Source organism: Paenibacillus amylolyticus (assembly GCF_036894225.1).
In the GTDB taxonomy this organism is placed as follows: domain Bacteria; phylum Bacillota; class Bacilli; order Paenibacillales; family Paenibacillaceae; genus Paenibacillus; species Paenibacillus amylolyticus.
Map to the genome: position 1 here is coordinate 519,045 of NZ_CP145892.1, position 230,686 is coordinate 749,730.

Genomic DNA, 230,686 nt, shown 5'->3' on the forward strand with positions numbered 1-230,686 from the left:
GTCCGCTTGGCCTGTGTGCAGCGCTCTTCATGACAGAGATTGTTCCGGGTAAAGGCAAAAAGATCTTGCAGCCTGCGATTGAACTCTTGTCCGGAATTCCATCCGTTGTATACGGATTTATCGGTCTGAGCGTCATCGTACCTTTGTTGCGTAGTATCTTTGGTGGAACAGGCGTCGGGATTGCAGCCGGATGTCTTGTTCTCGCGGTAATGATTCTTCCTACGGTGACAAGTATTATGGCAGATGCATTGTCCGCGTTGCCAAAAGGATTGCGTGAATCCTCCTATGCACTGGGTGCCACTCGCTGGCAAACCATCTACCGTGTCATTATTCCAACAACTTTGCCAGCTTTGTTGACAGGTGTCGTTTTGGGTATGGCCCGTGCCTTTGGTGAGGCTCTTGCTGTACAGATGGTTATCGGTAATGCACCGCATGTTCCAACATCCTTGCTCGAATCAGCTTCAACATTAACAAGTGTAATTACACTCAGCATGGGTAACACCACGATGGGTTCTGTTCATAACAATGCACTGTGGAGTATGGCGCTTGTCCTGTTGGTGATGACATTTGTCTTCGTCATTCTGGTTCGCCTGCTTGAAAGGAGAAACCGGGTATGAAAATGAAGGCAAAGACGGCAGATAAAATTGCAACATCCGTTATCGTTGTACTAGCCCTGTTCATTGTTATTCTATTGCTCGGTCTGCTTGGCTTCATCATGTATAGAGGCATTGGACATATTAGCTGGAACTTCCTTACAAGTGCACCACAGTTGCTTAAGGGTGGCGGCGGGATTGGTCCACAGCTCTTCAACTCCGTATTCTTGCTTGTTCTGACCTTGCTTGTTACCATTCCACTCGGATGGGGCGGCGGGATTTACATGGCGGAATACGCCAAACCAGGCAAGATTACCAGCTTCATTCGTCTGGTCGTTGAAGTATTGTCATCATTCCCATCCATCGTTATCGGTTTATTTGGTCTCTTGCTGCTAGTAAATCAATTTGGTCTTGGTTTCTCCCTGATCTCGGGTGCCTTGGCTCTGGCGATCTTTAACTTGCCACTGATGGTACGGACAACGGAGCAGGCCTTCCGGGCCGTTCCGAAGGAACAGAAAGAAGCAGGTCTGGCGCTTGGACTGTCCAAGTGGAAGATTATCACTTCGATTCTACTGCCTGTGGCATTGCCGAGTTTGATTACGGGTACGATCCTGGCATCGGGCCGGATCTTCGGTGAAGCAGCAGCGCTGATGTTCACCGCAGGTATGAGTAGTCCACCATTGGACTTTACAGATTGGAATCCGACGAGTCCAAGATCACCGCTTAACCCTTTCCGTCCGGCAGAGACACTTGCTGTCCATATCTGGAAAGTGAATAGTGAAGGTATTGGGCCAGATTCCAAAGAAGTGGCAGCAGGGGCATCCGCCGTGCTTGTCATTCTCGTGCTGGCGTTCAATCTAAGTGCACGCTGGATCGGTCGGGTTGTATTCCGCCGCATGACAGCTTCGAAATAAGGAGGAACCAACATGGCCATACCTTTTGGTACGGAACAGTTAAGCATATATTATGGACATTTCCAGGCGGTCAAGCAGATTAGCCTGACGTTTCCTGAAGCAAGCGTAACGGCTCTTATTGGGCCGTCTGGTTGCGGTAAATCCACGTTCCTCCGTTCGCTGAACCGGATGAACGACGAGATTGCCGGTTCCCGTACAGAGGGACATATCTGGATGGACGGTAACGATCTGAATGAGCCTGGAACCGATGTAATCAAGCTTCGCCAGAAGATTGGCATGGTGTGGCAGAAGCCAAATCCTTTTCATAAGTCCATCTACAACAATATCGCGTTTGGCCCCCGCTACCGTGGTACGAAGAGTAAGAAGGCACTGGATGAAATTGTGGAAAAAAGCTTGCGCCGTGCTGCGCTCTGGGACGAAGTGAAAGACAGACTGCATGAGTCAGCTCTGTCTCTCTCTGGCGGACAACAGCAGCGCCTATGTATCGCTCGCGCTTTATCTGTTGAACCACAGATTCTGTTGCTCGATGAGCCAGCATCTGCACTTGACCCGGTATCTACGGGTAAAGTTGAAGAGTTGATTACCGAGCTCAAGAAGGAGCTACGGATCGTTATTGTTACCCATAACATGCAGCAGGCGGCACGAATCTCGGATTACACAGCTTATTTCTATCTGGGAAGCATGATTGAGCACGGGGATACGGAGCATATTTTCACGAACCCGGACAATCGTCTGACGCAAGAATACATTATGGGTCGTTTCGGTTAATTGGATCATGGAGTGTAACATAGAGTAATAGACAAAGAGATTAAGAAATAATAGAGACAAAAGAAAGCACAATGCCTGGACGGTTGTTCGGGGGTTGTGCTTTTTTAATTTATAATTTTAGTGGGATTTTCTGTATGCGGGATAAACATTATGCTACGATATTTAGTGTGAAGAGAACGTTTACATGACTTCGAAGGAGATGTTGATAATCACTACGGATCAGATGTCTTACGACCATATGGCAGCTCAGATTATACAGAACTACACTATTGAGAAACCTGTCGTTTCATATATTCGTCATAATGAGAATCTGACGTATCATGTCATTGATGAAGCAAGCGGGCAGAAGTATCTGCTACGTATCCATCAAGCCGCATATGCAAGTATGACTGGCATTCAGCATACGCTTCCTGCGCTGGAGGCAGAGATGAACCTGCTTCATGAGTTAAACGCAACGACAGCATTGCGCGTGCAGCATCCGGTACGGAATGTATCGGGAGACTGGGTCACGGTATGGAAAAGTGAAGCGGGTAAAGAAATCTGCTGTACAGTACTGGAGTGGATTGAGGGAAGGGACATCCAGCAGGGAGAACGCCTGACAACAGAGCAGATCTATGATCTGGGGGCACAACTGCAGATGCTTCATCAATATGGGCGTGAGCAGAATCAGATAGATCGAACAAAGGTGCGGCCGGCATATGGCAATAGCCATGAGAACTTGGTCATGCTAGGGCAGCTAGAGGAAGGTGTCCGACTGGGGATTTTTACAACGGAAGACTTTGATCTGCTTCGTGAGACGTTTGAGAACATTAATGAGCAGTTAGAAACATACCCGCATCAAGCAGGGACATGGGGGATCATTCATGGGGATATTACTCGCAACAATCTGTTGATAACGGAGCAGGGAATTTCCATGATTGATTTTTGTCTACACGGTTATGGATATTATCTTTTCGATGCCGGAGGGGCAGCGCTTATGTTCAATAGGGAGGAACGTGACATATTTTTATCCGGTTATACCCAACAGATCGCACCACTGACGGATCGTGATATTCGATTGATGGAAGGGTTCATGTTGATCTTTACACTGGGTTATTATGCCTTTCAGATGGCGAATGAGTCGAGGCACGAATGGATGAAAGATCGCATGCCGAAGCTGTGCAGTAAGTATTGTAGACCCTATGTACAGAACGAGAGCATCTTCTATGAGTTATGAGGTGTTTCCTTTTCTAGGAGCTATAACTTAGGATTAAGATTGTGAATATTACCTGGGCGTCCTGAACAATCGGGGTGCTCTTTTTGCATGCATTAGATAACGATCTTAATGGACATTTATGAAGAAAGTATAAACTCTGAGGAGAGTCAACTTTTCTTAGCTACAATATAGTCATGGGAGGATGAAGCAGCGATGAGAGACAGCGAAAATATATTGCTGGTGGAGGATGATCCGGAGATTGCCCGTATTTTGAGAGATCATCTACGTCATGAGGGTTATGGGGTAACTTGGGCATCAAGCGGTTTGGAGAGCTGGGAAGACTTTAGGGAGGGAACCTATCAATTAGTCTTGTTGGATCTGATGCTGCCGGAAATGGATGGGTTCACGGTATGCAAAAACATTAGACTGATCAGCGATGTTCCGCTGCTCATGATGAGTGCTCGAATCGAGGAAGAGAGCAAAGTCAGGGGGCTTGGGCTGGGAGCTGACGATTATATTACGAAGCCCTTCAGTCTAACGGAACTTACAGCTCGCATTAAATCTCATCTGAATAGGTACCGCAGATATCAGGGCGTGGAGCCGGATTCGACAGATAGACAGTATAACGATGGGTTATCGATTGATTATTTGAATCAGCGCGCACAGGTTCATGGAGAACATGTGGCACTAACCAACAAGGAATGGGCTTTGCTCATACTGCTTGCTTCTCATCCGGGCCGGGTGTTTACCAAGGCGGAACTGTATGAACATGTCTGGAGTCAGCCAGAGGCGGGGAACTCGAGTACAGTCACAGTTCATGTGAAGAGCCTTCGGGCCAAGCTTGGTGACGAGCCCCATCATCCACGCTGGATTCAGACGGTGTGGGGCAGTGGTTACCGGTTCGTGGGGGAGCCTGAGGAATGAAGTTGAAGTACTGGTTAATGCTTGCCTTCCTCATTGTAATGCTGCTGCCTGTCGCTGCTGGGTGGGCGCTGTACTCCCTGTATAACTATTACAATGATCAGCGTGCCGTAACGGAATATGTAGAGTTGTCCGGACAATTGGCTCCTATTGAACTGGCTTTATCTGACCCGGGACTGTACCAGCTGCAATCGCCTGATGCTTTCGCTGCACTCTCTGAATTGGAGAATGGTCGGGTGAACTTTGCTCTGTATTTACCAACAGGGATTCGGGTGTACACATCAGAGGGGAGTACATGGTCTGCTGGAGCTTACACCGTTGGGGGGGCGGAGCTGTATCGTAATTTGTACAACTTACAGATTCGTCATCGTACATTCTCGTTGAAGAAACCCGTATGGGAAAAAGGTGAGTTGGTAGGCATTTACGAAATCGTCATGCTGCGTGGAGATTGGCTGGAAGGCATATCCTTGCGGACTACCTGGGTCATGGGTCTCGCTGCTACTTTCTTTATCCTGTTATACGGAACAGTGCTGTGGTTGCTATCCCGAAAGCTCTTTCGGCCGATGAAATATCTCATAGAACGAATGGATACTTTTGCACGGGGAGAGGCTGCTACGGATGTGGTACCTGTTCGTCATGATGAAATGGGCATCTTGCTCCAACAGTTTGATGCAATGCAAGACAAGATCAGACATACTCAGGCCGATGTGGAGAGGGAGCAAAAAGAAAAAGAGCTCATGATCGCCTCGTTATCCCATGATCTGAAAACACCGTTGATGTCCATTAGTGCCTATACGGAAGTACTTAACGGTGATCGTCAACTGAACCGCCTTGAAAGGCAGGAATATCAGGATGTGCTGCTCGGAAATGTGGAGCGGATGAAACAGATGATTAGTGAACTTGAGATGTATACGGCGCTGGGTTCCAATGAATCGGAGATGGCCATGGTTAAGGTGGAAGGTGGAGAGTTTTTTGATATGCTGCTTGGGAGCTATGAGGGACTTGCCGAGCGTGGCCAGATTGACGTGAAGATGGATGTCCGCACAGATCAACTGTACCGAGTTCATCCGGAACAACTGATGCGCCTGACAGATAATCTGATAAATAATGCACTACGCCACACAAGGACGAACGGTGTAATAGGACTAGGGGTTATTGCTTCAGATTGGGAGCTTCCTGAATGGATTATTCCTTCGCTTAGAGCTGAATTGGATAACTACAGGGCGGGAGCAACATTGATCATAGTACAAAACGAAGGTCCTGCTATTCCTGAAGAACAGCTCATTCGTATCTTCGAACCCTATGTTCAACACCAGAATCAGGAGGAGAAGACATATGCAGGTGGTTCGGGATTGGGATTGAGTATAGCCAAACGGGTTGCAATAAAGCACGGAGGGGATATGCGCATGTGGTCATACGAAGGATATGGAACGCTGGTAGCATGCCGATTGCCTGAACATGGAGAATGTAAACGCAGAGAGGGTGGATAAGATGATGAAAAAAGGATGGATGATGCTGGGTACTGCTGTGTTGGCAGGCGCCCTGCTTGGAGGTTGCGCGGAGAAGGATATGCTGGCTATGTCAGGAGATGAGATGATTGAGAAGGTTGTCTCAGCAGAAACAGAACCCGCCTCGTATTATGCGGAAGGTGTGATGAAGATATGGGCGGATGACAAGCTGACTAACACGATGCAAATTAAGGAATGGGTAGATGGTGAAACCGGACGAAAGCGCACGGAAACATCAGAGAATGGCAATGTCAGTTACGCAGTTAATGATGGAAAGAAGATCATCATATATGAAAAAGAAACAGGGGCAGCATATTCCATGGATGCATCATCCGTGTCACAACAACCTAATCAAACCCAGAAGCAAATATTGCTCGATCAACTAGAGCGGTTACGTACTACGCATGATGTGAATATGATGGGACAGGAGAAACTTCATGGACAGGACGTCATTCATATTGAATTGACACCAAAAGAAGAAGGCGCATTCTCCATATCTTCAGAGTATTGGGTAGATCCCAAAACGTGGATGATTGTCAAAGTAAACAGCGCGTATGGGGATGGAAAATCAGAAATGGTCTATGATCCGATTCAGTATGAACCTGAATTCACAAAGGATACTTTCGTAATTGACATCCCTAAGGAGGTCGATGTGAAGGACTTGAACGATATGATGCAGAATTCCGAAGTGACCCTAGATGAAGCGGAAAAAGCGTTGGAACAGCCGTTCCTACAGGACATGAGTGGAGAATTCGAACTATCACGGATCGAAATGTCTACATCGCGCGGTGAGCTGAGCAGAGATGAAGTAACCTTGTATTATGTAAGTAACGACAAGGTAGAAGTCAGCCTGACGGTATTCAAGATGCCGGAAGAAAATGTGGACGATACACTAATGCCGGATGAAGCCAAGATTAAGGTTCGTAACACCGAGGGTTCATATATGAAGAGCATTCGGAACATATCATGGAGTGAGAATGGCTTGCGGTACTCCATCATGGGTGAAAACGAAGGATGGACAAAGGCAAAGCTGCAAGCTTGGGCGGAAGAACTGACCCTTCCCAATCCATCTAGATGAGCTAAAGAATAATAAGGTTGCCGCAGAAACGAAGCGGCAGCTTTTTTTGTATATTCTCCTTTTGGTGTGGTGGATATCTATTCGATCTCCTTTCAGTCCATTCCAAAAAGGCAAGAGGGCAACTTCACGTTTACAGTTCAATATGCATATTTATAGAAGACAATCTTGATTTGGTGATGGAGGCAGGAGAAGGGGGCATCGCAGGATGGCTGTTTTATCAACAGGGCCAATAGAAAATAATATAGTGGTGGGAAGCGGCGAGCGTCCTACACAGAGAATTACAGTGAAATTAGACAATTGGAGTCTCACTAGTTTCTCTACCGTTCTGGTTCAAGGCTATTATTTGAATGGTGTTCGCACACTATACGTTCAGGAATTGTTTAATGTTTTGCCTAACCAGGTTATAACAAAAGACTATTATGCAGATTTGGATGCATTTGAGTTTATATTTATCACAGGTGATGATACGGAGGATGAAGTTCAGATTTCCGTATGGGGGAAAAACCAGAACGGTCAACTGGTAACGGCACATCGTTTGGTGTCTGAGGAATTGTTAGGAGCGAACCCCGGTCTAGTCGGGGTAACGGGTGCGACTGGAGCTACAGGGACAGCAGGGGTTGCGGGAACAACTGGTCCTACAGGGGCTACAGGTGTTACAGGACTGACAGGAGTTACTGGTCCTCCTGGAGGAACTACGGGATCGACGGGAGAGACCGGTGTCACTGGGACCACGGGGGAGACAGGATCTACCGGAGTGACAGGAGTCACGGGCGCTACTGGAAGTACGGGGACCACAGGAGAGACAGGGCTTACGGGAGTGACGGGTATTACTGGGAGTACAGGAATAACAGGAACGACTGGGGCTACAGGTGCGACAGGCGTAACGGGGGCGACCGGAGTTACTGGAGATACGGGAGCGACAGGACTGACGGGGACGACCGGAGTCACTGGTGTTACAGGCGCAACAGGCGTAACGGGGACGACCGGAGTTACTGGAGATACGGGAGCGACAGGACTGACGGGGACGACCGGAGTTACTGGAGATACGGGAGTGACAGGCGTAACGGGGACGACCGGAGTTACTGGAGATACGGGAGCGACAGGACTGACGGGGACGACCGGAGTCACTGGTGTTACAGGCGCAACGGGAGTAACGGGGACGACCGGAGTTACTGGAGATACGGGAGTGACAGGCGTAACGGGGACGACCGGAGTTACTGGAGATACGGGAGCGACAGGACTGACGGGGACGACCGGAGTCACTGGTGTTACAGGCGCAACGGGAGTAACGGGGACGACCGGAGTCACTGGGGTTACAGGCGCGACAGGACTTACAGGAACGACCGGAGTTACTGGGGCTACAGGTGCAACAGGCGTAACCGGAACAACCGGGACGTCCGGAGTAACGGGAGCAACGGGAGCGACCGGAGCCACAGGGGTTACAGGTGCAACAGGCGTAACCGGAACAACCGGGACAGCCGGAGTAACGGGAGCAACGGGAACGACCGGAGTCACTGGGGCTACAGGTGCGACGGGAACAACCGGGACGTCCGGAGTAACGGGAGCAACGGGAGCGACCGGAGTCACAGGGGTTACAGGTGCAACAGGCGTAACCGGAACAACCGGGACGTCCGGAGTAACGGGAGCAACGGGAGCAACGGGAGCGACCGGAGTCACAGGGGTTACAGGTGCAACAGGCGTAACCGGAACAACCGGGACGGCTGGTGTAACGGGAGCAACGGGAGCGACCGGAGTCACTGGGGCTACAGGTGCGACAGGTGCGACGGGAACAACCGGGACGGCTGGTGTAACGGGAGCAACGGGAGCGACCGGAGTCACTGGGGCTACAGGTGCTACAGGTGCGACGGGAACAACCGGGACGGCTGGTTTAACGGGAGCAACGGGAACGACCGGAGTCACTGGGGCTACAGGTGCGACAGGTGCGACGGGAACAACCGGGACGGCTGGTGTAACGGGAGCAACGGGAGCGACCGGAGTCACTGGGGCTACAGGTGCGACAGGTGCGACGGGAACAACCGGGACGGCTGGTGTAACGGGAGCAACGGGAGCGACCGGAGCCACTGGCGCAACAGGAGCTACTGGATCGACAGCAGCTTCTGCCCCTGCGGATTCTTCCTTGTTTGCTGATAGCCAGACCACGGCGTTAGGTCTTTCATTAGTAGCCGAAACGACGATTCAGACACTTAATGTACCTGTAGTGGCAGGTCAACGCGTGAAAATCGATAATAGTACACAAGTAGCAATAGTTGTAGGGGCTAACTGGAGTATTGCGTATAACATTAATCTGAGACGTAATGGAGTTTTAATTAATCAATTGCAGCTCTCACGAAGCGGTAATGCTTCGGGAACGTTGAGGTTTCTTTCCTCCAACACTTACGTGGATACATCCCCGGCTACAACGACTAATGCATACACGATAAGTATCCAATTTACGACAACTAGCAACGTCACGAGTGCCTCAGCGGAAGTGAGAAATATTAATGCTATTCGTTTCAGTTAAAATAGACATCGAACTTATGATAATTACACGTTACTTTTGTTGACATATATGATGTTGTACATTACTCTATGGGTATACTTGATCAAAAATTTAGAAATATACCAATTCGAATCGAATTAAGATAATACAGCGGATGATAACGAGCGGGAGAGACCTGAGTTAGCCGAGCAATATGGCTAGTGTTCAGGCACCGAAGGAGCAAGCTGCTGCGCACCCGGCGCAGTGGTTAATCTCTCAGGTAAATGTACCATCGTTGGACGCAACTCTGGAGAGTGCGCGAACTGCGCCACCCAAGGGGTATATGATCAGTCAGACCGGTGAACTTGTCTGTAATCGCAGGCAATGCACCTTGTCGTGAGACACTGCTGATCGTGAAACTCTCAGGTATCGAGGACAGAGAGAGGGCCTGGGCCTTCTTCTGTCCTTTTTTGATGTCATCATATCCAAAATAAGGGACATTGTGGATGGAACTCCGGGATCGAAATGACGAATACATTTTACAAATATGAATCATGATTAATAATGGAGGGTTACAAGGTGCGATTTAAAGATGTTTTCTCAATTATTGGTCCGTCGATGACGGGGCCTTCAAGTTCACATACAGCTGGAGCGGCAAGGTTAGGGAGAATTGCTCGACAGTGGCTAGGATGTACGCCAGATCGTGCTCGGCTGACGCTGTACGGTTCATTTGCAGATACGTATCAGGGGCACGGAACAGATCTGGCACTGATCGGCGGTCTGCTGGATTATGTCACAGACGATCCGCGTATCCCGGATGCAGAGCAATACGCAGAGGAAGCGGGTATGGAGGTTGAGTTTTATACAAGCGGTCTGCCTGCTCCTCATCCAAATACGGTCAAAATTGAGTTGTGGCATGGAGAACGTGCCTGCTCCTTAATCGGTGCATCCATTGGTGGTGGAAGCGTATCCGTGCATTCGATGAATGATTTTCGTGTTCAGATTAGTGGTGAGTTCCCAACACTCGTTCTGCGACATGCGGACAAAGCAGGGGTGCTTGCATCGGTAACGTCCACGATAAGTTCATCCGGGGTTAACATCGGGTATATGCAGGTGGACCGGAAAGCCCGTGATGGCGAAGCACTTACCGCGATGGAAATGGATGGTGTGCCTAATCCTGATATGCTCAAGCGTCTAAGGGAGCTCGATCATGTATTGGACATTCGTGTCATTGATTTGAAGAGAGGAGTTGATTCGGATGCGGTTTAAACATTTGCACGAACTGAATACGATCTGTACAGCAGAATCCAAAACCATTGCTCAGCTGATGATCGAGGAGCAGGTTCAGGAGACCAATACACCGGAAGCGGATGTTGTGAAGCAGATGTCTGAATATTATCAGGTGATGAAGGAAGCGGTACGCAAAGGGTTAACGGAAGATACGACATCACGCAGTGGATTAACAGGTGGAGACGGCAAAAAAATGGCTGAGTACATTCGCAAGGGCGAGACTTGTTCAGGAGATGCTTCCGCACTTGCCATGGCGTATGCCCTGTGTGTATCTGAAGTGAATGCCTCCATGGGCCGGATCGTGGCAACACCAACAGCCGGTTCCTGCGGCATTATCCCGGGTGTTTTTATCAGTTCACAGGAGCGATTTGGCTGGACGGACGAACATTTGGTGAACGGGTTGTTCTGTGCGGGAGCGATTGGTTATGTTATCGCCAACAATTCATTTATCTCCGGCGCCGAGGGTGGCTGTCAGGCGGAAGTGGGTTCCGCGATCGGCATGGCTGCGGGTGCCATGGTTGAACTGCGTGGAGGTACACCGGAACAGGTCGTTCATGCCGTTGGTTTGGCGTTAAAGAATACACTGGGCCTTATCTGCGATCCGGTCGCAGGCCTTGTTGAAATCCCGTGCATCGTCCGTAATGGACTGGGTGCAGTTACGGCGCTGGCTGCGGCTGACATGGCCCTGGCCGGAGTGCGTAGTGCCATTCCGTCAGACGAAGTCATCGATGTCATGCTGGAAGTAGGCAGTGCAATGCCGAGCCGCCATCGGGAGACAGCCCAAGGTGGACTGGCCCAGACGCCAACCGGCCGCAAAATGATGCAAAAGCTGGCTAAACCGAAGGCAAAGCGTGCAGAGCCTGAGACGGAGTCGTCTACTGAAAATGATGCAGAACCTAAGGCGTAATAGGATTGATATGAAAAGCCGGTACAAATCTTCCTGGTGGTATTATCCCCTTTAAGTAGACACTTGAAAAAAACCTTCATGTTATCATGAGGGTTCAAGTGACACTTGGAGGGGATATTTTTATGGCCAAAAAAGGACAAACATTTCACACGTATACCGAAGAATTTAAATTGAATGCTGTTAGATCCTATGTCGAAGGTTCTTCAAGTTACAAGGTGGTCGCTGATCGCGAAGGAGTTCGAAACTGTTCACAACTGAAGGTGTGGGTAAAAAAATGGAAAAACGGGGAAGCATTCGATGAGCGAAAAAACAATGTTCCGAATCCACTGAAAGGACGGCCTCGTACTGCCTTTAGCAGTGTAGAAGAGGAACGGGACTACCTTCAAGCACAGGTAGATTATTTAAAAAAGCGGTATCCAAATCTAGTAAAGGAGAAGCACTAAGCCAACGGGAGAACTACGATATCATAGACGAATTGCGTTGCTCGCATAGCATTACACGCTTATTATCGATTACAGGAATACCCCGTTCCAGTTACTACAAATGGCGAGCAACACAGCCACAGCGAGACGCAAGACAAGACCGTGAGCGTGAGATCAAAGAGCACATGATGGCTATTCATTTTGCAAATCGAGAGTTTGGTTATCCTCGCATGACAACGGCGCTCTGGGAGTCTGGTCTGAACGTTAATCACAAGAAAGTATGGCGAATCATGCGGGAACTATCGATCCAATCGGTAATTCGCAAGAAGCGGAAGAAGTCCAGCTATACGCCATCTGTGATTTATCCGAATCGCCTAAAGCGCAAATTTCATGCCACAGCACCTCAGCAAAAAATGGTGACGGATATAACTTATATTTCGGAAGGAAACACATTCGTTTACCTGTCTGTGATTCAAGACTTGTTCAACAACGAAATTGTCGCTTGGCAATTATCTAAACGGAACGATGTTCAGCTCGTATTGGATACGGTGGAACAATGGACACAAAAAAGAGACGTTTCGGAAGCCGTGCTCCATTCGGATCAGGGCTTCCAATACACGTCTCAGGTGTACAACTCACGATTAGAAGCATTCGGCGTCAAAGGCAGCCACTCTCGCAAAGCAACCTGCCTGGATAACGCATGCATCGAATCTTTCTTTTCGCATCTCAAAACAGAGAAGCTGTACCTTATCCAGTGTAATTCAGAAGCCGAGATTCGACAAGCTGTGGAAGATTACGTGTACAATTACAACTACCGACGCTTTCAAGCCAAACTCAAACAGCGCGCACCGATTGAATATCGATGCGCGCTGGCAGCATAGCTTTTTTCATCTGTCTACTTGACAGGGGTATGACCATGGTGAAGAGATGTATCGGCTTTTTTTTGTCTTTTACCAACAAGAAAAATAAAAACATTGACGATTTATATATCGTATTGATATATTAACAATTGTCATATATCAATACGATATATAAAAGAGCGAAACAAAACTAAAGGAGATGGATAGAATGAAAGGTATTTTCCAGACGAGTCTACTGTTTTTGAAAAACGGAGCCACCATTGTAGGTTTAATTACGGCTGTGCTGTTTCAGGTTTTTTTTAACATCATCTGGCTTAGCGGATACGACCAGGTTAACGAAAGAATGACTCAATTGGCTGTCACCATCGTGAATGAAGATGGGGTAGCGGCTGAACCAGTGGCTAAGTCTTTGGCGGCAGGTCTGAATTTCGAGATCAAACCATCTGAATCGATGCAAGAAGCACGACAGATGTTAACGGATCGGAATGTGTACATGATTATTGAGATTCCATCAGGTTTCATGCAACAGGCAGAAGACTTGTCAAAACCGATGACAGTGAAGTATGTGATGAACGAATCAAACGTGGCTACCGTGAAAAGTGTGATGCAGAACGTAGCCGCACAAGTTACAGCGACGTTGAACCGTGAAGTACAAGAGAATGGCATTCGCGGAGTGCTGAATCAGTCCGGTATGACTGCTGATCAATCCGATGCGCTTGCGGTAGGGTTATCTTCACGCGTGGAGGCAGAGGTGGAGCGACTGAATCCTGTTGATAATTTTGCTTTCTCCATGGTACCGATGTTGATTGTAACCGCTACGTTTACCGGAGCAATGTTGCTTGGCATGAATCTTCAAAAAGTGTCTGGAGAACTGAGTGGCAGGGCAGGGAAATGGGAGCGCTTCTGGGCCCGCAACATCGTTAATGTTGGTGCGGCATTTATCGTCTCGCTCGTTGGATCAGGGATGATGCACATTATGGGGGTATCGTCAGCAGCCGGTTGGTTCATGTTATGGCTGTTCCAGTTGCTGGTCACCATATCTTTTATACTCATGGCTCAGTTGAGCTTGTTGTTGCTTGGCAATGCTGGGGCTTGGTTAAACAGTGCGCTGTTGCCTTTGCTGATGCTGTCCTCGGGATCAACGATTCCGCGAGATGTAATGCCTGACTTCTACCAAGTGATCGGTCATTATCTGCCAGCGACTTATGCCGTAGAAGGGATGATGAACCTTGTGCTCGGAGGAAACGGAATTGGCCGGGATGCGATGTTGCTCGCCGTAATCGGTGGTGTAACACTGACTCTGGGTGCGCTTTGCATCTGGATCAGACGCTCCGGCCCGGTACGCTCTGAAGCTCGTAGGGAGGACCAGCCTGCTGCTGTGCCTGTTGCTCTGAAAGCAACCGTTTCGTCATCTGATCATTGAACAAGGGGTACTGATTGTGATACGTTAAGGGGAATGGAAAGGAGCGGTACACCGATGAACACGCAGCATGTCATCCTCGGAATACTGCACAATCAGCCAAGTTCCGGATACGAGATCAAGCAGTACTTTGAACAATATTTTTCATTTTTCTTTGATGCCAGCTTTGGCACCATATATCCTACACTTGCGAAGATGGAAAAGTCAGGATTGCTGACTAAGGAATCGGTGAAGCAGGAAGGGAAACCTGATAAGAACGTGTATTCATTGACCCCTGAAGGAGCAGCGCAATTTCACGCCTATTTAATGAGTCCTTTGGAAGCTGAGGTATTTCGTTCTGATTTTCTGATGCGGTTGTATTTCGGAGAGTTGGCGGATGAAGATACCGTAACGGGTTGGATATCCAGCCAGTTGAAGCGAAAGGAAATGTTATACGCTGAACTTCAGCGCCAGATGGAGGAATTTGGCGAACGTATTTCGCCTGCACAGCGTCTGTGTCTGCAAGTGGGGCTTGTACAATATGAGGCCACCATCCAGTTGCTCAAGGAACAGCTGGTTCGGCCAGAGTAATCCATGGCCATAATGAATAACGTCAAAATCAAATAGGTGCTCCACAGATCAGGAACAGATCTGGGAGCGCCTATTTCGTTTGATATGCCGATGAATTGAACAGACTCCAGTCTTGCATATGAGCAAGGATAGCTTGGTGTTTATGTGAGACTAGTACTCAATACGGCATATCCATACGCGGGCAGTTCAATGGCGAGTACGCCATCTTCCTTGGCGGTACGATGGTTTCCGCCAAATAACTCGGTCCATTCCTCGTCACCGGCCTCCAGCTCGACAATAGCTGTCTCTTCTGATCGATTGAACAGAACCAGAATGCGTTCCTCCTCATTTTGCCGCTCAAATACCAGTTGGCTGCCATCATGACGAGCCTGCAGGAAACGAACGGTGCCTTCTGCACGCAGGGCAGGATGCGCATGACGCAGGGAGATCAGTTTCTGATAAAAGTCGAACAGCTCTCGGTCCTGCTTCGCTTCATCCCATTCCATGCATTTACGGCAGCCCGGATCATGTTCGCCGTCCATGCCAATCTCGTCTCCGTAATAGATGCATGGAGCACCCATGTAACTGAACTGGAATAACGCAGCCAGCTTCATCTTGCGCTGGTCGCCTTCACACAGCGTGAGCAGCCGCGTGGTATCGTGGCTGTCCAGCAAGTTGAACGCCACTTCGCTGGCCTGAAGCGGATAACGGGATAACTGTCGCCCGATGGAGTTTGCGAACTGTTCGGCGTGCATCGTATTTTTCACAAAGAAAGCATTCACGGCATCGGTAAACGGATAGTTCATGGACGCATCGAACTGGTCGCCTTGCAGCCAGGAAGAAGACTCGTTCCATACTTCGCCCAGAATGTAGGCATCCGGATTAGCCGCTTTGACTACACGGCGGAAATCACGCCAGAATGCATCGTCCACTTCGTCTGCCACATCCAGCCGCCATCCGTCCGCACCCACTTCCTTGATCCAGTACTCGGCAACCTCCAGCAGATAGGCCTTAACCTCGGCATTCTCCGTATTCAGCTTTGGCATATGCGCTTCGAACCCGAAGGTCTCATACGTAGGAATGCCATCCTTCACGTCCAGCGGGTATTCGTGTACATGGAACCAGTCCTTATATTTGGATTGTTCTCCGTTCTTCTGCACATCTACAAACGGCGCAAATGTCTTCCCGGAATGGTTGAACACAGCATCCAGAAGTACGCGAATTCCGCGTGCATGGCACAGCTCGACCAGTCGTTTCACGGTATCTGCGTCACCAAAGTGCCGGTCTACCCGCAGGTAGTCTTCGGTATCGTATTTGTGATTGGTAGTGGCTTCGAAGATGGGTGTGAAGTAGATCGCATTAATGCCAAGATCGCTGATGTAATCCAGATGGTCGATCACGCCCTGAAGGTCACCGCCGAAGAAATTGAAAGGTGTCGGCTCGCCACCCCACTGCTCCACCTTTTCCGGACTAATATCCGGGTTGCCGTTGGCGAATCGTTCAGGGAAAATCTGATAGAACACTGCATCCTTAACCCATGCAGGGGGTGTGAATACAGCTCCGGCATGAATATAAGGGAACTGGAACATACGACCTGGATCATCCGGTTCTTCTTCCTGGAAGTCCGTCTCGGTCATCCAGATCTGTTCGTCTCCGTTTTTGAGCAGAAAAGAGTATTTCAGTCGGTGGTAGGGAGGTTTCACCTCACCCTCGAAGTAATCGAACATGGAGTCAGAGGTGAACTTTGTTAAGGGAACCAGCGCTTTGGTTGCATCCCACGCATATTTATCCCCGGTCAGGGCATGTACCTCGGTCAGATCATTCTTTTTGGCACGCAGGCGCAGGTGGATTGTATCTTGGTCATAGGCATAGGCCCAGTTTCGTTTCGGTTGATGATAGATGGCTTCCAGCAGCATAATGAATTTCCTCCCGTCAGGTGTAGAACTGATATGTACTTGGTAGACTTGATTAATATGACATTCCCCACGTTAATGGATAAGCTATAATTAGCATGTGTGGTAACGTAAAGGACTTCAACATTGTTTCAACAAGACATGAATCCATATGTTATAGACAGCTTTTATCATGATGATGCTCAGATATATCATTAACCCAATGGGGGCAGAAAGGAAACGAATATTCGGATGAAAACCAAACTGTTATATATTGAAGATGATACGGAAATTGCGACTTGGGTCAGAGCCGATCTGGAGGAGCGCGGTTATGAGGTGGTGTGGCTCGGCAGTGGTGAAGGTGCAGCGGAGGCTGCTGTCGGTTGCTCACTCATTATTCTGGATGTCATGCTGCCCGGGCTGGATGGATTTACGGTGGGCCAGCGACTGAAAAAAGAACATCCCGCCGTGCCCATTGTCATGCTTTCGGCCAGAACGTCCATTGACGATAAGTTGCACGGTCTTGATTTTGCCGATGACTATGTGACCAAACCATTTCACCCCGATGAACTGGCTGCCCGGATTGAAGTACAACTGCGTAAGGCAGGAACAGCGGTCTCATCGGATACAGCCCTGAAGCTGGATCATCTCTCCATCTATGAGAAGGACAATCGAATTATCAATGAGGAGACGGGAGATGAGATTATTTTATCGGGAAAACAGTTCCACATCTTCGCCTACCTGCTACGGCATATGGGCATGATTCGAACCAAAGAGCAGATCTATGAAGCCGTCTGGAACGAGCCCTATCTGGATGGGGACAAAACCTTAATGGTACATATTCGACATCTACGCGAAAAGCTGGAGCTTGATCCGGCCAATCCGGTAGTTATTCAGACGGTCCGTGGTGTGGGATATCGTGTGAAGAAGCCATGATCCGGTGGTTTAGAGAAAGGAAGATCATGAAGGGAGAACGAAGCATGGATCAAAAGCAATCCGGGCAGCGCAAGCTTCGCTTTGGGCGGTCCTTGATGTCCAGATATATCATCCTGATTCTGGCGGCAGTATTATTCGTCCCCGTCATTCTTCCGATCATGTCCATCATATATGTTGTCGTAGTGAATAACACGAATATGAATCAAGCGGCACCTTATGGTGACGTTACCCAGATCAGTAACCTCTGGTCGCTTGAAGCGGAGAACCTGAATGGTGCTTCGGATGAAGAGATTAAGGCCCGGTTGGAGCAATTACATGGCTCGTATCCCAAATCTTCCATGTATCGTGTGAAAGCGAGCGGTGAGACCCTCTTTATTCTCGGTAGTGAAGATGTAACGCTTCTGGAATCCACGTCGCCGGATGGCAGGACAGACACGACATTGAGATGGTCACTGGATTCCGGGCAAACGGCAGAGACCCGAATTCCAGCCGAATGGAATGCGAACAATACGGTGCAATTCATGAAAGAGGCTTCCTTTCGCGATCCGTTGACCGTAGTTTCATATATTGGCGGGGGTGAAAAGGACAGAGGGCAGGGCTTCATGATCATTGAAGTGCCGAGATCACTTCTGCAAATGAATCACAGTAACGGGCTGCTGGAACTTTTGTATCTCGGCATTGTAATGACCATCATCTTTCTGAGCTTCATCATGATGTCGATTCTCTTCTTCGCACGCATTCGCAAACGACTTATTCGTTTGCAGACAGCCATGATGACCACAGGCAAGGAAGGCCTCCCGCTTCCGGTAGATATCCGCCAGTCAGACGAGATCGGTCAACTGGAAGAAGCCTTCAATCAGATGGTGCATCAACTGTCCGATAGCCGTCACCGTGAACGCGAGGAGGAACAATTGCGCAAACGTCTCATTGCGGGGCTTTCCCACGATCTGCGTACCCCGCTAACGGTGATTCGTGGACATATGCATGCCTTGCACAAGGAAGAGCTGAGCGAGCAAGGTGACCGTTCATTACATCGCATGGAAGCAAAGATGGAGGACCTCGGCGGGCTCATTGACAACATGTTATCCTACAACTTGCTCACGAGCGGGAAATATACACTGAAGCTGGAAGAGAAAGATATACTGCGGATCGTCAGGGAAACGGCGGCGGCCTGGTACCCGGTCTGGGAGAAAGAGCAATTTGAGATTGATATTGACCTCCCGGAGGAACCGCTGATCTGGCATATGGATGAACAGGGCATGCGCCGTGTACTTGATAATTTGTTCCAAAACGTGATCCGTCATGCCGCCAGCGGGAAGTATATTAGCATATCAACCCAGGAGATTCAGGGTGAGACGGCTATTGTTATTCAGGATCGGGGTCCGGGAATGCAGCAGGATTCCGACACAAAAGGCACAGGTCTGGGCTTATCCATTGTAGACCTGTTGATTCGTGAGATGAGTCTGCGCAAGCGGGTAGATAGTTCCGATGCGGGTGTACAGACATATATCTACAGTGGTAAGGGAAATAAGGAAACAACAAACCGCTGAAATAGCTTTTTAAACTAAACTTAAACTAGAGACTACTTTGGCTTTAACCTTGGAAGGTTACGATAGTTCTGAGGTGATCATACAGTGAGTGAAAATATTATTCAAACGGCTAATTTATGGAAAACATACCGGGACCGTGCAGCGGTCCGTGAACTTGATCTGCATATTAAAAAGGGAGATATCTACGGCTTCCTCGGTCCCAACGGCGCCGGCAAAACAACAACGATTCGCATGCTTCTCGGCTTGATTAAACCAACCAAAGGTGTGATCCGTGTCTTCGACAAGGATATCCGCAAGGATCGCATGGATATTTTGCGCCGTGTGGGTTCCTTGGTCGAATACCCGTCCTATTACGGCCATCTGAACGCAGTAGAGAATCTGGAAACTTTGCGCCGCATCATCAATGTACCTAAATCAAGAATTGCTGAAGTGCTGTCCATTGTAGATCTGACCAAGGATGCCAAACGTTCAGTGAAGGGGTATTCCCTTGGGATGAAGCAACGTCTGGGTATTGCCAGCGCTTTGCTGGGTGAACCAGAGCTGCTGATTCTGGACGAACCAACGAATGGGCTTGATCCTGCCGGTATTCAGGAGATTCGGGAACTGATCAAACGCATGCCGCTGGAACATGGCATTACCGTTCTGGTTTCCAGCCACTTGCTGAGTGAAGTCGAACAGATGGCAAGTCGTGTTGGTATTATCCGTGAAGGCAAGATGGTGCTTCAGGATACCATCGCAAGTCTGCATAGTCAGACGGGTAGCTCTATCCGATTAACGGTTTCCGAGCCGGAAGAGGCTATGAAGCTGGCGAGAGAACAGGGCCAATTTGGTCAGCAACAAGGTTCTGCATTAACTTTTCCTTATATGGATAACAGTTCAGTGGCACTGCTTGTGCGCCGATTAATTGAGCAGGATCATGATGTGTATCGTGTAGAGGAACAGCGTCAGTCGCTGGAAGATCTGTTCATGCGGGTCATTGGCGAGGGGGCTTCCATATGACCGGGCGTGCATTATCGTCAGACTGGCTCAAGATTCGGGGGAAAGGGATCTGGTTTCTTGTCTTTCTGGCCCCTCTTGGATTGACAGCGATGCAGGCGCTTAATTTTGGCTTACGGCTGGACTATCTGAAAGAGCAGTATGCAGATAACCTGTGGGGCGGATTATTGGGCAATGTGGTTGTCTTTGTGCCCTTGTCTCTGATGCTGGGAGCAACCATTCTCAGCTCCATGATCGCTAATGTTGAGCATGAACAGGGATCGTGGAAACAGTTGCTCGCGATGCCCATTCCCAGACCAGCCGTGTATTTAGCCAAGTTCCTGCTTGCTTGTGTGCTGCTGGTGATCTCCTGCCTGCTCTTAACCGCAGGCATTGTAGGTCTGGGTCTGATCCTCGGATTCCATGCCAGCGAAATACCTTGGACACATGCGATCAAGCTGGGTCTATTGCCTTTGGCTGGTGCACTTCCGGTGTTGTCACTGGAGTTGTGGCTCACGATGGTTAACAAAAATCAGGCGCTTCCCGTCACCCTGGGCATCGTTCTCGCGATAACGGGTATGTTCTCACTCAGTATCTCACCAATCTTTCCGCTCGCATGGGCACAGATGGCCTGGAATGGGCCTAATCCATACCTGTATGCAGGCATGGGGGCAGGTCTAGGGTTATTAATCCTGTTGCTGGGTATGATGCATTTTAGCCGGAAGGATGTGGCCTGATATGAGCTTTGCGACAACGTACTTCCGAATCTTGTCCGCTGAACGATTGAAAATGAGCAAATCGCCCATATGGCTCCTGATTCTGCTGAGTCCACTCATTGCGCTGCTCATCGGACTGTTGTCCACGCCATCGGGCAATTGGCAGGTATTGATGACCACGATGGTTTTCCTGCACGGATTGTTATTGTTACCGATGCTGACTGGTGTGTTTACGTCCTTTGTCTGCCGTTTCGAACATGCAGGTGGAGGGTGGAAGCAGATGCTGGTTTTACCGCTCACACGTTCAGGCGTATATGCAGGTAAACTGACGATTGTGCTCATGCTTCTGGCGGGTACACAAGTATTATTGCTGATGTCCATTCTGCTGGCAGGCATGTTTCACGGCATTACGATGCCAGTACCTTGGGGATTCTTGGTAGGTAAACTGCTGCTTGGCTTGCTGGCCTGTATACCCCTGGCTGCCCTGCAGATGTTCGTTTCATTGGTGTGGAGCAGCTTTGCCGCACCGCTCGCACTGAATTTTGCATTGACCATACCGAATATTCTCATTGTAAACTCGGCGACATATGGGCCGTATTATCCATGGGCACAACCGATGATTCTGATGACACCCGTGGACGGCGCAGGTTTCGGAGCCTACAATGTTCCACTGATCACAATGCTGGCGGTTGTTGGAGGCAGTGCTGTTATTTTCATTGGAATCGGCATGATGTATTTTGCGAAAAAAGAAATCTGAATAATCTGTTACACCCTTGGTTATCGTAGATCCAAATCCTCTTTAAGCAAAACATGCAAGCTCTATTGTATGTAGGCTTCAGGAGGATTTTTTCTAATGTCTGACCACCCATCATGAATGATTAGCTCGCTAACGAACCTGAGGAGTCTTAATCAAGGATTTGAAGTGATCTCAGCAATCTAAGGAACCTGAGACATGTTATATCCAATGAAACAACCGTTTGCAGCGTATATGACAGGAGATTATGGGGATTAACGTGTCTGATGTTCCTTAAAATATAAAAAGAGCACATGGACGCCAAATAAGATGTCCTGGGTTCTTTAGAAAATCGTTTAGCCATCCGCCAGAATCGGCTGACTTGGACTTGAACTTCAAGCTTGTTAGAGGCTTAATTTGATCTTTGTATAAAATGTCTGCCTTTGCAGGCACCTCCTAAGTAAATCAAAATTCCAAGTATTACCTCACACATCGTGTGAATTGAATCATAGATTGCAAGCAAAATGAGACGAGAATCTGGTAAAATAAAAAAAGCTGTTTCTAGGCAGGCTTACATGGTTATTCGAGGGTAGGCCCATTTTTGTAAGGGATAATTAATCCCTGCTGTTAGATGAAGATATTGGCTGAGAAAAGAGGGGTAAGCCTTGGATATTAATAAAACGGAAACCCTGAAGCGCATTATTTCTGAGGGAAGTTCTTACCAATCACTGTTTTTTAACCATCCGGATGCCATTTATGTAATGGACATCCATGGAAACTATATTGATGCTAATCCCTCGGTAGAGCGGATATCTGGGTATACACTGGATGACTTGATTCGTATGAATCAGAGTGAGATCTGTCCTCCGGACAGTGAAAATTCACGCAAACAATACATTAAAGAGGTACTGGCTGGACGTTCAGTCAGTAATCCCATTACTTTTTATCATAAAGATGGTTCCCTGAAACAGGCAGAGATAACGTATGTGCCTATAACGGAGGGAAAAGAAGTTGTAGGAATCTATGGCATTGCCAAAGATGTTACCGATATCCTGGAAGTGCAACGTGAGCTTAAGGAGGCACAGGAGAAATATCAGGTGCTGGCTGACCATGCACAAGATCTGATTACAACTTGTGCTACGGATGGCGAGTTGTTATACGTTTCCCCTTCCGTGTACACCTTACTGGGTTATAGGCCGGAGGAAGTCATAGGAAAGTCCTTCAAAGATTATTGTTATTCGGGAGATTATCCGGACCCTATGGATCTTTCCAAGATCGGCAATGGTTGCAAGATGCGTGTGTTGCACAAGAAGGGACATTATATCTGGATGGAGACATTGGCGAAACCTGTGGCTGGAGAGCGTGGCAAGAGTGTCCAGATTGTAAGCATCAGCAGGGATATCACCCAGCATAAGGATGCGGAAAGACGTCTTCGGGAAAGCCGTCAGCGATACAGATCGTTGTTCGAACATAACCCGGCAGCTGTGTATTCATTGAATCTGGAAGGTAAATACAGCGCAGTGAACAGCAAACTGGTGCAAATGTTGGATATTCCGCGTAATAAGCTTATTGGCCAATCTTTTTTATCCAATCTGGATAAATGCGAAGTGCAACATGGCAAACATTATTTTGACATGGTGAAGCAAGGCGAACCGCAATATTATGAGACCCGAGTCGTTAATTCAAGTGGTCGGAAGATTGAAGTATCTGTTACGAATGTGCCCATTATTGTGGATAAGGAAATGGTGGGCGTCTATGGGATCGTGTCCGATATTACCGAGCGCAAGGAATACACGGAACGGATTCAGGAGCTCAGCAAGCAACATGAGCTGATTCTCAACACGGTTACAGAAGGAATATTTGGTTTGGATGCGGATGGAATCACCATGTTTATGAATCCAGCAGCAGCTTCGATGTTCGGTTATGAGGCGAAAGAATTCATTGGCAAAAACTCACATCCCATCATCCATCACACCCGTGCAGACGGAAGTCATTTGCCACAAGAAGAATGCCCGATCCACATGACCGTGTTGGATGGACAGATACGTTCAATCAAGGAAGATGTGTTCTGGCGTAAAGATGGCAGCAGCTTTCTGGTGCAGTATCAGGTGACGCCGATTATTGAACAGGGACAGATTCAGGGCGCGGTGGTTGTATTTAATGATGTGACTGGCGAACGTGAAATTGTACGTGCCAAAGAGACAGCTGAGCTGGCAGCTCAGGCCAAGTCGGAATTTCTGTCGATGGTTAGCCATGAGATCCGGACACCGATGAACGGGATCGTGGGGATGACAGAATTGTTGATCGGTACCGATTTATCGGAAGAACAGCGTGAATATGCCGAGATTATTCGAGACAGCGGTGATGCTCTGCTGAACATCCTTAATGATATTTTGGACTTCAGTAAGCTGGAATCCGGGAAAATGGCACTGGCTTATGAACCATTTGCATTACGCAAGATGCTGGAACAGGTTGCCGAACTGTTTAAACCGCTTGCAGATGAGAAACATCTGGAGATCAGATATCGTCTCAATCCGAGCATCCCTGAGTTCATGGTCGGTGACGCCATACGTATCCGGCAGATTCTGGTGAACTTGGTTGGCAATGCGCTCAAGTTCACAGATCAGGGAAGCATTGAGGTTGCCGTGGATATTATCAAGGGCAGAAAGCCTGAAGACAGTGTTCTTGATTTTGCGGTACAAGATACGGGAATTGGCATCCCCGCTGACAAGCTGGATCAGTTGTTTCAGTCCTTCTCTCAACTACACCCGGTGATTAACCGGAAGTATGGTGGTACCGGATTGGGACTGGTCATTTCCAAGCGACTCGTGGAGATCATGGGAGGCAGTATTAGTGTCGAGAGCATAGAAGGGGAAGGCTCAACCTTCCGGTTTGCTGTTCCTGCGGCGAGTGTAGATGCTTCAGCAGAGCAGACAGCAAGTCAGTTCCATCATGATCGCACACGTCAGAGTGACAAGGTCGCCATGCGTATTCTGGTGGCGGAGGATCATCCGGTGAACCGGAAGATTTTACGAGAATATCTGGAGAAGCTCGGATACCACGCAGATGTATGTACTAATGGTGTGGAAGCAATTGATGCCATCTCTCAGAATGCTTATGATATTGTCCTGATGGATATTCATATGCCTGTGATGGATGGACTGAAGGCGACAGACCTTTTACACCGCCTAATTCCACAGGATCGCATACCTCCAATCATCGCAGTTACAGGCAATGCCAAACGTGAAGATAAGGAAGCTTGTCTGGAGATTGGTATGCGTGACTTCATTAGCAAACCGGTTATGCTGAGTGAGTTGAAGCGGGTGTTACAACAGTGGGGGCCAAGGGACGAACCTCAACTTGCACCAAATTGAACAACTACTCAAATCAATTATGAAATTGATTCATCTGGCTGTGAAAAATAATAAACGCAAACATGCCAATAAGACTCCTCGCATGGAGTGTTATTGGCATGTTTGCGTTGGCAGGCTTTTGAAGTTGAGCTGAAGCATACAAAGTGGAGTTGTATACGAATGGCTTATACCAATGTCAGACGATTGATGTTACCAGATAGGATTTCACAGGAATTGTTGAATTTCTCACGTTCCGTTGCATCCAGATTCAATTCGATAATCTCTTGAATACCATTGCCACCGATGATTGCAGGAACACCGACGCATACGTTATGTTGCTCGTACTCTCCGTCCAGAATAGCCGATACGGCGATGATCTTGTGTTCGTCATTGAGGATGGAACGAGTGATATGCGCGAGGGCATTGCCGATTCCGAATTGGGTAGAACCTTTACGGGTAAAGATTTCCCAGCCGGCATCCTTTGTTTTGCGTGCAATATCCTCCAGATCCAGATGTTTGAAGCGCTCCTTGTGCTGATCCATGATATGCATAATCGGTTTGCCACCGATGGTCACATGCGACCAGGCCACGAACTGTGATTCTCCATGCTCCCCGAGAGCATAACCATGCACACTGCGTGGATCGATGGAGAAGACTTCAGACAGCAGTGTTTTGAGTCGTGAAGAATCAATGGACGTGCCTGTACCGATGACGTGTTCGCGCGGGAGGCCGGATAATTTCCATACCATATAAGTTACTATGTCAACCGGATTAGCAGCGACGACAAAAATCCCGTTAAATCCACTGTTCATGATCGGGACCACGATGTCTTTGGCAATCGACTCTGCTTCCTCCAGAATATCCAGCCGTGTTTGTCCTGGCTTGGGATTCGCCCCGGCAGTTAAGATAATCACATCCATATTGCCACAATCGGCGTACGTGCCTGCATATACCTTAGTGCGGTTATGTGTGAAGTCCATACAATGGGAAAAATCCAGTGCCTGTGCTACAGCACGGTCATACGTCCGGTCCACCATCATAATTTCCCTGCATATAGATTGATTAATCATGGAATACGCACAACTCGAACCGACAAGACCCGCCCCGATCACCGCTACTTTGCCTGATTTGCCTAACACTGCCGTTCAGCCCCCATTTAGATTGATATTTATCCGTTACTAATGTGTCCTATGTTAAGTATAGTCCTTTATTTTATGCTGGAATCCACTTCTACGTTACATAAGATAACACATGGAAAAGCTGTACAGCAATGATATCCGCTATCGCGGGAGCGTATTGGAGTAAAGGAGTTAACAAAATTGACATGAATAATTCATAATCATATGATTTGACGGCGTTTGCACCTGTGTCATTCGACATGACGGCATTCATGTTCGTTGTCGGATTGGGGGTTATTTGTGCGGATCATATACCTGACAAAACTTCTTAGGAATCCGCAGAAACAGAACAAAACCGCCAAAGGGATCTGCCGAGAAGCTGACGAATACATACGGACAAGCAAAAGATAAGCATACTTGATCCATGAGACAGGTTGCCCCGATCCGATGACGGTTCCAAAAAAAGGAACGCTGAAGCCATAATGTTTTTATCCAAGAATCAATTTCATAACTCACTAAAGGTATTATGAAATTGATTCCCAAAAGACTTCATTCCGGGAGGGAATTAATGATGATTGAAGAAGCGGGAGCAACGACGGAAACGGCCAAGAGCCTGGGCATAGGTGCAAGTACTCTTCGTAAATATGCGGCGGCACTGGAAGAACAGGGATACCGGTTCGAACGGTCAGCCAACAAATCCAGACTATTTAAGTCCGACGACATCGAGTGCATTGAACGCCTGATGACTGAACTCAGAGAGCATAATCTACCCCTGGCTGATGCTGTGGTGACTGTATTGGCTCCAGAAGTACCTGTAGCTGTAGTAGAAGTAGATGTCCCGGTGGTGGGAATTGAAGGTCTGTCAGAGACGGAATGTGCAGCGACAGTCATGTCATCTGTACTCCCTCAAGAACCTGAAATAATGGGTAATCTGAGATCCTATGAAGGTCTGGGGCAACTGGTAAGTGAGGTGACTTATGGTGCCGTGGAACAACAACAGGATGATCGGGTACAGCTGCTGCAACAGCGGGTCGATGAACTGGAGCTGACCCTTCAGCATCTGGCTGATACACATATGGCTCTTCAGGAACAGATGGAAAAACAGCGTCTATGGATGAACGAGAAGCTGGAAGAGGAGCGGGATCGTGAACTCGTAACCAATCTGCGCAGTTTTCAGGGAAGAAAACGCAAACCCAAAGGAGTATCCCTGCGTATGTTGTTCGGGTTCCTGCCCAAGAAGCATAAGGAAGCTTGAGCAACAGGCATTTACCCATCGTGATTTTGCATTATGGGCCTGATATAATAAGCTCCATACAACATGAAGACTGGCAACGAACTGCTCAGTATAGATAAAGACTGAGTGGATCAGGAAGCTGGCGTGGGAGGATCTGTGGAGCTGCGACGAAGTTGGCAAAGATTGCTTGGACTATGGACGGATCGTCCTCGGCGGGAAGGCACGACCATTGCTGAGCGTTATACAATACAGGAATTGCTGGGTATGGGGAGTTATGGGCTGACATACCTGTGTACAGATGACCAGAACGGCAGGGAAGTGGCATTGAAGGAGTCCAAGCCTAGCAAGGGCAGACTCTCTGCGCACCTGTTGGAGCGGGAGGCGGACGTGATGAGACGTCTGCATCATCCAGCGATCCCTGATCTATTGGATGTATTCACATCCGGGAGACGAAGTTATATCGTTACCGAGTATATTCGTGGACAGACGCTGGAAGATTGCATATTTGAGCAAGGTCTTCGATATACGGAGCGGGAATGTGTGGAATTGGCAGGTCAACTGCTGGCTCCAGTGGCTCATGTGCATGAGCAGGGATATATTCATGGAGATGTGCGGATTCCCAATGTTATTTTACGTGAAGGGACGGTGCATCTGATTGACTTTGGCCTGGCGAGACGCTTGGGGGAGCCGTTGTTGCCGGAGCTAAAGCGACGTATGCGTGAAGTCCCTGAGCCTGAAGATGAACCGGCTACACCGGATCATGATTTGCAGGATATCGGCCACTTTCTTCTCTTTATGCTGTATTCGGCTTATGAGCCAGAGAAGGGCCGTGAACCCGCCAGTTGGCAGGAGGAACTGAAGCTTACGCCGGAATTGCACCAGATGCTGGAGCGACTCCTTGGACTCCGGCCAAGTTATGAGGGTGGGGCGACAGAGTTACAGGTAGAGATTGAGAAGGTGTTGCTGAAATTACAATGAATAAGCTCTATAGGCGGACCTATATTTGTTATCCGTGACCTCTTCGTATGATATCTATGGGGGTCTTTTTCCTTTTTACTATATAGAAACAATAAAGGGGTGTTCTGTTAGCCGTGTGTATGGCTAGCGAACACCCCTTTATTACATATTCATTTATTGTAGCGTCTAATAAGCTGGTGTGTGATCATTGCTCTTTAAAAGCAGTCGTGTTAGCAGCTTAGCTAGAGCTGTATTTTCTGCTTTTGTAATACCCGGAGCCACTACGGCTATCCCGGTATTTCACATCTGAAGAAGAATAGCGCTTGTAGGAACGCTTGCCTGAGGAGCTGCTGTGACGTTTATATGAGCGCCTGTCTGAGGAGCTATGACGTTTGCGGTGAGATGAAGATTTGGAATCGATAAGTTTGCCGATAATCTTTTTGAACATGAGCTTTCACCCTTTCGACTTCAACTGTTTTAAGCATATACGTGGCTAGATCAGAAGGGGTTTCGAGTTTTTCATGGATAATTGTATTCATTGGACAGGAGCTTGGCGTATAATAGGATGTTGCTGATTGCGCGGAATTTTTTATTTTGAGCGTTTAGCGTTACAATAGAGGACAGGATAAGATTTTAACGGACAGGAGCAGTTGTTATGATTACAATAAAGACCAAAGAACAGATTGAATATATGAAAAAAGCCGGAGAAATTCTCGCCGCATGCCATAGAGAAATTGCCAAAATGATTCGTCCAGGCATTACGACACAGGAGATCGACCAGTTTGCAGAAGCTTTTATGAAGAAAAATGGCGCTACGCCGGAACAAAAGGGATATAACGGGTACCAATATGCGACATGTGCGTCGGTTAATGATGTGATCTGTCACGGGTTTCCGGGAAAATATGCACTGAAAGACGGCGATATCGTTACAATCGACATGGTCGTTAATCTGAATGGCTGGCTGGCGGATTCGGCTTGGTCATATGCCGTAGGTGAAGTGACTCCGGAAGCACAACATCTGCTGGATGTAACCAAAAACTCTCTGTACAAAGGCATTGAACTTGCCGTGGTGGGCAACCGGATCGGAGATATCTCCAATGCGATTCAAGTGTATGCAGAAGGTGAAGGCCTATCGGTTGTACGTGAGTTTATCGGACACGGCATTGGTGAGAAGATGCATGAGGAACCACAAGTGCCTCACTACGGTCCGCCTCATCGGGGTCCGCGTCTCAAGGAAGGCATGGTTATTACGATCGAACCGATGCTGAATATTGGTACGTTCCGAAGTAAGCTGGATTCAGATGGATGGACTGCTCGTACTTTGGATGGAAGTCTGTCTGCCCAGTATGAACATACGATTGCGATTACGGCGGATGGTCCAGTGATTTTGACAGCACAATAATAGCCAAAAGCAGCTACAATGTGACGATATTTGCATATTTCAAGGCGGCCCACGTTTGTGAACCGCCTGTTTCGGTTTAAACTATTAAGAAGTGATAACACAGAGCCAGTGGTAAGTGATCTCAGCTGACAAGGGTTAACCTTGCGTCCACTTGGCAACAAGGAGGTAATTTTGGTGTCTTTAAATAAACAGATCGTACTTGCTTCTCGTCCCGAAGGTGCCCCATCCAGAGAGAATTTCAAATTCATTGATGCACCTCTTCCTGAACCGGAAGCTGGGCAAGTCCTGGTACGTACATTATATTTGTCGGTTGATCCATACATGCGGGGCCGCATGAAAGATACAAAATCCTATGCTGCACCGTACGCGTTAAATGAAGTGATCAAGGGTGGAGCCATTGGACAGGTTGTGGAATCTTCGGAACCGAATCTGCGCAAAGGTGACCTCGTATCCGGTATGTGGGGCTGGCAGCAATATGCCGCAGTGAATACGGCTGATCTTTCGCTAATTGATACCGAAGAAGCACCAATCACGGCTTACCTGGGTGCGCTGGGCCTGACGGGTCTGACGGCTTATTTTGGTATGGAGGATATCGGCAAACCGAAGGACGGCGAAACGGTTGTTGTATCGGGAGCAGCCGGAGCGGTAGGCATGATTGCAGGTCAGATTGGTAAAATTGTGGGAGCACGCGTGGTTGGTATTGCAGGTTCTGATGAGAAATGCGCTTATTTGAAAGAAAAGCTGGGCTTCGATGTGGTGTTGAACTACAAGAAGGAGCAGGATATGTCAGCGGCCATTGAACGGGCTTGCCCGGACGGTGTAGATGTCTACTTTGACAATGTGGGCGGGGACATCTCGGATGCAGTCTTGCGCCACATCAATCGGAATGCACGTATTCCGTTATGCGGTCAGATCTCGTCCTATAATCTGGAGAAGCCGGATATCGGGATGCGACCACAGACGCTGCTGTTAACAAATACAGCATTAATGAAAGGTTTCCTGCTGGGTGACTATACGAAATCCTTCAAGGAAGGCCGCGCCAAGTTGGCGAAATGGATCAAGGAAGGTCATATCCAGTATGAAGAAAACATTGTGGACGGGTTCGAACAGACGCCGGAAGCATTTATGGGTCTTTTCTCGGGAGATAATCTGGGCAAGCAACTGGTTAAGGTTGCAGATCCTGAATAGATATTGAATGGTTTACATGTACAATTAGGTTGAAAACGAAAAGACACGTTCTGCACACCGAGGGGGCAGCAGAACGTGTCTTTTTTATCTGTAAATCTATGCGTGGTCTATGTAGGTGACTAGTGTTCGGCGACCAGCACTTCTTTGTAGTGTTTGTACATATATACACGCCAGCGTACAATCATGCCAAAAGCCAGCAGGAAGAACAATCCGCCTGTTTGCGGAATACTTACATATCGCTGAATGACTTCATGCAGGATCAGGCGTACGGCCAGCAATCCAAGCAAGATAAATGCAAAGCTGCGAGAACGTGTGGCAAAAATTTCTTCACCTACTCGTTCAAACCGTGTACTGCGAATGAGGGGATAGGAGAAGAGGAACCAGCCCACCAAAAACGCAAAGAATGCCCAGAGTAGAGGAACATGTGTTGCTGGTACAACAAACATGAGAAATCCTGTGCTCATGCCGAGCGGAGGAATAAGGATTTTACGAATGGTCACCGGTCTGTGACTGGCTTTCATGCGGATGAAGATGGCAAGCAGTGCCATGACAAGCATGCCCACGGTTGCTCCGATTTGCAGGTAGTACGGACTGATTTGAGCCACGTAGAACTCCCTCTTTCTGGAATAATATGTTATCCGGAGATCCGGAACCCAATACGAATTGCCGGAATTTTCAGTTCCTATTATATCACAAACGCAGAAAGCCGATAGAAAGCTTAGTGTATCATATACCCGATATGTATTCACAGGGTGTATTTGAAAATTTTGTATTATTGTGCCCGTTGTAAGGCCGTTTATTCGATTAAGGGGAAATCATGCAATGATTGGACAACAATGGATGTATATCAAGCTTATCGGCTCACATCATAGAGGGTGGCTTGCAGGTAATACAGATTGGTTAGTACATGTGGTCAGCCTCATATGTGCAAGTGTACTAGCTTTTTTGCTGGTTATCTACAGTTACATCTTATGGATGAAATATAGCAGTAGACGCAGGGAAAAGGTTAAGACGGTACTGATGCAGGAATTACATTCCGAAGATTCGGTGTTACAGCAGTATCTGGGCCAAGGAGAAGTGAAAGCTGACTTAATGAATATGAGTGGAGATCAACAGAGTGTTTTGCAGCAGCTGTTATTGCAACGGCTTGCTCAAGGTCCGGAAGAGCACGAGACTCTGCGAATTCGTCTGTTATCCTGGCAAGTCTTTGGAAGTTCATACCGGTCGGTTCTGAAGACGGGAAAGTGGAGTGAACGGGTCAACACGTTGTTATATATTGAACAGTTTCATATGATAGAGCTTCTGCCCAGGTTAGAGGATATGTTGCGGGTTACTTCCTGTACGCCGCTTGAACGCTTCATCATATTGCGCATATATGCCAGAACCGGTTATTTCAGAATCGTGAAGGAATTGATGCGTGAGCAATATGTATGGTCCGATACGCAGTATCTGCAGATTCTGCTGTTGCTTACCGATTCATCCTGGACTCGTATGAAGGATCATTTTAAGGATGTACCTTACCAGGTCCAGTCTAATATCGTCCATGCCATTCGTATTCGGGATGACCAGACGGAGGGTGCCGTTGTTCTACTGGAGAAGCTCATTCTTGGAGAGGATGCGTTGCTGCGTACCCATGCTTATCAGGCATTGGCTCAAGTGAGCAGAGGTCGCGAAGAATTGCTGAAGGGGCTATTGCTGGTATGGAACGAATCTGGTGAGGAGAGGCAACGCTCTGAAAGACTAACAGTGACCCAGCTTATGGGTACTGTTCATGCGGATGCTTTTATTCCTAGACTGAAGGTAATGATGGGTGATCCTTCTTTTCAGATCCGACAGGAAGCGGCGAACTCTCTTGCCCGGTACGAGCAGGGACTTGAAGAGCTCCGGGATACGGCTGTAAACCATCCGGATAAATATGCAAGGCAGATAGCGGAGGAAACGCTGGAAAGGATGCAGTATGGACGAAAGATGGATTGAGATGCTGCGGAGTTTTGTTTTGGCATGTTACGAGGGGATATTTATCTATCTGGTGTTAGCGATTGTGACGTGTAGTGTTCTGGTCGTTGCTGCCGCTCGCACATTGATCCGCCAGAGGGATCTGGACCCGCTGCAATATCATGAGATGTTGGATGAAGAACTGGCTCCTGCGGTATCCCTGCTTGTTCCGGTGCGGAATAGCGAGGATACGATCGTACAGCGAATCAGCTGTCTGTTGGATATTCAGTATGCACGTTATGAGGTTATTATCATTAATGATGGATCAGAGGATGAGACCATGCGGCGTCTAAAAGAAACCTATGATCTGATGCCCATTCGGAGTAAAGTTCATTATTCGGGACTCGGTCAGGAGACGGCTCAGATTAAATGTGTCTACCAATCCAGATTACATCATCGTCTGGTTGTGATCGACAAGGCTTATGGGGGACGAATGGACTCCCTGAATGCCGGTCTGAATATCTCGCAATATCCTTATATCGCCTCTGTTGGACCCAGGACAGTTCTGGAACGGGATGCATTGGTGAAGATTATGAAGCCCGTTATGGATGCTCTCCCAGGAGAAGAGGTCGTTGCTTGTAGTGGACGAGTAGATCTCATGGCCTCCAGAAATACGAATCAAACGGATTTAACCGACAACGGCGCAAGAAGGACGGGCAGTACGTTGTTTGTAATGCAGACCATTGAATACGTGCGTGCTTTTCTGATTAGCGGTGTGGGCCTTGTTCGTTATAATATTAATGTGCTTTTATTTACGTCTGAAGTATTCGGTATATTCAAAAAGAACCGGGTGTTGGAAGTTGGAGGTTACAAGCGCGATGACCAGGTCGCTCACATGGAACTGGTGATGCGGTTACAGAAACATATGAAGCAGATTCGGGAACGTGGCCGTATTATATATATTCCCGATCCGATCTGCAGGGTAGAAGTACCCGGTACATGGCATCAGCTGTGCAGACAGCGTATCGGTTGGCACATGCAGCTTGCAAGCAGTCTATGGACTCAGCGGAGCATGATCTTCAATCCGGCCTATGGCTGGATGGGGATGGTATCCATCCCGTATTTTATTTTGATCGAATTGTTGGGGCCTGTGTTGGAACTGGGAGCGATCGTGCTGTTCATTGCAGGCATAGGGCTACAGTGGGTGGATATTAACCTATGCATCATTCTCGTTCTGCTACTGACCCTCTATGGTTCCTTGTTGTCCGCAAGTGTGGTGATGTTCGAAATATGGTGTTCACGCAAGGTATATACGTCCCGAGAGGTGACACGTCTGCTGTTGTATGCATGTACGGAGACGTTCTGGTTCAGACCGCTGAATAACATATCCCGTATATATGGCATGTTGCAGGCTATGGGATTGCGGAAGGCAGAGGAAAAGGACAGCAGACATGGATTAGGGTAATCTAACGATCGATCCTGACAATACCTTGGAACAGAGCAAGGAGGAATACGCTTCATGAAAAAAAGTTACAGGCCAGCCACGATGTGGACGTTGGCTTGTTTTACAGTGGTATCGGTGGTGCTGGTTGTCCCATGGATTATGTGGCAATCCCAGGCCCCGGTTTCACTGAACATCATGATTATTGACAAGAGCAGACCGGACTTGTCCTATCAGGGGCACAAGGGGTTGGTTTGGCTTCTGAATCAACAGAAGATTGTACAGCACACAGGGGAATACTACTCGTATGAAGAGGATTATTACGGTTATGATCTTCAGAACGGGCTTCCACGGATGAAGCAACTGCTGCCTGATGAGGTGACAGATACGGATCTGATCTATCTGACGGCGAATCGGAGTAGTCTGTCTGCACACAAGAGTGAAGGGAAACAAGGCGGAATCTATGAAGGATTAACGATATATGATGTGCAGAAAATCCGCGAGGCTGCGTATAAAGGGGTAACGATTGTTGCCGAATACAGTGCATTGGCAAATACGGCTTCCAAGATGACAAGAGAGCAACTATACCCCATCTTGGGTGTGGACAGCAGTGGATGGCAAGGGAAATCGGTATCTAATCTGCAAAGTATAGAAGAAGTACCCCGTTGGATTCGGACGAACTATGAGCAACAAGAGAAGAAGAAATGGTCTTATCACGGAGCGGGTATGCTGCTGATCCATATGGATGGACAGGTCATGGTACTGGCGAAAGGTCCGGATGTGAAGACAGGCAATATACAGATTGCATTTACACCGGAAGGCAGTGATTGGAGCGGCATAACCCAGGATATACATTATAGTGGCTGGTTCGATATCATTGTGCCGCAAGAGAAGAACTCCATACTGGCCTGGTATAAGACGGATCTGACGGAGACAGGTGAGCAGAAGCTGGTGGATGCAGGAATTCCTGCGGAATTTGCTGCACTGGTCCGGTACGACGACTATAATCGGTCGTATTACATGGCAGGGTCCTTTGGAGAGATGAAGCATTATTCCTTCTGGCGCCGAATCCGTGGATGGGAGGTCGTCCGGTCCAAGCTTACGCCAGATCAGAAAGATATTCCGGACATGTTCTACTGGAAAGTGTACGTGCCCGTGATGAAGCATATTTTGAATGAAGTGCAGGATGGACGGCAGCAATGGCCATAGATAGATTATCGAGAACCGTTTCGATGGAAAAAGGGAAGCCAAAGTCCATTCCACCTTGCGAGAGGAACGGGAGATGTACATATTAGAGAAGTGCGTAGATGTGAAAGGCAAAAGTGCGGTTGAGAGACAAGGCGGATCAAGTAAGGATCAGATGGCCAGGTGAAATGGGACTGGGACTGGGTAGATCGAATATGTTTCAGACTCTTACCGCCCTGAACAATGGGAGTTGTAGCTAGATCCAAAACAAAAATTGTCCCGCTGCGGCGTACATGTAGTGAGATCTATTAAATGATTCGTATTAGGACACGTATTAAAATAAGTACTAAAGTGTGCATCACGACCAGGGTAAGCTCCGTATCTAGAATCGCCCCAATGTGTGTACTGAACTGTAGCGTGATCTATACATGAATACTAATAAAGCATGTACTACCATGTGCATTACGAGCAAGGTAAGCTTCGTATCTAGAATCGCCCCAATGTGTGTACTGAACTATAGCGTGATCTATACATGAATAGTAATAAAACATGTACTACTATGTGCATTATGATCAGAGTAAGATCCTTATCGAGTATCGCCCCAATGTGTGCACTGAACTATAGCGTGATCTATGCATGAATAGTAATAAAACATGTACTACCATGTGCATTACGAGCAAGGTAAGATCCTTATCTAGCCATGTATCCGCATCCGCATGATCAACGCAATTTGGAGCATGAACGCTCCGTATTTAGCTCCATAACACAATGTGTGTCTGGATGTGTGCCGCTATGGCAATGTGATTTGAAGCACCGTACGTAGCACGTTCTAACGAACTCAGCACATCTTATATGTCCTAATTTGGTACGTTGGTAAATGTAACGAATCACAGACACGTTTAAATGACGGAATATACTCATTATTCCTGTCCCGCAGCCAGTTTTCTGCGAAATAGGACGTGTGGAGTTCGTTAGTTGTTGTTATTCGCTCTAATTGCCGTTATAGCGTGTCCTCGGTTCGTTAGATTTTGGTCAGAGGGCACTGATCATGGCATCACGCAACCGAGACGCCCTTTTTCTTCTGTATTAAAAAAAATTGTAAAGAAAGAAATTATAAAGAACACAAGCGGATGAAAGATGAATTCAAAGTGGATGTTAATGTGTTAAAAGTCATTGGCGCAACTATAACATTATTACTTCCAAATCTATGGGATGATCCAATACACGGCAATGTAAAAAGGACTGCAGATCCTCTGCAGTCCTTTTTCATGATGCAATGCGTGCCTTAACTAGTCCTGGTGAAGATGCCGGAGTCCGTGCAGGAAGGCGGATACGGTCAGACGCAGACTTTCGTCCGGATCAAAGTCCATGCCGAAGCCGCCTTGTGCCTCAATGGAGGCAAATCCATGGCAGAGGCTGCGCAAACCACGAACGGCGTGCAATGCTTCCGCTTCGGTGAGCGGGTAGGGCTGCAAGCTGTGCAGCAGCAACTCCAGCGTGGCTGTGCTGGCCGCGGCGAGCTGTGGCTCCTCGCGGTCCGGGGCATGAAATGAGGCTTCGTAGAGCCCGGGGTGCTCGCGGACGAAGCCAATGTATGCCGCAGCGATGGCCTGAATGGCATCATCGCCAGTTCGGTCAGCGATAGCCGCGGTTAATGCGCGGCTAAGCTGTTGCACGGACATCAGCGCCATTTCCTGGCGAAGCCCGGGGAGTCCGCTGATGTGGTTGTAGAGCGACGGCGAGCGCACATCCAGCCGCTGTGCCAACGCGGCCAGTGTCAGCGCCTGAAAGCCGTCGCTGTCAGCAAGCTGGGTGGCGGCGCTGAGCAGAGCGCCGCGATCCAGCCCTTGCCGGGGGCTCATAGTTGCCCCCCGGCAAGATCAAACCGCTGCTGTGCATCAGCGGTTGCCGCGCGCATGGCGCCCGCGGGCTGGCGCAGCATCCGTCCGTGGCCTACAGCCAGCACGGACGGTTCCAGCTCCGCCAGGCGCTTCGCGCTGGCCAGAGCCGCTTCGCGGTTCCACGTCGCCAGCGCGGGGAACGGGAAGAGCGGGCGCACGCGGCCGGATACGGCAAGGCCGCCTTGCAGCTGGTACGCGTCGCCAGCGATGAGAACGCGGCTGCGCGTATCCATGAAGGACATATGCCCCGGCGTATGTCCTGGTGAGGCAATGGCGACCAGTGAACCAATCTGGTCACCGTCATTCAGCAAGTGGTTTGGCTGGGTGCGCACCGCTTTGGGCTTAGGCACGCCGCCGCGTACCGGGGTTTGTGGCTCACCGGGAAGAAGGGAAGTATCACCCGCCAGTAACCGGGCATCTCGTCTGGAGATGAAGACCTCGGCTTGAGGCAGTGCCTCTGTGAGACGATCCAATGCACCAATATGGTCGCTATGCGCGTGAGTCAGAATGATCTTGGTAATGGGCTTTCCAAGGGACTGGGCAGTTGCCAAAATCCCCTTAAGACTGACCGGTATTCCGGCATCAATCAGGGTTAAACCCTCTTCCTCTTCAACCAGGTATACGTTCACAGGGAAGAGTCTTGGGAAAAACGTAACTTGAACGACATCAAATTCTCGGGTAATACGCATCGTTAAACCCTCCTTAAAACTAATGGTATTAGTATAATAACTAATGGGATTAGTTTTAGCAATACCTGTTGTTTAATTTATTCAAATAAAAAAAATTTAAAATAATGATGCACTTTACAAAAAAAGCGTTTTCAAATTGGAGATTACCGATTATAATAATCACGTAAGCCCTTTCATATGTCTATCTTATTGGAGCCCTTCGCGTAGCGGAAGGCTCACTTTTTTGTTCTTTTTGGATTAAAATGAAGACGGGATGTTCATCCTAGCTTAATTGTGTTGATGAGCTGTAAGTATTGGTATAACAGGAAAAATCACGTTTGATCTCCATGCTGGGTGAAAGTTGACAAACATAACTGTTATTCATATAATGACAGTTATACTTACCTTGAGTTGGAGTTCATCGGTGTTGTAAGCCGGGAAGGAGTAAGTTATGAACAGTGAATTTACCATAGCGGTGCATTGTCTTGTTTTTCTGTCGATGAGAGATGAGTGTATGGCCAATAGTGAAGATTTGTCCCAGAGTGTGGGTACACACCCGGCCAGAGTCCGTAAGGTACTTAGTGTTCTGCGCAAGCATGGTTACCTGACGACCAAGGAAGGTGCTCATGGTGGGTACTTGCTTAGCCGTCCAAGTGAAGAGATCAAGCTGGGAGAATTGTACAGACTGGTAGCTGGTGGTTCACTCGGTCCCAGCTGGTGCTCAGGGGAGTCCGGTTCATCATGCGTGGTATCTTCCAATATGCAGGATGTGATGGGGAACATATATAACGGAGGCGAAGAGGCGCTCAGCGCTTATTTTGACCGTATATCCATCCAGGATGTGAAAGAGCGCATAGGTCATGGGGAAGCGATAACCCTGTCGCTGAATGGATTGCCTGCAAAGGAGAAGTCCTGACGGAGTCCACAACGAATGGTCCTTCATGACATGGCCTTGGTTTAGTCAGGCATGGTGGACAAGTTACGGCATGGGCGTATGCTCCGGTGAAAGATCCATTGATGTTCTCAAGCGATTCCGGGCATAACCTGAACACAGATGAGGAGAGATCGTCTGCGCTGATGTTATTTTCGGAAGGAAAATCCCTGGTAGAGTAAACTTCGAGATCACCTTGCGAAAGTAAAAGAAGTATAAACAAACTAGATTCTGGGGAGTGGAACACATGTCAGGCATTGAAAAAAATGAAACACTTCGCGTTATTAGCGAACGCCATGCTGTCAAAAAGTACGAAAAAGGGTTTGAATTGCCTGAAGCTGATCTCAATGCGATTCTGACAGCAGCTGCGGAAGCACCATCTTCATGGAACCTGCAACACTGGAGATTCCTCGTGATTGAATCCGAAGCAGACAAAGCGAAATTGCTGCCAGTTGCTTACGGTCAAAGTCAGATCGTGGAAAGTTCGGTTACGATTGCTGTTCTCGGAGATTTGGAAGCAAACCGTAACACTGTAATCTACGATCAAGCTGTTGAAGCAGGCGCACTGACTGCTGAGGTTCGTGACGCATTGGTTGGACAGATCAACGGTGCTTACCAAAGCCCGCAAATCGCTCGCGATGAAGCGATCCGCAATGCATCTTTTGCTTCCCAAAATATTATGATTGCTGCACGCTCCCTGGGTTACGATACATGTCCAATCGGTGGATATAATCCACAAAAACTGATCGAAACATTCAACATTCCTGCACGATTTGTGCCAACGTTGTTGATTACTGTAGGTAAAGCTGCACAGCCAGCTCGCCCGTCAGGACGTTTACCGTTGTCTGAGGTAGTTGTTAAAGGTTCTTTCTAAGTTAGAAAGTTAAATCTGATGATTGCATCAGTGATATAGGTATAATACAAACGGCCGCACTTTCCTGCTGAGGGAAGGTGCGGCTGTTTGGCATACTGCTTCCACCAAGGAAGTATTACTTCTCAGGTGTTTCCGGGATTTGTGGTGCATGGAACGATTCCATGTACTCGATTGCGTTATACATCATCACTGCTGCTTCAGCGCGAGTAATCGTTTGTTTGGGATTGAAGTTTCCGTCGGCATCCAGTTCATTGATTTTAAGAACGAGTGAACGCTGAATGGCACCTTGATACTCTGGCGTAAGTTCCTTTTCGTCGGTAATGTCCACAGGTTTGATATTAATCATCGGCAGACCGCCTTTGGCCTCGATGCCTTGCATCAGGAACAGTGTGAATTGTTCACGAGTAAGCGGTTTGGACGGATCGATATTCTGTGACATCTGAATGCCATTATATTGTGCGCGGATAAATGCATCACTGTACCATACGCCATCTTTTACAGCAGAGAAGTAGTCACTTGGTACCGGCATTTTAATAAAACGAATCGTGTCCAGATTCAGATTCAGGCCGTCCGCAATCAGTTGAATGCCCTGAGCGGTATTTAACTCCAGTTCAGGTTTGAACAAGCTGTCACTCACACCTTTGATGAATCCATCTTTATGGAGAGATTCGATTTTGTCTGCTCCTGCGATACCTTGAATATCCGTGAATTGGGCCTGCGCAGCGTTGATCGGGCCTGCACTTAGAGACAGCGTGAGCAGAGCTCCCGCAGTTAATGTAGCAAGTATATTTTTTTTCATGCTAGGTTCGCCTCACTTTTCTAGGGATGATCCCTTTATATAAAAGTTATTTGCCCTATAGACGACCCTTCTGTTCAAAAGGTTGCTGGAATTTTCCAACTGAATTCATAATCATTCAGATAGGGCTAAGTGAAGGCACTGCCTCTAACCTTTGGATTTATTTCGATAATCCGTGGGTGAACGTCCCATCATTTTGCTGAACAGACGGGAGAAGTAGTACGGGTCCTTGAATCCAAGCTCGGAACTGATCTGCTTCACGGTCCAATCGGTAAAATCCAGATAGCGGCAGGAATGCTGAATCTTCAGCCGCAGAAAGTAATCGATGGGCGAATGCCCCGTAGCTTGCTTGAATAACTGAGAGTAATGAGGGACAGACAACCGCGCGTGAGCCGCCAGTTCCTTGAGGGTGATTCCATTCTCCAGGTGCTCCAACATATATTGGACGGATTGTTCGGCCGCACGTTTGCTGCTCACGATCCCACCATCTGTTCCTGTCGTCTCCGGTCCATAAGCGAGCATGCCCAGCATATAGCCAATAATCTGGGAGGCATACGTCATCGTCTGCATGGAGTAACCCGTCTCAAGTGCGCCGTAACATTCATGGAACAGCTCAAGCCATTTTTGAGCCTTGGCCGGTGGCATGGTAGTAATATGATGAGTTAACAAGGGTTCTATGTAGGATAAAGCGTGTTCCCCGCGCAGATGAATCCAGAAGATGCTCCATGGTTCAGCTGCGTTGGCTCCGTACACATGAGGGACATGTGCAGGTAATATAACGAGGTTTCCCGGGCTGACATCATATGTCTTGCTGCCATCCATCGTATACCAGCCTGTGCCTTGGACACAGTACATCAGAATGTGTGATTCACAACCATTGGGACGGTCACGGTAATGATGCTCTGCTTCGTGAAAGTAACCGATATCGGTAACATATAATCCGGACGTGACCGGATAAGCTGCGGTTTCTTGCAGCAGGGAGTCCGGAAGCACAATGAGTTTTTGCATACGAAATCCGTCAGATTTACGCTGTAGGGGTGGTCTGTTGTTAGGTCTCATACTTTGTATTATGGTGAGAGGCGATAAGGGAGTCAATGACAGATATGAGAGCGCTCACCGGAGGTGTTCTCGATTTAGAAAGCCACGTTACAGGAAGTGAAGCAGTTGCCCGTGAATTGGGTAAGTACATACCAGTGGGAAGAATCAGAACAGTGAATATACAGGAAAAGGGAGAGATTTAGATATGGAACCAGTCAAAACACAGGAAACGCTTTTCTATACAGGTACGTATGCTTCAGCGGATGAACCCGGAATATTCCTATGTGCGTTGAATGCGGATACAGGAGAGATGCGAATCGTCAATCACATGGATGGTGTGGATAATCCGTCTTATCTGGCGCTAAGCCCGGATGGAAACTGTCTGTATGTGGCGAGTGAAACGGACGAGGGAGAGGTGTTGGTCTATCGGAGAGATGCGGCAACAAGTGAGCTGCACCTGATGGATCGAAAACAGACCAGAGGGGCTTCTCCATGTTATGTGTCTATCTCCAAGGATGGTCAGTGGGTGTTCTCATCCAACTATAGTAGCGGCAGTGTCAATGTATTCCCGGTTGGCGATCAGGGGACGCTTGGTGAGATGAGTGCATGGGTGGAGCACACGGGAAGTGGAATCAACGAAGAACGCCAGGAAGGGCCGCATGCACACTCCATTCAACCCGATCCGTCCGGGCAGTATGCTGTCGTATGTGACCTCGGTCTGGATCAGATCATTGTGTATCGGTTGGAAGATGGACGTCTGGTTACCCATCGTGAGATGGATCAACCACCAGGCGCAGGGCCAAGGCATCTTGTGTTCCATCCCAACTCGAAGTGGGCTTATGTGATCAACGAATTGGACAATACGGTTACGGCATTCCTGTACGATGAGCGCAGAGGGGAGTTCACTACGGTGCAGCACATTTCCACACTTCCAGAAGGGCATAAAGGAGAGGGTACGGCTGCAGACATCCGTGTATCTCCATGTGGACGTTTCCTGTATGCATCCAATCGGGGAGATGACAGCATCGTACTTTATCATATTGATCAGGAGAGCGGTAAGTTGGAAGCTGTAGAGTGGACGTCCACGATTGGGCAGACACCGCGTAACTTTAATATTTTGCCAGGTGGGATTCTGGTCGTGGCGAATCAGGACAGCAATAACCTCGTAGGTTTCCAGATCAGTGAAGAAGACGGACGTCTGACGCATAACGGGTTCAAGCTAGAACTGCCTCGTCCGGTATGTATTGCGCCTGTGGTATAAAAGTTGTAATACGGTGAAGTAAACGTGGAATATTACATCTAAAAAGTGGTCTATAAGCTGTAAAATCATGGAGAAACACATGGTTTTACAGCTTTTTTAGGCTTTTTATGCGAACATGGGAATCGTCCCATATCCGTGAGTCAGTTGATTGCGACTCCAGTCGACTGAAGCAATTCGAAGAATGGGCAACGGCTAACCGAAGGAGAAATCCTTTGGCATTTTTCATATGCCAACCATCCAATTACTAAATTAGACCTATAGATGGAATTATATGTTTAATTTAAAATGAATATATTAAAGCGCTTACATAAAAAGATGGCGCTACAAGGGCATCGGGCTTACCAAACCAATTGGGGAGGCAATTGTTTATGGGAAATCGATCATCATTGTGGAAGCGCACATTACGTACAGCGGGAGTATCACTGCTAAGTTCCGCGTTACTGGTCACTTCGCTTGGATTGGGCAACACGGCGGTAACACATGCAGCGGGAGCAAGGCAGATGGAATATCTGGACCGCGGTGTGGTGGCTGTGAAGACCGGGACAGGTGTGTTTGTCAGTTGGCGGCTTCTGGGAACGGAAGGATCGAATGTATCGTTTAACGTCTATCGGGATGGAACCAAGGTGAACGCTACGCCCATAACAAACAGCACCAACCTTCAGGATGCAAGCGGGACAAGCAGTTCCAAATATACAGTTCGCGCTGTCGTCAGTGGAACGGAGCAGGCTGCTTCAGCGGTAGCAAGCGTATGGGGCAATAACTATCTATCTGTACCGCTCAGTGTACCCGCAGGTGGGACAACACCCGATGGAGTAGCCTACACCTACAGTGCCAATGATGCCAGCGCAGGTGACCTGGATGGTGATGGTGAGTATGAATTGATTGTGAAGTGGGACCCTTCCAACTCCAAGGATAACTCCCAGAGTGGTTATACCGGGGAAGTGTTTATCGATGCCTACAAATTAAACGGGACACGCCTCTGGCGGATTAGTCTGGGCAAAAACATCCGTGCCGGCGCTCATTACACCCAGTTCATGGTGTATGATCTCGACGGTGACGGCAAAGCCGAAGTTGCGATGAAAACAGCCGATGGCACCAAGGATGGCACTGGCGTGGTCATCGGGGATGCAAGCAAGGATTACCGCAATTCCAGCGGTTATGTGTTGTCTGGTCCCGAATTCCTGACGGTTTTCAATGGGCAGACTGGCAAAGCGCTCTCCACGGTGAACTACGAACCGGCGCGTGGCAATGTATCCAGTTGGGGGGATAACTACGGCAATCGGGTGGACCGATTCCTTGCCGCCATTGCTTATCTGGATGGAGAGCGCCCAAGTCTGGTCATGGCGCGTGGGTACTACACCCGCACAGTGCTCGTGGCTTATAACTGGCGGAATGGACAGCTGACCAAACAATGGACATTTGATTCCAATACCTCCGGTAACTCGGGTTATGCCGGGCAGGGCAATCATAATCTGAGTGTGGCGGACGTAGATGGAGATGGGAAAGACGAGATCGTTTATGGTGCCATGGCAGTGGATGACAACGGCAAAGGATTGTACACAACAGGGCTTCATCATGGCGATGCCATGCATCTGAGTGACCTCGACCCGGACCGCCCTGGACTTGAGGTATTTCAGGTCCATGAGACACCATCCAATGCTGGAGTGGAGTTCCGGGATGCAGGTACAGGCCAGTTAATCTGGGGAGTCAAAACAACAAAGGATATTGGACGCGGCATGGCGGCAGATATTGATCCAAGATATAAAGGCGCTGAAGTATGGGCAGACGGCAGTCTGTATACAGCCAAAGGGCAGAAACTCGGGACAACCCTGCCGTCCTCCACGAATTTTGGTATCTGGTGGGATGGGGATCTGCTCCGTGAACTGCTGGACAGCAACCGAATCGATAAGTGGAACTATGCTAACAGCACAACGATGAACCTGCTCACCGCTTCCGGCGTATCTTCCAATAACGGAACCAAGTCTACGCCGAATCTGCAGGCCGATCTGTTCGGGGACTGGAGAGAGGAAGTGGTATGGCGGACGAATGACAGTTCAGCACTGCGGATCTATACCACAACAGCAGTTACGGACAAACGCATCTATACGCTGATGCATGATCCAGTGTACCGTCTTGGCGTCGCTTGGCAAAATGTAGCCTACAATCAACCGCCACACACCGGTTTTTATCTGGGAGAAGGCATGAGCACACCACCGGTACCCAATATCCGGTATGCAGGCAGATGAGGAGTGGACAAGGTGTGGCTGTCCAATTCCGTTCATGTTTTCAATAGCCAGCGAAGTATGGGATTCGCTGAAGGGAGCAACGGACGCTGGTTCGTTGTTCCTCTTTTTTTTACCAATAGCCCAGAAATACGGTAAAAATCGGAAAAAACGTTTGACAGGTATATAGACTGCCTTTATTATACGTATATAACTTACTAAACAGGTAGGAATAATAAAAATGAATTTGTTTTCATTGTGAAAACAGTCATTTTACAGACAGATGCAACCATGCAACCTGAACAGAATAACGTTCTCACCGTATAGACGGAGGAACACCGCAGCGCATCCTTTCCAGATGGAGCATGCACGGCCTTAAGCCGGCATGACTTTATGGGGAGAAGTGCGCGGGGGTTCCTCCGTCTTCTTGTTTTTTACGGGGCGTTTGATCCTGTTCAGCCGGCCTGAGGTAGTCATGCAGATCTATATCGGGGGAGTGTTATTTATGAAAAAGAGAATTCACAAGGGTATTTTGGTTGGTCTGGCACTGGTATTAACAGGAGTTCTAGCAGCATGCGGATCGGATAGCGGCGGGTCCAGTGCGGCAGGAACATCGGGGGGAGCGGAAGGCGGCACAGAAGGGCCCAAGGCCATCGAGCTGCTGAATGTTTCCTACGATCCAACGCGGGAACTCTATGAGCAATATAACAAAGCGTTTGCGGCGCATTGGTTGAAAGAGAAAGGCCAGGAAGTGACCATCAAGCAGTCCCATGGGGGATCGGGCAAACAGAGTCGTTCTGTTATTGACGGACTGGATGCAGACGTGGTGACGCTGGCATTGGGATACGATATTGATGCGATTGAAGATAAAGGTCTGATTAATGAAGGCTGGCAGGATAAATACGAGCATAACAGCTCTCCGTATACCTCTACGATTGTCTTCCTTGTACGTAAGGGTAACCCAAAGGGCATCAAGGACTGGGATGATCTGATCAAAGGGGATACGCAAGTCATCACCCCAAATCCTAAAACGTCCGGCGGGGCGCGTTGGAATTACTTGGCGGCATGGGGATATGCCCTTAAGCATAATAACAATGATGAAGAGAAGGCGAAGGAATTTGTTGGTGAATTGTTCAAACATGCGCCTGTGCTGGATTCGGGTGCTCGCGGGTCTACGACGACGTTTGTTGAACGTGGCATTGGTGATGTGTTGCTTGCCTGGGAGAATGAAGCTTTCCTATCGGTAAAAGAGTTGGGTCCGGACAAATTCGATATTGTCGTGCCTTCGGTTAGTATCTTGGCTGAACCGCCCGTTGCAATTGTGGACAAAAATGCAGACAAAAAAGGAAGCCGCGACGTAGCGGATGCCTATCTGAAATATTTGTACAGTGAAGAGGGGCAGACAATTGCCGCTGAAAATTATTACCGCCCAACGCTGGACAGCGTGGAGGAAAAATTCAAGGATCAGTTCCCGGCGCTTGAACTGTTCACGTTGAAAGATGTGTTCGGCACATGGCGGGATACTCAGGCCAAACATTTTAATGACGGTGGTATCTTCGACCAGATCTATGTTCCAGGCAGCTAAGGTTGCTCTGTTCAATGAACACCCGATCAATCGCGCTGTGAGCGGCCAACCAGCCTTACCGGCTGAAGGCAGAGAGGATGAACGTGCATGAGCAAGGTGGTTGTGGCGCGGAGACGCACATTGCCGGGATTTGGATTAACGATGGGTTACAGTGTGTTCTACCTGAGCCTGGTTGTACTTATTCCACTGGCTGCGCTGTTATTTAACTCAACAGGGCTGACGTGGGCAACCATGATTGAGGTTGCGACCAATCCCAGGGTGCTGGCTTCATTCAAGGTCAGCTTCCTGACCGCAGGTGCAGCGGCGCTGATTGATCTCGTGCTGGGGTTACTCCTGGCATGGGTGCTTGTTCGGTATGAATTCCCTGGCAAAAGGCTGTTTGATGCGGTCATTGATCTGCCTTTTGCCTTGCCGACAGCGGTAGCAGGGGTTGCTCTTACGGCGATCTATGCCGGCAATGGCTGGATTGGGCAGTTTGTAGAGCCTTTGGGCATCAAGCTCGCCTATTCACAGGCCGGGATTACGCTGGCGCTGATGTTTATCGGAATTCCGTTTGTAGTTCGCACGGTGCAACCGGTGTTGGAGGAGCTGGAGGCTGAGGTGGAAGAGGCGGCTGCCACACTGGGGGCAGGAAGATGGCGGATATTCCGTACGATTCTGCTGCCAGATCTGATCCCACCGCTGCTGACGGGTTTTGCTCTGGCTTTTGCCCGGGGCATTGGCGAATATGGCTCGGTTGTATTTATCTCAGGCAATATGCCGATGAAAACGGAGATTGCCCCCTTGCTGATCATGGCCAAGCTGGAGCAGTTCGATTATGCAGGCGCTACAGCTGTAGCTTTGCTGCTGCTTCTGGTTTCTTTCATCCTGCTGCTGATCATTAATTCCTTGCAACGTTGGAGCCGGAAGGCGGGCAGAGCATGACGATGAAGCATGATGGAATATGGATACACTCAGATGTCACTCACCCAAACCAAAGGAGGTGCAGCATATGGCGGGTCCTGTCCCACTAAGCCCTGTTCCACTCGTAAAGACCGGGCGTGGAACTAACCGTGCAACAACGGAGGCTCCATGGGTCAAATGGTTGTTAATCGGACTGGCAAGCCTGGTACTCATATGGCTGCTTATTTTGCCACTGGCCATTGTGCTCATGGAGGCGTTGAAGCAGGGTTGGGGTGTGTACATCGCGGCTCTTACCGAACCGGATGCCATGTCTGCACTGAAACTCACGTTATTGGTTGCGGCGATTACCGTACCGCTGAATACGATATTTGGTGTGGCCGCTGCATGGGTCATTACCAAATTCCAGTTCAAGGGCAAGGGACTTATGATCACCCTGATTGATCTTCCCTTTTCCATCTCGCCTGTGGTGGGCGGGTTGATTTTTGTATTGGTCTTTGGTTCGAATGGGTGGTTAGGGCCGTGGCTGTCCGAACATGATATCAAAATCATTTTTGCGCTGCCAGGCATTGTGATTGCAACGCTGTTTATTACCTTCCCGTTCGTAGCGAGGGAGTTGATTCCTCTTATGGAGGACCAGGGAACCCGGGAAGAAGAAGCGGCGGTTACGCTAGGTGCTTCCGGGTGGCGAATCTTCTGGAGTGTAACCTTGCCCAACATCAAATGGGGACTGCTGTACGGTATTATTCTGTGTAATGCCCGCGCTATGGGCGAGTTCGGAGCCGTATCTGTGGTGTCCGGGCATATCCGCGGGGAGACCAATACGTTACCACTTCATGTCGAGATTTTGTATAACGAATATCAATTCTCGGCTTCGTTTGCCGTAGCTTCCCTGCTCCTGATTCTGGCTCTCGCCACGTTGCTGCTCAAGAGCTGGCTTGGACACAAAGCCGTTTCAGAAAAGTGATTATGAGAAGAAGAAAATACAGATTGACAGCTACTGGAAGCCCTGCTAATGTATAAACCAAGTATATAGGTTGGATAAGAATGATTTATAAATCCGTTGGATGACAGCGTACTTAGGAATATGGCGGGCAATAGCCCGAGAAGAGGAGGCGGCTCTATGGCTAAGCCGTTAAAAGTGGATGAGGTATGGTTGGACCGAATTGCCGGACAGCTGAATGACATGGAGTTTGGTTCATTGCATATCGTGGTGCACGAAGGTCAGATTGTGCAGATGGAGCGGACCGAACGCAAGCGTTTTGAAAACACGCCCTCAGGCAACGCCTCCAAATCCGGAAGCACGGCACGAAGCAGTTCAGCCCGTTCACTACGCGGATCAAATGCGAGTGCGAAGGGATAGAGAGTGACGTGGCGTCAGGAATCTAGGATTGGTGCATAGGAACACAAATGTATACTTTCCAGAAACTCATGGGAAATGCATGTTCCAGATCTTCCTACCTATTGTGCACGACTTGTCTCCATATGCTCCGTATACCAATGATTCGCTTCAAGCAGCACCTGTTGCCCACCTGCATCCATGAATTCTTCCACAAAGGTATCAAAATACCCCACAGGCTGATCGCCAGTGATGATGGAGATGTACGCTCTGTCTCTCATGCGAATCAATTCAGATGAATATTGAATCAGGGCAGGGGTTGCAACCTCCAGGCGATTATAGATACCATTCTCCGTCAACCCTGCAGATGCAGCCCACTGTTCACGTTTATCCGAGGGTGTACCTGGAACCGTCATGCCGATACTTGAGCCGATCATATTAATATAATTCTCCATTCTGTTGTATGGGTAAAGTAAATGGAACGAGTTTGAATCTTCAGCGCTCCAATTCCAGTGTTTTCCTGGAAGGCCATACTCCATTTTGATCTGCTCCTCCGGATCGGGGTTGGCACTTACATAATCGAGTATCTCCAAAATTTTCTCCAGTTTTCCCGGCTCCTTCGCAGCCTCAGCTCCTATAGCAATAAAATTCATCAGTAGATTGTTCCCTTTTGAACCGCTATGTCCATCAGGACCAATAACAGGAGAACCAAATACAACCTCTGCAGTTGCGTTCTTCTGTAGCAGTTCCTTAACATTAAACGAGGCCCCCACTGGAGTTTCTTGGCCATTTTCATTAAGGACACGGTAGTCTCCCTCTTGATTCCAATGATAATAGTTGCCCATCGAGGTCATCCCAATTTTTCCATTAATAAAAGCATGGGATAGATGTTTATAGCCGCCTTTATTTTCGCCGGTTATGAACTCAGGGTCGATAATCCCGTCCCGATACCACTTTTGCATATAAGTCAGGGCTTTTTTCATCTCAGGCTCCAAAGCACCGATCACGAGTTGGTTGTTTTTTTCATTAAAATACAGTTGCTCGGTGAAAACGGACTGTCCAAAAGCGCCAAACACCACATTTAAGCCCTCTCTGGATAGGCCATACGTATCCTGTTTACCATTTCCGTCCGGATCATCTTTGGCAAAAGCATACATAACCGTTTCGAATTCATCTAATGTCTTTGGCACCTCCAGACCAAGCTGCTTAAGCCAGTCCTCTCGGTATACAACAGGGGTTCTATAGATGTTGGTCTGATTAATGGCCGGAATTCCATATAAGCCACCGTTTATTTTTCCATACTCTAGGTAACGTGAATCATAATCGCGAATTCGCTGTACGATATTTGGCGCATATTGTTCAAGAACATCCGGGGAGACTTCCGCTAAGACCCCTTGCATTTGATACTTAAGCAGATCATGCGGTTGTCTGATTCGGAACAGATCGGGTATTTTCCCTTGAGCAAGCTCCAGATCAAGCAGTTCCTCATACCGCTTGTTCTCAAGGTTCCACACCTCCAGATCGACATCAAACCGATCCTCAATATATGTAATCATCTCGGCGTCTTCAGGAACAGGGATATTTTGATGCATGGTCCAGGATATCGTATACTGCGGTGCTGTATCCTTCTCAGCGCTTGCTAGATGGTCTTGCTGTTGCACTTGTGCTGTTTCTCTTCCTAAAAAGGTACACCCACTTGTAAATACGAGAAGGAGGAGCATTGCGGAATATAGACATAACTTTCTTGAAAGGTTAAGGTTCATAGCAGCTCCTTTCCTGATTTCAAATTCTATATAGGTTTAATCAAAGAATATTTACACGGACACTCCGATGACAGAACAACCTTCCGATCGCTGTTATTCCCAGATTTCTTTTGATCCCTTCTCTAAAGGGAGAAATCCGGGAATAGCGTATGCTTCCGAAGTAGCTTTCTTTCAGAAAGCTTTTAGGCGAACGCTTCGCTTCTTCAGGTTCTTTCTGTCCTCTCCGTTTTTGTGTAAATGTTAAATTGATCCTATATAGATCCCTGCTCCATTAGATTGCGCATGAAGTTTTTTGGCGTACAGCCGTGAATTTCTTTGAACTTTTTAATGAAATAAGCAGGGGTACGGTAACCAACCGTACTTGCGACCTGCTCAACCGTAATTTCACGCTGTGTCATGAGTTCCCGTGCGCGTTCCATTCTTTGATTCGTAACATATTCGGAATAAACAATCCCGGTTTCTTCCTTGAAAAGTTTACTCAGATATTTAGGGCTGATGAATACTTGCTCTGAGACATGATCCAGCGTGAGATCGCCTGATAAGTGCTCGTGAATATAGGCTTTGACAGCCGAGATCGTATCCACACTTCGTACCTCGCTTCGCTTCTCCATCTGCATCACAAATTCGGTCACGAGATGAATCATCCATTCCGAGTATCGGTTGATATTGTAGAACAATGAAAATTGCTTGTACATATTCAATGAACTCGCCTCGGTGGGTTGCAGGCGCACCTGATTAATACACTCAGCGTAAATAGATACCGTTTTTAATAAGATAATCCGACTGTATTCGGCTGAATAGGGGCCTTCTTTTATTGTCGCGACCAATTCCTGAATGGCCTGAACCGTACCTTGCACATCTCGAGTCTGCAATTTCTTTTCAAAGTTTACGAGGTATGACTCCGGGATCTCCAGACTGCTGGCTTCCCTGTTCAGAAGATCAAGATCCTGAATGGCAGACTGCTCGGGAAAAAAGTAGCTGTATCGAATCAGGGTATTCGCCTGATGATAGCTTGTGTGAATCTTCGTGAAGTGCTCTACCCATCCGCCTAACGATAGTACAAATTCCAGACCAAATCTGCTGCTCGCCTCAGCGTGAATAAAGTCTACAATGTGATCAGAGAGCGGTTCTTCGGGTTGGTTGGTACAGATGATTACGGCTATTTTGTGATCCTGCAATTCCTCTGCCAGCAGTTGAGTTCCATCCATTTCTGCGATCTCCAGTTGCTGGATCATCGTATACAACGTATGCTGCAACTGTCGTGGCTGCAGATCCTTCCACTTCTCATTAACAGGGTCAATGACGATGCAACGGAAGCGAGAGTAGGCCATTGAAATGTGAATAGACTGGAGCTGTTCCGTAAGTTCCTCGGGTGTAAATCGGTTATTTAACATATTGAGCATGATACTATGCTTAATCATTCTGTGATTGGCCTGTAAAGTTTCTTCAAGACTATCAACTTTATTGGACAGACTGTTAAACGTTGTATCGATGAACCGATATTCGTCCTGCTTTAAGCTGGTTGGGCTATCCATCCGGCTCTTGATGTTATTCATGATTCGTTTAAGAGGACTATAGTTGGCCCTGGTAAAGATGGACGACATCGCTATTCCAACCGCAACAGCCAATAAACCGAGAAGAACCGAAATCTCCTTCAAGCTATCCAATTTATAATAGAAGCTTTCATTAGGTGTGGTTGTGTAGATTCTCCATGCATTTCCTTTAAATTGATCTTGGGTAACGACATGAGAGTCATAGTTAAATACAGGCGTGAAGCGCTCATCTGAAGAATGAAAGGTGAGCAGCGACTGCGTCAGATTCTCCTCCGTGGAGCTACCGATCAACGTTTTGTCCGCGGCAGATATGACGGTTCCGTCCTGATCGATGATTAATGTATTTGCATAGTCAGCAGGGAGCATATTTTTAATGATCTGACTGATCGCTGATTCTTTGATATCAATCGCAATCATGGCCTTACTGTCTTGTCCAGACGATTGAAACGGGTAACTATGGACATAAGAAATTAGAGGACTCATCTTGCCCTGTTCCCGTGATTCGATATAAACATCCTGAGGCACCATGCGAGTCTTCATCCATAAGGAGCTTTCTGAAGTCTCTTTCATCGCAGCAATCCAATCCGTCGTATGATCCATACTCGAAGGCGTGTCCTCATAGAGCAATAGCCCATATACAGATGAGACGATGAAGTGGTTCTTCGTATCGTACACATGAATAGCTTCAATGAGATCAGAATAATTTTGCACCATATTTTTGAGGGACTGTTCGATGTCCAGGATTTTGCTATGGTTTCCTTCTAAGCTATCTAAATCGATACTAGCGGCGTTACCGAGTGCCAGGGACAGATAGACCTGATTCACCTTCTGGATAACGGAGCTCTCAATATAATTAACAGTGCTTTTCAGTGACAGTTGATTATTGATTCGAATCTCTTTGCTGTATTGACGGGAGAAGAAGAGGTATAGAATGGAGCCGAAAAGAAGCGCAATGACAAGAACGACAGCAAGGTAGGAAAGAACCATCTTGGATCTTACAGATTGAAATGGCTTATGCATTCTTTTTCCCCCTTCATGTCTCTTTTCTAAACAACTTCATCATTATATAGCAGGCCGAGGACTAGAAATCATGTTGATCGAAATTTAACAAACTCCCACTCCATAATTTACTTTCAGTTAATAAAGCGTTTACAAAAGTAGGTATTTTAATTGATAAATGTAGTATCTAACTCCATTTTTCTTGGCATATAAGCTCCGGAACGTACGATTTTGATATAAAACGGAATTTGTTCTATAGATGCGAAACGCTCCCTAATGCTACAGTAACGGCAGATCAGACATCTGTATAGAGTCTTTCTTACTCATTTGCAGATGCAGAAGCAAAAAAATAATTTACCATAACGGGAGCGTGTATTTGCAAGCCATGAGAAAACCACTTAAAAAGTCACTGGCATTACTTCTAATGTTGTCTATGGTAGGTCCGACATTTGCAGAGAAAAGTTTTGCAGCCGATCAGAAGATTCAGTTCTCTGATATTAAGGGACACTGGGCGGAAGCAAATATTCAAGCATGGGGTGATGAAGGATTAATTCGAGGTTACCTGGATCATTCATTTAAACCGAATACGTATATTACAAGAGCAGAATTTATGAATTTGGTAAACGGTGCTTTTGGATATTCCGGACAAGCTAAAATTACCTTTAATGATGTGTCTGAGAGTGCATGGTATTACGAAGCAATTTCTATTGCAAATGCGAATGGATATATAGATGGATACACCGATGGCACAATGAAGCCGCAAGATCCGATCACCCGTCAAGAAGCAGCTAAAGTGATCGCTGGCATTTTGAATCTGGAGTTAAATGAAACAGCAGCGAATGTATTTAGCGATTCATCGTCTATAGCGGCGTGGAGCAAGGGAGCTGTAGGTGGAGCGGCAGCAACGAAAATTATCTCCGGATATGCAGATGGAACCTTCAAACCGCTTAATTCCATTACTCGTGCCGAAGCGGTGTCTGCGCTCGTTAAAGCTGTGGAAACAGATGCTACTACAGCTGCCAAACCAGCTAAGCCAAAAGGAACGGCAACCGTTCTGAATGTTAATCCCCCAGCAGATGAAGCTCGGTTATCCGCCGTGAAGCACGGAGCCAATGCCGGAGACGACACCTTGAAAAATATTGCGGAAACCAATCCGTTTATTGATATTTTAGACGGTTTTGATCAAGTATGGTCCATGAACCTAGCGGATTGGAGAGATGGAACAGCGGCAACTAAAATTGGAGCTGACGGGAAAAATGCAAAGTATGGAGATGGACCGACTCCATATTATGACGGCTTTAAGAATGATCCAACCGTAGCTGTTGCTGATCAGAAAACATATGCAAATGAAGAGATCCGAAACAAAGCAACTTGGGAAGCCAATATCAAATATGTAGAAAAAGTCACGCAAAATCGCACAGGTGAAGAGACATTGGCAGCCTATTATGATGACCAAAGAGATAAGATCTATAGCGTGATGGAGGGCTTTGGTCCGTTGGCTAACACGTATGTAGATATCATCAAGCCAAAGACAAACGTTGAACGAACGGTGGACGAGATGAATGTGGTATTGACCGAGGAAACAGTGGAAGATGAAAGCCAAGGCATTGGAGATTGGGAAGCAAAGACGGAACTTTCAGACTTGGTCCATTTAGTTGATCTGGTTCGATTCAAAATTCCTGCCTCATCTAATCCCTCTAAATATTTCTACTCTTCCCCTAGACCGTGGAGAATGAATTCCAATGGAGAAGTGAAAGAAGTTGTTGACAGCAAGGGACTGCCTGTATGGGAAACCTTGGGCGAAGGTGAGAAAAAAGAAGTACCTTTGGCTTCAGGCGGCACCAAATCAACAGGAGAAAAACATTACCAGCAATACGAAACTAACGTTAAACTTATTCCTGCGTTAACTTATGTCAAACGAATCGCTGAGGATGGAAGAGGGAAAGATGGCGCATTTCCGAGCGGACATACCAGTGCAGCTTACTTATCCGTATTTCCTTTGGCATACGCTACACCAGAACGATTCACTGAATTGTTAACGAGAGCAGCTCAGTTGGGCGAGAATCGAATCGTAACGGGGATGCACTCACCGCTTGATGTTATAGGAGGAAGAATACAATCCACAGCCATGGCTGCATATGCACTTAATCAGGCTGAGAACAAAGATGTGTTAGAGAAAGGTTATGAGAATGCAGGAGAAGTATTTGGGGCTGCAGCCAAGGAAAAAAATATGAGTCTGTATGAGTATGCACACACCGTAACAGAGGATTACACGTTCAAGAGTGCTTACGATGAACACAAATGGGAAGATCATGATGCCAATAAAGCCTTCTATAGAGAAAAGATGACTTACGGTCTACCACAAACCGGAACCAAAGGTTTGGCTCCAGTTGTACCGCAAGGAGCAGAAGCCCTGTTAGAAACACGTCAACCGTATTTAACAGATGAGCAACGCAGACAAGTATTGTATACAACATCCATTGACTCTGGATATCCTGTACTGGATGAATCCAAGGGCTGGGGTAGAATTGATCTGGTCACGGCTGCGGATGGCTACGGTGCATTCTTGAACAATGTAACTGTGGATATGGACGCTTCCAAAGGGCGCTTCAATGCACAAGACTGGTGGAGAAATGATATCACCGGTAGTGGAATGCTCACGAAAAAGGGAACAGGAACCCTTACATTGACAGGAAAAAATAGCTACACAGGCGGAACCTTACTGCAAGCAGGAACATTGGTAGCCGAATCCGCAACGGCTTTTGGTACGGGTGATCTGTATGTAGAAAATGGAACAGTTGTCGTTGATGTCGACGGAGCACTCAACTTAGATAGGAACTTTACCATGGATAACGGTACGTTGGAATTGGTAGTGACTGACAACAACAGTCAGCTGAATGTTGGCAGAAAGCTCTATATTGATGGAGGAAGTCTCAAACTCGACTTGTCCAACTATAAGATTGAAGGTTCCAAAGATATTACGTTAATCACGGCTAATGGAATTACAGGTGAATTCGACAGTGTAACTGCCGAAGGTTATGACGTGACTGTCACGTACGAAAATGGTCGTGTCATTGCACATGTTGTAGCCAAATAAGTGAAGTAATTATCCATGATATAAAGTGAACTAAAGAATGTCACACATGCCACTTCGATGACAGAATAACTTTCCGATCACTGTTATCCCAGATTCTTTCCTTCTTCAAAGGAAAAAATCCGGGGATAAGCATATGCTTTCGATGGAGCTTTCTTTCCGAAAGGCTTTAGGCGTAGCGAATGCTTTCGAAGTAGTTTTCATACAGAAAACTTGTAGCTTCGCTTCTTCACGTTATTTCTGCCCTCTCCGTTTTTGTGTAATTATTAAAGTTCGTTTTATATCGTTCAATTCTTCGCAAGAAAAGATTATAGAAAAGGGCTTAAACTACAATGTAGTTTAAGCCCTTTTCGCGTACAGTTACGTTGGGATATAGGGGATGTTTTCAACACGTCCTGAAAGCCGAACTGTATCTGAACGTGTCCGGAGTAGGCAAGCGCTAAATACTAAATGTAAGAGCAAGCAATTAGGACTTCGCAAAAGCGATTTTCCTATTTTCCTCTACCAATGAGAATTTTCGCTTCGTACGAGAGAGAAACGAGGTTTCCTCTCAGTCGCGCTTGGAACAGAGCATGAACAGGGGTTGAGCGCTAACGAATATGAGGCGTCTTATTCAAGGGTTTGAAGCACCCGCAGAAATCTAAGGAATCTGAGACACGTTATATCGAAATGTACGGCGTTTTAGAGCGTTTTTATCGAGCGATTTTGGGAAATAACGTGTCTGAGGTTTTTTACAATTTTGAAAGAGGCTGTAGAGGCCAAATAAGACGTCCTGAGTTCCTTAGAAAATAGATTGGCTACTCAATAGGATCAGCCAGACGGGAGCTCGATAATTTTGGGACACTGACATCCATCATCGTATAGCATGCCGAGTAAGGAGACACGACCTGATCGGTGAAAATCCAGCCGAGGGAGGGCCAAGTCTCGTATCATCGATGTGGGTATCTAAGTTTAATCATACGGAAGCGGCTGAATCGTAGGTTATTCGTCGGTGTTGGTACCAGATGTACGACGTGTATTTCCTTCCAGTTCCGTAGAGACTTGCTTCGTTGGTTCCAGATCCGTATGTCCTGCGTAGGGGCGCTCACTTCGAGAGCGTGTCCCAGTCAACCCGAAACCCGAAGTGAATATAATCAGCTGTAATCCAAGGGCGTAGGGCGCAGCAATAGGTCCAATCAGATGGAGCAACGAGCATAGCGCGATCAGCAAGGAGAGCATTTTGGTTACTGTACTTGACCTATCCCGGCGTGGGCTGGCCCAGAGCAGGTAACCATATATTATGGTGATCATCAGGGAAATTGCGCGAATCCATGGCAAGATGCTGTCCCATGAGTCCACAGGCACGTCCAACATCCGCTGACGAAATACCAGATCTATAACCAGAAACCCTGTAGCCGCCAGTGCGGCTGGTTCGGCTACAGGCCGAAGGATGGTCCAGACCGCTGTGCCCCAATGATCTGCATGAGTATCCCGGCTTAGTTCATCCGATAATACGGTGCATTCCCGTTCCAGTGCTCTGTGCATCAGTCCGATTCTGGCAGGGTCATGATCCTTAATACAGTCACGGATCTGGTCCTGTAGCTGAGGAGATAGGTAAGATGCAGCTTTGCAGGCTAACATTGCTGTTATCAGATCGTCATGTTCGTGTTCCAATCGTTCATAATTCCGATTTTCCTGGATGGTAAGTTGTCCCAAGAGGGCTGTACTTATGTATAATGTATCTCGTATCCTTCTCATTCGCCTTTCGTGGCTGCGGCGAACTTCAGTGGCAGACCATATGTATATCCCCAGAAGCAAAGCCATGACTCCAAACAGTACAGCCACAGCGCCTGGGCGCGATGTTAGATCTTCAATCCAACGTTGAAACACACTTGTTCCTCCTTTGCACCAACTTCACGTATCATGAAACACGCTTCACGTAAGCTTTCTCTCACTATTACACAGGAAGTAGATGAATTCAAGCAGAATTCATATGTTAAAGTCATGATACGTAGAGTAGCTCAGTGACACAGATGTAATTATAATAGAAAGATTTTAAGGTGGGGAGAAATGAAATTTTATAGGTTTAATCATGATACGAAAACGAAGGTCCTAGCTTCAGTGGAAGATGATCATCATCCAATTAATAGTGATTTCCACGGTCAATCTAAAATAAAAGGATGGACAACAATAGGTTTAGAAACCCTTTATAAAAAATCATACAAGGATTTTCCGAATTACCATATCGGTAAACCTGTGTTCTCAAAAAGAGTTAAAGAGATGATGGAGAAAGAGAGTTTATTAACAAGCGAAGTAGAATTTTTGCCCATAACGAATGATAATATGGAATTGTTCATACTAAATGTTACTAATATATTGGACTGTGTTGATTATCATCGTTCTGATATTGGTAGATTCAAAGATGGGTCTTGGGCACGGTTTAACAAGCTTGTATTCGATCCTGCCAAAATACCGGAAGGAACGTGTATGTTCAAGATTAAGGAAACTCCTGGTGTTCAGGTTTTTGTTACAGAAAAGTTTAAAGAATGGATTGAAGAGCGTAAGCTCAAAGGGCTTAACTTTTCCGTGATATATGATTCTGACTTTACAAAGGAAATGGAAGAAGAGCAGCAACGGGTATATGATGCAGCTCTTGAAGAAATTGAACGAAATAAAGGAGAAGAGTATTCCTATGATGATGCCCGTGAACTTGTAGATCAGGGAGAAACCATGGCTAGCGGTCCGTGGAGGATTCGGCTGGAAGATCAGGGGAGGTTATGGCTAGGTCAGTTGCTTCAAGATCTGTCTTACCAGTGGATTATGCCTGTATATATCCCGCCGGTTTTGCTGTTGAAGTCTTGGCATGTGGTTGACAGAATAAAAGAATAATTTATTTTGTTGGAGAGGGGCACAATTCATGGATCATGTGAGTATTGAACACACACCACCCGCAGCAGTGGAGTATCTTGCTTTACGGCAGGTTTCGGGTCTTAGCCCGATGAGCAGGGAAGGGGCGGAGATTGGATTACGGAATAGCTTGTTTGCAGTATGTCTGCGTGAAGAGGATATGCTGATAGGCATGGGGCGAGTGATTGGAGATGGAGGTTGTTTCTTTCAGGTCGTCGATATTGCTGTACACCCGGATGTTCAAGGAATGGGGTATGGAAAACTGATCATGAGCGAGCTTATGAATTATCTGCGTAAAGCAGTACCTGCCCGTGGTTTAGTCAGCCTGTTGGCGGATGTTCCGGCTGATCAACTTTATGCTCAATTTGGATTTGAATACACCAGCCCAAAATCGGAGGGTATGTGGTGGAGGCAGGGAGAAGAAGGACCGACTACCTAGCGGAACGGAAACTGAAATCTTGAGATAAGAATAGACTTATGTCGTATGAAATTATCTTAGTATAGCCGCATTTAGCGGCTTTTTTCATGATTCGTGTTGAGTGCTTGCGGAGAGAGGGGATACTTAAGAGTGTCGGTGCTTCTTCCGCTAGTTGAAGTAAAGATTATTTTTCTACATATAAGCTGTAAGAGATAGGTTTACAAGATGTCACATCCGGTTTAAGATGGCGTGAGCCGTTTAAGGTATATAACAATAGGATTAAGTATTAAAATAACGGTAAGTTGACAAGATGATATCTACAGAAAAGAGGGAATTCATATGAAAGTAGCCATTTTTGGAGCAACCGGAGCGATTGGCAAGATGATACTGTGGGAGCTGATGGATCGTGGGCATGAAGTGACAGCGGTGGTGCGTGACCCTTCGAAGGTTGAGATGGTTCATGAGCGTTTGCGTGTAGAACAGGGAGATCTGCTTAACCCGGATCAGGTGGCTGATTTTGCAGCGGGTCAAGAAGTGGTTGTGAGTGCATATGGACCGAAGTTTGGTGGAGAAGAAGAGATGCTGGAAGTGACACGTTCGTTGATCGAGGGTGTGCGCCGGGCAAAAGCAGGACGTCTGGTTGTAGTTGGTGGAGCGGGAAGTTTGCTAACCGATTCCGGTGATATGCTGATGGATACGCCGGGATTCCCGGAAGAAGTCAAACCACTGGCAAAAGCACATGCAGAAGCATATGACCTGATTGAAGCATCAGGTATTCACTGGACCTACATGAGCCCTGCTGCGACAATCACAACAGGACGTCGGACAGGCCAGTTCCGGGTTGGCATGAACCGTGTGATTACGGATGATATCGGGGAAAGCTCGATTTCCGTTGGCGATTTTGCAGCGGCTTTGGTGGACGAACTGGACGATCCGCAATTTATCCAAGCTCGGTTTACGGTAGGTTATTAAGTGTAAACAGGCTTTGGAATGGATGATTTAATCTGAAGGTCTCGTACACGGGATCGATAGAGCTTCCAATGATGCATGAAGCGCATCATGGTAACTATATGAGGTAAAGGGAAAGATAGCGATACACATACAGGATACAGCGTTTAGGTGCGATGTTGTTGCTTATAGGTATGAGATGAGCTTGTCACGGGGAGGGATGAACGTTGTTTATCGTAACCGCTGAACAGATGAGAGCTGTGGACGAGTATACCATTCATAAGCTGGGTATTCCTGCTGCCAGTCTAATGGAGAATGCAGGCCGAGCCATTGCTGAGGAAGTGATCAAGCTGTGCCGGGAAGGGCAGGCAGAAGGCCGGCTTGTGGATTCAGGGCAGCTTGGCTATAGCAGCCAGACCGATGCGAGGCGGGCACACACCGGGCCCGGCGATCGGCAAGGTTATGGTGGCGACATCATCGCCGATCCGGCGCTGGTGATGGAGCGCCCGGGAGATCAGCAGTGGTACATGCTGATCGGCAAGGGCAATAATGGCGGCGATGGGCTGGTGGCCGCGCGCCATTTGGTTGAAGCAGGGCTTGGGGTGACATTGGTCTACGCCGATGCCCCTGATGCACTGCGGGGCGAAGCCGCAGTGCAACGGGATGCCGCCGCGAAGCTTGGCATCCCTGCTCTTGTCCACGGGCGCGAAGCCGTGGACTTCAGCCGGTGCACAGGCATCGTGGATGCGCTGCTGGGCACCGGCTCGCGGGGGGCGCCGCGGGGAGCTTACGCGGCGCTGATTGAGGCGGCGAACGACAGCGGCAAGCCGGTCGTGTCCGCCGATGTGCCAAGCGGGCTGGACGCCGACACCGGAGAGGTGTACAAGCCCTGCATTCAAGCCCGGGTGACCGTATGTCTCGCGCTGCTTAAGCGCGGGCTGGTGCAGTACCCGGGTGCTTCTGCTGCGGGGCGCATTGTGGTGCGCGCCATCGGCATTCCCGCGCGACTTGCGCCAGAGCATGGCCCCTCGGTCCGTCTGCTGACGGACGAGGTGCTGCGCGGTGCGCTGCGCGTGGATACAGGCCGTCTACGGGCACCGGACGGCCACAAGGGCACCTACGGCCACGTACTGTTGGCCGCAGGAAGTCTGCCGATGAGCGGCGCTGGCCTGCTCTCGGCCAAGGCCGCGCTGCGCGCAGGCTGCGGGCTCGCCACATGGGCGCTGCCCGCGGCACTGTTGCCGCATGTCATCGGCACCGTGCCCGAGCTCATGCTTGCTGCCGCCGCTGATGGCGACAGCGGCGAATGGAACGCGGCTTCCGCCGACGCCGTGCTGCGTCTCGCGGAGAGCCGCGACGTGCTCGCGACCGGCCCCGGCCTCGGCCGCTTCAAGGGCGACACAGACTGGCTGTGCCGTCTGTGGCAAAATACGGATCGTCCGCTCGTCATCGACGCGGACGCCCTCAACATGCTGGCAGACGCTGGCCCACATGGGCCTCGCGACTGGGGCCAGCGAAGTGCGGCGACAATCCTGACGCCGCACCCTGGCGAGATGGGCCGACTGCTGGGCATGTCGACCCAAGAGGTGCAGCGTGACCGCATTGGGCACGCTGCAAAATACGCCCGCGAGCAGGGCGTGACCCTTGTGCTCAAAGGAGCACGAACGGTCATCGCAACGCCGTCCGGCGAGGCGTACATCAACACCACCGGGCACGCCGGCATGGCGACTGGCGGTGCCGGAGACGTATTGACCGGCATCATCGCCGGTCTGCTTGCCCAGGGGCTCAGCGCGGAGCAAGCCGTCGCGTTCGGCGTATATCTCCACGGACAGGCCGCTGAACGCGCAGCACTGCTGCGCGGTGACCCATCGTCCCTGCTGGCCGGAGACATCATCGACGCACTGTGAGGATGGGGCAGGTGTGGCACAAGCTCGCGGTTTTGGGTTACTACCTATGCCGATTCATTTTCAAACTGCAAGTAAACCAACGAACCAGCGCATCAAAAGCAGATGAGTGTCCATTGCTCAATACTCAATACCAATGCCCAGTGCTCGTTGCCCTAACGAACCTGATACACCTTATACCACGGTTTACATCGAGGAGCAAAAGCTAACGAACCTCATCCACGTTATTTCTGTGTATTTCAGATAAAACACCTGAAAAACCGGACTAAATTAGGGAATAGAATGCCTGAGATTCGTTAGATTTTATAATCTGCAATTAATGGCCCAATAAGGTTTGCACGGTTCGTTAAACGTTTGGATCTGAAACGCTGATGTCTTATTATCTATATAAGTTGAACTAAAGAATATTTACACTGGACACTCCGGTGACAGAACAACCTTCCGATCGCTGTTATCCCCAGTTTTTTATAAATTAGGAAATCCGGGATAGCGTATGCTTCCGAGACGGCTTTCTTTCAAAAAGCTGTTAGGCGAAGTATATGCTTCCGAGGCAGCTTTCTTTCAGATAGCTTTTAGCTCCGCTTCTTCTGGTTCTTTCTGTCCTCTCCGTTTCGTGTAAATGTTTAGTTCAATTTATATACTTTCATATCTTTGAAACGAATTAATGGTTGGATGAAACAACGATTAGTTACTGAAAAAGGGAGCCTGTCATGATTCATGACGGAGGCTCCCCTTTATTTGTTTATTTGTTTGTTTGTTTGTTTGTTCACGCTACCTGATCCTGGCTCGGCTATAACCTGCCCATAACATGCCTATAATCTGCATCTAAACTATTTCCGATCTACGTCCAGCCCAAAATTCTCTGGCATCCTGCTTACAACCGGAATCGCAGCAATTCCTGATGCATCTCTGCGCTGATATCACGCAATGACTTCACCTTGATACTTGCATCAGCGAAGGAACGTTGTTGTTCCGATGTGGAGGCGGTGATCTCTTCACTGCTGGCAGCCGACTGCTCGGTGATGGCACTGATATTTTCGATCGCCTGTTGCACCTGTGTACTGAGTTCATTGGAGTGTTGCATGTCCTCAGCAAGCTGATGAATGCCGGTACTAATGCGCTCCACACTTTCACGAATAGCAGAGAAGGATTCGCGAGTCTGGCCAGTGGCTTGTTCCTGTTCGCCGAATAACTGCATGCTCTGTGCTACAGAGTTCTTCACCTTGTCCATGGAGGTTGTGATCTCGCCCACAGCCGCATAGATATGTTTGACCGATTGCGCAGATTGTTCGGCGAGTTTATTCACCTCGCCCGCAACAACAGCGAAGCCACGTCCAGCTTCTCCAGCGCGAGCAGCCTCTATGGAGGCATTTAACGAGAGCATGGTCGTTTGTTTGGCAATCTCCGATACATATGCCGTCATCGTAGTGATCCGAACCGCGCTTTCTTCCAGTTCCCGCACCGTTTGTTCTACCTCGGCCATCGCCATACGATTCACTTCGGCCAAGCGGAGTTGCTCCGCTACAGCCTTATTACCTTCCTCAACGGTAGTTAATACTTCACGACCATCGATTACGGATTGGGAAGTGGCCTCCAGATTGCTATTGAAGGTAGACTGCATTTTGTCCACAACCATCACTGTTTCACTCAGATCCTCGGCAATTTTTTGACTGCCAATCGAGAGTTCCTCCGTGGTGCGTGATACTTGCTGCACGATCGCTTGGGCTGTATCATTGCCACGGTCAATATCTTGCGCCATCAAATCGACACGATGACCCGCTTCACCAATCGACTGAATAATGCCGCGGATATTATGAGTCATGATACCGAAGGAGCGACTCAGGTCATCGAGTTCATCTTTGCCCCGAGATTCCGGTAATTGTCCGGTTAGGTCACCGTCCGCAATTTGTCCCGCAGCGTCTTTGAGTGTTCGAATACGCTTGGCGATCTGACGTGAAGTATACATATTAAACAGCATTACGGCGACGAGCAATATGATGGCTCCTGCCAGAGCGGTTTGCCACGTTTGCTGAATGTCACGTTCCAAATCGACGGTATATTGATCATAACGATCCCGAGTCATCTCATCTAACGAATAAATATCATTCTGTATGCCCCGAACCCGAGTGCTGTAACGTTTCGCTTCCGCACTGTTCATCGCATTCATCGCTTCGGTGGCTCCCTGGTTGAGAGCTTCTAATTTTGTCTCGATGGACTGAATAAGTTGTAACTGCTGATCTGTTTCGAGCAATCCGTCCGTAAGTTCCTGAATCATCGTTTGACCTTCATCCAGCAAGCGAAGTACGGCGTCCTGGTTTCCTGCTGTCATGGAGAATGAGTAGACATCCAGCGCTTGCTGGGTCTGAATCTGATTGGCGTTCAGTTCACTCACCTTGAGCATGGCTGGTACCAGATTTTGATTTTTGGCATTCATGTTGAGCAATTGCATGATGATATAAGCGACTAGCACAAGGCATAGAAGTAGTGAAATTAGAGCATTAAGTATCAGTTTTCCCTGTAGTTTCATGTGCGTACCTCCTCGTATCCGATGGGTTATTGATCAAGCTTAATTTTGATTTGACCGGAAGAGATCTTTGCCTTCAGATCTTCGAAGGTTTGCTGTTGTTCATCACTGAGCGTGATATTATGTAGAGCAGTCAGACCCACGGCGTTCTCCGCCAGCCCCTCCACGATTTCCTTTTGAGGGAAGGTATGATTGTTTTGAACAAACGTGTTAACGGCATTATAGATAGAGACATCCACATTTTTCAGCATGGACGTAAGAATGGATTTTTCCGCCAAAAAGAATTGATCGGTATCTACACCGATGGCGTATTTCCCTAATTTCTGAATCTCCGTCAGTGCGCCTACGCCTGTGAGACCGGCAGCAACGTAGATCACGTCAGCGCCCTTTTCCTGAATCATCTCTGTAGCCAGTTGTTCACCCAGCTCGGCATTGCCAAAGTCCCCTGCGTAGACGACATCAACGGTTGCATTCGGCTTGACAGCCAGAACACCTTGTTTAAAACCCTGCTCAAAATTACGAAGGACCGGTATCTCTATTCCACCAAGGAAGCCAACATGATCTTCCGTTGAAGCCATAGCGGCAATAACACCTGCCAGATAACTTCCTTCTTCCGCCCGGAATGAAATGGAGGCAATGTTAGGCAGTTCGGACTGACTGTCAATCATGAGGAACTGCTGGTCAGGATATTTGGCTGCAACTTTCTCCATATCCGCTTGGACAGCATCACTCAGGCCGATAACCAGATCGAATTTGGCTTCCGCAAACTCTTCAAATGCAGCTTCGGCATTGTCGCCCGGTTCACGATAGTCAAAGACAATGCTTTTCTCATTTCTGGCCTGAACCAGTCCATCAAAAGCAGCATCATTAAAAGAACGGTCACCCAGACCCACTTCCGTAAGCACGATCCCAACCTTTGTTCTTGTGTCTGTTGCCGTTGTTGTATTGTTGGGTGAACATGCCCCCAGGATTAGTACCGTCAGGATCATCATTATGGTGAGACCTAGACCTGCGCGTCTGTTCTTGTTTGTTTTCATGTGTGGTACCCTCATTTCTGTAGTCGCATTTTTCTGTTTTGCGTGATTCCTTAGCTCCAGGGAAGTACGTGTGCATGATGACACGTATGGTGAGGATTTCCCTTTATCTATATCGGTCAGAAAGGCACTGTGATTTATGGTATGTAGTGAAAATTTACGAAAAAAATAAGTATTTTTCATGAATTACACATTATTTTTACATTTCTCTGGTTAAAAGGGTACATTAATATCTACAGTATGTTGTTTACTGATGTTAGAAGTCGAAAAAAGGCACAACAGAGATGACATGAATCATCTCTGTTGTGCCTTAAAATTTCACCCTATACGAATGATAAGGTGATCATCCTATTATAAAAATGACGCGAGTTTTACCAAGCCGCAATCGAGCCATCCGCTCGGGTTTCCGTACCACCGCATAATACGCCATTGTCCGGGTTGCGCCAGATAATCTGACCGCGCCCAAACTGGGATGGATCGAGTGCCACTTGAATATCATGTCCTTTGCGGGCGAGTGCCTGTGCAATGTGCTGCGGGAAACCCGGTTCCACGAGAATTGTTTTGCCCTTCGTCCACTGCCAGCGTGGAGAATCCAAGGCGGCCTGTGGGTTCAGATGATAATCGATCGTATTCATGACCACCTGCACATGACCCTGCGGTTGCATGAAACCGCCCATGACACCGAATGGCCCTACCGCTTCACTGCCACGGGTGAGGAACCCCGGAATGATCGTGTGATAGGTTCGTTTACCTGGCTCCAGGGCGTTGCCATGATTAGGGTCCAGTGAGAAATTATGTCCGCGATTCTGCAAAGCAATGCCTGTCCCCGGAACAACCAATCCAGAGCCGAAGCCCATATAGTTACTCTGGATAAACGAAACCATATTGCCTTCACCATCTGCCGTAGCCAGATAGACTGTTCCACTTGCACGTGGATCACCTGCCTCAGGTGCTCGTGCGGTATCACCAATGAGTTTGCGCCGTTCTTCCGCGTATGCCTCGGACAGCAATTCCTCCACCGTCACACCCATTTTGCGTTCTTCAGTAATATATTTCTCCCCATCGGCAAATGCCAGCTTCATGGCTTCAAGTTGCTGATGATACGCCAGAACGGATTCTTTCTCGTCAAAATCATATCCCTTCAGGAGATTAAGCGCTGCGAGAGCAATCAATCCTTGTCCATTCGGCGGAATCTCCCATACATCGTAACCACGATAGGAGACGGAGATGGGATCAACCCACTCCGGCTGAAAAGCCTTCAGATCTTCGTGAGTCAGATAACCACCGTGCTCTGCCATAAATGAATGAATGCGCTCTGCCAGTTCTCCTTCGTAAAAGTCTCGCGCTTCGCTCTCGCCAATCTGGCGCAAAGTCGCCGCATGATCCGGCGAGCGCCACATCTCTCCAGCTGCGGGAACACGCCCGCCTGGAGCAAATGTCTCAAACCACGCACGCCCTGCCTCCGCATCACCCTGGCGTGCATAGATCTCGGCTGCCCTTGCCCAGTGGCGGGCCAGCCCAGGCGCAAGCGGATAACCTTCCTCCGCGTAGCGGATGGCCGGTTCCAGCGCTTCCGCCAGCGTGAGCCGCCCAAAACGGCGGCTCAGCTCAGCCCAACCCGCCAGTGCGCCAGGCACCGTCACCGGAACAACCCCAAGCTTCGGCATCTCCGTATAGCCTGCCGCTTGAAGCGCCTCAATGGATATGCCCTGAGGCGCAGGGCCGCTGGCATTCAGTCCATGCAGTTTGCCCTCGGTCCAGACGAGGGCAAAAGCATCGCCTCCAATGCCATTGGACGTTGGCTCCAGCACCGTGAGTGCTGCCGCAGTTGCAATGGCGGCATCGATGGCATTGCCGCCTTTTTTCAATACATCCAGACCGGCTTGTGCAGCCAGTGGCTGAGACGTGGCGACCATGCCTTGTTTCGCATACACAGGCACGCGGTAAGAGGGGTACGGTTGGTAGAGTGGATCGAAGTTCATCAGGTTGTTCAGCTCCTTGTCGCTAGATGTCAGGCTCCGGCATAACCGGATCATACTCCTAACCCTCTTCGCAACTGGACAACCGATATCCTGCCACACCTGCCAAATCCAACCTGACATCAGTTTATGTCGTTACCATATCGCCGCCATTTACATGAATGCATTCACCTGTGACGTAGGATGAATCGCGGGAAGCGAGATAAACGTAGGCTGCCGCCAGTTCGTAAGGCTGACCAGCTCGACCCATGGGTGTATCTGTTCCAAATACCTGTACATCCTCAGCGGAGAAACTGGCAGGGATGAGCGGTGTCCAGATGGGTCCCGGAGCGACGGAATTCACACGGATTCCCTGTGCAGCGAGCGATTGGGCGAGTACACGAGTCAGCGATACGACAGCTCCTTTGGTAGAAGAGTAGTCGATCAGTTGGGTGTTACCTTTATATGCTGTAATGGAAGCCGTATTGATGATGGAGGCACCTCTGCACAGATGGGGGAGAGCGGCCTGAATCAGAAAGAAATAAGCGAACACATTGGTCTGAAAGGTGTGATACAGCTGTTCTTCTGTAATATCAACGATGCTTGGCTGCACATACTGTACGCCATGATTGTTGACCAGAATATCGATCTTCCCGTAGGTTTCCATGGTTGTGCGAATGACAGCCTCACAGTTTTTCTTTAAGCGGAGATCAATCTCGATTAAGAGACAGCGCTGTCCCAGTTCTTCGATCCTTTCACGAGTCCTTTCGGCATCTGTCCGTTCATATAGATAAGCAATGACGATATCCGCACCTTCCTTGGCAAAAGCGATGGCGGTCGCCCGGCCGATTCCACTGTCACCACCCGTAATAATGGCAACTTTACCTTGGAGTTTGCAGCTACCGATATAGGCAGGATCTTCACTGATCGGTTCAGGCACCATCAGGGTTTCCAGACCAGGTTGCTGGTCCTGATGCTGGGGTGGAAATGCCAGCTTTTGCTCCTTGCATACCGTTTTCCCACCATAAAAAGGATAGACAGGATTCATTCGCTTTACATCCTCCTCGAACGTTCATTGATACGGATAACCTATGCATTCGCCCAGAAGAAGGTGCGGGGGGAAACAGCAGAGCGGTTGTTTTTTGCGCAAAATATACCATAATAAGGATAGATCCTTAAATCGATGGAGGTGTCAGGAGCCACATGAATATTCAAGGAATTAATCATTTGTGCTTTTCCGTATCCAATCTGGAGCGGGCCATTACCTTTTATGAGCAGGCTCTCGGTGCCCAAATTCAGGTGAAAGGACGCAAACTGGCTTATTTTGAGCTTGCCGGTCTTTGGATTGCCCTGAATCAGGAGGATGTTATTCGCAACTATACGGAACGAACCTATACCCATATTGCATTTACCGTTACAGAAGAGGAGTTCGACGCGTCTGTGCAGCAGCTGCGAGCAGCGGGGGCAGACATTCTTCCCGGAAGGCCAAGAGATCCGCGGGATGCATTATCTGTATATTTTACCGATCCGGATGGTCATTTGTTTGAACTGCATACAGGTACGATGAAGCAAAGGCTGGATTATTATCGCGAAGACAAAGATCATATGACCTTTTATACATGAGTTTCATGTGCAAGTAGAGGTAAATGGGGATTAACGTATTTAAAGTCATTGCAATTATCCGTAAAATACGTCTTAGGTTGCCAGAAATCGATGGTGGACTATGCTACCCGATTATAGACATGAGGAGAGATGAGCATGGAGAGTAAAGGAAGCAAATTCGTTACAATGGCAAGTGAACTCTGCATGGTTACCATCATGCTTCTACCTTTTATTGCAGGACAGCTTCATGTTTCGGGAGCACATGCAGGATCGGCTAAGTTTAGTGGTCAGCAGGGACAAAAGCATGCCGTATCTACGGAAACGCTGCTGGAGCTGAATGATCCTGTACCTGTTCGATGAGATTGATCCTGTGCCCTTTCACCGTGGATTCCCGGAAGTGGGGTCCCTGTTCAGAGACCCTAAAATCCATCTGTTCATTTCCCTATGTCCTCAGTTGTTAGATGAAGAAGGTATCCGCTTTTATTTGATAAATGACTTATAATCTTCGTAGTTCATTTTACGCTCTTGCAGGCTTAGCAGGAGGAGTTGATGGCTGATGTCAGCCTCGCGATTTGCAGAGATGCGTTTAAGCAGATCGTGACTCATTCTTAAAAAGTAATAACCTTCATTGCTGTTGTTTTTCTCATGAAATACAATACCCAGCAAGCGATACAGTTTGGCACGAAGCATCCCTTCATCTTGCTTATCCAGCAGTTGGAGGGCTTCTTTGATGATGGCCTCTGCCTGTTCTGGCTCACGCTGTTCCAAATAAACTTTACTGATTTCCTCTAATATGGAAGCCTTCTTGTGGGGAAGATTGCGTTTATCGTAAATTCGTGCGCATTCATCCAGCAAGGGGAGGGCTTCTTTTTTTTGCCCCATATGAAGCTGGATCACGGCGAGGTTGTGAAGTGCCAGAACGTAGGATTCGCTGCTCGCCTGTTTATAGGCCTGTACGGATCTCTTGGTCCAGTCATAACTTAGCAGCATGTGTCCGTCCTGTTCGGACATATAATAGGCTTTGCCCAAACCCAGCGTAATCTCGCCATACAGTTCCGGTTGTCCGGCCATCTGGGCTTCCTTCTCCGCTTTGAGATAGTAGTTTAACCCCTCATTCACATTGCCTAGTCTTAAATGAGTTGTGCCAAGAAAGGTCAGCGATTGGATGTGTTCTTCCTGTAGATGTTTGAGTCTGCTGCTGTACGTATACGCCTGTTCATAATGTTTCCGGGCAGCATGAAACAGCTCTGCATGAAAAGCCGCTCTCCCCATTTCCAGATAATATTCAACAATACGTTCCCTGTCCCCCGTTCGAATGACCGTAAATGCTGCGTTTTCCCCTTCATCCAAGGCTTGTCGATAATCCCCAAGTCTGTTGTGACTTCGCAAAATGAGCAGGTAGGCTTCAGACTGATCCGATGTATCCTCCGTCAGTGTCAGCACTTTACGAGCTATGCGGATGCAGGCAGAATCATTCTGCTCGGCGTAACAGGCTTTGGCCTTTTCCAACACAGCCTCACCAATATCCGAATCTGTCGATACACTTCCTCCCAAAAAAAACTCCATGGGTGTATTAAGTCTCCTGGCAATGATTTTTAACATACGCTGCGAGGGAACGGCTCTACCTTTTTCGATAAGGCTGATGTAAGAACGCGTCATATCCTCACCTGCCAGTTGCTTCTGAGACAGTCCAAGCTGCTCCCGGATTTGCCGGATTTTGGGTCCGAGCATGATCGTTCACCGTCCCTTGAATATAGTTTGATTGGAATGGAGATGTGATTGGTATGTTGGGTCCATCGAACGTGCAGAAGCAGGGGTAAGGAGAGTGAGAGGTTCATTTACCTCCATTTACAGTTTAAATCCAATTTGGGAGATTATAGAATCAGAGTATCCAAGATGAAAGGAGGAGATATGAATGGTCATTAAAGCGACTCCCATTACACTGGAGCAACTGAAGCGCAAAGAAGTTGAAGCAGCACAATTGGAAACGAATGTACTGGGCGAGGCACGTGAAGTCAGTGCACGCGCGGTATCCGCTCGCGCAGTTGAAGCTCGTGCTGTAGCAGCTCGTGCAGCAGCGGCGGCTCGTGCCTGATTTTTCCTACTTACTTATTGCATTACGCTAGATTCATAGATGGGAGCTTCTGCGGAAGCTCTTTATCTCCCTATATTTCAGTGAGATTCGTACGTTAGTGATAACGAGGTGTCTGAAGCCGATGCATATCAAGCAAATATGGTCTTACATTCCGGAGCACATTGTGCCGATCAGGGAACTGAACGAGGTGCTGGGACTCAATAATGCCCAGACGAAGGTACTGGAAAAAATTCATGGTTTGAAACAGGTTCGGCAAGACAGGGATGGAGATCTGGCTTCGTTGCTTGGGCACGTATTAACCCAGGTGGTAAATAACCCGGAGATCGCTCCTAACTCGATTAAGTATATCATTTATTGCCACACAATTCAGGAAAATTTCCCCTTTCCTATGAAAGTTTTGCAAGCCCTGAAAAGGGCTTACGGGTTGCAGCATGCCATCGCGTTTTCGCTTACGCAGCAGAACTGTGCATCGGGTTTAATTGCCCTGAATGTTGCCGAGACATTGCTGCCTTCATTGGAAGCGGATGATCATATTTTAATTTTGACAGGTGAAAAAACCTTTAGTCCCGTTGTGCAATTGATCCCCAATACCACCGTGATGGGAGAGGCATCAGCCGCCGTGCTGGTGGGTAACAAGGGTAACGGAAGTCGTGTCGTTGGACTGACGAGTGTTACCCTGGGCCAATTCTGTAATGTACTAACGGGAACCCCGCAGATTCTCAGGGAGTTTCAGGAAATCTACACGCCTCGGTTATGTGAAGCCATTGTTGCAGCCGTGGAGCAGGCGGGTCTGGCGCTGCAGGATATTCGATACATCGTCCCACACAATGTGAATCTATCCTCGTGGAAGAAGGTGGCTATCCGTTTATCCTATCCCCTTGAACGCATATATACGTCCAACGTACAGGAGATCGGACATTGCTTCTGTTCGGACCCATTTATTAATCTGCAAGCCATTCTAGAGCAGAAGTTGTTGCAACCAGAGGAGTATTATCTGCTTGTTACGGTCGGACTTGGGGTTACATTCAGCGTAGCAGTGATGCAGTATGCAGGAATAGGAGGGGATGGCCTTGACCACCGTATTGACGGATTTTTCGAGCAAGCTCAAGTGGGCGTTAACGGGCCAGCATGACGTTACTTTTATCTATCTGAACAATTTTGAGGTGGAGGAGTACTGGAGTGAAACGGGTATTCTCAAGCTGCCCTCATTAAGCATAGGCTCGGCTGCGGACGTTGTTAATCGGATGGAGGAACTGGGTGTTTTCCTCGCCGGAGAGAACGATATTATCCTGCTCAAGGGGCCGCCGAATCAGGGATTCATGGCAGATGCACAGGCGCTTGGGTTTGGTCGCTCCCGATGCATAACGGTGGAGCACAATGATCCGGCACTGAACATTACCGCGAATCTTCTGAATTGTCCAAGGACAATGGACAAGCTGAGAGAGCTGTCACAGGCTGCTGGAACGAATGTTTATCTGGTTCCCTTTGGAACCTCGGATCAGGAAGAGGAATTCTCCCGACGAACCGGCATTCCGCTGGCTGTTCCATCTTCAGATATCTTCCGCAGGGTGAATGACAAGGGGTATTCCCGCCGTCTCAACGCGGAGCTGGGTATTCGCCAAATTCCAGGCGTTGAATGCACGTCTTTGGATGAACTGGTGTCTGGTTTCGATCAGCTAAAGGCCGTTCTAGAGCAGGGTGGACGCCTTGTGCTGAAGGATTCCATGGGTGTATCAGGCAAGGGAATTACCGTCATCACCGATGAAGCCAGGTTTCACAAATGCATGAGCATGCTGGAGAAACAGGCTAGCAAAAAAGGAATTCGACAAATCAACTACGTGCTTGAACAATGGATTGATAAAATCTGTGACCTGAATTACCAGATTCTCATCGATCGATCCGGTGGAGTCGAGTTTCTTGGCGTCAAGGAATCGTTGGTAGAGCAAGGCGTACATCAAGGGCATCTCATGCCTTCGCGGCTCAACGATGTTCAACTTGAGGTTATTCGTGAAGCGGCCATGCGAATTGGAGCAGCTCTGTATCGAGATGGATACTACGGCATTGCCGGCATGGACGCCATTCTGGACGAGGACGGTACAATCTGGCCCAATCTTGAGATAAATGCCAGGTTTAATATGTCTACCTATCAGACCAACATTCAGTATCAATGGCTGCCCGAAGATCAATGTGGATTGGCGAAAAAATATACGCTCCGGCTCAATCACCTGCTGGAATACGGAGTACTTCGTTCCCGGTTGGGTACGTTGATGTTCGAACCGGAACGCGGCGAAGGATTATTGATTAATAATTTTGCCACAGTCAATGCGGCATTCAGAAGTGAGGGGACCTTGTTCTCCGGACGTCTGTATGGCGTGATTATTGCGTCCTCCCCTGAACGGCTGGGAGTGATCGACGAAGCGATAGAAGCCGTCCTATCTTCCATTAATGAGGTGATGTGAGTGTCTAAGGAATATCAGATTCAGCAGTTGCCTGTTTCGGACATCGCCGAGAGATTCGGGACCCCGCTGTATGTATATGACGGGGATGTGTTGCAGCAGGTGTATCAGGAGCTTAGGGGATTGCTTACGCCTCAAGTGGAGCTGTTCTATTCATTGAAGGCCAATCCCAATATTTCGATCGTACACATGCTCCGGGAGATGGGAGCACAGGCAGAGGTATGTTCCCTGGCCGAATTGCATACGGCTGTACAGGCTGGAGTAGCAGCAGAAAGCATTATTTTCCTTGGACCCGGAAAAAGCGATGACGAGATTACGGCATGCATACGTCTGGGCATATATGCGATCGTGTGTGAATCGTTCCAGGAGCTGGAGCGCATAGAGATCATCGCTGCAAGTGAGGGGCGAATCGTGCCGGTGGCGCTGCGAGTGAATCCATCCTTTTCTGTTAAAGGCTCCAGGCTGACCATGGGTGGCAAACCACGTCAGTTTGGTATGGATGAACAAAGTGTGCTCCAGGGGAAAGAACAGTTCGAGAGCTTCTCCCATGTGGAGATCATGGGACTTCACGTGTACATGGGAACCCGCATGTTGGATGTAGAGCCGATCGTTCAGAATACCCGCCATATTCTGGAATTGGCTGATCGAATCGAGAACGAGCTGGATATCACGCTGCGTATGGTCGATGTAGGCGGGGGATTGGGCGTGCCCTACCATGAAGGTGAGCAGTTCCTATCCATAGCCGCACTGACAGAACAGTTGAATCCAATGTTCGAATCGTTTCGGCATAGTCATACCAACACCCGGCTGTTCATGGAGCTTGGGCGATATCTGGTAGGCACCTGCGGTATGTTGGTCAGTCGAGCTCTATACGTCAAGCAATCGTATGGAGAGCACTTCGTCGTAACCGATGGTGGAACGAACTGCCATATGGCGGCGGTGGGCACAGGTTCTTACGTGAAGCGTAATTTTCCGATTGCCTCCCTGACGCGTTATGGGGAGTCCCCTGTAGCCGAATACAATATTACGGGTCCCTTATGTACGCCGAATGATGTTGTTGGGAAACGGGTATTGCTTCCTCCTGTTGAACGGGGCGATCTAATCGGTGTTTTTCATTCGGGGGCCTACGGACCAACGGCTTCTCCCACACACTTTTTGAGTCATGGAAGTCCGGCGGAAGTGCTGATTGTCGCTGGGGAGGCTCACTTGATCCGTGAGCGGGATACTCCGCAGGATCTACTGTCCAAGCAACGCTTGATTAAAATATCCCATACGGCAATAACCAATTGATGAGGAGAGATGATGATCATGACAACTGCAGTATTGCTTGAAGAGATCAAAGGTGCCCTTGCTGAAGTGTTGAATACGGAAGCCAGGGAGGATATTCAATTAAGCACATCTTTATTTGACGAGCTGTACCTGGATTCGACCTCGGTTCTGGAACTACTGATGACGCTGGAAGACCGGATTGAAGGTCTGGAGATTGACCCGGATGTTCTGGAGCCCGATGTATTTGATACGGTAGGCTCCCTGGCTGCTTATATTGAGAAGCAGCTCATTGCGGCCTGATGGCTTCGCCTGTTGCCATACGGGAGATGGGAGTCAGGTTGTTCTCGGAGAAGAAGCCTCCGTTCGAACATCCGGAACTGCTGCGATTTCATCAAGATATGCTTGCAGGTACTCAGATCAAGTACGACGTTCAACTTTTGCAGGGGCGTAACAACAATGCCTATCACGAGATGAGTGTGGAACTGCTGGAAGAGACGGGACTTGATCGGGTCATGCAGGATGTGGATGTGTTGCTGCTGGCATACAATTTTCCGAATACCCGCCCGGATATATCAATTGTGAATTATTTGATGGATCGTTATCAGGCCCGTTTTATCAGTTTTGCTGTAAATGATCTTGGTTTTGGTGCTCCTTTTGCGGCGCTCCACATGCTTCAGCATTATCTGGGCAGAGAAGGTTACATGAAAGGCATGCTGCTGGTCATGGATCAGACGGCTCTCCCCTATGAAACGATGGAACTTGTTTCGCCGCCTGGACCGGACACGGCCGCAGCCATATACCTTGATCGGATGACAGGCGTAGGACCTTCCCTGCTTGGTGTAGAGATGCGACATGCCGAGCATTCCGTAGCCGATACTGCGGAGATGGTACTTGATCGATTATGTGTCAGGGCATCCATTCACCGGAATCAGATTAACCTGCTCATCCATCCTGATCTGGAGCAGCTGTGCAATCAGGCTGCTTGGTACAGGGAGTGTGGATCGAAGAGTTATTATGATCCATCGCGCTGGAGTGCAGCGCCATTCTTCGCATTACAGGAGTTACTGGAAGAGAAGGACGGGGGCGAGTACATATGTCTTATGCATCTGGAGCAGACGGATTCGTTTGTTCACGCCTTGCTGATCCGAACTTGTGAATGGAGTATGAATGGACACTAATCGCAGAAGGAGGGAGAACATTGGGGTTCGGTATTGTGGATATTGGCGTCTATTTGCCTGAACAGATTCAGCAGCCGGAAGAGGTGCTGGCTGCCCTGGAGCTTGGAAAAGGCGAGCTTCAGTTTCTGCGCAAGTACCACCGCCTGGAAGGTGTGCCTGTAACGGAACCGGGCCAGATGCTTGACGATACGATCGCACAGGCTGTGGAACGGCTCCAGACCAGACCTGCCCTTTCCGGAATCGACCTTGTTCTCTATGTCCATTCCTTTCAGGTGCAGACACCGAGCGATTACAGGCTTGTGCAGCGTGTCCTTCAGCGCTTCGGGCTTGAACATGTACCGTTCTATGGCATATCCCAAATGAACTGTGCATCGTCGATAGCCGCTCTTCAATGGCTTGAGCGAATCTCGCAAACGCAGCCTCACATTCGGAATGTGTTGTTGATCTGTGCGGATCAATTCAATTTTTTGCCTCCCGAATGGCGCTATCTGCGCAAATCGGCCATTCTGGGTGATTCTGCCGTAGCTGTTCTATTGAGCAGAGAGAGCTGTCAGCATGTCGTTCAGGCGGCGCATGTGCTGCGAGATACCCGGTTCCATACTGGTTATCATGCAACCGCCGATGAGATCTCGGCATTTAACCGATTGTATGTGGACCATATCATTCAAGGGATGGAAGAGCTGCTGTCAACGCAAGGCCTGAGTTTCGAAGATGTGAATCATATTTTTCCCCATAATGTGAACTGGACTACCTGGAAGGAATTCTCGCGACGTACGGGAGTTGGACTTGAACGGATATATCTGGATAACATTCAGCGAATCGGACATAACTTTTCCACCGACCCGTTCATTAACCTGAGTTCGGGATTGGAGCAGGACTGGGTGTGTAGGAAGGGACGCTCCATCATGGTCAGTATCGGGCTCGGCAGTTTTTTTGGTTTTGCACTGGTGGAGCATGGAGGATGCGAAGAAGAATGAACAGGAGGAATGACAATGCACGTTATTGAATTCCAGGGCCCAGATGCTAAGCCCGTCGGATCAAAGGCAGCAGGCAACCCCGTAGCTCCGATATCGGAAATGTTGGAGGCAAAAACCTTACTGGTGAACAATCGTCCAGTGCTTTTGGCAACAGGTCCCTACGTGCTCGCAACCGCTCATCTCATGGAACAAGATGCTTTACTTTGGCATGAACAATCAGCAGGGCTGTATCGTTGGAACCAACTACATGCCGTTCATGTGCAGGATCGGATGCTTGAGCCCTCTGGACTACTGTTATGCCGGGTACAGCCGAACGAGGGCGAGAAGGCAGAGACATCAGGCGAGAAAGTGACCTCGAATGAGCTGAGAACACGCCTGCTTGAGTTCCGCGTAGAGCTGTGCAAGGCTGGATTGGAGCAGGTTCGCAGGCATTTGTCGGTGCGAATATCGGGCGGGCAATCCACGTTTCAGCACCAGCTCGTGAAAGGCATGGTCGCTGACATCCTGACAACGCTCTACATGGCGGAAACGTTGCCTGAAGACCGCTTCCTCTCAGCAAATCCAGGTCTTCCATCGGTCCGGGTTCATGCGTGGATACATCAGGAATTGGACGAAGCTTTCAGACAGATTCAACGTCTTGGCGGCGGTTTCGGTTTTTTGAGACATGGCGTATCTGCATATACATATGCAGGCCAACTGGTGAAAAACATGCTGTTGCCAGCTAAGGAGGAATATTGATGATTACTCCATCAACAATTGCGATATTCGAGCATGTGATGAAGCAGTATGCTGTGGAGCTTCGTCAGATCGGCCAGACGATTGACCGGGAGCCAGACCGACTCACCGATTTTTTGCACACGTCTGCCCTGCAGGCCATCAATCATATGATGATTCCCCCGGAGTATGGCGGCCAGCCAATTGTAACCATAGGTCAGGATCGATATTATGGACTCTCTTCGCTGGAAAGAGTCATTACGATCGAGCAGTTGTCCGCAGGAGATGCGGGCGTTTTTCTGGGAGGACCTGGGCCTTCCATGTCCAGCATCGTCATGATTGACTTGGGCGATGAGGAACAGAAGGAGCGCTTTTATAGCCACTTTCTGAAAGGTCCGGCCTGGGCTGTTTTTGCCTTGTCAGAGCCGGAGAAGGGTTCAGATGCAACCGAGATCAGCACGCGGATTACGCGACATCCGGATGGGGGAATGGAGCTAACCGGACATAAATTCTACATTGGGAACGGACACCGGGCGAGTATTGGACTGGTATTTGCCCAGACCAATCGTACGCCTCTGGGCATTCAGGTCGCTATAGTTGATCCTTCTCTGCCGGGTTTCACAGCAACCCCGCTGGACACGATGGGGCTTCGCGGTCTGCAACTCAGCCATCTGCAATTCGAGGCTTTCCCACTGGAAGAGAAAGATATTCTGGGTCGTCATTTAAGCCCAACCAAGCGTGGACTGTGGGGAGCACTGCGTACATTCCACCGGATGCGCCCTAGTGTGGCGGCATTGGCGCTTGGTGTTGCACAGGCTGCTTATGATTATGTTGTGGAGCACAGAACGATCTTCACAGAACGTGAAAAGACAGAATTGGAGCGATTGGAGATGCGTCTGCATGCGCTACGCAGCATGATTCGGAATGCAGCAGTAGAGATTGACCATGATGCGAATAAGGGATATCTGGCTTCCCTCAGTAAAATACGGGCTGCGTCAGTTGCCGAGGAAGCGACGGAATGGGCACTGGAGATGATGGGGCCAGGTTCCATGCTGGAGCATCCTCTGTTGAACAAATGGTATCGCGATGCAAGGGCCTTTGAGTTCATGGAAGGCACAACGTCCATTCAGAAGATTAGCGTTTTTCAGGCGTATGCCAACGGGAAGATGCAGCATGTCTGATTCACTTCATGGTGATATTGGCGCACCAATCTATGTGGATCATATTTGCTGGCTTACTGCGGAGGATCATCTGTACACGCTGGATTGGCCAACACCGGATGATTATGTTTACGTATCGCCGCACATATACATGGAGGATCACTACTATGGTCGCGTGGGAACGCTGACTCGCTCCCTTATGGCAGACGGGAGACGGGTGACAGCCGGTGATCTTGCGCTTATGGTGCTGGAGCAGTTGGGTACAAAGCCGCATTGGGATTGGTTGATCCTAGCCCAAACCTGTCCAGAACGTCATGCGCTGAATGCTCCACTTGCCCGAATGCTTGAAACGGCGCCGTGGCGAGTTGATCATCCACTTGGTATTACCCATATGGGTGCGCTCGCAGGCACCGAGGCCATTCAGGTTGCTCTTTGGAGCATGCTTCCTAACGAACGGACTGCGATTGTTCTGGTGGAGCAGCGAATTCTCCATGACGATGGACAGATTGCATATGGTCAACCATCTGAACCTAAGGGTGATTTGGGCGACATGGCGGTGGCGCTTGAGGTAGGCCTTGGTCAAGGAGCGTTGCAGATACACTATGCGGGAAAACGGATCATTAGATCGGATGATGCCACGGCTTTTTCATCCGAGGCACTCGGCATGATCCGCGAATGGATGGATAGCCATGGAGCCGTGCATGTCATTCTTCAGTCGAGACTGGGATTACGTCTCAATGGCAGTGCTGTTTTGCATATTTCCCCTTCTAAGACCATCTGCGTACCACGAACCGATTATCAGAGCGGTGATGTATGGATACAGCTGGCAGATAAGCTAGAGCGGGGGATCATCAGGCCGGATGATCGGGTCATGCTCGTCTCATGGGATGACGATCGGATGATATCGGCTTGTTGCGTGCATGTGATACGTCTGCCGATCCTCAGCAGGCTTACAATGAATCAAGAAATCAAGACTTCATGAATTGTGGAGGTGAACCCCATGCAGGGGATCGATTATACGGCCGGCTCGATCCATCGTTTGTTATTCCGTACGGCCGTTCCGATGCTGCTCGCTTCTCTGGTTAACGTGATTACACAACTGGCCAATGTATTCTTCTTGGGTCATACGAGTCAAAGTGTATTATATGTGCTCTCATTGTATATTCCTGTCTCATTCGTCATGATTGCCATCATCGAAGCGATGCAGCTGTCTGTTCAGGTCGCGGTGGCGCGCAGTCGTGCCGGGGGCTCACGTGCATTTACCCAGCTGTTCGTGCACATGATGGGCAGTGCAATGCTGCTTGCCATTCTGACCGGGGGCATTGTGATGTTACTGACCCCTGTGCTCTCATGGTTTTACCGTGTGCCTGCCGACATTGGGCCCATGTTTACGCTGTACGTAGGGGGCATGATGGCAGTGAGCATCCCGGCTGTCCTGGCGGCGGTGACCAGTGCGGCGTTACGAGGACTGGGCCGGGCACAGGCAGCTTCGTGGAACGCGGTTGGGATGGCGATGCTAAACATTGCTCTTGTGTATACATTTGTGTCGGTCTTCGGGTTGGATCTGAAGGGCATCATCTATGCCAACCTGATCACTTCCGTCTTGTCCTTGGCCATCTCCCTGCTGATTCTGTTCATTCGTCGGGAAATGATCTTTGAACGCTTTGCTTTTGCCCAAAAACATCTGATGGCCCTCAGGCATGTCGGTATTCCTGTGTTCATCTCGTACTGCATGATTTTTCTGAGCACATTTTTTTTCAATAAAATTGTTAGTCACTTTGGCGAAGGGGCGGTTGCTGGCTTTGGCGTTGGTTATCGAATTCAGACGATGGCGATCCTGCCGGGTATCGTGATTGGATCGGCCATCGGCATTATCATCAATCATAATTTGCAGTCGCCACACCGGCCAAGGGCCTATGCAAGCTATCGCCAAGGTCTGCTGCAATCCTTTGTTCTGTACGTGATCATTGCCGTTGCCGTCTGGATCTGGCGAGATCCGCTTATCGCATTTCTGATCGAAGACGCAGCAACCCGAGCCGAAGCGGCAAGGTATCTGTCCATCGTGGCTCTTTCCTATATTGGCATGGGTCCCATGATGACAACGTTGCTGACGATGGAACAGAGCGGGCGCGGATACCAGGCCATACTCCTGAATGCGGTGTATTTTCTGATTATTATCGCACTTGGCTGGGGACTGACTCGGGCCTTCAATGAGGTTACTTACTTCTATGCGGTGATTGCTGGCATGAATGTGGTCGGCATGTCGTCGTTCTTGCTGCCTTTCATGCGAATGCTGAAGCGGGAATATGTGGAATCGTCTGCGGATAAGGACATCAGTACAGATGGTGAAGCGACGTTGCCGAATAAGAGCTATTCCACACAGACTTGACTCTAACTACGTACAGGAGGTTTTTGCATGACAACATCAGAACCTGCTTATCTGGTACGTCGCATTGCAGATACGTGGATCGCTGCGGATGAAACGTTCAGTCAGTTTTATGAGCTGGAACCTGCGAAAGAGCTGGAGCCACAACGCCCCCCGGATTTGCCGGGGGTGGAACCTGCGGAAGCGCCTTTTTTTTTGTATGAGCCTCTCATCGGTCATCGGGCTCCTCAACTGGGGATCTTGGGTATCCCTCATTCTGGTGGGACAAGCATGTTAAACTCCTCCGTTGCCGGACTTGCGCATGCGTTACGTGTAGAATCGTGGAAAAAGGTCATCTATCCATCGTTACAAGAGTCCGGGAATTCGAGCTTGTACGATATTGGAAGTGGGAGACGATTGCTTGAGAGCGTAACCATGCAGGATTGGGGTACTTGTCTTATGAATGAAGCGGAGGCGGATACAGCTGTTCCTTATCAAAAGGGGCTTGCGGCCGCACTGGATCATGCGCTGGATCAACAGGCGCTATTGTGCTGCATTGGCGGAGACCATTCTATTACGCATGCTGTGCTTCAGATGATGGCAAAGGCCACGGGCAGTCGAAGGGTGCTGGTACAGTTCGATGCCCATCATGATTGCGGTATCGATGCCATTCATCAGGAGCATCCCAGTCACTCCAATTTTGTAAGACATCTGCTAGAGCAGGGTACGGTTGCTGCTGTTGTACAGATCGGCCTGCGTGGTCTTCGCTCAGCAGATCAGATGTACAGCCATACTGGCTTGATTCAGATATCGGCAGAGCATATGACACCCGAGAGGGTGAGCCATGTTCTGAACGAGGTAAGGCAGAAGTACGATGTCGACTCGGCTTATTTAACTTTTGACTTGGATTCCCTTGATCCGGGAAGCTTCCCGTTTGTTGATTTTCCGATTGCTGCAGGACCGACGTGGCAGAACATTCGAGACTGCGTTATTGCAGCGCTGGAGGTCCCGTTATCTTATGAAGGGATGGATATGGTTGAAGGACAGGGTGTGCAATCGGATCGGCACATTCCTGGACAATATGAGCTGGCGCTTCGAATGTTGGTCTATATGATGGATGGTATCGACCGGAATCGTCGGCGGTTTGAATCGTCTTCTAGAACTAGCGCAGCCAGGGAAGGAATGCTGTCGGGAGCGGGAGTATTCATGAATCAGGGTATACAGGAGGTGTAAGGATGAAGGATTTTCGTACATTATATACGTTACATCGGGAACAGGTCAGGGAGGAGCTGTATCGGGAAAAGACAGACGGAATTCGACTGGGATTCTTCTATGCGCTAATGAATATTGTTAAGGAACTTTCGCCTCTTCAATTGGAAACGTCACCGGAGTTGATCTGGATGGATTATCTGGCTTTTTTGCGGACGGTTGATGAACACAAAAAAAACCCTTACTCCTTTATGGATTGGGATGAAGTCGAGGGGCTTGAACATTTGCAAGCGACGCTGCAGGAAGGTGGGGCCTTGTTGAGCTGGCATTATGGATTCGTCCGGCATAACATGATTACCATCGGACAGGAGATTCGCGCAGGCCACATGAAGTCCGGCTTACCCTTCTATCTGGTGGCTGAACAAGGTACCGTAGAGCAGGAACAGAAGCTATCGTCCTGGAATACCCTACGGCAGTTTGCAGGTGCTGATCTGTTGAATGCCGAGGATGAGATGATTGGCATACGATTATATTCTCATTTGCGGAAGGGAGGTTCATTCAACCTTTTCGTAGATGGTCAGACTGGGTTCAACGCGGATAATCGCGCAGTGGAGCTTCCTTTCCTGAGTTCACGCATCCGGACGAGGAGCGGTATTTTTCGTATTTTAGCCAAGACACGCAAGCCTGTATGTCCCTATTTCATGACATTGACTGAAGATTTTCGTTCCAAAATTGTTTTCTTGCCGCCTTTCATTTTAGAAGGGGATATTCAAGAATCAGCAGGACGTGTATATGAGCCGTTTCGCAATCAACTGCTGAAGCAGCCTGCATTATGGAGATTCTGGGACCGTCACCATCAGCAAGTGATTCACTGGAAAGAGGATGAGACTAATCTTCATTCAGCGGAAGCTGAGAGTCAGGTGGACTGGTTCTCCAAGCCGCTGGAGGGATTCGGTCAGCTTGGACTGAACACCGCGAGTGGCATGATCTACAATTTGGGTTAACCGTCAGATAAGGGGGGAGGCAAGGATGCAGTCTTTCATTACGGAGCAGTACAATCGTCTATCGGTCCATGTGATGCCAACAAGCCAATACGCCAACTGTTATCTCCACCTTGGTATCGTTAACAAACAGGGAAGGATTCCCTCAGCGGTATTTGCAGTCATTGTGCGGCTGCTTTTCAGGCAGGATTCTCTCGGCAAAAGAAAGCTACAGCAGCAACTATGGTCTATGTATGCCGATGAGCTAAGGTGCGAATTGGAGGAGAAGGGGGAGACTCAGCTTGCATCCATCTGGTTGCGTATCCCTGCAGGGTTGCTGCCCGGGACCGATGCACGGACGCTCGATGCGCTGAAGCTGCTCGCAGACATGATGTTCGAACCGAGCCTTAAGGGCGGATTTGATTTTGATGAAGCGCAGATCCAGGAGGAACTTGTTTGGGCAGAATATCATGCTGGCTATGCTGTTTCCGATTGGGACAAGGTGATACGGGGGCGCAGTCTGGAGTGGCTTGGGTATGCGGGACGAAGCAGGGATGCCGACTTGGAGCAACTGCAACATTGTGTGCGTAATGGTAAATTGCAGGAATGGTACCGGGAAGTGCTTTGTAGCCCAATACATATTCATGTGATTGGTGATTTCCAATCGGATGTGATGATAGCTCAGGTCATGGAGACCTTTTTGCCTTCGATTTTCACGACTGATGGGGGAGCAACTCCATCTGTGATCGAGCAAGATCAACCTGCTGAGCACCGGGAGGAAGGCGAGATGATGCTTGAACTGATGGATGTTCAGCAATGCAAGATTAATGCGGCCTTTACCACCGAAGTGACGTATGGATCGTCGGATTATCCTGCCCTGTTTCTTTTTCATTCCCTGTTTGGCGCAACGCCAGCTTCCAGGCTTCAATCTGAGCTTCGTGAACGAAAGCAATGGGTGTATCAGATCTACAGCACGCTGGATGATTATCGGGGAATGCTTCATGTGACAACGGGAACAAACAGTGGATATGTGACAGAGGTCCTTGAAGCGATAGACGCTGAATGGCTGAGGATATGCAGGGGAGACATTCAGGAAGTGGAGCTGAATAGAGCTATTCAGAATGTGATGCATTATGTGCAAGTGGGATACGATCTGCCTGAGCAGGTGGTCAACCTTCATATCGATCGATTGCTCAACCGGGTCCAGATGACAACTCCGCAATTCCTGGAAGCCATATCCTGCGTTACTGCGGAACAAGTGGCTGAGGTAGCCTCTGGCATGAAAAAGGCTGTCACCTGGATTTTGTATCCTGAGAGCGAATATTCCGCACCAGTGCAGGAGGTGACTCATGAATAGTATTGTGAATAGCGCACCTGTCCGCAGGCGTTTATCCAATGGTCTGTCGGTCCACATTTTCCCCGAACCCCAGTTCCATCATACTTTTGTTTCGTGGTCCGTGTCCTATGGCTCAATCCATGATGGAGCCCTACCTGGCAGAGCACATTTCCTTGAGCATATGATGTTCTACAATCCGGATCAACGGCCCGTCAAGCCGTTATTTCATACTCTGGGAGCTTCGACATCTGCATTGACACGTTACGATGTAACGACTTATCAAATGGCCTGCACAGGCGATTTGAAACGAAGTCTGGAGGTGTTCACCGGCATGCTAGCTGCTCCATATTTCACCCCGATGCATGTGGAACAGGAACGGTCCGTCATTCATCAGGAGCTGTCCATGTATGCAGACCAGCCCTCCTGGCGAGCTTTGCAGCAGTTGACTCAGATGATGTATGGCAGCAATCACCCCATCACGATGGATGTTGCAGGTACACCGGATAGTCTGTACCAAATGACAACGGATGAGCTGAAGCATGCCTACAACACTCACTATGCCACAGGGAGCATGGCGATAGCGGTTGCCGGTCCGGTTGAAACGGAGTTCATTACGGATATGCTGGAAAAATTCCCTGCGATGGAACCACTGAATGGTGCCTACCTGCCAGAAGTTACACTCGACTATTTGGGCGAGGACTCCAATAAGCAATATCGAGAGATTGAATGCGGATTGTCCTTGCCACTTGTAAGGTATGGGTTCCGTGCCGAAGATGGGATGCATTTAAAAGAGCAAGTCGCTTGCATGATCGGCATTGAAGCTTTACTGGGTGAAACTTCGGATTTCCATGCGGAATGTATGGAGTTGGGTCTGCTTCATAAAGGTGCAGAATGGGACCACTATTATCGTAAGGAATTTGCCTTTTCGAACGCTTGTGGGTATTCAGCTGATCCCGTTTCTTTATATAACCGGGTTGAAGAGATGTGTGAGCATATTCAGAACGGAACGCTGTCCCTATCCAACTTCAACTATGCACGGATGAAGTGGTTAAGCAAGTATTATGCAGACATGGATTCGTTAAAACAGCGATGCATGCACGTCTCCGAATATGAGGTGATCGGACTGGATTATATACAGCTTGGCACGTATGCACTTGAATTGACAGAAGAAGAGGTTAGGAGTGGTCTTAGAACTATTGCAACGTCTACTCGTCTGCGGATGGTTGTTATACGTTAGCATGTATGTAACCCCGCATAGGGAGGAGGGCCTTATGGATTCCAGAACCGGAACAATCAGCAGCCTTCTGGCAATGAGGGCACAAGGGAATGATACGTCCATGCCGTTTTCAGGAGAACCAGAGGTCCACATTTGGACACAGACTTTGCCCATAAGGGAGGATCAACTGCAGACAGCGGCTGCCATGGACTCCGATGCAATGACTTCAGAAGAACATGAACGTATGGTCAGAATCAGCAAAACCTCACGTCTAAAGGCTCATTGCTGGATGATTTCAAGGGTTTTCTTGCGAAGAGTACTGGCACAGTACATGCAGCTTCAGGTAAGGGATATTCGATTTGAATACGGCACTTCCGGAAAGCCTTATCTCGTGGGAGGTCCGCAATTCAGCCTTTCGCATACGAATGGGCTATGTGTACTGGCGGTTACATCCACTAACAACGAGCTTGGCGTGGATGTGGAATGGGTACGTCCACTACTGCGAGAGAAAGCCATCATCCAACGTTTCCTGACGGAAGAAGAGCGGGATCATGTGCTGGAAGCCATATGTTCCGGTGAGGATTCTTCTTCCCTGCTGTGGAAAGTCCTCACAGGCAAGGAGGCCTGGATCAAGGCTTCAGGTCAATCTTTATGTGGACAGTGGAGAAATTTAAATACGATACAAGCGATACGAAATCATGAGCAATTGCTGGAATGGGCCGGACAGAAGTATGTGCTGCAGTCTTTGAAAATGGGCAAAAGCTACTCCGCATCATTATGCGTGACAGGGAGGGAGATACCACTGATACGCTGGATGAATGTGGATAATCATATACAAAGCTACGAGGGAATTGGTAATTAAATCTTACATATCTATTGTCTAAACATTGGCATTACCTATAATATGGACAAATGGTACCTTAATTTACCAATGTTAAATTCGTTGGTTCAATTCCAAGGAGGTTTGTCATGATTCAGTTCCCTAAACCGGATGTCGAGCAATATTTTCAGACGTACCGTATTTCACATTTTGCCGTATCGGCAGACGAGAAACGTTTGTTCATGGACAGCAATCTGAACGGTCAGCCGAATATTTGGGCGATGCATTTGCCTGGAGGATACCCGTATCCTTTAACGTACTTGAATCAGAGCAGTCAAGTTATCAAAGCAGACCCGCAGGGGCGTCATCTTCTTACCGCGTTTGATCGGGATGGAGATGAGAACTATCATCTATATGCACTCCCACCCGAGGGTGGTGTTCCACTGCCCGTGGTTCCGGCGGAACCGAATGATCGCTGTTATTTCGCTGAGTTGTCCGAGGATGGACAGCGTCTCTATTATGTCACCAGCGCGGGTAATCCGAATTATCTGAATTCACGCCGCATCGATCTGGAGACAGGGGAAGATGAACTGTTATACAGTGGAGAAGAGGTTACGAGCAGCCTGGTGGCTGTAAGTCCTGACGAGAAGAGTTATGTCATTTTAAAAATGTACTCCAATACGTATCAGACGGCGCATCTGTATCGTAACAATGAGGAAATGGAGATTTTGCCAGTCTCAGAACGCCATAGTCAGGTATCTGATCTGATTTTTGCAGATGATAATCGTCTTCTGCTCATTACCAATGATGACTCCGCATACGCCTATGTGGCTGAATACCGTATCGATACCCGCGAATTCCGCTTATTGTGCAGAATCGAAGGGGAAGATGTGGAGTTCATCCGCTGGCATCAGGCTTCCGAGACCTTATATTTCTGGACACTTACAGGGCCGGAGAATCGTATGTACGTATTGGGCAAAAATGCCGATGAGCCTCGGCGCATAGAGATGCCGCTGGATACGATAGAGCAGGTGAACGTTACAAAGGCTGGCAATGTGTATATCCTCGGACGTGGAGCGATCCAACCGCATAACATTTATCGCAAAATAGCAGGTGCTGAGTCCTGGGAGCCGCTGACTGCCAATCGGGTAACCGGACTGGACCCAAGTGATCTTGTGTACCCTGACGTTATTCGGTATAACTCCTACGACGGACTGGAGATCGAAGCTCTCTTGTTCAAAGCAAAACCAGAGCAGGCCAATGGTTACACCGTATTTTGGCCTCATGGTGGGCCGCAATCTTCCGAAGCAAAGTTTTTTCGGCCGATGTTCCAGATGATGCTCGCTCAGGGCTATCATATCTTTGCACCTAACTTCCGGGGCAGTACCGGGTATGGTGCGGAATTCGTTAAATTGGTTGAGCGGGATTGGGGCGAAGGCCCAAGGCTGGACTGTGTTGCCGGAATCAACTGGCTATTTGATCAAGGAATTACCTCGCCAGAGCGGTTGTTTGTGGTGGGTGGAAGTTACGGTGGATACATGACCCTACTACTAGCAGGGCGCCATCCAGAGCTGTTCAGGGCTGCGGTTGATATTTTTGGGCCGAGCAACTTGTTCACATTCCTGGAATCCGTGCCGGAAGACTGGAAGCCGATGATGGATAACTGGCTGGGTGATCCGGTCCGTGACCGCGAACGTTTAACGAAGGATTCACCGATAACGTATCTCGATCAGATGGTGAACCCAATGTTGGTCATTCAGGGTGCTAATGATCCAAGGGTCGTGAAGGCCGAATCCGATCAGATCGTGGCCGCGCTCCAGTCGAAGGGACTTGATGTGGAATACATCGTTTTGGATGATGAAGGTCATGGCTTCTCCAGGAAAACAAACGAGATTCTTGTGTACCGCCGGATGCTGGAGTTTTTGCAGAAACATCAGGAGTCACCCGTTGCACAAGCTTAAGTTGAGAGATTCCATCGTTGACTTAAATATAGTGAGATGAGGAAAACCGCCAAAGATCAAGGATGATCTCTGGCGGTTTTATACGTGCGCCCGCATGTTGGGCTCTATGTATGGAACGATACATACGTTAGTTTGGAAGGCCGCTATCCATTGAGCGACCTGTCCAAATCTACTAACTAATCTACTAATCTAACAATGCGACAATCGAATTAATGGACTGCTGCGCCCACTGTGCAAAAGGCAGGTCGGCTGCCCAAGTCACTTGTCCTGTGGCGTTGGCTTCCCCCCACCACAAGATACGTTGATAGAGCAGATGCATGCGGAGACGTGTGCGGAAGTGTTGGCATTTCTCCGCATCTGCTGCACAGACCAGATCCCGGTAGCAGCGAAGGAACTGTGCGGCCAGTTCTGGTTGACCCTCACGAACATACCTGGTGGATATTTTGGTTAGGTCGGCTGTACCGTCTCCGAAATAGGCCGTTGTAAAATCGAACAGACCACTAATCTGCCACCCTGAAGAACGGTCGTCCAGATTTTGTATCAGAATATTCTCGACCTTGAAGTCTCCCATAACAAAACACGGAACAGCTCTGGACCGAAATGCCGGTTCAGCATTCTTGAATTGCTCGTCCACCCATTGAACATCTTCATCCGTAATCACCGAGTACTGTTCAGCATCATGTAACCAGTGACGAATGGTTCCGTACAACCAGTCCAGATAATCGCCTGCAAAGGAAACAATCTGCTGTGCTACAGGATCATATTCCCCGGCATCAGGCACCTTCCAGCGGTGCAGTTCAGCCAAAGTATGGGCAAACATACAGGCGATCTCTTCCTGATCTTGCTGTGACAGTGAAGCCTGGAATGCTGGATCATACAGGTGATTCCCGGGCAGGCGTGGCATTATGGCATAACTCCAGCCTAGCAGATGGGTATCTTCATGTAATAAATATGGATCAGGGACAGGAATGGACGTATGTTTTGCCAGTTGTTCTACAAAGAACTTTTCTTCCTGTAACTGTCCTGCATATAAAGGATTGCCTTTTAGAATATACTCTCCACGAGAAGAGCGAATGAGCAGTGTCTGACCCATAACACCTTTATCCGTTCGTCGATAATCTTCAAGAGTTCCCAGGTCAAGCTCATTCAGCGCATCCTGTAATAAAACTGCGGCCACTTCGCCAAGTTGATTGGAACCAAAATATATACGGGTTGTCATATGGCCAGACCCTCCTGGGTGTTAGTCCTCATTCTCTTCGTCAGACAGGTCATACGTATCCTCATCGACCAATCCACGGATGAAAGCTTCAAAATTCGGCGCAAGATATGTAATCTCATAATCATTTTCCTGATCGACATGAACTACACAGGGTTCACCTTCAGGGCCACAGAAGCGATAATCCAGCATAACAACATCATGACCAGCGGATGGACAATCACAGATCACAATCCCCAGGTCGGGGTATCCCCAATCCTCGATCATGAACCGACTTCCCAGCTCACCAGCGAGTGCGTATATTTTATCGTGCCCAATTCCCATAATGCTTGAAATGGCAATGTGATCCTCAGCCCAGGAAGTCGCTTCTTTGGTGGGAAATACAGTGAGCGCAGGGATACCGCCGTTTTGCGTATTCATCAGTTGAATATAGGAAGCGGGCAGCTTGTAACCCAATTCCTTCTCAATAGACACAATCTCTTCTTCATCAAAAGGTTCTGATACATGATTGTCCTGCGCATAATCACTCTGTACCCAGAACGTTGCGGGATCATAAGTCCCTGAAGCGGCTCTTAGATGGTTCTGTATACCGCTCTGCTCGAATGCGGCAAGTTCCTCTTCATGACGCTGGCGATCTTGACGCATCTTGTCCGCTTCGGGACGAATCTCGCGAAGGAATTCAAGGGTAGATTCATCATGGGGCAGAAGTTCATCAGCTCTCTCAAAAGCCAGTAATGCCTGTTCATAATTCGCTATATGACAGTATGCATAACCCAAACGGTATTGCCAGAGCGGGTCGCTTACCCCTTGCTCCTGGACAGACAACAAATGTTGAATGGCTTCGCGGTAACGTGCGTCATTGTTATAGGCTCTGGCGAGTTGACCAATCAGATCATAATCCCGCTCTGAGACGGGGATTCGTTCAATATGTTCAATAATGAGACTGAATTGGTCCTGCTCATGCCACAAGTTAATTTGTTCCAGCAGTTCTCTTTCCATGAATAGGCCTCACTTCCGTAGGAGGGGTATGAATCTCTTTCAAAACTATCTTACAAGGTTAAGAGACAAAAAAACACTCCCGCATGCAGATAGCCATGAAGGCATTCTATCAAAGGGAGTGCTTTAATTTGTGTTTATTTATACCGGATATACTCAAGTAGTAAATACTCGATCAGAAGATTTTACAAATCGTCAAATCCGTTATCGTCGCCAACTTTACCGTAGTTACGGGATTTAGCTTCAAAGAAGTCGGTTTTGGTTGCATTCAGTGCTTCATCGGAGAATGGTTTGATCCAAGGCATGCAGTTTACATCCACACCTTCATATGCTTTCTCCATACCCATCAGACGCAGACGTTTGTTGGCGATGTACTTGATGTAATCTTCCAACTCGTTCAGGTCAATACCGCGCACGTTGCTGAGTGTGTAATGTGCCCAGTTGGTTTCAAGCTCAACAGCACGATGGATGGTTGTGTATACGTAGTCCATGTTCTCAGGTGTGTTTAGTTCAGGGAAGTCCACCAGCAACTGTTTGTACACTTCAGCGAAGAAGTAACAGTGTTGGTTTTCATCCCGCTGGATATACGAGATCATCTGGCTGGTTGCCATCATTTTCTGGTCACGGGCCAGATTGTAGAAGAAGGCAAACGTACTATAGAAGAAGATACCTTCAAGTACCAGATCAGCTACCATAGCTTGGAAGAACGTCTGTGGAGACGGCTCGTCACGGAATGTTTGGTAAATGTCTGCGATGAAACGGTTACGGTCAAGAAGGACTGGATCATGTTTCCAGTATTCAAAAATTTCCTTTTGCTCTCGATCAGATACGATCGAAGACAGGACGTAGGAGTAGGATTGGTTATGAACGACTTCCTGTTGTCCGATAATGGCCGAGATCGCTTCGAGTGAAGAATCGGTAAAGTAACGTTTTACATCACCAACAAACATCGTCTGCATGGAATCAAGTACCGCGAGCAGAGAGATGTTGATTTTAAACGTACGTTGCTCTTCCTCGTCCAGTTGAGCAAACTGGGAAGCATCTTTGGACATTGGAATCTCGTCTGCGATCCAGTGGTTAAGCAGCAGTACTTTGTACAATTTGTACATATGAGGCATACGAATGTCGTTCCAGTTCAGGATACCGGAGCATTCACCTTCAATAATACGGGTTGATTGGTTAGGGGCTTCGGTGTTAAAAATTTTCTGTACTTGCATTGTTCCGTTCACTCCTTGAAATTTCATAATGTTCTGCCGACAGAACTTTGGGAAATCATCTATATCAACATCTTGCGATGCTGTGATCGTGTTTTAGGCAAAAAAGAACCAGGGCAACGCCATTTTGCAATCAAAACAGGATGCCCTGGTGGTCACCTCGAATCTAGTAAATCTTCTCTATCATGGATAAAGCGTAAATTGCGTAAAAATCAAGATTCTTCAATCGTTAATGCACGGCTACGAACATAATAGGTTGATTTCATGCCGGCTCTCCAGGCGTGCAGATGCAATTCCAGGAATTCTGTTGCTTTAATATCTGGTCGAACGTAGAAGTTGAAACTTTGTCCCTGATCGACGTGGCGCTGACGGGCAGCCGCCATATTAATGGAAGCATGTTGGTCCACCTGGAACGCTGTTTGGTAATAAGGGCTTGTTTTTTCGGACAGATCCGGAGCCGGATTGGCAATTTTGTAAGTTGTTTTCTCTTCATAAGATAACAGCTCATAGAGCGGATCAATACTAGCCGTTGAACCGGCAATAATGGACGTGGAACCATTAGGTGCAATGGCGAACAACCAGGCATTACGTACACCGTTTTGTCGTACTTCGGCTTGAAGTTCTTTCCACTGTTCGGTTGTCACGAACTCGCCTACGCGCTCACCTGATGTGTACTCGCGTTGGTCGAAGTAATGACCACTTTCCCAATCGGAACCTTTGAATTTCGGATAATGTCCCTTTTCTTTGGACAGCTCCATACTGGATTTCACGAGCAGGTAGTTAATTTTTTCATACAGATTATCGTTATACGTTACAGCTTCGTCAGACTCCCAATGAATGCCTTCGAGAGCAAGCAGGTGGTGAAGTCCAAACGTTCCCAGACCGACTGCGCGATATTGGCTGTTGGTATATTGGGCTTGCAACACTTCAATGTTGTTAATGTCGATAACGTTGTCCAGCATGCGCACCTGAATTGGAACGAGACGCTCCAATACATTATGAGGTATAGCACGTGCCAGATGGATGGAGTTCAGGTTGCAGACAACAAAGTCGCCAGGCACTTTGGAAATCACGATGCGAGTTTGTCCATCCTTGGTTACGAGTTCTTCCTTTTCAATTACAGTGGCAGACTGGTTCTGCATAATTTCGGTACACAGGTTGGAGGAGTATACCATACCGTGTGCACGGTTAGGATTCGAGCGGTTAACCGTATCGCGGTAGAACATGTATGGCGTACCTGTCTCCAGTTGGGATTTCAGTACACGCTTCATGATGTCAATCGCCTGTACTGTAATCCGGGACAGCAGTGGGTGATTCACCGCTTCTTCGTATTTATCACGGAACGCGCCTTCACCAAAGGACTCATCATAGAAATCTTCCAGTCCGAGTGCACGACCATTCTCGTCCTTCCAGCCCATCACTTTCTTTGTTTCGTGCGGACAGAACAGGCTCCATTCGCCGCGAGTGGATACCCGCTCCATGAACAAGTCAGGCAGACAGATGCCGTGGAATACGTCATGCGCACGCATACGCTCGTCACCGTTGTTCAGCTTCAGATCGAGGAAGGCCAGAATGTCTTTGTGGAAAACGTCCAGGTACACGGCAATGGCACCTTTACGCGTACCGAGCTGGTCTACGCTGACCGCTGTATTGTTTAGTTGGCGAATCCAAGGGATTACACCGGAACTTGTATTTTGGTGACCACGGATATCCGAACCACGAGCTCTGACTTTGCCGAGGTAAACGCCGATGCCGCCACCCATTTTGCTTAGACGAGCTACATCCGTGTTGGAATCGAAGATACCTTCGAGTGAGTCGTCCACCGTATCAATGAAGCAGCTGGAGAGCTGACCGGCTACTTTTTTACCTGCATTGGACATCGTAGGAGTAGCTGCGGTCATGTACATGTTGCTCATTGCCCAGTATGCTTCCTTGACGAGATCCATACGTTTCTCGGCAGGCTCCTGATGCATTAGGAACATGGCGATAACCATATAACGCTCTTGTGGCAATTCCATTACTTTTCCATCAAAATCGTGTGCGAGGTAACGTTCTGCCAGTGTGAGCAAGCCGATGTAATCGAAGAGCAGATCGTTGCGGTAGTCAATGCACTCAGCAAGTTCGTCGATCTGTTCTTTGGTGTAACATTCCAGCAATTCTTCGCGGTAGATCCCTTTCTTCACGAGATCTACAAGAAGAGGGTGGAATGCGCCATAAGGCTCGTCCGGGTAAGACTTGTATCTGCGGTTGGTAGCCGCTTTTTTGTAAAGGGAAGTGAGCAGGGAGCGCGCCGCTGCAAATTTCCAATTAGGCTCCTCTTTAGTTACCAGTTCCAGTGCGCTCATGATAAAAGCGTTGCTGATTTCGTCTCCGGTAACTTCATCACGGCGGAGCTTGCTGTTTACCCCACGTACCAGACGTTCCTTGTCCAGCATTTCCAGTCCTTCCAGAGTACGGTCGGCATATACCGAGATGCGCATATCATCAAAGGCAAGCTGGCGGTTGTTCGGCTTGGTCACAACTTGTGGCATGAATATTCCTCGCTTTCGCATGTTAAAGATATAAATTGGAGAAATTCTTTATATAAAGAATTGAGTGTTGTCTTACGGTGAGAAAAAGGTAAAGGTTGCTTTTGGCAGACTGAAACGGCGGTGACAAGTTCATGTCTTAAATCGCTCAACTTGAGGAGCACAAAACAGCACAATTCAGAACATGCTCATATAAAAAGCATTCTCCCGCCTCGCGGCTGAAAATGCCCATGGATGCTCTGGCTTCCTTACTGTCTTAGAAGTTCTGGATATCGACAGAAAAGGGTGCTTATGTAAGCTTTGGTCTATTGCAGATGTGCCTGTAGTTTGAGGATACCGGATGCAGTCCAAACAGCCCCGTTAACCTCCATGTCAACTCTGTTTCGAGAAAGCGATTTACACCTACAGGGACGTGCCTTTGGAGGTGATTTCATCCTGTTTTTCGCGAGAATGCAGAAGGTGACTAATAGAAGGGGAGAAATCTAGTGTTACTACATTTTGTAGCTGTCAACATACTGTAACCCAACATATTGTGTTTGTAAAGTGGGCCGATACAGTAAAACGTAATTCCGAGTATACCATTTAAGCCAGGAATCCGCAAAGGAAAAGGACTGGAAGATTTGAAGATTTATCAAAAAAAATTTTTGACCAATTTGAATGACGTCTTCACGTCAGTTTGAATTGTAACGCATTCAACTGGTAGAATAAAAACAGTCAAAAATCGACTAAAATTAGCGGCAGCGGTTGTTCACGGGGCCCAGAGGAGGCGGAGCAAAATGGCAATAGCAGAAGTGACTGTAATTCCAATTGGAACGGGTACAACCAGTCTAAGCAGTTATGTGGCGGACATGCAAAAGGTATTGGAACATCAACGGGGCATTACATATCAGTTAACTTCCATGAGCACCATTATTGAGGGACCGCTTAACGAGATCTTTACAGCAATTGCGGCTCTGCATGAAGCGCCGTTTTTGTCAGGAGCTCAGCGTGTTTCCACATCCGTCAAAATTGACGACCGTCGTGATAAACCGGATGCCTCAAGTATACAGAAGTTACAATCGGTTCAGGATAAACTGACGTCACTTCAGGCAAGACCTAATTAATGGTTTATAGTTAACGTGAATTTCTGACATCTATAAACTGAAAGACAAAAAGACCAGCTTAACGTTCATTAAGCTGGTCTTTTTGTATACTCATTTAACATTTTAATTAATCTGCCACTACCAATGAGGCTCCAATCAAAGTGGCGTTGGTGTAACCACCGCCAACATTTTCAAAAGAGAAGTTGGTAATTGGCGCACCGATAACAGTGGCATAATCACCGTCAAGCAGATCTCCAGTCGTTGCAGGGTACAGCGCTATAATATCGTTTCCGTTCTCATCCATGACATGAACGATAGAGAAGGTTGCTCCGAGAGAGCTATCTTCTTCAACGGAAATGACTTCCCCGTTAATTTGTACGAAAGTATTGTAATAGTTGGCTACATTTTTATTCAGATGACGGGTCGTTACATTGGAGTCAACGAGCCCCTGTACCTTTTTGCTTAGTTCTGTCGTAATGGCCGGGAATACATCGTTATGTTTACCAAAGAAATCATAAGATGCCTGCTCCATAAAGGCTGTGTCTTCTGTAATGTACGGAGTTAACTCATTAAAGAAATCCGCAGCTGATGCCGTAACAGATGAATTTCCAGTCGTTGCAGTTGGTGCTGTTTGCTCCAGAGGAGCAGTAATGCTTAGGGAATCAAGGATATCTTTGATCTCATCCTGATTATAAGTATCCTTGGCGTAGGTTAACGTCATGGTATAGAGTTCTGTATTGGTCGGAATCAGATACTGCACAAGGATAACATCTGTACCCGAGGAATGTTTATAGGCTCCTTCCAAGACACCAGCGCTATATTCTTTATAAGGCTTGTTTGTGTAGCTGGTTTTTTTATAATCGGAAATGCCGATGCTTGAACCGCTTTGTGTGTAATAATCCACTATATTATTGGCGTATTCTTCAGGATTAATTGAACCGGTTGAGCTGGCCTCAATCGTCAGATTCATATTATCTGCAAATGTGACTGATGAAGATTGGTCTGAAAAAGCAGCTTTAATGGATGGAGCATTCATTTGACTTGTATCTACGCTTTTCCAGGATTCAGGATATGCAAAAGAAAATCCTTCTCCACTATATGTAGTGTATTTCGTAGCTTTTGCTTCTGTTGAGACAGTTTCAGTTGCCTTGGATGCTTCGGACGTTTGGCTATTGGTTGTTGTGTTTGTTTCTGAATTACCACAAGCAGTAAGCAATGTGGCTAATGCCAAAATCGTAATAAGTTTCTTCATTATGTCTAATTTCTCCTAATGTGCTTCCCATCGGTTGGGTTCTTTTCTAAGGTCATCATTTCGTTTGGGATAATCTGGTTTAGGTGGTGGGCATGGAAACTCCTTTCTATTTTATTAGTAAAATAATAACATAAATAAGGATTTCAGTATTCATAATTACTAAAAAGATAATTTATCTGTATTTAACAAGTTAAAAGCTAATAATATACCGTATGGGTATCCATTTTGAGTGATAGTACATACATTTGGTTGATATAACCGTGTGATTTATTTATGACTTAAACATATTTGAACATAACATTCCGACTTAAGAACTAACCCTTTGTGTAGGTGAAATTGTGGAAAAAAACAGCCCATTTTCGACCTGAGCCCGGTCCCATGTGTGATTGGTGCATATAGTGAACTGTACCTCAAATCAAAGGAGGGGTTTACATGAGTGGAGTAGTAGGTGGATACGGCGGCGCATGGACATCGACTGGCGCGATCTTGGTTCTCTTTATCTTGTTGGTCATCATCTCTAAAGCATTCTTGATCTAATAAACCGCTTGGACCCTAATATATTTGTAAAGGAGGGTTCTGCATGAGCAACGTAGTTGAAGGCGTAGGATACGGCGGCTGGACATCGACCGGAGCAATCCTGGTTCTGTTCATTCTCCTCGTAATCATCACTAAATCTTTCTGGGTATAATATGGCGAGCTCTGCCGGGCAACCGGTGGGGTTTTTTTTCTAGAGGACAAGCATGGTGGAGAGCCAGGCAGATAAGATAGCTTGTGGTTGAACGGAAGAATTGGTGGAATTCAAGAAATGGAAGGGCGGAGTATGCTTCGAAAATGGGGAAGGTTCCTCATGGCTAAACGCCCATTTTGTCAAAATGAGGGCGATAGCCCGGTCCAGAGGTAGGCTGAATACATAGCTTAGGGGTGTAGGCAAATGTTAAGGAGGAATGAACAATGAGCGAAGTAAAACCGAATTCACCGAACGGACAGGGACACGTATACGGACATATGGGAGGTTATGAGCATATGCAAGGATACCAATACACAGGTCATGAAATGCATGGGTATGGATATGGTTGTGGAACAATGCCAATGGGATATGGCTATGGATACGGACACCATGCCAATCAGGCTCCAATGATGCACGGTTATCAACAGGGTTGTGGAGTATCCTATGGTCATGGCGGCGGAAGCTGGGGTTCCATGGGTACGATCCTTGTACTGTTCATCTTGCTGGTCATCATCTCCAAAACGATGTTTATCTAAGTCTTTGGGAGTGCAAGGAGACTTTGCTGATCGTAGATCGTTGCGTTGGGTGCTCTAAATAAACTCCGAGTCTGAGTTCCATGTTGGGGCATAACGTACCTATGATTCAGAGCGGGACAGCGTAGGATTCCATCCTGCGGTGTCCCTTTTTTATTTAGAAGTGAAGGAGCGTTGGGATTACTTTCTTTAACGAACTCCACAGACGCTATTCCATGCATTTTTGCCATTTCAAAAGTTTAACGAATCGTAGACGTCTTATTTCCTCAATTTGGGCATGTTTGGAGCTTATATTCATGAAGTGACATGGATTAACGTGGCTGAGATTCGTTAGATTTTACATAGCACAGAAATCCCCAATATAAGGTGTGCAGGATTCGTTAGCGTCTGGTGAGCGTAAACATTTGCTTTATAAGCCGGGGTTATTTGCACAATTGGAAAAGTAAGAAGTAAGAAGTAAGAAGTAAGAAGTAAGAAGTAAGAAGTAAGAAGTAAGAAGTAAGAAGTAAGAAGTAAGAAGTAAGAAGTAAGAAGTAAGAAGTAAGTATCGAGGAGTGCAGTCAGTGGGAGAATGGAAAAGTTTTAAAAGCAGAGACGAATTTATCTGGTTAGTCTGGAAAGTGGAAGGAGGACTTTTCTCAATGAAGGAAGGTGTCCGACAGTCTGTAGATGTTACTAAATTGGATATGTAGACATGGATAAACACCCGGAACCCAATTCCGGGTGCTTTGTGTATGTTTTCAATCTTCTCAAGAATAAGTGATATCCAAAACAACAAAAGCCCTACCTCTCTTTTGTCCTTGCGGCTCCGATGACCGCGCCAGTGTGAATGGGAACATCTTGTGAAACTCTGTACTACCGGGTTATTGTGATTCAGGTTCTTCAATCTTCATAGGTTAATTGTGCTTATAGTTCGCTGCGGTCGCAGCATGAAGAAAATATTCCGGGGTTTAAAGAAGACAGAAATCATATGAGGTTGTTTACTACAACTCTTATAGTATACCACAGGTTGTAATTATCTGCAATAAAAAGGAAAGCGTGACCAGAGCAGCATGTTTTCGGACTGCTTTTAAGTTGGAAAGTGAAAGGTTAGTTTGAAAAGATACAGAAAATTTTTCAAACTATTTCTTCATAGGGGTAATCCTCTTCAAAAGATTCTGCGTAGGTTATAATAAGAGGGAAGAAACAGAAAGGGGCCCTCGCATGACTGAATCGATGGAGGACAGCAGGTTAATGCGGCAGATCGCGGAACGTGATGCCTCCGCACTGGAGCTTTTATATGACCGTTATGAGCGAGCGGTGTATTCTTTTGCCTACCGGATCGTTGGTGATCCCATGACGGCAGAAGAGACCGTTCAGGAACTTTTTATGCGGGTCTGGAATAATGCTGAGCGTTACGATGCCTCACAGGGGAAGCTGACCACATGGATGTTTGCGATTACGCGTAACATTGCAGTGGACATGCTGAGGCGGAAATCAAAAGGGGCAGCGACTACTTCAGTTGAACACGAGACACTGGCGGCCTATGCCGATGAACATACGAACACGGAAGAAGAAGTGCAGCGTAAATGGGAAGGTACCCGGATTAAAGAGGCGTTGTCCCAATTAAACGGTGATCAGCAACAAGTTATAGAATCGATTTATTATGCGGGATTAACCCAGCAGGAAGTATCCAGCCAATTCGGGATTCCGCTGGGTACAGTAAAGAGCCGTGTCAGGCTTGCCATGCGACAGCTCCAAAAGTTGCTGGCCGATGCTGAATTGCATCCGGACGCGGGAAGGGAGGGCATACATCCATGATAGAACGACATGAGGAGTGGTCTGATCTGGCACCGATGTATGTGCTGGGCGGACTGGAAGCAGAGGAAGTGGCGGCGTTTGAAGCGCATATGGCAACTTGCGAACCTTGCCGCCAGGAGGTAAGGGAATTGCAGGAAGTGACTGGCTTCCTGCCACTTGCGGCGGAACCTGTAGCACCGCCGCAAGGCATGCGAGCACGTGTGCTGGGCAACGTGCTCGGACATGGGCAGGAGAGCGCCGAGGCGAAGCCAGCGGCTACTCCTGCAGAGCCTGAAGCACCCGTGGTGCTTCAGGAGGATCTTGCGCCGCAGCACAAACGTGCGGCGCAGCCCGGGCCAGGCTTGCCGCCGGTAACGGTGGTGCCTGCGGCCCGGGTGGAAGAGGCTGCCCAGGCACAGCCATGGCAGCCACAAGCGCGCGCGCGTGCGCGCAGCAGCAGCGCCTGGCGCATAGCCAGTGCCGGCCTTGCGGCCGCGGCACTGTTACTGGGCGTGTACACGGCGCAGTTGCGGAGCCAGATCGACTCGCTGACGCAGCAAGCGGCGGGCTCGTCGGCTACGCAAGAGCAACTGGTGCAGGCACAGGCGCAGAATGCACAGCTGCAAGAGCAGCTGGCATCAGCTCTGGAACCTGCACAGGGCATGCAGACTGGCGAGGCAGTGAAGCTGAATCCTGCAACGCAGGACATTGTAGCTCAGGGTCTCGCAACCATCGTTATTGACAGCAAAGGCACTCACCTGGTTGTGCAGGCTGAGAACCTACCGAACCTGGAAGGCAACGAGGCCTTTCAGGTCTGGTTGATCAAAGGAGATACCCCTCAGAATGCGGGTACTTTCCTTAGTCGTGACGGAACGGGAGCGGTATATTACACATTGGATTCGGCCAACGACTATGATACGGTTGCCATCACGCTTGAACCGGATGCAATGGGAGATGAGCCGCGCGGTACGATGATTCTGGCTGCCAAGATTAAAGGATAAATATAGGATATATCACCAAAGGTTGCTCCGTCGTGGAGCAGCCTTTTTGTGTTTTCCAGTTCTGATGCTCATCCATTGGATTTTATTAATTTTTTTAGTTGGAGCAACCGATAAACAAATAGAAGGCAATACCCTTAATCTCCCTGTGTCTCAAGGGAGAACTGGTTGCACATAGAGAGTGAGGGGTTCAGTTGGAAGCATACCGTTCATTTATCTTTCGCCTGATACGCAATTATCTGATCGGTTCACTGGCAGCTGTTTTTGTTGTCGGCACAGTAGTTATGGTATCTACTCTGCAAATACCCAATATTCAATTTGTTCGGCTCATCTTCATTGTACTGATTTCACTCTTGTTCATGCTGGTTGCAGAATTAATTACGCTGTGGATACAGCTTGGCCCCATAAGACAATTTTTCACTTCCGAGCACCACGAGAGAGACGAATTGAACCACATGTATGAGAAAATTCATCGTTTCCCGGGACAGACCATATATCGGATCATGGGTCCGCACATGCTTGGTTTCTCACTTCCGGCAGCCGGATTAACATTATGGATGATATCCACAGGGTGGCTTGAATTTCCTTACTTCTATACTGTCGTGGCCGCTGCGTGTGCCTTTCTGATTGCCATCATGCATGCGCTGATTGAGTATTACTTAACGGTACGGGCGATTAGACCCCTGTTACTTGAGATTCGACATCGAGGCAAAGTCCAATACGGGATGGAACCTTCACTGGGAGGGCGCATCCTGGTATCGATCCAGCGTAAATTTCAGTTAAGTACGGCACTGATTGGCTTATTTCCTCTATTTCTATTTTTCCTGGCTACATATATCCGACTTCAGTATATGGACAGTGAATTTGCGAAAGAGTACATACTGTGGGGAATTCTCATCGTTGTTCTGGGCGCGGGGTTTGCCCTGGTGGGAAGCTGGCTGTTGATTCGTGATGTTCGTGATCCAGTTGCTGAACTGACGCATGAGATGAACCGAATTCAGGGGGGAGATCTTGGCAGACGAGCTCCGGATCTATATGCGGATGAGTTTTCGGCACTGATCTCCGGTTTTAATATGATGATTAATCGGCTGGAGATGAGACAGGAACGCAATCGACAGTTGTTGCAAAGTTATTTTTCTACGCTGGCTGCTGCTTTAGACGCCCGAGATAAGTACACGGCAGGACATTCCATGCGTGTGGCAGAGTATTCGCTGATGATTGGTAAGCTGAGCGGAATGAGTGAGGAACAGGCGGATTTATTGTACAAATCAGCCCTGCTTCATGATATCGGGAAAATCGGCATACCTGATGAGGTGCTGCTGAAGGATGGAAAACTAAGCGATGAGGAATTCGCGATTATTCGTACACATCCCGTGCAGGGAGAGAGCATTCTGCTCCAGATAGAACCCATTGATGCCATGGCTGACTTTCTGCCTGGTGTACGATCTCACCATGAGAGATATGATGGCAAAGGATACCCGGATGGTATGGCTGGTGATGATATTCCCCTCTTTGGCCGCATCATTGCGGTAGCGGATGCCTTTGATGCCATGACGTCTGATCGACCCTATCGGAATGGGATGAGTCACGAGAAAGCGTTAACGATTTTGGAAGAAGGAAAAGGGACCCAATGGGACCCCTATTTTGCAGGTTTGTTTATTGATGAATGGAGACGACAACAGCATCTTCAGAAACCATCGAAGTGAGGGATCAGCTGATTCCCTCTGTCCACTTCGATTCTTTTCTGCGTCTCCGGTGAAGAGCGAGGCCTGTTATGATGGTGAGAACACATTCGCCGAGTATGACTGCACCCAAGGCGTCATAGATCACATGTTGTTTGATCATTAGCGTGGATACTATAATGGTTGCTGCCCCGGCGGCCACCAAAATCTTGATGGGTTTGCGGATGCTTGGAACCGAGAGAACAGCACGCATAACCAGATAAGAGTGAAGAGAATGAATACTTGGAAAACAATTATAAGGACGATCCTGGCTATAGAGCCATCCGAGAACAGATGCTCCCAGGCCTGTACCCGTCAGTTCCGGGCGCGGTACCATGGTCTGAAAGTTGAAGTAGATCAGATAACATATCCAGACACAGATATTCATGGATAACAAGACGCGGTAATACGTCAGGCGATCCTTGGCACACAGGTAAGCGAGCACACCGAATACAAACGGGTACCAGCCCAAATATGGAATGGACATGCCAGGCACGTAAGGAATGATCCGGTCAAGCGGCGAATCAAGCACTACGAACCCGCGTTCTGGACTATTAAGAATATCATAGAAGAGCCCCATGACGGCCAAAGACAGCATTAAACTCAATGACAGCCAATAGGATTTGCTTTTTAACAATTGCACAACATTTTTTCTCCTTTCATTCATGCTCCAGAGGAACATGACCCCAGCAAATAACTAATTCAAATTTAAACAACAATATATTCTACTACGGCCAGCACACAAATTGAATCCTGATTTGTGTATTTTTGTGTATTTTTTTGACGAAGAAGGAATGCGGAAGTTTCAATGGGCATGATATGATAGAGACACATACGGACGAAGGCAATTTGGCCAGTAAAGTCGGTACAACAGGAGTGAGTGAATGCAATTTTCAAAAATGTTCGTATTGAATATGGGGATGCTTATTACCATTGCATATCTTGCTAGTGTGTTCTATAAATATGTCGTAATACGTACTTCTTCCCGAGTGAAGCAGATCAGTTCCGTGCTTGTCCTTATTTTTGCAGGTTGGATCAGTACGGTTTTTGGGTTTCAACTCACCGATGAAGTGGTCTTTGACCTTCGTTATGTTCCTTTAATTGTAGCCGTTCTAACGTATAGACAACCCTATAGCGTAATCATCGTGGGTATTGGAATTGGGCTGTCGAGGCTGACTTTTGGCATCACGGATGCTACATTGGCGGCAGTACTTAACATGTCTATTTTGGGCGTGATATGTGCAGGTCTGAATATATGGATGAGACGCAGCAACTACAGGCTGATTATTAAAGGAATCCTTGTTACAGTTATCGTCAATGTGGTCAATAGTGTAAACATTGCTATCGTTGGTGTGATCCCGGCTACATACTTCTTTTCACATATTATGCCTTATACACTCCCTACAGGCATTTTGCTGAGCCTTATTTTTGCATTTATTTTACGTGATTTTCAGAATGAACAGAATCGTATTTTGCTGATCCAGAGTACAAACCGGCTTTTATCTGTGCAAAAGGAAGAGTTACAGAAAGCCCAGATTGTACTGGAGGATCGAGCGAAACAATTGATGATTGCCTCACAGTACAAATCCGAATTTCTCGCCAATATGTCCCATGAACTGCGTACACCACTGAACAGTGTCATTAACTTTGCCCAGATGATCAGCGAGAATGCCGACACGATGGATCAGGAGGATATTATACGTTTTGCCAATATGATCGACCACTCCGGGCAGGAACTGCTTACGCTCATTAACGATATTCTGGATCTTTCCAAAGTAGAAGCGGGGCGGCTGGATATTGTACTGGAGGATATCAGTGTCGCACAACTTACAGAAGATGCCATGAGCCACTTTCAGCTTGTTGCCGAGAAAAAAGGTATTCAGTTGGTTCTGGACAAAAAACCGGGACTGCCCGAGACGCTCTGGTCTGATCCCCAGCGGGTTCAACAGATATTGCGGAATCTGATGTCCAATGCCATCAAGTTCACTCACCGGGGGAAGGTCACGCTGACCGTAAGCACCAAGCAGATTAAGAATGCAGGTATTCAGAATAGATGGCTTATTTTCTCCGTTCAGGATACAGGCATTGGTATTTCGGAGGACAAGCATCATTCCATATTTGAAGCATTTCAACAGGCTGACGGGTCGATTAGTCGAAAATTTGGCGGTACCGGACTAGGCCTGTCAATCAGTCGGGATTTAGCGAGATTACTGGGGGGATCGATTGAACTTGAGAGCACTGAAGGTAAAGGAAGCACCTTCTATCTCTATCTCCCGTTGGACCGTGAAAAAATGAGTTGACAACCTTCGCGCCGTGAGTAGAATTTGGGATGACAACTAGCATCGACCGGCTTTTGAGACCCGGTCTAAGGAGTGTATCCCCATACAGAAGACGGTCAACGTTAACCCTCCCCCGTTAGCAAGCAAACCACGGCGCAAGGGTTCGACACAACGCACGAATTTATCGATTGCAACATGGGAGGGTGTACCGGCAATTATTTTACAGACCTTGCTGGGAGGCCCATTTTTAACCGGATTTCTGCTGTACCTTGGGGCCGGGTCGAGACATATCGGCTTTGTGCTCGCGATTACCACGTTTGTGAACATTGCCCAGATCGGAGCAGCTTACTGGATGCAGCGTATTCGCAGCCGTAAACGCATGCTTCTGTTATTTGTGGGCACACATCGCATCTTGTGGAGTGCAACGGGACTGATCCCGTTCATATTCCCCAAAGAGTGGTGGGTAAGCGTATATATTGGCGTGTATACGGTTGCTTTTATATCAAATACCATCGGCGGTATGATCTGGACTTCACTAATTGGCGATATCGTACCTGCTAAGGTGAGAGGGCGTTATTTTGGAATTCGAAATACGATTCTGAATGCTCTTGGAAGCGTATGCTTATTTGCAGGCGGTATTGTTTTGGACCGTTACCCGGGAGAAATGGGCTTTCTGATCCTGTTTATTCCGGTGTGGATCTGTGCTATTGCCAATACAGTCATCTATTTCTTCTATCCGGACGTTCCCTTTGAACGTTCTACCGAAAAGGTTTTCTGGCGCATGTTCATCAAGCCGTTCCAGGATCGTTCTTTCTTGAAAGCAACGCTGTTCCTGGCTTCATGGTTATTGATCCAGACCTTGATTGTTCCGCTTTATTCCTATGTTATGCTCGATTTATTGAACATCAATTATCAGACGGTATCCCTGATCACGGTAGTCCAGACGCTGGTTATGATGGCCGGTTTCTATGTTTGGGGCAATCTGAATGCCAGATTCAGCAACAAAACCCTCCTATTTTGGACATTGCCAGTCATTGCACTCTCCTGTTTATCGTGGGGTTTAATGTCGTTCATGCCCGTATTGATCGCACTATTTCTATCTCATATCTTCCTTGGGATCGGTGTAGGTGGATTTAACCAGCTGGCATTTAACTTTACGATTGGAGACACACCCAAAAGTGAAAGACCGATGTTTGTCGCGGTGTATTCGGCTCTGACCGGAGTCACTTCGTTTCTTGGGCCGTTGTTGGGTGGCTGGTTGTATGAAAAGATGGAAACCTGGTCCAATGCGCTCGCCTGGATCTCAGCCTATGGATTTCAGGTGGGGGTTGGTGTCTTGATGCTGATTCTGACATTTACCCTTGGACGTCGTGTACTGTTAAAATAGATATTGAATATTTATACGGGCACTTCGATGACAGAACAACTTTGTAAATGTTTAGATTGATCATATGTATCTGGTATGACTTCAAAAAAGATGGCGAAGTGGAGGGATGTATTTGAATCGTCTCGAACGGAAAGCCATGGTGATTGGAGCCACCGGGCTTGTAGGCGAATTACTGGTTCAGAATCTGCTGGAGCACCCGGCATACAGCTTGGTTCGCGTTCTGGTTAGACGTCCGCTTGAGCTGCAACATCCCAAATTGGAACAGCATGTAGTGGACTGGGAACAGCTGGAGAGGCAAGACCACTTATTCGATGGAATCGATGACCTGTACTGTTGTTTGGGGACAACGATCAAAAAAGCAGGCAGTCAGGACAATTTCCGTCAGGTGGATTATCAGTACCCGGTTCGTGCAGCTACGATTGCGAAGCAACATGGTGTAGTACAGATGCTGGTGATCTCCTCCATGGGAGCGAGTGCAGGTTCCCGGGTCTTTTACAGTCGGACCAAAGGGGAAATGGAGGATGCATTGTCCGATATCGGTTTTCCGTCATTGCATATCTTCCGCCCTTCCCTAATTCTGGGAGATCGAAACGAGAAGCGGTTTGGTGAGCAGATGGCTGCCTATGCCATGAAGTTTCTGGATCGCTGGATGAAAGGCAGAGCGGACAAATACCGGGCGGTCCACGCCGCAACTATTGCACAGGCCATGACCAATATTGCGCTGGTGCAAACCAAGGGAAACCATGTGTATTCAAATGAAGTCATTCATGTCCTTGGTGTGGACGGGGGCTAAGAAACCTTTGAACGAGCTGTTTACTTCATGTGGCTAGTGAGGAGCGTTTCTCGCTTGAGGTAGATCGTGGTATAATAGGCAACAAAAATGAGTTCGAACCCTGACTCCATGCGGCAGCAGGATAACGAACACAAAGGAGAACTCGTCCATGAAAAAACCAATCTCTACCGATCATGCGCCAGGCGCCATTGGTCCATACAGTCAAGCCGTTGATGCAGGCGATTTCATCTACACTTCCGGACAGCTTGGTCTGAATCCTCAAACGGGAGAGTTCGGCGCAGATGTACAGGAGCAGACACGTCTGTCTTTGAGCAATGTGAAGGCTATCCTTGAAGCAGCAGGTACAAGTATGGATAAAATCGTGAAAACGACGGTGTTCCTGAAGGACATGAACGACTTCGTTCCTGTGAATGAAGTGTATAGCACGTTCTTCGAACAGCCTTATCCTGCACGCAGTGCAGTGGAAGTTGCTCGTTTACCAAAAGATGCACTGGTGGAGATTGAAGTTATTGCCCTGAAATAGGACAACCTTATTCGTTCTTTTATACATAAACAGCCGATTTCAGGTCGAAGACCAGAATCGGCTGTTTGCGTTACGTGTTTTCGTTATATTTAAGCGTTATATTTGAAGTAAACTACTCAATCGCGATCTTGATTCCGGGCGAAGAACAGCCATACCGCATAGATGGCCAGTACGATCGCAATGATGATTGCCGTATAATATACGGAAGTGACATCCTTTTGTTTAAGTGCAATGGCGATATACGCCCATGTGAATACAAGTGGGTATATGCTATCGCGATAACGGAAACTAACGAGGACAGCCAGCACCATACCGACAATCAGCATAATGATCGTCCAGGTTGGTTCGCTGATACCAAAACCATCCCAGCCAATTTTATATAACAGTACAGCTGCATTGACAATCGTTGCCACGCTAATCCATCCAAGATAGATGCTGAATGGCAGCTTCACAAGCCAGATCTCAGCAGTGGTTGGAACCGTAATGGTACGTGTTTTTACATACAGCATGATCAGGCACAACAGAAGCAGTACAATAATCAGTAAGGCGAGACCGGTCTGCAAGTTTTGAAAAGCAAAAATCCAGGCTACGTTGAAAGCGCAGCTTGCCAGGAACCAATACCCGAGACGGGTAATCGAATCCCTTTTCCAAGAAGCGGGCACGAACTGATAGATCACAAACCCTGCTAATAGCAGGTAGATCAAACCCCATATAGAGAAGGCATAGCCAGAAGGTGTGAGTAGCACAGGATACATATCCGATACTTCTTTATTGGTCTTGCCCCCGATCGGCAGAGCGTTGGAGAGGTAGTTCACGATAATTACAGCGATAAAACCAATGGCGTTTAACCACTTGTACGGATTGTTACGTGACATTGTGTTTCCTCCTTGGTTTAACGAATGAATGAACCACGGGTCAGTCTACAATGAATATACCCAGTTCTTGCACATTCTAATAACAGCCGCAAAAAATTCACAAGTTGATCCTTCAGATCCTTGTGCTCTGCCGCTTATGTTGGAACGGCACTCTGTCCCAATGTACGCGAAACGAAGCAGAAATATGTCCATGCCCACGATGTCCCACTGGAAGAGGAGGAAGAGAATGCTCACAAGAGAAACGATGGAGCAACAGCAAACTTGGTTCTATGTAGTTGCACTGTTCGTAGGAGCGGCGATAGGGTTGAGTAATCCGGTATGGGGGAATGTTTTACACTACACCGTGTCCCCGGTTCTTGCCGTTCTGTTATATAGCATGTTTGTACAGATTCCCTTTTTACAGTTAAAAGAGTCCTGGTCGAATCTTCGATTTATGGGGGCGCTACTAGTGGCTAATTTTATCGTTGTACCCGTAGTTGTATGGTTGCTCACACTTGTCTTTCCGCAATCACCAGGCGTTCTGATCGGAGTCTATCTGGTACTGTTAACACCCTGTATTGATTACGTCATTGTGTTCACACAACTCGGCAGGGGCAATGAGAAACTGATGCTCGCCGCAACACCTCTTTTATTTGTTATACAAATGATCCTGTTGCCGTTTTATTTATGGCTATTGATGGGTACTGAGGTAGCGCAGATCATGCAGGTAGGGCCGTTTGTAGAGGCTTTTCTGTTCCTGATCGTTATTCCACTGCTGCTCGCTGTTGTTACCCAAGTTTTCTCCAGAGGTAAAGTGAGCGGGGAGCGGGTCATGAATGGGACGGCATGGCTCCCGGTTCCGATGATGGCACTTGCGCTGATCGTGGTTGTCGCTTCCCAGATTGGCAAAGTCTACAATGATATGGCGATTATCGTAAACGTGATCCCGATCTACATTGCTTTTCTGATCATTATGCCTTGGATATCTCGGATCATTGCCAATGGATTTCGATTGAATCCAGGTGCAGGGCGGGCGTTGATTTTCAGTTCAGCCACACGGAATTCGTTGGTTGTTTTGCCGCTGGCGCTGGCACTCCCGCCAGAATGGGCAACTATTGCTGCGGCTGTTATTGTTACACAGACGATGGTGGAGCTTGCAGGGGAGCTAATCTACATTCGACTTGTACCTGCGGTGATTTTGCGGGATCGGTGAGCGTACTAGGGTGTATCTATGTTATGATATATTACAATTAATAAAACCATTTTTGGTAAATAAAAGGGGGTTATGAGTATCCTTACTTACCGGAAGATCATGTTCTACCTGGATATTGCACTGGTACCATTCATCGTAGTCTTTTTTCCCATAGCAGCTCATACAACGGGAAATAAAGTTTATTATCTCTACTTGGGTATAGCTGTAGCTGCAATCTTTCGGATCGTATCCTATCTTAGAAAAGAAAGAGCCAACAAATCGTCATGATATAGGCTAATTTTCGTGTTCCAAAATAAACAGCAAAAAAGGACTCCGTTGGGGGTCCTTTTTGAGTTGAAGCTCCTACGTTCCAGCCTCCAATAATGTTTTACGATATTCCGCTGGCGTGATGCCCTCCATTTTTTTGAACACTTTGCTGAAATACTTTTCGTCCTGAAATCCAACCATCTCAGAGATTTTGACGACTCGAAGGGAAGGATTTTGCAGTAACAGCTTGGCGTTGTTGATCCGCAGTTTGCCCAGATATTCCGACCAGTTCAGACCAAAATGCTGTTTGAATTTACGGGAAATATACTCCCGGCTCAGATAGAAACGCGCGGCAATCTGCTGTAAGGACAGGTCCTCCTGATAATGGGCGTCCATATAACGTGCAATCTCACTCATGGGATCAGGATTGGCGTGGTGGTGAGCGGTGAGCGCCTTTCCTGCGGCAAGCAGTCGTTGTTCCAACAATGAACGAAGCAGGGGGAAAGATAACAGTCCTTCAGCGTCCAAAGGTAACTCGGCAAAGGGAATAGACTGTTCCTCCGTCACTTCTTCCTCATGGAATGACGAACCTGCCGTATCATCAAGCCAGCGGCTCAGCATCCATTCCAGCTCCTCGATCCATTGCTGAATCTGCTCAGCACTGACAACCGCAAGATCAGTAATCGGGTCAAGCCACTCGGCGACCGCAGCAGATACACTGGAAGCCCGGCAACTCATGGCTGCCATACGCAGGGGTTCTTCATGGGCGGTTAAACGCCTGGTTTTATTTCCATTTGATGATTCCACTGAGGCATGGATTCGCTGTTTAATTTGCACAGCATTACGTCGCCACAGCCTTGAACTTGCTTCCAGATAGGCCGCTGAGATTCCGCAAGGATAAGACTCACAGATGGAGATGCCAAAATGAAGCCGGCGCTGAATCGTCTGCTCCAATCCCTGATTGACCTTGTCCAGAATATGTTCCAATGATGTGGATGGACCCCAATGCAGCAGAACAATCTCGTCCGGTTGATCCAACTGCCGAAACATTACGCCTTCGTCTGGTGTGGATAACATCTCGGCACAGATATTGAGCACGGAGAACACAAGCAGGTCCGGTTGACTGCGATATTTTGCCAGACAACCTGCATCCAGATGGGACAGGCTGGTGACAGCGACACTACAGACAGGGATAACACTAGGGAGATTCAACTCATCCTGCAATCGCTGCATGTGTGATGGGCTGCTGCCTCTGCCGACGGCAAGTTCGGTGAGCAGACGATCCTGGTAGTGGGGGCGCATTCGATTAACAACAATGGATTGCCTGGTGGATTGTATCCGAATGGCGTCTTCCTCTTCCCAAGCTGTAACGGCCTTTAATAGAGATGCATTCAGCTCATCTGCTTCCACAGGTTTCAGGAGGTAGTCCATGCCACCATGTCTGATTGCATGCCTCACAAGTTCAAAATCATCATATCCGCTGATAACCAGCACCTTGCTGTGTGGGGCATGAGCCGATATCCATTCAAGCAATGCCATACCGTCCTTGCCCGGCATACGCATGTCACTGAGTATGATTTGAGGTTGATGTGCCGTGATGGCGGCGATGGCTTCATCCCCGTCTGCTGCTTCAAGTAATGTATCAATGCCAAACTCTTCCCAATGACCAAGCAACCTTATGGCATCGCGGACATGTTTTTCATCATCTACAAGCAGTGCCTTCATGTTGTTCACTCTCCCGCGTATAGTTTAACCGTGATCTTCACACCATTGGGTTCCCGATTGCTGATCTCAAGCCTGGCTGAGTGACCGGGATGTGAGTTCAATTGAAGTCGGCGTATTACATTTCGTAGACCGATGGATTCAGACTCGTCGGATTCTTGTGTGGATAACCCGGTTGTTGTATGACTTTGATGCAGCCATCCGCGGATCTCCAGTAATTTATCTTCAGGTATGGATGGGCCATTATTATTCAGTTCTATTTCAATCCAATGATCGTTGATCCGGCGGCTGGACAGGGATATGTGACCTTTGCCAGGCTGAATATCTGCTCCATGTTTGAAATAGTTCTCAATTAAAGGTTGTAACGTCATTCTTGGCATTTCGACAGATAGGGTATCTTCGGCAAAATCCAAATCCACCTCAAGGCGGTCACCAAACCGCTCCTGCTGCAGTTCCAGATATAACCGGGCATGCTCCGCCTCTTCGCGTAAGGTCACGCAGGTCTGATCCCGCATGCTATAGCGCAGCATTTTGGAAAGGCTAGAGAGTAGTATATACGCCCGTTGTCCTTGCTGTTGAAGGGCGAGTGTACCGATCGATTGCAGTGTGTTATACAGAAAATGCGGATGAATCTGCGCTTGCAACGCTTTGAGTTGATTTGTCTTATTGGCGATCTCGAGTCGATATTCCCGCAAAATAAGATTATTTACCGTATCCATCATATCCCGGAAATGACGAGCGAGCACCCCGAATTCATCGCGACTGGATAGATGGATATCCACATGCAGGCGCCCGGCTTGAATCTGGTTCATATACCGCATGAGTTGCTTGAGCGGACCGGTGATTCGGATGGAGATGAACAAGGTTGCAACAATGACCAATGCAAGTGCCGCAATGGCAATCATCGCGTTATTCCACGTAAGTGTGGTGGCTCTGGCATATAACGTCTCATTCGGGATCTGTTTGACGATGGTCCAATCGGCGTATGTGCTGCCAAGTTGCTGGTATACATACATGGAACGATCCTGTTCAAAATGCCCTGCAACATTCTGGGCTGTACCTGCGCCAGATCGCGCGATATTCAGTTCACTAGCCGTTTCCGCTCGTAGTGCATCCGTATGATTGACCTCGGAACGTCCTTGGTAAATGATCTGATTCTGACCATCCACCACATAGATCTGTTCCTTAGCCGGATCATACAGCCTGCCACAGATTGCTGCAATGGTATTCATATTCAGATCAATGGCGAGTACACCCAGACGCTCGGTGGACGGAATATCCTTGATCACCCGATGCAGGGTAATGACCGTTCTGGCAGGGTCATCGGGGGAGGCAGCCTTGAATCCGTATGTGTGACTCATGTGTGCCGATTCCACCCAGATATCCGGGCTGTCACCGCCTGTTTTTCCATGAAGCGAGCCGGAATAGGCCTGTTTGCGTTCCTCCCGCTTCGGAAAGGGGTTCGTAATCAAGGTGGATTGATTAGCGGCAAAAGAGTGCAAATACAGCTGGAATACATCCGGCACAGCCGCGCGTATTGTCTGCAAAGTGGTGTACACTTCGGCCACCGCACGATAATCACCAGGAATTTTTGCCAAGTTACGCAGAAAGTTTGGGTCGTTATACACAGCGAGCGACGCTCTGGCCACGTTATCCACATAGTTGTTGAGATTGGTGGACGCTTGGTAGATCAGGCGTTTGTTCTCTTCCACAGCCTGTTCCCGCAGGGCTGTCTTGGTCTGGATAAACGTCATGCTGATCGATGCGAGCAGTGGAAGTGTGGTAGCAATGAGCATAAAGGCAATCAATTTGGTGCGTATACTGTAGTATTTGGACATCGGAACACCCCTTCTGGTTGCAGGTTAAGAGAGGACAATATTTTACCCCCAACTGTTCACAAGGGTCGGTGTTTCCCTCGGCGATAATGGGGTTTAATAGAAAAAGAGACCAATTTCATCCATCTATAGAAGGGGAGAACGATATGAAGCATCGCAAATCTTCACAGCTGTTACAGCAGCTTGTGTTCGTGGGTCCCTCCATCGTGTTTTTTATTCTCATCATCGTGGTCCCTTTCCTGCTTGGCATGGTGTATTCCTTCACGGATTGGAACGGGGTATCCGAGAACATTAATTGGGTAGGGTTTGATAACTTCGTGCATGTTTTTGCGAATGATCCCAAGTTCCAAACGGCGTTTTGGTTTACGGTACGCTTCACCGTGGTTGGTGTGGTACTGACCAATGTGATTGGTTTTTTCCTGGCGTATTTCCTGACCAAACCGCTCAAGACGAGAAACATTCTGCGTACGATCTTTTTTATGCCTAACGTGATCGGTGGGTTGTTGCTCGGCTTTATCTGGCAGTTCATATTTGTGAAAGGGTTTTCAGCAGTAGGCGATGTAACCGGCTGGTCCTTCTTCAACCTTCCTTGGCTGGGAGACGAACCAACCGCCTTCTGGGGAATCGTGATTGTGTTTGTATGGCAGACCGCAGGATATCTGATGGTCATCTACATCTCATCTCTGACAAATGTATCCCCTGATCTGCTGGAAGCTGCTGAGATTGATGGCGCAAGTCGCTGGCAGGTACTGCGGAGCATCATTCTTCCGCTCATTATGCCGGGTGTGACAATCTGTCTATTCCTGGCGATCTCCTGGTCGTTCAAAATGTTCGATCTCAATCTGTCACTGACCAAAGGTGGACCGTTCGGATCGACAGAGTCGGTTGCACTTAATATTTACAATGAAGCCTTTGTGAATAACAGATATGGCATCGGAACCGCCAAAGCGCTCGTGTTCTTCGTAATCGTTGCCATCATCACCATGATTCAGGTACGTCTGACGAAGAGCAAGGAGGTAGAAGCCTAATGGAGACGACGAAAAATTATCGCTTCAGTACCATTGTAACCGAGATTGTCATGGTACTCCTTGGACTTTTATTCCTGGTTCCGTTTTACTTCCTGTTTGTGAATTCGGTCAAAACCTTCGGTGATCTGCTCACCAATTCGGCTGCTTGGCCGGAAGTATTTCAGTGGGGCAACTATGCGAACGCTTGGGAGAAAATTAACTTTCCGTCCGCGCTGATGAACTCGCTTATCGTTACCGTGGTCAGCAATCTGTTGCTTGTGCTGATCAGTTCCATGGCCGCGTACCGAATGGTCCGCAGCGATACCCGGTTCAACCGTATTTTGTTCGGCATGTTCATTGCCGCGATGGTGATTCCGTTCCAGTCTATCATGATTCCACTTGTTACTGTAACCAGTAATCTGGGATTGATCGACAGCCTTGGCGGCCTCATTATCTGTTATCTTGGTTTCGGGGCACCGATGTCGGTCTTCCTGTTCCACGGATTCGTAAAATCCGTCCCACTGGAGATTGAGGAAGCGGCTCGTGTGGATGGAAGCTCGGTCTACGGAGTGTTCTTCCGGATCGTATTTCCACTCATGAAACCGATGTATGTAACCGTCATCATTCTGAACACACTCTGGATCTGGAATGATTATCTGCTCCCATCGCTGATCCTGCAAAGCTCCAACCTGCGTACGATCCCGATTGCGACCTTTGCACTCTTCGGACAATATACGAAGCAATGGGATCTGGCCTTGCCAGCACTTGTGCTCGGTATTATGCCGATCATTATCTTCTTCCTGCTGATGCAGAAGTACATCATTCAGGGGATTACGGCTGGATCAGTTAAAGGATAAGGTGCGAGGGCAGGGTCGCTGTGGTGCGAGTGCGAGCACAAGGTCGCTGCGGGATCAAGTTGCGCTTTCGGTCGCTGTTGCTCCTCGGTGGCCTGAATGTATTAGGGCAAGGAAGCCACCGAGTATCAAAGGCGAACGCTCCGCTCCTACATCGCATCCTGATCCCTTTGCTCCCACCTCGCATGGAGGTGTGCAAAGGGAGCCATGCCCGTATAGCTTGGGCATGACTCCTGGGGAAAAGAGCAATAAAGAGAAGAGAACGATAAAGAGAAATGACCAAGAAAGAAGCTTGTATTCAAAGCGCTAACGAATCCACCGCATCTTAATAGGTGGATAATCAAGGAATACAAATTGTAACGAATCTCAGCAACGTTATTCGGGTACAAGACGGCGTCAGAGCCCTAAAAATTGACCAAATCGACGAAATAACGTCGCTGTGATTCGTTAAAATTGGAACCTGTGCAAATAGGTGCGAATAACGTGCGCTCGGTTCGTTAGAATGAAAACACGCTTCAAGGGAAGGTTATTCTGTCATCGGAGTGCCAGTGTAAATATTCATTAGTGGAACGGTTATACTGAAACTACTATAGGGAGAGTGTATGTATGAAAAGAATGACAAAGTTGACGTTGCTTATGCTGATTGCTTTTTCGGTAATGCTCGCGGGTTGTGGCAATGGGGACAAGAGTGGCAGTCCGGTCAACACGGATACTCAAGGTGGTGGCGAGGCTGCTGCTGGAGATAAAACCATTAAAATCTTCCAATTCAAAGTCGAAATCGCGGAAGCGCTCAATCGTCTCAAAGCGGAATATGAATCCTCCCATCCAGGCGTCAAACTGGACATTCAGACTGTAGGTGGCGGCAGTGACTACGGTGCTGCATTAAAAGCCAAGTTTGCCGCTGGCGAACAACCAGACATTTTCAACGTAGGTGGTTATCGTGAATTGGATACATGGCTTGAATATCTGGAAGATCTGTCTGGAGAATCATGGGCCAAGGATGCACTCGAAGTAGCCAAAGAGCCAATGACCAAAGACGGTAAGCTCTACGGACAGCCGCTCGCGCTGGAGGGTTATGGTTTCATTTATAACAAAGACCTCTTCCAAAAAGCAGGTATTACTGAAATTCCAACGACACTGGAACAATTGGATCAAGCGGCACAGAAACTTCAAGCCGCAGGCATTACCCCATTCTCTAATGGATATCAGGAGTGGTGGGTGCTGGGCAATCATAACGTAAACGTCGCATTTGCAAATCAGGCAGATCCGGTGAAATTCATCCAGGGACTCAACGAAAGTACGGAGAAAATTCCTGGAAACCAAGTGTTCGCCGACTGGATCAACTTGCTCGACTTAACGCTGAAATACAGCAACAAAAACCCGCTGACAACCGACTACAATACGCAAGTTACGTTGTTTGCGAGTGGAGAAGCGGCGATGATGCAACAAGGGAACTGGACTCAAGTACAGATCGATGGAATCGATCCGGATCTGAATCTGGGTATCCTGCCAATGCCAATTAACAATGAACCTAATGACAAATTATTTGTCGGTGTACCGAACTATTGGGTTGTGAACAAGAACTCTCAAGTGAAACCGGAAGCAAAAGAGTTTTTGGAGTGGCTCGTAACTTCGGATATCGGGAAACAATACATGACGAAAGAATTCAAATTCATTCCGGCGTTCAGTTCCATCACGGCATCCGAAGAGGATCTGGGTGACCTCGCCACAGAGATCATGAAGTATAGCCAGGAAAATAAAACACTCAGCTGGAACTTCAACCGTTTCCCTGAAGGGGTTCCACAAGAGTATGGCAGCACGATTCAGGCTTACGTTGCAGGCAAATCGGATAAAGCCGGATTGCTCGACGCATTGCAACAGAACTGGGATAGTCTGAAAAAATAATCCGGATCATGGACGGTATCCACAGGTTACCAAAAATGGTTCAGAAATCTTCGGATAGAAAAGTTAGTCTATCTAATATATGAGTTAATTGAAACAGGTTAGCCAGAAATCTTATTCTGGTTGGCCTGTTTTTGTTTTTCCGAGGAGCCAATGACGCTCTCTGAAAAGTTCAAAGTCAGTTATATCCCTGAAATGTGGATAACCCCTAAGCAGTTTAACGATCTAATGACGTATTTAACACAGAGTTAATACTATATGTGGATATCCTGTGTGTATTACACTCTAAATGTGGACAAGTGTGGAGTAATTGGAGTGGGAGGTCCTCTTTTGTTAACAGAAATACTTGTTTTCAACTGATTAGTACTGTATAGTTCTAAATATGACAAATCCAAAAATGAATACGGGACCCGCCAAATCCAAAAGTACCAATCCGGTGAACCGGACCAAGGCAGTTGAAGTGGCGGCACAATTATTTCTGCGTCAGGGGTACAGCTACGTCAGCATGGATGAAGTCGTGCGCGTGAGTGGGGTATCCAAGTCAAATATTTATTATCATTTTAAAAACAAGGAGGAGCTGCTCCAGGCCGTGGTACAATACTGGATTGCCCAGTATGAGTCGGAGCTGTATCTGCTGCTCAGTCAGCGTGAGCGAGGAGTGGAGGAGCGTATCTACTCATTCATGGCATTGTTGTCGGCAGGCATTGAGGGCCGAAATTATGAAGGGAGCTGTCCTTTTGTTACGTTATATATGCAGACACCGGACAGTGCACCCCAAGTGAAGGAAAGCATATCCAGATTCTTTCGTGAACTTAGACCGATGGTGGAGAAGTTGTTTCAGCAAGGTTTGGATCGCGGTGAATTTCGCAAAGAAATCGAACCGGGACCGGCTGCGTTGTTGTTTATTGCCGCATTGGAAGGTTCACTAATCCTAGCGGGAACTGCCCGTGATGTAGGGATTATAGAACAATCGGCGCGTACGTTTTGTCAGATGCTTCGTTAATCGAAGCTCTTTTTTTGAATATAACTAGTACTATATAGTACTAAAAGGAGCCGTAACACAATGATTGTACATACTAACCGTGTATCCAATGAAGAAAACACAGCAGCACATTCAACAAACATGAATCAGGTAATAAGTAAGTCTGATATGGCAAGTACGACCATTTTTATGACAGGTAGTACAGGTTTTATCGGCAAAGAAACGGTCAAACAACTTACGCAGGGAGACGCACAATTGCTCTTGCTGGTTCGTTCGGAACAGCGAGCCAGAACTGTGCTGAAGGCTTATGGAGTGAAGGATTTCAAGCGGATTACCTTTATTACAGGTGATTTATCCATGTCGGGTCTTGGCCTTACCGCAGTAGATCGGGAGCGTGCTCTTGAAGCAAATGTGATCATTCACGCGGGTGGAACGATGGACGTCACTTTGGAACGAAAAATAGCCGAGCAGATATTCATGAACGGGGCCAGGGAACTGGCACAGCTAGCACAGGAAATCCACTCTACTCATGGATTGAGACACTTTATCCACGTTGTTGGTTATATGAGTCCTTATGGAGAGCGGAATGAACAGGGGAATTATCTACAGGTTGAGCATGTGGATAATAATGAAAGTGCATATGAAGAGATGAAGTTCCATGCCGATCTGCATATTCGCGAGCATGCAGAACAGCATCGCTATCCCTTATCCGTTGTAAATCCGAGTACAGTGGTTGGGCCACGTCCCACAGGTGAAACCGAGCAAACGGGTGGGATTGGACTGCTCATTCAGGCGATTCAGAAAGGACTTATGCCGGTAGTGCCGGGAGGTTCATCCTATTGGTTACCGCTTGTGGAGAATGACATTGTTGCAGAGACACTAGTTTTTCTATCCAGGGAAGCTGCTCCAGTCGGAGGAACTTATCCGCTATTGGCGCGGAGGGAAGACAGTCCCAATATGAAGGAACTGCTGCAACTCTTGGCGCAGCAATTGGACGTACCCAAACCCAAAGGGGCTGTGCCATTACCGTGGATTCAATGGATCATGAAATCAGGTGGTTCACGCATCAGTGGTGTTCCAGCGGAGTCGGTTGCTTTTATTACCAACAGGTCATTCCCGGTTGAAGAGACGGAGGCTCTGTTCACACGTATGGGGCAATCCTGGCCGGACATCCGGGAACAGCTTCCGCTGGTTACAGCCGATCTGGACTATCGTTTTCGGTATACGCCGTTACCTGAGGGTTTTCCGACAGATTATATTCGGTCTCGAAGTGGAAATATGGCTATGCTTGGTTGGGAGGGTGAGGGAGAGCCTTGGATTATTGTACATGGTTTGCTTCAATCTGCGGATGAGATGTTACCTTTAGGAAAACAGCTTAGGGACCGGACCGGGAACCCGGTATGGTTAATCGATCTCGCTGGATTCGGACGGTCCCCGGTACATCAGGGGGATGAAGCGTTTGAAGGTCAGGTGGATGCACTGCTTACGGCTATTGGTGAGTTTGAGGGTCCGGTGAAGCTGGTTGGTCATTCGATCGGGGCTGCTATTGTAGCTGCGGCACAGATGCGTAGCGGGCGGACAGACATTCGACTGGGGTTGCTCCAGCCAGTTGCCAACAATTCAAATCCGAATGTCCTAAGATGGGTTTCCCGTTTACCAAGAGGGGTGATACGCTCCCTGCTGCGTGGCAGATCGGAGAAAAGTTGGAATCAAATGTTCAGTTCACATAGCGGCGTAGGCGACAGCAGTGTTATGGCCGAGGCCATGGGCAAGAGAATACGCTCCAGTCTCCAGTCCCCTCGTATTGCAGGAGCACATGCAGACTTGTTGCGCTGGATCCACTCGGGTCAGAGGAAAGGCGCCAGATCAACGTTGTGGGCGAAAATGGAAAGTCAGCATTATGTCAAGAATGTATTAGTTGTGTGGGCCAATCAAGATCAGGAATATCACTATCCCCAAGATATGAACTCACAGGTCAAACGGATAGATGTCCCCTATGGACATTACTTTCCGACGTTTCGGTATAAGGAAACAGCTGCAATCCTCGCCCAATGGGCCGATACCTTGAGGTGAGTTCAGGTTTGGACATGCAGGAATCCCGTGCTAATTGTCGAAAGGGTCAAGTCGACTTTTGAGAGCTGAACCAAAGACAGGAGAGATGAATGTATGAGCAAGCAACGTGTGGAAATCAGTAAAAATGTGCTAACGAAATGTCTCGGACTGCGCAGCGGAGAGAATCTGGTAGTTGTCGCAGACGATATGAAGCGGGATCTGGCTGAATCCATCTATGAGGCAGGCAAAGCACTTGGTGCAGAGTCGGTCCTGTTAATCATGGAGGAACGCAGCAGATCTGGAGAAGAGCCACCGGCGCCGATTGCAGAGGCCATGATTCGAGCAGATGTAGCCGTGTGTGTAACGCGATATTCATTAACACATACCCAAGCACGCAAAAAAGCCGCTGCTTCAGGGACCCGAGTGGCAACCATGCCTGGCATGACAGAGGATATGTTTATGAACGGAGCCATTACAGCTGAATATTCGCAAGTAAAGGCGTTGACCGAGAAGGTAACGGCTCTATTAACCGCAGGTCGCCATGTGCGAATAGAGAAGCAGGGCCATAGTCTTTCCTTTTCCATTGAAGATCGTAACGGTGTACCAAGCACAGGTATGTATTTGAACCCTGGTGAATCGGGCAACTTGCCGTCAGGAGAAGCTTATATTGCTCCCGTTGAGGGCAAGGGTGAGGGCAGTATTGTTGTAGATGGTTCCGTTGCTGGAATTGGGGCACTCCGTGAACCGATGCTATTGACCGTTAGTGAAGGACGATTGGTGTCAGCTGAAGGACCAGATGGGGCTCAATTACTGGAAACGCTTGGTGAGGGCGATGGTCGTTTTCTCGGCGAATTCGGGATCGGTACCAATAACAAGGCGCGAATCACGGGTGTGGTGCTGGAAGATGAGAAGGTGTACGGCACAATTCATGTGGCCTTTGGCAGCAATAACACATTTGGTGGAACGATTGCCGCAGGTGTTCATATTGATGCAGTTGTACAAAAGCCGGACGTGTACATCGATGACAGGCTGATCATGCGTCAGGGTGAATTGGTCGAATAACTACAGCGAAGGAAATTGGGCATGTCCACAACGTGTCCACAGTAATGGATAACTGAAGCGGAAATTCAGATTTTACGTCAGATTTACAAACAAATACACAACATGTCCACATTAAATTAATGAATATCCACATGAAACGCCAAAGATATCCACAGCATGTGTGCAATATGTGCACAACTTATCCACAAATCAGGTATAACTCGTATTTTCATGCGATAAAACAGTCGTTTTGGAGTAATTAAACAAGTTATCCACAGTAATAACGCTTTTTTGTTCCAAGTATTTGAAAACATAGAAACAGATCCATAATATATGGGGATAAAAAAGACCGAAAATCGGCATAAAGCTGATCTTTGGTCTTTTTTTTGAATATAATTTTTCAATCCGATGTCAGGTTACTTACGCTCAATATTAAAACGACTGATTTCCACCACCCTCCACAACAGGGCAAATGAGCAGAGCGGAGACAGCAACCGTAATGCAACGTCTGTTGAAGTTGGCAAAATTGATCTGAAGCCTAAACATTTGGTCAAAAATAACCGATACACCAAAGTAACATCTAGTGGGACGAAAGTAGTCTGATTATACGGAATGAGAGGATATGGGGATAACTATGGACGAGGGAATGCAATATATTAATTTTTCGGTAGGAGACCAGATCTTTGCACTACGAATTGATGAAGTTCATGAGATCATCAGAATGGTACAGGTGACAACAGTTCCATTTGGAAGCCCGGAGATCCGAGGTTTTGCTTCGCTGTACGGTAAGGTCGTTTCGGTGGTGAGTCTTCGTGTATTGTTAGGCATGCCAGACCAGGAGGATACCTCTTCTACACGTATTATTGTGGTGCCTTACAAAGGTGGATTTGTACCGCTGATCGTAGATATGGTCGATTCTGTCGTAAGTTACGATCGTTTCGAGGAACCAGCTGAGGAACACCGTCGTTTCATGCTTGGCGTTTTTGACAAAATCGGGTTCTGTGAAGATCATCGTGCAGGTATTTTGAACCTCGATGTATTACTGGGCAGCTTGATCAGATCATAGGAGTATAACGATCCGTAATTCTTTCAATATTCAGTATTATCCTTCGGTTTACCCAAATGTTCCTCATCCGCTTTTCGGGAGAAGGGACATTTTTTTGTGCCGCTAAGGCGTTTTCAGACACGCCCTAACCATCGAAATAACCACTTTTTATGGGCAAAGGTTTTTAAATCCGGTCATTTTCGTATATGATGGAGAGTAACAATGCGAAGGGATGACGGGAGACTTTAATGATGCAATCGCTGTATGGAGTATGGCTTGGTGACGTATTTTTTTGTTTTTCCGGTGAAACATCGGAACCACGTGTGGATGCATGGAGCCACGTGGTAAGAAGGTTGAATTTTGGCGACGGGGGTCGTCTGTTTCAGCCTGCCGCTCTGCGTCTTGCGGAGCTGCGCTGGCCGAATCCGCTGAGGAACACGGCTGAAGCGAAGAACACGAAGCGGCGTCAACTGCTGGGACGCACATTGGAAGGATTGGCAGTCTCGCCAAAGGATGCCTTCAGGTTGCTGCTGCAATGGGATGACCGTTTGTTAAATACAGCCGGAATTCAGGTTGGAGAAGAGATGCGTTACTGGATCAAGGCGGCGCAGTTCACACAGGAGCTGCTGTTGCGGGGAGCAATTGCTCCATCGGCTGAATTCGCAGCAAAGACCGGAGCACGGCGACGGACCGGACAAGAGACATTAACAGGCGTATGGCGACCACGCTTGCAGCAGGAGGAGGACATCGAACGCTTCCGCGATCTTGCTGAAGCGATGCCTCCGATTGGATTGGCTGCTCCTGGAGCTTATGCTTCATTGGAACCGGAAACGCGTGAAGAAGCAGGGGCTGCGGTATTATTTTCATTCATGAGTGGCATGATTCATGCTGTAGTGACAAGTGAACTGGAGGGCATGGACAGTGAACTGTCCCGTTACCGCACCCCATATCGACGCGGATCTTCGCCAGTAGCCGAACTCTGGTGGAACAGTCTGATCTCGATGTTCCGTCCTGTGACGGTGCAAGGGCCGACGGACGATATGACAGCGTTTATTCATACGTTGCAAGAAGTTGGTGGAACGTCAATGCCAATCGTGGGAGCAGAAGAGATGGCACCTGCTGAAGGCCAATTGAAGCTGGTGCTCCGCTTGGAGCCACCGCTGGGCGAACATGAAACGATCTGGGGAATCAGCTTTTGGGCGGACAGTGAGCAGGAACCAAGCTTGAGGTTGCCTGCACGGACGATCTGGGCACATCCAGAGCGAGATCTGGACCGGGGGAAGGTGTTATATACCTCGGCGGCAGAGCAATTATTGATGGCACTCGGGCAAGCGGCAGAACTGGCACCTGAACTGGAGACGGCGCTGCTTACCGCTCGTCCGGAGGAAATTAAGCTGGAGCAGCAGGGTTTCTTTGAGTTTCTCACACATGCGGTTCCACGTTTGCAGAAGGCTGGGATAACCGTTCTCATGCCTTCAAGGTGGAGTCGTGCCGGGAAACGTCGTGCGGGACTGCGTCTGCAGATGTTGAATCGGGGAACAGAACGGTTGCCTGGAGCCACATCGGCACTTGGCATGGAACAATTGGTTGCTTTCAAAGCGGAGCCTATGCTGGATGGGAAACCGGTAACGGCGGAGGAACTGGCAGCACTGGCTGAATCCACAGTTCCGTATGTTATGTTCCGTGGCGAATGGATTGAAGTGGATACAAAAGAGATTCGCCAAGTCCTGCGTTATATGAAAAAAGAAGAAGAACAATATATGCCTCTCTCCGAATGGCTGCATCTGGCAGCGGATGAAGGGGAGGATTCCGCATGGAAGGGCCTCTCCGTCTTTGGTGCCGAATCTGATGGGATGCTTGCTTTCCTGCTCGATGGACAGGTGCTTCGCAGCATTGAGCCTCGTCAGGTTCCGGCAGAATTGCATGGTGAACTCAGACCTTATCAGGAACGAGGTTACCAATGGTTATCCGCGATGCGTGAGCTGGGCTTTGGCGTATGTCTCGCGGACGATATGGGACTTGGGAAGACGATTCAGGTAATTACCTGTCTGCTGGATCGCAAACACGAGGAACGCCAGGCAGCTGAAGAGGAAGCCCGTGAGAATGAGCTGCTGAATGGATCAGATGATGCATTCCCGGCGTATCAGCACACGAATGAGCGGCCTGTTCATCTGCCTGCACTTATTGTGTGTCCTACCTCGCTGCTTGGAAACTGGCAGCGTGAGCTGAAGCGGTTTGCCCCGGATCTGTCGCTATATATTCATCATGGCGGACAACGGCTGCACGGGAACGAATTCCAGGCAGAAGCGCAGACGCATGACATTGTACTGACGACCTATCATCTGGCAGGCAGAGATGGCCCGGATCTGGCTTCGTTGCACTGGTCCACCATTGTGCTGGATGAGGCACAATATATTAAGAACTACCGTACCAAGCAAGCACAAAGCGTGATGCGTCTGTCTACACTTCATCGTATTGCGATGACAGGAACGCCTGTAGAGAACCGACTGAGCGAACTCTGGTCCATTTTTCAGTTCCTCAATCCGGGGTATCTGGGCACCGCTTCATCGTTCCGTCAGCGTTATACGGGACTGGGACCATCTGAAGAAAATGCAGCATCCTTGCGTGAGCTTCATCGACTGGTATCTCCATTCATGCTGCGCAGGCTGAAAAGTGATCCGGATATTCGCAAGGATCTGCCAGAGAAGCTTGAACTGAAATCCTATTGTTCTCTGACGCCGGAGCAGACGGTGTTGTACCAGCGTGTGGTGGATGATCTGATGGGGGGGCTGGACGGCAGAAATGGCATTGCCCGTAAAGGGATTGTGTTGTCCTCCCTGACCAAGCTCAAGCAGATCTGTGATCATCCGGTGCTGGCGGACAGCAATCGGAAAGACCACGGCAAGGCTGAGGCATCTGGTAAGATGGAACGTTTGCTTGAACTGCTGGACGCCATCCGTGATAACGGGGAATCGGCCCTGATCTTCACGCAGTATGTTGCTATGGGAGATCTGCTGGTATCGAGGTTGAAACAGCGATATGAGGAAGAACCTTATTTCCTGCATGGTGGTGTGTCGAAGGCGCAAAGAGATGATATGGTGGAGACTTTCCAAAAAGGAGAGGGTCCGTCCATGTTTGTGCTATCTCTTCGTGCCGGAGGTGTGGGTCTGAATCTGACACGGGCGAGTCATGTCGTTCACTATGACCGGTGGTGGAATCCTGCGGTTGAGAATCAGGCGACGGACCGTGTATTCCGAATTGGACAGAATCGCAACGTGCAGGTGCACAAGTTGATCTGTCAGGGAACGCTGGAGGAACGGATTGATGAGCTGATCGAAAGTAAGAAGGCACTCTCCGAGCAGGTCGTTGGTTCGGGTGAGAATTGGCTGACCGAGATGTCGGATGATGAGCTGCGTGGCCTGATTTCTCTTCAGGGTGAGACGTGGCTGTGACCTTGAACATTCAGGGGAATATAGATGTGGAGAAAGGGGGATTATTGTGAGCGAAAAATGGAAGATCGAGCTGCATATGTCCCCCGGTGGATGGACAGCAGAAGTAAATACAGCAGCGGAAGCGGACCAGGAAGTTTCCGTTTCCGCTTCCGCTGTTGAGGGCAAGACCGGATCGGCCGCAGGCATGTTCACGGTCACGGGAACGCCCGCGCGACTGAGCGAAGCCCAGCGCGAGGCTGTACTGGCTCAGTTGCGCAAGCGCCCGCTGACGCTGTACGCCCTGTTGCGCGGCGGCCCGGCGTCCGAGGAGCTCGCCGGGCTGCTGCCGGCTACGCAAGCGCCCGATGGCTCGCCAGGCGCAACAACGGTCAGCGCGGCCGTGGCATGCACCTGCGGCCGCCCGGGCTGCGCGCATGCCGCGGCCGCTGAGCGCGCCGTAGCCGCGCGCCTCGCGGCCGAGCCGCTGCTGCAGCTGGCGCACGCCGGCCTGCCGCGCGAAGCGCTGCTCGCCGGCGTGCTGGGGGCATGGGCGGAGGAACTCGCCCATGATCCCAGCGGCCCCGGCCGCGCAGCGGAAACGGCTGGCCGCCCGCAAGTGCGGGGCGGCGAAGGCGGCGCTGCCGTCGGCGAGTGGATCGCCGAGGCCGCCGCGGACGGCGCCATGCACCAGCCGGGGCCGGGCTTTGGCGCCGTTGAGGTGCGCCTCGCGCAGCCGGGCAAGCCGCCGGCCTTGTCGGAGCTGACGGCGCTGCTGCCGGGCGTGCCGGCCACCGCAGGGCTGGATTTGATCCGCGAGCGTGTAGCCGCGCGGATGTGGCAGGCTGTCCAGAAGAAGACGGACAGCCCGGCAACCAAATGATGCACCCATCAGAGCGGGGGGGATCTCAGATCACCCCTGCTTGTTTTTATTGCAGCATGTTGCATTATTTGATTTAATTCATTTCCCGGTACAAGATGAATTTTGTCTTTATCCAACAATGCTAATGCTCATTAGTAAAGTGCATCTGGGTATAATCAATTTTTTGCATATTGGATATATGAAGGTATATTCCCATTTCAATTCTATTGTGTACAGCACGGGGATGTTGCTCTAAAAGTCCAAAAAACGATCATACAGGCTGTACAGCCCGTATATGTTCATTCGGATCTCTTCTAAAGGAGGTCTTTACCGGTGGAGCTTCGCTCCCAATTAAGGTATACTGTCGCAGGGAACATTGCACGCTGAGAACTATATAACATTTATATTATTGCGATAGGAGTTTTTACATGAAATCAACTACAGGAAGACAGCGCCGCATGGTGGTTATGCTGTCCTCATTGATGATATGCGGAGCATTGCTTGCCGCGTGCCAGAACGGTTCAGGCACAGAGGAGAGCCAGAATCCGAATGGAACAGGTAACACGCAACAGGAGACGGACGGCACAACGGTTCATTTTACGGAGGATAAAGGAACGGATGGCGACAATGCTGGCGGGGATGACACATCATCTTCTGGCAACAGCGGTGAAGGCACGGATAGCGAGTCTGGGAATGCTTCAGCGGGCGAAGGGCAGGGCTCTTCGGACAATGGTAATGGCGCGACAGGGGAAGATCCATTGCTGGAGAAACGCAGTATCAGCGCACTGCAAACGACGATTGATGCACAATCTGTGGTGACCAATGCCGAGTCTATGACCGTCATTGTGAACAAACAACGGAGTCTGCCTGACGGTTACGAGCCGGACGATCTGGTAGAGCCGAATGTACCGTTCTCCTTCGACGAACCACACGAGAAGCGGCATATGCGCAAGGAAGCTGCGGAGGCGCTGGAGAAGTTGTTTGCAGGTGCAAAAGCGGATGGCATTGAGCTTCGTGCGGTGTCCGGTTATCGTTCATATCAGCGTCAGGTATCCATCTATAACAATAATGTCAAAACCAAAGGTCAAGAATACACAGATCGTGTGAGTTCTGTGCCAGGCCGAAGCGAACATCAGACGGGTCTTGCCATCGATGTATCGAGTCCGAGTGTGGGCAATGTGCTGGAAGAGGTATTTGGCACATCGAAGGAAGGCCAGTGGTTGGCTGAACATGCTGCAGAATACGGATATGTCATCCGTTATCTGCAAGGTGAAGAAGATACCACAGGTTACGTCTATGAGCCTTGGCATATCCGGTACATCGGTACAGATTTGGCACCGGATGTGGCGAAGAGTGGGTTAACTCTGGAAGAATACTTCGATGAGGCTAATATCAAGTTGTAATTTGGATGTTTCATCCTTAAAGAAAAGATACTAATACTAATTCTCAAAAATCCTAATTCTCATAAATCCCCGAATGAACCGTCCTTGATCTAACCAATGGGCAGTCATTCAGGGGATTTTTTTCTGTGCAAAAATGTTAATGGATTTAAGATAGAATTAAACTTGATTCCATTGTCCGAGATGATGGGGGACTGATATAATTTATGTTTAATCTGAAGAGACAAATACAACCAAAGCGAGGGACGAGAGAATGAGCAGACAGCAGGTTTTTACGGGCTCCCCATGGGAACCGTTGGTGGGATATTGCCGTGCAATCCGTGTAGGGAAACGAATCGAAGTGGCGGGTACAACCGCGATGCAAGATGGTGTAGTTGTTGGGGCAGGTGATCCGTATGCACAGACAAGGTTCGTTTTGCAGACGATCGAGAATGCACTGAAAGAACTGGGGGCTGACATGTCGCATGTGGTGAGAACCCGGATGTTTGTGACCGATATCTCCAGATGGGAGGAAGTTGGCAAGGCGCACGGTGAATTTTTTGGACAGATCCAGCCTGTAGCCACCATGGTTGAAGTTAGCGCACTCATTGATCCCTTGTTGATGGTTGAGATTGAAGTGGAAGCGATTGTTGAAGATGAAGTCACAGCCGATTGATTCTGACGGTTATCCGGATGATTTCTAAGGAACCCAGGACGTCTTATTTGGCGATAAGGTCCTCTAGCTAAAATGTAAGGAACATCAGACACGTTATTCCCCAAATTACTCTGATAAAAATGCTGAAAACAGCTATTTATTCAAACATAGCGTGCCTGAGATTCCTTAGATTTCTGCGGGTACTTCAAATTCTTGAATAAGATGCCTCAGATTCGTTAGCGTAAACTCCGCTTGCTCTTACATTCGGTAAGCAATGTATTTCGTATGCAGCGCACATCGCACGTGTCTGCTCCGGACAAGTTTCAGATACCCTTCGGTTTGAAGCAGTTTGTAGACACACTCTAAAAAACCAAAACCAAAACCAAAACCAAAACCAAAACCAAAACCAAAACCAAAACCAAAACCAAAACCAAAAAAACAACCTTATCCATGCCTGTCAAAAGACAAGCGGATAAGGTTATTTTGAATTGACTTCGCCGCCTGGCCGCACGGCTGAGTTCTTGATGCGCCAAACTCATTACACCGCGCGTCAGGAGCTACATGCGGATGGCTGGTCATTATGATGCTCCACACTCATGACCCCGCGCTAAGCGATGCACACGGTCGTCTGCAACAACATATAACATGTGTTTCAGCCAGACGTTTTTCCAATCGTATTATTTCGCTTCCAGCTCTGCTGCAGGTGTTTCAACAACCACTTTCCAAGCTGTTCCGATTGGAGGCAGGCTGCGTGTCAGCATAGGGCTGTAGAACCCAATGACTTTAGTGCCTTTGGTCAGTTCTTCGGTTTTCACCGTTTCACCTTCGTGGTTCACGATCAGCGTGTCTTTAGCAATGTTCAGCACGACATGGTCAGGAGCGGTTTCTGTTAACCGTGTTCCTGTAATCTCGATCTGTGAGATGCCGCCTTCAGCTGTTGTTACATTTTCAATTGTACCCGCTGTACCCAGAAGCTCTTTAGGTTGTGACTCAGATGCTGTAGCTGCATCCAGTACAGTGACTGTATAGGTCGGCGTTTGTGGTGGCAGACTGCGGGTGGTGATCAGGGAATGCTCAGCTTCCACGTTCATGCCAATGGCCAGATCAGTCAGTGCAATCTCTTTCCCCTCAACTGAGATGAATTTTGTCTCATCGCTCAGATTGAGCACAATACCATCCGTACCTGCACCGCCAATCTGGATGGACTTATATTTATCTTGGTTCGAGATTCTGGTAATTACACCACGTTCTGTAACCGTCTTCACGTCCTCTTCACTGGAGATAGTCACTTGATTGCCCGTTGTGTTCACTTGTCCATGCAGTGCTTTCTCAGCAAAAGAAACCGGTACATACAATTTGCCGCCTGTGATTTCGGGCGCTGTACCCAGCGTGAGTGACATTTTATTCACAGAATATTGGTCCTTGCCTGTAATTACCTGTGTCCAGAGAGCACCACGAGTCAGCTCTGCAGTTTTAGTTTCTTTATTCCATTCCAGTTCAATACCCAGTGCGTCGGTAAGATCACGCAGCGGGATCATGGCTACTTTGCCATCTTTGTTCCAATAACCATCAGAGATGGCTGCACCATTCACGGATACGTTTACTACACTCGCTGCGTTACTATCTGCTGAAACGGATGTTTGATGGACTGGTTTTGTGTTGTCCAGTGTTGCTGCATAAGCGGCTCCACCACCCAATGCCATGGATAGGGCCATCAGTGCACTTACTTTTTTCATGTTGTTGTTCATCAATATTCATCCCTTCTAATCTGTGTACTGACGCGGTAAAATCTTCCTTAGGGCCGCGCTTCAAGTTAATAGACGGGACAAATCGTCTAAGTGTTGCAGTTGAAATGCAATGAATGTAAGCGGTAGGTTAGCTTAAATTAGAAATATCGCTTGTATTGCAGGTTATCCGCAGCAGGATCAGGTTAATTTCAGGTAAGTGGCCAAACCTTTGTCCTATTTCACATTCAAGTACGAGGAGGAACGGATTAGATGAGTGATATGTTGGTAGCGCTCTATCGTTTGCCGGAGCAAGAGAGTGGACTGAGAGCGTTGGAGGAATCCTCCATTGTGATTCGAAGAGCCATTGCCCCAGAGAAACAGCTTGTACTGGATTGGGTGAGGTCACATTTTAGTCAGGCTTGGGTGGATGAATGTGAGGTCACTTTTGCGCGTCAGCCGGTGTCCTGTTATATTGCGGTTGAGCATGGGAAAATGATTGGATTTGCCTGTTACGAAGCGACATGTCGCAACTTCTTCGGACCGACCGGTGTGAGCCAGGATGCACGAGGCAAAGGTGTAGGCACAGCCTTGTTACTGGCCTGTATGCATGCGATGAAGGCGGACGGTTACGGGTATGCGATTATCGGATCAGCGGGACCTGTGGATTTCTATGCCCGGACGCTGGGTGCCGTGAAGATTGAAAATTCAACGCCGGGTATTTACGAAGGCATGCTGCGGGCAGACTAGACGATAATGATGTTGTGGAAGCTGTGGAAAAGGAAGGGAGGACGATGATGAGCACGAAACAAATGTTGCACATCGGAATGATCGGTACGGGATCAATCTCGGATCTTCATATGAGGTGTTATGCCAAAAACGAGGATGCCGTCATCTATGCGATCTGCGATCTGAACGAAGAACGGGCTAAAGCTGCGGCACAGAAGTATGATGCTCAATCCGTGTACACCGATTATCGGGAGATGCTGGAGGACCCGCATGTGGATGCTGTCAGTATCTGTACCTGGAATAATACACATGCGGAATTTGCCATTGCTGCATTGGAGGCAGGCAAGCATGTGTTGCTGGAGAAACCGGTCGCAACCAATGTGGAAGATGCACTGCGGATTGAAGAAGCGGTGAAGAAGAGCGGACGTACGTTTATCGTTGGTTTTGTGCGGCGTTATGATAACAATATGCAGATGATGCGCAGATTCATAGATGCCGGGGAGTTTGGTGAACTGTATTATGCCAAAGCCTCCATTCTGCGGCGTCACGGCAATCCAGGCGGTTGGTTTGCTGACAAAAGCCGTTCCGGCGGTGGCCCCCTGATTGATCTCGGCGTACATATTATCGACCAATGTTGGTACCTCATGGGCAGGCCGAAACCTGTTTCGGTCAGTGGTAATACGTATCGGAAGTTGGGCAATCGTGCCCATATTGAACATCTTTCTTTTTACAAAGCAGCTGACTACAGCGCAGCTGTGAATGACGTAGAAGATATGGCGAATGCGCTCATTCGGTTTGAAAACGGGGCTTCGCTGGCGGTGGATGTGAGCTTTACCCTGCATGCACGCGGAGATGAATCTTCGGTGAAATTATACGGCGAGCGTGGTGGGTTCGAACTGGAGCCGGAGACACTGATCGTCACGGAGAAAAATAATACCATCCTGAATATTGAACCCCAGACGGACAATACGGGTCTCCATATTCATAGTGCATTCCAGAACCAGATTGACCACTTTGTGGATTGTTGCCTGAACGGTACAGAGCCGATCAGCCCAATTGCGGATGGTGTGACTTCCACGCGCATGTTGTGCGGAATCTACGAATCCGCTGAGAAAGGGCAGGAGATTCGTCTGGATTGAGTTCATTTTACATGGCAGTTGTCCTTCGGCATATTAAAAAGCATGCGTCTTCCGCGTGATCTGCGGTTACGCATGCTTTTTGGCATCAGGTCATTTATTCAGTGGTGAATTCTCGTATCCAGGGTCATCATAATCCGTATCCTGCAGCCTTGGAAGCACGTTCATGGTTTCAATTGCCTGCCGGGTATCCGGCGTGCCGTGGTCATACAGAAAGGTGTACAGCAAGGTCATGCCATCCGAAAACTGCTCCGTTGCCTCATCATGGTCTGCCGATTTGTAGGGTACCGGAGCCCGTTGCAATGTATAGGCATCGTCATCCTCCAGCACCTTCATCAGATCTTTCAATCGGCCCAACTGTTCGTCATCCACCAACACCTCAAAGGGTGTAGATTCGTTCTTTGTTTGCTCAATAAGATTATGTGTTACCGATACATACAGATGTTGTTTGCCGTCCTGCATATTCTAACCCCCATTCTGAAATGGAAAAAAGACGCTTCTACTGTTAATAAACAGCAAAAAGCGCCCTGAAACGAGCTACCATGCTCGTGTGTTATTTACTCATCCACATGTTCAGTCACATATGACCAGCCATGACACGAGTGATGGTTCATCGCTAACTCCATAAGGGACCTCTTCCTTTGAGTTATTTCCCAAATCTCCCCGTTACGGGCACCTGGCGGGTACCGGCCTCCATTGATCCTGAACACAGGGGACAGGCGGGAGGGCCCGATGAAGCTTTCTTGTTTGTTTTTGAAGAAGGCACAGCCGGCTTCTGTCTTAGCCACGCTTTACAGGTGGATGAACTGCACTTCCATACCGCAACGGTCTCCGTACGCTCAGCATTACCTGAACCTGAAGTGTGCGACTGCGAACTGGAGGAACTCGCAGCTGTCTGACTCACACCCGGAGTGCTGAATGCCTTATGGTTGCGAATTTCACCACTGCCACGCCGTTCACCGAGGCGATCCTCATCACGTTCGTTGTGGACCTCGTAGTCTCGACGGTCACTGTGGCTGATGGCACGACGCTGTGCCACATCCCGACCTTCGGAACGGGCACCTGAGCCGGACGAGCGGGCATACTGTCCGTTGCCTTTACCATATGAAGCCTGACTGCTCGTCCGGCTCTCCTCACGAGGTTTGCGTTTGTCCGGTACTTCCATGCCGAAGGCTTCAAGCAGGAAACGGGACACATCCGCTGGTTTTCCGTGATGGCTCGCCGGTGAGGTGACATACAAGTACTGCTTGGCCCGTGTGATGGCAACGTAGGCGAGCCTGCGTTCTTCCTCCAGCGCCATGTCCAGTTCGGCATCTGTCTGCTGCACAGCAAGCGCAGCTTTCTGATCCTCAGGAATATCCTGACGCAGTGCGGTACTGTGAGGCACAATGCCTTCACTGGCTCCGATCCAGTACACACAAGGGAACTCCAGTCCTTTGGCCCGGTGAATGGTCATCAGCTGTACCGCGTCACTATCCTGCGCACGACGCAAAGATTCCATCTCACGGTGTCTGCGGGACAGCTCATCCGCGAATTGGATGAACTCTTCTACCGTTTCGAATTTTTTGACAGCAGCTTCGAATTCATCCAGAGTTTCCAGCATCGTTTCCTTATAGTGGGTGAAGATGCTGGGATCACCACTTTCCATATACTTGTCGTAGAACTGCCTGCGCATCTCCTGAATGGCGATGATGGGTTTTAGTTTGTGCAGTGATTTGATCAGTTTGATGCGTTCTTTGACCTGTTCCTGCTGAAATGGTTTCAGCTTTTCCCATTTCACCAGATGGATGAGCGGATATTTCTTCGCCTGTTGTTGTTCACAACGCTGTATCCATTCCAGACCCGCATCGCGTGAGACGTAGAGCGGACCCAGTGCACTTGGAAGAGCATCCATGGCTCGTGGGTCAATGGACAGACGCAGATGATCCATCAGGGGTCTGATGAGAGACTGGTCATAGAACACCGGAGAAGCACCATGCTGTACAAAAGGTACATCTTTCAACACAAGCTGCTCGAATACAGCCCGGCTGCTGCTGGCTGTCCGGTGAAGAATCGCAATATCACGATAGGTGTGTTGTCCTTCTTCAACCTGCTGGCACAGCTGGTTTACGACCCACGCTGCTTCTTCCTCCGCATTGGAGGGTGTAGCGAAACGGGGGGCATCGCCGCGGTTTCCAGCGGCACGTAGCCGTTTGTCACGTCTGCGTTTATTGCGGGCGACCAGTTCACTTCCGAGTCCCAGAATGCGTGCATCACTACGATAATTGATATCCAGCGTCACAATGCGTGCACCGGGGTATACTTTATCGAATTCCAAAATTGATTCCTGGCGTGCGCCATTAAAGGTATAGATCGTCTGGTCGTCGTCTCCCACAACCATCAGATTGCGGTGAGCGGAAGCCAGTTTTTGCACAATTTCATACTGCAGATGGTTGGTATCCTGGAACTCATCCACCATAATGTACTGGAAACGCTTCTGAAGCGGCCCCAGAACAGCAGGATCACGAAGCAGCGCGGCTGCCCGTAGTAAAATATCATCAAAATCCATTTTGCCGCGATCCTGCTTCCAGGCTTCGTAACCAAGCAGAACACGTTTGGCATCGCGTTCTTCCTGTGATTTTTCAGGCAGATCGGTTGTTTCCGATCCTTGCATCTTCCATGCGGACAGCATGGCCAGCAGACTTTCAGGCTGGAAGGCTTCACTCATGCCATTTTGGCGAAGAAGCATCTTCAGTACGGTATGTTGGGCTCGCGACTCGCCAAAGATCTCTTCCTGCACACCGTAATGACGTAATAATGTCAGCGCAAAAGAGTGGAAGGTACGAGCCTGTACGGCTCTCGCGGCTGCCGGACGTATGCCTGGCAATGCGGCGATCCGGTCTTTCATCTCGGTGGCGGCTTTGTTCGTGAACGTCACCAGCAGGATACTGCCTGCATGTACGCCGCTGACCTCTATGAGGTAGCCGGCTCTTGCAGCCAGTACAGTTGTTTTGCCACAACCGGCTCCGGCGAGCGTCAGAATAGGTCCTCTGCCGTGACGGACTGCCGAGATTTGTGGTGCGTTTAACTTGATGCCTGCCTCTTCCAGCGAGCGAAAATAAAAGGCATCCTGTTGATCATTGCCCACGAGTTGCCGACTGGTCTCCAGCGGAGCAGACGGGGACTGGGGCAGGGACGCCGCCGGGGTAACCCCGAGCGGACGGGGGTAGAACGTTGAGTTCGGACTTAACATGTTTCATCCACCTCTGTATGCATTCAGGGATAGGACTATCCCGGCTAAAAGTAAACCATTTGCCCTTTTCACAATCGCATTGTAAATTGGTATGATAGAGTTAGTCGCCTAATCAGGCGGTTAAGTATGGTCAAAGCTTCATTATACCCGAACATATGGTCTTGACGAAAGCCCCCGATTTCATCCAGTATCGGTATAAAACGGGCACCTGCACGAGATTACGCAACTTTTTGGCATGATATCGTATAAGTTATATGCCTGAGCATTTTGCATGAAAGATGTAATATGCTAATTTACTACTAAATAGAAATGATAATATTGGTTTTGACGGGACAGAGGAGGAATGGTCATGAAACTGCTTCAGCGCATCAAAGACGGAGCGAACAAAGCAACAGAGCGTGCCCAACACGCCGTTGAGATTGGGAAACTGAACAACCAGATTGTGGGCTTGCAACAGGAACAGGAAGTCCATTTTACAGATATGGGTCGCATCTTCTATGAGGGTTATCGGGCACAGGATATGACGCGTGCAGAAAAAGAGATGGTGGATCTGTCGCAGCTCTGCGACGAATTGCAGGACGAGATTGATGGTCTGCGCAACAAGATTGCACAACTTAAGAACGAACGGTTGTGCGAGTGTGGACACGTCGCTTCCCTGGATGCCAACTTCTGCCCTAAATGCGGACGCAAGTTGGGTGAACTCAAGACAGCAGCGCCTAAAGTAGCAGCAGCAGGAGTTGCAGGAGCCACCACAGCCGCAAGACAGGAAGCAGCTGTAACTCAGACCCCAACTCCGGAGCCGGACTTCTACGATGCACCACCTGAGTTGGAACTGGAGGAAGACGAGCCGTACCATACGGTCATTCCGTCCATAGCGGATCTGGAAACGGAATCGGAATATAACAGTACGGAATTTACCCAGGAAGAAAAGGAAGCGTTTGATGCCGAGTGGGAACGTCGCAGAGATGAAGAGATGCAACGGGAACGTGAGCGTCAGCAGGAACTGGACGAACGCATCCGCTACTGGAAAGAAAACAACCCGATCGTGAACACGGTGGACGTACAGACCGAAGTATCACGCGAAATGGTGAATTGTCAGATTTGTGCAGCCGAGCTGCCCAAAGGGTCGAAGTGGTGCCCGCGCTGTGGTGCCGAACAGATCTGATCTGATGCAGTAGAAGCACTGCCGCATCAGTGTGAGGCAGTGCGGGTTGCTGACAGCATGGGGGGACGGGAATATGGACCAACTGCTGCATCATTTGCGTCATCTCGGGTTTACCGAGATGGAATCTAAAATTATGGTGGAACTCGCCCGTCAGGGATCAGCCTCAGGATATGAGGTTGCGAAGCGGCTGGGCGTGTCCCGTTCCAATGTATATGCGACCCTGCAACGGCTGGAACAGCGTGGATTCTTGCGGTGTAGTCCTGGGGAACCGGCGAAGTATAGTGTGCTGAAGCCAGAGGAGATGACACGTATGATCTCCGATCAAATGCGTACCTCGCTGGACTATGTTCAGAGCAGCATGCCCAAAAGTGAACCGGAGAAGCCTGTCTTCTATAACGTCGAAGGTGACAAAAATGTGTTTGAGAATCTGAGCCGTGAATTGGCCGAGGCTCAGCATGAGATTGTCGTAGACGTTTGGCGTGAAGAGGCAGAGCTGCTGCGTAATGACTTACAACAGGCTGAAGCTCGGGGTGTGCGGTTGTTATGGTCGTGTGATGGTGGCGAAGGCATGATCGATCAGCCTGTCCCTTGGCCGGGTTTGCCTATGTATGGTACAGGTAATGGTCGGAAATTTTCCCTGGTGGTCGATCGCCGCTGGTGCATGCTGGGCATGCGCGGTGAATCATGCGCCACACAGGCAGTAGTGACGGAGCATCCGGTAATGACCGGACTGCTGCTGAATCATTTTGCTCAAGAGCTGGTGTTGTACGAACTGGAACAGGATATGGGGGAGGAACTGGAGTCCCGCTATGGGCACCGGTACGAAGAACTCTCTGCGCGTTATTGGTCTTCTCCTTCAGGAGAAGGTGACCAGAGCTAGACAGATCGGCGACTAATTCACCTCTGATGGAGTGAACATGCCAGCACATAGGTACCTATCTTGACGAAACGAATACGTGTGTACATAAAGCAGGCGCTGCCCGAAGGCAGACGCCTGTTTGTGCTGGTTTGAGAGATGACAGTGATGTTCGTCACAGCATCTGTTTCCAGTCAAGTCGATAGTAAAGGTATGAAGTTATGCTATTTTTGAGAAAATGAAGCTATGAACATTCGATTGAACTGGATCGGGTTGAACAGGATTGTACACGATCACTCTTTGGGCACGTGATACAGAGCTTCCAGCACGTCCGTATAATAAGCTGTACCATGGGGTACAAATTCCGTTGCCCGAATCTCGCGAACGATACGTTCCGGCTCATCAGCTGCATGATCGCTGCTTGACGGGTCCTTATGACCGATGGAATGTGGCGGTGATATCAATGGCTGAGTCTGAACTCCGGTAGCTTGAATGACGTCGATCTCATTACGAAACAAAGCGAGTAGATCATCCAGCGGCACTTCATACAGGCTATCCACCTCGCTAGGCTGCAGAACGTAGGCTTCGAGCGGCTGGTTCAGACATAATCCATAGACGGCGCTGAATTCCCGATCTATGAATGGGACACCACGCACCTCTCCTTGGAGTTGCTGTGTAGCCGTGAGTAGATAGGTTAGTGCCTCGAATGGAGTATAAACACCCAGTTCTTCCTCCAGCTCACGACTGGCGTCTTGCAGTTGTTCACCTGCGGTGAGATGACCTGCTGCTGTAATGTCGTAACATCCGGGAAAGGTATCCTTAATATCACGCCGCCGCTGAAAAAGAACCCGTCGCTGCTCGCCTTCGTCACGCACGATCCAGCAGTGGAATGAACGGTGCCAATATCCCTTGGCATGGACCTCGCTGCGTAGTGAAGTGCCGATCCAATTTTGCTGATCATCATAAATGTCGAAACGTTCTGGGGTCATGAAACGTATCTCCTTATATAGCAGATTTTAAAGTTCAAAATTTCACAAAGTATGTTTTAAACGAAAGGGGAACCATCGTATGGAATGCATTGTACACTTTCAGGTGATTTATCCGCAACCTCAGGAACGTAAAAGTCTTAGAGGACTTATATTTGTAGGGCAAGGTCAGGAACCGGCTAACAGTCAGTTAAGCAGCATGTTTAAGGATATGGGATTTAATGTACGTTTGGAAGATGAGTCCCAATTGTTGTTTAAGCCAGTGGATGCTTCGGCAAACTTTGAATATATTCGCGTGACAGAGCTTGATACTGGGGAAGAAGTTTACAAAGAAGATAAAGATCTGAAGTCAATCCTGGAACATTTGCTGCCACGCCGCTTCTAATTTATGAGCATGGCCGCGAATGAAATTCATGGGGGAGCATATGTAACACATGTATGATAGGCACAAAAAAAGGCCCCACCTTTACGGTGGAACCTTCAAACCTTTAAGCTACGCAACCCATAGTTAATGAAGCCCATATGGCTAGCTTTTCATACATAAACCCTAGCAAGTAAGAGGTTGTCCCCCACATCAGGATTTATCCGTAATTCAACTCGGTGCGTCTTTAAACGTTCATTGTAATTATGCTAGAGCGCCGGTGCCTTCAGCTTCGAGCTCTGAAGTACAGTGCGAGCAGCGGGTAGCTGCGGCTGGAATTTCCGATAGGCAATACTTGCAAGCCTTGGTCGTTTTTTGCGGCTCGGGCTTTTTGTGTTCTTTGCTTTTCAGATAGTTGATGCCCTTCACAAGCATGAAGATACAGAACGCAACGATAAGAAAATCAATCATGACGTTGATGAACTGTCCATAAGCAATCACGGTAGCCCCAGCTTCGTTGGCTTGAGCGAGGGTGGTGATGTCCTGTCCGTTTGCTGTTTTGATATCCCGGTCCAGGTTGATGATTTTCTGACTGAAGTCGATTCCACCCATCAGTTTTCCAACCGGGGGCATGATGATATCATTCACAAGGGATGTGACGATTTTACCAAAAGCAGCCCCGATAATGACACCGACCGCCAGATCGATGACGTTGCCGCGGACGGCAAATTCCTTGAATTCGTTAAGTACGCCTTTCATGTTTACATATCTCCTTTGATCATTCGATTCAAAATCTAGGCCGCGTTTCCATCCATTCTCCGTTCAGATCCGCGCTTCCGTTCTCATATTGTACATAAAAAATAGATTCCAATCACCCCCTGTTTGCAAATTAAGACAAGTTTCCGCAACTTCCATGAAAATACTTCTTTATTTCACGGCGTCGATTCGGTATACTTCTAACATTGTCAGTTATGTTTAACCTTTTACATTCAGGTTCGCGATCATACATTGTAACGAATCATGGAGCCAAAAAATTAAATATGCCGTTACTCGTATATGTGCAGGAATAGGCCTGCATGTCTCTACCTGATCACCGGAATGATCGGACTACGGGAAAGATGTTGCAATGTTTTGTAGGGTTGGCATGAGATCATTCTCAGACAGTTTGACTGAAGAGCAGGTTCAAGTGGCTTTTATCTGTTTCTGATTACACTGTTTGAGGTTTCTCACAGCAGGATTGAACTCCTGTCATTCTGTCCAACCAGTACACTTGCAGCATCCATACGGCTTGTCCATATACGTACAAGTCCGTCTTTCCCGTCTCCGGTTATTCCGCAGCGTGTGAAAAGGCGGGCTTTTTGCTTTTTTACCATGCGATTGGAAGAGCATGTGAGCTTCTGTGCGGAGGGCATTCAGGGGGAAGAATTACAATGCAATTGTTAAAAGACAAGGTGAGACAGGAAGGTATTGTCCTGTCCGAGCAAGTACTCAAAGTGGATTCATTCCTGAACCACCAGATGGACCCGGTTTTGATGAAGGAAGTAGGTAAAGAATTCATTCGCCGCTTTGAAGGTGAGAATATCACACGTGTGCTGACAATTGAGTCGTCAGGGATCGCACCGGGCATCATGACTGCGTTGGAGCTGAACGTGCCGCTGATCTTTGCACGGAAGCAGAAGTCGCTCACACTGACGGAAGACATTCTGGTGGAGAAGGTCTACTCCTTCACGAAGCAAGAGACCAATGAAATTACCGTTGCCAAGAAGTTCATGAAGCCTGGTGATCGCGTACTGATCATTGATGATTTTCTGGCGAATGGCGAAGCAGCATTTGGTCTGGCTCGCATTGTGGAGCAGGTTGGAGCCGAAGTGGTGGGTATCGGTATTGTTATTGAAAAAGCATTCCAGCCGGGAGGTCGCTTGCTGAAAGAAGCAGGATACCGTGTGGAATCATTGGTTCGCATCGGGGCACTGTCGGATGGACAGGTTACATTTGCGGACGAGGAGGGCACGAACTAATATGGCACGCGAACGTATTTTTCAACGGCATCGGCATCCAATCAAAACGTTCTCCCTCGGACTACAGCACGTGCTTGCGATGTATGCAGGAGCCGTCGTTGTCCCATTGATCGTTAGTAACGCATTGGGTTTTACACAGGAACAACTAACCTATCTCATTGCCATTGACTTGCTCGCATGTGGTGTGGCTACACTGCTTCAGGTATGGGGAAATAAATATTTCGGCGTAGGGCTGCCTGTCATGCTCGGTTGTGCATTCCAGGCCGTGTCCCCGATGATTCTAATCGGGATGAACAGTGGGGTATCTGCCATTTACGGAGCGATTATTGCCTCAGGGCTGTTCGTATTGATCTTCTCCGGAATCTTTGGGAAGCTTATTCGGCTCTTTCCACCAGTGGTTACGGGTTCGGTGGTTACGATCATCGGTTTAACCTTGATTCCCGTTGCTTTCCACGATCTGGGCGGCGGTCAGGGATCAGAAGATTTTGGTAGCGGAGTTAATCTAATGCTCGGCTTCGGCGTGCTGCTCTTTATCATTCTAATGACTCGTTTTACAACCGGTTTTATCCGTTCCATCTCAGTATTGATTGGTCTGCTTGTAGGTACGATTGCAGCAGGGTTTATGGGCGAGGTTAATTTTGCTCCTATCCGCGATGCAAGTTGGTTCCACGTTGTTCAGCCGTTTTACTTCGGTACACCGACATTTGAGATTGTACCGATCCTGACGATGATTCTGGTGGCGATTGTCAGCGTGGCCGAGTCCACAGGTGTATTTATGGCTCTGGGCAAAATCCTGGACAAGGACCTGTCGTCCAAGGATCTGGCGCGCGGTTATCGCGCAGAGGGTCTAGCCATTGTGTTAGGCGGGATTTTCAACTCGTTCCCGTATACAACGTATTCGCAAAATGTAGGACTTGTACAGATGACACGTGTGAAGACACGTGATGTCATTGTGGTGGCTGGTGGAATCCTGGTGGTCATTGGATTTGTACCAAAAATTGCAGCCCTCGCACAGCTCGTTCCAGGGGCAGTACTTGGCGGAGCCATGGTGGCCTTGTTTGGCATGGTGGTATCATCAGGCATTCGAATTATCGGCAGTCAGGTTGATCTGAACCGACATGAAAATCTGTTTGTCATCGCTTGTTCTGTAGGTATGGGCCTGGGTGTTACCGTTGTGCCTGAGTTGTTCGCAGGTGCACCGGCCTGGGCTCAGATTATGCTCGGTAATGGTATCATTGCAGGCAGCTTCACGGCGATCTTCATGAACCTGCTGTTCAATGGTCTTGGTACCAAGGAAACAGCCGCCAAAATGGCTGAACAACAGGCAGATGCCATCCTTGGAGAGACGGGCAAGTCAGCTTAAATTAGCCGAAGTAGGCTAGGGTTATCATCCAGCAGGATTGTTATGTTAACTGTTATAAATAGACGATTCACAAGATGAATAATGAATCAGGTTAATCATGAAGATATACAGCATGAATGGTTTATGACATACATCATTTATGCTATGAATATTCAATCACATGAAGAAGCCCTTTTTACATTGCGAAACACCGAAGATACAGACTCAGCAGAGTCGTGTTTTCGGTGTTTTTTTGTTTTGTTTATCATCAGCATAGCGTCCAATATGCCGCTGTACAGGAACAATACAGGAACAAGACCTTATGCCGGATGTAAGAAGTTATTCACCTAATTCGATGGCAAGCCATGTTGTATGAAGGATAGACTGTTATCATGCATGGGGATATACACCAAAGAGATAAGCGATCCAATCGCTTTTTGATTACATAACAATAATTTCACTGGGAGGAACGATGAATTATCAACCTGTATTAAAACAAGATCGAATGAAGTTTCTGGATTTGTTTCGAGGGTTTTCCTTGATAGGCTTACCATTTGTAAATGTATTGGCATTGTGGGTTATGTTGAAGCCGGATACTCGTGTAGATTTTTGGATCCAACGAGCATTATATTTTTGGGTGGAGGCACGTTTTTACGATATCTTCTGTTTTTTATTTGGCCTTGGATTTTATCTTTTTCTAAGCCGGTCAGCTGCCAAAGGTCAAACGAAGCTGTTTCTCTATATCCGCAGGATGCTTATTTTATTAGCGCTGGGATATATTCATCAACAGTATCAGTCTGGAGAAGCTTTATTTCTTTATGCCATCATAGGGCTGGTTGTCATTCCGTTATATTGGGCACCTCGAACTGTGAATTTGGTGATCGGTGTGGTGGGATTTATTGCAGCCGCCGCGATAGGTGTCAAAATGCTAACGATTCCTTTTTTAATTATACTGGGATTGTCAGCAGGTCAATATCAACTGATGGAGAAGATCCAGAAAGGACTCCCGTATCTGGGCAGAATCTGGTTCATTTCATTCATCGCTTCTACGGTGGGGATTGGTATCATGTGGTGGGTTGCTCCTCCGGATGCGATGAGTCCGTTTCTATACGAAGTGATTGGTGCGAGCCTGCCTGTTGCTGAGCAAGCCAATATGGATGCTGCTTTTCGATTAGAACATATCGGTGTGGCAATTGGTCCGGTGGTATCCATCTTTTATCTAAGTACATTACTGAGATTGAACCAGAACATGACCTTTTCCAAAATGTTAAGTCCCCTGCATGCATTCGGACGAATGGCCCTGACCAATTATATTGCACAGACCATCATTTTGTTAGTGGTATACCAACTCATATTTGCAGATGCTGCTGTATCGTATATGGTGTCTACCCTTGTGTGCATTGGTATGGTTATTTTACAAGGCATCGCCAGTAATCTGTGGATGCGCTGGTTCCAGTATGGGCCGCTGGAATGGGTATGGAGATGTGGTACCTATCTAAGTTTCATTCCGATCCGTAAAAAGCATTCTGGGCCACGTGTTCATGACACAAGGGCTAGAGGTTGACTCGTTTCCCTCGTTATAATCAAAGACGATCCACACCCGGTTGAACGGAAACGGATCGTCTTTTCTTTTTGGAACACGTATACCTTTTGTTTGAAGTTACAGATGACGCAGCTGTTTTTCTGCAAAATCGCCAACCCACGGCAGTTTTAGCCATTTCCCCTGTAAGCTGGTAACGACCATAATAAGCCAGACCACTACACCAAGCAGGGATAACAGCGATGCCACCAGTGGTCCGAACAACGGAAGGAAAGCCGATAATACATGCCCGACCATAATGATGCCAAAGACCGTTACAGATTGCAGCGCATGAAATAACACGAACCGGCTCCGCTTCTCCACAGCGAGAAAGACAATCCCACCTACAAAGGTAAACAGATAACAAAGCATACCGGCAATATTTTCATCCAGACCGCTAGACGATTTCATGGGGGACATCCGGTCCAGCCTCCTTTGACCTTTTTAACTAGGCTATGAGAGAGGTGGACAGAACTGAACCGATGAATTTATTTGCCTGTGAACGGAGGGGGATGCAACACATAGGAAAAAGCAAACAGGGGCAGAGCAAGCCATTGTACAGCTTACTGTGCCCCTATTATCGTTTACGATTAAAGGTTGCTTTAAACGAAATCGTTATCCGCCCTCGATCTGTCTGCGAGGGTTTGTAATCTTGCCCATTTTATCGGTGTCGTTTTCTTTGGGAACCAACCGCTCATCGGTTCTTCCTTCGTGATGATTATCATATGCATATTCGGTCAGTTTCCATTCCGACTTGCCAAGAACGGGATCGGCCGGGAAATGTTGCCCCCGGTGCAGATGTTCCTCACGTCCGGCTTCATTGATGTAAACTCCGTCTACTTCCACCTTTTCATGAGAAAGGGGCAGCATATCTTGTTCTTTGCGGTCCATGAGACGACGCCTCCTTTGGATACCAGTAATTTAACTGTATGGGTTGTCCGTGATAATATCCCCCGAATAGTTCGGTGTTATGCTGGATATATTAATTCCGTATAGAATGGTGGCAATCTTAACATATGATTCGGAATTAAACTTTTTGGGCATGAAAACCGTTATATTTATTAGAGGAAATCGTCAAGTCGTAAGATACTTCCGAATATGCTACAATAAGATTATGATTCATTCCGAATCATATCGGGTATTTATAGTGTCAGGTACTTGCTTTCTAGCGAGGTTCCCGACCTAAAGCTTGCTTTAAGCCGCGCACACAACTTCATGGATGGCATTTAAGACTTATTCGGCATTCTCTAAACGGAGCATTCACTTTCAACGTTTTGGGAGGGAATTACAATGGCAACGAAAGGTCACAATGAGGTCAAAGAAAGTTTGAGGGAAATGACTCGGATTTTCCGTCCTAAAGATCCAAAAAAATTCGTGAAGGAGTACGTGAGAAAATACCGGATTACGGGTGGATACGAGGAAGAATTGACTTCTGTGGTTGAGCATGAGCTTGTCAAGATGGATTCTTCCGTGTCCTGAAACAACACACAACTCTGATTATACTGTTCCGATAATGAATAGAACCGTCTCCCGGGCGATAAGCTCCGGCAGGCGGTTTTTTTTGCGTTCCTGCTGCATATATATGGGAGTACACCTACAGCGGGAAGGATGAATGCATGTGGACCCTATTTTGAAAACCAAAGAAGAGATTGGCTACATGCGGGAAGCTGGACGAATTTTGCGAAGTTGTCACCAGCATATTGAGCAGTGGATGGTCCCTGGTATCACGACAGCAGCGATTAATGAGCGGGTGGAAGAGTTTCTGGCAGCACGAGGAGCCACACCGGAGCAAAAAGGGTATAAAGGATATCCTTACGCGACGTGTGCCTCTGTTAATGAAGTGGTCTGCCACGGATTTCCTGGGGAAGAGGAGTTGGCGAGCGGGGATGTAGTGACCATCGATATGGTGGTGAACAAAGACGGCTGGCTTGCTGACTCGGCCTGGACATATGGAATTGGTGAAACAAGCAGATCCATTCGCAAGCTGATGAGGCGCACGGAGAAGGCACTTGAGCGGGCGATTGCCCAGGCAGTTCCAGGGAATACACTAGGAGATATTGGAAGTGCCATTGAACGAACAGCCAGACTGTATCGGTACGGGATTGTGAAGCCTCTCATCGGTCATGGGATTGGTCAATATATTCATGAGCCCCCAAATGTTCTGCCTTATGGCAAACGTAGAACGGGCACGATGCTCACCGAGGGCATGGTTATTACGATTGAACCAATCTTTACAAAAGGCAGTTCTGGGGCCGTTGTCTGGGATGAAGATGGATGGACGGTAAGGACGGTAGATGGCAGCTGGGGGGTCCAGTATGAGCATACGGTTGCGATTACTGGGAATGGCCCCTTGATTCTGACCGATGGCACGTGAGATGAACTCAGTGAAGAAGAGGGCTTGAGTTGAACTTTCTCAGAAATGCTCCATGCTGTTTTGAGCTTAAAGATAGCGGTATGGAGCGATAGGCATGTCTTCTGAATGGATATGGAAGAGGTTTTCCATAAATTCTGATCTTTCTTTTGCATAATAGCACATGTTTTCATTGTGAGAAAAATCACCAATAAATCGAGTTTTATCACCGAAATTTGGCAAAAATTTTCAAATGTAGAGTGTAATACTTTTAACTGAAATCGTTTGCAAATCAAGTTGTAGAGCGGTTTTTTACATAAAGTGAACAATTTGTGAACATGTGTCCAAAGATTGACAAAATCATACCCTCAACTTATATTTAATAAGTGATTGAAGCATATAGAATGAATTGGAAGAATGCGCAGACATGCCCTGAGCAGGAAATCACGGGAGTACTGGAAGCGTTATTTTTCTAAGCGTTCTGTATGATGAAGAGGATTATGCGTATCGTGCTGAAACGTACCTTTTGTTGCCTTTCTACCGAACGACAACGGTAATCTACGAAAACGTAAAAAAGTGGGGTAGATCAATGATGAAACAGTGGCAGGTTGCAAAGCGAATTCTCCCCTTGCTGGCGGTGTTCTCTTTGCTGCTATCCGCATGCGGGCGGGAAGACTTGTCGGTAATGAAACCTCAGGGTCCTGTAGCGCAAGGCCAATATGATCTGATGAAGTTATCCATCGCGATTATGATCGTGGTGCTCATCATTGTATTTGCCATAGCGGCCTATGTTCTGATCCGGTTTCGTAGACGAGCCGGGCAGACTGAGATGCCCGAACAGGTTGAAGGTAATTTCAAGCTGGAAGTAATCTGGACAGCCATTCCGTTATTGCTGGTTATTGTTCTGGCAGTACCGACGGTCCAAACGATTTTTGCCCAAGGCGAAGATCTGTCCAATGACAAAAATGCACTTAAGGTCCAAGTCACCTCGCATCAGTACTGGTGGGAATTCACTTATCCTCAATATGACGTAACCACCGCTCAAGATCTCATCATCCCGACCGGAACAAAAATTGCATTCGAATTAAAAACCGCTGACGTGCTTCACTCCTTCTGGGTGCCGTCACTTGCGGGCAAAATGGACACAAACCCGGATGGAACACTTAACAAGTTCAGTTTCTCTGCACCGAATGAAGGCGTTTACCGTGGTAAATGTGCCGAATTATGTGGCAGATCGCATGCTTTTATGGAGTTTAAGGTAAAAGCAGTGAGTCAGGAATCCTTTGACAGATGGGTGAACCAGATGAAAGCACCCGCAGTCCTTCCTGAAGACACTCAATTGGCCGAAAAGTTCAAAACAAACTGCCTTTCTTGCCACGCTGTTGGTGATCAAGGTGGACCGGTTGCACCTAACCTGACGGGAATCGGCGGCAAGGAATCTGTCGCAGGCATTTTGCTGAATTCTCGCGAGGGACAGGAAGAAGGTAATCCGGTACTGGATAACATGAAAGAATGGCTCCATGATCCACAATCCGTGAAGCCGGGCAATACCATGCCGAATCCCAAAGATCTTGGGTTGACGGATGAAGAAATCGACGGAATTGCCGAATATCTGGCCAACTACAAATTGGACTATGAATAGAACAGCAAGGACGAAGAAGGGGGTACACAACCTTGGCTCATGCGCATAGCGTCAAGAGGTACAGGGGCTTGATGGATTGGATCACCACCGTCGATCACAAAAAAATCGCCATTCTCTATTTGGTTGCGGGTGGATTTTTCTTTGGAATCGGCGGCATTGAAGCCATTTTGATTCGGATTCAACTGATGAAGCCTATGAATGATTTTGTATCGGCACAGGTCTTCAACGAATTGATTACAATGCATGGAACAACGATGATTTTCCTTGGTGTCATGCCACTTATTTTTGCCATTATGAATGCTGTCGTGCCTTTGCAGATCGGGGCACGGGACGTTGCTTTCCCGTTTCTTAACGCGCTGGGTTTCTGGACATTCCTCTTTGGTGGATTGTTGCTGAACCTGAGCTGGGTTATGGGCGGAGCACCGGATGCGGGCTGGACCTCATATACTCCGCTTTCGGGCAGTGAGTACAGTGGAACGCATGGTGTGGATTTCTACACCATCGGCCTTCAGATCGCGGGTCTGGGAACGCTCATCGGGGGCATTAACTTTCTCGCAACGATTATTACAATGCGTGCTCCAGGCATGTCCTACATGCGGATGCCGATGTTTACATGGACGACATTTATTACATCTGCCATTATCCTTTTTGCTTTTCCTGCCATCACGGTAGGGCTTGTACTTTTGACGTTTGACCGTATACTGGGAGCGAATTTCTTCGATGTCGCAGGTGGCGGTAACCCCGTACTCTGGCAGCACATCTTCTGGATCTTCGGGCACCCGGAAGTATACATTCTGATTTTGCCCGCATTTGGGATTATCTCGGAGGTTATTCCGACCTTCTCGCGTAAACGGTTGTTTGGATACAGCTCCATGGTATTTGCCACCATCCTGATTGCCTTCCTGGGCTTCATGGTATGGGCGCATCACATGTTTACAACAGGTCTGGGTAATGTAGCCAACGCGCTTTTCTCCATCTCCACGATGTTGATTGCCGTACCTACCGGGATCAAAATCTTTAACTGGCTCTTTACGATGTGGGGTGGACAGATCCGCTTTACAGCGGCAAACCTGTTCGCAGTTGGATTCGTCCCAACCTTCGTTATGGGTGGCGTTACAGGCGTTATGCTGGCATCTGCTCCGGCAGACTTCCAGTTCCATGATACGTACTTTGTTGTAGCCCACTTCCACTACGTTATTGTAGGGGGACTGGTGCTCGGCTTGTTCTCGGGACTGCATTACTGGTGGCCGAAGATGTTCGGACGTATTCTCAGTGAAACGCTGGGCAAATGGACGTTCTGGACATTTATGATTGGTTTCCAATTAACGTTCTTTGTACAGCATTTCCTCGGTCTGATGGGGATGCAGCGCCGGATCGTTACATACTTGCCGAATCAGGACTTTGACCTGCTCAATCTGGTCAGCTCCGTCGGTGCGTTTCTAATGGGTGTTGGGGTTATCATGTTCCTCGTGAATATCGTGATCACAACGAGAAAACCAGCTGGGGCGCCAAACGATCCGTGGGAAGACGGCCGTACACTGGAATGGTCTATTCCATCTCCGCCGCCGGAATATAACTTCAAGCAGACGCCGCTGGTACGCGGAATTGATGCATATTGGAAGGAAAAAATGGCAGGACATACGGAGATGACACCGGCAGAACCTGTAGGTTCGATTCATATGCCTTCAGCAACACCGTTGCCATTTGTGATGTCAGTAGGTATCTTTATCGCCGGACTTGGCTTGATGTTCAGCAAGGACGAATTTGGTAATGCATTTATGAATGTTATTTTTAACAATTATATTGTAGTTATTATCGGTCTCGTAATCACATTTGGCGCAATGGCACTTCGTTCACTTTATGATGATCATGGCTGGCATATTGAACCGGAGGATCAGGATGAGAAGGGGGCTAGAACATGACAACCTCACATGCCGAACCGGTGAACGACAAATTGCCGCATGAACCGGAGAAAGCAACGCTGGAAGGCCGTAACAAACTTATCGCCTTCTGGTTGTTCCTTGGCGGCGAGACGGTACTGTTCGGTACACTCTTTGCTACCTTCCTGGCTCTTCGTGGCCAAACCAATGATGGACCTACGGCGAATGAACTGTTCCACCTGCCACTTGTGGCCGCTGCAACGTTCATTCTCCTGGTCAGTAGTTTGACGAGTGTATTTGCGATTCAGGCCATGCATAAGGGCAAGCGAGATGCACTGGCGTTGTGGCTTGGCATCACGGTAGTGCTGGGTATGGGATTTCTCGCACTGGAAATTTACGAGTTCTACGAGTATGTGAAACATAAAGAGTTTGGCATGACCACGAGTGCATTCAGTTCAGCATTCTATACACTGGTCGGGTTCCACGGAGCCCACGTTGCTTTTGGTATTGTGTGGATCGGGATCATTATCGGTCAGCTGTTCAAAAAAGGATTGACGGTCGTAACCGCACCTAAAGTATACGTCTCCGCAATGTACTGGCACTTTATTGACGTGGTCTGGGTGTTCATCTTTACGGTCGTGTACCTGCTCGGAAAGGTGGGGTAGCACATGTCGGCACAGGATAAGACAGATCAACAGCCTGTGAAACACCGTCACCGGACGGAAGGGCCACAGAAACACGTCGTGGTGTTTATCTTCTCCATTATTCTTACGCTGATTGCGTTTGCGGCTGCTTCTGCCGGAGGGGTCAACACAACCTTTATCATTATTATTTTGCTCGTCATGGCTATTCTTCAAGTATTCGTTCAATTGGGTTATTGGATGCACTTGAAGGACAAAGGGCACTTGATGCCGATTCTGTTCATGGCCTTTGGCTTTTTCGTAGCCTTTACGTGCATCATTATGGCACTCTATTGGGTCTGGTGGTAAAAGAGATGGCGGCGGCGCATTGCCGCCGTCTTTTCCCCTTTTTGGCGAATGAATCTTCACAAAGTAATGAAGGCAACAACCAAATCAGGTCACGGGGAGGTTTCCCGTATGCTCGGGTTGCAATATTTTAGCTTCAACGACTTATGGAGTCCGCTTATATTGGCTTTATTTCTGATCATTGCTGCGGCTTATCTGGTGCTTGTGGGACCGTTAAGCGAGCAAATAAAGGATGCAGAATCTGCGACTGTTGCACAGAAAATCATGTTTATTACAGGGTTGTTTGTCCTGTATCTGGCTCAAGCTGGCCCATTTAATCTGCTTGGTCACGTAATGTTTAGCTTCCACATGGTGAGCATGGCGTTATCCTATCTGGTAGCGCCGCCGCTGATGATGAAAGGTTTGCCGATCTGGGTATGGCGCAGAATCGTACGCTGGTTGCCAACGCGCCAGCTATCGTTCCTGGCTCATCCGATCGTTGCGGCTGTGATCTTTAACGGGCTTTTCTCGCTGTATCACCTACCGATTGTACATGATTATGTCATGCTGAATTTTACCGTTCACCGGTTGTATTATATTGCACTGTTCATCACCTCGATGCTCATGTGGTGGACATTGCTGAATCCGTTGCCAGAGGGTAGACAAGCGTCGGGGTTATCCAAGATTGGTTTTATTTTTCTGAATATGGTACTGCTCACGCCTGCCTGTGGCTTGATTATCTTTGCATCAGAGCCGTTGTATCAGACGTACAGCAACCCGGCAGTATGGGCTGAAGCCATGCGGTATTGTGTGTCTGGAGATTCTACGGCTTTACTTCGCTCATTCGGTGGGCCAGCCTTCTTCAACTTTCTGTCTTCCGCGAAGGAAGATCAGCAGGTTGGTGGCATTGTAATGAAGTTTATTCAGGAAGGGATCTTCGCCTCCATGCTGGCTTATGTCTTTTTTCAATGGTATCGGAAAGAGAAGCAGGAAGACGACGATGATTCGTATCCTGCAGGGGGCGCAGGGGGGCCACTCAATCCGGCTGCCAAATAATTAAGTCAATGTTCTGACAAGAGGGGGAACACACGATGGATATGTATTTTTGGCTACCCACGATCAGTACTTCTTTCATTGTGATTAGTGCAGTACTGGTGGGGATTGGATGGGTACTGATTATTCGGGGTAAACGTGAGGCACATCAGTCCGCCATGGTAGCAGGTGCGATTGCAGCTCTAATCTTCTTTGTGATCTATATGTCGCGAACGGTGTTCGTGGGTAATACGGCTTGGGGCGGGGACCCGGATCTGGAGATCTTTTATCGGATATTTCTGATCTTTCATATTATCCTCGCTACCGTGGCAGCGATATTCGGCATCTCCACACTGGTCCTGGGGTTCAAAAAGAAGTTCGGAACACATCGCCGCTGGGGCAAGTTCACGTCCATGATCTGGTTCGGATCAGCGCTAACAGGTGTTGTCGTGTATGTTCTTCTATATCTCTTATATCCTGGTGGTCATACACGTCCGGTATGGGAAGTTATCCTCGGCGTATAAAAGTATAGGTATAACCTCTGGCTACTTGGGCGTGTGTCACTATGACCTTCTGAAACTATGAAAATAGACGAATCTAGTAGACGATTCGTCCACGCTCCCTTTCTCATTCATTCATAGAATGAGTTTGAGAGGGGGAAAGTAAATGAAAAAAACAGTCAATGTCAGTCAAACGTATCCACGTCTCACGGTGTATTCTGAAGAGAACTACAGAGGGAGAAGCCGCATTTATCGTGGCAATACGGGGCTCCGCAACCTGGACAATATTTTGGATGGGGTGGAGAGCCTACGCTTTTTCTCAACAAGTTCGAATGCAACGCTGGTTGTGTTTACGCGTCCTAACTTTCAAGGTGGATTCCGTGTCTTCCGTGGCAACACCAACTTGAGAGATTTGGATGATCTGATCCGTGGCAATGACGTGGAATCCCTGATCTCTACGAATCAGCGGTTGACTCTGGCCGAGATTCGTGCGATCCGCGCCAACCGCATTCTGCCTAGTGGCTATAACCTCGTTTAATCGTAAGGCCTCTTCTTCTAACAGGTGCTAGAGAGCGGCAAAGGGCTGTACCCGAATTGTGTTTACGCAATAACGGGTACAGCCCTTCTTTTGTGATTGGGAAAAGATGTTTAATCCCCGCCACCCCCACTGTCGCCGCCGCCACTATCCCCACCACTGTCGCTGCTGCTACCACTATCGCTGTTGTGATGAGAATGTGTGTCTGATGAATAATCCGACTCATGATGTTTGTGATCCGGTGTGTATCTGGAATGTCGATCGTAGGAGTCATCTCCTGTAATGACCGGATATCCCGAAGCAGAGTCGGTATAACCGTTGTTACGACGGATGCGGTGTCTCCCTTTTTTGGCAGAATGACGATGAGGCTCGTCCCGAAGGACCAACCATATTACGACGATAAGGAAAAGTAGGACAAATCCGATCTCTACCAGCCAATCCATAGCTGTAACCTTCCTTTCTTTGATTCATTACTATAATTTATTGTAACGTAAATTCGTACTGTGTCCCATTCCGTCTTCCTGATTCAGGAAAATTAGGGGTTGACGGGATGAGAAATAGGTCTGTATACTGTGTATATTGATATATACAGTAAACACAGTAAGCAACATGAGTGAATGACAGGTGAAAGGCAGGCATGCATATGAACGAATGGAAGCAGGCGTGGTGGTTGACCCGCAGCCAGATGAGTAAGGATAAGCTCCAATGGCTATGGTCTGCATTATTCATGATATACACTGGCGGCATGAGCGGTGTGATGTTTTTAGGACAACAACAGACAGATATCATTAATCCAGTGGTGGATGCCTTCTTTTTGATCATGTTGCCATTTCAAGGGTTTATGTTCTGCAGGCGCTCCTTCCGTTACATACAGGAGGATTCTTATACGCAGATGCTGGCCTACTATCGTAGAATTCCCATCCCTGAACAAGTGGTGATGTGGTCCAGGCTACAGCAGTCTCTGATGGCGTTTACGTACAATGGAATCTTTTTCTACGGATCGTTATACGTGGTTAACTTTCATGCCGAAGGATTCCGATGGGATCAGTATCTGGCCTTTAGCCTTACCTGTACAGGTTATGGCCTTTTGGTAACAGGATTGTATATTTACGGAGAGTTTCTGAACAGTGGTAAGAAATACTTGCTTCTCAGTACGCTTTTTATACCCATCGCCATTGGCATATCCATACTGATTCGAATGTCAGGCAGTTACGGATTACGGATTGTAATGGATGGAAGTAAATCATGGGGGCTACTTTCCCCGATCATGTGGATTTCTCTGGTGGCTGGCGTAGCGGGACTGTGGCTGTTTAGTCGCTTGACGCTGAAGAAGCTGGTTCAACGGGATTTGAATTAAAATGAGAATTGAGCTTATGTACGAATACAGGATGAAACCGGCACGGTCAGGTAACAGACTGGAGTGTACCGGAGGGCGAGGTGCAAGATGTGAAAATACCCATTCAAATTAATGAAAATAGCGCTGAACCTTTATACCACCAAATTGAAAATCAGTTAAGATCGTTAATTATTACGGGTCAGTTGGGGGAGGGAACACATTTGCCGTCCATTCGTGAGTTCGCCGGAGCACTGAATTGCAGTGTTATTACGGTTAGACGGGTCTATCAGGATCTGGAGAATGAAGGCTTGCTTCGTACGAAGCAGGGGACAGGTACATTTGTGGCCCAGGTAGAAGCCGGCGACAGAGAAAATTATAGATTAAAGGCCGCACAGGAAGCGATGCAAGCAGCGGTGCAGTCCGGGAAATCGGTAGGCTGTACGGAAGAAGAGATGGAGAGCCTGTTCCGGGAAGTCCTGAAGGCTATTTACGCGAAGTAAGGGAGTGATTCATACGTGGAACCGATAGCAATCCAGTTGAACGGCGTATCCAAAATGCGAAAACGCAGAGTTATTGGCCCAATTGATCTGACCATCCCGGAAGGGTATATAGTGGCTATTCTCGGTCACAACGGTTCAGGCAAAAGCACCCTTCTTAACATGCTGCAGCAAGTGGTGCTGCCAGATGCTGGGCAGATTATATGGTTTGGTCAGGAACATGATGGGCCACTTCCCATTGAACTGAGACAACAGATTGGTTTTGTGGCAGATAACGCTGGTTCAGAAGAGAACCGGATAACAGCACAGGAAGCAGCCCATTTCCGGGCGTACTGGTACCCACGTTGGGATATGAAGTTGTTCGACCAACTGATTCAGGATATGGAAGTACCTGTTGATGTGAAGCTGAACAAGATGTCCAAGGGAGAGCGGCGAAAATTTGAGATTGCAGCTGCAATTGCAGCTCGCCCAAGATTATTGCTTTTGGATGAGCCTTCATCAGGATTGGACCCCTTTGCCTGGAAAGTGATGGTTGAGCAGTTCCGTACCTTCATGGCGGGGGGAGACACCACGATTCTGATTGCAACACATATCGCGGATGAAGTCAAAAGGCTGGCGGATTACATCGTATTGATGCACCGTGGTCAGTCACTGGGGATGGCCGAGAAAGATATGGTGCTCGATCAGTGGAAGGAAGTCTGGTATGAAGGAGACTTAAGGCCAGAGAGTATCCCCGGTGTTGTGGAATCTTCTATAGAAGAGGGAAGTCTGGTTCGCGTAATTACAACCCGGGTCAGCGAAGCGCAGGAAAGGCTGGAACTGTCGAATAACCGGGTATTGAGAATCCGTAACTTGGAATTGGATGAAGTGCTGGCATTCTGGATTGCCGGGTATGCACCCGTACAGTGGAAATAACCGAAGGGAGACGATAAATGATGAACCGATTGGAATTGAAGCAAGTCGTCAAGCAATATGCAGACAAAACAGCCGTTAATGGAGTCACGCTCAATGTAAAAGAGGGGGAGATTTACGGATTGCTCGGAGCCAATGGTGCAGGTAAAACAACAACAATGCGCATGGTGCTCGGACTGATTCACCCTGATGGAGGGAATATCCTGTACAACGGCAAACCCTATAATACGGAGCTGCAACAGATTATGGGTTATCTTCCGGAAGAGCGCGGATTGTACCCCAAGGTGAAAGTCAGCGAACAGATTAATTACCTGGCACGACTTCGTGGCATGAATGGTAAGGACGCAGATCAGAGCCTCAAGTACTGGCTGAATCGGTTTGAGGTACCTGAGTATTACGATAAAAAGATCGAGGAGTTATCCAAAGGTAATCAGCAGAAAATGGGCTTTATCGCGGCTGTAGTGCATAGACCGCAGATTCTTATTCTGGATGAGGCGTTCAGTGGTCTGGATCCTGTGAACGTGGAATTACTCAAGTCCACTGTCAAGGAATTGCGTGACGAAGGCACGGCCATTCTGTTTTCAACACACCGCATGGAGCACGTTGAAGAGTTGTGTCGTCAGATCACTATTCTGCATCGTTCCAACACGGTGGTACAAGGAGAGATCAAGGAGATCAAGAGCCGGTATCCGCGTGAACAGGTTTTCCTGGGTACGACTGGAAATGTGGAAGGGCTCGAACAATTGTCTGGTGTGAAGAAAGTTGAGCGGAATGAGCGCGGGTACCTGATACATATTAGTCAGGTGGAAGCTGCTCAAGAGATTCTGAGAACAGCCATGACCCAGACGACAGTGGAACACTTCGAACTGAAGGAACCAACGCTTAACCAAATCTTTATTCGTGAGGTAGGTGAGTCGAATGAATAAAATGGGAACGATTACGGGTTTTACATTTAAAAACAAAGTTAAAACGAAATCATTCATGGTGACGACCATTGTACTTGCACTTTTAATTTCAATCGGACTCAATGTCCCGTATTTCATTACCTTATTTAATGGAGGTTCCATTGGTGGAGCTTCAAGCAGTAATCCTGTAAATATTGGTCTTCTGAGTACAGGGCAGCCTGAAGTTTCCGAGAAACTGGAGAGCTTCTCTGCGGCTCAAGGGGATCAGGCCTATCGATTCATTGCCAGCGGAGACAAAGATGAGGCGGCCCTTGCGGCGGATGTGGAAGCAGGGCTTACCGATGGTTATCTGAAGTTTGAGGCTGTTTCCGGGCAAGAGTTCCCGCAGCCCATTCTATATTCAGCAGAAGACGTATCACCTCAGATCATTGCATCCATTGAGGCTGCATTACAGAGTGTGAAGCTGGATGTGGTTGTGAAGGATGTACTCACAGCTGAGCAGAAGGAACTGATTACAACACCTGTGAAGCTCACCGAGCAAAGTTTGAGTACAGATGAGAGCGGAGCAGGTACTGAGTCTGAAGGTGCCATGAGCCCGATTAACTATATTGTGGTGTACTTGCTGATCATCCTGCTGTTTACCTCAACGATGATGACAGGTAACATGATTGCCTCCGAGATTACAGCTGAGAAGAGTTCACGTATTATGGAGATTTTGATTACGAGTGTATCACCGCTCAGTCAGATGTTTGGTAAAATCATCGGTATATTTATGGTGGGGATGCTGCAAATCGGGATCTTCGGAGCGGTGGTTGCCGGAAATATCTTGCTGCCGCATAACCGTGCAGTATTAGGTGACTTCAATATGAGTCTGAGTGATGTGAATAGTGCAGTTATTGTGTACGGACTTATATTCTACATTCTGGGTTACTTCCTGTATGCCGTGTTGTTCGCTGCGATTGGTTCAATGGTAAGCCGTACTGAAGAACTTGGTCAGGCTGTTCTGCCGATCACGATGTTGTCGCTTGTATCCTTCTATATTGCGATCTTCAGTATTTCTACGCCGAACATTCTGTTGTTGAAAATCGCAAGCTTCATTCCATTCACGTCGCCGACCGCGATTCTGGTACGAATTGGCGCAGGAGTTGCGCCAACTTGGGAGATTCTAACGTCCTTAGCGATTCTCATCGTATCCATTATCATCTTCGGATGGCTTGCAGCCAAAATCTATCGCACAGGTGTGTTGATGTACGGTAAACGTCCAACCTTTAAGGAATTGTTTAAAGCCATGAAGGCATATAAGATCTAGGTTGAGTGTTTGAAGGTGTGTGTGTTGTTATAATTAGCGAGATATGCATATTTATCCACGAATATGCATATCTCTTTTTGAAATTAGCTTGCAGCCATTGGTGGCCAATTTAATGTTGAACGCGCTACATGTTGTTTAATGGTGTTCGATACAAACAGTCAAGAACGAATAATTACTTAGAAGTTATATTTAATTTGGGATGGTTGATTTTTGTATAAACAAGCTAAATTACATTCCGCAGGTCGAATTGACAATAAGTTAAGTAAATTACCTTTGTTTGTTACTAAATTTATTGAAAGTAAGAAGCATAGGCTTTTAATTGGCTGATTACAGAGAAATTTACCACAGTTCAACAAAGAACAGAAATTGAATTATCCATGCTAGAAAATATTAACGATATGTGAAAAAGAAACCTTCCTTTGGAACGATAATCTAAGAAAAATTAAAAGGATATAAGAGGGCTATAATCTATAAAGCTTTATTTTAGGGTTGACAATATATAAAATTTCAAACAAAATACATGCTATAGCATATATAAAATTCATATGCATAACTTTATGAAAGAGGGGTAGATATGTTCATTTTTATCACAGTTTTACAGGTTCTATTAGGTGGTTTTTTCCTTTTTACAGGAAGCAAAATTATTTCCGGTAAAATGGCCAATGAGTTTAAACGTTTTGGACTGCCATCGTTCTTTAATGTTTTGACTGGTTCGTTCGAGATTGTGGGGGCAGCTGGTATGATCGTTGGCATCTGGATGCCTGTCGCAGCAATTTTAGCTGGTTTGCTTCTAGCCGGAACAATGCTTGCTGGAGCGTTTACTTTAATAGTCTTAGCTAAAGATCCGATTCAGAAGGCCATTCCAGCACTCATTTTGTTCATACTTAGCTTGATTGTATCCATGTATCATTTTTTCTAAACGAAATTAACGAATTTTTGACGGATTTCATGTGTAACCTTTGAGAGATCGACTATATTTGATTTAAGAAAATGATAAATGAGGGTACTACAATGGACTTATATAATATTACCGGCTTCTTGATCCATCGTACAGATGTCAAGCTTACAAACTATTTTACGAAACAATTAAAGCCCTACAAGGTGACACCGGAGCAGTGGAGCATTATCTCCTGTCTTGATATGGATAAAGCTATGACTCAAAAAGAGCTGGCGGAGGCCATCGATCGGGATCAAACAACGGTAGTGAGAATGATACATTCTTTAGAACGCAAGGGCATGGTTCGACGTATTGTTCATGATCAAGATAAGCGCTCACATTATTTATATTTGTCCTCTAAAGGTCAAGAAGTTAAAGGAAAGCTGTTGTTAACAGTTAAAAACGCGCATGACTATGTTACACGAGGTTTGGAACACGATGAATTAAATCAGTTAAAAATGATATTAGATAAACTGTACCGAAATGTGCAAGAAGATTAGTTAGACTCTATACCAGAGGATGAATCATGACAACTACATGCCGAAGCACAAAATTTGTGAGATTCTTTCCGAATGAAGCAGCTAGAATAAGGATCCAGCTTCTACTTACTTTAGAAGGAGCTATCAGAAATATATGGTCGAATATCATCGTTCACTGGATATTTAATTCCATCAATTCGATTATCCCAGCAATATTTTTAGTTGTACTCAAGCTGATAGGAGCTGCTTGATGTTTTCCTGAACATATTACTAGAGAAAGAAGGGAGGAAAGATCACTGGATTATGATTCTAACTGGTTTTGAGATAGCGGCAATTCATATACGATTAAGTATTTATGTTTCTGTAGAAGAATAGAAGACGGAATGATTTTAATTTAAATGAATAAAGTATTCTAAAATGAGACTGTTATCTAATACTAGATAGTGGTCTTTTTGCTATGTATAATTAAGATGAAATATCGAAAAAATCCGTATACATTATCATTTATGAAGATGCAAAATGAGTTTTGTGCTTTTTCCTACTTATCATGAAAATATGTCCTGATAGATAAACTTTATTGATGACTTTTTCTCACTAATTATGACAAGTGGTGTGCTGTGTCGGTGGTCATATTAAATTGAGTTCAGGAGAGGGTCGATGATCATGCAGCAGTTAAAAGGGTTCTATATACAGTTTTTGAGGGAACCTCTGTGGTTTAAAGCATTGATCGATCCTGACTACACTACTACTTTCAATTGTATTTAGCAGTTCAGCCTTTTCAGAGCAGGGCAACTACCAAAGCATCTCTAAATTAGCTATCGCTATTTTCTTCGTCGCATATGGAGTGAAGCTGTGGGGCAATCCGAAGGTTTCTATAGCCTTTTTTTCCTAGCGCTGATAAGTATCTATTGTTTCTTATCTAATGAGAGTAATAATGAAGGGAGAACGTGCTGCTCCGTTTGTGGAGTGGCACCAATTCCCATCTTTAACCGTAGTATCTAAGTATGTCTATTCTATTAAAAAATGGATTGGCAACTATATTCAATAAAGGAGATTACATAATATGAAGAATTGGAAACGCATGCTCTTATCTCTTACAATCTCGGTAGGGTTGCTCGCATCTGCAGTACCAGCTATGGCTGCTCCACAAGGAACTTCCGTCAAGGTTAATGATCAAGCTGTGAAATATGCTACAGGAGCACCAATCCTGGAGAAAGGAACAACATTGGTTCCGCTGCGGACTACGCTGGATGCTATGGACGTGAAGCTAACAACTGCGACAGATGATACGATCACGGCTGTAGTAGATGGCAAAACGATTACACTCAAAAGCAAGCTTACACGTATCAACGGTGTAACGTATGCGCCAATCCGCATCGTCGGTGATGCTGCGGGTTATGAAGTTCGTTGGGATGCTGCAACGCGCACCGTGCTGTTGGTATCCAAAGGGGGAGCAACTGAAACTGCGCAAACCGGTGGACGTGGCTTCATGTGGGAAGTTGAAAGCAATGGCAACACGGTCTATCTGGTAGGGTCCATGCATATTGCTGATGAGAGCTTCTACCCACTGCGTCCGGAGTTTGAAGAAGCTTTTGCCGAAGCAGATTATCTCGGGGTAGAGATTGATATTAGCAAAGCCGCTGACGAAGAGCAGCAAAAGCTGGTTCTAAGTCTGGGTTCGTATCAAGATGGAACAACACTGAAAGACCACATTTCCAGTGAAACGTATACTAAGCTGGGTGATGTATTGAAGAAAAATGGTCTGGAGTCTAACGCCTTGGATGCATTTAAGCCTTGGGTAGTAGAGAGCACACTTGCAAGTTTGAAGTCCACAACGGCAGGATACGAAGCGTCAGCAGGAGTGGATCTGTATTTCATCCAGAAAGCGATCGAGCGCAAACTTCCAGTTATTGAGTTGGAGAGTTATCAATCTCAACTTGGCATGTTTAACGACTTTTCCAAAGAAACACAAGAGGAAACACTGAAAGCGACAATCGAAAACTTCGACGTGTTGGATAACAGTGTGAAAGAAATGGCTGAGATGTGGAAAACGGGTAATGACGAGCAACTGCTTGAACTGACAAACAGCTTCTCCACTAACGAGGAATATAACAAAGCAATGCTGGTTGATCGTAACATTGGTATGGCGGACAAAATCGATGGTTACTTGAAAAACGGCAAAGGTGAGGAGTATTTCATTGTTGTTGGTGCGGCACACTACTTGGGCGATCATGGCATCGTGAAACTGCTTGAGGATAAAGGATATAAAGTAGAACGGAAATAAATATAGATTACTATAGAAGGTAACCCTTTCGTCTCGAATATGAGAGTTGAGAGGGTTGCCTTCTTATATATAGAAGAAAGACAGATTTAAATAAAGAAGATTAAGCTGCAGGATAATAAAATTGAACCTGAGAGTTCATGGTAGATTGAAGGTCCTTAATATGGTTAGATCGTGGATTTGATAAGTTTTGAAATTAACTCTTTACAAGTGTGTGTTCTACATGGTATATTCTATTTCCGGCCAAAAAAACACGAGATACACGGTGCGGCAAGCGAATGAAATAAGCTTCGAAAGAAACTTAAAAAAAGAGCTTGCAAAGTTGGTTCGGACATGATATTATATAAGAGTTGCTGAAGAGAACAGCATTCGGTAACAAAGCAAGTTTGATCTTTGAAAACTGAACAACGAGTGAGTAAACATTCTGCTTGCAGAATGAACGCAAAAGTTTGAGACAAGCCTTGGCTTGGATCGACTGGAGCACAAATGAGATTTTTAATCTCGTCAGATTCAAAATGAGCTTATCGCTCTTTTCAATACTTTATTGGAGAGTTTGATCCTGGCTCAGGACGAACGCTGGCGGCATGCCTAATACATGCAAGTCGAGCGGAGTTGATAGGAAGCTTGCTTTCTTGATACTTAGCGGCGGACGGGTGAGTAACACGTAGGCAACCTGCCCTCAAGTTTGGGACAACTACCGGAAACGGTAGCTAATACCGAATAATTGTTTCCTTCGCCTGAAGGAAACTGGAAAGACGGAGCAATCTGTCACTTGGGGATGGGCCTGCGGCGCATTAGCTAGTTGGTGAGGTAACGGCTCACCAAGGCGACGATGCGTAGCCGACCTGAGAGGGTGATCGGCCACACTGGGACTGAGACACGGCCCAGACTCCTACGGGAGGCAGCAGTAGGGAATCTTCCGCAATGGGCGAAAGCCTGACGGAGCAATGCCGCGTGAGTGATGAAGGTTTTCGGATCGTAAAGCTCTGTTGCCAGGGAAGAACGCTTGGGAGAGTAACTGCTCTCAAGGTGACGGTACCTGAGAAGAAAGCCCCGGCTAACTACGTGCCAGCAGCCGCGGTAATACGTAGGGGGCAAGCGTTGTCCGGAATTATTGGGCGTAAAGCGCGCGCAGGCGGTCATTTAAGTCTGGTGTTTAATCCCGGGGCTCAACCCCGGATCGCACTGGAAACTGGGTGACTTGAGTGCAGAAGAGGAGAGTGGAATTCCACGTGTAGCGGTGAAATGCGTAGATATGTGGAGGAACACCAGTGGCGAAGGCGACTCTCTGGGCTGTAACTGACGCTGAGGCGCGAAAGCGTGGGGAGCAAACAGGATTAGATACCCTGGTAGTCCACGCCGTAAACGATGAGTGCTAGGTGTTAGGGGTTTCGATACCCTTGGTGCCGAAGTTAACACATTAAGCACTCCGCCTGGGGAGTACGGTCGCAAGACTGAAACTCAAAGGAATTGACGGGGACCCGCACAAGCAGTGGAGTATGTGGTTTAATTCGAAGCAACGCGAAGAACCTTACCAGGTCTTGACATCCCTCTGATCGATGCAGAGATGTATCTTTCCTTCGGGACAGAGGAGACAGGTGGTGCATGGTTGTCGTCAGCTCGTGTCGTGAGATGTTGGGTTAAGTCCCGCAACGAGCGCAACCCTTATATTTAGTTGCCAGCACTTCGGGTGGGCACTCTAGATAGACTGCCGGTGACAAACCGGAGGAAGGTGGGGATGACGTCAAATCATCATGCCCCTTATGACCTGGGCTACACACGTACTACAATGGCCGGTACAACGGGCTGCGAAATCGCGAGATGGAGCCAATCCCAACAAAGCCGGTCTCAGTTCGGATTGCAGGCTGCAACTCGCCTGCATGAAGTCGGAATTGCTAGTAATCGCGGATCAGCATGCCGCGGTGAATACGTTCCCGGGTCTTGTACACACCGCCCGTCACACCACGAGAGTTTATAACACCCGAAGTCGGTGGGGTAACCGCAAGGAGCCAGCCGCCGAAGGTGGGATAGATGATTGGGGTGAAGTCGTAACAAGGTAGCCGTATCGGAAGGTGCGGCTGGATCACCTCCTTTCTATGGAGAATCGTTTCCTGCAACGGAAACATTCAAATAAGCAGGTTCTTAGAACCTGCAACAGCGATTCATTTCGGTCCGTCACTTCGGTGTGGATGAAATGAAGAGCACAAAACACTCACTCGTTGTTCGGTTTTGAGAGCTCAAACTCTCAAACAGCTTGCTTTTGCATGGAGCTTGTTCTTTGAAAACTAGATATCGAAACGAAACAAACGCGAATTAGAACATTCCTTTAAGCTGATCTTGTGTAAACAAGTGAAGTGTTTATAAAGGTAGTTAAATTGCTTTTGTGATGGTATCGGGTGAGAGCGACTTTTGGCTTTGCGCAAGCAAAACAAGGGAAGCGAGCGACCGAAACCGGAACAAAATGGTTAAGCTACTAAGAGCACACGGAGGATGCCTAGGCGCTAGGAGCCGATGAAGGACGTGGCGAACAACGAAACTGCCTCGGGGAGCTGTAAGCAAGCTTTGATCCGGGGGTGTCCGAATGGGGAAACCCAGCTGGGGTAATTTCCAGTTACTCACAACTGAATACATAGGTTGTGTAGAGGCATACCAGGGGAACTGAAACATCTAAGTACCCTGAGGAAGAGAAAACAATAGTGATTCCGTCAGTAGCGGCGAGCGAACGCGGAGAAGCCCAAACCAGAGAGCTTGCTCTTTGGGGTTGTGGGACGTCTCACATGGAGTTACAAAGGAACCGGTTAAGCGAAGAGGTCTGGAAAGGCCCGCCAAAGAAGGTAAAAGCCCTGTAGTTGAAAGTCTGTTCCCTCCGAGACGGATCCCGAGTAGTGCGGGGCACGTGAAACCCCGTATGAATCCGGCAGGACCATCTGCCAAGGCTAAATACTTCCTAGCGACCGATAGTGAAGCAGTACCGTGAGGGAAAGGTGAAAAGCACCCCGGAAGGGGAGTGAAATAGAACCTGAAACCGTGTGCTTACAAAAAGTCAGAGCCCGTTTTAGGGGTGATGGCGTGCCTTTTGTAGAATGAACCGGCGAGTTACGTTCCCGTGCAAGGTTAAGGTGAAGAGCCGGAGCCGCAGCGAAAGCGAGTCTGAATAGGGCGATGTAGTACGTGGACGTAGACCCGAAACCGGGTGATCTACCCCTGTCCAGGGTGAAGGTGCGGTAACACGCACTGGAGGCCCGAACCCACGCATGTTGAAAAATGCGGGGATGAGGTGGGGGTAGCGGAGAAATTCCAATCGAACTCGGAGATAGCTGGTTCTCCCCGAAATAGCTTTAGGGCTAGCCTCGGAAAACAGAGTCGTGGAGGTAGAGCACTGATTGGGTGCGGGGCCCGCAAGGGTTACCAAGCTCAGTCAAACTCCGAATGCCATAGACTTACTTCCGGGAGTCAGACAGTGAGTGCTAAGATCCATTGTCAAAAGGGAAACAGCCCAGACCATCAGCTAAGGTCCCCAAGTGTGTGTTAAGTGGGAAAGGATGTGGAGTTGCACAGACAACCAGGATGTTGGCTTAGAAGCAGCCATCATTGAAAGAGTGCGTAATAGCTCACTGGTCGAGTGACTCTGCGCCGAAAATGTAACGGGGCTAAACACACCACCGAAGCTATGGCTTGATGCTTTGCATCAGGGGTAGGGGAGCGTTGTATAAGGGTTGAAGGTGTACCGTAAGGAGCGCTGGACATTATACAAGTGAGAATGCCGGTATGAGTAACGAAAAGATCAGTGAGAATCTGATCCGCCGAAAGCCTAAGGGTTCCTGAGGAAGGCTCGTCCGCTCAGGGTAAGTCGGGACCTAAGGCGAGGCCGAAAGGCGTAGTCGAAGGACAACAGGTCGAAATTCCTGTACCACCGTAAGCCGTTATGAGCAATGGGGGGACGCAGTAGGGTAGTGACGCGGACTGATGGATGTCCGTCTAAGCAGTAAGGCTGATGTGTAGGCAAATCCGCACATTGTAAGGCTGAGCTGTGATGGGGAGCGAAAATTATAGTAGCGAAGGTCATGATCTCACACTGCCAAGAAAAGCCTCTAGCCAGGTGAAGGTGCCCGTACCGCAAACCGACACAGGTAGGCGAGAAGAGTATTCTAAGGCGCGCGGAAGAACTCTCGTTAAGGAACTCGGCAAAATGACCCCGTAACTTCGGGAGAAGGGGTGCCCCGGTAGTGTGAATAGCACGAGGGGGCCGCAGTGAAAAGGCCCAAGCGACTGTTTAGCAAAAACACAGGTCTGTGCGAAGCCGTAAGGCGAAGTATACGGGCTGACGCCTGCCCGGTGCTGGAAGGTTAAGGGGAGTGGTTAGGAGCAATCCGAAGCTGTGAACCGAAGCCCCAGTAAACGGCGGCCGTAACTATAACGGTCCTAAGGTAGCGAAATTCCTTGTCAGGTAAATTCTGACCCGCACGAATGGCGTAACGACTTGGGCGCTGTCTCAACGAGAGATCCGGTGAAATTTTAATACCTGTGAAGATGCAGGTTACCCGCGACAAGACGGAAAGACCCCATGGAGCTTTACTGCAGCTTGATATTGAATTTGGGTACGATCTGTACAGGATAGGTGGGAGCCTTTGAAACGTGAGCGCCAGCTTGCGTGGAGGCAACGTTGGGATACCACCCTGATCGTATCTAGGTTCTAACCTGGTACCGTAATCCGGTGCGGGGACAGTGTCAGGTGGGCAGTTTGACTGGGGCGGTCGCCTCCTAAAGAGTAACGGAGGCGCCCAAAGGTTCCCTCAGAATGGTTGGAAATCATTCGAAGAGTGCAAAGGCATAAGGGAGCTTGACTGCGAGACCTACAAGTCGAGCAGGGACGAAAGTCGGGCTTAGTGATCCGGTGGTACCGCATGGAAGGGCCATCGCTCAACGGATAAAAGCTACCCTGGGGATAACAGGCTTATCTCCCCCAAGAGTCCACATCGACGGGGAGGTTTGGCACCTCGATGTCGGCTCATCGCATCCTGGGGCTGAAGTAGGTCCCAAGGGTTGGGCTGTTCGCCCATTAAAGCGGTACGCGAGCTGGGTTCAGAACGTCGTGAGACAGTTCGGTCCCTATCTGTCGTGGGCGTAGGAAATTTGAGAGGAGCTGTCCTTAGTACGAGAGGACCGGGATGGACGTACCGCTGGTGTACCAGTTGTTCCGCCAGGAGCACCGCTGGGTAGCTATGTACGGACGGGATAAACGCTGAAAGCATCTAAGCGTGAAGCCCCCCTCAAGATGAGATTTCCCAGTATGTAAGACCCCTTGAAGACGACGAGGTAGATAGGCTGGGGGTGGAAGTGCAGCAATGCATGGAGCTGACCAGTACTAATCGGTCGAGGGCTTATCCAATAGCAAGTTGTAATTCGCATGTTTCGTTTCGAATCTAGTTTTCAGAGAACGATCTCTGAATGTAAGCTAAGCGTTGCGTTTGGTGGCGATGGCGGAGGGGTTCCACACGTACCCATCCCGAACACGACCGTTAAGCCCTCTAGCGCCGATGGTACTTGGACCGCAGGGTCCTGGGAGAGTAGGACGCCGCCAAGCAATCTAAAGACACACTTGATGATATCGAGTGTGTCTTTTTGTGTTACTATTTTATACATTGCATATAAAGAATTGAGTGAAAGCCGATGGGTCTCCCCTGCGCTGTATGACATTCCATAAGTAAACAAATACAGTATGATTCCTACGACTTAGTATATTTTAATAGTGAATTTGGTAATCTCCTCCCCCACCATTAGGTGAGTACCCTACGATTTTATGGTAACCATACAAATTACTTAAAGTGATGTTTTTCGTTCTCAAGTCTGATGCGATTACTCGTCCACTTCCCTTCAAATTTCCACTCATATCAACAACATTAAATACATATTCCCCAGTCGAACGAGGAAGAAAAGAAAACGTGACATTCCCACTCAAATATATATCCGTTGAGTAACCTCCATCGAAATACTCTACTATAAGGTTTTGGGCAAAGATAGTAGCTTCTTGTTCCTGTTTTATCTGAGTATCTTGTGAAGGAATTATAGGCATAGACGTTTCATCAGCAAATACTGCTGGAACAGATGCTAGGAGCAAAGCCATGGAAGAGAGAGCTGAAATTGCAGTTTTTTGATATTTCTTCACAATCGAACATCTCCTTTTCATATATATAAGTCGGGATTGGTCATACTCGCAGTAGCTTTCCTCACAGTCATTTCCTAGGATGAAAGTAAGGGGAGGTCTGGCGCCGTATATAGTTTGACAAGACAACCATACTCCAATTAACAAATATATACAATTATATAAAGATAGTTTTATATCCTATTTTTGTTAAATATACACTTTATTCATAGATCATTCACATTTTCTATAGCTATAGTGCTCAAGCAACTGTTAATAGCAATGGACGATACGATATTTGGTTCTGATTATATTTGCTTCAAGCATAACAAAGTCCTGCCCGATCTATGTAGACCGAGCAGGACTATATCTGTTCTCTATACGTTCATTTAATCCATTATGGCTACTCAGACTGCAACGCGTTTATTCGATCCGTAAGGGATCGTTTTCTATAGTACAGGGCTATGGTTGCGAGAACCAGCATTTCGGACAGCGGTACGGCAAGCCAGACACCCGTGACACCAAAAAATGAAGGCAGGACTGCAATCAACGCAATCATGATAATCATTTCACGCGCAGCTGTAATCCAGATGGCCATTTTGGCATTACCCACAGATTGGAAATAGGTGCTCATGACAAAGTTAACACCCATAAACACATAGGCAAATGTAAATATACGTAATCCGTAAACGGCACTATCCGTTACGCCACTACTGAAGTTTCCAAAGATTTGCACGAAATAAGGTGCACCGATCTGAACAACAGCCAGTAACAATAGACCGCATGCCAGAGCTGTTTTAGTGGCTAAACGTATCGTTTGTTGTACCCGTTTAATCTGATTGGCACCGTGATAATAGCTGATCAGAGGTTGGGCAGCGGATGCCAGACCCAGGAAAGCCAACAATACAACACCATGAATATAGTTCAACACGGTAAAGGATGCTACACCATCCGTGCCTGCAATGCGGTCCATGGAGATATTGTGAGAGACAGAGAAGACCGACATGCCAAGTTCAGCCAGAAAGCTGGGGAAACCAATGAGCAGCAGGGAAGCCAGCAGTTTGTTGTTCCATTTGAACCGGGTGAACGTGAGATTATTTGTTTTTTTGAAAAAGTGAGTGAACAGAACAAGTAGCGCAAGAGACGCCGATACAATTGTACCGAGGGCCACACCGCGTACACCCCATTCAAGTACATACAATGTTATATAATTGATGATGATATTGGCTACAGCAAACGTAATCTGAGCGTACATCGACGTGTTGGGGTTCCCATCGTTTCGTACAAAGACAGAGAGTGCATTCTCAATGGTGAAAACGAACCCGAACAATAACATGATATTCATATAGTCCGAAGCAAACGGGAAAGTCTCGGCGTTTGCACCGAGGGAGTATACCAGTTTGTCTTTGAATGTAAATGCAACATATCCAATGGCTACCGTAACTAACATAATGAGCATAATGGATTTGGTGAAAATTTGTTTGGCTGAAGTGATATCTTTTCTACCCATAGCGTTGGAGTACAACGTTGCCCCGCCCATACCAATCCACAGCGACATGGCAACAAAGAGCGTGTAGACAGGTGAGGCAATGCCGATCCCGGCCATTGCGGTAGAACCCAGTTTGTGTCCAACCATAATGCCGTCGATAATAAAATTAAAAGCAACTACCAGCATCCCTAATACAGAAGGCACGAGGTAACTTATAAAAGCTTTACCTACAGATTGCCCTTCCAATGGATGCGTCCAATTCGTATTCATAATGACCTCCGTTAGTAAACTGAATGTTCATTCTATATTTAATAATACTGAACGTTCGTTCTGTATGATAACACGCCATGAATTCTCTTGGCAACTTTTGCGTTTAAATATCGTTTATGTGATAGAGTAGGTGGATATTTATAAGGCGGGAGGAATCTCTTGATGAAACAAAATAAATACGATGAAGCTGAGTTTTTCAATAACTACAGTAAGATGGCACGTTCCGTTCAAGGGCTGGATGCAGCGGGGGAGTGGCATGAACTGCAGACTCTTTTGCCTGATTTGAAGGACAAGCGTGTGCTGGATTTGGGATGTGGTTTTGGTTGGCACTGCCGGTATGCACGAGAGCAACAAGCGAGTTCAGTGATCGGTGTAGATCTGTCTGAAAATATGCTTCAGCGTGCTCGTGAAATGACGGACGATCCGCAGATCGAGTACAAGCAGCTGGCGATTGAAGATATTGATTTTGCACCGGCACAATTCGACATTGTGATTAGTTCACTTGCCTTGCATTATATTGAAAGATTAGACACGGTGTACGCTAAGATCAATGATTGTCTCGTAGAAGGGGGCACATTTGTACTATCTTCCGAACATCCGATCTTCACCGCTCGCGCTGCGCAGGATTGGCATTACGGACCCGAAGGTGAAATCCTGCACTGGCCCGTGGATGATTACCATGATGAAGGGAAACGTATGGCGAACTTTCTGAATCAGGATGTGGTTAAATATCATCGCACACTGGCAACACATCTAAATGAACTCATTAAGGCAGGGTTTGCTATTCAACAGGTAGCTGAATCCAAGCCATCGCTGGAGATGATGGAACAGGTTCCAGGCATGAGAGACGAGAATCGGAGACCGATGTTTCTGATGATTGCTGCGGTGAAAGCATAACGATGAAAATGATACGTTAGACTAGAGGGCAGAAAGAAACTGTGGAAGTGGAGCGTTCACCTAAAAGCTTTCTGATAGAGATTATTAACTAAGTAAACTTGAAGGGATCAGCGTGTTCAGCGATGTTGAACATGCTGTTTTTTTATTTTGCTACAATAAATAAGAAATAATGTCCAAAACAGGGAACCAAATCACATTAGACTCAGTCATATTAAGTGAGGTGAAACAACAGTTGGATGATCAATTACTTGCACAGGCTCAGACTATAGACAATTACACACTTAGCAGCATAATGGATGACTACGGAAATGACGTCTGGAATTACGCTTATTTTCTGACCAAAAGTGCCGAACAGGCAGATGAATTGTCACAGGAGGTATTTATTCGGGCGTACTCGGGGATCGCTCATTATCGTGGAGATTGCTCACTGAAAACCTGGCTGTTGACGATTACTAGAAACACCACTTTTACATATCGAAAATCCAGATTTTTTCGTAACAGTCTGTGGGGAGAGACGTTACCCATTGAGACAGAGCATGGGGGTTCGAACCAAAGAGTCATGATTGCAGAGCAGCCTGCACATCCTTCGGCCGAGATGGAAGTGATGCGTAAGGAGCATATCCATGAAATCTGGGATATTGTTCTGGCGTTGCCGAAGAAGTTCCGGGAGATTCTTTTGCTGAATCTGAAGTATGAGCTTACGACGAGTGAGATTGCTGAGATGTAGAAAATCAGCTCAGGCACAGTAAAATCCAGACTTTCCCGAGGTAAGGATAAGGTACGGAAACAATGGGAGGAGCGAAGCAAATGACACACAAGGATGAGCAATGGGAGAAGGAAATCCGGAAGGGACCGTTTGCTTTGTCTCCTTTTACAGAGGATCACAAGCGAAAGGTGCTTCAACAGGTGGAGTGGATGAAGAAGTTGGAAGAGGGAAGCAAGGGAGATAGGCCAGAGAGCAGATCCAGGTCATCCAGGCCGTTTAGACCGCAAGTGAAAAATGCGTCACACAAGCGTCGCCTTAGAAGAGGGCCTCTTGTTGCCGGCACGGGTGCGTTGGTTATTGCTGCTGGATTGTTCCTATGGATCTGGGATGATGGACAGCTGGTGAAACCCGTGATCGAGCAGGTCTATCCGACAGCAACGTTACAGTTATCCGATGGTTTGAACACAAATCTGCTAACCGACAAAATGAAAAGAAATGTTGCGATTACGATGCGAGATGATCTGGGTAAACAGCTGAAGATTAAGAAAGTGGAAGACTTGCCTGTGTCCGGCAGAGTATATGTAGAGGCTGGAAATGAAAGCGAGAAGGAGTATGCACAGATATGGCTCGATGCGACAACAGGAAATCTGCGTGAATTAGGAATGAGACGTGAGATGCAGCCAAGCGAGTTGGAGCACCGTTATCTGCGTCAAGTTCCATCGCTTTTGCAAAGTATAGGCAGCACTCCAACGCTTAAACCTGCATCAGTCCAACGTTTTGTGAGTATGAAGCAAGGGGAGTCGGGGCCAATATCGCATACGACATTAGCGTTAGAGAATGAGACTGGCGATGGTTATGGGGAGATTGTATGGCAGCAGGACAAGGCTGTCTCGATCACAGGTGACCTTAGACCTGATCAAGTATCCCAGGCGGCGCTGGCGGATGCCAGAAAAGCAATTGAGGCTCTGTCTGGTAAAGCCAATCTTGATCTGGTAAGAGTAAGCCGAAGCAAAGATGATGAACTCGGCAAGGATACAGTCTTTTTTTCCTTTAAAGATAACTACTTTGTACAGATGACCGAAGGAAAAGCGGGCATGGGTTATACGGTTGGGGATGCTAATCACTATGAGCAAGACTTTGCAGACTGGGAAGAAATAGAGGCTTATTATCAGGAACTATATAACATACAGGAGTCTCTTCTTAGAGGAGAGGTAGAACCTATAATTAAAAAAATATTTAAAATGGATCTTCAAGCGTATAAACTTCACCGTAATCCTGACCATCCAGGCATGGTCACATTTGAACTGGAGTCGAGCAAGGATGTTTTTCAGGTTGAATATGGGGAAGATGGACGGATCAAGATGATCACCAGAGGCGAGTTATAGAGCTTGATCTTATATGTTACAATTTACTTCATAGATGGAATGAGTATAAGGAGATAACGATGAAATATTTGGTGAGTTCATGTCTGGCAGGGGTAGCTTGCCGTTACAATGGAACAGCGAGTCTGGATGAGAAGATTCAGCAGCTGGTGGAGCAGGAGCAGGCTAAGATGGTATGTCCGGAGCTGCTTGGCGGATTTTCCACTCCACGGGAACCGGCTGAAATTATCGGTGGCACGGGCAAGGACGTACTGGCAGGCACAGCAAAAGTGATCGAGAAAAGTGGCAAGGACGTCACAGAGCTGTATATCAAGGGAGCCTATCAGACACTCGAATGGGCGCGAGAATTGAATGTATCGTGTGTGGTACTGAAGGAGTTTAGTCCGTCCTGTGGTACACAGATGATCTATGATGGGAATTTTGCCAATCACAAGGTAACTGGTGAAGGTGTCACATCAGCATTGCTGCGACAAGAAGGATATACCGTCATTTCTGAAAATGAATGGATGGAGCAACTATAGGTCGAATAGATATCGTTTCATATTCACAGAAAAGCCGCTGGATTATATCCTGGCTGCTTTTCTGTTGTCTCCCATTACTTTTCTCATCAAATGAATAAAGTCAATTTTCCTGAAATGCTAACAAACAATATGGATACATACGATATAGATATAAGATATATAAGGCTATCTACTATTTAAAGTGGGGGAATAATCATGTCAATTCAGTCTAAGCCAAAAAATAAGAAAGGAAATAAACTCAAAAATATGAAATTAACAACAACGATGGTCATCATGACTGTGATTAGTCTAATCGGCTTGTTTACTGTTTTTCTGATTGGGATTTTCGGAATGAACGAAGCAAAAACGGGACAAGGTATCCTCTACAATGACCGCTTCCAGCATCAAACCAATGTTCTTGAATTGAAAAGTAATTTCTATAATATGCGTGCCAATTATACAAAGGTTCTTGATAATGCAGAGTATACCGACAAACAGTACGATCAGGTTCAGAAAGGTAAGAAGAGTATCACGGATGGCTTGAATGAATTTTCAGCAAGAACATTGGATACCAAAGAAAAAGAGATATTTGCAGATTTGGCAACAAAGATGGATACATATTATCAGGATATTGAGCAAATCATGGATACCAAAAAGATGTCGGGCACCTACGATAGTGAAGAGAGAGGAAGAATTAACAAAAGCAGTACAGCGATTGTGGAGACGATCACCCTTTTGAGTGCGCATAACGAAGAAGAGTCAGCCAAGCTCTATGCGGATACACAGGAAGTAATTCAGCAGCGAGCATTGGTGCTTGGTTCGGTTCTTTTGTTTTCACTTGCAGCACTCATTCTTATTTCATTTGTAGTGATTCGCAGTATACGTCAACGAATGAAAGCGATCACCCGTTATTGTGAAGAAATAACACAAGGCAACTTAACGGCATCCTTAGATCCGCATCTAACACAGGGAAATAATGAGATAAGTGTCATCGCACGAGCTATTCGTACAATGACCGATTCCACAACAAATGTCATTCGTGGTGTAGTTCAGGAATCTCATCATATCAACCAGGTTAGCGATCTTACCAACCAGAACATGGCTGGTCTGAATGAACGAATTCGTGAAGTATCAGCTACAGTTGAAGAGCTCTCTGCTGCAATGGAAGAGGCTTCAGCCCATACGGAAAATATGAATCATTCGGCTAATGAGATGCAACAGGGAGCTGAATATATATCGGAACAGACATCTAAACAAGCAGAGTCCGCCTATGTGACCAGCACGAAGGCTGAAAAGTTGAAGCAGGAAGCCCGCGAATCGAGCCGAGCAGCCATAGACATGTACGATCATACGAGTAAGAAGATGTCAGAAGCGCTGGAACGTGCAACTGCTGTAGATCAGATTGGTATATTATCTCAGTCTATTTTGGATGTTACAGCGCAGACTAATCTGCTTGCACTCAATGCATCCATTGAAGCTGCAAGGGCTGGGGAAGCAGGCAGGGGTTTTGCGGTTGTTGCAAGCGAGATTAGAAAGTTGGCTGATGATTCCAGACAGGCTGCCGATCAAATTCAGCAGGTCACGGAGGAAGTTATGCAGTCTGTAACCAATCTGTCCTCGAATGCCAAAGAGTTGCTATCCTTTATGTTCAATCAGGTTGGCAAAGATTATAAATTATTGGAGGATACAGCTGAACAGTATTATGTCGATTCTCTTGATCATGCCAATGCAGTTAAAGATCTCAATGCAACCTCACAACAAGTGACTGCGAATATCAAAATACTAGTGGGCTCCATTCACGAGATTGCATCAGCAAGTGAACAATCAGCCGCATCCAGTCAGGAAATTGCAGGACATATGGTTGCCTCTGCTGCGCAATCTGTGGAAGTAGTTAAACAATCTGATCAAGTCAAGGATAGTGCATTAAATCTGAATAAGCTGGTTCAAGATTTCAAGATTTAAAAGAAAAGAGTCATAGATAATCCACTAGGGCCATGTATGTGCCCAGTGGATTATTGCTGTCTTTCATCCAATACTTACTTTTATAAACCAAGAAACAATAATGTGCGTACTTTTAATTTATACACATAGGTCCTAAACTAATACTTGAGATGAAACCACTTTAACATTATTGTTCAACATAAAAAAAATAATAAAAGGACGTGGAGCTCCATGGAAGTTACAGCAAAGTCAAAGACAAAGGAAGACATCTTAAAGGCGTATCATTTCCGGCATGCAACAAAGATTTTTGATGATACCCGCAAAATCTCGGATGAGGATTTCCAATTTATATTGGAAACAGGCAGATTATCTCCAAGTTCCATTGGCCTTGAACCGTGGAAGTTTCTGATTGTACAAAATCCGAATCTGCGTAAGCGTCTGTCCGAAGTCTCTTCCGGCGCTCAAAAGCAATTGGCTACAGCAAGTCATTTTGTTGTTATTTTGGCCCGATCAGATGCCAGTTATAATTCTCCCTATGCGGAGTACATGTTGAAGGAAACAAAGGGAATGCCAAATAACGTATTTGAGCTAACAAGTGAGGCTTATGGAAAGTTTCAAAATAACCAGAAGATTCTGGATAATCCACGATCATTATTCGACTGGGCATCTAAACAAACTTATATTGCACTCGGCAACATGATGACGGCGGCAGCTCAGATCGAGATTGATTCTTGTCCAATCGAAGGTTTCAGCCGTGAGGGCGTCCACCGTATTATGGAAGAAGAGGGCTTGCTAGAAAATGGCGCATGGGGCGTCTCTATGATGGCAGCCTTCGGTTATCGCGCAGAGGAGCCCCAGCGTGAGAAGTCCCGACAATCCGTTGAGAAAATCACGCAATGGATTAACTGAATTCAGCATGAATCCAAGATGAATTCAAAAACGATTAGCTAAGATCTAACATTATAGATCAGGATCAGAGCAGAATCGAAACAGCCCGATATTTTCCACATGTTAGCAGGATGGAAAGGGCTGTTTTTCTTTTTTATATAAAATAACTTGAAAATACATAGATGTCTATGTATAATGAGGTCATGCCTAAATACAACGCAATTGCACTGATTGCAAGAATCAGAGACCATGTCAACAAACGGATTGTACACGAATTGGAACAGCATGAGGTAACAGGGATTGTTCCTTCTCATGGGGATGTATTGATGTTTTTGTACCGGGAAGAGACGCTGTCGATCAAGATGTTGGCTGAACGTGTTCAACGCACGCAACCAACGGTAACGGTACTGGTCAACAAGCTGGAGAAGCTTGGCTATGTTGAACGCAGCAAGAGTGCCGAAGATAGCCGAGTGACGATGATTCGCCTAACCGAACAGGGGAAGCGACTCGAACCGATCTTTCATCAGGTATCAGAGCAGATTAATGACATCATCTATAGTGGCTTGTCCGATGAACAGTCGGAGCAATTGGAGAGCTTGTTATCCATTATTGTCCGAAAGTTATAATGAATGAACTCTTCTGTCTGCAACCCTTCCAGATTTGAATGGGTGGAGGCAGAGGAGCCCCAATATTTTTTTACCCATATACATAGATATCTATGTATGCGGAAGCGTATCAATGTAACCCCATTTTCGCAACCTAACTCAAACCAAACCTGGAGGGATTCACACCATGAAACATCTTATCGTATATGCTCACCCACACACAGACAGCTTGAATAACGCAATCCTCAATACTGCTGTAGAAGCTCTCGAAGCTCAAGGCCATGAAGTGGTTGTCCGTGACTTGTACAAACTTGGATTCCAACCCGTACTGACTGAAGCTGACACAGCTTCCATGCGTGCAGGACAGACACCACAGGATATCGCAACAGAGCAACAGTTTGTTACGGATGCAGAAGTTATCACATTCATCTATCCGATCTGGTGGACAGGTCTTCCTGCCATTATGAAAGGATATGTTGACCGTGTATTCGCTTATGGTTTTGCATATGCAGCAGGTGAAGCGGGAATCGAGAAATTGCTGACAGGCAAAAAAGGACTCATCATCAACACGCATGGTACACCAAATGAAATTTACGATCAGATTGGCATGACTGCTGGACTGAAATTAACTTCAGACGTAGGTATCTTCGATTTTGTAGGTATTGAAGCCGTAGATCATCTGCTCTTCGGTAGTATTGGATACCTGGATGCACCCGCATATCAAGCCATGTTGGATCAGGTTAAACAGACGATTACAATCAATTTCTAATATGGATGTTGAATCCAGATACGGATTCCATATGATACCAGACCGACTCGATCATGAGTCGGTTTGTTTGTTCATGTGTTTGCAAAATGCATGAAAGGGGGTATAATTTACCCATGGAACCTATACTTATATTTAAAGCATTATCGAACGAGACACGTAGACAAATCCTGTTGTGGCTCAAAAACCCGGAGCAACACTTCCCACCGCTGGAACTATCTCAGCATCCGGATGGTGGCAAGAACGGAATCTGTGTTGGCACGATTCAAGTGAAGGCTGGACTGGCTCAGTCGGTTATATCCAGTTATCTGCTGACTATGCTCAAGGCAGGGTTGCTGCTCTCCGAGCGCAGAGGACAATGGACGTATTATCGGCGCAACGAAGAGACGATACGTCAGTTTGCCGAATACGTACAGAACGAGTTATAAGCCGGATGCCGGAACGGAAGCTAGGATGCATATGCACGCAGGGATTCCGTCCGGATGTAAACGGCTAGTTTATCATCACATCATCATATCCAGTTGCGATTTAATTAATCTATATATCTGGATATACAAAAATATAATCATCGAGGAGATTAAACGATAATGACTACTGAAAATACGGCTTCATCCCATAAAGAACACATCAATGACGTTAAGCTTTCCATCCTGGATCTGGCCCCCGTCGTTGTGGGTGCAACACCTGCTGATGCTTTGCGCAACAGTCTCGATCTGGCACAGCATGCTGAGCGTTGGGGGTATCACCGTTACTGGGTAGCTGAACATCACAACATGCCGGGTATTGCTTCATCCGCAACTTCGGTTGTTATTGGATATCTGGCTGGTGGAACCAAAACGATTCGTCTGGGTTCAGGAGGCATCATGTTGCCCAACCATGCACCGCTTGTCATCGCTGAGCAGTTCGGCACACTGGAATCCTTGTATCCTGGCAGAATTGACCTGGGACTGGGTCGCGCACCAGGGAGTGACCGCCGTACATCGCTTGCACTACGCAAAGATCTGAACAGTGGGGAAGATTTCCCTGAGCTGTTGGCAGAACTTAGAGCATACTTTGATGCTTCGGCGACATCTTATCATGCGCCTGTTCGCGCAGTTCCTGGAGAAGGATTAAATATTCCAATTTACCTCTTGGGGTCCAGTGATTTCAGTGCACGTCTGGCAGGTCAGCTGGGATTGCCGTTTGCTTTTGCCAGCCACTTCTCGCCCGATTACACCCGGATTGCACTGGAAACGTATCGAAACAACTTCCAACCATCTGATAGCTTGAAGGAGCCACATGTGATTGTTGGTGTTAACGCCGTTGTTGCGGATACAGACGAGGAAGCAGCATGGCTGGGTACAACGATGCAACAGCAGTTCCTGAACATTATTCGTGGCACAACGGGATTGGTACAGCCTCCGGCAGAGATGGAAGGCAAATGGACGGATCGTGAGAAAGCTGGTGTGGAGCAGACGCTGAAGGCAGCTGTTAATGGTTCACCAGAAACCGTACGTGGACAGTTGGAGTCTTTCATTCGGCAGACGCAGGCAGATGAGCTGATTATTACGTCGATGATCTATGATCATAAGGCACGTCTGCATTCCTATGAGTTAATCGCACAATTAGCGGGAAAAGCTTAATCTTCATTTTTCAGCATAAAAGCTGGCTTATTGGTAGGGTATAGCTATAAATTTACGGTTCGTCTCCCAGTGAGGCGAGCCGTTTTTGAATAGGGAGAATTTGCAAATGATTCGTGTGGGGCAGAAGACTCATTTTGGGGTAAAATGACTTTACCGGTTTAATTTGAAACGGTTAAACAGCACCATACGTATAAATCCAGAGTGTTATACATATGTTGGCTTGTACAAGGTATTTTAGATACATAAGAGAGGACGACACGCCTATGGAGCAACCTGAGCAACCCCGCGTTTGGCCGGAGCGGTTCAAGCGATTTTTTCTTAACAACAAGTTTGTTCTATTTCTGCTGATTCTGCTGTTGGTGGGACTGAACGTGATGGTTCTGACCAAAGTATCCTTTGTTCTTCATCCGCTCGCAGTACTCATCAAAACCATTGTGTTACCTATTATTCTGTCAGGCATACTCTATTATCTGCTGAATCCGATTGTGGATGTGATGGAGCGGTGGAAAATTAAGCGTGGCTGGTCCATTCTGATCCTGTATCTTGCGATTGGAGGCATTCTGACCGTCGTAGTGCTGGCGGTCATTCCGGTTGTACGGAACCAGATTATGGGGCTGATCGAAAATTTCCCAACATACAGCGAGACGGTAAAACAGCAGTTTGAGGAGCTTACGGGCAGTAAATTGTTCGGTCAGTTCCAGGAGACGGTGAATCTGAATTCGCAGGACTGGTGGGGAACAATCTCGCAAAAGGCTACTGAAATTCTAAACTCGACCTGGACCAAATTGGGCGGATTCCTCGGAGCTTTCACTGAGACTGTACTGTCTATCGTAACGGTTCCATTCATTCTGTTCTATCTGCTGAAAGACGGCAAGAAGCTGCCAGCTAAAATTCTGTCTTTCCTGCCGATCAAGAGCCGTACGGGCGCAATGCATGTGCTGGAAGACATCAATCACCAGATCAGTTCATTCATTCGTGGACAGATTATCGTCAGCTTCTGCATCGGTATTCTGCTCTACATCGGTTATATGGTCATTGGTCTGGATTATGCACTGATTCTTGCAATTATCGCATCGTTCACAAGTGTTGTTCCGTATCTGGGACCAGCAATTGCGATTACACCTGCGTTGATTGTGGCCCTGGTTACTTCGCCGGTGATGCTGTTGAAGATGGTTGCCGTATGGACAATCGTGCAGTTAATCGAGGGTAAATTCATCTCACCACAGATCATGGGCAAAACGCTGAAGATTCATCCCATCACGATTATCTTTGTCATTCTGACTTCGGGTAATCTGTTTGGAGTCGTGGGCATTCTGCTCGCTGTTCCAGGATACGCGGTGCTGAAAGTATGTGTATCACATATCTTCAACTGGTTCAAGGACAGATCGGGCCTGTACGACCCGAACAAGAACAATCTTTTATAACCGAGTGGCAAGCTCCAATGGATAGTTAATCAGAAGATATAGTCACTTTGTATCCATCCTGTATAAAACGGTACCCTTACCAAGAAGAACCCCCAACCATCGGCATATAGCCGAGAGGCGGGGGTTCTTCTGCATGAACAAGCTTGGCTGCTGCCTAGCTGTGTTTAATATGCTGGAGCGTTTGCAGGAAAATCTGCTCAATATGAGCATCATCCAGAGAGTAGTACACGGTCTTACCTTCCTTGCGCCGCTTGACGATCCGCATGTTGCGGAGTGAACGCAGCTGGTGTGAAATGGCCGACTGTCCCATGTCGAGCAGAACCGTCAGGTCATGAACACATAATTCCTTCTGTAACAGCGCATCAATAATACGTAGACGTGTGGGGTCGCTGAATGCCTTGAACCAATCTGCCATCTCGGAAGATGTCTCCCGATCTATGAGTGAAGTGCGAATCGTCTGCACGTCGGCTTCAGTACCTGAGCAGGCTGCATCACATTCGCTTGGTGCTTTAACCGGTTGTTCCATTTCCTATCACCGCCTATGTTAACAACTATAGCTCTATTATATCCAAAACCCGCCTAAAGCGAAATGATTACTATTAGCATAATCTGTATGAAAAATCAACAACGATTGTTGACACTCATGTTTAGGCGTGCATATAATAGGGGTAACCAAACATATGAATGAGTGCTCATATATTGAATACAATTGAAATATAACATCGTTTTTGTACTGCAAAGGGGAGAATTCACATGGGAACCGGACAGGAACAGGTGAAAAGGGAACTGCTACTTGATGGATTGGATTGTGCGAACTGCGCATTAAAGATCGAGAATGGCGTCAAAAAAATTAAGGGCATTAACGAATGCTCTGTCAATTTTGTTACCAAAACATTATCGCTGCACACCACTTCCGATATGGATGAACAGGTAGTGGAAGAAGCAAAGCGCAAAGTGCTTCGGCTGGAGCCGCATATTCGCATTTCGGAAAAAGGAAAACACGTGAACGGACATGTGCACACCCATACAGGGAGTGCAGCTGGTGCGCATAACCACAGTCATGACCATACTGGACATAATCATGGACATTCACATTCACACGGCAAACACTCGCATACTCATGATCAACATCAACATGGTCATACACATGAGCACGGGAGTCATGCTGGGCATGATCACAGCCATACCCATGATGATGCCCATGCAGGCCACTCACATGAACATGGTGCAGGACAGACAAAAGTGTTACTTGCTCGTCTTGCTGCAGGTTCTGTGCTGCTCGCAGCTGCAATCTGGTCGCCACTGGAGGGCTGGGCACAGTTTACTCTATATGCGCTCGCTTATCTGATTGCCGGGGGAGATATCGTGCTCCAGGCGTCCAAAAACATCATCCGCGGTCAGGTATTCGATGAATACTTCCTGATGTCCGTCGCTACCTTGGGTGCCTTTGCTATTGGAGAGTATCCGGAAGGGGTAGCGGTCATGCTCTTTTATCAGCTCGGGGAGCTGTTTCAGGGCATGGCGGTTAATCGGTCACGCAAGTCGATTCAAGCGCTCATGGACATTCGCCCGGACTACGCGAATATCCTGACGGGTTCGGGTGACGAGACCCGTCGTGTATCTCCAGAAGACGTACGAATTGGTGATCGTATTGTCGTGAAAGCAGGAGAGCGAGTACCGCTGGATGGTATCGTTAGAGCTGGGCGTTCCATGGTGGACACTTCTGCTCTGACAGGTGAATCGGTACCTCGTGAGCTGGAGTCCGGAAGTGATGTACTGAGTGGATTTGTGAACAAAAATGGTATGTTGACGATTGAAGTGACTAAAACGTTTGGTGAATCAACGGTATCCAAGATTCTGGACCTGGTGCAGAACGCGAGCAGCCGGAAAGCGAAAACAGAGCATTTTATTAGTAAATTTGCCCGTTATTACACACCGGTTGTTGTTATCCTTGCAGCCGTGATTGCATTTGTTCCGCCGTTGATACTTAGTGGTGCAACATTTGCCGATTGGATCTATCGTGCATTGGTCTTCCTGGTTATATCATGTCCTTGTGCGCTGGTGGTCTCTATTCCACTTGGATTCTTTGGTGGTATCGGAGCAGCTTCACGTAACGGGATTCTTGTCAAAGGCAGTAACTACCTTGAAGCGTTGAACGATGTAAAAGTCGTTGTTTTTGATAAAACGGGTACACTAACCAAAGGTGTATTCAAAGTAACAGCCATTCATCCCGAAGGTGGACGCACGGAAGAAGAACTGATGGAGCTTGCAGCTATTGCCGAAGCCAATTCCAATCATCCGATTGCCGAATCCATTCGCGCAGCTTGGGCCAAAGCCATTCCCACGCAAGGTGTGGAAGGTTATGACGAAGTTGCCGGACATGGGATTAAGGTGAGCGTCGATGGTCGGGAAGTGCTGGCAGGCAACGCCAAATTAATGAAGCAGGCGGGTATATCCTATACCACACCAGAGACAGCCGGAACGATAGTCCACGTGGCTGAAGCTGGTACGTATGTTGGTCATCTGATCATTGCCGATGAAGTGAAGGATGACGCAGCCGCAGCCATTCAGGCGCTGAAGAAACTCGGCATCCGCAAAACGGTCATGCTGACAGGTGATGCCAAAGCCGTAGGTGAAGCGGTAGGACGTGAGCTGGGTGTGGATGAGGTCTACGCTGAATTGTTGCCACAGGATAAAGTCGAGCGACTGGAACAACTGGAAGCTGCCAAATCTCCGAAGGAGAAAATGGTGTTTGTCGGTGACGGTATCAACGATACACCTGTGCTGGCACGCGCCGATGTGGGTGTGGCCATGGGTGGACTTGGTTCAGATGCCGCGATTGAAGCAGCAGATGTGGTCATCATGACCGATGAACCGTCGAAACTAGCGAGTGCAATCCGCATTGCTAAGCGTACACGAATGATTGTGTGGCAAAATATCGCGTTTGCTCTGGGAGTTAAAGCGATCTTCCTGTTACTCGGTGTGTTTGGCATAGCTACCATGTGGGAAGCGGTATTCTCGGATGTCGGTGTCACGGTGCTAGCTGTCCTGAACGCCATGCGTGTACTTCGTGTGAAGAATATCTAAGTTTACGAAACGATCCAGGCGGCTCTTCGTATATACGTAGAGCCGTTTTTATATTTTTATGTAGATAAGTCTAACTAGACATTTACACGAGAACGGAGAGGACAGAAATAACCTGAAGAAGCGAAGCTACATCGGAAGGTTATTCTGTCATCGGAGTGTCAGTGTGAGCAGGTCTATGGAAGACAACAGTGAAGGGGAGAACGTTTTGACAGGAGCAGTAGTAGGGATCATCATCGGAGTGTGTTATTTCATTCTGGGGTTCATGGTGTTCAAAAAACCACCGAAAATGATTAACGGAATATATGGTTATCGGACCCCGCGTGCAATGAGTAATCCCGAGTTATGGGACGAAGCGCAAAGTTATAGCGCCAATCTGATGATGCAATTTGGTGTGATTATTACGATATTCGGCATTATCGGTTTCTGGCTTACAGATGTACGAGCTTTGGTTCTGAGTCTGGTTGCTACAGGATTCTATACGTTCAGATTGTTTACCAGAGTTGAAGGCCGGTTGAAGCAAATGCAGCGTGCTCAACAGCAACAGAATGAGCAGAACGTTTAAGGTAAAGTGAATGAATAGTGTACAGAGGAAGACCTGCGTGTGAAGCGGGTCTTTTTTGTATGTACCAATCACGGGGACTAGTTAAGTGGTGAAAGTTCGCTGTTGGGGGAGTTAAGAACCCATAGGCAAAGAGCAAGGGTATCCATCGCGAGTTGGTATCCGTCGATGAAAGTTTCTAAAACAGTAGGAAGCACAGCTAAACTTCGGAAAGGAGGGATTAACGCAAAAGAAGAGTGCGGAACGCGAAGGATATGGTGGAACGTGCAGTCATGTAAAGATAACCGAAACGGACAGCACCAACGTAAACGATTCATAGGAAAGGCTGCTTGAGAAAATGTTAAAGCAAACACGGCGGAATTCTGTTTGAAGCGTAGAAATACCCAGTCCAAAAATGAACTTTGTACAGCCTATTTTCAGTCCTTATGCGAATGAACGCTAATCTAACTTGGCTAACCATGAAGAGGAAGAGAGTAGGGCTTATTAATAATATAAAGTTCCCATTAGTAACATTATCTCAATCAAATAATAATCAAACAGGATTGCATAAAGTATTGTTTATACAAAAAAGAATTTATTGTATTATTTAGTATTTTTTTATATATAATTTATGTTATTTTGTATTATGTGGATATATAATACATATTAGAAAGGAGCTGATTTATATGGCGGGATGTCCATCAGGTTGGACTTATACTAGTCAATGTAACGATCAATGGTCTTGTAACCTTAATCAAGTGTGCAGCACCGTACCAGTATTAGAATATACTTGGTACAGACACGAGTATCACAGATGCAGAAATAACAAAACAGGAGCAACTGACTGCTATTGGGCAGATAGTCATTATTCACAATGTTGCTAACGTGAATTAAACTAGTAGGGCTTATGCTCCTACTAGTTTTTTTGCTATTTCAACTAAAAACTCTATTAATCCATATTTTTAGGATGTAGAAGTCCCTCTTCATCAGAACTACCCAGCCAACTTGCAATAAGATCTTGGGCGTATTCTAAATCTTCAGAATCAATGTCATAATACCAAGTCGTTCCTCTCATTTTCCCATTACCTTGAAGCATATAATTTTCAAAGTTAGGAGAGGAATCCTTTAAGTAAACAGTTTCTGCTAAGTTCAGAATAAAATCAGAGTCCATATTAGTTGTGAAATTAGAACCAGCAATATCTATTAATTCTGGAATTTTAGAAATGTTTTTCAATTCCAAAGCTTTATCCATCAAAGCGCTGATAAAAATACGTTGACGTTCGGTACGTTTAAAATCAGAATCTTCACGGTAACGGACATAGGCTAAAGCATCTTGACCATAATAAATTGGCTTATGGGGTTCTATTCTTAATTTTTCATGAATAGGATTTTTGTTTTCAATTAATTCAGTTATCGGTAATTTAACTCCACCTATTGCATCAACAATGTCTTTCATCCCATTGAAATTTACAGCAGCATAGTAATTTACTTTATTTTTCAGAAGATTCTCCACGGTATCTATGGTCATTTTTGCTCCACCATGGGCATATGCAGAGTTTATTTTGGATGTTACATCTCTTCCGATAATATCGGTGTAAGTATCCCTAGGAATGGAGAGTAGTAGTATTTTATCCTCTTTAGGCCGTATTACAGAGTATATTATTGTATCTGACCGACTAGGTTCACCTTCACGTTGGTCGATACCAAGCAATAGTAAGGAAAAAGGTTCGCTCACTTCTACTTTAGGACTTTTGCTTTCATATCCCACGGGTTTGTATGATTTATCTAGCGTTTTTTTAACATCTTTCTTTAACACTGTATTAAACCCAAATACAGATAATTCTTTTCTAAATAAATAGGTTGAACCAGCGAGAAGAATAAGTGCTGTAAGAGTCAGTATAGCCCATTTTTTTTTATTAAATTTTTTATGTTTTTTTTGTTTCCTGGATACCATCAATTATGCCACTCCTTTAATAATGAATACAAATGGAAAGCGGGCTCTAGGAGAAAAATATATTTTCTCAAAGAAAACCCCGCTAAATTATAGATGAGAACAATCAAAAGTCAAAAGCAGTTATCATTTTCATAAATGAATTCACATCGTCAAATTCAGTTGTGCTGATTACTTGATGATTTTGATCAGTGTGATAACAGTAGGGCGTGCTAGGAACTTTATACTTCTCTACGAGCTCTTTTTTTGTAATCGCATATATGGTGAAACTCGAATTATAGTAAGTATCAAGTTCTTTGACTTCTTCAACCGTAGCAACGATATATAGGACTAGATTAATCTTTTCTTTATTGTGCTCTGCTGTACTAGTCTTTTGTATGGCTGTGATGACCTCAATACAATCTTGGCAAGTTAAGGATAAAAAAACAACATTGCTTTTTGGCTGACGGTCATGGTGAGGGAACATTTCTCCTGGTCGAAATGACTCTATTACATTTTCGCTTCCGTGTTGAGCATCCTTAAATAGTTGTTTGAACAAGCCCATTATATTCTTCCTCCATTTTTTGACTCTGATATAAGTTGTAATATGTTCCTCTTGAATTCATGAGTTGATGATGTGTCCCAACTTCTACTATTCTCCCATTATCCATAACAATAATTCGATCAAAAAGTTTGCATAAATTTAAACGGTGAGTGATAAAAATTAAATTTTTTCTTCGTTCTTCTTGAATATACGTATTAATAAATTTGAATTCTGACTCCGGATCCAACGCGGAAGTGGCTTCATCTAGGATCATAAATTCGCAATCTTTATATAATGCTCGTGCTAAAGCAACCTTTTGCCACTGACCACCTGAAAGTTGTCTAGAACCTTCATATTCGTATCCCAATACAGTATTCAAATCAATATCAGGAATGAGGTTTGAATATGTTCTTTTAATGCTGAGAATCTTTTCAATATTAGGTTTATCAGAAAGAGAGATATTTTCTTTTAATGTAAAAGGGTATTTCATAAAATCCTGAGTTACCATAGAAAAATTGCTAAAATATGAGGTTGAATCTAACAATTTTATATCTATTCCACCAATAAAGACAGTTTGAGCTTCAATATCGTGTAATCCAGCAATAATTTTAGATAAAGTCGATTTTCCAGATCCATTACTGCCTACAATAGAGATTTTTTCTCCACTTTTAATATTTAGATGAATTCCATTAAGAGTTTTAAATTTTTGGTTAGGATACTGGAAGTTAAGGTTTTGTATGGATAAATCTTTTGATCTTATACTTACACTATCTTTACTTTCTATACCTATATTAGAATATTTTCCAAAAAAATCAACCAATTTCTTAGTTGATATATGATATTGCTTAATTTGTCTGTAATAACTTGCAACACCATAGAATGAGGATTCGATCATTGTAATTGCTGCTAAAAGTGAAATGTAATCTCCGAATGATATTATTTTATTCATTAATGCAAAGACTAGAACAGACTGATTTAACAGCAGGCCCAAGTTAGATTGAAGGCCAAGGATGAGTTTTTTTACAGACTCATGTCTTTTGTATTTTAATGTTTGTATAATTTCTTCTCTATACGATTGATCCCAATGGTTCAGTATAAAAGGTTTAGCAGAAAATATCAGTATTTCTTTAATAGCTAATGGTGTTAAGAGGAGGCTTTGAAGGATTGAACGTTTTCTAGAAACTTCTGTAGTTTGTTCGACAAATTGATAATCTTTCACTGCCAATTTAGATTCAGTGAGCAATTTAGGTAAGTTGAGCAATAATATTATAAAGGGAAGAAACCAAATTTTCTGAAATATAACAACGAAATAGAAAGTTATGGAGAATAAAAGACTAACAAATTGTAGAAAAGATAAAGTTAAACCTGATATAGAATCGAATCCATACTTTGCGATGTTCAATTCATTTTGATACTTAGGCGTTTCTACATTTGTAATAGCTTGTGGATTAATTTTATTTAAGAATATGGTGTCCAGATTAAAGCTCATTTGAATACGTACTTTATCTTGAAAGTATGTATTAATGACTTTGATTAAATTCATGCCAATATACACTGAAAAAAGAAGACCCATCCATAGAACAACTTGTTGGGAATTAATTGAATTACTTACTAACGTATCTGTTAAATGTTTTGTTACTTCTATCTGACTTGTAGAAAGCAATGCAGTTAACAAGCCTAACACAAGAATTGTCACGTACAATCTCCAAGAATTATGATGAATTTCTTTTTTTAATAAATTAAACTTCATAATCTACCTCATAATTTCCAATTGCAAAGGTTCTATCAGATCCTGAAATGAATTCATATCTTGAACAGAATGTGTAGTGACAATTTTCATATTACAATCAATTGCGAAACCAACAGGTAAAAATCTCATTTTCAAGTATTTATTCATGATATGAGGTGGAACTAAATAGAATTGAGCCCTTTCTTTAAAGTGATTGATTAACATTCCGATGCTAGATGGATCGGAGTCTAAAAGAACTACGATATTTAGATCATGATTCTTCTCAGTATACTTATCAATAACTTCTAGTGTTTGTTCACACAAGTCGCAATGAGTGCTTGCTAAAAATAGTATTAAATGATCTTCAATTAAGTCATGTAAGTTGGTGTGGTCAGAGAGAGGCATGTTTGGTAAAAAATCATCAATTTTGAGAATATCTAAGTCATATTTTTTCAAGAATTCAGGCTTTTCCATTTAATATCGCTCCTAAGTTTTTAATTATCATCATAAGGAGAAACCAAACATTCTTACATAAATAAGCCCTAAATTTTATATAATATTAATTATTTTGTTGAAAATATAGACTTTATTGTTAATTATGTGTTAATTATTATATATTGATAGAGTATAAACCAGGATTTAGTATATAGCTTCATAATATATGCTAGTACTGATTCCTAAACTTAATCTCTTTGTATGAATTAAAGATAAATATAAAATTTAATTTTTATCCATAAGATAAACAATGTCATCATTGCTGCCTTTCTCTCTTCAAACAAAGAATTGCAGAATACGCACAGAGTGTCGTGACTACAATCAAAGGAGGGATTTTATTGTCGACACTTATATGGAAGGATTATTCAGTTATATACACCGCACAAATTAACACACTACTATTAGAGACGGGAGGATTCATTATTGTTTCTGATGTTCATTCGTTTCTAAGTGTTGATCAGAACTACATTAGGTGCATCATCCTTGATTGTCCAAATTTCTCAATTAATGATTTCATTTTTCTAAGAAGAAAAGTGAAACAAGGTATAGATATAATTGTTATTGATCAAGACTGGAATAAGGAATTACATAATTTCTTGAAGAATCAGCGTTACCAATTAAAAAAAAGAGAAGCTGCATTTAATGAATTTAATTCTTCATCGTTTTGTTGTGAAGAAATGATTCAAATAAACAAAATGAATAGATCAGTGATTATTCAAGGAAACATCGAAGTTGAAATGACTAAAAAGGAATTTAATCTATTTTATTTTCTATTTGAAAATAAAGGACAGATTATTAATACAGAGGAAATAATAAAAAGAGTTTGGTCAGGGCTAACTTCCGAAGCAAATGTATACATGACTATTCAAAAGATCAGAAACAAGGTCGAAATCAATCCTAAGTCTCCTGAACTATTAGTCACTAAAAAAGGAGGGGGATACATTTTTAATTATCCAAATCAAATTTAGGATAAATTTATAGATTTATACAATTGTTTTTTTATAAACTTATGAATGTAAATGACAGAATAAATGAGAGGAGGTAATAGAATGGCATGTCCTTCTGGATGGACTCGTATTGGAACATGTACTGACTATTCTTGTAGTACATCTTCTTGTGACAATCCCGCTTATGCTGGATTTGTAATCCAATATAAGCATACTTATGACCGTTGCTCTCAAAGTGGAACAACGAAATGCTACTATGTGACTAGTACTTTTGAAGATTGCGAGTGTAGATAATAAAAATTAAGAAAGAACGCCTGCAATATACCGCAGGTGTTCTTTAATTACTAGGATTTTTGAAATGCATGTAAAGCTAATGACTATGTACCAACCGAGAAATGGAGTTCATATGAAAATTTTATTGTGGACCGATAACCTAAGTTTCCTAGCATATGTACAATCATTATTTAATGGAGCGTCTATTATTACTGTTAGTAGCAAAGATGATTTGCAAAAAATTCATTTAGGTGAAATAGAGAAAATAATTCTTCATTTATCAATGGTTAGGAAAGAACATGAATTGCAATATTTAATAAATTTATACTTAGGGGCTATAGCGGATATTTATCTGTATTATGATTCGACTAATTGTGTTGATAAGACATTTAGAATTCTTGGTAAAATTGGAATAAATGTTCAAAAAAATGTTTTGCTGAATACAAAAAAAAGTATTTATGCTTCAAAATTACATTTAGATTTTGACAGAAAAGCTGTCTTAAAAAATAATAAATGTATTGATTTAAGTTCTAGGGAATATCAAGTTCTTCAATTTCTCATTAATCATTGTAATAGTGTTGTTTATACAACCGAACTCTTGAAATCTGTTTGGAAAGGCTTTGGTTGTGAAGCTAATGTTTATATGACTATACAAAAAATAAGAAAAAAAATAGAGGAAAATCCAAAAAAACCTAAATATTTATTAACCAGAAATGGTGGCGGTTATATTCTGAAATTATAAAAATTGAAATAAAGGAAGGATTAATCATGAATTTACCATTTAAAAAAATGAATTATAGACCCTCAGTACTTCAAGTTGGTGAACTGCTGCCGAATGTACTAATTCATGAGAAAACAACATATCTATATGACTTTATTAAAGATGAGTATCTAATGATACTATTATTAAGTGTGTCTTGTAGATCTTGTGAGAGTGCACTCGAGTCTTTGGTTGAATTCAGTAAAGAACATACAGATGCTAACGTCCTTATTTTAATTGATGCTCCAGAACGAGAGAAAGAACTTTTAGAAACCATTTTTAAAAGTTATCAAATCTGTTCCTTCAGCTCAGAAGCAATGAAAGAACAACTTAATACAGGTACCATACCATGGTTATACAGTATTGATAAAGAAGGCTTTATCATAAAAAGCTACGTTTGTGGTCTGGATTATTACAATTTAGCAATACCACCATACTTTGATTATTCATAAACGTAAGGCCTACTTACTGTAACAACGCTCAGTTAATTGGAGTGTTAGTAGAAACAGCTATCTTCATACAATCGTAATACGTATGCTAACAGTAGAGTTTTCCTCTGATTAGCGAATTTTTATGATTAGACGCAAAGGCGACTGAATTTCAAGATAAATTGTTTTTTGAAATTTTTTACGTTACAAAATAGAGAATTTTTATGGTGGAACCTAAAATGTATGTTTGTCTTTCGATCTGATTACAGGAGGTCATAATGGGATTAACATTGATTCTTATAGATTATTTTTTTTCTTTTATCTTTTTCGTTTCCTTTTATTTCAAAGCAAGAAATATTTTTAACTTTTCATATGAAATCAAGAGTTACAACATTGTTCCGTCATCTTTAGCTCAAGTGGCTGCTGTCACTGTAATTATATTGGAGTTCCTGTTAGCAATCCTATATGCATTTCACGTTCTTAATCCATATAAAGAAGTTGCAACAATATGTTTATTCATATTTTTCACAATTATTACTTACAGGAAGAAACGTGAAAGCGGAATAGAATCATGTAATTGTTTTGGGAAAGTGAGCTTTCTAAATAAAAACCCAATTTTGCGAAATATATTTTTTATTGTTCTATCGTTAGTTCAAATCATTATTTCAAATCAACAAAGAGACATCAGACATTCACTATATTTATTATTGGCGTACAGTATTTTTATTGTGATTTTTGATATTTGGGATACTTTGAAAAAAATCAAGAAACTGGGGCCAAGTTTATGAATATTCTAATAATAGGTATTGTTCTAGTTGCATTAATTATTGTTTTGATTTTGATTAATCAAAACTTAAAAGATATGCAGAAGGCGTTATTGTCCAAATGTGTTTCTCAACTTAACCTAAGTAGTACTGATTCTTATAACTTCATTTTTTTAAACTATCGAGCGCAGGAATTCCAAAGTATTGAAGAAAAGTTGGCTATTGGAACATTTCAAAACACAATAGTTATCTTTGATGGTCCTGAATGGTTATTTAAAACCAAACAGAAAAAATTTAAACATATTAATTTATTACATGCCTCTACTGTTATGGTTGAACCGTCAATCTATAAAACTAACGTTGCTTACATTCTAAATGGAAGAAAATTAAAAATAATTGAAAATGCAAATAATTACTTATAAAAGATTTAGATATTATTTATTTCCAAATCTTAAATGTGGAATATAATAGGAATATCCCTAGTATAAGTTTTATATTATTATGATTGGAATACAGGGATATCGTTTCTTTGAATTAATTAAACTATTATTAAGAGGAGGAAATAGAATGGCTGGGTGTCCGAGTGGTTGGTCTTATGTAGGGAAATGTAACCAAAATAGAACATGTGAAGACGGTTGTGATATCTGGGGAATAGGGTATGTTCATAATTATGACCGCTGCAAAAATTCATCCGGAACTACAAATTGTTTTTATGTGAGTTCAGATTATGAAGGCTGTGACTGTAAACATCCTTAAGTCTAGTTTACAAGTTTCGTCGAAATGATCGTTATAAGAGTAGTAGGAGACCTTTTCATCAAGATATAAATCATTTAAATTCTCTTCTCAAGTCAAGTTCTTTTCGAAAGTAAAGGACTTGACTTGCTCTTTGAATCATATAGTAAGTTTCGTCATTTGGAAGTACTACTGATTCCGTCCTTATCTGTTCCATATGTAAATACATACGAATGAGTGTTACAGATTTATAAAGAGTAGTCTATGTTAGAAGATAAATCGTATGGGGCAGTTTTGGGAAGTATGAACAATAGTTAAAAAGCTTTTTGTTATCTAACTATATATTTAAATTATTGAAAGATGAGTAGGAGGTTTAACTATAGAATATTATTATGAAAATTATGGAAATAATTGAAGTTCTCTCGATAAGCGACGAACCTTTTTGTGATTCACCACGAAGCCTTCCTTTCCTAACGCGTTTCGCATACGTCAGTAGCCAGAATAAGGACGAAGCTGGTGAATACCTAAAAAAATATGTGCTTTTATATGTGCATCCCAATCTACTTGTTTTTCTCTTAGGACAACACTCTTCATCCGTTTGTAGTGACCTGCGCGATGAATTTAAGCAATTTTACACACCCAACCACAGTGCCCACTTGTTTATTCCTTGAACGGGCTGGCATTGGGCTTCAAAATCCAGCTTCCCTCTCCGTGCAAATTCGTGTTGAGCTTTTTAGAAATATTCTACCTGCGCTTTCAGATAAGCCGTTTCTTCTTCTGCACTAAAAAGGTTCTTCGTCCAACGTCCACGATAGTTCTCAGAACCCTCTCTGTTTTGGTTATTGCGAACCTAACCTCAGAAAATCTGATTCATATTCTTTTCTGTGTATTTACTGACAACTCAAGACGTAAATTTAAATACGGCCATATGCTGAACAACACGTAGGGTGTTGTGAGAGGTCGGCTATTCAACGAATGGGTAACCTCCTATTCAATTGAAGATAGAGAAGCGAAGAGGATGTTAAACTCGCTAAGACTTCATACACAAAATCTAACGTTGACGTTAACGTTAATATTATATATAATTATGTACATAACATTATAGACATATGTAAGAGGTGAGGGAAATGAGTTTATATAAAATCGACGACGTAGCCAAGGAATGTGGTTTGACCAAGCGAACCATTCGGTATTATGAAGAGATTGGTGTCATGCCTTCACCTCAGCGGACAGATGGCGGGACGCGGTTGTACACTCGGGAGGATATCGATTATCTGAAAAAGGTGGTTCGCGCCAAAGAGGTACTTGGATTCTCCCTTCAGGAGTTACATACCTATGTGGCAACAGCAGATGCCTTGAACGAACAACGTTTTGACTACCAGCAGACGACCGAAGTAAGAGAACGGATCGAGAAGCTTACCGCGATGGAAACAACGCTGGATGGTCAGTTGCAACTGATTGAGCAGAAACTTCAGAGCATACATGCCGTGCAGACTGAACTGGAAGAGCTGCGTGAACGCGTTCGGAGTGGTATTCAGAAGTTACAGGCACATGATCCGCAGGGTGATGAAGACGGCTAACCGAAAGCATCTAATATTTAATAAACAAAACTGTATACACATAATCGCTACATGGAGTGAGCAACATAGTACCTGTAGCGATCCTGTACAAACACCGGATGTTTTGGTGTCATTTGTGCCGTTTTGTTACCTCTAATTCTGAAAATGTATAGAATGTTTTCATTATTTTCACGGTCGTTTTCAAATATAAAACTTAACCACATAAATTATTCACAGGAGGAATTACGTATGAAAAGAGAGCCATCATTACCGGATGAATTGCCGTCATCACGTGGGGGCCTGTTATCCCAGCCGCGAGCGGTATGGGCGGTTGCCTTTGCATGTATCATATCCTTTATGGGTCTGGGTCTGGTTGACCCGATCCTGCCCGCGATTGCAGATCAGCTGCATGCTTCGAAAAGCCAGGTGTCACTACTATTTACCAGTTATAACGCTGTAACCGGGGTAGCGATGCTGATTACAGGTGTCGTATCCAGCCGGATTGGTGTGAAGTGGACGCTGCTCAGCGGTATATTGTTGATTATTATCTTCTCGTTCCTCGGCGGTACCTCAGACACGGTAGGTGCACTGGTTGGTTACCGTGGCGGTTGGGGACTGGGTAATGCCTTGTTCATCGCAACGGCGTTATCTGCCATTGTGGGACTGTCCACGTCGGGGACAGCCAAAGCGATTATTTTGTACGAAGCAGCGCTTGGTCTCGGGATTGCGGTTGGACCGCTGCTTGGTGGTGAGCTAGGTTCCATCTCTTGGCGTGGCCCGTTCTATGGGGTGGCTGTTCTGATGGCGATTGCCTTTATAAGCATTACATTTATGTTGCCCAAGATGGCCAAACCGAAAACACGCAGTTCTTTGTCCGATCCGTTTAAAGCATTAAGTTATCCTTCACTGAAAACATTGGCGATTACCGCCTTCCTGTATAACTTTGGTTTCTTTACCTTGATGGCTTATTCACCATATGTCATGAATCTGGATGAGCACGGCTTGGGTTATGTATTCTTTGGCTGGGGACTGATGCTGGCAATTACGTCGGTATTCGTGGCACCAAGATTACAACGCCGATTCGGATCGGTTCCGTCCATGAGTGTCATGCTTACATTGTTCGCGATTGATCTGGTTGTTATGGCAGTAGGTACGGTGATGGGTTCACCAACTACCGTTATTGTGGCAGTCATTGTAGCGGGGATTTTCCTTGGGATTAACAACACGTTAATTACAACGGCTGTTATGGAAGCTGCACCTGTAGAGCGTTCTGTTGCTTCTGCTGCATACAGCTTCGTTCGTTTCCTGGGTGGTGCACTTGCTCCATGGCTTGCGGGTAAATTGTCCGAGTGGTTCCTGCCGGAAACACCGTTTTATTTTGGTGCATTAATGGTTCTGGTTGGAGTCGTGGTACTGCTGGTGCGCCGTCATCATCTGCGGGATATCGATTCCGCCATTACATCTCATTAATTCACAGGAGGAATTGCAATGTTGAAACGTATATTGGTTGCTGTTGATGGTTCGGATCATGCTCATAAGGCTTTGGAACAAGCTCTGATCCTGGCTGAAGATATGAAACATCCCGCAAGTCTGTTGATCGTGCACGTGAATCCTGCCATTTCGATCAATGAACCTGCATTGGGTGTTGATCTGGAAGCTCGGATTGCCGAAGAAGGGCAACATATTATAGAACCTGTGACTAATCAGTTGTCAGGGCGTGACGTTGCATATGAAACGCTGTTGATTGCAGGTGATCCCGTTAATGAGATCTGCCGTGTGGCGCGTGAACGAGATTGTGGAATGATTGTGATGGGCGCGGCTGGGAAAGGCATGCTCGCAGAGATGATCGTGGGCAGTGTCAGTCATGGCGTGTTAAAACATGCAGAATGCCCCGTCCTGACGGTTAAATAGGTTGTGAAATCCCTTTATAATGCAATAGCTCAAGATCGCCACAATGGCTCATCAGGCACGTTACAAGCTATGATTGCCGAACACCGTAGTGGGTTGACGGCACGGAAATAGTGTATAAATAGATTAAGTTCAATAGGTTCTAAAAGGATGGAGGATGCAGCATATGAAAAAACAACATCTGTTTATCGGTGGCAAACCCACCGAATCCGTAGATTATAAAACACTTCAAGCACCATACTCCGGGGAAACGCTCGCAGAAGTCTCGTCGGCTTCAGCCGAGGAAGCGGAGGCTGCTGTTGCAGCTGCGGTTCAAGCTGGGAAGGCAATGCGCCAGATGCCTGCACATCAGCGTGCAGATATTCTGTACAAGTTGTCCTCCATGCTTGAAGAACGTAAGGAAGAAGCAGCGCGAATCATTGCGCTTGAAGCGGCAAAGCCAATTACGGCAGCACTGGCAGAGGTTGACCGGACAGTGGAAACGTATCGTTTTGCCGCCGAAGAAGCCAAGCGGCTGACCGGAGAGACGGTTCCGATGGATGCAGCCAAAGGTGGAGAAGGACGTATCGGTTATACGATGCGGCAACCTCTAGGTGTCATCGGTGCGATTACACCATTTAATTTTCCAATGAACCTGGTAGCTCACAAGGTAGGCCCAGCGCTGGCAGCGGGCAATACGATTGTTCTCAAACCTGCGGAGCAGACCCCTCTGTCTTCCTATTACATCGCTAATCTGCTTCAGGAAGCCGGATTGCCGGATGGTGCACTGAACGTGGTGAGCGGTGATGGCAAAACCATTGGTGATGTGCTTGTTGAGCACCCTAGTGTTGCTCACATTACGTTTACAGGCAGTCCAGCGGTAGGCACGAGCATTCGTAGCAAAGCAGGACTCAAACGCGTGACACTGGAGCTTGGGTCGAATGCAGCGGTGATCGTGGATAAGGACGCAGACCTGGACAAAGTGATTCCTCGATGTGTGACCGGTGCTTTCACGTATCAGGGACAGGTATGCATCTCGCTACAGCGAATCTACGTACATCGTGACATCTCGGAAGAATTCATCCGGCGTTTCGCTGAAGCGGCTAAACAAGTGGTAGTCGGAGACCCGCTGAGCCCGGATACGGTGGTCTCTGCGCTGATTACTTCCAAGGATGTACAGCGTACACTCGACTGGATTGAAGAAGCCAAACAGGCAGGGGCTGAAGTGGCAGCAGGCGGTCAAGCTGAAGGAGGCGTTCTGTGTCCAACGGTACTGATTAACGTTCCGCGTGATGCCAAGGTATCCTGTCAGGAAGTGTTTGCACCCATCGTTGTGATCAATACGGTAGATTCCGTTGAAGAGGGTATTGAACATGTTAACGATTCGATATACGGGCTTCAGGCAGGCGTATTTACAAACGATATCCATACCGCCCTCCATGCTGTCGATCAGATTGAAGCAGGCGGAGTTATGATTAATGATATTCCGACGTTCCGAGTGGATCACATGCCCTATGGTGGGGTGAAACAGAGTGGTATCGGACGTGAAGGTGTAAAATATGCTGTAGAGGAAATGACGGAATTGAAATTTGTTATGTTTAACAAAGGGTGATTCTCTTCCATTATTTTACTCAATATACCGTATGCCAATGAAAACATAACCACACACGCCTGTGCCAGAATAATGGCACAGGTTTTTTTATATGAAGATCATGGAAAAAGTTTTCAAAAATACATGCGGATTCTTCGCCGACTGCGGGTTCACATCTGATGAGACGGGTATAACATAGTTAACATACCGCAACATAACTGACCAAACGCCGCTCATATCACCGAAGCATGATGTACCCATCCAGAGCACGAGCGGAATGAAGCGGTACAGCATTGCCGAAAGTCTTATATTCTCTCATTATTCAAATACAATGCAGTATGAATTAAGCCTGAACTCTGGAGTTGCAGGACAGGCAGGAGGTGTATTCAAATGGCATATTCCATGGTTGACGTATCGGGAATGTCAGGCGTAAGTCTGAACGAACTGAGCCAGTATGCGGAGACAGGTCTTCTGAATCCGGCTTTTGGGGATATAGATGAGGACATCTATTATGAAAAGCAGGAATTGCTGAGACTCCAGCAAATCCTTTTCTGTAAGGAAGTAGGTATGAAGGAGAATGAGATTGCCCCGATGCTACGGGATAATCCTCAGGATGTCATACGCATCATGAAGCAACATCGCATTGATATTCTGGAGAAGGCACTCCGTCTGCATGGATTGATTCAGACACTGGACAAAACGATCTCTCATTTGCAAGGTGAAAAGGAAATTGATGAACATGAGCTTTATTTCGGTTTTGTAAATAAGGGGCGTCACCAGTTGCTGAATGAATCGGGTTCTGACCCTGTAGTCACTAATGATATGAACCATGTGCAGACAGACGTTGCTCAGAGGTCCGACATCCAATCTTCTAATTCATCCACATTACCTGAAAATCAGGAGTTGAAGTCAAAAGAAGATTATCTGGATTCCCAGGCAAAAATTGATCAGGTTCATCTGGACTTGCAACAGGCCATTGAGGATGGATTGGAGCCCGGTAGTGCAAAAGTACAACGGATTATTGGCAGGCATCTTGAATGGATCAAAGGTTATTATACACCCACCGCTGAGATCTATCGGGATTTGGCCAATCTGTATGTAGAGCATAAAAATTTCCGTCAGATGTACGATGGTTATCACCCGAAATTGGCTGAATTCCTGCGGGATGGGATGATGATTAAAGCGGAACATGAATTATCCTAGATGCATAAAGTAACATGGGCGAGCAAGAACATGGGTGTGAATCATAATGGATAACAAAGAGCGCAGACCTCTGAGAGGACTGCGCTCTTTGTTATTACGGGTTCTTCATCATCGTGTGTGATGAGACTCCGATCACCTTATTCATCATTTCCTAAAGGGGTATGGTTGCCTCCAACTGCTCTGTGAGCAGGCTTACGGCTTTCTCCAGGAAGACGCGGTCTTCGTCGTCAAAACGGTTTTTGATCGGGCTGTCGATATCCAGCACCCCGTAAAGTTCGCCGTTTTTGATAATCGGTACAACGATCTCACTGTTCGATGCTGCATCACAGGCAATGTGGCCTGGGAAGGCATGAACATCATCAACGACCAGGGTACGTTTTTCGGCAGCAGATGTGCCGCATACACCACGTCCCAATGGAATTCGGATACAGGCAGGCAGTCCTTGGAATGGCCCGAGGACCAGTTCTTTTCCATCATACAGATAGAAGCCGACCCAATTGGTGTCGGTCATAAATACATTGAGCAGCGCAGCAGCGTTCGCCAGATTGGCAATCGCACTAGGTTCATCGCGGATCAGAGCACTTAACTGTCCCAGGACGGCGGTGTGCTGCTCACTTCGTGTTCCTTCATAGGAAACAGCTTGAAACATGGTAAATCACCCTCCCGAGCAAAATGGTACTTATTTTCAAGATAGTGCAGAGGATGTGGTTAGTCAAGCGGAGGATTTCGGAAAGGGAAGGGAATACCTGAAGAATCCTCCTGTTTCTCAGCTTCTTACGTGGGGTAATTACTTAGCAACCACGGAGGGCTATAACCCGGGAAGGAGCTTGGCTTATGCATGCAGAGGTACAGAATCTTTTTGTACGGATTCATCTACTATATTTCGCGCAAAATCAGGATTTGAACGTTAGCGAGGCACTGCCCCTATTGGAAGAACGGGGATATCGCGTTGGAGAGCGGGAGATCAAGCAGGAGCTTGAACACCTGACACAGGAGAATTTCCTGACCGCCCACGGGGACCAATGGAGCCTGACCGGGACTGGCATCGAAGAATTCAAGGAAATCACGGCTGTGTTTGGCCGGGTTAGCGATGAATTACTGGGGAAGGGCAAGAAAACGTCCAAAGCTTAAAATTCATTAGGACAAGCCATGATTCCGTAATTCACTCAAACTTGAATTGTTCCATACGTACAACAAGACCGGGAGCGAAATTGGCCCGGTTTTTTGACGTGTATCCATGACTGAACAGTTGCCATTCGGCGCAGGTTATGATTAGATGACTAGTGAATATTATGGTCTGCGGAGATAGATCGGATCGGAGTGTCTTTATATGTATAAATGCAAAGGAAGAATTCCCGAAATGGAGACTGCGCGGCTTCGTCTGCGTAAAATGCGTCGCCGGGATGCGGCCCAAATGTTCGCATGCTGGTCAGATCGCGAGGTGACCCGTTACATGAATCTTGCACCCATGATTGGGACAAGCGAAGCGGCGGACATGATTGGACTGCTCAACCAAATGGCAGGAGAAGAGGATGCGATCCGGTGGGGGATCGAACTCAAAGAAACAGGCAAGCTCATCGGCAGCTGTGGATTCAATACATGGCAGCTTGAAGGCGCATTCCGGGGGGAGATCGGTTATGAGCTGGGACGTGATTATTGGCGCCATGGTTATATGACGGAGGCTTTCTCCGCATTGCTGCCCTTTGGATATGAGACCATGGGTCTTAATCGAATTGAAGCGCTGGTTGATCCGCGTAATCTGGCTTCCGGCGAGTTCCTGACAAACCGCGGCTTCACGCGTGAAGGATTGCTGCGACAGGTGCAACATACGTCCACCGGATACAAGGATATGGTGATGTACTCCATGTTGTATGATGAGTTCCTTCGTAAGAAAGGTAAATAAAAGAGACAATATATAATTGTTTTTATAGTTACACTTTAACGAAGAAACAGAACAAAGCTGGAGAAGCGAAGCGTTCGTATTTAAAGCTTTCTGAAAGAAAGCTACACCGGAAGCATACGCTATCACCGGATTTCTCCTTTGGAGAGGAGAAGAAAAAATCTGGGGATAACAGCGATCGGAAGCTTGTTCTGATTCGTAGTAGAGGTGTAAATTAACGTACCAATTATATAGAGAAACGAAGAGAGAAGGGTTTGTGTGAATGCAACTGGAGGTTTGAAGCGCAGTTTCATTTTGACGGGGCTGTTGCTCGCGACATTTCTGTCAGCGATTGAAGGCACCGTAATTGGTCCGGCAGGGCCGACCATTGTCAGTGAGCTGGGGAGTGTACAGCTGCTGAGCTGGATTTTCACCGCATACCTGTTGACGATGGCTGTGAGTACGCCCATTTTCGGTAAAATCAGTGACTTGTATGGACGAAAGCCTGTATTTCTGATTGGCTGTGCCTTATTTTTACTGGGTTCACTCTTGTGCTGTCTGTCGCAGAACATGGAGCAATTGATTATTTTCCGTGCTATACAGGGGATTGGTGCGGGTGCAGTAGTTCCTGTTACATTTACGATTATTGGGGATATCTACGCCATTGAAGAACGTGGCAAAATCCAGGGCTGGATTAGCTCCGTGTGGGGCATTTCTTCTCTGGCTGGACCGCTGCTTGGAGGTTATTTTGTAGACAATCTCGGCTGGCAGTGGATCTTTGGTTTTAATGTGCCGTTTGGTCTGCTCGCGATGTGGTTTGTATTTCGTTATCTGAAGGAAGATATCTCTCCGCGCACGGCCAAAATTGACTATGTCGGTGCGCTGACCTTCACGGTGGGTATTACCGCATTGTTATTTGTCCTGTCGGCGGGTGGGCAGTATTATGCCTGGAGTTCTCCGTTGATTGTTGTGCTGAGTGTGGTCGCCGCTCTGTTTATTATTTTATTTTTTGTGGTGGAAAAAAGAGCTCAGGCCCCTATGGTTCCACTACATTTGTTCCGAATTCGGGACATCCGTGTGGCGAATATCGCTGGACTGCTGACCAGTACTTTGATGATCGGCCTGACCAGTTATTTGCCGCTCTGGGTGCAGGGGGTTCGGGGAGGTAATGCAACGGAATCCGGGCTGCTGCTCGCGCCGATGTCGGTGGGTTGGCTCATTGGTAGTGTGTTGGCAGGCCGCCTGTTGATGAAAATTGGATCACGTATGACCGCATTGATTGGATTAACCGGAATTGCGATTGGATCGGGTGGACTCTTTCTGGTGGGCGGGACATCCCCGCAGGCCGTGCTATTTGTATTGACCTTTATTTATGGTCTCGGCTTCGGATTTGCGTTTACAATCTTCACCATTATTGCGCAGTCGTCTGTAGGGTATAAGGAGCGTGGCTCCTCTACGGCACTACATACGTTCATGCGTACGTTGGGACAGACGATTGGTGCAGCGGCTTTTGGCACGTGGTTGAATTATCGGATCTCCACGTTATCCAGTGAGCAGAATCTGGCGGAAGCCGGAATTTCGGAAAATGATCTGAACGAGCTTCTCGCTCCACATACGGATGCTGCCCTATCGGATGACAAATGGGCGTTGCTGCGTAACGTTTTGGAAGGAAGCTTGCATTCCCTGTTTGTGATCATGTTTGTCATTGCACTGGTCTCGTGGGTAACGACGCTTGCTCTACGCAAACGTTTGATCGTACCCGAAGATGCAGATGCTCCACGGCAGCCACAAGGCTCAAAGTAAATGTGGATGTATACGGAAAACCGGATTCGCCGATGTCAGGCAAATCCGGTTATTTTTGTTGATGGCACATGTGCAGTGGATTAGAGTATATTTTCAAACTCAGGCAAGTGATACGTTGGGGGATGTCCGGGTCTAAAGCATTTTGAAGTACAGGCTGGCTGATCCTGGTGAATCGTCCAGACGAATTTCTAAGGAACGGAGGACGTCTTATTTGACCTTCTGCTCCTCTTTCTCAATTGTAAGGAACATGAGACAACTTATTTCCCGAAATAACCTGAAAAACACGTTGTAAACGGCTGTTTATTCAAAGATAGCGTGTGTCAGATTCCTTAAAATGCTGCGAGCGCTTCAGACCCCTGAATAAGACGTCACAGGTTCGTTAGCGTTAGCGCTCCCGCTCCATAGCTGCTCCAGTACATTCTGTTCCGCTCCGGCTTTCGACAGGTTTGAAGATACGCTCTAGCTGCTCGCTGATAAACGGTCTGCAGAATGTGCAAGCCTTCCCAAGAGTTCGGACAGCAATTCCTTGTCTTCCTCACTTAGTCCACTTACCGCCCGATCAATCTTCAACGCATAGCCTGGATAGATGTCATCCATGGTGCGCTGTCCTTCTTCGGTCAGTTCCACAAAGATGATACGTCTGTCTTGCGGACAATGTTTGCGGTGTAACAATCCTTTTTGCTCCAGCTTATCGATCACATAGGTCACATTACCACTTTGCAGCAGAAGTTGTGCGCCAACCTGTTGAATCGGCTGAGCTCCTTTCATATATAACACTTCGAGCACCCCGTACGCGGTGGGGTTGAAGCCATGCACTTTGCTTCCGGATACAGCGTGTTCATTCACGCTCTTGAATGTCTGGGCCAAGGTGCGGTACAGATGAAGTGAACGTTCGGTTCCGATTTCTTGTAATTCCAGCATGCTGATCCCGCCTTTTCAGATTAGTTTATAAGTTGAAATGATAAAGTTACAACCTACCACTACGAGGACAGAATAACCTTCCAATCACTGTTATCCCCAGATTTTTTGAAATATTCTTCAAAGGTAAAATCCGGTGATAGCGTATGCTTCCGATGGAGCTTTCTTTCAGAAAGCTTTTAGGTGAACGCTTCGCTTTTTCAGGTTATTTCTGTCCTCTCCGTTATGCTGTTCATGTAAAAGAGTATTTCAACTTATATGAGTTGGTTATTTATGTTTGACGATTCAGGTTGTCGCCATGGTTTAATTGTAAACTTCTATTTCTACGAAAAACATGCGATATGTCACAAGATTTGCATTTTTAGCATTTAAAATTTGATCATTCATCATGCTGAAAAATCATCCTTCAGATGTCGCTTTTTCTCCGCCTCTGGCAGGAGGTCGAGTAGAGGGCTGCTCTATATAATGAGTTCATACTATGAATTGGAATATAATGGAGGAGAAGAAGGATGACAAGTGATTTAACGTTTGAAGGACAACGACCACTGAAGAATAACCGATCTTTTGTAACATTGATGGTGGCACAGGGCATTTCCAATCTGGGTGATTGGCTGCATCTACTCGCAATTCTGACCCTCGTGGGTATCCGCTGGAATGCAACGCCATGGGAGATTACATTTGTCACACTTTCCGCAGCACTCCCCATTCTGTTGACAGGGCCATTCGCAGGCACGCTTGCAGATCGCCTGAACCGAAAATGGCTGATGATTGTAGCCGATGGTGCACGGATCATCATCGTGGGTGCGTTAATTTTTGCTGATCAGATCTGGCACGTCTACATACTGCTTGTCCTCAAATCCCTGTTTGATGTAATCTTCTCTCCGGCCAAAAACGGAAAGCTGAAGGAAATTGTACCTCGCGAACAGCTTGCCCAAGCTGTATCCATCAGCTCGGTGATCGAACAGATGTCCAAAATTATTGGTCCGGCGCTTGGCGGACTTTTGGTAGCCGCTTTTGGCATTACCTGGTGTTTTGTTCTCGATTCAGCGTCTTTTCTGATCTCCGGCATCATTTTATTGTGGATTCCTGGAACTCGGGTGATCCAAACCGCAATTCATAACGTAACAGAAGTAGAGGAAGAGACAGCTGGGGATGTTCGCAACCGCTCAAAAGACTCTTTTTGGAAAGAAACACTGGAGGGTATCCGCATGCTCGCATCTCTCCCTCATGTAGGAACGTCTCTGATTTTGCTTGCTTCAGCCATACTTTTTCTGCAATTTGCCGATTCACAGACTGTGGTGTTATTCAGACAACTTCCCGGAATTTCAACTGATCTGCTGGGATGGTGCGTGGCAGCAAGTGGCGCAGGTACATTAATTGCAGCGATGAGTGTACGGAAGTGGAAGCATGCAGGGCATGTTTTGAAAATGGGTCTGGGTACCACACTTATGGGTCTGGTTATCGGAGGAGCCGGAGTTATTGTTGGGATTTGGCCGCACGTCGGGCTAGGTGCCAATCTGTTGTTAGTATCCCTCTTTGCCCTGGCAGGTGTCGGAATTGGGTTTGCGATTGTCCCCTTTCAGATCCTGTTGCAGGAACAGACACCTGAGGCGATGACAGGCAGGGTATTTGGAACGGTAGGCAGCGTGATGACAGCCAGTAATATTATGGGCCCGGTGGTAGGCGGATTTATGGTCACCTCATTTGGTGTAGTGCCGGCTTTTGTCTGTTCAGGCATTTTGATGACCCTGCTTGGTTTGATTTATTTGATGAAACGTAGCGGGGAAAAAGCCGATTTGACTGGCTCCATTGAAGCCAAGACGATGATTGCAGGCGACTGAAAACAGGCCGGATCTGCTCAGGTTAGAACAGTTGAAATGAAGGTTTGAATTTACTTCAAATTTTAAGTTTATGATTATAAAGCGTTTGAGTAAACGCCTTCACGTTTAATGAGGAACAGGCAGAAATCCCTGTATTCTAATTATTCCTAGGGGAAAACTCATATGCCTTGTCCCACCAACGCATTAGCGGAAAGGGGGTGAAGCAACTTGAATGTAAAGTTACCAAAATCGATTGTGCGTCTTGGAAGCATACCACTGGCAATACTTGCCGGGACTTTGATGCTGGGGTTCGGATCATCACATGTATACGCAGACGAGGCTCAGGTATCTTCTGAAAAACCTTCCAGCGGATTGTCGCTCAGTTTGTTTTCACGTGATTCGGATGGCGGGTTGAATCTGACTCCGTCAGTATCGGTATCCACACCACTGCTGGATGTTGAAGTTCCGTCGATCAAAGCGAATGAATCGACAGGTAAGCTGAGTGTATCTGAGCTGAAAGTAGATACACCGCTTGGATCGGCCGGAACATCAGAGATTGGGGTTGATGCGAAGAAGGGAACCGTCGAACTGCCGTCTGTACAGGCGGATACACCGGTGATCAAAGCCGATGTATCAAGCAGTCAGGTGAACCTCAACGAAGGTACAGCTTCCTTGCCTGGCGTTACCGCAGAGGTACCCGAGGTGATCAAGGCAGAGACGTCTGCTGTGAAAACAGATCTTCGGCAGGGCAAGGTTGAATTACCTTCCGTGAAGGTGGATGTACCTGAAGTTACTTCGGTCAATATCTCTTCATCCCGTGTGGATCTGAATAAGGGAAATGTCCAGCTGCCATCTGTGGAAGCAGAAGTTCCAGTTGTAGACGTATCCACTGAACTCAATCCTGATCAGGAAAAGGTGGAGATTCCAAGTGTGAAGCTGGAACCGCCTGTAGTCACTCCAGAAAAGCCGACGCTCGTCAAAACACCGAATGTTGAAATTTCCAATACGAGTGCACTCGCAGATCCTGTTTCACCACAGAACAACGAGGAAGGACAGGACGCAATACAGGTTACGGGTAAAGTGATGGAGGTCACCCCGGAACCAGTAGTACGTCCAGAACAACCTGTTGTCCCGCAGGCATTGCCTATGGAAGGAACCGATCTGACGCAGGATTCCGATGTTAATGCAGGTTTGCCTGATAACGAGTTATTCCTCGTAGATCAGATAACTGCTAAACCAGCTGTCACTGAACAAGTGCAGAGTAACAAGGAAGCCGATCTGAAACAAGATAATGCTGATGCAACATCTCCATTGCAACCTCGCACAGAACGACCAACAAGTTGGTCTGTTGCAGCAACTTCTCCCGGAGCAGCTAATGCTTCCGCAGGGACAAACTCCGGTTCGTCCGGTGTAACTGGAGGTGGAGCAACCGCTCCAGCCGCTGCACTTCCGGGAGCAGCAACAGGTCTGGTTACGCCAGATTACGATTTTGCCTTCCGAATGGAACGGCTCGATGGGTTCAGTCAATGGTCACAGGCACCACCTGGGCGGCCGCCGCAATATACCTCTTTCTCATAGGCAACAATGGCGTTAATTCAACCAAAATTGAGAAGGAGTGTATAATCATGAAAAAAGTGAATCGTTGGGTAAAATTGTCGGTATTGTCGGGTACGTTGGTGGCTGGATTGCTGGGAGCTTCGCAGGCAACTTACGCAGATAGCTATAGCAATAATAGCAGTGGTAATCTGGATCTAAATGCAGGTTTGCGCCTGGAACTGGGATCTCTTCTGTCAGGACACCGTGACACAGGTTACGGTAACCATGGGAGCTACGGAGGTTCATCCAGTGCAACTGGAGCATTGAATCTGGATCTTGGCCTTAACGCCGGCTTATCTTCCGAGAGTATGAACCGTTACAATGATCGTTCTTCCGACCACACAGTTGAGCGTAGCAGTTCTGGCAAGCTGGGCCTTGGCCTGAATGCCAATGTGTCGGGAGAAGGTACAACGATGAGCGACTATTCAAGAGGCGGCGATGATCGGAACGTGAACACCAGCTACGCGAGTGAAAGCCGTGGAGCACTGGGTCTTGGTCTGAACGTGAATGCCGAAGGAGAGAGTGCAACGATGGCTCAATCCGAGCGCAACAGCAACGTGAATGACCGTGAGCGTAACACGAACAGTAGCTATGCCAGTGAAAGCCGTGGCGCACTGGATCTCGGTCTGAATGCAAAAGTCGAAGGAGAGAGTGCAACGATGACTCAATCCGAACGCAATAACAGCGTGAAAGACGGCGAGCGTAATGTGAACAGCAGCTATGCGAGCGAAAGCCGTGGAGCACTGGATCTAGGTCTGAACGCAAAAGCAGAAGGAGAGAGTGCAACGATGGCTCAATCTGAACGCACTAACAGCGTGAAAGACGGCGAGCGTAACACGAACAGTAGCTATGCGAGCGAAAGCCGTGGAGCACTGGATCTGGGTCTGAACGCGAATGCCGAAGGAGAGAGTGCAACGATGGCTCAATCTGAACGCAACAACAGCGTGAAAGACAGCGAGCGTAACGACAACAGTAGCTATGCGAGCGAAAGCCGCGGCGCACTGGATCTCGGTCTGAACGCGAATGCAGAAGGAGAGGGTGCAACGATGACTCAATCCGAACGCAACAACAGCGTGAAAGACAGCGAGCGTAACGTAAACAGTAGCACTGCGAGTGAAAGCCGTGGAGCGCTGGATCTTGGTCTGAACGCCAAAGCCGAAGGAGAGAGTGCAACAATGGCTCAATCCGAACGCACTAACAGCGTGAAAGACAATGAGCGTACCGTGAACAGCAGCTATGCAAGCGAAAGTCGCAGAGCACTGGATCTGGGTCTGAACGCGAAAGCGGAAAGTGAGAGTGCGACTTGGACTCAATCTGAACGCAACAACAGCGTGAAAGACAGCGAGCGTACCGTGAACAGCAGCTATGCGAGCGAAAGCCGCGGCGCACTGAATCTGGGTCTGAACGCGAAAGCGGAGGGAGAGAGTGCAACATGGACTCAATCTGAACGCAACAGCAACGTGAAAGACAGCGAGCGTCACGACAACAGCAGCTATGCGAATGAAAGCCGCGGAGCACTGGATCTGGATCTGAACGTGGATGCGGATGCGGATGCAGAGAGTGAAACTACATCTGTGGTGGAGACAAATCGGTAATATGAGATTTTCACTTTAATATGAAGAAGCAGGGGCTCCGGAACCCCTGCTTCTTTTTATTATAAAAATGGGGAGATTATTATTAAAAAGTCTGCAAAAGTTAATTTGCCTAACGGAATTAGTAGTGATTTTATGGATACATTGGCTGATGTGATGGGTGATTATGATCAAACCTTGAAAGGTCTCAAGGATAGGTGAGTATGACCCGGTATTGAGTATTCAAGAGGTTATTGCGATCAACGACGCTATGATTAAGCGTTACAGTCCTGGAGAGCAGATTGGAGTTAAAGATTCTGGTCTGCTTGAATCTGCTGTTGTAAGAGCACAATCATCAGCTTTTGGTAACGAAGCCTACCCATCTATATAGAAATGCTCAAAATGATCAAACACACAGCCCGCAACTCGATTACAATAAAACATAAAGAATGAAATAAACACCCGATTAGAACAGGGAGTGAATGATATGGGAACGGAATATAAAAGCACGGAAGTACAGGAGTCCATATTGGACGTACATATTACAGAGGCAGGATACGAGCCGGGACAATCGACCATACGCAATATTCGAATGAATGTGGCGCGAGGAGAGCTTGTAGGTATTATCGGACCAAATGGTGCGGGCAAAAGTACCACAATCAAAACGCTTCTTGGTCTGCTGGAACATGCGAACTATGAAGTTACGATTGGCGGAGATGGTCGTTATGCTTATATTCCGGAGCAACCGGTTTTTTATGAATATATGACACTATGGGAACATCTTGATCTGGCCGCAGCGGCGTATGAAATGGAGGAAGAAGCTTTTGTTGCCCGAGCGGAGGAACTGTTGGTTCGTTTCGGTATGGACCACGTTCGGAATGATCTTCCAGCCAGTTTCTCAAAGGGCATGCGGCAGAAAATGATGTTGATGATCGGATTTCTGTCTTCGCCGGATATTTATATTGTGGACGAGCCGTTCATCGGACTGGACCCTCGTGCAACCAAGGATTTTCTAAAATTACTTGATGATGAACGTCGCCGCGGCGCGGGTGTGCTTATGTCTACGCATGTACTGGATACCGCTGAACGAATCTGCGACCGGTTTATTCTGATTGCTTCGGGCAGATCTGCTGCCGAGGGAACATTGGATGAGATCCGTGAAGTGGCAGGATTGCCGGAAGCCTCTTTGTTTGACTGTTTTGATGTACTGACGTCTTAGATAGAGAGAGGGTGAGAGAGAATGGAAACTTCCCAGTGTTATACCCCACTTCGTTTATACAGACGAAGACGCAAAGAGCATTTCAAGGAACAGATGAAAAATCTCAGACTCGTCGTGGATTGGACAGTGTGGGTATACCTGCTTGTTCCGGGTCTGCTCTATCTGATTGGATGGTACACGAGTCTGTGGACCAAACCGCTGCCTGCATGGGCGACAGGATTACCGCTCCCCGTACTGACTGGGCTGATCGACGTGGTTATGCTTACCGGTGGTGTGTTGATATTTGTGGAGGAAGCGGATGTATTGTTTTTGAAATCAAGACCGTTGTGGATGCGAACACTAATGAGGCAAGGGCTCTACCGGTCCTGTCTGCAACATCTGGGCAAAATGATCCTGATTACAGCGCTGACCGCACCCCTGTGGTCCCGTGTCTATGAGATGTCGAATCTCCAGATTGCACTTATGGCTGTCTGGTTTGGTGCGGTAGCTTCATTCCAAGCCATAACACTACATATGACGAAGGTTCGACATACTGGATGGCGACGCTGGATTCAGATGATCCCTCTCGTCATTGGCATAGGTTACATGACCATTCATGCGACATCATGGATGCATGGACAGACGTGGAAAATCAGTTTTGGAATCGTAATTATCATGCTTCTTCTAATTACAGTTGGACAGATGAGGCTATTGATGAAGGGAACGTTTGAAGGGGATGTGCGGGAGGATCTGCGGAGCAGGCTGCAGCTTACAGCTCTAATGTTAAGCCGGGCGGTGAGCAAGCCGAAAGCCCCACGAACACGGTCCATCATCTTCCGTAAACCGCGTAAACTGTTACGTAATCGTTCCATCGCGAATCGGACAGCGGAGATTGCATTCAAGGCATTTTTCCGAAACTCGGCCACGATGAAATTGTATCTGCAGCTTGGCGGACTATCCATCGCAGCAGTTGCATTACCACCTTTTCCGGTCAATGTCATTGTGTGTGCGTTATTAATCATCATGTTGACGGTGATGTTTTATCGTTCCTGGGATGTTTTTGCCACGTCCGACTATGTTCAGCTTATAACGTATGACACGGAGGCGCTGCATCTTGCAGGTTCAATGATGGTTCGGATGTTGTTTGTCCCGATTGGTATTCTTATGGGATTCACGCTGGGATTGGCCTGGCTCGGCTGGATCGTCGGTATTCTGACAGCTGCAGGTGCGGTGGCCTTCGGACTCTGCGTCTTATCTATTGCCGGATGGGTCCGGCTGACCCGGGGCTAAAGGAATTCCTTTCTAATTCGGAGCATATCGTGCGCTATATCTGCCCATGCTATAGAAGAAGAATCTCATCTATGGATGATGAGAGATTAGCTGTAGCAAGGAGGAAGAGAAGATGATGGATAATAGCGAACTACAGGTGCACTTTTCAGACGATTCAGCGTTGAATGCCGCCAGGGCAACCTTGGAGGAATTGGGATATAAGCCGTATCAGTCCGGCCCGCTGGAACTGTACATCCCCACAGATCGCCAAGATCCTCAGTCTGCCGTAGAGATTGTACAATCTCATGGAGGAAGTGCCGTGTTTGCCTCGCAAACGGAAGAACTGGATCAGTTTCAGAATATATCGATTCCGGCTCATCTCGTGAATGAAGACTGGCATGAGGGTTATGCGAGCCAAAACCAGGGAAGCCAGACGGAGCAAGGCAGACATAACTATAGCGATGACCCGACATACGATGATTCGGCTGATGGATTCTCAGGCAGTGTGAAAGCATAGAAGCATCACAAGCTAAGAGCAGTTGGAGCCAATTTTTCTAAAATGGAACAATGCCCAAAAACCCCGATCGTCCACAATAGTGGATATCGGGTTTTTTTGCATCTGAGCTAATTCATTATCGGGTTAAAAGGTGTAATACCTAGTAGTGAGAGTTCAAAAGTTCGGTTCTCAGTACCGAGAAGATGGAATGAAGATAGAAATGGAGTAGCGGAGCGTAGGAAAACTACGTGAGCAACTACAATGTTTCTGAAGGAAACATACTTCGTAAGCATCAACCTATTTCGGCTGAATTTCATATTCGATGCTGATGATGCCATTAGGCATGATTCGTAATCAAAAGCGGACTTTTTGAACAACCTCTATTATGATGTAACGTGTTTATATTCAGCCGCATGCATGCCAGCCGTATATCCCGTGGAGAATGCAGCGGTGATATTATACCCTCCGGTGTAGCCGTGAATATCCAAAACTTCACCGCAAAAGAATAGTCCAGGCAGCAGCTTGGATTCCATTGTTTTTGGGTATATCTCCTTTAAGTGGATTCCTCCCCCAGTAACAAAGGCTTCTTTGAGCGATCTTGTTCCGTCTGCACGGAAGGTAAAAGCTTTCATTAGCCCACACAAGTTGCTTAACATACCTTTGGGGAAATGGTGGAACGTGAGGTCATCGCTGATCTCTGCCCGTTTCATCATTAAGGGAATCATACGTTCAGGAACCCATGTTTTTAAAATATTTTTGACAGCTTTGCGGGACTCTTGTTCCAATACTTGTTGCACCTGTGCTTCCAAGGCACCTGGGGAGAGCTCCGGGAACAGATCAATGCTCATAATGACCTGTGGGTTTCCAGACTTCATCTGAACCTTGCGGATAAATTGGCTGCAGCGCAGTGCAACCGGTCCTGACACGCCAAAATGCGTGAAGATCATATCCCCGCGATGAGAGATGACTGTTTTTCCTTTGGCATCTACTACGGATAGAGCGATATCCCTTAAAGACAAACCTTGCAGTTCTTTAGACTGAATCCAACTCTCTCCAGACACAATGGGCACTTCGGTCGGATATAACTCCGTTATCGTGTGACCCGCAGCCTCAGCCCAAGGATAACCATCTCCGGTAGATCCCGTTTGGGGTACGGACTTGCCGCCGGTAGCGATGATGACAGAGCGCCCAAGAATGGTTTTACCGGATATCAATTTAACACCTTGTATCTGCTGACCATTCTGAATAATTTCCTTGACCGGTTCTTTGGTGCGAATCTCAACGCCGAGGGAGACAATCTTGCCAACCAGCGCATCCACAACTGTTTTCGCTTTATCGGTTACAGGGAACATTCTGCCGTTGTCTTCTTCTTTCAGGGCAATTCCGAGATTCTCGAAGAAACGCATGATTCCCTGGTTGTCCAAATTTTGAAACGAACTATATAAAAAGCGTCCATTACCCGGAATATGTCGGATGAGTTCATCCGTTTCCTTGGCATTGGTTACATTGCATCGACCTCCGCCAGAGATGCCGAGTTTACGACCCAGTTGATCTCCTTTATCCAGCAGAAGCACGGAGGCTCCATGCTCGGCAGCAGCAACGCAAGCCATCAGGCCCGCAGATCCACCACCAATTACAATGACATCATACATATGTTATTACCCTCTTTTTTCATTGATTTTGTCTGTTTTACGAAAAATGTGTCTACTCCTGGCTTTTTCTGAAATATAATGGAGTTATGAGCAGTTCTATTGTGCAGTCTTAAGGGATATATTGTAATATACTGTCGCCTATGTTTTAATCAGAAATACATGAGGGAATGTGCAGGCAGAGGAGGAGATGGCATTGTGGTTGCGTTAAAGGACATGCTTTTACAAGTACTGCTGGCAGGGTCGGCGGTATTTCTGATTCCCTTATTCCGTCTGGTACTCTCCAAGCGGGCTATTGCTAGAATGGAACATGCCGGAACTGTTCATACCAGTTTTGCTGTGACAAGTGCCCTGAGCATGTTATTGTGTCTGCTGTTTGCGCTCTATGCAAGCCCGGTGGCCGTACCCATATCATTAAGCATCGTACCTGTGATACTTGTTATTTTGTATTGTAAGTCCGCTATAGGCCTAACGCTGTCCATTCTACATATTCTCTTCTATTTTCTTTTTGCGCATCCCTATGATCTGTACGGATTTCTCCTTCATACGGGCATTCTTCTCTATCCTATTGTATGGTTGTCTGCCAAACGATTCAAGCATAATACACCTTCACGCAAAATGGCGATCCTCATCATCCTGATTACAATGGAACTGATTGTAACGAGTCTGTTATGGATCGCATCCCTCCAGAATGAATCCACATACTCTGCGACCTACATGATACTTACAGCACTTGGATATACCGCTGGAGCCATTGTTGCGGGCAGTCTGAGTCTGCTATGGCTGGAACGGATGAAGCACTATCGCGGGCTGGAGCAACATCTCTCGGAAGTCCACCAGCGATACATAGCCGAAACGGAGAAACTTCATCAGATTCTGAACGCAGTGCCTCTCTCCATTGCCACCGTAGATAAACAAGGCACAGTGATGTTTGTCAATGAGATGATGGAGCAAACGGCAAGGGAGCAGCTACCTTGTACCTCCACGCCTGATCTCATTGGACAGCCTGCCAGTCAATTTGTTGAACAAGGTCAGGCGGACAAGATGGATAAAAGCATTCGCAGAGCCGTCGTTCATGGTGAGATTAGTGGGTTGACCGTTCGTTACGGTGCACACGTATTTCAATCCCGAACCGTACCGATTTATGCCTTTTCAACAGAGTCTGCGAGAGAAGTTACAGGAGCCATGCTGATCATCCAGGATATCACGGAGCTTGAGATGTTGCGAAGTGAACTGGATAATGTGGATCGTCTCAGTCTGGTGGGGCAGATGGCTGCAAGCATTACGCATGAGGTGCGTAATCCAATGGCGGTTGTACGTGGCTTTCTTCAACTCATGCAGGAAAAGAGTCCTGATTCCCTCGATCACTATTACCGGATCGTTCTGGAAGAGCTGGACCGGGCCAATAGTATCATTAATGATTTCTTGTCTTTGGCTCAGAATCGTATTGCCGAGAAAGAAGAATCCCAGCTGCACGATATCATCCATGAACTCAGTCCGTTGTTATGGGCGGATGCGAACCTGCGTGGTCAGAGTATAGAACTCATGTTGGCCCATAATGTGCCAAAGCTGCATCTCAATTCTAAGGAAATCAAACAGGTGGTGTTGAACCTGGCCCGTAACGGGATGGAAGCCATGAATGAGAAGGGCGTGCTTACGCTGGAGACACGGATAGTGGATGATAAAGTGGAACTGTGTGTACGTGACACAGGACCTGGTCTACCCAGAGTGAAGAAGGAAAAGCTGTTTGAACCTTTCTATACGACAAAAGCCAAGGGAACCGGACTTGGATTGTCCATGTGCCTGAGTATTGTGGAACGACATAATGGAACCATTACTGTGGAATCGGAGGAAGGCCAGGGCACAACCTTCAAAGTGGCATTTGAACGTTAGTCATTCAGCATATATTGCCAGACATTGAGACATAATATTATGGAAGAAGCCTCTCCGCAGGCGGTTTCTGAATCTTGCTTTCATTGCTTATGGATGTATAATAGGAATAGCAAATCTTTACATCCATAATGTTCGATATGAATGTAACGTTGTTTTGGAGAGTTTATTGGCCTTTAATTTTATCGAGATCATAGAACAACCATTTATAAGGAGTGAAACCGAATGTCGATGTCATTTGATCAATACATGAAAGATATGGTTCAACCGATGCGGGATGATTTAACTCGTCTAGGAATCCAGGAGTTGCGTACTCCTGAAGAAGTGGAAGCAAGTCTTCCGGATGCAAAAGGAACAGCGCTGGTTGTTATTAACTCTGTCTGCGGATGTGCGGCAGGTCAATGTCGCCCAGGTGTGTCCCAAGCACTGCAGCACGATATTACACCGGATCACCTGTACACTGTATTTGCTGGTCAGGACAAAGAAGCAACTGCAAAAGCACGTGAATTCTTTGCACCGTATCCTCCATCTTCACCGTCCATCGCTCTGATGAAAGACGGAGAACTCGTTCACTTTATCGAGCGTCATCAAGTGGAAGACCGTTCTGCAGAGGATATTGCGGCTGATCTCAAAAGTGCATTTGACCGTTACTGCCGTTAATTCGCTCCAATAGAACGCCCCGCCCTTCGGATCACCGATGCCGGGGCGTTTCATTTTGGATAGATAAGGTTATTGATCCATTCGGACCTTTCAAGCTGGACATCAAATTTCATTCATTTAGAAACGGGGTGTGTGAACGATGAGTTTGCAACAACAGATCATCGCTGAATTGAAGGTTAAACCAAGCATTAATGAAGAAGAGGAAGTACGCAAGCGTGTTGATTTTCTGAAGACGTATGTGAAAAATGCGGGTGCCAAGGGTTTGCTGATTGCGATCAGCGGCGGTATTGACAGTGCAGTGGCTACGGCGCTTTGCAAAAGAGCGACGGACGAGCTCACGCAAGAGAACAACCAAGAGTACAAAACGCTTGGTGTGTTCCAACCTTATGGTGAACAATCCGATATCGACCACAGCTACGCTGTAGCCAAAGCATACGATCTGAAGCATGTCGTGGAAACCAATATCGAAGATGCAGTGAACGAGATTGCGCTGGAAGTGGAGCAAGGTTTCAAATCCTTGGGCAGCCCACGTCATATGACTCACCAAGGCAAAGGTAATGTAAAGGCGAGAACTCGTATGGTTATGCAATATGCGCTTTCGTTTGAAGAGAACCTGCTCGTTGTAGGTACGGATCATGCGTCAGAAGCCATTACAGGCTTCTATACCAAATGGGGCGATGGCGCTGTGGATATCACACCACTGAGCACTTTGAACAAACGTCAGGTACGCCAGCTGGCGGCATATCTGAACGTGCCACAGGCTGTTTTGGACAAAGCACCATCGGCAGGGCTATGGGAAGGTCAGACGGACGAAGATGAGCTGGGAATTTCGTATGAAGCGAACAGCGACTATCTCGAAGGCAAACAGATTGATCCGGCTGCACAAGAGCGCCTCGAAGCGTTCTATACGCGCACACATCACAAACGCAATGCCATTCCTGGTATCTAATACGGGTGGATGAGCATGATCTTTATATAGGGAATGCAAAAAGAGTCACTGCTCACGCAGTGACTCTTTTTGTTATGTGGAACAAGAAACCGCAAAAATCCAGGTGACTACTATATTAAAGATGAGTTAGCTATTCCAGTCTTGGATCTGTTGCAGGGTTTGGGTGATGGCTTGCTCCAGTTGCGGAGTGGTTTCTTTAAATGGATGTACCGTATTAAAGGTGTGGTTCCCTTCTGGAATCTGGTGCCATGGGATATCAGGGCGGGATTGAACCAGTGCGGCAGAACCGTCCCGCAGACGCTGTGGATCTTCTGTTCCCTGAATGAGTGCGACTCGCACAGGTGAAGAAGCTAAGCGGTCAATGATAGCGTAACGTTCGCTATGCTTGTCCAGGTCTTCCAGAATAGCCACGTCCAGTGGCATCTGCTGGCCTGTTCGTCCGTTAACGACATGGCTGCGGCCATGCGTACGCATTTCTTCTTTTTGCTCCGCTGTGAAGAGATCCAGATTGGTTACGCCATTCCAGGAGATGACACCTGCCACCTGCTCGGGATGATCCAGTGCATAGACGAGACTTACGCCCGCACCGCGGCTATGACCAACCAGGTATACAGGAAGTCCAGTGAGTTCAGGTTGTGTAGCCACATGTTCCAATACCAGGGCCAGATCGGCAAGCTCCCTGCTGTAGGTATTCACTGCGAACTTTTCAAGTTCAGAGAATTGCTCCAGATATTCGCCGATACCGTTGTGAGAGAAATTAAAGGTCAGCACATGATGCGTCTGGCTTAGCTGTGCAGCTGCATAGGGGAACATGCCCCAGTCTTTGAAGCCTTTGTATCCGTGAGCCAGAATGATGACACCTTGAGCGGGTTGTTGTGCAGGGAAAAAGTCTCCGCGAATGATCGCATCTACGTCAGTGGGCAATTCAAAAGTTATGGGCATTATTCAGACCTCCTAAGAATTTCAGACGATTCCTGATTCATATTTTAGCATATATGGTAATGCGGATAGGTACTCGCTTCTGATCGTCCCTCCTGCTACAATAGAATACGTGTTCGGAGAGTTACGGATCATGTGATTGAATGGAGATCTTTTACAATGAAGGTTCAAAAAGAGCGGTTTTCAGTACCGAGAAGATGGGACTTTTTGAATAACCTCTTACAGTATAAAAGATTAAGCGGGTGAAGCGTTGATGATATATGGCATAGGCAATGATGTGCTGGAGATTGGACGTATGCGGAAGCTGCTGTCCGGTCGCCATGCGGAAGCTTTCATAAAACGAATTTTAACGCCAGCAGAGCGGGAGATCGCGGTTCGTCGAGGGAAGCGGATGACGGAGTTTGTATCCGGTCGATTTGCAGCGAAAGAAGCGGTGTCTAAGGCATTTGGCTGCGGTATTGGTGGTGTCATGGGCTTCACTGACATTGAGGTGCTGCCTGATGGGACAGGACGTCCCGTGGCCTCGCTGTCCAGTCAAGCCTGGGAACGTCTGCAGCTGCCATATGATAAGCAATATGACATTCATTTGAGTATTACACATCAGACGGAATTGGCAGCGGCCTTTGCGATCGTGGAACAGATGGAAAAGTAGTTAGCTTGGCAATAGGAGAGGACGGAAATATGGGTTTACAGGAACAGAAACAACATTTCAGCGTGAATTTGCTGGACTGGTATATGGTCAACCGACGGGATTTGCCGTGGCGTCGCCACAACAATCCGTATTTTACATGGGTATCGGAGATTATGCTTCAGCAGACTCGGGTAGATACGGTAATTCCGTATTTCAATCGTTTTATCGGAAATTTCCCGACCGTGCAAGCGTTAGCGGAGGCACCCGAAGAGGATGTGTTGAAAAATTGGGAGGGACTCGGTTATTACTCCCGTGCACGTAATCTTCAGGCAGCTGCGAGACAAGTCATGGAGCTGCACGGAGGCGAGATGCCGCAGGACAAGCCGGCTGTCTTTGCATTAAAAGGGGTGGGCCCGTATACTGCCGGGGCCATTCTCAGCATTGCCTTCAATCAGCCGCAACCTGCGGTAGATGGCAATGTCATGCGGGTACTGTCCCGATACTTCCTCATCGATGAGGACATTATGAAGGGCAGCACCCGGGTGTTGATGGAAGAGCTCGCAGGAGAGCTCATTCCGGAAGGGCGGGCGCGTGATTTCAATCAGGCGCTGATGGAGCTTGGCGCGCTGGTGTGTACACCCAAAGCGCCGCACTGCCTGACTTGCCCGGTCATGGAGCAATGTTCCGGCCGTATCGCCGGAAGAGAGCTTACACTGCCGGTCAAGACCAAGGCGAAGCCGCCGCGCCCTGAGCAGCGGCTGGTCGCGATTGTGGAGGGCCGCGGTGCTCATCGCGGCCAAGTGCTTGTGCGCCAGCGCCCAGACACGGGCCTATTGGCCCGCATGTGGGAGCTGCCGCATGTGCTCGCGGCGCCCGCCGCAGCGAGCAAGAAGGCGGCGCCGCTGGCGGATGAGCCGGCCATGGCATTGCTGGCCGGCAGTCTATGGGCGGAAGGCTTCGCTGCCCGCCCGGAAGGGCTGGCTACCCATGCGGAGCATGTGTTCAGCCACATTGTCTGGAGCCTGCAGGTGTACAAGTGTACCGAGCAGGACCAGAGCAGTGAGCTTCCGCTGATCGCAGCGGAAGCCAGAGCCGCCTACGATGCACAGGCGGCAACAAGGGAGGGCACAGCCTCATTATCAGCTGTGTCACCTGAGTCAGACACAATGCATCCATCGGAGCCAGGCACGCCTAATGCGCAGAACATCTCAACATCGCTTAACGATGGAGAGATGTTGGCACCATCTGATGTTAGTGACCTAGCGCTGAGCACGCCGACACTGACAGGTAAAGGCGATGGCTTGACCTACCGCTGGATCGGTCCGGAAGATATGGACAAGCTGGCATTCCCGAATATCTTCCTGAAGCTAATCAGTCAATACTTTGCAGGTAACTACGACAACATAAATCCCTGAATGGGAAGGGGCTAACGAGCAGGATGGAGAATCTGAGTTTATTCTGTTCCTTATATTCCTTTTTGTAAGTATGAGACGTGTGCTGGAGTCTTGGTCGCCATTTATGATCAACCCAGTCACGTCTTTTCTCTAATATGCTGGTCACAGACAGTGTACAATTATCGAGGCGAGGGTGGAAGCCAAACAGATGGCAGACTCGGGATGAATTAGAATGGAGAGAGAGGGCTGTGAATTCATGAACGATAGCTGGAGAAAACAGTTGGATGAACATCGCGGCAAACGAAAGGAAGAGATCATAGCGGCTGCGGAAGCGGTCTATATGGAGATGGAATTTTCAAAAGTCACCATCCAGGACATTGTGGAGCGGTGTGGCATTAGCCGGGTAACATTGTATAAGTACTTTAAATCCATTGATGAGATTATTTTTGAGATCCAGATTCGCATTCTGGAGCAATTTAAGGTTGCGATGAATGATCACGTTCCATCAACGGTAAATGGATTAATGAAATTTCAGGCAATGTTTGACTACATACTGCTGCATTTTGAAGAACACAAGCAGCGCAATCAATTTATCGCCGTTTTTGATACACGCTATAAGGATAATTATTCGACGCCAGAGCTTGAGCAAAGATACCGTAGCTATCTTCATCAGGACAAGGCCCCATTTAGCAAATGGCTGGAGGAGGGCCAGCTTGACGGCTCCATTCGCCCAGAAATTGATGTAGATGTGGCTACGGCAATGATCAGTAATGTTGTGAATGCGACCCTCCAGCGCATGGCTTTGCGGGGCGAGTTGCTGCACCTTGATCAGAAGGTTGATCCAGAACGGGTGCTTCATGAGATGGCTGCGATGATTATTGCTTATTTACAATCGAATTCACGTTTTCAATGATCGGTGGCATCCTTAATGGATGCCATTTTTCTTTTACAAATAATCAATAATACGATAATACGCAGTTAACATTAGCTCTTTAGTATTAAGGGTATTAACTGCCTGTTAATATATAATTACTATTAGTTAACCACTTGAAGGGAGCCTATTAAAACATATGAATCAGGATCTAATGCATCGTATTAATTTGAGAGAATTAGGCGGTTACCCTGTGAATCAGGGTAAAAAAGTGGTAAAGACCAACCATTTGTATCGTTCGGGCGAAATTTCTGATTTGAGCCTGGAGGATATACGATATCTGCAAAATTTGGGGCTGTCTTTTATCTGTGATTTGCGTTCAAAGGAAGAACAGGAGCAGCATCCTAACCCGCCGATCGAAGGTGTGGAGATGTTCAGCAATCCGGCATTGGGCGGGGCTGTTGCCGTACAGAGCCTGGATCAGCTTCTGCCTGCTCTAATGAATCACCGCTTGACAGAGGACCCTCTCTTGGGAGTTTATAAGCAATTCGTAACGGATGAACAATCGAAACAAGCATATCGTTTGCTTATTCGCACAATCCTTCAGTCCGGGGGGCGTCCGGTACTTTGGCATTGTACGGCAGGCAAAGATCGCACTGGCTTCGCTTCGGCTATCATTCTCCTACTCCTTGATGCTCCTCTCGAGACGATTATGGAAGATTATATGAAGTCGTCTCAATATCGGCAAGAAGCTAACCGAAAATGGATAGATCAAATCAAGGAAGTAGTACAGAACCCCGAGCATGTATCCCTCATTCAAAGCTTCATGGGAATTAAGCCTGAATATTTAAGGGCTGCCATTGATGAAATAGTTCGGGTATACGGTTCTACGGACAATTATTTGCTGGAAGGTCTAGGGGTCAGCGATTTAGAGCGTGAACAACTGCAAGCCTGGTATCTAATCGAACAAGAGGCAGGCGAATAAGCGATGAAGGTATCCATGAAGACGGCCATTTCTTTCGGGATGGGAAGCCTTGGCCAAAATATGCTCTATACACTCACGGTCAGCTACTTGTTAATGTTTTATACGGATTATTTGGGCATTGCGGCTGCTTCCGCCGGTGTATTGTTATTAGTTGTAAGGGTAATTGATGCATTTGCTGACCCGTTGTTTGGCATTTTTATGGATAATACTCATACACGATGGGGGAAGTTCAGACCCTATCTGCTGTTTACTCCGGTAGTTTTGACGGTGCTGACGCTGTTTTTGTTCATGCAACCTAATCTGAGCGACCACGGCAAGCTGATCTATGCCTTTGTTACTTATGCCGTATGGAGCATAGCGTATACCTTTCTCGATGTGCCCTATTGGTCCATGACCGCCGTAATTACCGACGATCCTCGGCAACGAACCAAGGTTGTTGTCGTTCCACGCATTATGGCGATTATTGGTGCAATAGTTTCCAGTGCTTTAACGATTCCGCTGGTGAAGGCAACGGGATCATGGACTGTTCCTGCCCTTCTTTTTAGTGGGGTATGTATGCTGTGCATGTGGTTGACCTTTTTCACGGTTAAGGAAAAAATTCATACTCCTAGGAAAGAAACTTTCAAAATTGCTGCTGCATGGACCTTATTGCGCAGCAATGTACCCCTGCTTATGCTGTTACTATCCCTCTTTATTGTTGATATGACCATGAACCTACGCAGTGCCTTTTCGATCTACTATTTCAAATACGTTCTTCATAAGGAGAACTTAATCGCCCTTTATACAGCGGTTAGCATTGTGCCTATCTTGGCAGGTGCCTTCCTCTCTATCGTAGTGATGAAGAAAATAGGTAAGCGTAATACGGCAGTTGTCGGAAACATCGGATTTGGTCTGTCATATATTTTGCTGTTTTTGTTTGGGCATGGAGTGACGATGCTATTCGTATGGTCCATCCTTGGAACATTGATGATTGGTATGTCACTAATTGCCATGTCATCCATGCTTGCTGACACGGTGGAGTATGGCGAGTGGAGGACAGGAGACCGGGCAGAGGCTACCATTTTCTCGACAAATACATTTAGATCCAAGTTTGCCGATGCAATGGGCGGGTCCCTTGGAGCATTTGCTTTGGCTATGACAGGTTATGTTCCAAATCAGACACAGTCTCCCGGTACGGTGACCTCAATCGGCTTGTTTTTCAGTGTAATTCCCGGTGTTCTTATGATTCTTGCCGCTTTGCCTTTCCTGAAATACAAGCTGACGGAGCCTTTCTATGACCAGATATTGATTGATATTAAATTGCGCCGGACAGCGGCAGACAAATCCCGGTTTGATGAGGGAGAAGGAGGCGTCATTGGTGCTTAATTATAACCTTTTACGAGGCAATCCTTTTTACTTGGACGAAGGGGATATTCAATGGGTGGAGGGTACACTTGGAGAGATGACCCTTGAGGCGAAGGTAGGACAGTTATTTTGCATGCACGGAATATCTGGGCACAGAGACATGCTGGATCGTTTCCTGGAGGATATACAGCCGGGGGGATTCATGTTTCGTCCAGAAGACAAGGAGTCCATTGCGGATGTCCATCGTTATCTTCAGGAACGGTCAACGATTCCGCTGCTGCTTGCAGCCAATCTGGAAAACGGAGGGGGCGGAATTGCCATAGACGGCACTGTATTTGCTAATAACATGCAGGTAGCAGCGACGGGTGAACCGGAGATGGCGCGGCGTCTCGGCATGATTGCGGCCCGCGAAGGCAAGGCTGTAGGCTGTAATTGGTCCTTTGCTCCTGTGGTTGATATTGACTTGAACTTCCGCAACCCGGTCACGAACACCCGCACCTTCGGTTCAAACGCCGATACGGTACTTGTCATGTCTCAGGCGTATACTGAATCGTTGCAGGCTCATGGGCTTGCAGCTTCGGTGAAGCACTTTCCAGGGGATGGGGTTGATGGTCGGGACCAACATCTGCTGACATCGGTAAACACCCTTACCATAGAGGAATGGGATACAACCTTTGGGCAGGTATACAAGGGTTTGATTGAAGAGGGGGCCAAGACGGTTATGGCTGGTCATATTCGTCTTCCCGCCTATTCAAAAAAGCTGAATCCCAAGCTGCGCGATGAAGAGATTATGCCAGCAACCCTATCCAGGGAACTATTGGTAGGTTTGCTCCGGGAACAGCTTGGCTTCCAAGGCCTAATTGTATCCGATTCAACAATGATGGCCGGATTTACGATGGCATTACCGAGAGAACAGGCGGTTCCGCAATGTATTGAAGCGGGCTGTGACATGTTTTTGTTTACACGAGATGTCAGGGAAGATATAGGTTATATGTACCAGGGCATTCAATCGGGACAGTTAACGTTGGAGAGATTGGATGAGGCGGTGACACGAATTCTAGCTTTGAAAGCCTCGCTTGGTCTTCATAAGCAGCCCCGTGAAGCGCTCGTCCCGCATAAGGGTGCATTATCCGTTATTGGATGCGCAGAGCATCGGGAGTGGGCGAAGGAGGCGGCAGACAAAGCGGTTACACTGGTGAAGGATATAGACGCTATACTGCCACTCCACCCTATCTCTACGAAGCGTGTGTTACTCGTCCCAGTTGAATCGAACAGTTCCCTATTGAAAAATGAGGGCTTCTATTCTTCAACAATCGCGGATACAATGACGAAGCATCTTAGAGAGCAGGGATTTGAGGTGAGATTATTCGAACCGGGACGGCAGCAACATGCGGCGTTCATGGAAAGTGTGGAGGCAGTTCGTCAACGCACCGATCTTGTAATCTACGCCTTGAATATGCCAAGCTCTAGCCTCAAACCTTCGATTCGGCTAGAGTGGTCTGAACCCTTCATTGAGAATCTGCCATGGTTTATCCAAGAACTGCCAACGGTGTTTGTATCCTTTGCGAACCCGTATCATTTATATGATGTTCCACGAGCAAAGGTATTTATTAATGCATACTCAGCCAGCGAGGATACGGTACGAGCCGTTGTAAGTAAGCTGATAGGGGAAACCCCTTTTGAAGGCATCAGTCCGGTGGACCCGTATTGCGGAAGCTGGGACGCCCGCCTTTAATTCTGCTGAAGAGGATATCACCCAAAAAAGCCCCCTTAAACATTGGTTATTCATCCAGGCAGGAGAATAATGAATGTTGAGGGGGCGATTTATTTCAGATCCTTAATGGTTTGTTCAAAATTGCGGTGAAAACGTCTTATTTTGCAGAAGCGTAACGTTTGTTCACTTCATCCCAGTTGATTACATTCCAGAAAGCGGCGATGTAGTCAGGACGTTTGTTTTGGTAGTTCAGGTAGTAAGCGTGCTCCCATACATCCAGACCCAGAACCGGAGTCAGACCTTCGAAGAGAGGGCTGTCTTGGTTAGGTGTGCTAGTGATGGACAACTTGCCATCTTTACCAACTACGAGCCAAGCCCAGCCGGAACCGAAGCGAGTTGTAGCTGCTTTAGCGAAATCTTCTTTGAATTTATCAAAGCCACCCAGTTCGCTATCGATAGCTGCTGCGATATCGCCTGTAGGAGCGCCGCCGCCGTTAGGTCCGATGATTTCCCAGAACAGGCTGTGGTTAGCATGTCCACCACCATTGTTGCGAACCGCTGTGCGGATGCCTTCAGGTACGCTGTCAAGGTTAGCAATCAGATCTTCCAAGCTTTTTTCTTGCAGTTCAGGAGCGCTTTCCAGAGCTGCGTTCAAGTTAGTTACATAAGTATTGTGATGGCGATCGTGGTGGATTTCCATCGTTTTTGCATCGATATGTGGTTCCAGTGCGTCGTTAGCGTAAGGAAGTGCTGGTAATTGAAAAGTCATAATGAAATACCTCCTGAGATTTTAGGTTTTTTTGAAAACAGGTACATATGTAATAATACCCTTGCCACTAATATTAAACCGCATTCGAGCTAATTAAGCAACATTTTTGTTTATTAAGTCCCCCGAGGCGTTGATCTAATGATGGGCCAGAGATAACAAACATATTTTACCCTTTATGCAACTATTTATGTGTTTTCAGGCGTTTAAATAGATTAAAAGTTTAATATTCGTATGTAAACGGTTACAATTAAGCGCTTTCAAAAGAAAATGCGTGTTTTATGGAGAAAAGTATGGTTTAATTGACGAAGAAGCGGTATTTTCTCGTTTTTTGTCATTATATGAACATTGGGTTTTTGGTAAAAAGGGATTCCCTTTTTGTAAAAAACCTCATCTAAGCTAACGAAAAGGGAGATTTAAGACATGCACGTTCGTTCCTTTCAGTTGAGTGATGCAAGCCAGATGACGGAGCTTCTCCAGGTTGCACTATCGGAAGAGTGTTATGAGAACACGATGGGCCCGTTTGCCCGTCAATTGTCATGGGATTCTGACCTGATCATGGTTGCGGAAGAAGAGGGAGACCTCGTAGGCGCTTTGATCGGTACGATTGATCACAACCAGGGTTGTATCTACCGTATTGCGGTACATCCAGACTATCGTCGCCGTGGAGTCGGCAAAACACTTGTCGAGGCTATGGAACAGCGGTTCCAGCAGCGTAAAGTCAGCCAAGTATGGGTGGCGGGTGATGAGCACAACAAAGTAGCCATGCCTCTATATGAAGCAATGGGTTACGGTGCCAATCAGATTATGAGCGCTTTCCAGACTCTTAGTATTTTGTCCAAAGCTTAGTTTGCATGTTTAAAAAGAAATAAAAAAAAGATTTTCATTTCATATTAGGCATATCTCTTTAACGTGTAAGAACGTGAGGGATGTGCCTTTCTATTTATATGAGTGTTCTTCACGTCATATTCCTCTGGTTTCCTCATTTTCTGAACATGCTTCGGAGTCCCTGAATTCTATTTAAATCACCCTGACTATCCCGGCTGTATTCACGATAACCAAGGTATTGGTGCTCATAACCAATTGTTTCACTCTCCCAAATGAAGTAGACTGAAAGGGAGTATGGTTACCATGTTACAAGTTTAATTCAACTATTTAATAAATGAGGTGTCCCTTTGAATTCCAATAATCATTCAATGGAACATGTGACTTCCGAGCAACGTAATGAACCGTCAAAGCCTGAACAACCGGGGAAATTCTGGGTTGTCGAGCTGTGGGACTGGGTCAAAACGATTGTTGTTGCTTTTGTAATTATGATGCTGCTGAACCTGTTTGTGTTTAATCTGTCAATGGTCAAGGGACAGTCCATGCAGCCGACACTGGTTGAGCGAGATCGCCTTTTCGTCAACAAAATCGTATACCATCTGGGTAATCCTTCCCGATCAGATGTGATTGTACTTCGTGATCCAAGCGAAGGTGTGGAGAAGAAGGATTTTCTGGTGAAACGGATCGTTGGACTTCCGGGAGATACAATTGAAGTTAGGGATCACCATCTATATGTGAACGGCGAGCAACAAGCGGAAACGTACACCGATATTGAGGTGCAGGACCCAGATTTTGGCCCAATCACCTTGGAGCCGGATCATTTCTTCGTGATGGGGGATAATCGTCATGAAGGCAAAAGTAAGGATAGCCGAGTGTTTGGCAGTATTACATCCGACCAGATTGTAGGCAAGGCTGAATTTATTTTCTGGCCGTTTTCTGAATTGAAGAAATTGTAAAATTATTACAGGACAACAACTTCAGACTGCATTTTGCGTTAAACCATATAGAGTTGGTTCCGTTTGAATTCAAGTATGTAAGGCATATATAGAAATTAACGCCTGTCCTCTTACCGTGAGGCGGGCGTTCACTATTTACGGAATAAGTGTCGGAAGAAGAGAGGGAAGAGAAATGACGAGCGTACAGACCGGGGCAGCACAGGATGCCTCCGTATGGGAGAAGTTAAAACAGGAGATCAAGGCAGCTGGCCCCGGACTGGGCATTGATGATATCGGTTTTGCTTCGGCTGATCCCTTTGTTTCCCTGAAGTCGCTGCTGGAGCAGTCGCGGGATAAAGGGTATGCTTCAGGTTTTGAAGAGCCGGATATTGAAAAAAGGGTGCACCCCGCCTTAAAAGATGGCGAGCCCGCTTCACTTATTGCAATAGCCGTGGCATACCCATCCAAAATGGTGAATCCGCCGAAATCGGAGCCTGGTGCGTATCGAGGCATTTTTGCCCGTTCGGCTTGGGGTCAGGATTATCATCAGGTCCTGCGTGCAGCGATGGACAAGTTGGTCAATTTTATAAAGGAACGCGTACCTGAAGCCATGATCGAAAGCATGGTAGACACCGGAGCATTGGTGGATCGTGCGGTGTCCCAGCGTGCGGGGATTGGTTTTAGCGCCAAAAACTGTGCCATTATATCACCCAAATTTGGTTCATGGATTTTTCTCGGAGAACTGGTGACAAATATTCCTTTTCAACCAGACACACCTGTGACCGAGGACTGCGGTGAATGTACAAAATGTATTGATGCCTGTCCTACAGGAGCATTGGTGGGGCCGGGACAGTTGAATGCACAGCGCTGTATTTCTTTTGTAACCCAGACAAAAGGGTTCGTGGATGAAGAATTTATGCTGAAAATAGGCAACCGTCTGTACGGTTGTGACACGTGTCAGATTGTCTGTCCGAAGAACCGGGGCAAGAACTGGGATCACCATCCCGAGTTTCACCCCGATCCGGAGATTGTGAAGCCACTCCTGCTGCCGCTGCTGGACATCGGTAACCGGGAATTCAAGGAACGTTTCGGTCAGAGTTCCGCCGCTTGGCGGGGTAAAAAACCGATTCAACGCAACGCCGTTATTGCCCTGGGCAATTTCAAAGACAAAAGTGCTGTACCCAAACTTACAGAAGTATTAAAACGTGATCCGCGCCCCGAGTTGCGGGGAACTGCAGCCTGGGCGTTAAGCAGAATTGGAGGAGAAGACGCCATGAGAGCAATTGGGGAAGCTGCCGCTAACGAACAAGATGGGAACGTACTAAGCATGCTGCAGAAGGCCGAGGAGCGACTGAGTTCGTCCGAGACCTTACCCAAACAGCCACAGGCTGGGCAAGTGAGTGAGAAGCAGCCAGAGGAACAGAACAATGAGAACAATTCCTTACGTGCGTTACAACAGGATTTGAAAATGGAAGCTGGGATTGAACCGGGTAGTGAGCAGTCTGCACAGCCTGACAAACCGGAAGCCGCAGCGTGGAAACCTTCAGCCGTTACAGGTCTTCATGGCAAGCCCGTATACTACGATGAGGTACTGACACCGATTGGTACTCTTACGTTATGCGCGACGGATGAAGGGTTGTGTCACATCGATTTTGGCGCCTTTCACGTACGCGAAGCTCATCTGCAACAATGGGCCCGCATCTGGATTGGCGAGTATCGATATGAGAAGAATGAAGAGAAGCTCAGCGAAGCTGCAAAGCAGTTAAAGGAGTATTTTGCAGGGGAGAGAAAAACGTTCGACTTGCAGCTTGATCGGCTTGGAACACCATTCCAGCTACAAGTATGGCAAGTTCTGTCCGATATATCTTATGGAGAGGCCTCATCACACCAACAGGTTGCGGAAATCATCGGCAGACCCAAGGCTGTTCGTGCAGTTCTGGACGCCATTAGCAAGAATCCGATTCCGATTATTATTCCCTGTCACCGTATCAGTGGTAAAGACGGTACCCTGGTGGGTTATGTAGGCGGTCTGCAAACCAAGGAGCAATTGCTCGCATTGGAGCAGCTATCGTAAGAGCGGGGGACGTTCATGAAGTATGTAAACGTGGAGAGCGTGGAAGCGGGGGAGCTTCTGGGCAAGACGGTATATTCCAGTAACGGCACGGTACTGCTGTCTGCCGGGGTCCAGCTCACCGTATACATGGTCAATACGCTGAAGCGTATTGGCGTGACCATGTTATACATCCAGGATGAAGCGTATAAAGATGTGGATGCAGAAGACATTCTGGATGAAACCACGAAACGGGCAATAATTAACGAAATGAGTGTCACACTCGAATCCATTCGATCCGGGAAAGACTGGAGTCCGAGGAAAGTTGCCCTCAGTATAGAAAAGTTGCTGAATGATGTACTGAACGGGCGTGAAATGCTTGTGCAGCTCACCGATATTCGTACCAAAGACAATGCACAGTATGTTCATGCGATGAATGTATGTTTGTTGTCTTCGGTCATCGGACTGAATATGGGACTCAATTATAATCAACTGAAGGACCTTGCTGTGGGTGCATTATTGCATGATATTGGCAAAGTGGGGGAACCTCCTGGCAGTGGCTCTGCTGCAAATTCTTCGTTGCACCATACATGGCGTGGATTCGAAGTGATTAAGAACAAACGGGAGTTCAGTCTGTTGGTCGCCCATACGGCCCTGCAACATCATGAGCATGTAGATGGTACAGGCATGCCGAGAGGGATCAAGGGGAGTGACATTCATCTGTTTGCGAGAATCGTTAGTGTGGCTAATATCTATGATAATCTCATTAATGGTTTATCCAAGGACAGTTTGATGCCACATGAGGCCTGTGAAGAGATGATGGCGTTGTCTGGTACAAAGCTGGATCGGGACATTCTGATTGAGTTCAATAAGAGTGTATCCGTGTATCCTAATGGTACAGCGGTAAGACTGTCTACCAAAGAGACTGGAGTCATTGTGCGTCAACATCGGGGATTGCCCGGCAGACCTGTAATCAGGGTGGCACGCGGAAGTACGCGTTATTCTCTGGATGTGGTTGAAATCGATCTGGCTCAGCATACAACCGTTTTCATTGAAGCTGTCATGACGTAGCTTGTGTGCGGTTCAACTGGAAAATCCGTTTGCTCAAGGCGTGCGGAAATGCTATGATACTTTCAGGAAATCCGCTCTGTGTCAGGTTTGCAACTTATGTGTCGAACATCATGAAGTG

The 230,686-nt window shown here is 47.1% G+C and carries 199 protein-coding genes, 3 rRNA genes and 3 riboswitches (1 of these 205 running past the window's edge); of the genes, 158 read left to right on the forward strand and 44 right to left on the reverse strand.

Annotation, left to right across the window (positions count from 1 at the left end; translation table 11 throughout):
- From pstC to V6668_RS02545, 14 genes are all read left to right on the forward strand, one after another.
- Positions 1-617: the 3' portion of a phosphate ABC transporter permease subunit PstC gene (gene pstC, locus V6668_RS02480; protein ID WP_017690972.1), read on the forward strand. 319 nt of this gene lie to the left of the window's left edge; only the last 617 of its 936 coding nucleotides appear in the window; its start codon lies off the left edge, out of view; the stop codon is at positions 615-617.
- Positions 618-619: 2 nt separating this feature from the next.
- Positions 620-1,507 carry a phosphate ABC transporter permease PstA gene (gene pstA / locus V6668_RS02485; RefSeq protein ID WP_036673245.1) on the forward strand — a complete coding sequence of 296 codons (888 nt, stop codon included), beginning with the start codon at positions 620-622 and terminating at the stop codon, positions 1,505-1,507.
- Between the two features lie 12 nt (positions 1,508-1,519).
- Positions 1,520-2,275 (forward strand): phosphate ABC transporter ATP-binding protein PstB, encoded by a 756-nt coding sequence (pstB, locus tag V6668_RS02490; protein WP_036616781.1) that lies wholly within the window; start codon positions 1,520-1,522, stop codon positions 2,273-2,275.
- Between the two features lie 184 nt (positions 2,276-2,459).
- Positions 2,460-3,491 carry a phosphotransferase enzyme family protein gene (locus tag V6668_RS02495; RefSeq protein WP_338707641.1) on the forward strand — a complete coding sequence of 344 codons (1,032 nt, stop codon included), beginning with the start codon at positions 2,460-2,462 and terminating at the stop codon, positions 3,489-3,491.
- Positions 3,492-3,683: 192 nt separating this feature from the next.
- Complete coding sequence (locus V6668_RS02500) at positions 3,684-4,394, forward strand: response regulator transcription factor (RefSeq protein ID WP_047840351.1); 711 nt, start codon at positions 3,684-3,686, stop codon at positions 4,392-4,394.
- Positions 4,391-5,881 (forward strand): HAMP domain-containing sensor histidine kinase, encoded by a 1,491-nt coding sequence (locus tag V6668_RS02505; RefSeq protein ID WP_338707642.1) that lies wholly within the window; start codon positions 4,391-4,393, stop codon positions 5,879-5,881. Before V6668_RS02500 ends, V6668_RS02505 begins: the two co-directional genes overlap by 4 nt.
- A gap of 1 nt (position 5,882) precedes the next feature.
- Positions 5,883-6,977: a hypothetical protein gene (locus V6668_RS02510; protein WP_338707643.1), complete on the forward strand. Its 1,095-nt coding sequence runs from the start codon at positions 5,883-5,885 to the stop codon at positions 6,975-6,977.
- A 205-nt stretch (positions 6,978-7,182) separates the two neighbouring features.
- A complete protein-coding gene (locus tag V6668_RS02515) occupies positions 7,183-9,498 on the forward strand; it encodes a collagen-like triple helix repeat-containing protein (protein ID WP_338707644.1) in 2,316 nt (771 codons plus the stop codon).
- 134 nt (positions 9,499-9,632) lie between these two features.
- Positions 9,633-9,757, forward strand: a riboswitch (glycine riboswitch).
- Positions 9,758-9,761: 4 nt separating this feature from the next.
- Positions 9,762-9,897, forward strand: a riboswitch (glycine riboswitch).
- Positions 9,898-10,035: 138 nt separating this feature from the next.
- The gene (gene sdaAB / locus V6668_RS02520) at positions 10,036-10,725 is read left to right on the forward strand and encodes an L-serine ammonia-lyase, iron-sulfur-dependent subunit beta (protein WP_074093257.1); all 690 of its coding nucleotides are present in this window, start codon (positions 10,036-10,038) and stop codon (positions 10,723-10,725) included.
- A complete protein-coding gene (gene sdaAA / locus V6668_RS02525; RefSeq protein WP_127547820.1) occupies positions 10,715-11,653 on the forward strand; it encodes an L-serine ammonia-lyase, iron-sulfur-dependent, subunit alpha in 939 nt (312 codons plus the stop codon). Before sdaAB ends, sdaAA begins: the two co-directional genes overlap by 11 nt.
- A gap of 122 nt (positions 11,654-11,775) precedes the next feature.
- On the forward strand, positions 11,776-12,096 hold the full coding sequence (locus V6668_RS02530) for a transposase (RefSeq protein ID WP_338707645.1): 321 nt from the start codon (positions 11,776-11,778) through the stop codon (positions 12,094-12,096).
- 23 nt (positions 12,097-12,119) lie between these two features.
- Positions 12,120-12,956: an IS3 family transposase gene (locus tag V6668_RS02535; RefSeq protein ID WP_338708884.1), complete on the forward strand. Its 837-nt coding sequence runs from the start codon at positions 12,120-12,122 to the stop codon at positions 12,954-12,956.
- Between the two features lie 187 nt (positions 12,957-13,143).
- Entirely contained in the window at positions 13,144-14,358 is a 1,215-nt protein-coding gene (locus V6668_RS02540; RefSeq protein ID WP_315372319.1) for a YhgE/Pip domain-containing protein, read from the forward strand.
- Between the two features lie 54 nt (positions 14,359-14,412).
- A complete protein-coding gene (locus V6668_RS02545) occupies positions 14,413-14,925 on the forward strand; it encodes a helix-turn-helix transcriptional regulator (RefSeq protein WP_051449824.1) in 513 nt (170 codons plus the stop codon).
- Between the two features lie 140 nt (positions 14,926-15,065).
- On the opposite strand, the gene V6668_RS02550 is transcribed toward V6668_RS02545, so the two are convergent.
- Positions 15,066-16,820 carry an alpha-glycosidase gene (locus V6668_RS02550; protein WP_036672194.1) on the reverse strand — a complete coding sequence of 585 codons (1,755 nt, stop codon included), beginning with the start codon at positions 16,818-16,820 and terminating at the stop codon, positions 15,066-15,068.
- Positions 16,821-17,048: 228 nt separating this feature from the next.
- Between V6668_RS02550 and V6668_RS02555 the strand changes: the two genes are divergently transcribed.
- The 6 genes from V6668_RS02555 to V6668_RS02580 all read left to right on the forward strand — a co-directional run bounded on the left by V6668_RS02555 (position 17,049) and on the right by V6668_RS02580 (position 25,080).
- Positions 17,049-17,732: a response regulator transcription factor gene (locus V6668_RS02555; protein WP_036672191.1), complete on the forward strand. Its 684-nt coding sequence runs from the start codon at positions 17,049-17,051 to the stop codon at positions 17,730-17,732.
- A gap of 44 nt (positions 17,733-17,776) precedes the next feature.
- Positions 17,777-19,282, forward strand: a complete 1,506-nt coding sequence (locus V6668_RS02560; RefSeq protein ID WP_076319509.1) for a HAMP domain-containing sensor histidine kinase — start codon at positions 17,777-17,779, stop codon at positions 19,280-19,282.
- Between the two features lie 84 nt (positions 19,283-19,366).
- Complete coding sequence (locus V6668_RS02565) at positions 19,367-20,281, forward strand: ABC transporter ATP-binding protein (RefSeq protein WP_036672188.1); 915 nt, start codon at positions 19,367-19,369, stop codon at positions 20,279-20,281.
- Complete coding sequence (locus tag V6668_RS02570) at positions 20,278-20,994, forward strand: ABC transporter permease (RefSeq protein ID WP_036672187.1); 717 nt, start codon at positions 20,278-20,280, stop codon at positions 20,992-20,994. Before V6668_RS02565 ends, V6668_RS02570 begins: the two co-directional genes overlap by 4 nt.
- Before the next feature lies 1 nt (position 20,995).
- Complete coding sequence (locus V6668_RS02575; protein ID WP_036672186.1) at positions 20,996-21,730, forward strand: ABC transporter permease; 735 nt, start codon at positions 20,996-20,998, stop codon at positions 21,728-21,730.
- Between the two features lie 641 nt (positions 21,731-22,371).
- Positions 22,372-25,080, forward strand: a complete 2,709-nt coding sequence (locus V6668_RS02580) for a PAS domain S-box protein (protein WP_036672185.1) — start codon at positions 22,372-22,374, stop codon at positions 25,078-25,080.
- Positions 25,081-25,244: 164 nt separating this feature from the next.
- Here V6668_RS02580 and V6668_RS02585 read toward each other — a convergent pair whose 3' ends face one another.
- Complete coding sequence (locus V6668_RS02585) at positions 25,245-26,198, reverse strand: L-lactate dehydrogenase (RefSeq protein ID WP_036607494.1); 954 nt, start codon at positions 26,196-26,198, stop codon at positions 25,245-25,247.
- Positions 26,199-26,745: 547 nt separating this feature from the next.
- On the opposite strand from V6668_RS02585, the gene V6668_RS02590 reads away from it, so the two are divergent.
- The 4 genes from V6668_RS02590 (at position 26,746) to V6668_RS02605 (ending at position 30,958) form a co-directional block, all read left to right on the forward strand.
- On the forward strand, positions 26,746-27,432 hold the full coding sequence (locus V6668_RS02590) for a hypothetical protein (RefSeq protein WP_051447040.1): 687 nt from the start codon (positions 26,746-26,748) through the stop codon (positions 27,430-27,432).
- A gap of 135 nt (positions 27,433-27,567) precedes the next feature.
- The gene (locus V6668_RS02595; protein WP_338707646.1) at positions 27,568-28,389 is read left to right on the forward strand and encodes a serine/threonine protein kinase; all 822 of its coding nucleotides are present in this window, start codon (positions 27,568-27,570) and stop codon (positions 28,387-28,389) included.
- Between the two features lie 634 nt (positions 28,390-29,023).
- Positions 29,024-29,770, forward strand: coding sequence for a type I methionyl aminopeptidase (map, locus tag V6668_RS02600; RefSeq protein ID WP_036607489.1), 747 nt, complete (start codon positions 29,024-29,026; stop codon positions 29,768-29,770).
- A 174-nt stretch (positions 29,771-29,944) separates the two neighbouring features.
- Positions 29,945-30,958 (forward strand): NADP-dependent oxidoreductase, encoded by a 1,014-nt coding sequence (locus V6668_RS02605; RefSeq protein ID WP_036607487.1) that lies wholly within the window; start codon positions 29,945-29,947, stop codon positions 30,956-30,958.
- Positions 30,959-31,077: 119 nt separating this feature from the next.
- Here V6668_RS02605 and V6668_RS02610 read toward each other — a convergent pair whose 3' ends face one another.
- Positions 31,078-31,563, reverse strand: coding sequence for a CcdC family protein (locus tag V6668_RS02610; RefSeq protein WP_036607484.1), 486 nt, complete (start codon positions 31,561-31,563; stop codon positions 31,078-31,080).
- Positions 31,564-31,780: 217 nt separating this feature from the next.
- On the opposite strand from V6668_RS02610, the gene V6668_RS02615 reads away from it, so the two are divergent.
- From V6668_RS02615 to V6668_RS02625, 3 genes are read left to right on the forward strand one after another with little or no spacing between them, the layout of a single operon-like run.
- Positions 31,781-32,935, forward strand: a complete 1,155-nt coding sequence (locus V6668_RS02615; protein WP_036672182.1) for a HEAT repeat domain-containing protein — start codon at positions 31,781-31,783, stop codon at positions 32,933-32,935.
- A complete protein-coding gene (locus V6668_RS02620; RefSeq protein WP_051447038.1) occupies positions 32,916-34,358 on the forward strand; it encodes a glycosyltransferase family 2 protein in 1,443 nt (480 codons plus the stop codon). The genes V6668_RS02615 and V6668_RS02620 overlap by 20 nt, the downstream gene beginning before the upstream one ends.
- A 54-nt stretch (positions 34,359-34,412) precedes the next feature.
- Positions 34,413-35,543 carry a hypothetical protein gene (locus V6668_RS02625; protein ID WP_036607479.1) on the forward strand — a complete coding sequence of 377 codons (1,131 nt, stop codon included), beginning with the start codon at positions 34,413-34,415 and terminating at the stop codon, positions 35,541-35,543.
- 1,265 nt (positions 35,544-36,808) lie between these two features.
- Here V6668_RS02625 and V6668_RS02630 read toward each other — a convergent pair.
- Together V6668_RS02630 and V6668_RS02635 are read right to left on the reverse strand one after the other, a co-directional pair.
- Positions 36,809-37,381, reverse strand: coding sequence for a TetR/AcrR family transcriptional regulator (locus tag V6668_RS02630; protein WP_036607476.1), 573 nt, complete (start codon positions 37,379-37,381; stop codon positions 36,809-36,811).
- A complete protein-coding gene (locus tag V6668_RS02635) occupies positions 37,378-38,109 on the reverse strand; it encodes an MBL fold metallo-hydrolase (RefSeq protein ID WP_338707647.1) in 732 nt (243 codons plus the stop codon). Before V6668_RS02635 ends, V6668_RS02630 begins: the two co-directional genes overlap by 4 nt.
- A 430-nt stretch (positions 38,110-38,539) precedes the next feature.
- Here V6668_RS02635 and V6668_RS02640 point away from each other — a divergent pair, with 430 nt between their 5' ends.
- Together V6668_RS02640 and V6668_RS02645 are read left to right on the forward strand one after the other, a co-directional pair.
- The gene (locus tag V6668_RS02640; RefSeq protein ID WP_338707648.1) at positions 38,540-39,004 is read left to right on the forward strand and encodes an Rrf2 family transcriptional regulator; all 465 of its coding nucleotides are present in this window, start codon (positions 38,540-38,542) and stop codon (positions 39,002-39,004) included.
- Between the two features lie 262 nt (positions 39,005-39,266).
- On the forward strand, positions 39,267-39,893 hold the full coding sequence (locus V6668_RS02645) for a nitroreductase family protein (protein WP_074093278.1): 627 nt from the start codon (positions 39,267-39,269) through the stop codon (positions 39,891-39,893).
- A gap of 115 nt (positions 39,894-40,008) precedes the next feature.
- Here V6668_RS02645 and V6668_RS02650 read toward each other — a convergent pair whose 3' ends face one another.
- Together V6668_RS02650 and V6668_RS02655 are read right to left on the reverse strand one after the other, a co-directional pair.
- A complete protein-coding gene (locus tag V6668_RS02650) occupies positions 40,009-40,692 on the reverse strand; it encodes an S-layer homology domain-containing protein (RefSeq protein WP_076254458.1) in 684 nt (227 codons plus the stop codon).
- A 144-nt stretch (positions 40,693-40,836) separates the two neighbouring features.
- A complete protein-coding gene (locus V6668_RS02655; protein WP_051447037.1) occupies positions 40,837-41,697 on the reverse strand; it encodes an AraC family transcriptional regulator in 861 nt (286 codons plus the stop codon).
- Between the two features lie 235 nt (positions 41,698-41,932).
- Here V6668_RS02655 and V6668_RS02660 point away from each other — a divergent pair, with 235 nt between their 5' ends.
- From V6668_RS02660 to V6668_RS02685, 6 genes are all read left to right on the forward strand, one after another.
- Entirely contained in the window at positions 41,933-42,988 is a 1,056-nt protein-coding gene (locus V6668_RS02660; protein ID WP_338707649.1) for a lactonase family protein, read from the forward strand.
- Between the two features lie 368 nt (positions 42,989-43,356).
- Positions 43,357-45,234, forward strand: coding sequence for a rhamnogalacturonan lyase (locus V6668_RS02665; RefSeq protein WP_422395239.1), 1,878 nt, complete (start codon positions 43,357-43,359; stop codon positions 45,232-45,234).
- A gap of 481 nt (positions 45,235-45,715) precedes the next feature.
- Entirely contained in the window at positions 45,716-46,795 is a 1,080-nt protein-coding gene (locus V6668_RS02670) for a sulfate ABC transporter substrate-binding protein (RefSeq protein ID WP_091038234.1), read from the forward strand.
- 87 nt (positions 46,796-46,882) lie between these two features.
- Complete coding sequence (gene cysT / locus V6668_RS02675) at positions 46,883-47,719, forward strand: sulfate ABC transporter permease subunit CysT (RefSeq protein ID WP_047840330.1); 837 nt, start codon at positions 46,883-46,885, stop codon at positions 47,717-47,719.
- 67 nt (positions 47,720-47,786) lie between these two features.
- Positions 47,787-48,662, forward strand: coding sequence for a sulfate ABC transporter permease subunit CysW (cysW, locus tag V6668_RS02680; RefSeq protein ID WP_338707650.1), 876 nt, complete (start codon positions 47,787-47,789; stop codon positions 48,660-48,662).
- Between the two features lie 156 nt (positions 48,663-48,818).
- Positions 48,819-49,058, forward strand: coding sequence for a YezD family protein (locus tag V6668_RS02685; protein ID WP_338707651.1), 240 nt, complete (start codon positions 48,819-48,821; stop codon positions 49,056-49,058).
- A 98-nt stretch (positions 49,059-49,156) separates the two neighbouring features.
- Here the strand turns inward: V6668_RS02685 and V6668_RS02690 are convergent, their stop codons facing one another.
- The gene (locus V6668_RS02690; protein WP_422395240.1) at positions 49,157-50,695 is read right to left on the reverse strand and encodes an extracellular solute-binding protein; all 1,539 of its coding nucleotides are present in this window, start codon (positions 50,693-50,695) and stop codon (positions 49,157-49,159) included.
- A gap of 353 nt (positions 50,696-51,048) precedes the next feature.
- Positions 51,049-53,370 (reverse strand): helix-turn-helix domain-containing protein, encoded by a 2,322-nt coding sequence (locus V6668_RS02695; protein ID WP_338707653.1) that lies wholly within the window; start codon positions 53,368-53,370, stop codon positions 51,049-51,051.
- A gap of 364 nt (positions 53,371-53,734) precedes the next feature.
- On the opposite strand from V6668_RS02695, the gene V6668_RS02700 reads away from it, so the two are divergent.
- Positions 53,735-56,446: an S-layer homology domain-containing protein gene (locus tag V6668_RS02700; protein WP_338708886.1), complete on the forward strand. Its 2,712-nt coding sequence runs from the start codon at positions 53,735-53,737 to the stop codon at positions 56,444-56,446.
- Positions 56,447-57,424: 978 nt separating this feature from the next.
- On the opposite strand, the gene V6668_RS02705 is transcribed toward V6668_RS02700, so the two are convergent.
- On the reverse strand, positions 57,425-58,312 hold the full coding sequence (locus V6668_RS02705; RefSeq protein WP_338707654.1) for a hypothetical protein: 888 nt from the start codon (positions 58,310-58,312) through the stop codon (positions 57,425-57,427).
- Between the two features lie 180 nt (positions 58,313-58,492).
- Between V6668_RS02705 and V6668_RS02710 the strand changes: the two genes are divergently transcribed.
- The 4 genes from V6668_RS02710 (at position 58,493) to V6668_RS02725 (ending at position 62,602) form a co-directional block, all read left to right on the forward strand.
- Positions 58,493-59,311 (forward strand): imm11 family protein, encoded by an 819-nt coding sequence (locus tag V6668_RS02710; protein WP_076319495.1) that lies wholly within the window; start codon positions 58,493-58,495, stop codon positions 59,309-59,311.
- Positions 59,312-59,339: 28 nt separating this feature from the next.
- Positions 59,340-59,768, forward strand: coding sequence for a GNAT family N-acetyltransferase (locus V6668_RS02715; RefSeq protein ID WP_192135509.1), 429 nt, complete (start codon positions 59,340-59,342; stop codon positions 59,766-59,768).
- Positions 59,769-60,086: 318 nt separating this feature from the next.
- Positions 60,087-60,719, forward strand: coding sequence for an NAD(P)-dependent oxidoreductase (locus tag V6668_RS02720; RefSeq protein ID WP_036607440.1), 633 nt, complete (start codon positions 60,087-60,089; stop codon positions 60,717-60,719).
- Between the two features lie 203 nt (positions 60,720-60,922).
- Positions 60,923-62,602, forward strand: coding sequence for an NAD(P)H-hydrate dehydratase (locus tag V6668_RS02725; RefSeq protein ID WP_338707655.1), 1,680 nt, complete (start codon positions 60,923-60,925; stop codon positions 62,600-62,602).
- Positions 62,603-63,473: 871 nt separating this feature from the next.
- On the opposite strand, the gene V6668_RS02730 is transcribed toward V6668_RS02725, so the two are convergent.
- The 4 genes from V6668_RS02730 to V6668_RS02745 all read right to left on the reverse strand — a co-directional run bounded on the left by V6668_RS02730 (position 63,474) and on the right by V6668_RS02745 (position 69,163).
- Positions 63,474-65,126, reverse strand: a complete 1,653-nt coding sequence (locus V6668_RS02730) for a methyl-accepting chemotaxis protein (protein WP_338707656.1) — start codon at positions 65,124-65,126, stop codon at positions 63,474-63,476.
- A gap of 26 nt (positions 65,127-65,152) precedes the next feature.
- On the reverse strand, positions 65,153-66,160 hold the full coding sequence (locus V6668_RS02735; protein WP_338707657.1) for a BMP family ABC transporter substrate-binding protein: 1,008 nt from the start codon (positions 66,158-66,160) through the stop codon (positions 65,153-65,155).
- Positions 66,161-66,528: 368 nt separating this feature from the next.
- The gene (locus V6668_RS02740; protein ID WP_338708887.1) at positions 66,529-68,139 is read right to left on the reverse strand and encodes a gamma-glutamyltransferase family protein; all 1,611 of its coding nucleotides are present in this window, start codon (positions 68,137-68,139) and stop codon (positions 66,529-66,531) included.
- Positions 68,140-68,263: 124 nt separating this feature from the next.
- Positions 68,264-69,163 carry a glucose 1-dehydrogenase gene (locus V6668_RS02745; protein ID WP_338707658.1) on the reverse strand — a complete coding sequence of 300 codons (900 nt, stop codon included), beginning with the start codon at positions 69,161-69,163 and terminating at the stop codon, positions 68,264-68,266.
- 155 nt (positions 69,164-69,318) lie between these two features.
- Here V6668_RS02745 and fosB point away from each other — a divergent pair, with 155 nt between their 5' ends.
- Positions 69,319-69,738, forward strand: a complete 420-nt coding sequence (gene fosB / locus V6668_RS02750) for a metallothiol transferase FosB (RefSeq protein WP_036607427.1) — start codon at positions 69,319-69,321, stop codon at positions 69,736-69,738.
- Between the two features lie 135 nt (positions 69,739-69,873).
- Positions 69,874-70,077 (forward strand): hypothetical protein, encoded by a 204-nt coding sequence (locus V6668_RS02755; RefSeq protein WP_338707659.1) that lies wholly within the window; start codon positions 69,874-69,876, stop codon positions 70,075-70,077.
- A 120-nt stretch (positions 70,078-70,197) separates the two neighbouring features.
- Here V6668_RS02755 and V6668_RS02760 read toward each other — a convergent pair whose 3' ends face one another.
- Positions 70,198-71,448, reverse strand: a complete 1,251-nt coding sequence (locus tag V6668_RS02760; protein WP_036672152.1) for a helix-turn-helix domain-containing protein — start codon at positions 71,446-71,448, stop codon at positions 70,198-70,200.
- 184 nt (positions 71,449-71,632) lie between these two features.
- Between V6668_RS02760 and V6668_RS02765 the strand changes: the two genes are divergently transcribed.
- From V6668_RS02765 to V6668_RS02845, 17 genes are all read left to right on the forward strand, one after another.
- Positions 71,633-71,812 (forward strand): hypothetical protein, encoded by a 180-nt coding sequence (locus V6668_RS02765; RefSeq protein ID WP_338707660.1) that lies wholly within the window; start codon positions 71,633-71,635, stop codon positions 71,810-71,812.
- A gap of 121 nt (positions 71,813-71,933) precedes the next feature.
- Positions 71,934-72,944, forward strand: a complete 1,011-nt coding sequence (locus V6668_RS02770) for a 3-oxoacyl-[acyl-carrier-protein] synthase III C-terminal domain-containing protein (RefSeq protein ID WP_338707661.1) — start codon at positions 71,934-71,936, stop codon at positions 72,942-72,944.
- Positions 72,883-74,271 (forward strand): ATP-grasp domain-containing protein, encoded by a 1,389-nt coding sequence (locus tag V6668_RS02775; protein ID WP_051449818.1) that lies wholly within the window; start codon positions 72,883-72,885, stop codon positions 74,269-74,271. Before V6668_RS02770 ends, V6668_RS02775 begins: the two co-directional genes overlap by 62 nt.
- Positions 74,272-75,558, forward strand: coding sequence for a diaminopimelate decarboxylase (gene lysA, locus V6668_RS02780; RefSeq protein WP_036672146.1), 1,287 nt, complete (start codon positions 74,272-74,274; stop codon positions 75,556-75,558).
- A gap of 18 nt (positions 75,559-75,576) precedes the next feature.
- Positions 75,577-75,837 (forward strand): acyl carrier protein, encoded by a 261-nt coding sequence (locus V6668_RS02785; protein ID WP_338707662.1) that lies wholly within the window; start codon positions 75,577-75,579, stop codon positions 75,835-75,837.
- 26 nt (positions 75,838-75,863) lie between these two features.
- The gene (locus V6668_RS02790; protein WP_338707663.1) at positions 75,864-76,715 is read left to right on the forward strand and encodes a hypothetical protein; all 852 of its coding nucleotides are present in this window, start codon (positions 75,864-75,866) and stop codon (positions 76,713-76,715) included.
- Positions 76,716-76,735: 20 nt separating this feature from the next.
- Positions 76,736-77,692: a 3-oxoacyl-[acyl-carrier-protein] synthase III C-terminal domain-containing protein gene (locus tag V6668_RS02795; protein ID WP_036672140.1), complete on the forward strand. Its 957-nt coding sequence runs from the start codon at positions 76,736-76,738 to the stop codon at positions 77,690-77,692.
- A gap of 15 nt (positions 77,693-77,707) precedes the next feature.
- Positions 77,708-78,430: a hypothetical protein gene (locus V6668_RS02800; protein WP_036672138.1), complete on the forward strand. Its 723-nt coding sequence runs from the start codon at positions 77,708-77,710 to the stop codon at positions 78,428-78,430.
- A complete protein-coding gene (locus V6668_RS02805; RefSeq protein WP_051449817.1) occupies positions 78,430-79,587 on the forward strand; it encodes an acyl-CoA dehydrogenase family protein in 1,158 nt (385 codons plus the stop codon). Before V6668_RS02800 ends, V6668_RS02805 begins: the two co-directional genes overlap by 1 nt.
- Complete coding sequence (locus tag V6668_RS02810; RefSeq protein ID WP_036672135.1) at positions 79,580-80,548, forward strand: hypothetical protein; 969 nt, start codon at positions 79,580-79,582, stop codon at positions 80,546-80,548. Before V6668_RS02805 ends, V6668_RS02810 begins: the two co-directional genes overlap by 8 nt.
- Before the next feature lie 18 nt (positions 80,549-80,566).
- Entirely contained in the window at positions 80,567-81,955 is a 1,389-nt protein-coding gene (locus V6668_RS02815; RefSeq protein ID WP_036672133.1) for an MATE family efflux transporter, read from the forward strand.
- 27 nt (positions 81,956-81,982) lie between these two features.
- Positions 81,983-83,164 carry an arginase family protein gene (locus V6668_RS02820; protein WP_036672131.1) on the forward strand — a complete coding sequence of 394 codons (1,182 nt, stop codon included), beginning with the start codon at positions 81,983-81,985 and terminating at the stop codon, positions 83,162-83,164.
- A 2-nt stretch (positions 83,165-83,166) separates the two neighbouring features.
- On the forward strand, positions 83,167-84,144 hold the full coding sequence (locus V6668_RS02825) for a hypothetical protein (protein WP_036672129.1): 978 nt from the start codon (positions 83,167-83,169) through the stop codon (positions 84,142-84,144).
- A 25-nt stretch (positions 84,145-84,169) separates the two neighbouring features.
- A complete protein-coding gene (locus V6668_RS02830) occupies positions 84,170-85,477 on the forward strand; it encodes a M16 family metallopeptidase (RefSeq protein WP_036672126.1) in 1,308 nt (435 codons plus the stop codon).
- Positions 85,470-86,693 (forward strand): M16 family metallopeptidase, encoded by a 1,224-nt coding sequence (locus tag V6668_RS02835; RefSeq protein ID WP_036672123.1) that lies wholly within the window; start codon positions 85,470-85,472, stop codon positions 86,691-86,693. The genes V6668_RS02830 and V6668_RS02835 overlap by 8 nt, the downstream gene beginning before the upstream one ends.
- 34 nt (positions 86,694-86,727) lie before the next feature.
- Positions 86,728-87,534 carry a 4'-phosphopantetheinyl transferase family protein gene (locus tag V6668_RS02840; protein ID WP_036672121.1) on the forward strand — a complete coding sequence of 269 codons (807 nt, stop codon included), beginning with the start codon at positions 86,728-86,730 and terminating at the stop codon, positions 87,532-87,534.
- 107 nt (positions 87,535-87,641) lie between these two features.
- The gene (locus V6668_RS02845) at positions 87,642-89,453 is read left to right on the forward strand and encodes a S9 family peptidase (RefSeq protein WP_036672118.1); all 1,812 of its coding nucleotides are present in this window, start codon (positions 87,642-87,644) and stop codon (positions 89,451-89,453) included.
- A gap of 184 nt (positions 89,454-89,637) precedes the next feature.
- On the opposite strand, the gene V6668_RS02850 is transcribed toward V6668_RS02845, so the two are convergent.
- The 4 genes from V6668_RS02850 to V6668_RS02865 all read right to left on the reverse strand — a co-directional run bounded on the left by V6668_RS02850 (position 89,638) and on the right by V6668_RS02865 (position 95,410).
- Positions 89,638-90,672, reverse strand: coding sequence for an aminoglycoside phosphotransferase family protein (locus V6668_RS02850; protein WP_338707664.1), 1,035 nt, complete (start codon positions 90,670-90,672; stop codon positions 89,638-89,640).
- Between the two features lie 21 nt (positions 90,673-90,693).
- Positions 90,694-91,668: an SMI1/KNR4 family protein gene (locus tag V6668_RS02855; RefSeq protein ID WP_338707665.1), complete on the reverse strand. Its 975-nt coding sequence runs from the start codon at positions 91,666-91,668 to the stop codon at positions 90,694-90,696.
- Between the two features lie 182 nt (positions 91,669-91,850).
- Positions 91,851-92,882, reverse strand: coding sequence for a ribonucleotide-diphosphate reductase subunit beta (locus tag V6668_RS02860; protein WP_036607380.1), 1,032 nt, complete (start codon positions 92,880-92,882; stop codon positions 91,851-91,853).
- A 209-nt stretch (positions 92,883-93,091) separates the two neighbouring features.
- A complete protein-coding gene (locus V6668_RS02865; RefSeq protein WP_338707666.1) occupies positions 93,092-95,410 on the reverse strand; it encodes a ribonucleoside-diphosphate reductase subunit alpha in 2,319 nt (772 codons plus the stop codon).
- Between the two features lie 773 nt (positions 95,411-96,183).
- Between V6668_RS02865 and V6668_RS02870 the strand changes: the two genes are divergently transcribed.
- Complete coding sequence (locus V6668_RS02870) at positions 96,184-96,510, forward strand: MTH1187 family thiamine-binding protein (protein ID WP_017690882.1); 327 nt, start codon at positions 96,184-96,186, stop codon at positions 96,508-96,510.
- A 106-nt stretch (positions 96,511-96,616) separates the two neighbouring features.
- Here V6668_RS02870 and V6668_RS02875 read toward each other — a convergent pair whose 3' ends face one another.
- A complete protein-coding gene (locus V6668_RS02875) occupies positions 96,617-97,741 on the reverse strand; it encodes a PsbP-related protein (RefSeq protein ID WP_338707667.1) in 1,125 nt (374 codons plus the stop codon).
- Between the two features lie 432 nt (positions 97,742-98,173).
- Here V6668_RS02875 and V6668_RS02880 point away from each other — a divergent pair, with 432 nt between their 5' ends.
- The 6 genes from V6668_RS02880 to V6668_RS02905 all read left to right on the forward strand — a co-directional run bounded on the left by V6668_RS02880 (position 98,174) and on the right by V6668_RS02905 (position 103,484).
- A complete protein-coding gene (locus V6668_RS02880) occupies positions 98,174-98,278 on the forward strand; it encodes a hypothetical protein (RefSeq protein ID WP_017690880.1) in 105 nt (34 codons plus the stop codon).
- A gap of 43 nt (positions 98,279-98,321) precedes the next feature.
- Complete coding sequence (locus V6668_RS02885; protein WP_017690879.1) at positions 98,322-98,429, forward strand: hypothetical protein; 108 nt, start codon at positions 98,322-98,324, stop codon at positions 98,427-98,429.
- A gap of 263 nt (positions 98,430-98,692) precedes the next feature.
- Entirely contained in the window at positions 98,693-99,004 is a 312-nt protein-coding gene (locus V6668_RS02890) for a hypothetical protein (protein WP_017690878.1), read from the forward strand.
- A 1,200-nt stretch (positions 99,005-100,204) separates the two neighbouring features.
- Positions 100,205-100,801 carry an RNA polymerase sigma factor gene (locus V6668_RS02895; protein ID WP_338707668.1) on the forward strand — a complete coding sequence of 199 codons (597 nt, stop codon included), beginning with the start codon at positions 100,205-100,207 and terminating at the stop codon, positions 100,799-100,801.
- The gene (locus tag V6668_RS02900) at positions 100,798-101,781 is read left to right on the forward strand and encodes an anti-sigma factor (RefSeq protein ID WP_338707669.1); all 984 of its coding nucleotides are present in this window, start codon (positions 100,798-100,800) and stop codon (positions 101,779-101,781) included. The genes V6668_RS02895 and V6668_RS02900 overlap by 4 nt, the downstream gene beginning before the upstream one ends.
- Before the next feature lie 191 nt (positions 101,782-101,972).
- The gene (locus V6668_RS02905; protein WP_338707670.1) at positions 101,973-103,484 is read left to right on the forward strand and encodes an HD domain-containing phosphohydrolase; all 1,512 of its coding nucleotides are present in this window, start codon (positions 101,973-101,975) and stop codon (positions 103,482-103,484) included.
- 4 nt (positions 103,485-103,488) lie between these two features.
- Here the strand turns inward: V6668_RS02905 and V6668_RS02910 are convergent, their stop codons facing one another.
- Positions 103,489-104,142, reverse strand: coding sequence for a phosphatase PAP2 family protein (locus tag V6668_RS02910; RefSeq protein ID WP_036607365.1), 654 nt, complete (start codon positions 104,140-104,142; stop codon positions 103,489-103,491).
- A 241-nt stretch (positions 104,143-104,383) separates the two neighbouring features.
- On the opposite strand from V6668_RS02910, the gene V6668_RS02915 reads away from it, so the two are divergent.
- The 4 genes from V6668_RS02915 to V6668_RS02930 all read left to right on the forward strand — a co-directional run bounded on the left by V6668_RS02915 (position 104,384) and on the right by V6668_RS02930 (position 108,481).
- Entirely contained in the window at positions 104,384-105,799 is a 1,416-nt protein-coding gene (locus V6668_RS02915; RefSeq protein ID WP_338707671.1) for a sensor histidine kinase, read from the forward strand.
- A 208-nt stretch (positions 105,800-106,007) separates the two neighbouring features.
- Complete coding sequence (locus V6668_RS02920; RefSeq protein ID WP_338707672.1) at positions 106,008-107,165, forward strand: MFS transporter; 1,158 nt, start codon at positions 106,008-106,010, stop codon at positions 107,163-107,165.
- A 106-nt stretch (positions 107,166-107,271) separates the two neighbouring features.
- Positions 107,272-107,958, forward strand: a complete 687-nt coding sequence (locus tag V6668_RS02925; protein WP_338707673.1) for an oxidoreductase — start codon at positions 107,272-107,274, stop codon at positions 107,956-107,958.
- Positions 107,959-108,106: 148 nt separating this feature from the next.
- Positions 108,107-108,481 (forward strand): RidA family protein, encoded by a 375-nt coding sequence (locus V6668_RS02930; protein ID WP_127551150.1) that lies wholly within the window; start codon positions 108,107-108,109, stop codon positions 108,479-108,481.
- A gap of 116 nt (positions 108,482-108,597) precedes the next feature.
- Here the strand turns inward: V6668_RS02930 and V6668_RS02935 are convergent, their stop codons facing one another.
- Positions 108,598-109,356: a tryptophan-rich sensory protein gene (locus tag V6668_RS02935; RefSeq protein ID WP_017690869.1), complete on the reverse strand. Its 759-nt coding sequence runs from the start codon at positions 109,354-109,356 to the stop codon at positions 108,598-108,600.
- A gap of 226 nt (positions 109,357-109,582) precedes the next feature.
- Here V6668_RS02935 and V6668_RS02940 point away from each other — a divergent pair, with 226 nt between their 5' ends.
- Positions 109,583-110,548: an arsenic resistance protein gene (locus tag V6668_RS02940; RefSeq protein ID WP_338707674.1), complete on the forward strand. Its 966-nt coding sequence runs from the start codon at positions 109,583-109,585 to the stop codon at positions 110,546-110,548.
- Between the two features lie 72 nt (positions 110,549-110,620).
- Positions 110,621-110,815 (forward strand): hypothetical protein, encoded by a 195-nt coding sequence (locus V6668_RS02945; protein WP_036672096.1) that lies wholly within the window; start codon positions 110,621-110,623, stop codon positions 110,813-110,815.
- A gap of 75 nt (positions 110,816-110,890) precedes the next feature.
- On the opposite strand, the gene V6668_RS02950 is transcribed toward V6668_RS02945, so the two are convergent.
- On the reverse strand, positions 110,891-112,519 hold the full coding sequence (locus V6668_RS02950; protein ID WP_036672093.1) for a response regulator: 1,629 nt from the start codon (positions 112,517-112,519) through the stop codon (positions 110,891-110,893).
- Between the two features lie 5 nt (positions 112,520-112,524).
- Entirely contained in the window at positions 112,525-114,354 is a 1,830-nt protein-coding gene (locus tag V6668_RS02955) for a cache domain-containing sensor histidine kinase (protein WP_036672091.1), read from the reverse strand.
- 143 nt (positions 114,355-114,497) lie between these two features.
- Between V6668_RS02955 and V6668_RS02960 the strand changes: the two genes are divergently transcribed.
- From V6668_RS02960 to V6668_RS03015, 12 genes are all read left to right on the forward strand, one after another.
- Positions 114,498-115,379: a carbohydrate ABC transporter permease gene (locus V6668_RS02960; protein ID WP_036607341.1), complete on the forward strand. Its 882-nt coding sequence runs from the start codon at positions 114,498-114,500 to the stop codon at positions 115,377-115,379.
- Positions 115,379-116,215, forward strand: coding sequence for a carbohydrate ABC transporter permease (locus tag V6668_RS02965; RefSeq protein ID WP_036607337.1), 837 nt, complete (start codon positions 115,379-115,381; stop codon positions 116,213-116,215). Before V6668_RS02960 ends, V6668_RS02965 begins: the two co-directional genes overlap by 1 nt.
- Positions 116,216-116,818: 603 nt before the next feature.
- On the forward strand, positions 116,819-118,117 hold the full coding sequence (locus V6668_RS02970; protein ID WP_036672088.1) for an ABC transporter substrate-binding protein: 1,299 nt from the start codon (positions 116,819-116,821) through the stop codon (positions 118,115-118,117).
- 433 nt (positions 118,118-118,550) lie between these two features.
- Entirely contained in the window at positions 118,551-119,117 is a 567-nt protein-coding gene (locus V6668_RS02975; protein ID WP_036607516.1) for a TetR/AcrR family transcriptional regulator, read from the forward strand.
- Between the two features lie 60 nt (positions 119,118-119,177).
- Positions 119,178-121,169: an alpha/beta fold hydrolase gene (locus tag V6668_RS02980; protein ID WP_338707675.1), complete on the forward strand. Its 1,992-nt coding sequence runs from the start codon at positions 119,178-119,180 to the stop codon at positions 121,167-121,169.
- A 93-nt stretch (positions 121,170-121,262) separates the two neighbouring features.
- Positions 121,263-122,210: an aminopeptidase gene (locus V6668_RS02985; protein ID WP_036672087.1), complete on the forward strand. Its 948-nt coding sequence runs from the start codon at positions 121,263-121,265 to the stop codon at positions 122,208-122,210.
- Between the two features lie 387 nt (positions 122,211-122,597).
- Positions 122,598-122,792: a hypothetical protein gene (locus tag V6668_RS02990; RefSeq protein ID WP_338707676.1), complete on the forward strand. Its 195-nt coding sequence runs from the start codon at positions 122,598-122,600 to the stop codon at positions 122,790-122,792.
- Positions 122,793-122,835: 43 nt separating this feature from the next.
- A complete protein-coding gene (locus tag V6668_RS02995; protein WP_164783412.1) occupies positions 122,836-123,255 on the forward strand; it encodes a chemotaxis protein CheW in 420 nt (139 codons plus the stop codon).
- Positions 123,256-123,482: 227 nt separating this feature from the next.
- Positions 123,483-126,686 (forward strand): DEAD/DEAH box helicase, encoded by a 3,204-nt coding sequence (locus tag V6668_RS03000; protein ID WP_036672086.1) that lies wholly within the window; start codon positions 123,483-123,485, stop codon positions 126,684-126,686.
- A gap of 46 nt (positions 126,687-126,732) precedes the next feature.
- Positions 126,733-127,545, forward strand: a complete 813-nt coding sequence (locus tag V6668_RS03005) for a hypothetical protein (RefSeq protein ID WP_338707677.1) — start codon at positions 126,733-126,735, stop codon at positions 127,543-127,545.
- A 407-nt stretch (positions 127,546-127,952) separates the two neighbouring features.
- Positions 127,953-128,927 (forward strand): M15 family metallopeptidase, encoded by a 975-nt coding sequence (locus V6668_RS03010; RefSeq protein WP_036668590.1) that lies wholly within the window; start codon positions 127,953-127,955, stop codon positions 128,925-128,927.
- A gap of 250 nt (positions 128,928-129,177) precedes the next feature.
- Positions 129,178-129,579: a RidA family protein gene (locus tag V6668_RS03015; protein WP_289391041.1), complete on the forward strand. Its 402-nt coding sequence runs from the start codon at positions 129,178-129,180 to the stop codon at positions 129,577-129,579.
- Positions 129,580-130,235: 656 nt separating this feature from the next.
- On the opposite strand, the gene V6668_RS03020 is transcribed toward V6668_RS03015, so the two are convergent.
- Positions 130,236-131,306: a copper amine oxidase N-terminal domain-containing protein gene (locus V6668_RS03020; protein ID WP_338707678.1), complete on the reverse strand. Its 1,071-nt coding sequence runs from the start codon at positions 131,304-131,306 to the stop codon at positions 130,236-130,238.
- A 249-nt stretch (positions 131,307-131,555) separates the two neighbouring features.
- On the opposite strand from V6668_RS03020, the gene V6668_RS03025 reads away from it, so the two are divergent.
- Together V6668_RS03025 and V6668_RS03030 are read left to right on the forward strand one after the other, a co-directional pair.
- Positions 131,556-132,032, forward strand: coding sequence for a GNAT family N-acetyltransferase (locus V6668_RS03025; protein ID WP_338707679.1), 477 nt, complete (start codon positions 131,556-131,558; stop codon positions 132,030-132,032).
- A 47-nt stretch (positions 132,033-132,079) separates the two neighbouring features.
- A complete protein-coding gene (locus V6668_RS03030) occupies positions 132,080-133,150 on the forward strand; it encodes a Gfo/Idh/MocA family oxidoreductase (protein WP_338708888.1) in 1,071 nt (356 codons plus the stop codon).
- A 90-nt stretch (positions 133,151-133,240) separates the two neighbouring features.
- Here the strand turns inward: V6668_RS03030 and V6668_RS03035 are convergent, their stop codons facing one another.
- The gene (locus tag V6668_RS03035; RefSeq protein ID WP_036668594.1) at positions 133,241-133,609 is read right to left on the reverse strand and encodes a hypothetical protein; all 369 of its coding nucleotides are present in this window, start codon (positions 133,607-133,609) and stop codon (positions 133,241-133,243) included.
- 184 nt (positions 133,610-133,793) lie between these two features.
- Positions 133,794-136,379, reverse strand: coding sequence for a UvrD-helicase domain-containing protein (locus V6668_RS03040; RefSeq protein WP_338707680.1), 2,586 nt, complete (start codon positions 136,377-136,379; stop codon positions 133,794-133,796).
- A gap of 349 nt (positions 136,380-136,728) precedes the next feature.
- Here V6668_RS03040 and V6668_RS03045 point away from each other — a divergent pair, with 349 nt between their 5' ends.
- Both V6668_RS03045 and V6668_RS03050 read left to right on the forward strand, forming a co-directional pair.
- Entirely contained in the window at positions 136,729-137,544 is an 816-nt protein-coding gene (locus V6668_RS03045) for a zinc ribbon domain-containing protein (protein WP_036668598.1), read from the forward strand.
- 73 nt (positions 137,545-137,617) lie between these two features.
- Positions 137,618-138,424 carry a TrmB family transcriptional regulator gene (locus tag V6668_RS03050; protein WP_253505446.1) on the forward strand — a complete coding sequence of 269 codons (807 nt, stop codon included), beginning with the start codon at positions 137,618-137,620 and terminating at the stop codon, positions 138,422-138,424.
- A 269-nt stretch (positions 138,425-138,693) separates the two neighbouring features.
- Here the strand turns inward: V6668_RS03050 and V6668_RS03055 are convergent, their stop codons facing one another.
- Positions 138,694-139,389, reverse strand: a complete 696-nt coding sequence (locus V6668_RS03055; protein WP_338707681.1) for an NUDIX hydrolase — start codon at positions 139,387-139,389, stop codon at positions 138,694-138,696.
- 79 nt (positions 139,390-139,468) lie between these two features.
- Between V6668_RS03055 and V6668_RS03060 the strand changes: the two genes are divergently transcribed.
- A complete protein-coding gene (locus V6668_RS03060) occupies positions 139,469-139,771 on the forward strand; it encodes a hypothetical protein (protein WP_211084188.1) in 303 nt (100 codons plus the stop codon).
- A gap of 240 nt (positions 139,772-140,011) precedes the next feature.
- Here the strand turns inward: V6668_RS03060 and mscL are convergent, their stop codons facing one another.
- On the reverse strand, positions 140,012-140,506 hold the full coding sequence (gene mscL / locus V6668_RS03065; protein WP_036613199.1) for a large conductance mechanosensitive channel protein MscL: 495 nt from the start codon (positions 140,504-140,506) through the stop codon (positions 140,012-140,014).
- Between the two features lie 271 nt (positions 140,507-140,777).
- A riboswitch (purine riboswitch) is annotated at positions 140,778-140,877 on the forward strand.
- 300 nt (positions 140,878-141,177) lie between these two features.
- Between mscL and V6668_RS03070 the strand changes: the two genes are divergently transcribed.
- The 3 genes from V6668_RS03070 (at position 141,178) to V6668_RS03080 (ending at position 144,671) form a co-directional block, all read left to right on the forward strand.
- A complete protein-coding gene (locus V6668_RS03070) occupies positions 141,178-141,765 on the forward strand; it encodes a xanthine phosphoribosyltransferase (protein WP_036613196.1) in 588 nt (195 codons plus the stop codon).
- A gap of 1 nt (position 141,766) precedes the next feature.
- On the forward strand, positions 141,767-143,128 hold the full coding sequence (locus V6668_RS03075; protein ID WP_076329702.1) for a nucleobase:cation symporter-2 family protein: 1,362 nt from the start codon (positions 141,767-141,769) through the stop codon (positions 143,126-143,128).
- A 451-nt stretch (positions 143,129-143,579) separates the two neighbouring features.
- The gene (locus tag V6668_RS03080) at positions 143,580-144,671 is read left to right on the forward strand and encodes a DUF418 domain-containing protein (RefSeq protein ID WP_338707682.1); all 1,092 of its coding nucleotides are present in this window, start codon (positions 143,580-143,582) and stop codon (positions 144,669-144,671) included.
- 96 nt (positions 144,672-144,767) lie between these two features.
- Here the strand turns inward: V6668_RS03080 and V6668_RS03085 are convergent, their stop codons facing one another.
- Complete coding sequence (locus V6668_RS03085; protein ID WP_047840268.1) at positions 144,768-145,106, reverse strand: DUF4870 domain-containing protein; 339 nt, start codon at positions 145,104-145,106, stop codon at positions 144,768-144,770.
- A 195-nt stretch (positions 145,107-145,301) separates the two neighbouring features.
- Entirely contained in the window at positions 145,302-145,577 is a 276-nt protein-coding gene (locus tag V6668_RS03090; protein ID WP_036613189.1) for a hypothetical protein, read from the reverse strand.
- Between the two features lie 399 nt (positions 145,578-145,976).
- Between V6668_RS03090 and V6668_RS03095 the strand changes: the two genes are divergently transcribed.
- From V6668_RS03095 to V6668_RS03135, 9 genes are all read left to right on the forward strand, one after another.
- Entirely contained in the window at positions 145,977-146,165 is a 189-nt protein-coding gene (locus V6668_RS03095; RefSeq protein WP_017690840.1) for a hypothetical protein, read from the forward strand.
- A 133-nt stretch (positions 146,166-146,298) separates the two neighbouring features.
- On the forward strand, positions 146,299-147,060 hold the full coding sequence (gene map, locus V6668_RS03100; RefSeq protein ID WP_047840267.1) for a type I methionyl aminopeptidase: 762 nt from the start codon (positions 146,299-146,301) through the stop codon (positions 147,058-147,060).
- Between the two features lie 565 nt (positions 147,061-147,625).
- Complete coding sequence (gene coxB, locus V6668_RS03105; protein WP_036613183.1) at positions 147,626-148,678, forward strand: cytochrome c oxidase subunit II; 1,053 nt, start codon at positions 147,626-147,628, stop codon at positions 148,676-148,678.
- 71 nt (positions 148,679-148,749) lie between these two features.
- A complete protein-coding gene (gene ctaD, locus V6668_RS03110) occupies positions 148,750-150,600 on the forward strand; it encodes a cytochrome c oxidase subunit I (RefSeq protein WP_422395265.1) in 1,851 nt (616 codons plus the stop codon).
- The gene (locus V6668_RS03115) at positions 150,597-151,223 is read left to right on the forward strand and encodes a cytochrome c oxidase subunit 3 (RefSeq protein WP_047840264.1); all 627 of its coding nucleotides are present in this window, start codon (positions 150,597-150,599) and stop codon (positions 151,221-151,223) included. Before ctaD ends, V6668_RS03115 begins: the two co-directional genes overlap by 4 nt.
- Positions 151,224-151,226: 3 nt before the next feature.
- Positions 151,227-151,547 carry a cytochrome C oxidase subunit IV family protein gene (locus V6668_RS03120; RefSeq protein WP_036613178.1) on the forward strand — a complete coding sequence of 107 codons (321 nt, stop codon included), beginning with the start codon at positions 151,227-151,229 and terminating at the stop codon, positions 151,545-151,547.
- Between the two features lie 108 nt (positions 151,548-151,655).
- Complete coding sequence (ctaG, locus tag V6668_RS03125; RefSeq protein WP_338590585.1) at positions 151,656-152,579, forward strand: cytochrome c oxidase assembly factor CtaG; 924 nt, start codon at positions 151,656-151,658, stop codon at positions 152,577-152,579.
- Between the two features lie 35 nt (positions 152,580-152,614).
- Positions 152,615-153,079: a DUF420 domain-containing protein gene (locus tag V6668_RS03130; RefSeq protein WP_036613174.1), complete on the forward strand. Its 465-nt coding sequence runs from the start codon at positions 152,615-152,617 to the stop codon at positions 153,077-153,079.
- Positions 153,080-153,221: 142 nt separating this feature from the next.
- Positions 153,222-153,593, forward strand: a complete 372-nt coding sequence (locus V6668_RS03135; RefSeq protein WP_338707684.1) for a hypothetical protein — start codon at positions 153,222-153,224, stop codon at positions 153,591-153,593.
- Positions 153,594-153,703: 110 nt separating this feature from the next.
- Here the strand turns inward: V6668_RS03135 and V6668_RS03140 are convergent, their stop codons facing one another.
- On the reverse strand, positions 153,704-154,033 hold the full coding sequence (locus V6668_RS03140) for a hypothetical protein (protein ID WP_338707685.1): 330 nt from the start codon (positions 154,031-154,033) through the stop codon (positions 153,704-153,706).
- Between the two features lie 200 nt (positions 154,034-154,233).
- Here V6668_RS03140 and V6668_RS03145 point away from each other — a divergent pair, with 200 nt between their 5' ends.
- From V6668_RS03145 to rrf, 11 genes are all read left to right on the forward strand, one after another.
- Entirely contained in the window at positions 154,234-154,947 is a 714-nt protein-coding gene (locus tag V6668_RS03145; RefSeq protein ID WP_338590593.1) for a hypothetical protein, read from the forward strand.
- Positions 154,948-155,036: 89 nt separating this feature from the next.
- Positions 155,037-155,426, forward strand: a complete 390-nt coding sequence (locus V6668_RS03150; RefSeq protein WP_091038380.1) for a GntR family transcriptional regulator — start codon at positions 155,037-155,039, stop codon at positions 155,424-155,426.
- Between the two features lie 15 nt (positions 155,427-155,441).
- Positions 155,442-156,338 (forward strand): ABC transporter ATP-binding protein, encoded by an 897-nt coding sequence (locus V6668_RS03155; protein WP_338707686.1) that lies wholly within the window; start codon positions 155,442-155,444, stop codon positions 156,336-156,338.
- Positions 156,339-156,358: 20 nt separating this feature from the next.
- A complete protein-coding gene (locus V6668_RS03160) occupies positions 156,359-157,261 on the forward strand; it encodes an ABC transporter ATP-binding protein (RefSeq protein ID WP_062837363.1) in 903 nt (300 codons plus the stop codon).
- The gene (locus V6668_RS03165; RefSeq protein ID WP_338590598.1) at positions 157,254-158,549 is read left to right on the forward strand and encodes an ABC transporter permease; all 1,296 of its coding nucleotides are present in this window, start codon (positions 157,254-157,256) and stop codon (positions 158,547-158,549) included. The genes V6668_RS03160 and V6668_RS03165 overlap by 8 nt, the downstream gene beginning before the upstream one ends.
- A 574-nt stretch (positions 158,550-159,123) precedes the next feature.
- Positions 159,124-159,468, forward strand: coding sequence for a DoxX family protein (locus V6668_RS03170; protein WP_036668601.1), 345 nt, complete (start codon positions 159,124-159,126; stop codon positions 159,466-159,468).
- Between the two features lie 92 nt (positions 159,469-159,560).
- A complete protein-coding gene (locus V6668_RS03175; RefSeq protein ID WP_100526987.1) occupies positions 159,561-159,986 on the forward strand; it encodes a MarR family winged helix-turn-helix transcriptional regulator in 426 nt (141 codons plus the stop codon).
- A 1,042-nt stretch (positions 159,987-161,028) separates the two neighbouring features.
- Positions 161,029-162,249 (forward strand): TraB/GumN family protein, encoded by a 1,221-nt coding sequence (locus V6668_RS03180; protein ID WP_036613154.1) that lies wholly within the window; start codon positions 161,029-161,031, stop codon positions 162,247-162,249.
- 538 nt (positions 162,250-162,787) lie between these two features.
- Positions 162,788-164,340: ribosomal RNA gene (locus tag V6668_RS03185) — 16S ribosomal RNA — on the forward strand.
- Between the two features lie 369 nt (positions 164,341-164,709).
- A 23S ribosomal RNA gene (locus tag V6668_RS03190) occupies positions 164,710-167,635 on the forward strand.
- A 78-nt stretch (positions 167,636-167,713) separates the two neighbouring features.
- Positions 167,714-167,830: ribosomal RNA gene (rrf, locus tag V6668_RS03195) — 5S ribosomal RNA — on the forward strand.
- Together the 16S, 23S and 5S rRNA genes form the textbook arrangement of a ribosomal RNA operon.
- Positions 167,831-167,989: 159 nt before the next feature.
- On the opposite strand, the gene V6668_RS03200 is transcribed toward rrf, so the two are convergent.
- Together V6668_RS03200 and V6668_RS03205 are read right to left on the reverse strand one after the other, a co-directional pair.
- Positions 167,990-168,412, reverse strand: coding sequence for a hypothetical protein (locus tag V6668_RS03200; RefSeq protein ID WP_100526819.1), 423 nt, complete (start codon positions 168,410-168,412; stop codon positions 167,990-167,992).
- A gap of 379 nt (positions 168,413-168,791) precedes the next feature.
- Positions 168,792-170,147: an MATE family efflux transporter gene (locus V6668_RS03205; protein WP_338707687.1), complete on the reverse strand. Its 1,356-nt coding sequence runs from the start codon at positions 170,145-170,147 to the stop codon at positions 168,792-168,794.
- Positions 170,148-170,309: 162 nt separating this feature from the next.
- On the opposite strand from V6668_RS03205, the gene V6668_RS03210 reads away from it, so the two are divergent.
- The 11 genes from V6668_RS03210 (at position 170,310) to V6668_RS03260 (ending at position 180,878) form a co-directional block, all read left to right on the forward strand.
- Positions 170,310-171,044 carry a class I SAM-dependent methyltransferase gene (locus tag V6668_RS03210; RefSeq protein ID WP_338707688.1) on the forward strand — a complete coding sequence of 245 codons (735 nt, stop codon included), beginning with the start codon at positions 170,310-170,312 and terminating at the stop codon, positions 171,042-171,044.
- A gap of 169 nt (positions 171,045-171,213) precedes the next feature.
- The gene (locus tag V6668_RS03215; RefSeq protein ID WP_338707689.1) at positions 171,214-171,771 is read left to right on the forward strand and encodes an RNA polymerase sigma factor; all 558 of its coding nucleotides are present in this window, start codon (positions 171,214-171,216) and stop codon (positions 171,769-171,771) included.
- Positions 171,772-171,851: 80 nt separating this feature from the next.
- Positions 171,852-173,135 carry a hypothetical protein gene (locus tag V6668_RS03220; protein ID WP_338707690.1) on the forward strand — a complete coding sequence of 428 codons (1,284 nt, stop codon included), beginning with the start codon at positions 171,852-171,854 and terminating at the stop codon, positions 173,133-173,135.
- Between the two features lie 59 nt (positions 173,136-173,194).
- Positions 173,195-173,653, forward strand: a complete 459-nt coding sequence (locus V6668_RS03225; protein WP_338707691.1) for a DUF523 domain-containing protein — start codon at positions 173,195-173,197, stop codon at positions 173,651-173,653.
- A 195-nt stretch (positions 173,654-173,848) separates the two neighbouring features.
- Positions 173,849-175,594 (forward strand): methyl-accepting chemotaxis protein, encoded by a 1,746-nt coding sequence (locus V6668_RS03230; protein WP_338707692.1) that lies wholly within the window; start codon positions 173,849-173,851, stop codon positions 175,592-175,594.
- A 210-nt stretch (positions 175,595-175,804) separates the two neighbouring features.
- Positions 175,805-176,482, forward strand: a complete 678-nt coding sequence (locus V6668_RS03235; protein ID WP_036614223.1) for an NAD(P)H-dependent oxidoreductase — start codon at positions 175,805-175,807, stop codon at positions 176,480-176,482.
- A gap of 161 nt (positions 176,483-176,643) precedes the next feature.
- Positions 176,644-177,087 (forward strand): MarR family winged helix-turn-helix transcriptional regulator, encoded by a 444-nt coding sequence (locus V6668_RS03240; RefSeq protein WP_308737808.1) that lies wholly within the window; start codon positions 176,644-176,646, stop codon positions 177,085-177,087.
- A 166-nt stretch (positions 177,088-177,253) separates the two neighbouring features.
- On the forward strand, positions 177,254-177,835 hold the full coding sequence (locus tag V6668_RS03245) for an NAD(P)H-dependent oxidoreductase (RefSeq protein WP_338707693.1): 582 nt from the start codon (positions 177,254-177,256) through the stop codon (positions 177,833-177,835).
- A 113-nt stretch (positions 177,836-177,948) separates the two neighbouring features.
- Positions 177,949-178,260, forward strand: coding sequence for an ArsR/SmtB family transcription factor (locus tag V6668_RS03250; protein WP_036668255.1), 312 nt, complete (start codon positions 177,949-177,951; stop codon positions 178,258-178,260).
- A gap of 159 nt (positions 178,261-178,419) precedes the next feature.
- Positions 178,420-179,454, forward strand: coding sequence for an LLM class flavin-dependent oxidoreductase (locus tag V6668_RS03255; RefSeq protein ID WP_051449565.1), 1,035 nt, complete (start codon positions 178,420-178,422; stop codon positions 179,452-179,454).
- Between the two features lie 263 nt (positions 179,455-179,717).
- Positions 179,718-180,878 carry an AI-2E family transporter gene (locus V6668_RS03260; protein ID WP_338707694.1) on the forward strand — a complete coding sequence of 387 codons (1,161 nt, stop codon included), beginning with the start codon at positions 179,718-179,720 and terminating at the stop codon, positions 180,876-180,878.
- Between the two features lie 154 nt (positions 180,879-181,032).
- Here the strand turns inward: V6668_RS03260 and V6668_RS03265 are convergent, their stop codons facing one another.
- Entirely contained in the window at positions 181,033-181,404 is a 372-nt protein-coding gene (locus V6668_RS03265) for an ArsR/SmtB family transcription factor (protein ID WP_036614212.1), read from the reverse strand.
- Between the two features lie 227 nt (positions 181,405-181,631).
- On the opposite strand from V6668_RS03265, the gene V6668_RS03270 reads away from it, so the two are divergent.
- Together V6668_RS03270 and V6668_RS03275 are read left to right on the forward strand one after the other, a co-directional pair.
- A complete protein-coding gene (locus V6668_RS03270) occupies positions 181,632-183,965 on the forward strand; it encodes a heavy metal translocating P-type ATPase (protein ID WP_338707695.1) in 2,334 nt (777 codons plus the stop codon).
- Positions 183,966-184,140: 175 nt separating this feature from the next.
- A complete protein-coding gene (locus tag V6668_RS03275) occupies positions 184,141-184,527 on the forward strand; it encodes an SdpI family protein (RefSeq protein WP_101315042.1) in 387 nt (128 codons plus the stop codon).
- A gap of 925 nt (positions 184,528-185,452) precedes the next feature.
- Here V6668_RS03275 and V6668_RS03280 read toward each other — a convergent pair.
- The 4 genes from V6668_RS03280 to V6668_RS03295 all read right to left on the reverse strand — a co-directional run bounded on the left by V6668_RS03280 (position 185,453) and on the right by V6668_RS03295 (position 189,180).
- Entirely contained in the window at positions 185,453-186,457 is a 1,005-nt protein-coding gene (locus V6668_RS03280) for an LCP family protein (RefSeq protein WP_036614202.1), read from the reverse strand.
- A gap of 103 nt (positions 186,458-186,560) precedes the next feature.
- Positions 186,561-186,998 carry a hypothetical protein gene (locus V6668_RS03285; RefSeq protein WP_338707696.1) on the reverse strand — a complete coding sequence of 146 codons (438 nt, stop codon included), beginning with the start codon at positions 186,996-186,998 and terminating at the stop codon, positions 186,561-186,563.
- Positions 186,973-188,727 carry an ABC transporter ATP-binding protein gene (locus V6668_RS03290; RefSeq protein WP_338707697.1) on the reverse strand — a complete coding sequence of 585 codons (1,755 nt, stop codon included), beginning with the start codon at positions 188,725-188,727 and terminating at the stop codon, positions 186,973-186,975. The genes V6668_RS03285 and V6668_RS03290 overlap by 26 nt, the downstream gene beginning before the upstream one ends.
- A gap of 3 nt (positions 188,728-188,730) precedes the next feature.
- On the reverse strand, positions 188,731-189,180 hold the full coding sequence (locus tag V6668_RS03295) for a hypothetical protein (RefSeq protein WP_036614193.1): 450 nt from the start codon (positions 189,178-189,180) through the stop codon (positions 188,731-188,733).
- A 359-nt stretch (positions 189,181-189,539) separates the two neighbouring features.
- Here V6668_RS03295 and V6668_RS03300 point away from each other — a divergent pair, with 359 nt between their 5' ends.
- From V6668_RS03300 to V6668_RS03345, 10 genes are all read left to right on the forward strand, one after another.
- Positions 189,540-190,169, forward strand: a complete 630-nt coding sequence (locus tag V6668_RS03300) for a winged helix-turn-helix domain-containing protein (protein WP_051447352.1) — start codon at positions 189,540-189,542, stop codon at positions 190,167-190,169.
- A 385-nt stretch (positions 190,170-190,554) separates the two neighbouring features.
- Positions 190,555-191,163: a winged helix-turn-helix domain-containing protein gene (locus V6668_RS03305; RefSeq protein WP_162158989.1), complete on the forward strand. Its 609-nt coding sequence runs from the start codon at positions 190,555-190,557 to the stop codon at positions 191,161-191,163.
- A gap of 26 nt (positions 191,164-191,189) precedes the next feature.
- Positions 191,190-191,633 carry a hypothetical protein gene (locus tag V6668_RS03310; protein ID WP_036614191.1) on the forward strand — a complete coding sequence of 148 codons (444 nt, stop codon included), beginning with the start codon at positions 191,190-191,192 and terminating at the stop codon, positions 191,631-191,633.
- Between the two features lie 254 nt (positions 191,634-191,887).
- The gene (locus V6668_RS03315) at positions 191,888-192,397 is read left to right on the forward strand and encodes a MauE/DoxX family redox-associated membrane protein (protein WP_036614188.1); all 510 of its coding nucleotides are present in this window, start codon (positions 191,888-191,890) and stop codon (positions 192,395-192,397) included.
- Positions 192,394-192,795, forward strand: a complete 402-nt coding sequence (locus V6668_RS03320; RefSeq protein ID WP_036614185.1) for a hypothetical protein — start codon at positions 192,394-192,396, stop codon at positions 192,793-192,795. Before V6668_RS03315 ends, V6668_RS03320 begins: the two co-directional genes overlap by 4 nt.
- Positions 192,796-194,232: 1,437 nt before the next feature.
- On the forward strand, positions 194,233-194,685 hold the full coding sequence (locus tag V6668_RS03325; RefSeq protein ID WP_101315043.1) for a MerR family transcriptional regulator: 453 nt from the start codon (positions 194,233-194,235) through the stop codon (positions 194,683-194,685).
- 228 nt (positions 194,686-194,913) lie between these two features.
- Positions 194,914-196,134: an MFS transporter gene (locus tag V6668_RS03330; protein WP_036614180.1), complete on the forward strand. Its 1,221-nt coding sequence runs from the start codon at positions 194,914-194,916 to the stop codon at positions 196,132-196,134.
- 18 nt (positions 196,135-196,152) lie between these two features.
- The gene (locus V6668_RS03335) at positions 196,153-196,575 is read left to right on the forward strand and encodes a universal stress protein (protein WP_338707698.1); all 423 of its coding nucleotides are present in this window, start codon (positions 196,153-196,155) and stop codon (positions 196,573-196,575) included.
- A gap of 163 nt (positions 196,576-196,738) precedes the next feature.
- On the forward strand, positions 196,739-198,163 hold the full coding sequence (locus V6668_RS03340) for an aldehyde dehydrogenase family protein (RefSeq protein WP_338707699.1): 1,425 nt from the start codon (positions 196,739-196,741) through the stop codon (positions 198,161-198,163).
- 369 nt (positions 198,164-198,532) lie between these two features.
- Entirely contained in the window at positions 198,533-199,345 is an 813-nt protein-coding gene (locus V6668_RS03345; protein ID WP_338707700.1) for a MerR family transcriptional regulator, read from the forward strand.
- Between the two features lie 151 nt (positions 199,346-199,496).
- Here the strand turns inward: V6668_RS03345 and V6668_RS03350 are convergent, their stop codons facing one another.
- Positions 199,497-199,994, reverse strand: coding sequence for a GAF domain-containing protein (locus V6668_RS03350; protein WP_036614172.1), 498 nt, complete (start codon positions 199,992-199,994; stop codon positions 199,497-199,499).
- Between the two features lie 185 nt (positions 199,995-200,179).
- Between V6668_RS03350 and V6668_RS03355 the strand changes: the two genes are divergently transcribed.
- The 3 genes from V6668_RS03355 (at position 200,180) to V6668_RS03365 (ending at position 203,027) form a co-directional block, all read left to right on the forward strand.
- Positions 200,180-200,476, forward strand: coding sequence for a hypothetical protein (locus V6668_RS03355; RefSeq protein WP_036614170.1), 297 nt, complete (start codon positions 200,180-200,182; stop codon positions 200,474-200,476).
- 199 nt (positions 200,477-200,675) lie between these two features.
- Complete coding sequence (locus V6668_RS03360; RefSeq protein WP_076254763.1) at positions 200,676-201,248, forward strand: GNAT family N-acetyltransferase; 573 nt, start codon at positions 200,676-200,678, stop codon at positions 201,246-201,248.
- A 273-nt stretch (positions 201,249-201,521) separates the two neighbouring features.
- Positions 201,522-203,027: an MDR family MFS transporter gene (locus V6668_RS03365; protein ID WP_338708889.1), complete on the forward strand. Its 1,506-nt coding sequence runs from the start codon at positions 201,522-201,524 to the stop codon at positions 203,025-203,027.
- A gap of 459 nt (positions 203,028-203,486) precedes the next feature.
- Here the strand turns inward: V6668_RS03365 and V6668_RS03370 are convergent, their stop codons facing one another.
- Entirely contained in the window at positions 203,487-203,948 is a 462-nt protein-coding gene (locus V6668_RS03370; RefSeq protein WP_017690799.1) for a MarR family winged helix-turn-helix transcriptional regulator, read from the reverse strand.
- Positions 203,949-204,454: 506 nt separating this feature from the next.
- Here V6668_RS03370 and V6668_RS03375 point away from each other — a divergent pair.
- The 7 genes from V6668_RS03375 to V6668_RS03405 all read left to right on the forward strand — a co-directional run bounded on the left by V6668_RS03375 (position 204,455) and on the right by V6668_RS03405 (position 211,916).
- The gene (locus V6668_RS03375) at positions 204,455-205,786 is read left to right on the forward strand and encodes an MFS transporter (RefSeq protein ID WP_338707701.1); all 1,332 of its coding nucleotides are present in this window, start codon (positions 204,455-204,457) and stop codon (positions 205,784-205,786) included.
- 207 nt (positions 205,787-205,993) lie between these two features.
- Positions 205,994-207,343, forward strand: a complete 1,350-nt coding sequence (locus tag V6668_RS03380) for a hypothetical protein (protein ID WP_338707702.1) — start codon at positions 205,994-205,996, stop codon at positions 207,341-207,343.
- A 47-nt stretch (positions 207,344-207,390) separates the two neighbouring features.
- On the forward strand, positions 207,391-208,956 hold the full coding sequence (locus V6668_RS03385; RefSeq protein WP_338707703.1) for a hypothetical protein: 1,566 nt from the start codon (positions 207,391-207,393) through the stop codon (positions 208,954-208,956).
- 211 nt (positions 208,957-209,167) lie between these two features.
- Positions 209,168-209,323 (forward strand): hypothetical protein, encoded by a 156-nt coding sequence (locus V6668_RS03390; RefSeq protein WP_036668267.1) that lies wholly within the window; start codon positions 209,168-209,170, stop codon positions 209,321-209,323.
- Positions 209,324-209,419: 96 nt separating this feature from the next.
- Positions 209,420-210,151, forward strand: a complete 732-nt coding sequence (locus tag V6668_RS03395; RefSeq protein WP_338707704.1) for an ABC transporter ATP-binding protein — start codon at positions 209,420-209,422, stop codon at positions 210,149-210,151.
- 21 nt (positions 210,152-210,172) lie between these two features.
- Positions 210,173-211,420, forward strand: coding sequence for an ABC transporter permease (locus V6668_RS03400; RefSeq protein ID WP_338707705.1), 1,248 nt, complete (start codon positions 210,173-210,175; stop codon positions 211,418-211,420).
- Positions 211,421-211,532: 112 nt separating this feature from the next.
- Positions 211,533-211,916 carry a hypothetical protein gene (locus V6668_RS03405; protein ID WP_053061432.1) on the forward strand — a complete coding sequence of 128 codons (384 nt, stop codon included), beginning with the start codon at positions 211,533-211,535 and terminating at the stop codon, positions 211,914-211,916.
- A gap of 362 nt (positions 211,917-212,278) precedes the next feature.
- Here V6668_RS03405 and V6668_RS03410 read toward each other — a convergent pair whose 3' ends face one another.
- Positions 212,279-213,547: an NAD(P)/FAD-dependent oxidoreductase gene (locus tag V6668_RS03410; protein ID WP_338707706.1), complete on the reverse strand. Its 1,269-nt coding sequence runs from the start codon at positions 213,545-213,547 to the stop codon at positions 212,279-212,281.
- 195 nt (positions 213,548-213,742) lie between these two features.
- On the opposite strand from V6668_RS03410, the gene V6668_RS03415 reads away from it, so the two are divergent.
- From V6668_RS03415 to nadE, 3 genes are all read left to right on the forward strand, one after another.
- The gene (locus V6668_RS03415) at positions 213,743-215,437 is read left to right on the forward strand and encodes a two-component system sensor histidine kinase NtrB (RefSeq protein ID WP_162158988.1); all 1,695 of its coding nucleotides are present in this window, start codon (positions 213,743-213,745) and stop codon (positions 215,435-215,437) included.
- Positions 215,438-215,659: 222 nt separating this feature from the next.
- Positions 215,660-216,094, forward strand: a complete 435-nt coding sequence (locus V6668_RS03420; RefSeq protein WP_017690788.1) for a BrxA/BrxB family bacilliredoxin — start codon at positions 215,660-215,662, stop codon at positions 216,092-216,094.
- Between the two features lie 139 nt (positions 216,095-216,233).
- A complete protein-coding gene (nadE, locus tag V6668_RS03425; protein ID WP_036614145.1) occupies positions 216,234-217,043 on the forward strand; it encodes an ammonia-dependent NAD(+) synthetase in 810 nt (269 codons plus the stop codon).
- A gap of 126 nt (positions 217,044-217,169) precedes the next feature.
- On the opposite strand, the gene V6668_RS03430 is transcribed toward nadE, so the two are convergent.
- Positions 217,170-217,985, reverse strand: coding sequence for an alpha/beta hydrolase family protein (locus tag V6668_RS03430; RefSeq protein ID WP_338707707.1), 816 nt, complete (start codon positions 217,983-217,985; stop codon positions 217,170-217,172).
- Positions 217,986-218,235: 250 nt separating this feature from the next.
- On the opposite strand from V6668_RS03430, the gene acpS reads away from it, so the two are divergent.
- The 6 genes from acpS to V6668_RS03460 all read left to right on the forward strand — a co-directional run bounded on the left by acpS (position 218,236) and on the right by V6668_RS03460 (position 224,942).
- Complete coding sequence (acpS, locus tag V6668_RS03435) at positions 218,236-218,634, forward strand: holo-ACP synthase (RefSeq protein WP_036614140.1); 399 nt, start codon at positions 218,236-218,238, stop codon at positions 218,632-218,634.
- Between the two features lie 29 nt (positions 218,635-218,663).
- On the forward strand, positions 218,664-220,028 hold the full coding sequence (gene mutY, locus V6668_RS03440) for an A/G-specific adenine glycosylase (RefSeq protein WP_338707708.1): 1,365 nt from the start codon (positions 218,664-218,666) through the stop codon (positions 220,026-220,028).
- A 211-nt stretch (positions 220,029-220,239) separates the two neighbouring features.
- The gene (locus V6668_RS03445; protein WP_338707709.1) at positions 220,240-220,920 is read left to right on the forward strand and encodes a TetR/AcrR family transcriptional regulator; all 681 of its coding nucleotides are present in this window, start codon (positions 220,240-220,242) and stop codon (positions 220,918-220,920) included.
- A 157-nt stretch (positions 220,921-221,077) separates the two neighbouring features.
- Positions 221,078-221,863, forward strand: coding sequence for a tyrosine-protein phosphatase (locus tag V6668_RS03450; protein ID WP_338707710.1), 786 nt, complete (start codon positions 221,078-221,080; stop codon positions 221,861-221,863).
- A 3-nt stretch (positions 221,864-221,866) separates the two neighbouring features.
- Positions 221,867-223,228, forward strand: coding sequence for a glycoside-pentoside-hexuronide (GPH):cation symporter (locus V6668_RS03455; protein ID WP_338707711.1), 1,362 nt, complete (start codon positions 221,867-221,869; stop codon positions 223,226-223,228).
- A complete protein-coding gene (locus V6668_RS03460; RefSeq protein WP_338707712.1) occupies positions 223,221-224,942 on the forward strand; it encodes a glycoside hydrolase family 3 protein in 1,722 nt (573 codons plus the stop codon). Before V6668_RS03455 ends, V6668_RS03460 begins: the two co-directional genes overlap by 8 nt.
- 136 nt (positions 224,943-225,078) lie before the next feature.
- Here V6668_RS03460 and V6668_RS03465 read toward each other — a convergent pair whose 3' ends face one another.
- Positions 225,079-225,690 (reverse strand): superoxide dismutase, encoded by a 612-nt coding sequence (locus V6668_RS03465; protein WP_036614138.1) that lies wholly within the window; start codon positions 225,688-225,690, stop codon positions 225,079-225,081.
- 420 nt (positions 225,691-226,110) lie between these two features.
- On the opposite strand from V6668_RS03465, the gene V6668_RS03470 reads away from it, so the two are divergent.
- The 4 genes from V6668_RS03470 to V6668_RS03485 all read left to right on the forward strand — a co-directional run bounded on the left by V6668_RS03470 (position 226,111) and on the right by V6668_RS03485 (position 230,568).
- On the forward strand, positions 226,111-226,536 hold the full coding sequence (locus V6668_RS03470) for a GNAT family N-acetyltransferase (RefSeq protein ID WP_017690782.1): 426 nt from the start codon (positions 226,111-226,113) through the stop codon (positions 226,534-226,536).
- 347 nt (positions 226,537-226,883) lie between these two features.
- Positions 226,884-227,468: a signal peptidase I gene (gene lepB, locus V6668_RS03475; protein ID WP_340937083.1), complete on the forward strand. Its 585-nt coding sequence runs from the start codon at positions 226,884-226,886 to the stop codon at positions 227,466-227,468.
- A gap of 172 nt (positions 227,469-227,640) precedes the next feature.
- Positions 227,641-229,521, forward strand: a complete 1,881-nt coding sequence (gene queG / locus V6668_RS03480; protein WP_338707714.1) for a tRNA epoxyqueuosine(34) reductase QueG — start codon at positions 227,641-227,643, stop codon at positions 229,519-229,521.
- 15 nt (positions 229,522-229,536) lie between these two features.
- Complete coding sequence (locus tag V6668_RS03485) at positions 229,537-230,568, forward strand: HD-GYP domain-containing protein (protein WP_017690779.1); 1,032 nt, start codon at positions 229,537-229,539, stop codon at positions 230,566-230,568.
- The last annotated feature ends 118 nt before the right edge of the window (positions 230,569-230,686 follow it).

Bases quoted from the DNA above. Each gene is read 5' to 3' on its own strand.
- pstA (WP_036673245.1), top strand. From the start codon at position 620: ATGAAGGCAAAGACGGCAGATAAAATTGCAACATCCGTTATCGTTGTA.
- pstB (WP_036616781.1), top strand. From the start codon at position 1,520: ATGGCCATACCTTTTGGTACGGAACAGTTAAGCATATATTATGGACAT.
- V6668_RS02495 (WP_338707641.1), top strand. From the start codon at position 2,460: ATGACTTCGAAGGAGATGTTGATAATCACTACGGATCAGATGTCTTAC.
- V6668_RS02500 (WP_047840351.1), top strand. From the start codon at position 3,684: ATGAGAGACAGCGAAAATATATTGCTGGTGGAGGATGATCCGGAGATT.
- V6668_RS02505 (WP_338707642.1), top strand. From the start codon at position 4,391: ATGAAGTTGAAGTACTGGTTAATGCTTGCCTTCCTCATTGTAATGCTG.
- V6668_RS02510 (WP_338707643.1), top strand. From the start codon at position 5,883: ATGATGAAAAAAGGATGGATGATGCTGGGTACTGCTGTGTTGGCAGGC.
- V6668_RS02515 (WP_338707644.1), top strand. From the start codon at position 7,183: ATGGCTGTTTTATCAACAGGGCCAATAGAAAATAATATAGTGGTGGGA.
- sdaAA (WP_127547820.1), top strand. From the start codon at position 10,715: ATGCGGTTTAAACATTTGCACGAACTGAATACGATCTGTACAGCAGAA.
- V6668_RS02530 (WP_338707645.1), top strand. From the start codon at position 11,776: ATGGCCAAAAAAGGACAAACATTTCACACGTATACCGAAGAATTTAAA.
- V6668_RS02540 (WP_315372319.1), top strand. From the start codon at position 13,144: ATGAAAGGTATTTTCCAGACGAGTCTACTGTTTTTGAAAAACGGAGCC.
- V6668_RS02545 (WP_051449824.1), top strand. From the start codon at position 14,413: ATGAACACGCAGCATGTCATCCTCGGAATACTGCACAATCAGCCAAGT.
- V6668_RS02550 (WP_036672194.1), bottom strand. From the start codon at position 16,820: ATGCTGCTGGAAGCCATCTATCATCAACCGAAACGAAACTGGGCCTAT.
- V6668_RS02555 (WP_036672191.1), top strand. From the start codon at position 17,049: ATGAAAACCAAACTGTTATATATTGAAGATGATACGGAAATTGCGACT.
- V6668_RS02560 (WP_076319509.1), top strand. From the start codon at position 17,777: ATGGATCAAAAGCAATCCGGGCAGCGCAAGCTTCGCTTTGGGCGGTCC.
- V6668_RS02570 (WP_036672187.1), top strand. From the start codon at position 20,278: ATGACCGGGCGTGCATTATCGTCAGACTGGCTCAAGATTCGGGGGAAA.
- V6668_RS02575 (WP_036672186.1), top strand. From the start codon at position 20,996: ATGAGCTTTGCGACAACGTACTTCCGAATCTTGTCCGCTGAACGATTG.
- V6668_RS02590 (WP_051447040.1), top strand. From the start codon at position 26,746: ATGATGATTGAAGAAGCGGGAGCAACGACGGAAACGGCCAAGAGCCTG.
- map (WP_036607489.1), top strand. From the start codon at position 29,024: ATGATTACAATAAAGACCAAAGAACAGATTGAATATATGAAAAAAGCC.
- V6668_RS02615 (WP_036672182.1), top strand. From the start codon at position 31,781: ATGATTGGACAACAATGGATGTATATCAAGCTTATCGGCTCACATCAT.
- V6668_RS02620 (WP_051447038.1), top strand. From the start codon at position 32,916: ATGGACGAAAGATGGATTGAGATGCTGCGGAGTTTTGTTTTGGCATGT.
- V6668_RS02625 (WP_036607479.1), top strand. From the start codon at position 34,413: ATGAAAAAAAGTTACAGGCCAGCCACGATGTGGACGTTGGCTTGTTTT.
- V6668_RS02630 (WP_036607476.1), bottom strand. From the start codon at position 37,381: ATGAGCCCCCGGCAAGGGCTGGATCGCGGCGCTCTGCTCAGCGCCGCC.
- V6668_RS02635 (WP_338707647.1), bottom strand. From the start codon at position 38,109: ATGCGTATTACCCGAGAATTTGATGTCGTTCAAGTTACGTTTTTCCCA.
- V6668_RS02640 (WP_338707648.1), top strand. From the start codon at position 38,540: ATGAACAGTGAATTTACCATAGCGGTGCATTGTCTTGTTTTTCTGTCG.
- V6668_RS02645 (WP_074093278.1), top strand. From the start codon at position 39,267: ATGTCAGGCATTGAAAAAAATGAAACACTTCGCGTTATTAGCGAACGC.
- V6668_RS02650 (WP_076254458.1), bottom strand. From the start codon at position 40,692: ATGAAAAAAAATATACTTGCTACATTAACTGCGGGAGCTCTGCTCACG.
- V6668_RS02655 (WP_051447037.1), bottom strand. From the start codon at position 41,697: ATGCAAAAACTCATTGTGCTTCCGGACTCCCTGCTGCAAGAAACCGCA.
- V6668_RS02660 (WP_338707649.1), top strand. From the start codon at position 41,933: ATGGAACCAGTCAAAACACAGGAAACGCTTTTCTATACAGGTACGTAT.
- V6668_RS02665 (WP_422395239.1), top strand. From the start codon at position 43,357: ATGGGAAATCGATCATCATTGTGGAAGCGCACATTACGTACAGCGGGA.
- V6668_RS02670 (WP_091038234.1), top strand. From the start codon at position 45,716: ATGAAAAAGAGAATTCACAAGGGTATTTTGGTTGGTCTGGCACTGGTA.
- cysT (WP_047840330.1), top strand. From the start codon at position 46,883: ATGAGCAAGGTGGTTGTGGCGCGGAGACGCACATTGCCGGGATTTGGA.
- cysW (WP_338707650.1), top strand. From the start codon at position 47,787: ATGGCGGGTCCTGTCCCACTAAGCCCTGTTCCACTCGTAAAGACCGGG.
- V6668_RS02685 (WP_338707651.1), top strand. From the start codon at position 48,819: ATGGCTAAGCCGTTAAAAGTGGATGAGGTATGGTTGGACCGAATTGCC.
- V6668_RS02695 (WP_338707653.1), bottom strand. From the start codon at position 53,370: ATGCATAAGCCATTTCAATCTGTAAGATCCAAGATGGTTCTTTCCTAC.
- V6668_RS02700 (WP_338708886.1), top strand. From the start codon at position 53,735: ATGAGAAAACCACTTAAAAAGTCACTGGCATTACTTCTAATGTTGTCT.
- V6668_RS02710 (WP_076319495.1), top strand. From the start codon at position 58,493: ATGAAATTTTATAGGTTTAATCATGATACGAAAACGAAGGTCCTAGCT.
- V6668_RS02715 (WP_192135509.1), top strand. From the start codon at position 59,340: ATGGATCATGTGAGTATTGAACACACACCACCCGCAGCAGTGGAGTAT.
- V6668_RS02720 (WP_036607440.1), top strand. From the start codon at position 60,087: ATGAAAGTAGCCATTTTTGGAGCAACCGGAGCGATTGGCAAGATGATA.
- V6668_RS02730 (WP_338707656.1), bottom strand. From the start codon at position 65,126: ATGAAACTACAGGGAAAACTGATACTTAATGCTCTAATTTCACTACTT.
- V6668_RS02735 (WP_338707657.1), bottom strand. From the start codon at position 66,160: ATGAAAACAAACAAGAACAGACGCGCAGGTCTAGGTCTCACCATAATG.
- V6668_RS02740 (WP_338708887.1), bottom strand. From the start codon at position 68,139: ATGAACTTCGATCCACTCTACCAACCGTACCCCTCTTACCGCGTGCCT.
- V6668_RS02745 (WP_338707658.1), bottom strand. From the start codon at position 69,163: ATGAATCCTGTCTATCCTTTTTATGGTGGGAAAACGGTATGCAAGGAG.
- fosB (WP_036607427.1), top strand. From the start codon at position 69,319: ATGAATATTCAAGGAATTAATCATTTGTGCTTTTCCGTATCCAATCTG.
- V6668_RS02755 (WP_338707659.1), top strand. From the start codon at position 69,874: ATGGAGAGTAAAGGAAGCAAATTCGTTACAATGGCAAGTGAACTCTGC.
- V6668_RS02760 (WP_036672152.1), bottom strand. From the start codon at position 71,448: ATGCTCGGACCCAAAATCCGGCAAATCCGGGAGCAGCTTGGACTGTCT.
- V6668_RS02765 (WP_338707660.1), top strand. From the start codon at position 71,633: ATGGTCATTAAAGCGACTCCCATTACACTGGAGCAACTGAAGCGCAAA.
- V6668_RS02770 (WP_338707661.1), top strand. From the start codon at position 71,934: ATGCATATCAAGCAAATATGGTCTTACATTCCGGAGCACATTGTGCCG.
- V6668_RS02785 (WP_338707662.1), top strand. From the start codon at position 75,577: ATGACAACTGCAGTATTGCTTGAAGAGATCAAAGGTGCCCTTGCTGAA.
- V6668_RS02790 (WP_338707663.1), top strand. From the start codon at position 75,864: ATGGGAGTCAGGTTGTTCTCGGAGAAGAAGCCTCCGTTCGAACATCCG.
- V6668_RS02800 (WP_036672138.1), top strand. From the start codon at position 77,708: ATGCACGTTATTGAATTCCAGGGCCCAGATGCTAAGCCCGTCGGATCA.
- V6668_RS02805 (WP_051449817.1), top strand. From the start codon at position 78,430: ATGATTACTCCATCAACAATTGCGATATTCGAGCATGTGATGAAGCAG.
- V6668_RS02810 (WP_036672135.1), top strand. From the start codon at position 79,580: ATGTCTGATTCACTTCATGGTGATATTGGCGCACCAATCTATGTGGAT.
- V6668_RS02815 (WP_036672133.1), top strand. From the start codon at position 80,567: ATGCAGGGGATCGATTATACGGCCGGCTCGATCCATCGTTTGTTATTC.
- V6668_RS02820 (WP_036672131.1), top strand. From the start codon at position 81,983: ATGACAACATCAGAACCTGCTTATCTGGTACGTCGCATTGCAGATACG.
- V6668_RS02825 (WP_036672129.1), top strand. From the start codon at position 83,167: ATGAAGGATTTTCGTACATTATATACGTTACATCGGGAACAGGTCAGG.
- V6668_RS02830 (WP_036672126.1), top strand. From the start codon at position 84,170: ATGCAGTCTTTCATTACGGAGCAGTACAATCGTCTATCGGTCCATGTG.
- V6668_RS02835 (WP_036672123.1), top strand. From the start codon at position 85,470: ATGAATAGTATTGTGAATAGCGCACCTGTCCGCAGGCGTTTATCCAAT.
- V6668_RS02840 (WP_036672121.1), top strand. From the start codon at position 86,728: ATGGATTCCAGAACCGGAACAATCAGCAGCCTTCTGGCAATGAGGGCA.
- V6668_RS02845 (WP_036672118.1), top strand. From the start codon at position 87,642: ATGATTCAGTTCCCTAAACCGGATGTCGAGCAATATTTTCAGACGTAC.
- V6668_RS02850 (WP_338707664.1), bottom strand. From the start codon at position 90,672: ATGACAACCCGTATATATTTTGGTTCCAATCAACTTGGCGAAGTGGCC.
- V6668_RS02855 (WP_338707665.1), bottom strand. From the start codon at position 91,668: ATGGAAAGAGAACTGCTGGAACAAATTAACTTGTGGCATGAGCAGGAC.
- V6668_RS02860 (WP_036607380.1), bottom strand. From the start codon at position 92,882: ATGCAAGTACAGAAAATTTTTAACACCGAAGCCCCTAACCAATCAACC.
- V6668_RS02865 (WP_338707666.1), bottom strand. From the start codon at position 95,410: ATGCCACAAGTTGTGACCAAGCCGAACAACCGCCAGCTTGCCTTTGAT.
- V6668_RS02870 (WP_017690882.1), top strand. From the start codon at position 96,184: ATGGCAATAGCAGAAGTGACTGTAATTCCAATTGGAACGGGTACAACC.
- V6668_RS02875 (WP_338707667.1), bottom strand. From the start codon at position 97,741: ATGAAGAAACTTATTACGATTTTGGCATTAGCCACATTGCTTACTGCT.
- V6668_RS02880 (WP_017690880.1), top strand. From the start codon at position 98,174: ATGAGTGGAGTAGTAGGTGGATACGGCGGCGCATGGACATCGACTGGC.
- V6668_RS02885 (WP_017690879.1), top strand. From the start codon at position 98,322: ATGAGCAACGTAGTTGAAGGCGTAGGATACGGCGGCTGGACATCGACC.
- V6668_RS02890 (WP_017690878.1), top strand. From the start codon at position 98,693: ATGAGCGAAGTAAAACCGAATTCACCGAACGGACAGGGACACGTATAC.
- V6668_RS02895 (WP_338707668.1), top strand. From the start codon at position 100,205: ATGACTGAATCGATGGAGGACAGCAGGTTAATGCGGCAGATCGCGGAA.
- V6668_RS02900 (WP_338707669.1), top strand. From the start codon at position 100,798: ATGATAGAACGACATGAGGAGTGGTCTGATCTGGCACCGATGTATGTG.
- V6668_RS02915 (WP_338707671.1), top strand. From the start codon at position 104,384: ATGCAATTTTCAAAAATGTTCGTATTGAATATGGGGATGCTTATTACC.
- V6668_RS02925 (WP_338707673.1), top strand. From the start codon at position 107,272: ATGTATTTGAATCGTCTCGAACGGAAAGCCATGGTGATTGGAGCCACC.
- V6668_RS02930 (WP_127551150.1), top strand. From the start codon at position 108,107: ATGAAAAAACCAATCTCTACCGATCATGCGCCAGGCGCCATTGGTCCA.
- V6668_RS02935 (WP_017690869.1), bottom strand. From the start codon at position 109,356: ATGTCACGTAACAATCCGTACAAGTGGTTAAACGCCATTGGTTTTATC.
- V6668_RS02940 (WP_338707674.1), top strand. From the start codon at position 109,583: ATGCTCACAAGAGAAACGATGGAGCAACAGCAAACTTGGTTCTATGTA.
- V6668_RS02945 (WP_036672096.1), top strand. From the start codon at position 110,621: ATGAGTATCCTTACTTACCGGAAGATCATGTTCTACCTGGATATTGCA.
- V6668_RS02950 (WP_036672093.1), bottom strand. From the start codon at position 112,519: ATGAAGGCACTGCTTGTAGATGATGAAAAACATGTCCGCGATGCCATA.
- V6668_RS02955 (WP_036672091.1), bottom strand. From the start codon at position 114,354: ATGTCCAAATACTACAGTATACGCACCAAATTGATTGCCTTTATGCTC.
- V6668_RS02960 (WP_036607341.1), top strand. From the start codon at position 114,498: ATGAAGCATCGCAAATCTTCACAGCTGTTACAGCAGCTTGTGTTCGTG.
- V6668_RS02965 (WP_036607337.1), top strand. From the start codon at position 115,379: ATGGAGACGACGAAAAATTATCGCTTCAGTACCATTGTAACCGAGATT.
- V6668_RS02970 (WP_036672088.1), top strand. From the start codon at position 116,819: ATGAAAAGAATGACAAAGTTGACGTTGCTTATGCTGATTGCTTTTTCG.
- V6668_RS02980 (WP_338707675.1), top strand. From the start codon at position 119,178: ATGATTGTACATACTAACCGTGTATCCAATGAAGAAAACACAGCAGCA.
- V6668_RS02985 (WP_036672087.1), top strand. From the start codon at position 121,263: ATGAGCAAGCAACGTGTGGAAATCAGTAAAAATGTGCTAACGAAATGT.
- V6668_RS02990 (WP_338707676.1), top strand. From the start codon at position 122,598: ATGTCAGGTTACTTACGCTCAATATTAAAACGACTGATTTCCACCACC.
- V6668_RS02995 (WP_164783412.1), top strand. From the start codon at position 122,836: ATGCAATATATTAATTTTTCGGTAGGAGACCAGATCTTTGCACTACGA.
- V6668_RS03000 (WP_036672086.1), top strand. From the start codon at position 123,483: ATGATGCAATCGCTGTATGGAGTATGGCTTGGTGACGTATTTTTTTGT.
- V6668_RS03010 (WP_036668590.1), top strand. From the start codon at position 127,953: ATGAAATCAACTACAGGAAGACAGCGCCGCATGGTGGTTATGCTGTCC.
- V6668_RS03015 (WP_289391041.1), top strand. From the start codon at position 129,178: ATGAGCAGACAGCAGGTTTTTACGGGCTCCCCATGGGAACCGTTGGTG.
- V6668_RS03020 (WP_338707678.1), bottom strand. From the start codon at position 131,306: ATGAACAACAACATGAAAAAAGTAAGTGCACTGATGGCCCTATCCATG.
- V6668_RS03025 (WP_338707679.1), top strand. From the start codon at position 131,556: ATGAGTGATATGTTGGTAGCGCTCTATCGTTTGCCGGAGCAAGAGAGT.
- V6668_RS03030 (WP_338708888.1), top strand. From the start codon at position 132,080: ATGAGCACGAAACAAATGTTGCACATCGGAATGATCGGTACGGGATCA.
- V6668_RS03035 (WP_036668594.1), bottom strand. From the start codon at position 133,609: ATGCAGGACGGCAAACAACATCTGTATGTATCGGTAACACATAATCTT.
- V6668_RS03040 (WP_338707680.1), bottom strand. From the start codon at position 136,379: ATGTTAAGTCCGAACTCAACGTTCTACCCCCGTCCGCTCGGGGTTACC.
- V6668_RS03045 (WP_036668598.1), top strand. From the start codon at position 136,729: ATGAAACTGCTTCAGCGCATCAAAGACGGAGCGAACAAAGCAACAGAG.
- V6668_RS03050 (WP_253505446.1), top strand. From the start codon at position 137,618: ATGGACCAACTGCTGCATCATTTGCGTCATCTCGGGTTTACCGAGATG.
- V6668_RS03055 (WP_338707681.1), bottom strand. From the start codon at position 139,389: ATGACCCCAGAACGTTTCGACATTTATGATGATCAGCAAAATTGGATC.
- V6668_RS03060 (WP_211084188.1), top strand. From the start codon at position 139,469: ATGGAATGCATTGTACACTTTCAGGTGATTTATCCGCAACCTCAGGAA.
- mscL (WP_036613199.1), bottom strand. From the start codon at position 140,506: ATGAAAGGCGTACTTAACGAATTCAAGGAATTTGCCGTCCGCGGCAAC.
- V6668_RS03070 (WP_036613196.1), top strand. From the start codon at position 141,178: ATGCAATTGTTAAAAGACAAGGTGAGACAGGAAGGTATTGTCCTGTCC.
- V6668_RS03075 (WP_076329702.1), top strand. From the start codon at position 141,767: ATGGCACGCGAACGTATTTTTCAACGGCATCGGCATCCAATCAAAACG.
- V6668_RS03080 (WP_338707682.1), top strand. From the start codon at position 143,580: ATGAATTATCAACCTGTATTAAAACAAGATCGAATGAAGTTTCTGGAT.
- V6668_RS03085 (WP_047840268.1), bottom strand. From the start codon at position 145,106: ATGTCCCCCATGAAATCGTCTAGCGGTCTGGATGAAAATATTGCCGGT.
- V6668_RS03090 (WP_036613189.1), bottom strand. From the start codon at position 145,577: ATGGACCGCAAAGAACAAGATATGCTGCCCCTTTCTCATGAAAAGGTG.
- V6668_RS03095 (WP_017690840.1), top strand. From the start codon at position 145,977: ATGGCAACGAAAGGTCACAATGAGGTCAAAGAAAGTTTGAGGGAAATG.
- map (WP_047840267.1), top strand. From the start codon at position 146,299: ATGCATGTGGACCCTATTTTGAAAACCAAAGAAGAGATTGGCTACATG.
- coxB (WP_036613183.1), top strand. From the start codon at position 147,626: ATGATGAAACAGTGGCAGGTTGCAAAGCGAATTCTCCCCTTGCTGGCG.
- ctaD (WP_422395265.1), top strand. From the start codon at position 148,750: ATGGATTGGATCACCACCGTCGATCACAAAAAAATCGCCATTCTCTAT.
- V6668_RS03115 (WP_047840264.1), top strand. From the start codon at position 150,597: ATGACAACCTCACATGCCGAACCGGTGAACGACAAATTGCCGCATGAA.
- V6668_RS03120 (WP_036613178.1), top strand. From the start codon at position 151,227: ATGTCGGCACAGGATAAGACAGATCAACAGCCTGTGAAACACCGTCAC.
- ctaG (WP_338590585.1), top strand. From the start codon at position 151,656: ATGCTCGGGTTGCAATATTTTAGCTTCAACGACTTATGGAGTCCGCTT.
- V6668_RS03130 (WP_036613174.1), top strand. From the start codon at position 152,615: ATGGATATGTATTTTTGGCTACCCACGATCAGTACTTCTTTCATTGTG.
- V6668_RS03135 (WP_338707684.1), top strand. From the start codon at position 153,222: ATGAAAAAAACAGTCAATGTCAGTCAAACGTATCCACGTCTCACGGTG.
- V6668_RS03140 (WP_338707685.1), bottom strand. From the start codon at position 154,033: ATGGATTGGCTGGTAGAGATCGGATTTGTCCTACTTTTCCTTATCGTC.
- V6668_RS03145 (WP_338590593.1), top strand. From the start codon at position 154,234: ATGAACGAATGGAAGCAGGCGTGGTGGTTGACCCGCAGCCAGATGAGT.
- V6668_RS03160 (WP_062837363.1), top strand. From the start codon at position 156,359: ATGAACCGATTGGAATTGAAGCAAGTCGTCAAGCAATATGCAGACAAA.
- V6668_RS03165 (WP_338590598.1), top strand. From the start codon at position 157,254: ATGAATAAAATGGGAACGATTACGGGTTTTACATTTAAAAACAAAGTT.
- V6668_RS03170 (WP_036668601.1), top strand. From the start codon at position 159,124: ATGTTCATTTTTATCACAGTTTTACAGGTTCTATTAGGTGGTTTTTTC.
- V6668_RS03175 (WP_100526987.1), top strand. From the start codon at position 159,561: ATGGACTTATATAATATTACCGGCTTCTTGATCCATCGTACAGATGTC.
- V6668_RS03180 (WP_036613154.1), top strand. From the start codon at position 161,029: ATGAAGAATTGGAAACGCATGCTCTTATCTCTTACAATCTCGGTAGGG.
- V6668_RS03205 (WP_338707687.1), bottom strand. From the start codon at position 170,147: ATGAATACGAATTGGACGCATCCATTGGAAGGGCAATCTGTAGGTAAA.
- V6668_RS03210 (WP_338707688.1), top strand. From the start codon at position 170,310: ATGAAACAAAATAAATACGATGAAGCTGAGTTTTTCAATAACTACAGT.
- V6668_RS03215 (WP_338707689.1), top strand. From the start codon at position 171,214: ATGTCCAAAACAGGGAACCAAATCACATTAGACTCAGTCATATTAAGT.
- V6668_RS03220 (WP_338707690.1), top strand. From the start codon at position 171,852: ATGACACACAAGGATGAGCAATGGGAGAAGGAAATCCGGAAGGGACCG.
- V6668_RS03225 (WP_338707691.1), top strand. From the start codon at position 173,195: ATGAAATATTTGGTGAGTTCATGTCTGGCAGGGGTAGCTTGCCGTTAC.
- V6668_RS03230 (WP_338707692.1), top strand. From the start codon at position 173,849: ATGTCAATTCAGTCTAAGCCAAAAAATAAGAAAGGAAATAAACTCAAA.
- V6668_RS03235 (WP_036614223.1), top strand. From the start codon at position 175,805: ATGGAAGTTACAGCAAAGTCAAAGACAAAGGAAGACATCTTAAAGGCG.
- V6668_RS03240 (WP_308737808.1), top strand. From the start codon at position 176,644: ATGTCTATGTATAATGAGGTCATGCCTAAATACAACGCAATTGCACTG.
- V6668_RS03245 (WP_338707693.1), top strand. From the start codon at position 177,254: ATGAAACATCTTATCGTATATGCTCACCCACACACAGACAGCTTGAAT.
- V6668_RS03250 (WP_036668255.1), top strand. From the start codon at position 177,949: ATGGAACCTATACTTATATTTAAAGCATTATCGAACGAGACACGTAGA.
- V6668_RS03255 (WP_051449565.1), top strand. From the start codon at position 178,420: ATGACTACTGAAAATACGGCTTCATCCCATAAAGAACACATCAATGAC.
- V6668_RS03260 (WP_338707694.1), top strand. From the start codon at position 179,718: ATGGAGCAACCTGAGCAACCCCGCGTTTGGCCGGAGCGGTTCAAGCGA.
- V6668_RS03265 (WP_036614212.1), bottom strand. From the start codon at position 181,404: ATGGAACAACCGGTTAAAGCACCAAGCGAATGTGATGCAGCCTGCTCA.
- V6668_RS03270 (WP_338707695.1), top strand. From the start codon at position 181,632: ATGGGAACCGGACAGGAACAGGTGAAAAGGGAACTGCTACTTGATGGA.
- V6668_RS03275 (WP_101315042.1), top strand. From the start codon at position 184,141: ATGGAAGACAACAGTGAAGGGGAGAACGTTTTGACAGGAGCAGTAGTA.
- V6668_RS03280 (WP_036614202.1), bottom strand. From the start codon at position 186,457: ATGGTATCCAGGAAACAAAAAAAACATAAAAAATTTAATAAAAAAAAA.
- V6668_RS03285 (WP_338707696.1), bottom strand. From the start codon at position 186,998: ATGGGCTTGTTCAAACAACTATTTAAGGATGCTCAACACGGAAGCGAA.
- V6668_RS03290 (WP_338707697.1), bottom strand. From the start codon at position 188,727: ATGAAGTTTAATTTATTAAAAAAAGAAATTCATCATAATTCTTGGAGA.
- V6668_RS03295 (WP_036614193.1), bottom strand. From the start codon at position 189,180: ATGGAAAAGCCTGAATTCTTGAAAAAATATGACTTAGATATTCTCAAA.
- V6668_RS03305 (WP_162158989.1), top strand. From the start codon at position 190,555: ATGAAAATTTTATTGTGGACCGATAACCTAAGTTTCCTAGCATATGTA.
- V6668_RS03310 (WP_036614191.1), top strand. From the start codon at position 191,190: ATGAATTTACCATTTAAAAAAATGAATTATAGACCCTCAGTACTTCAA.
- V6668_RS03315 (WP_036614188.1), top strand. From the start codon at position 191,888: ATGGGATTAACATTGATTCTTATAGATTATTTTTTTTCTTTTATCTTT.
- V6668_RS03320 (WP_036614185.1), top strand. From the start codon at position 192,394: ATGAATATTCTAATAATAGGTATTGTTCTAGTTGCATTAATTATTGTT.
- V6668_RS03325 (WP_101315043.1), top strand. From the start codon at position 194,233: ATGAGTTTATATAAAATCGACGACGTAGCCAAGGAATGTGGTTTGACC.
- V6668_RS03330 (WP_036614180.1), top strand. From the start codon at position 194,914: ATGAAAAGAGAGCCATCATTACCGGATGAATTGCCGTCATCACGTGGG.
- V6668_RS03335 (WP_338707698.1), top strand. From the start codon at position 196,153: ATGTTGAAACGTATATTGGTTGCTGTTGATGGTTCGGATCATGCTCAT.
- V6668_RS03340 (WP_338707699.1), top strand. From the start codon at position 196,739: ATGAAAAAACAACATCTGTTTATCGGTGGCAAACCCACCGAATCCGTA.
- V6668_RS03345 (WP_338707700.1), top strand. From the start codon at position 198,533: ATGGCATATTCCATGGTTGACGTATCGGGAATGTCAGGCGTAAGTCTG.
- V6668_RS03350 (WP_036614172.1), bottom strand. From the start codon at position 199,994: ATGTTTCAAGCTGTTTCCTATGAAGGAACACGAAGTGAGCAGCACACC.
- V6668_RS03355 (WP_036614170.1), top strand. From the start codon at position 200,180: ATGCATGCAGAGGTACAGAATCTTTTTGTACGGATTCATCTACTATAT.
- V6668_RS03360 (WP_076254763.1), top strand. From the start codon at position 200,676: ATGTATAAATGCAAAGGAAGAATTCCCGAAATGGAGACTGCGCGGCTT.
- V6668_RS03370 (WP_017690799.1), bottom strand. From the start codon at position 203,948: ATGCTGGAATTACAAGAAATCGGAACCGAACGTTCACTTCATCTGTAC.
- V6668_RS03375 (WP_338707701.1), top strand. From the start codon at position 204,455: ATGACAAGTGATTTAACGTTTGAAGGACAACGACCACTGAAGAATAAC.
- V6668_RS03385 (WP_338707703.1), top strand. From the start codon at position 207,391: ATGAAAAAAGTGAATCGTTGGGTAAAATTGTCGGTATTGTCGGGTACG.
- V6668_RS03395 (WP_338707704.1), top strand. From the start codon at position 209,420: ATGGGAACGGAATATAAAAGCACGGAAGTACAGGAGTCCATATTGGAC.
- V6668_RS03400 (WP_338707705.1), top strand. From the start codon at position 210,173: ATGGAAACTTCCCAGTGTTATACCCCACTTCGTTTATACAGACGAAGA.
- V6668_RS03405 (WP_053061432.1), top strand. From the start codon at position 211,533: ATGATGGATAATAGCGAACTACAGGTGCACTTTTCAGACGATTCAGCG.
- V6668_RS03410 (WP_338707706.1), bottom strand. From the start codon at position 213,547: ATGTATGATGTCATTGTAATTGGTGGTGGATCTGCGGGCCTGATGGCT.
- V6668_RS03420 (WP_017690788.1), top strand. From the start codon at position 215,660: ATGTCGATGTCATTTGATCAATACATGAAAGATATGGTTCAACCGATG.
- nadE (WP_036614145.1), top strand. From the start codon at position 216,234: ATGAGTTTGCAACAACAGATCATCGCTGAATTGAAGGTTAAACCAAGC.
- V6668_RS03430 (WP_338707707.1), bottom strand. From the start codon at position 217,985: ATGCCCATAACTTTTGAATTGCCCACTGACGTAGATGCGATCATTCGC.
- acpS (WP_036614140.1), top strand. From the start codon at position 218,236: ATGATATATGGCATAGGCAATGATGTGCTGGAGATTGGACGTATGCGG.
- mutY (WP_338707708.1), top strand. From the start codon at position 218,664: ATGGGTTTACAGGAACAGAAACAACATTTCAGCGTGAATTTGCTGGAC.
- V6668_RS03445 (WP_338707709.1), top strand. From the start codon at position 220,240: ATGGAGAGAGAGGGCTGTGAATTCATGAACGATAGCTGGAGAAAACAG.
- V6668_RS03450 (WP_338707710.1), top strand. From the start codon at position 221,078: ATGAATCAGGATCTAATGCATCGTATTAATTTGAGAGAATTAGGCGGT.
- V6668_RS03455 (WP_338707711.1), top strand. From the start codon at position 221,867: ATGAAGGTATCCATGAAGACGGCCATTTCTTTCGGGATGGGAAGCCTT.
- V6668_RS03465 (WP_036614138.1), bottom strand. From the start codon at position 225,690: ATGACTTTTCAATTACCAGCACTTCCTTACGCTAACGACGCACTGGAA.
- V6668_RS03470 (WP_017690782.1), top strand. From the start codon at position 226,111: ATGCACGTTCGTTCCTTTCAGTTGAGTGATGCAAGCCAGATGACGGAG.
- lepB (WP_340937083.1), top strand. From the start codon at position 226,884: ATGGAACATGTGACTTCCGAGCAACGTAATGAACCGTCAAAGCCTGAA.
- queG (WP_338707714.1), top strand. From the start codon at position 227,641: ATGACGAGCGTACAGACCGGGGCAGCACAGGATGCCTCCGTATGGGAG.
- V6668_RS03485 (WP_017690779.1), top strand. From the start codon at position 229,537: ATGAAGTATGTAAACGTGGAGAGCGTGGAAGCGGGGGAGCTTCTGGGC.